At 59.8% G+C, this 226403-nt stretch carries 207 protein-coding genes, 3 tRNA genes, 1 other RNA gene, 6 pseudogenes and 1 riboswitch (2 of these 218 cut by a window edge); of the genes and pseudogenes, 112 read left to right on the top strand and 105 right to left on the bottom strand.

The genetic code is table 11. From position 1 onward, the window contains the following. The 4 genes from thiP to HUS57_RS11170 all read left to right on the top strand — a co-directional run. Window positions 1–1007: the 3' portion of a thiamine/thiamine pyrophosphate ABC transporter permease gene (thiP, locus tag HUS57_RS11185; protein WP_173933694.1), read on the top strand. Its footprint begins 637 nt before the window's first position; only the last 1007 of its 1644 coding nucleotides appear in the window; the start codon falls outside the window, past its left edge; the stop codon is at window positions 1005–1007. Continuing rightward, window positions 1004–1744: a thiamine ABC transporter ATP-binding protein gene (gene thiQ / locus HUS57_RS11180; RefSeq protein ID WP_173933692.1), complete on the top strand. Its 741-nt coding sequence runs from the start codon at window positions 1004–1006 to the stop codon at window positions 1742–1744. Before thiP ends, thiQ begins: the two co-directional genes overlap by 4 nt. Window positions 1745–1951: 207 nt before the next feature. Further along, a complete protein-coding gene (locus HUS57_RS11175; RefSeq protein WP_173933690.1) occupies window positions 1952–3439 on the top strand; it encodes a M48 family metalloprotease in 1488 nt (495 codons plus the stop codon). 98 nt (window positions 3440–3537) lie between these two features. Further along, window positions 3538–4486 (top strand): IS630 family transposase gene (locus HUS57_RS11170; protein WP_173931600.1). Its coding sequence is split into 2 segments (ribosomal slippage): window positions 3538–3873 and window positions 3875–4486, totalling 948 coding nucleotides; the frame shifts between segments, so codons are not numbered across the junction. A gap of 28 nt (window positions 4487–4514) precedes the next feature. Here the strand turns inward: HUS57_RS11170 and HUS57_RS11165 are convergent. Beyond that, entirely contained in the window at window positions 4515–5072 is a 558-nt protein-coding gene (locus HUS57_RS11165; protein ID WP_173933688.1) for an HNH endonuclease, read from the bottom strand. Between the two features lie 126 nt (window positions 5073–5198). Continuing rightward, window positions 5199–5864 carry a DNA-3-methyladenine glycosylase 2 family protein gene (locus HUS57_RS11160; protein WP_173933686.1) on the bottom strand — a complete coding sequence of 222 codons (666 nt, stop codon included), beginning with the start codon at window positions 5862–5864 and terminating at the stop codon, window positions 5199–5201. 233 nt (window positions 5865–6097) lie between these two features. Between HUS57_RS11160 and gluQRS the strand changes: the two genes are divergently transcribed. Continuing rightward, the gene (gene gluQRS, locus HUS57_RS11155) at window positions 6098–6982 is read left to right on the top strand and encodes a tRNA glutamyl-Q(34) synthetase GluQRS (protein WP_173933684.1); all 885 of its coding nucleotides are present in this window, start codon (window positions 6098–6100) and stop codon (window positions 6980–6982) included. 331 nt (window positions 6983–7313) lie between these two features. On the opposite strand, the gene HUS57_RS11150 is transcribed toward gluQRS, so the two are convergent. Then, window positions 7314–8168 carry a YihY/virulence factor BrkB family protein gene (locus HUS57_RS11150; RefSeq protein WP_173933795.1) on the bottom strand — a complete coding sequence of 285 codons (855 nt, stop codon included), beginning with the start codon at window positions 8166–8168 and terminating at the stop codon, window positions 7314–7316. A 271-nt stretch (window positions 8169–8439) separates the two neighbouring features. Here HUS57_RS11150 and HUS57_RS11145 point away from each other — a divergent pair, with 271 nt between their 5' ends. From HUS57_RS11145 to HUS57_RS11120, 6 genes are all read left to right on the top strand, one after another. Further along, complete coding sequence (locus HUS57_RS11145) at window positions 8440–8637, top strand: twin transmembrane helix small protein (RefSeq protein ID WP_173933682.1); 198 nt, start codon at window positions 8440–8442, stop codon at window positions 8635–8637. Between the two features lie 22 nt (window positions 8638–8659). Continuing rightward, on the top strand, window positions 8660–9241 hold the full coding sequence (locus tag HUS57_RS11140) for a cob(I)yrinic acid a,c-diamide adenosyltransferase (RefSeq protein ID WP_173933680.1): 582 nt from the start codon (window positions 8660–8662) through the stop codon (window positions 9239–9241). A gap of 27 nt (window positions 9242–9268) precedes the next feature. Continuing rightward, window positions 9269–9982, top strand: coding sequence for a rhomboid family intramembrane serine protease (locus tag HUS57_RS11135; protein ID WP_173933678.1), 714 nt, complete (start codon window positions 9269–9271; stop codon window positions 9980–9982). 195 nt (window positions 9983–10177) lie between these two features. Then, complete coding sequence (locus tag HUS57_RS11130; RefSeq protein WP_173933676.1) at window positions 10178–10927, top strand: electron transfer flavoprotein subunit beta/FixA family protein; 750 nt, start codon at window positions 10178–10180, stop codon at window positions 10925–10927. A gap of 26 nt (window positions 10928–10953) precedes the next feature. Next, a complete protein-coding gene (locus HUS57_RS11125) occupies window positions 10954–11883 on the top strand; it encodes an electron transfer flavoprotein subunit alpha/FixB family protein (protein WP_173933674.1) in 930 nt (309 codons plus the stop codon). A 119-nt stretch (window positions 11884–12002) separates the two neighbouring features. Next, a complete protein-coding gene (locus HUS57_RS11120; protein WP_173933672.1) occupies window positions 12003–12884 on the top strand; it encodes a 3-hydroxybutyryl-CoA dehydrogenase in 882 nt (293 codons plus the stop codon). A gap of 60 nt (window positions 12885–12944) precedes the next feature. On the opposite strand, the gene HUS57_RS11115 is transcribed toward HUS57_RS11120, so the two are convergent. From HUS57_RS11115 to HUS57_RS11105, 3 genes are all read right to left on the bottom strand, one after another. Next, window positions 12945–15233: an acyl-CoA dehydrogenase gene (locus HUS57_RS11115; RefSeq protein ID WP_173933670.1), complete on the bottom strand. Its 2289-nt coding sequence runs from the start codon at window positions 15231–15233 to the stop codon at window positions 12945–12947. An 83-nt stretch (window positions 15234–15316) separates the two neighbouring features. Next, a complete protein-coding gene (locus tag HUS57_RS11110; protein ID WP_173933668.1) occupies window positions 15317–15682 on the bottom strand; it encodes an MliC family protein in 366 nt (121 codons plus the stop codon). A gap of 86 nt (window positions 15683–15768) precedes the next feature. Next, window positions 15769–16437: a TlpA disulfide reductase family protein gene (locus HUS57_RS11105; protein ID WP_173933667.1), complete on the bottom strand. Its 669-nt coding sequence runs from the start codon at window positions 16435–16437 to the stop codon at window positions 15769–15771. A 32-nt stretch (window positions 16438–16469) separates the two neighbouring features. Here HUS57_RS11105 and argH point away from each other — a divergent pair, with 32 nt between their 5' ends. From argH to lysA, 3 genes are read left to right on the top strand one after another with little or no spacing between them, the layout of a single operon-like run. Beyond that, on the top strand, window positions 16470–17891 hold the full coding sequence (argH, locus tag HUS57_RS11100) for an argininosuccinate lyase (RefSeq protein WP_173933665.1): 1422 nt from the start codon (window positions 16470–16472) through the stop codon (window positions 17889–17891). A 29-nt stretch (window positions 17892–17920) separates the two neighbouring features. Beyond that, the gene (locus tag HUS57_RS11095) at window positions 17921–18124 is read left to right on the top strand and encodes a lipoprotein (protein ID WP_173933662.1); all 204 of its coding nucleotides are present in this window, start codon (window positions 17921–17923) and stop codon (window positions 18122–18124) included. Window positions 18125–18139: 15 nt separating this feature from the next. Next, window positions 18140–19402, top strand: coding sequence for a diaminopimelate decarboxylase (gene lysA / locus HUS57_RS11090; protein WP_173933660.1), 1263 nt, complete (start codon window positions 18140–18142; stop codon window positions 19400–19402). Between the two features lie 92 nt (window positions 19403–19494). Here lysA and mdoH read toward each other — a convergent pair. The 3 genes and pseudogenes from mdoH to HUS57_RS11075 form a co-directional block, all read right to left on the bottom strand. Then, a pseudogene (mdoH, locus tag HUS57_RS11085) lies at window positions 19495–21297 on the bottom strand (glucans biosynthesis glucosyltransferase MdoH); the annotation flags it as partial. A gap of 169 nt (window positions 21298–21466) precedes the next feature. Beyond that, a complete protein-coding gene (locus HUS57_RS11080) occupies window positions 21467–23002 on the bottom strand; it encodes a glucan biosynthesis protein (RefSeq protein WP_246727845.1) in 1536 nt (511 codons plus the stop codon). Window positions 23003–23274: 272 nt separating this feature from the next. After that, the gene (locus tag HUS57_RS11075) at window positions 23275–24156 is read right to left on the bottom strand and encodes a LysR family transcriptional regulator (protein WP_173933654.1); all 882 of its coding nucleotides are present in this window, start codon (window positions 24154–24156) and stop codon (window positions 23275–23277) included. A gap of 141 nt (window positions 24157–24297) precedes the next feature. Here HUS57_RS11075 and HUS57_RS11070 point away from each other — a divergent pair, with 141 nt between their 5' ends. Together HUS57_RS11070 and HUS57_RS11065 are read left to right on the top strand one after the other, a co-directional pair. Continuing rightward, a complete protein-coding gene (locus tag HUS57_RS11070) occupies window positions 24298–25794 on the top strand; it encodes a CoA-acylating methylmalonate-semialdehyde dehydrogenase (RefSeq protein ID WP_173933652.1) in 1497 nt (498 codons plus the stop codon). A gap of 220 nt (window positions 25795–26014) precedes the next feature. Next, window positions 26015–26332 carry a hypothetical protein gene (locus HUS57_RS11065; RefSeq protein ID WP_173933650.1) on the top strand — a complete coding sequence of 106 codons (318 nt, stop codon included), beginning with the start codon at window positions 26015–26017 and terminating at the stop codon, window positions 26330–26332. Window positions 26333–26369: 37 nt separating this feature from the next. On the opposite strand, the gene HUS57_RS11060 is transcribed toward HUS57_RS11065, so the two are convergent. Continuing rightward, window positions 26370–27005, bottom strand: coding sequence for a GntR family transcriptional regulator (locus tag HUS57_RS11060; RefSeq protein ID WP_173933648.1), 636 nt, complete (start codon window positions 27003–27005; stop codon window positions 26370–26372). A gap of 741 nt (window positions 27006–27746) precedes the next feature. Next, window positions 27747–27884 carry a hypothetical protein gene (locus tag HUS57_RS11055; RefSeq protein WP_173933646.1) on the bottom strand — a complete coding sequence of 46 codons (138 nt, stop codon included), beginning with the start codon at window positions 27882–27884 and terminating at the stop codon, window positions 27747–27749. Window positions 27885–28104: 220 nt separating this feature from the next. Between HUS57_RS11055 and HUS57_RS11050 the strand changes: the two genes are divergently transcribed. The 9 genes from HUS57_RS11050 to HUS57_RS11010 all read left to right on the top strand — a co-directional run bounded on the left by HUS57_RS11050 (window position 28105) and on the right by HUS57_RS11010 (window position 40046). Then, window positions 28105–29106, top strand: coding sequence for a 4-hydroxyproline epimerase (locus tag HUS57_RS11050; protein ID WP_173933644.1), 1002 nt, complete (start codon window positions 28105–28107; stop codon window positions 29104–29106). 273 nt (window positions 29107–29379) lie between these two features. Further along, window positions 29380–30309: a branched-chain amino acid ABC transporter permease LivH gene (locus tag HUS57_RS11045; RefSeq protein ID WP_173933642.1), complete on the top strand. Its 930-nt coding sequence runs from the start codon at window positions 29380–29382 to the stop codon at window positions 30307–30309. Further along, the gene (livM, locus tag HUS57_RS11040; protein ID WP_173933640.1) at window positions 30309–31769 is read left to right on the top strand and encodes a high-affinity branched-chain amino acid ABC transporter permease LivM; all 1461 of its coding nucleotides are present in this window, start codon (window positions 30309–30311) and stop codon (window positions 31767–31769) included. Before HUS57_RS11045 ends, livM begins: the two co-directional genes overlap by 1 nt. A gap of 38 nt (window positions 31770–31807) precedes the next feature. Further along, window positions 31808–32872, top strand: coding sequence for an ATP-binding cassette domain-containing protein (locus tag HUS57_RS11035; RefSeq protein ID WP_173933793.1), 1065 nt, complete (start codon window positions 31808–31810; stop codon window positions 32870–32872). Continuing rightward, a complete protein-coding gene (locus HUS57_RS11030; RefSeq protein ID WP_173933638.1) occupies window positions 32869–33600 on the top strand; it encodes an ABC transporter ATP-binding protein in 732 nt (243 codons plus the stop codon). The genes HUS57_RS11035 and HUS57_RS11030 overlap by 4 nt, the downstream gene beginning before the upstream one ends. Further along, a complete protein-coding gene (locus HUS57_RS11025) occupies window positions 33600–33968 on the top strand; it encodes a DUF6867 family protein (RefSeq protein ID WP_173933636.1) in 369 nt (122 codons plus the stop codon). The genes HUS57_RS11030 and HUS57_RS11025 overlap by 1 nt, the downstream gene beginning before the upstream one ends. Before the next feature lie 143 nt (window positions 33969–34111). Then, window positions 34112–35212: a branched-chain amino acid ABC transporter substrate-binding protein gene (locus HUS57_RS11020; RefSeq protein WP_173933634.1), complete on the top strand. Its 1101-nt coding sequence runs from the start codon at window positions 34112–34114 to the stop codon at window positions 35210–35212. Window positions 35213–35412: 200 nt separating this feature from the next. After that, window positions 35413–38877 carry a pyruvate carboxylase gene (gene pyc / locus HUS57_RS11015; protein ID WP_173933632.1) on the top strand — a complete coding sequence of 1155 codons (3465 nt, stop codon included), beginning with the start codon at window positions 35413–35415 and terminating at the stop codon, window positions 38875–38877. A gap of 2 nt (window positions 38878–38879) precedes the next feature. Then, window positions 38880–40046, top strand: coding sequence for an MFS transporter (locus HUS57_RS11010; RefSeq protein ID WP_173933791.1), 1167 nt, complete (start codon window positions 38880–38882; stop codon window positions 40044–40046). A 33-nt stretch (window positions 40047–40079) separates the two neighbouring features. Here HUS57_RS11010 and HUS57_RS11005 read toward each other — a convergent pair whose 3' ends face one another. The 3 genes from HUS57_RS11005 to HUS57_RS10995 form a co-directional block, all read right to left on the bottom strand. Next, window positions 40080–40238, bottom strand: coding sequence for a DUF3309 family protein (locus HUS57_RS11005; protein WP_173933789.1), 159 nt, complete (start codon window positions 40236–40238; stop codon window positions 40080–40082). 147 nt (window positions 40239–40385) lie between these two features. Continuing rightward, complete coding sequence (locus tag HUS57_RS11000) at window positions 40386–43544, bottom strand: efflux RND transporter permease subunit (protein ID WP_173933630.1); 3159 nt, start codon at window positions 43542–43544, stop codon at window positions 40386–40388. Window positions 43545–43548: 4 nt separating this feature from the next. Continuing rightward, window positions 43549–44697: an efflux RND transporter periplasmic adaptor subunit gene (locus HUS57_RS10995; protein ID WP_173933628.1), complete on the bottom strand. Its 1149-nt coding sequence runs from the start codon at window positions 44695–44697 to the stop codon at window positions 43549–43551. Window positions 44698–44941: 244 nt separating this feature from the next. On the opposite strand from HUS57_RS10995, the gene HUS57_RS10990 reads away from it, so the two are divergent. Then, window positions 44942–45610: a TetR/AcrR family transcriptional regulator gene (locus HUS57_RS10990; RefSeq protein ID WP_246727844.1), complete on the top strand. Its 669-nt coding sequence runs from the start codon at window positions 44942–44944 to the stop codon at window positions 45608–45610. 50 nt (window positions 45611–45660) lie between these two features. Here HUS57_RS10990 and HUS57_RS10985 read toward each other — a convergent pair whose 3' ends face one another. Next, window positions 45661–45972 (bottom strand): hypothetical protein, encoded by a 312-nt coding sequence (locus HUS57_RS10985; RefSeq protein ID WP_173933626.1) that lies wholly within the window; start codon window positions 45970–45972, stop codon window positions 45661–45663. A gap of 246 nt (window positions 45973–46218) precedes the next feature. Here HUS57_RS10985 and ispG point away from each other — a divergent pair, with 246 nt between their 5' ends. Continuing rightward, window positions 46219–47496, top strand: coding sequence for a flavodoxin-dependent (E)-4-hydroxy-3-methylbut-2-enyl-diphosphate synthase (gene ispG / locus HUS57_RS10980; protein ID WP_173933624.1), 1278 nt, complete (start codon window positions 46219–46221; stop codon window positions 47494–47496). A 184-nt stretch (window positions 47497–47680) separates the two neighbouring features. Here the strand turns inward: ispG and HUS57_RS10975 are convergent. From HUS57_RS10975 to HUS57_RS10960, 4 genes and pseudogenes are all read right to left on the bottom strand, one after another. Further along, a pseudogene (locus tag HUS57_RS10975) lies at window positions 47681–47882 on the bottom strand (IS630 family transposase); the annotation flags it as partial. 257 nt (window positions 47883–48139) lie between these two features. After that, window positions 48140–48322: a 50S ribosomal protein L32 gene (rpmF, locus tag HUS57_RS10970; RefSeq protein WP_173933622.1), complete on the bottom strand. Its 183-nt coding sequence runs from the start codon at window positions 48320–48322 to the stop codon at window positions 48140–48142. A 145-nt stretch (window positions 48323–48467) separates the two neighbouring features. Further along, a complete protein-coding gene (locus HUS57_RS10965) occupies window positions 48468–48875 on the bottom strand; it encodes a hypothetical protein (protein ID WP_173933620.1) in 408 nt (135 codons plus the stop codon). 32 nt (window positions 48876–48907) lie between these two features. Next, window positions 48908–49621 (bottom strand): transglycosylase domain-containing protein, encoded by a 714-nt coding sequence (locus HUS57_RS10960; protein ID WP_246727843.1) that lies wholly within the window; start codon window positions 49619–49621, stop codon window positions 48908–48910. Between the two features lie 142 nt (window positions 49622–49763). On the opposite strand from HUS57_RS10960, the gene HUS57_RS10955 reads away from it, so the two are divergent. Together HUS57_RS10955 and HUS57_RS10950 are read left to right on the top strand one after the other, a co-directional pair. Then, window positions 49764–50681 carry a polyprenyl synthetase family protein gene (locus HUS57_RS10955; RefSeq protein ID WP_173933616.1) on the top strand — a complete coding sequence of 306 codons (918 nt, stop codon included), beginning with the start codon at window positions 49764–49766 and terminating at the stop codon, window positions 50679–50681. A gap of 310 nt (window positions 50682–50991) precedes the next feature. Continuing rightward, a complete protein-coding gene (locus HUS57_RS10950) occupies window positions 50992–51162 on the top strand; it encodes a hypothetical protein (protein WP_173933614.1) in 171 nt (56 codons plus the stop codon). 80 nt (window positions 51163–51242) lie between these two features. Here the strand turns inward: HUS57_RS10950 and holA are convergent, their stop codons facing one another. The 4 genes from holA to HUS57_RS10930 form a co-directional block, all read right to left on the bottom strand. Then, on the bottom strand, window positions 51243–52280 hold the full coding sequence (gene holA / locus HUS57_RS10945; RefSeq protein WP_173933612.1) for a DNA polymerase III subunit delta: 1038 nt from the start codon (window positions 52278–52280) through the stop codon (window positions 51243–51245). Window positions 52281–52332: 52 nt separating this feature from the next. Next, on the bottom strand, window positions 52333–53304 hold the full coding sequence (gene nudC / locus HUS57_RS10940; RefSeq protein WP_173933610.1) for an NAD(+) diphosphatase: 972 nt from the start codon (window positions 53302–53304) through the stop codon (window positions 52333–52335). A gap of 312 nt (window positions 53305–53616) precedes the next feature. Next, window positions 53617–54549, bottom strand: a complete 933-nt coding sequence (rpoH, locus tag HUS57_RS10935; protein WP_173933608.1) for an RNA polymerase sigma factor RpoH — start codon at window positions 54547–54549, stop codon at window positions 53617–53619. A 167-nt stretch (window positions 54550–54716) separates the two neighbouring features. Continuing rightward, window positions 54717–55751 carry an RluA family pseudouridine synthase gene (locus HUS57_RS10930; protein WP_173933606.1) on the bottom strand — a complete coding sequence of 345 codons (1035 nt, stop codon included), beginning with the start codon at window positions 55749–55751 and terminating at the stop codon, window positions 54717–54719. 24 nt (window positions 55752–55775) lie between these two features. On the opposite strand from HUS57_RS10930, the gene HUS57_RS10925 reads away from it, so the two are divergent. Next, on the top strand, window positions 55776–56171 hold the full coding sequence (locus tag HUS57_RS10925) for a fimbrial protein (RefSeq protein ID WP_173933604.1): 396 nt from the start codon (window positions 55776–55778) through the stop codon (window positions 56169–56171). A gap of 495 nt (window positions 56172–56666) precedes the next feature. On the opposite strand, the gene HUS57_RS10920 is transcribed toward HUS57_RS10925, so the two are convergent. Further along, window positions 56667–56742: transfer RNA gene (locus HUS57_RS10920), tRNA-Glu, on the bottom strand. A 140-nt stretch (window positions 56743–56882) separates the two neighbouring features. Here HUS57_RS10920 and HUS57_RS10915 point away from each other — a divergent pair. Further along, complete coding sequence (locus HUS57_RS10915; RefSeq protein WP_173933602.1) at window positions 56883–58010, top strand: PAS domain-containing sensor histidine kinase; 1128 nt, start codon at window positions 56883–56885, stop codon at window positions 58008–58010. A gap of 12 nt (window positions 58011–58022) precedes the next feature. On the opposite strand, the gene HUS57_RS18160 is transcribed toward HUS57_RS10915, so the two are convergent. Both HUS57_RS18160 and HUS57_RS10905 read right to left on the bottom strand, forming a co-directional pair. Beyond that, window positions 58023–60914 (bottom strand): hypothetical protein, encoded by a 2892-nt coding sequence (locus HUS57_RS18160; RefSeq protein ID WP_173933600.1) that lies wholly within the window; start codon window positions 60912–60914, stop codon window positions 58023–58025. A 177-nt stretch (window positions 60915–61091) separates the two neighbouring features. Beyond that, the gene (locus HUS57_RS10905) at window positions 61092–62390 is read right to left on the bottom strand and encodes an adenylosuccinate synthase (protein ID WP_173933598.1); all 1299 of its coding nucleotides are present in this window, start codon (window positions 62388–62390) and stop codon (window positions 61092–61094) included. A 178-nt stretch (window positions 62391–62568) separates the two neighbouring features. On the opposite strand from HUS57_RS10905, the gene HUS57_RS10900 reads away from it, so the two are divergent. Continuing rightward, a complete protein-coding gene (locus HUS57_RS10900) occupies window positions 62569–63474 on the top strand; it encodes a DMT family transporter (RefSeq protein ID WP_173933596.1) in 906 nt (301 codons plus the stop codon). Window positions 63475–63578: 104 nt separating this feature from the next. On the opposite strand, the gene serA is transcribed toward HUS57_RS10900, so the two are convergent. Continuing rightward, the gene (gene serA / locus HUS57_RS10895; protein WP_173933595.1) at window positions 63579–65177 is read right to left on the bottom strand and encodes a phosphoglycerate dehydrogenase; all 1599 of its coding nucleotides are present in this window, start codon (window positions 65175–65177) and stop codon (window positions 63579–63581) included. Window positions 65178–65251: 74 nt separating this feature from the next. Further along, the gene (locus tag HUS57_RS10890) at window positions 65252–66424 is read right to left on the bottom strand and encodes a phosphoserine transaminase (RefSeq protein WP_173933593.1); all 1173 of its coding nucleotides are present in this window, start codon (window positions 66422–66424) and stop codon (window positions 65252–65254) included. A 232-nt stretch (window positions 66425–66656) separates the two neighbouring features. Here HUS57_RS10890 and HUS57_RS10885 point away from each other — a divergent pair, with 232 nt between their 5' ends. Beyond that, entirely contained in the window at window positions 66657–66905 is a 249-nt protein-coding gene (locus HUS57_RS10885; RefSeq protein WP_173933591.1) for a hypothetical protein, read from the top strand. An 87-nt stretch (window positions 66906–66992) separates the two neighbouring features. Here the strand turns inward: HUS57_RS10885 and HUS57_RS10880 are convergent, their stop codons facing one another. The 3 genes and pseudogenes from HUS57_RS10880 to HUS57_RS10870 all read right to left on the bottom strand — a co-directional run bounded on the left by HUS57_RS10880 (window position 66993) and on the right by HUS57_RS10870 (window position 71325). Next, a complete protein-coding gene (locus HUS57_RS10880; protein WP_173933589.1) occupies window positions 66993–67733 on the bottom strand; it encodes a Bax inhibitor-1/YccA family protein in 741 nt (246 codons plus the stop codon). Window positions 67734–67959: 226 nt separating this feature from the next. Next, window positions 67960–70549 (bottom strand): annotated as a pseudogene (locus tag HUS57_RS10875) (ABC transporter permease). A gap of 77 nt (window positions 70550–70626) precedes the next feature. Next, window positions 70627–71325 carry an ABC transporter ATP-binding protein gene (locus tag HUS57_RS10870; protein ID WP_173933587.1) on the bottom strand — a complete coding sequence of 233 codons (699 nt, stop codon included), beginning with the start codon at window positions 71323–71325 and terminating at the stop codon, window positions 70627–70629. A gap of 62 nt (window positions 71326–71387) precedes the next feature. Here HUS57_RS10870 and HUS57_RS10865 point away from each other — a divergent pair, with 62 nt between their 5' ends. Together HUS57_RS10865 and thpR are read left to right on the top strand one after the other, a co-directional pair. Further along, window positions 71388–72065 carry an arylesterase gene (locus HUS57_RS10865; RefSeq protein WP_173933585.1) on the top strand — a complete coding sequence of 226 codons (678 nt, stop codon included), beginning with the start codon at window positions 71388–71390 and terminating at the stop codon, window positions 72063–72065. 78 nt (window positions 72066–72143) lie between these two features. Continuing rightward, window positions 72144–72743: an RNA 2',3'-cyclic phosphodiesterase gene (thpR, locus tag HUS57_RS10860; protein WP_173933583.1), complete on the top strand. Its 600-nt coding sequence runs from the start codon at window positions 72144–72146 to the stop codon at window positions 72741–72743. Here thpR and HUS57_RS10855 read toward each other — a convergent pair. Then, window positions 72644–73165, bottom strand: a complete 522-nt coding sequence (locus HUS57_RS10855; protein WP_173933581.1) for a low molecular weight protein-tyrosine-phosphatase — start codon at window positions 73163–73165, stop codon at window positions 72644–72646. The two genes, thpR and HUS57_RS10855, sit on opposite strands and share 100 nt — an antisense overlap. 47 nt (window positions 73166–73212) lie before the next feature. Between HUS57_RS10855 and HUS57_RS10850 the strand changes: the two genes are divergently transcribed. From HUS57_RS10850 to HUS57_RS10835, 4 genes are all read left to right on the top strand, one after another. Next, window positions 73213–73518 (top strand): 4a-hydroxytetrahydrobiopterin dehydratase, encoded by a 306-nt coding sequence (locus HUS57_RS10850; RefSeq protein ID WP_173933579.1) that lies wholly within the window; start codon window positions 73213–73215, stop codon window positions 73516–73518. Between the two features lie 149 nt (window positions 73519–73667). Then, window positions 73668–74042 (top strand): YkvA family protein, encoded by a 375-nt coding sequence (locus HUS57_RS10845; RefSeq protein ID WP_173933577.1) that lies wholly within the window; start codon window positions 73668–73670, stop codon window positions 74040–74042. 246 nt (window positions 74043–74288) lie between these two features. Continuing rightward, the gene (locus tag HUS57_RS10840; protein ID WP_173933785.1) at window positions 74289–74789 is read left to right on the top strand and encodes an invasion associated locus B family protein; all 501 of its coding nucleotides are present in this window, start codon (window positions 74289–74291) and stop codon (window positions 74787–74789) included. A gap of 147 nt (window positions 74790–74936) precedes the next feature. Next, on the top strand, window positions 74937–76160 hold the full coding sequence (locus tag HUS57_RS10835; RefSeq protein ID WP_173933575.1) for an argininosuccinate synthase: 1224 nt from the start codon (window positions 74937–74939) through the stop codon (window positions 76158–76160). Window positions 76161–76351: 191 nt separating this feature from the next. Here HUS57_RS10835 and glmM read toward each other — a convergent pair whose 3' ends face one another. The 4 genes from glmM to ybgF all read right to left on the bottom strand — a co-directional run bounded on the left by glmM (window position 76352) and on the right by ybgF (window position 82442). Continuing rightward, window positions 76352–77704 carry a phosphoglucosamine mutase gene (gene glmM / locus HUS57_RS10830; protein ID WP_173933573.1) on the bottom strand — a complete coding sequence of 451 codons (1353 nt, stop codon included), beginning with the start codon at window positions 77702–77704 and terminating at the stop codon, window positions 76352–76354. Window positions 77705–78085: 381 nt separating this feature from the next. Then, on the bottom strand, window positions 78086–80023 hold the full coding sequence (gene ftsH, locus HUS57_RS10825; RefSeq protein WP_173933570.1) for an ATP-dependent zinc metalloprotease FtsH: 1938 nt from the start codon (window positions 80021–80023) through the stop codon (window positions 78086–78088). 110 nt (window positions 80024–80133) lie between these two features. Continuing rightward, window positions 80134–81477, bottom strand: a complete 1344-nt coding sequence (gene tilS / locus HUS57_RS10820; protein ID WP_246727842.1) for a tRNA lysidine(34) synthetase TilS — start codon at window positions 81475–81477, stop codon at window positions 80134–80136. Beyond that, window positions 81471–82442, bottom strand: coding sequence for a tol-pal system protein YbgF (ybgF, locus tag HUS57_RS10815; protein ID WP_173933568.1), 972 nt, complete (start codon window positions 82440–82442; stop codon window positions 81471–81473). The genes tilS and ybgF overlap by 7 nt, the downstream gene beginning before the upstream one ends. A gap of 219 nt (window positions 82443–82661) precedes the next feature. On the opposite strand from ybgF, the gene HUS57_RS10810 reads away from it, so the two are divergent. Further along, entirely contained in the window at window positions 82662–82925 is a 264-nt protein-coding gene (locus HUS57_RS10810) for a DUF2312 domain-containing protein (RefSeq protein WP_173933566.1), read from the top strand. A gap of 291 nt (window positions 82926–83216) precedes the next feature. Here HUS57_RS10810 and HUS57_RS10805 read toward each other — a convergent pair whose 3' ends face one another. From HUS57_RS10805 to HUS57_RS10790, 4 genes are all read right to left on the bottom strand, one after another. After that, window positions 83217–85421 carry an amylo-alpha-1,6-glucosidase gene (locus tag HUS57_RS10805; RefSeq protein WP_173933564.1) on the bottom strand — a complete coding sequence of 735 codons (2205 nt, stop codon included), beginning with the start codon at window positions 85419–85421 and terminating at the stop codon, window positions 83217–83219. Window positions 85422–85449: 28 nt separating this feature from the next. Further along, window positions 85450–86535: a glycosyltransferase family 4 protein gene (locus tag HUS57_RS10800; RefSeq protein ID WP_173933563.1), complete on the bottom strand. Its 1086-nt coding sequence runs from the start codon at window positions 86533–86535 to the stop codon at window positions 85450–85452. A 116-nt stretch (window positions 86536–86651) separates the two neighbouring features. Continuing rightward, the gene (locus HUS57_RS10795; protein WP_173933781.1) at window positions 86652–87326 is read right to left on the bottom strand and encodes a phosphoribosyltransferase; all 675 of its coding nucleotides are present in this window, start codon (window positions 87324–87326) and stop codon (window positions 86652–86654) included. Between the two features lie 136 nt (window positions 87327–87462). Continuing rightward, window positions 87463–87900 (bottom strand): DUF2267 domain-containing protein, encoded by a 438-nt coding sequence (locus HUS57_RS10790; RefSeq protein ID WP_173933561.1) that lies wholly within the window; start codon window positions 87898–87900, stop codon window positions 87463–87465. 186 nt (window positions 87901–88086) lie between these two features. On the opposite strand from HUS57_RS10790, the gene HUS57_RS10785 reads away from it, so the two are divergent. Further along, window positions 88087–88581, top strand: a complete 495-nt coding sequence (locus HUS57_RS10785; protein WP_173933559.1) for a ferritin-like domain-containing protein — start codon at window positions 88087–88089, stop codon at window positions 88579–88581. Between the two features lie 596 nt (window positions 88582–89177). Further along, window positions 89178–89702 (top strand): CAP domain-containing protein, encoded by a 525-nt coding sequence (locus tag HUS57_RS10780; protein ID WP_173933557.1) that lies wholly within the window; start codon window positions 89178–89180, stop codon window positions 89700–89702. 220 nt (window positions 89703–89922) lie between these two features. Here the strand turns inward: HUS57_RS10780 and HUS57_RS10775 are convergent, their stop codons facing one another. Further along, window positions 89923–91272 (bottom strand): NAD(P)/FAD-dependent oxidoreductase, encoded by a 1350-nt coding sequence (locus HUS57_RS10775; RefSeq protein ID WP_246727841.1) that lies wholly within the window; start codon window positions 91270–91272, stop codon window positions 89923–89925. Between the two features lie 121 nt (window positions 91273–91393). Between HUS57_RS10775 and HUS57_RS10770 the strand changes: the two genes are divergently transcribed. From HUS57_RS10770 to HUS57_RS10735, 8 genes are all read left to right on the top strand, one after another. After that, window positions 91394–91846, top strand: a complete 453-nt coding sequence (locus HUS57_RS10770) for a hypothetical protein (protein ID WP_173933553.1) — start codon at window positions 91394–91396, stop codon at window positions 91844–91846. 104 nt (window positions 91847–91950) lie between these two features. Further along, complete coding sequence (locus HUS57_RS10765) at window positions 91951–92454, top strand: hypothetical protein (protein WP_173933551.1); 504 nt, start codon at window positions 91951–91953, stop codon at window positions 92452–92454. 10 nt (window positions 92455–92464) lie between these two features. Next, window positions 92465–92905 carry a YetF domain-containing protein gene (locus HUS57_RS10760; RefSeq protein ID WP_173933549.1) on the top strand — a complete coding sequence of 147 codons (441 nt, stop codon included), beginning with the start codon at window positions 92465–92467 and terminating at the stop codon, window positions 92903–92905. Between the two features lie 97 nt (window positions 92906–93002). Beyond that, on the top strand, window positions 93003–93488 hold the full coding sequence (locus HUS57_RS10755; protein ID WP_173933548.1) for a hypothetical protein: 486 nt from the start codon (window positions 93003–93005) through the stop codon (window positions 93486–93488). A gap of 2 nt (window positions 93489–93490) precedes the next feature. Beyond that, window positions 93491–95008, top strand: a complete 1518-nt coding sequence (locus tag HUS57_RS10750) for an FAD-dependent oxidoreductase (RefSeq protein ID WP_173933546.1) — start codon at window positions 93491–93493, stop codon at window positions 95006–95008. Beyond that, complete coding sequence (locus HUS57_RS10745) at window positions 95005–96294, top strand: SDR family oxidoreductase (RefSeq protein ID WP_173933544.1); 1290 nt, start codon at window positions 95005–95007, stop codon at window positions 96292–96294. The genes HUS57_RS10750 and HUS57_RS10745 overlap by 4 nt, the downstream gene beginning before the upstream one ends. After that, window positions 96294–96767 carry a DUF2269 domain-containing protein gene (locus HUS57_RS10740; RefSeq protein ID WP_173933542.1) on the top strand — a complete coding sequence of 158 codons (474 nt, stop codon included), beginning with the start codon at window positions 96294–96296 and terminating at the stop codon, window positions 96765–96767. Before HUS57_RS10745 ends, HUS57_RS10740 begins: the two co-directional genes overlap by 1 nt. 108 nt (window positions 96768–96875) lie before the next feature. Next, on the top strand, window positions 96876–97031 hold the full coding sequence (locus HUS57_RS10735) for a peptide ABC transporter permease (protein ID WP_173933540.1): 156 nt from the start codon (window positions 96876–96878) through the stop codon (window positions 97029–97031). A 48-nt stretch (window positions 97032–97079) separates the two neighbouring features. On the opposite strand, the gene HUS57_RS10730 is transcribed toward HUS57_RS10735, so the two are convergent. Continuing rightward, on the bottom strand, window positions 97080–97964 hold the full coding sequence (locus tag HUS57_RS10730; protein WP_173933538.1) for a peptidylprolyl isomerase: 885 nt from the start codon (window positions 97962–97964) through the stop codon (window positions 97080–97082). Between the two features lie 297 nt (window positions 97965–98261). Between HUS57_RS10730 and secA the strand changes: the two genes are divergently transcribed. The 5 genes from secA (at window position 98262) to HUS57_RS10705 (ending at window position 104886) form a co-directional block, all read left to right on the top strand. Further along, complete coding sequence (secA, locus tag HUS57_RS10725; protein WP_173933536.1) at window positions 98262–100988, top strand: preprotein translocase subunit SecA; 2727 nt, start codon at window positions 98262–98264, stop codon at window positions 100986–100988. A 198-nt stretch (window positions 100989–101186) separates the two neighbouring features. Next, window positions 101187–102599 carry a lipopolysaccharide biosynthesis protein gene (locus HUS57_RS10720; protein ID WP_246727850.1) on the top strand — a complete coding sequence of 471 codons (1413 nt, stop codon included), beginning with the start codon at window positions 101187–101189 and terminating at the stop codon, window positions 102597–102599. Further along, on the top strand, window positions 102599–103909 hold the full coding sequence (locus tag HUS57_RS10715; RefSeq protein WP_173933778.1) for a GNAT family N-acetyltransferase: 1311 nt from the start codon (window positions 102599–102601) through the stop codon (window positions 103907–103909). Before HUS57_RS10720 ends, HUS57_RS10715 begins: the two co-directional genes overlap by 1 nt. 105 nt (window positions 103910–104014) lie before the next feature. Then, the gene (locus tag HUS57_RS10710) at window positions 104015–104221 is read left to right on the top strand and encodes a glycine zipper 2TM domain-containing protein (protein WP_173933531.1); all 207 of its coding nucleotides are present in this window, start codon (window positions 104015–104017) and stop codon (window positions 104219–104221) included. 146 nt (window positions 104222–104367) lie between these two features. Continuing rightward, a complete protein-coding gene (locus HUS57_RS10705) occupies window positions 104368–104886 on the top strand; it encodes a BA14K family protein (protein WP_173933529.1) in 519 nt (172 codons plus the stop codon). 114 nt (window positions 104887–105000) lie between these two features. Here HUS57_RS10705 and HUS57_RS10700 read toward each other — a convergent pair whose 3' ends face one another. Beyond that, window positions 105001–105639: an exopolysaccharide biosynthesis protein gene (locus tag HUS57_RS10700; RefSeq protein ID WP_246727840.1), complete on the bottom strand. Its 639-nt coding sequence runs from the start codon at window positions 105637–105639 to the stop codon at window positions 105001–105003. A gap of 533 nt (window positions 105640–106172) precedes the next feature. Here HUS57_RS10700 and HUS57_RS10695 point away from each other — a divergent pair. Continuing rightward, window positions 106173–107099 (top strand): YbhN family protein, encoded by a 927-nt coding sequence (locus tag HUS57_RS10695; RefSeq protein WP_173933526.1) that lies wholly within the window; start codon window positions 106173–106175, stop codon window positions 107097–107099. 226 nt (window positions 107100–107325) lie between these two features. On the opposite strand, the gene HUS57_RS10690 is transcribed toward HUS57_RS10695, so the two are convergent. After that, window positions 107326–107410, bottom strand: a tRNA-Leu gene (locus HUS57_RS10690). 133 nt (window positions 107411–107543) lie between these two features. Here HUS57_RS10690 and HUS57_RS10685 point away from each other — a divergent pair. Then, window positions 107544–108125 (top strand): YqaA family protein, encoded by a 582-nt coding sequence (locus tag HUS57_RS10685; RefSeq protein ID WP_173933524.1) that lies wholly within the window; start codon window positions 107544–107546, stop codon window positions 108123–108125. Between the two features lie 9 nt (window positions 108126–108134). Continuing rightward, window positions 108135–108644 carry a disulfide bond formation protein B gene (locus HUS57_RS10680; protein ID WP_173933522.1) on the top strand — a complete coding sequence of 170 codons (510 nt, stop codon included), beginning with the start codon at window positions 108135–108137 and terminating at the stop codon, window positions 108642–108644. Between the two features lie 39 nt (window positions 108645–108683). On the opposite strand, the gene HUS57_RS10675 is transcribed toward HUS57_RS10680, so the two are convergent. The 6 genes from HUS57_RS10675 to HUS57_RS10650 all read right to left on the bottom strand — a co-directional run bounded on the left by HUS57_RS10675 (window position 108684) and on the right by HUS57_RS10650 (window position 116729). Then, entirely contained in the window at window positions 108684–109541 is an 858-nt protein-coding gene (locus HUS57_RS10675) for an RNA polymerase factor sigma-32 (RefSeq protein WP_173933520.1), read from the bottom strand. 210 nt (window positions 109542–109751) lie between these two features. Continuing rightward, entirely contained in the window at window positions 109752–110324 is a 573-nt protein-coding gene (locus HUS57_RS10670) for a CarD family transcriptional regulator (RefSeq protein ID WP_173933518.1), read from the bottom strand. A gap of 311 nt (window positions 110325–110635) precedes the next feature. Beyond that, window positions 110636–110974, bottom strand: coding sequence for a ferredoxin FdxA (fdxA, locus tag HUS57_RS10665; protein ID WP_173933516.1), 339 nt, complete (start codon window positions 110972–110974; stop codon window positions 110636–110638). Between the two features lie 114 nt (window positions 110975–111088). Next, window positions 111089–111463: an RNA-binding S4 domain-containing protein gene (locus HUS57_RS10660; RefSeq protein ID WP_173933514.1), complete on the bottom strand. Its 375-nt coding sequence runs from the start codon at window positions 111461–111463 to the stop codon at window positions 111089–111091. Between the two features lie 16 nt (window positions 111464–111479). Continuing rightward, window positions 111480–114668, bottom strand: a complete 3189-nt coding sequence (locus HUS57_RS10655) for a helicase-related protein (RefSeq protein WP_173933512.1) — start codon at window positions 114666–114668, stop codon at window positions 111480–111482. Window positions 114669–115547: 879 nt separating this feature from the next. Then, entirely contained in the window at window positions 115548–116729 is a 1182-nt protein-coding gene (locus HUS57_RS10650; RefSeq protein WP_173933510.1) for an acetyl-CoA C-acetyltransferase, read from the bottom strand. Window positions 116730–117020: 291 nt separating this feature from the next. Here HUS57_RS10650 and phaR point away from each other — a divergent pair, with 291 nt between their 5' ends. Next, window positions 117021–117632, top strand: coding sequence for a polyhydroxyalkanoate synthesis repressor PhaR (phaR, locus tag HUS57_RS10645; protein ID WP_173933508.1), 612 nt, complete (start codon window positions 117021–117023; stop codon window positions 117630–117632). A gap of 81 nt (window positions 117633–117713) precedes the next feature. Here phaR and HUS57_RS10640 read toward each other — a convergent pair whose 3' ends face one another. After that, window positions 117714–118004, bottom strand: a complete 291-nt coding sequence (locus tag HUS57_RS10640) for a YggT family protein (RefSeq protein WP_173933507.1) — start codon at window positions 118002–118004, stop codon at window positions 117714–117716. Between the two features lie 200 nt (window positions 118005–118204). Here HUS57_RS10640 and HUS57_RS10635 point away from each other — a divergent pair. Beyond that, a tRNA-Ala gene (locus HUS57_RS10635) sits at window positions 118205–118280 on the top strand. 621 nt (window positions 118281–118901) lie between these two features. On the opposite strand, the gene HUS57_RS10625 is transcribed toward HUS57_RS10635, so the two are convergent. Beyond that, the gene (locus HUS57_RS10625) at window positions 118902–119180 is read right to left on the bottom strand and encodes a hypothetical protein (protein WP_173933503.1); all 279 of its coding nucleotides are present in this window, start codon (window positions 119178–119180) and stop codon (window positions 118902–118904) included. Between the two features lie 159 nt (window positions 119181–119339). Beyond that, the gene (locus HUS57_RS10620; RefSeq protein WP_173933501.1) at window positions 119340–119546 is read right to left on the bottom strand and encodes a hypothetical protein; all 207 of its coding nucleotides are present in this window, start codon (window positions 119544–119546) and stop codon (window positions 119340–119342) included. A gap of 906 nt (window positions 119547–120452) precedes the next feature. On the opposite strand from HUS57_RS10620, the gene HUS57_RS10615 reads away from it, so the two are divergent. The 8 genes from HUS57_RS10615 (at window position 120453) to HUS57_RS10580 (ending at window position 128348) form a co-directional block, all read left to right on the top strand. Beyond that, window positions 120453–121007: a L,D-transpeptidase gene (locus HUS57_RS10615; RefSeq protein ID WP_173933776.1), complete on the top strand. Its 555-nt coding sequence runs from the start codon at window positions 120453–120455 to the stop codon at window positions 121005–121007. A 131-nt stretch (window positions 121008–121138) separates the two neighbouring features. Next, complete coding sequence (locus HUS57_RS10610; RefSeq protein WP_173933499.1) at window positions 121139–122035, top strand: DUF72 domain-containing protein; 897 nt, start codon at window positions 121139–121141, stop codon at window positions 122033–122035. A gap of 230 nt (window positions 122036–122265) precedes the next feature. After that, the gene (locus tag HUS57_RS10605) at window positions 122266–123585 is read left to right on the top strand and encodes a hypothetical protein (RefSeq protein WP_348640570.1); all 1320 of its coding nucleotides are present in this window, start codon (window positions 122266–122268) and stop codon (window positions 123583–123585) included. Between the two features lie 104 nt (window positions 123586–123689). Beyond that, entirely contained in the window at window positions 123690–124994 is a 1305-nt protein-coding gene (locus HUS57_RS10600; RefSeq protein ID WP_173933497.1) for an ABC transporter substrate-binding protein, read from the top strand. Window positions 124995–125083: 89 nt separating this feature from the next. Continuing rightward, complete coding sequence (locus HUS57_RS10595; RefSeq protein WP_173933495.1) at window positions 125084–125965, top strand: branched-chain amino acid ABC transporter permease; 882 nt, start codon at window positions 125084–125086, stop codon at window positions 125963–125965. Beyond that, the gene (locus HUS57_RS10590) at window positions 125962–126921 is read left to right on the top strand and encodes a branched-chain amino acid ABC transporter permease (RefSeq protein WP_173933493.1); all 960 of its coding nucleotides are present in this window, start codon (window positions 125962–125964) and stop codon (window positions 126919–126921) included. Before HUS57_RS10595 ends, HUS57_RS10590 begins: the two co-directional genes overlap by 4 nt. Continuing rightward, complete coding sequence (locus HUS57_RS10585; RefSeq protein ID WP_173933772.1) at window positions 126918–127640, top strand: ABC transporter ATP-binding protein; 723 nt, start codon at window positions 126918–126920, stop codon at window positions 127638–127640. The genes HUS57_RS10590 and HUS57_RS10585 overlap by 4 nt, the downstream gene beginning before the upstream one ends. Then, window positions 127641–128348, top strand: a complete 708-nt coding sequence (locus HUS57_RS10580) for an ABC transporter ATP-binding protein (RefSeq protein WP_173933491.1) — start codon at window positions 127641–127643, stop codon at window positions 128346–128348. Between the two features lie 25 nt (window positions 128349–128373). On the opposite strand, the gene pncA is transcribed toward HUS57_RS10580, so the two are convergent. After that, the gene (pncA, locus tag HUS57_RS10575) at window positions 128374–128973 is read right to left on the bottom strand and encodes a bifunctional nicotinamidase/pyrazinamidase (protein ID WP_173933489.1); all 600 of its coding nucleotides are present in this window, start codon (window positions 128971–128973) and stop codon (window positions 128374–128376) included. Window positions 128974–129182: 209 nt separating this feature from the next. Between pncA and HUS57_RS10570 the strand changes: the two genes are divergently transcribed. Genes HUS57_RS10570 through HUS57_RS10550 form a run of 5 tightly spaced genes read left to right on the top strand, consistent with a single transcriptional unit; the run spans window position 129183 to window position 135682 of the window. Further along, window positions 129183–130040: a xanthine dehydrogenase family protein subunit M gene (locus tag HUS57_RS10570; RefSeq protein ID WP_173933487.1), complete on the top strand. Its 858-nt coding sequence runs from the start codon at window positions 129183–129185 to the stop codon at window positions 130038–130040. After that, window positions 130037–132775, top strand: coding sequence for a molybdopterin cofactor-binding domain-containing protein (locus tag HUS57_RS10565; RefSeq protein WP_173933485.1), 2739 nt, complete (start codon window positions 130037–130039; stop codon window positions 132773–132775). The genes HUS57_RS10570 and HUS57_RS10565 overlap by 4 nt, the downstream gene beginning before the upstream one ends. Then, a complete protein-coding gene (locus HUS57_RS10560; RefSeq protein WP_173933483.1) occupies window positions 132772–134292 on the top strand; it encodes a 6-hydroxynicotinate reductase in 1521 nt (506 codons plus the stop codon). The genes HUS57_RS10565 and HUS57_RS10560 overlap by 4 nt, the downstream gene beginning before the upstream one ends. Next, a complete protein-coding gene (locus HUS57_RS10555) occupies window positions 134289–135224 on the top strand; it encodes a UPF0280 family protein (RefSeq protein ID WP_173933481.1) in 936 nt (311 codons plus the stop codon). The genes HUS57_RS10560 and HUS57_RS10555 overlap by 4 nt, the downstream gene beginning before the upstream one ends. Next, window positions 135221–135682 carry a MarR family transcriptional regulator gene (locus HUS57_RS10550; RefSeq protein WP_173933479.1) on the top strand — a complete coding sequence of 154 codons (462 nt, stop codon included), beginning with the start codon at window positions 135221–135223 and terminating at the stop codon, window positions 135680–135682. Before HUS57_RS10555 ends, HUS57_RS10550 begins: the two co-directional genes overlap by 4 nt. A 17-nt stretch (window positions 135683–135699) precedes the next feature. On the opposite strand, the gene HUS57_RS10545 is transcribed toward HUS57_RS10550, so the two are convergent. Next, window positions 135700–136734 (bottom strand): aspartate-semialdehyde dehydrogenase, encoded by a 1035-nt coding sequence (locus HUS57_RS10545; protein WP_173933477.1) that lies wholly within the window; start codon window positions 136732–136734, stop codon window positions 135700–135702. 393 nt (window positions 136735–137127) lie between these two features. After that, window positions 137128–138600, bottom strand: coding sequence for a sodium:alanine symporter family protein (locus tag HUS57_RS10540; RefSeq protein ID WP_173933475.1), 1473 nt, complete (start codon window positions 138598–138600; stop codon window positions 137128–137130). Window positions 138601–139066: 466 nt separating this feature from the next. Between HUS57_RS10540 and HUS57_RS10535 the strand changes: the two genes are divergently transcribed. After that, window positions 139067–140620, top strand: coding sequence for a phospholipase D-like domain-containing protein (locus HUS57_RS10535; protein ID WP_173933473.1), 1554 nt, complete (start codon window positions 139067–139069; stop codon window positions 140618–140620). Here HUS57_RS10535 and HUS57_RS10530 read toward each other — a convergent pair. Beyond that, entirely contained in the window at window positions 140530–141504 is a 975-nt protein-coding gene (locus HUS57_RS10530; protein WP_246727837.1) for a lysylphosphatidylglycerol synthase domain-containing protein, read from the bottom strand. The genes HUS57_RS10535 and HUS57_RS10530 overlap by 91 nt on opposite strands. Before the next feature lie 74 nt (window positions 141505–141578). On the opposite strand from HUS57_RS10530, the gene HUS57_RS10525 reads away from it, so the two are divergent. Next, window positions 141579–142373 carry an endonuclease/exonuclease/phosphatase family protein gene (locus tag HUS57_RS10525; protein WP_246727836.1) on the top strand — a complete coding sequence of 265 codons (795 nt, stop codon included), beginning with the start codon at window positions 141579–141581 and terminating at the stop codon, window positions 142371–142373. 5 nt (window positions 142374–142378) lie between these two features. Here HUS57_RS10525 and HUS57_RS10520 read toward each other — a convergent pair whose 3' ends face one another. From HUS57_RS10520 to HUS57_RS10495, 6 genes are all read right to left on the bottom strand, one after another. Further along, window positions 142379–143149 (bottom strand): slipin family protein, encoded by a 771-nt coding sequence (locus tag HUS57_RS10520; RefSeq protein ID WP_173933467.1) that lies wholly within the window; start codon window positions 143147–143149, stop codon window positions 142379–142381. Then, window positions 143146–144507, bottom strand: coding sequence for a nodulation protein NfeD (locus HUS57_RS10515; protein ID WP_246727849.1), 1362 nt, complete (start codon window positions 144505–144507; stop codon window positions 143146–143148). Before HUS57_RS10515 ends, HUS57_RS10520 begins: the two co-directional genes overlap by 4 nt. A 186-nt stretch (window positions 144508–144693) precedes the next feature. Then, a complete protein-coding gene (locus HUS57_RS10510; RefSeq protein WP_173933463.1) occupies window positions 144694–145167 on the bottom strand; it encodes a MarR family transcriptional regulator in 474 nt (157 codons plus the stop codon). 237 nt (window positions 145168–145404) lie between these two features. Continuing rightward, window positions 145405–145605 carry a DUF2905 domain-containing protein gene (locus HUS57_RS10505; protein ID WP_173933461.1) on the bottom strand — a complete coding sequence of 67 codons (201 nt, stop codon included), beginning with the start codon at window positions 145603–145605 and terminating at the stop codon, window positions 145405–145407. A gap of 31 nt (window positions 145606–145636) precedes the next feature. After that, window positions 145637–146833 (bottom strand): zinc-dependent alcohol dehydrogenase, encoded by a 1197-nt coding sequence (locus HUS57_RS10500; protein ID WP_173933459.1) that lies wholly within the window; start codon window positions 146831–146833, stop codon window positions 145637–145639. Window positions 146834–146854: 21 nt separating this feature from the next. Further along, a complete protein-coding gene (locus HUS57_RS10495; RefSeq protein ID WP_173933457.1) occupies window positions 146855–147508 on the bottom strand; it encodes an SRPBCC family protein in 654 nt (217 codons plus the stop codon). Window positions 147509–147776: 268 nt separating this feature from the next. On the opposite strand from HUS57_RS10495, the gene HUS57_RS10490 reads away from it, so the two are divergent. Beyond that, a complete protein-coding gene (locus HUS57_RS10490) occupies window positions 147777–148466 on the top strand; it encodes a DUF1013 domain-containing protein (protein ID WP_173933455.1) in 690 nt (229 codons plus the stop codon). Window positions 148467–148589: 123 nt separating this feature from the next. Next, complete coding sequence (locus tag HUS57_RS10485) at window positions 148590–148922, top strand: SMR family transporter (RefSeq protein ID WP_173933453.1); 333 nt, start codon at window positions 148590–148592, stop codon at window positions 148920–148922. A 140-nt stretch (window positions 148923–149062) separates the two neighbouring features. Here HUS57_RS10485 and HUS57_RS10480 read toward each other — a convergent pair whose 3' ends face one another. Continuing rightward, on the bottom strand, window positions 149063–149428 hold the full coding sequence (locus tag HUS57_RS10480; RefSeq protein ID WP_246727835.1) for a thermonuclease family protein: 366 nt from the start codon (window positions 149426–149428) through the stop codon (window positions 149063–149065). A gap of 135 nt (window positions 149429–149563) precedes the next feature. Then, window positions 149564–151369 (bottom strand): ABC transporter transmembrane domain-containing protein, encoded by a 1806-nt coding sequence (locus tag HUS57_RS10475; protein ID WP_173933449.1) that lies wholly within the window; start codon window positions 151367–151369, stop codon window positions 149564–149566. A 183-nt stretch (window positions 151370–151552) separates the two neighbouring features. Between HUS57_RS10475 and rpmE the strand changes: the two genes are divergently transcribed. Beyond that, a complete protein-coding gene (gene rpmE, locus HUS57_RS10470) occupies window positions 151553–151774 on the top strand; it encodes a 50S ribosomal protein L31 (protein ID WP_173933447.1) in 222 nt (73 codons plus the stop codon). Here the strand turns inward: rpmE and HUS57_RS18155 are convergent. The 12 genes from HUS57_RS18155 to hemC form a co-directional block, all read right to left on the bottom strand. Further along, complete coding sequence (locus HUS57_RS18155) at window positions 151743–152087, bottom strand: Rdx family protein (RefSeq protein ID WP_348640569.1); 345 nt, start codon at window positions 152085–152087, stop codon at window positions 151743–151745. The genes rpmE and HUS57_RS18155 overlap by 32 nt on opposite strands. A gap of 78 nt (window positions 152088–152165) precedes the next feature. Continuing rightward, on the bottom strand, window positions 152166–152915 hold the full coding sequence (locus HUS57_RS10460; RefSeq protein ID WP_173933445.1) for a YebC/PmpR family DNA-binding transcriptional regulator: 750 nt from the start codon (window positions 152913–152915) through the stop codon (window positions 152166–152168). A 136-nt stretch (window positions 152916–153051) separates the two neighbouring features. Beyond that, window positions 153052–153843 carry a TerC family protein gene (locus HUS57_RS10455; RefSeq protein WP_173933443.1) on the bottom strand — a complete coding sequence of 264 codons (792 nt, stop codon included), beginning with the start codon at window positions 153841–153843 and terminating at the stop codon, window positions 153052–153054. A gap of 63 nt (window positions 153844–153906) precedes the next feature. After that, on the bottom strand, window positions 153907–154731 hold the full coding sequence (locus tag HUS57_RS10450; protein WP_173933441.1) for a TIGR00282 family metallophosphoesterase: 825 nt from the start codon (window positions 154729–154731) through the stop codon (window positions 153907–153909). 9 nt (window positions 154732–154740) lie between these two features. Then, window positions 154741–155325 carry a 5-formyltetrahydrofolate cyclo-ligase gene (locus HUS57_RS10445; protein WP_173933438.1) on the bottom strand — a complete coding sequence of 195 codons (585 nt, stop codon included), beginning with the start codon at window positions 155323–155325 and terminating at the stop codon, window positions 154741–154743. A gap of 94 nt (window positions 155326–155419) precedes the next feature. After that, a non-coding RNA gene (gene ssrS / locus HUS57_RS10440) (6S RNA) lies at window positions 155420–155576 on the bottom strand. A 77-nt stretch (window positions 155577–155653) separates the two neighbouring features. Continuing rightward, on the bottom strand, window positions 155654–156454 hold the full coding sequence (locus HUS57_RS10435) for a glutamine amidotransferase (protein WP_246727834.1): 801 nt from the start codon (window positions 156452–156454) through the stop codon (window positions 155654–155656). Then, the gene (locus HUS57_RS10430) at window positions 156451–156921 is read right to left on the bottom strand and encodes a TerB family tellurite resistance protein (protein ID WP_173933437.1); all 471 of its coding nucleotides are present in this window, start codon (window positions 156919–156921) and stop codon (window positions 156451–156453) included. The genes HUS57_RS10435 and HUS57_RS10430 overlap by 4 nt, the downstream gene beginning before the upstream one ends. 142 nt (window positions 156922–157063) lie before the next feature. Beyond that, window positions 157064–158749 (bottom strand): heme biosynthesis HemY N-terminal domain-containing protein, encoded by a 1686-nt coding sequence (locus HUS57_RS10425; RefSeq protein ID WP_173933435.1) that lies wholly within the window; start codon window positions 158747–158749, stop codon window positions 157064–157066. 10 nt (window positions 158750–158759) lie between these two features. Then, entirely contained in the window at window positions 158760–160220 is a 1461-nt protein-coding gene (locus tag HUS57_RS10420; RefSeq protein WP_173933433.1) for a hypothetical protein, read from the bottom strand. A 94-nt stretch (window positions 160221–160314) separates the two neighbouring features. Further along, the gene (locus tag HUS57_RS10415; RefSeq protein WP_173933430.1) at window positions 160315–161028 is read right to left on the bottom strand and encodes a uroporphyrinogen-III synthase; all 714 of its coding nucleotides are present in this window, start codon (window positions 161026–161028) and stop codon (window positions 160315–160317) included. A 1-nt stretch (window position 161029) separates the two neighbouring features. Beyond that, window positions 161030–161959 (bottom strand): hydroxymethylbilane synthase, encoded by a 930-nt coding sequence (hemC, locus tag HUS57_RS10410; protein ID WP_173933428.1) that lies wholly within the window; start codon window positions 161957–161959, stop codon window positions 161030–161032. Between the two features lie 77 nt (window positions 161960–162036). On the opposite strand from hemC, the gene tsaD reads away from it, so the two are divergent. The 7 genes from tsaD (at window position 162037) to HUS57_RS10375 (ending at window position 167707) form a co-directional block, all read left to right on the top strand. Further along, window positions 162037–163125, top strand: coding sequence for a tRNA (adenosine(37)-N6)-threonylcarbamoyltransferase complex transferase subunit TsaD (gene tsaD, locus HUS57_RS10405; RefSeq protein ID WP_173933426.1), 1089 nt, complete (start codon window positions 162037–162039; stop codon window positions 163123–163125). After that, entirely contained in the window at window positions 163122–164105 is a 984-nt protein-coding gene (locus tag HUS57_RS10400) for an NAD(P)H-dependent glycerol-3-phosphate dehydrogenase (protein ID WP_173933424.1), read from the top strand. Before tsaD ends, HUS57_RS10400 begins: the two co-directional genes overlap by 4 nt. Before the next feature lie 25 nt (window positions 164106–164130). Beyond that, window positions 164131–164427 (top strand): YciI-like protein, encoded by a 297-nt coding sequence (locus HUS57_RS10395; RefSeq protein ID WP_173933422.1) that lies wholly within the window; start codon window positions 164131–164133, stop codon window positions 164425–164427. After that, on the top strand, window positions 164427–164852 hold the full coding sequence (locus HUS57_RS10390) for an EVE domain-containing protein (protein WP_173933420.1): 426 nt from the start codon (window positions 164427–164429) through the stop codon (window positions 164850–164852). Before HUS57_RS10395 ends, HUS57_RS10390 begins: the two co-directional genes overlap by 1 nt. After that, window positions 164807–165508, top strand: coding sequence for a methyltransferase (locus tag HUS57_RS10385; RefSeq protein ID WP_173933418.1), 702 nt, complete (start codon window positions 164807–164809; stop codon window positions 165506–165508). The genes HUS57_RS10390 and HUS57_RS10385 overlap by 46 nt, the downstream gene beginning before the upstream one ends. Before the next feature lie 160 nt (window positions 165509–165668). After that, a complete protein-coding gene (locus HUS57_RS10380; protein ID WP_173933768.1) occupies window positions 165669–165947 on the top strand; it encodes a helix-turn-helix transcriptional regulator in 279 nt (92 codons plus the stop codon). Between the two features lie 56 nt (window positions 165948–166003). After that, a complete protein-coding gene (locus HUS57_RS10375) occupies window positions 166004–167707 on the top strand; it encodes a SulP family inorganic anion transporter (protein ID WP_173933416.1) in 1704 nt (567 codons plus the stop codon). Window positions 167708–167746: 39 nt separating this feature from the next. Here HUS57_RS10375 and HUS57_RS10370 read toward each other — a convergent pair whose 3' ends face one another. From HUS57_RS10370 to dapF, 4 genes are read right to left on the bottom strand one after another with little or no spacing between them, the layout of a single operon-like run. Next, complete coding sequence (locus tag HUS57_RS10370) at window positions 167747–168340, bottom strand: septation protein A (RefSeq protein WP_173933766.1); 594 nt, start codon at window positions 168338–168340, stop codon at window positions 167747–167749. A gap of 54 nt (window positions 168341–168394) precedes the next feature. After that, entirely contained in the window at window positions 168395–169840 is a 1446-nt protein-coding gene (ftsY, locus tag HUS57_RS10365; protein WP_173933414.1) for a signal recognition particle-docking protein FtsY, read from the bottom strand. A gap of 14 nt (window positions 169841–169854) precedes the next feature. After that, window positions 169855–171135, bottom strand: coding sequence for a tRNA (N(6)-L-threonylcarbamoyladenosine(37)-C(2))-methylthiotransferase MtaB (gene mtaB / locus HUS57_RS10360; RefSeq protein ID WP_173933412.1), 1281 nt, complete (start codon window positions 171133–171135; stop codon window positions 169855–169857). Then, window positions 171135–172016 (bottom strand): diaminopimelate epimerase, encoded by an 882-nt coding sequence (dapF, locus tag HUS57_RS10355; RefSeq protein WP_173933410.1) that lies wholly within the window; start codon window positions 172014–172016, stop codon window positions 171135–171137. The genes mtaB and dapF overlap by 1 nt, the downstream gene beginning before the upstream one ends. 395 nt (window positions 172017–172411) lie before the next feature. Between dapF and HUS57_RS10350 the strand changes: the two genes are divergently transcribed. The 9 genes and pseudogenes from HUS57_RS10350 (at window position 172412) to lpdA (ending at window position 184032) form a co-directional block, all read left to right on the top strand. Further along, a complete protein-coding gene (locus HUS57_RS10350; protein ID WP_173933408.1) occupies window positions 172412–172948 on the top strand; it encodes a protease inhibitor Inh/omp19 family protein in 537 nt (178 codons plus the stop codon). A gap of 66 nt (window positions 172949–173014) precedes the next feature. Beyond that, the gene (zapE, locus tag HUS57_RS10345) at window positions 173015–174190 is read left to right on the top strand and encodes a cell division protein ZapE (protein ID WP_173933406.1); all 1176 of its coding nucleotides are present in this window, start codon (window positions 173015–173017) and stop codon (window positions 174188–174190) included. A 255-nt stretch (window positions 174191–174445) separates the two neighbouring features. Beyond that, complete coding sequence (gene mdh, locus HUS57_RS10340) at window positions 174446–175411, top strand: malate dehydrogenase (protein ID WP_173933764.1); 966 nt, start codon at window positions 174446–174448, stop codon at window positions 175409–175411. A 13-nt stretch (window positions 175412–175424) separates the two neighbouring features. Next, window positions 175425–176615: an ADP-forming succinate--CoA ligase subunit beta gene (gene sucC / locus HUS57_RS10335; RefSeq protein WP_173933404.1), complete on the top strand. Its 1191-nt coding sequence runs from the start codon at window positions 175425–175427 to the stop codon at window positions 176613–176615. Between the two features lie 81 nt (window positions 176616–176696). Continuing rightward, window positions 176697–177608: a succinate--CoA ligase subunit alpha gene (sucD, locus tag HUS57_RS10330; protein WP_173933402.1), complete on the top strand. Its 912-nt coding sequence runs from the start codon at window positions 176697–176699 to the stop codon at window positions 177606–177608. Window positions 177609–177743: 135 nt separating this feature from the next. Then, window positions 177744–180731: a 2-oxoglutarate dehydrogenase E1 component gene (locus HUS57_RS10325; protein WP_173933762.1), complete on the top strand. Its 2988-nt coding sequence runs from the start codon at window positions 177744–177746 to the stop codon at window positions 180729–180731. Between the two features lie 29 nt (window positions 180732–180760). After that, window positions 180761–181492, top strand: a pseudogene (locus tag HUS57_RS10320) (biotin/lipoyl-containing protein); the annotation flags it as partial. A gap of 175 nt (window positions 181493–181667) precedes the next feature. Further along, window positions 181668–182576: pseudogene (gene odhB, locus HUS57_RS10315) on the top strand (2-oxoglutarate dehydrogenase complex dihydrolipoyllysine-residue succinyltransferase); the annotation flags it as partial. Between the two features lie 43 nt (window positions 182577–182619). Further along, a complete protein-coding gene (gene lpdA, locus HUS57_RS10310; protein WP_173933400.1) occupies window positions 182620–184032 on the top strand; it encodes a dihydrolipoyl dehydrogenase in 1413 nt (470 codons plus the stop codon). Window positions 184033–184322: 290 nt separating this feature from the next. Here the strand turns inward: lpdA and HUS57_RS10305 are convergent, their stop codons facing one another. The 4 genes and pseudogenes from HUS57_RS10305 to rplS all read right to left on the bottom strand — a co-directional run bounded on the left by HUS57_RS10305 (window position 184323) and on the right by rplS (window position 187779). After that, window positions 184323–184751, bottom strand: a complete 429-nt coding sequence (locus tag HUS57_RS10305; protein ID WP_173933313.1) for a hypothetical protein — start codon at window positions 184749–184751, stop codon at window positions 184323–184325. A 92-nt stretch (window positions 184752–184843) separates the two neighbouring features. Then, window positions 184844–185845, bottom strand: a complete 1002-nt coding sequence (locus tag HUS57_RS10300; protein ID WP_173933397.1) for a TraB/GumN family protein — start codon at window positions 185843–185845, stop codon at window positions 184844–184846. Window positions 185846–185896: 51 nt separating this feature from the next. Then, window positions 185897–186857: pseudogene (locus HUS57_RS18105) on the bottom strand (tyrosine recombinase XerC). Between the two features lie 394 nt (window positions 186858–187251). Then, window positions 187252–187779 carry a 50S ribosomal protein L19 gene (rplS, locus tag HUS57_RS10290; protein WP_246727832.1) on the bottom strand — a complete coding sequence of 176 codons (528 nt, stop codon included), beginning with the start codon at window positions 187777–187779 and terminating at the stop codon, window positions 187252–187254. A 92-nt stretch (window positions 187780–187871) separates the two neighbouring features. Between rplS and HUS57_RS10285 the strand changes: the two genes are divergently transcribed. Then, window positions 187872–188009, top strand: a complete 138-nt coding sequence (locus HUS57_RS10285; RefSeq protein WP_173933395.1) for a hypothetical protein — start codon at window positions 187872–187874, stop codon at window positions 188007–188009. A gap of 210 nt (window positions 188010–188219) precedes the next feature. Here the strand turns inward: HUS57_RS10285 and HUS57_RS10280 are convergent, their stop codons facing one another. Genes HUS57_RS10280 through HUS57_RS10260 form a run of 5 tightly spaced genes read right to left on the bottom strand, consistent with a single transcriptional unit; the run spans window position 188220 to window position 190525 of the window. Further along, window positions 188220–188564, bottom strand: coding sequence for a DUF4260 domain-containing protein (locus tag HUS57_RS10280; protein WP_173933759.1), 345 nt, complete (start codon window positions 188562–188564; stop codon window positions 188220–188222). 2 nt (window positions 188565–188566) lie between these two features. Continuing rightward, the gene (trmD, locus tag HUS57_RS10275) at window positions 188567–189271 is read right to left on the bottom strand and encodes a tRNA (guanosine(37)-N1)-methyltransferase TrmD (RefSeq protein ID WP_173933393.1); all 705 of its coding nucleotides are present in this window, start codon (window positions 189269–189271) and stop codon (window positions 188567–188569) included. Then, window positions 189268–189855, bottom strand: a complete 588-nt coding sequence (gene rimM, locus HUS57_RS10270; RefSeq protein ID WP_173933391.1) for a ribosome maturation factor RimM — start codon at window positions 189853–189855, stop codon at window positions 189268–189270. The genes trmD and rimM overlap by 4 nt, the downstream gene beginning before the upstream one ends. 26 nt (window positions 189856–189881) lie before the next feature. Beyond that, window positions 189882–190241: a cell division protein ZapA gene (locus HUS57_RS10265; RefSeq protein WP_173933389.1), complete on the bottom strand. Its 360-nt coding sequence runs from the start codon at window positions 190239–190241 to the stop codon at window positions 189882–189884. 11 nt (window positions 190242–190252) lie between these two features. Further along, entirely contained in the window at window positions 190253–190525 is a 273-nt protein-coding gene (locus tag HUS57_RS10260) for a DUF4164 domain-containing protein (protein WP_173933387.1), read from the bottom strand. 277 nt (window positions 190526–190802) lie between these two features. On the opposite strand from HUS57_RS10260, the gene tkt reads away from it, so the two are divergent. From tkt to HUS57_RS10240, 4 genes are all read left to right on the top strand, one after another. Continuing rightward, window positions 190803–192797, top strand: coding sequence for a transketolase (tkt, locus tag HUS57_RS10255; protein ID WP_173933385.1), 1995 nt, complete (start codon window positions 190803–190805; stop codon window positions 192795–192797). A 151-nt stretch (window positions 192798–192948) separates the two neighbouring features. After that, the gene (gene gap, locus HUS57_RS10250) at window positions 192949–193962 is read left to right on the top strand and encodes a type I glyceraldehyde-3-phosphate dehydrogenase (RefSeq protein WP_173933383.1); all 1014 of its coding nucleotides are present in this window, start codon (window positions 192949–192951) and stop codon (window positions 193960–193962) included. A 191-nt stretch (window positions 193963–194153) separates the two neighbouring features. Next, window positions 194154–195350, top strand: coding sequence for a phosphoglycerate kinase (locus HUS57_RS10245; protein WP_173933381.1), 1197 nt, complete (start codon window positions 194154–194156; stop codon window positions 195348–195350). A gap of 97 nt (window positions 195351–195447) precedes the next feature. Next, entirely contained in the window at window positions 195448–196473 is a 1026-nt protein-coding gene (locus HUS57_RS10240; RefSeq protein ID WP_173933379.1) for a class I fructose-bisphosphate aldolase, read from the top strand. A gap of 36 nt (window positions 196474–196509) precedes the next feature. Here HUS57_RS10240 and HUS57_RS10235 read toward each other — a convergent pair whose 3' ends face one another. Next, window positions 196510–196671 carry a hypothetical protein gene (locus HUS57_RS10235; RefSeq protein WP_173933377.1) on the bottom strand — a complete coding sequence of 54 codons (162 nt, stop codon included), beginning with the start codon at window positions 196669–196671 and terminating at the stop codon, window positions 196510–196512. A gap of 148 nt (window positions 196672–196819) precedes the next feature. Here HUS57_RS10235 and HUS57_RS10230 point away from each other — a divergent pair, with 148 nt between their 5' ends. Further along, complete coding sequence (locus HUS57_RS10230) at window positions 196820–197614, top strand: SDR family oxidoreductase (RefSeq protein WP_173933375.1); 795 nt, start codon at window positions 196820–196822, stop codon at window positions 197612–197614. Between the two features lie 421 nt (window positions 197615–198035). On the opposite strand, the gene HUS57_RS10225 is transcribed toward HUS57_RS10230, so the two are convergent. Then, a complete protein-coding gene (locus tag HUS57_RS10225) occupies window positions 198036–198401 on the bottom strand; it encodes a response regulator (RefSeq protein ID WP_173933373.1) in 366 nt (121 codons plus the stop codon). A gap of 42 nt (window positions 198402–198443) precedes the next feature. Further along, window positions 198444–198992: a hypoxanthine phosphoribosyltransferase gene (hpt, locus tag HUS57_RS10220; RefSeq protein WP_173933371.1), complete on the bottom strand. Its 549-nt coding sequence runs from the start codon at window positions 198990–198992 to the stop codon at window positions 198444–198446. A 391-nt stretch (window positions 198993–199383) separates the two neighbouring features. On the opposite strand from hpt, the gene ftsE reads away from it, so the two are divergent. The 4 genes from ftsE to HUS57_RS10200 all read left to right on the top strand — a co-directional run bounded on the left by ftsE (window position 199384) and on the right by HUS57_RS10200 (window position 202737). Then, the gene (gene ftsE, locus HUS57_RS10215) at window positions 199384–200043 is read left to right on the top strand and encodes a cell division ATP-binding protein FtsE (protein ID WP_173933757.1); all 660 of its coding nucleotides are present in this window, start codon (window positions 199384–199386) and stop codon (window positions 200041–200043) included. After that, window positions 200036–201034: an ABC transporter permease gene (locus HUS57_RS10210; RefSeq protein ID WP_173933369.1), complete on the top strand. Its 999-nt coding sequence runs from the start codon at window positions 200036–200038 to the stop codon at window positions 201032–201034. Before ftsE ends, HUS57_RS10210 begins: the two co-directional genes overlap by 8 nt. Window positions 201035–201133: 99 nt before the next feature. Further along, window positions 201134–201823: a YdcF family protein gene (locus HUS57_RS10205; RefSeq protein WP_173933367.1), complete on the top strand. Its 690-nt coding sequence runs from the start codon at window positions 201134–201136 to the stop codon at window positions 201821–201823. Between the two features lie 101 nt (window positions 201824–201924). After that, window positions 201925–202737 (top strand): 1-acyl-sn-glycerol-3-phosphate acyltransferase, encoded by an 813-nt coding sequence (locus HUS57_RS10200; protein ID WP_173933755.1) that lies wholly within the window; start codon window positions 201925–201927, stop codon window positions 202735–202737. A gap of 10 nt (window positions 202738–202747) precedes the next feature. Here the strand turns inward: HUS57_RS10200 and HUS57_RS10195 are convergent, their stop codons facing one another. Then, window positions 202748–203263, bottom strand: a complete 516-nt coding sequence (locus HUS57_RS10195) for a gamma-glutamylcyclotransferase (protein ID WP_173933365.1) — start codon at window positions 203261–203263, stop codon at window positions 202748–202750. Between the two features lie 62 nt (window positions 203264–203325). Between HUS57_RS10195 and HUS57_RS10190 the strand changes: the two genes are divergently transcribed. Next, window positions 203326–204297: a DUF2125 domain-containing protein gene (locus tag HUS57_RS10190; protein ID WP_173933363.1), complete on the top strand. Its 972-nt coding sequence runs from the start codon at window positions 203326–203328 to the stop codon at window positions 204295–204297. Window positions 204298–204349: 52 nt separating this feature from the next. Here HUS57_RS10190 and HUS57_RS10185 read toward each other — a convergent pair whose 3' ends face one another. Beyond that, window positions 204350–205294 (bottom strand): prephenate/arogenate dehydrogenase family protein, encoded by a 945-nt coding sequence (locus HUS57_RS10185; protein WP_173933361.1) that lies wholly within the window; start codon window positions 205292–205294, stop codon window positions 204350–204352. Further along, window positions 205294–206394, bottom strand: a complete 1101-nt coding sequence (gene hisC / locus HUS57_RS10180) for a histidinol-phosphate transaminase (RefSeq protein WP_173933359.1) — start codon at window positions 206392–206394, stop codon at window positions 205294–205296. The genes HUS57_RS10185 and hisC overlap by 1 nt, the downstream gene beginning before the upstream one ends. Before the next feature lie 79 nt (window positions 206395–206473). Further along, a riboswitch (SAM riboswitch) is annotated at window positions 206474–206551 on the top strand. 52 nt (window positions 206552–206603) lie between these two features. Between hisC and metA the strand changes: the two genes are divergently transcribed. After that, the gene (metA, locus tag HUS57_RS10175) at window positions 206604–207548 is read left to right on the top strand and encodes a homoserine O-succinyltransferase (protein WP_173933357.1); all 945 of its coding nucleotides are present in this window, start codon (window positions 206604–206606) and stop codon (window positions 207546–207548) included. A gap of 596 nt (window positions 207549–208144) precedes the next feature. Here the strand turns inward: metA and HUS57_RS10170 are convergent. The 5 genes from HUS57_RS10170 to HUS57_RS10150 form a co-directional block, all read right to left on the bottom strand. Further along, window positions 208145–208858: a DUF4167 domain-containing protein gene (locus tag HUS57_RS10170; RefSeq protein ID WP_173933355.1), complete on the bottom strand. Its 714-nt coding sequence runs from the start codon at window positions 208856–208858 to the stop codon at window positions 208145–208147. 312 nt (window positions 208859–209170) lie between these two features. Further along, window positions 209171–210061 (bottom strand): peptide chain release factor N(5)-glutamine methyltransferase, encoded by an 891-nt coding sequence (gene prmC, locus HUS57_RS10165; RefSeq protein WP_246727831.1) that lies wholly within the window; start codon window positions 210059–210061, stop codon window positions 209171–209173. After that, complete coding sequence (gene prfA / locus HUS57_RS10160) at window positions 210048–211127, bottom strand: peptide chain release factor 1 (RefSeq protein ID WP_173933353.1); 1080 nt, start codon at window positions 211125–211127, stop codon at window positions 210048–210050. Before prfA ends, prmC begins: the two co-directional genes overlap by 14 nt. 16 nt (window positions 211128–211143) lie before the next feature. Further along, window positions 211144–213414, bottom strand: a complete 2271-nt coding sequence (gene ptsP, locus HUS57_RS10155; protein ID WP_173933351.1) for a phosphoenolpyruvate--protein phosphotransferase — start codon at window positions 213412–213414, stop codon at window positions 211144–211146. 74 nt (window positions 213415–213488) lie between these two features. Next, entirely contained in the window at window positions 213489–214763 is a 1275-nt protein-coding gene (locus HUS57_RS10150) for an aspartate kinase (RefSeq protein WP_173933349.1), read from the bottom strand. 206 nt (window positions 214764–214969) lie between these two features. On the opposite strand from HUS57_RS10150, the gene ubiG reads away from it, so the two are divergent. Then, the gene (ubiG, locus tag HUS57_RS10145) at window positions 214970–215731 is read left to right on the top strand and encodes a bifunctional 2-polyprenyl-6-hydroxyphenol methylase/3-demethylubiquinol 3-O-methyltransferase UbiG (protein WP_173933347.1); all 762 of its coding nucleotides are present in this window, start codon (window positions 214970–214972) and stop codon (window positions 215729–215731) included. Window positions 215732–215763: 32 nt separating this feature from the next. On the opposite strand, the gene HUS57_RS10140 is transcribed toward ubiG, so the two are convergent. Together HUS57_RS10140 and rpmB are read right to left on the bottom strand one after the other, a co-directional pair. Continuing rightward, window positions 215764–216387: a VUT family protein gene (locus HUS57_RS10140; protein ID WP_173933345.1), complete on the bottom strand. Its 624-nt coding sequence runs from the start codon at window positions 216385–216387 to the stop codon at window positions 215764–215766. Window positions 216388–216442: 55 nt separating this feature from the next. Then, entirely contained in the window at window positions 216443–216739 is a 297-nt protein-coding gene (gene rpmB / locus HUS57_RS10135) for a 50S ribosomal protein L28 (RefSeq protein WP_173933343.1), read from the bottom strand. An 873-nt stretch (window positions 216740–217612) separates the two neighbouring features. On the opposite strand from rpmB, the gene HUS57_RS10130 reads away from it, so the two are divergent. Both HUS57_RS10130 and HUS57_RS10125 read left to right on the top strand, forming a co-directional pair. Next, window positions 217613–218407 (top strand): DUF3108 domain-containing protein, encoded by a 795-nt coding sequence (locus HUS57_RS10130; protein WP_173933340.1) that lies wholly within the window; start codon window positions 217613–217615, stop codon window positions 218405–218407. A gap of 21 nt (window positions 218408–218428) precedes the next feature. Further along, the gene (locus HUS57_RS10125; protein WP_173933338.1) at window positions 218429–219316 is read left to right on the top strand and encodes an EamA family transporter; all 888 of its coding nucleotides are present in this window, start codon (window positions 218429–218431) and stop codon (window positions 219314–219316) included. Here the strand turns inward: HUS57_RS10125 and gloB are convergent, their stop codons facing one another. Then, window positions 219317–220084 carry a hydroxyacylglutathione hydrolase gene (gloB, locus tag HUS57_RS10120; protein ID WP_173933336.1) on the bottom strand — a complete coding sequence of 256 codons (768 nt, stop codon included), beginning with the start codon at window positions 220082–220084 and terminating at the stop codon, window positions 219317–219319. A 100-nt stretch (window positions 220085–220184) separates the two neighbouring features. On the opposite strand from gloB, the gene HUS57_RS10115 reads away from it, so the two are divergent. The 3 genes from HUS57_RS10115 (at window position 220185) to HUS57_RS10105 (ending at window position 225466) form a co-directional block, all read left to right on the top strand. Then, complete coding sequence (locus HUS57_RS10115; protein ID WP_173933751.1) at window positions 220185–220991, top strand: methyltransferase domain-containing protein; 807 nt, start codon at window positions 220185–220187, stop codon at window positions 220989–220991. A gap of 171 nt (window positions 220992–221162) precedes the next feature. Continuing rightward, window positions 221163–223772, top strand: coding sequence for an ATP-dependent chaperone ClpB (gene clpB, locus HUS57_RS10110; RefSeq protein ID WP_173933333.1), 2610 nt, complete (start codon window positions 221163–221165; stop codon window positions 223770–223772). Between the two features lie 203 nt (window positions 223773–223975). Next, window positions 223976–225466, top strand: coding sequence for a L,D-transpeptidase (locus tag HUS57_RS10105; protein ID WP_173933331.1), 1491 nt, complete (start codon window positions 223976–223978; stop codon window positions 225464–225466). Between the two features lie 35 nt (window positions 225467–225501). On the opposite strand, the gene HUS57_RS10100 is transcribed toward HUS57_RS10105, so the two are convergent. Further along, window positions 225502–226403, bottom strand: the final stretch of a protein-coding gene (locus HUS57_RS10100) for a M23 family metallopeptidase (RefSeq protein WP_246727830.1). The gene runs 1048 nt beyond the window's last position; only the last 902 of its 1950 coding nucleotides appear in the window; the start codon falls outside the window, past its right edge; it ends in the stop codon at window positions 225502–225504.

The raw sequence follows: 226403 nt of genomic DNA, 5'->3' as shown, positions 1-226403 counted from the left end.
CGACGTCCTTTACCATTGTGCTCATCCTGGGCGGAGGCCCGCGCGCAACCACCCTCGAAGTGGCAATATATCAGGCCTTGCGCTTTGACTTCGATCCCGCGCGCGCCGTAACGTTGACACTGGTACAGGTCGCTCTCACTGCCACCATTGTCATCGTGCTTACACGGCTTGGGGCATCCATGACGGCCGACGCCAGCCTGCCGGTGGCGCCGCACAGACAACTGGTTCCGGGGCGAGGGGAGCGCGTGATCAACACGGCGATCATCATCGCCGCCCTTCTCTTCGTCGCCGGCCCCATGGCAGCCACCGTGATGGCGGGGCTCACGGCTGACCTGTCGAGGCTGGCAGGAGAGCGCACGGTGCGTGCAGCAACGTTCACCAGCCTTTATCTGGCGGCGCTGGCGGCCTTTCTCTGCATCGTGCTTTCCACTGCGCTCGTGATGGCGCGCAGGGCGCTGGAGCTTGCGAGGCGCGGAGGCAAGCCACGCATTCTGGAGCAACTCATGGATACCGGCGCTGCCTTGGTGCTGATTGTGCCGCCTGTCGTGATCGGCGCGGGCTGGTTCATTCTCCTGCGCCGTTTCGGAAATGTCTTCGCCCTCGCGCCCGTCATGGTGGTGACAGTGAACGCGGTGATGGCAATGCCCTTTGCCGTTCGGGCAATCCGGCCCGCCTATGATGCGGCCAGCGCCCGGCACGAAACGCTCTGCGTGTCCCTTGGCATTTCTGGCTGGAACCGGCTTCGCCTGGTCGACTGGCCGTCACTGAAGCGGCCCGCCGCAGTGGGCTTTGCCTTTGCAATGGCCTTGTCTCTGGGAGATCTTGGCGTAATAGCGCTATTCGGCAGTGATAGGGTGCAGACCTTGCCTTATCTGCTGCTGCAGCGCATGGGGAGCTACCGTACGGCCGATGCCGCCGGGCTGGCGCTGTTCCTGGGGCTTATTTGTCTCGGGCTGATGTTTTTGGTGGCTCGCCTTGGGCGGCAAGGGTCGGAGAGTGCACGATGACAGGCAGCCTTGGCGGGGCGGAACTGAGGCTCGAAAACGTCATCTTTTCATATCCCGGCGGAGCGCAAATGCGTTTCGACCTGTCCGTCGGCGCGTCAGAAATTGTTGCCCTCATGGGTCCTAGCGGGTCGGGCAAGTCCACGTTGCTTAATCTGGTGGCCGGTTTTGAGCAGCCTTCCCTGGGGCGCATCCTGATCGGCGGCAGGAATGTGACCATGGTGCTGCCGCACCGCCGCCCCGTTTCGATGATCTTCCAGGAAAACAACCTTTTCGCCCATCTGACGGTGGAGCAGAATGTCGGGCTTGGCCGCTCACCCTCCTTGAGGCTTTCCAGAGCCGACCGTGATGCCGTTCGGGAAGCGCTGTCCCGCACCGGGCTTTTGGACAAAGGCGAACGGCTGCCGCGCGCGCTCTCAGGCGGTGAACGTCAGCGGGTGGCGCTCGCTCGGGTGTTGGTTAGGCGGCAACCCATACTCCTTCTTGACGAACCGCTCGCCTCGCTCGGCCCTGCCCTGCGCGATGAAATGCTGGAACTTATAGCGCGCCTGCATGATGAGCAGCGCATGACGATCCTGATGGCTACTCACGACCCGAGCGATGCTGGCAGGATCTCCGGAAGGCTCGCCTTCATTGAAGACGGCACCATTGCTGTGGTCGGCTCTACAAAGGAGTTCCTTTCGGGGCATGGTCCCGCCGCATTCAAGCAATATCTCGGCGCGCGACAGGCTCTGCGCTAGCCGCTAGCACCCGTTCGGCCACGTTCCGCCACAATTGCCGGTATGATTCTGTATCTATTTTGCGGCACTTACCGTATTTGCAATCTTGCGGCGGAAGGTTGGGCGGGCACATTCTTGTCTTGTAACGCAGACTATGGCTAGGTCCGGCAGGAAGGAGTTTCCAGCCGCCTGCAAAGAAAGGTGTACTTCCTGCCTGGACACGAGCAAATGACTGAGTCCAAAACCTGCAAGGACAATGCCTTATCCTTCAAGGCCGTATTGCCTGGCCTGTTGTGCCTTGTCCTGGCTGGTTGCAACACGCTGGAAGTCAACGACACCGGCTTGAGGCCCTCGGCCAACCCTGTAATTGTGGACACGGTGATGCGCACTGATTCGATGGCGAATCTGGCGCGGCGCCAGCATCCGAAAATCTTGCAGACCTATGGGGGTGAGTACTCGGATCCTAAGGTCGAGCGTATGCTGGCGCGGATAGTGGGCAAGCTTTCGCAGGCGCCTGATACCCCTTCCCAGACCTATCGCATCACCATTCTGGACACGCCTGCAATCAACGCTTTCGCGCTGCCGGGAGGATATCTCTATATCACACGGGGTATTCTTGCTCTTGCCAATGATTCCGCCGAGATTGCAGCAGTTCTCGCGCACGAGATGGCACATGTGACGGCAAATCATGGGCTGGAGCGGCAAAAGCGCGAGGCAGAGGCGACGCTGGCGTCGCGTGTTGTTGACGAGGTGGTAAGCGGCGACAGCGCCGCGCGTGCTGCGGTTGTGCGCGGCAGGTTGCAGCTTGCGCAATTTTCCCGCAACCAGGAACTGGAAGCGGATGCGATCGGGATCCGCACCATCGGCAGCGTGGACTACGATCCGTACGCCGCATCGCGCTTCCTGCGATCGATGGATGCCTATCAAAGCTTTCACCGCGTCAGTGGCGACAGCGATCCTACGCTTGATTTTCTTGCAAGTCATCCGAATGCGCCGCGCCGCATAGAACTGGCCCAGCGCCACGCCCGCCAGTTCGGCCCTCCCGGGTTCGGCACGCGCGACCGTGATGTCTTCCTGGAAGGCGTAGACGGGCTGATCTATGGTGACAAGCCAAGCCAGGGCTATGTCCGTGGGCGCGATTTTCTGCACCCGACGTTGGGTATCGCCTTCACCGTTCCGCCAGAATTCGTCATCGACAACTCGGCTGGCGAGGTGGTGGCCGAGGGACCGGACCAGCTTGCCTTCCGCTTCGACGGCGCGACGGTCCCCCATTCGGTCCCGCTTACCACCTATCTACGCAGCGGTTGGATAGGCGGGATCGACAGCGGTTCGATTCGAGCAACCACCATCAACGGGCGTGATGCCGCTAAAGCGCGTGCCTATACTGAAGACTGGGAGTTCGATGTCACCGTGATCCGGGTTGCTGATCGGGTATACCGGCTGCTTACCGGCGCGCCCCGCGAGAGCACGCGTCTGGACGAGATTGCCCGCTCCATCTCGAACAGCTTCCGCGTGCTCGACCGCCAGGAGGCCGCTTCCCTGCGGCCGCTAAGAATCCGCGTGGTTACCGTGCGCCCGGGTGAGACAGTTGCAACCTTTGCAAACCAGATGATCGGCGTCGAGCGCAAGCTGGAGCTTTTCCGTCTCATCAATTCACTCGGACCCGGCTCCACGCTTTCCGCGGGCGATAAGGTCAAGATCATTACCGACAGGTAACAATCTAGAGCGGTTCATTCTTTGTCTGAATCGGTTGGGGTTCCCATCGGGTCCTTTTTGTGATTCAAGATGTTGGCTGGAGAGGAGGCCAGCATCTTATGACAGCACCTCTTTCCAATGATCTTCGCAAGCGCGTGATTGGAGCGATCGAGGCCGGGGAGAGTTGCCGGTCGACGGCCGCCCGGTTCGGTGTCTCGGTTTCTTCGGTGGTGAAGTGGCATCAACGTTATCGTGCGACGGGCTCGGTCGCGCCGGGCAAGATGGGCGGCCACCGAAAGCGGGTGCTCGAGCCGCACCGGGCGTTCATCGTCGAGCGCATCAATCAGGTGCCGCATTTGTCGCTGCACCGGCTCAAGGATGAACTGGCTGCGCGCGGGGTGAAGGTGTCGCACAATGCCGTGTGGCAGTTTCTGCAGCGCGAGGGGCTTCGGTTCAAAAAAAACACTGTTCGCCCTTGAGCAGGCGCGGGCCGACATAGCGCGCAGGCGTCAGCGCTGGCGTTCCTTTCAGGCGAGCCTTGACCCGCACCGGCTGGTTTTTATCGACGAAACCTGGATCAAGACCAACATGGCGCCCCTGCGCGGCTGGGGACCACGCGGCAAGCGCCTGCGCGGCTTTGCCCCGCACGGTCACTGGCGCACGCTGACCTTCGTGGGCGCGCTGCGCTGCGATGGGCTGACAGCACCTTGCGTCTTTGACGGACCAATCAACGGACAGTGCTTCCGGGCCTATGTTGAGCAGCAGCTCGTGCCGGTCCTCAAACCCGGCGACATCGTCGTTATGGACAATTTGGGTTCCCACAAGTCGGCCACCGTCCGAGCTTCAATCCGGGCGGCCGGCGCCAGGCTCTGGTTCCTGCCGCCCTATTCACCAGACCTCAACCCGATCGAACAGGCCTTTGCCAAGATCAAGCACTGGATGCGCCATGCCCAGAAACGAACCGTCGAGGACACATGGCGTCACATCGGGCACCTCGTCTCAACCATCGAACCCGGCGAATGCGCAAACTACCTCGCAAACGCCGGATACGCTTCCGTCAAAACATGAAAGACTCTAGGGCGTCGTGTAAGTGGGCTCAGGGCTCCAGTTCGACGTCCCAGTATAGAAAGTCCATCCAGCTTTCATGCAGATAATTGGGCGGGAAAAGCCGCCCATTGTTATGAAGGTCGTGCACGGTGGGGCGGTACGGCTTCTGCTGTGGCCACATCTTCGCCTGCGCGGGCATCAAACCGCCCTTTTTAAGATTGCAGGGCGAGCAGGCTGCTACGACGTTTTCCCATGATGTCACGCCACCATGCCGGCGCGGCACGACATGGTCGAAGGTCAATTCCTCCCTTGACCCGCAATATTGGCAATGAAAGCGGTCCCGCAGAAAGACGTTGAAACGGGTGAAGGCAGGATAGCGCGATGGTTTCACATAGGTCTTCAGACTGATGACGCTTGGCACCCGCATGGTGAAGGAGGGCGAGGAGACAGTCTCTTCATACTCGGCGACAATATTCACCCGTTCGAGAAACACGGCCTTTATGGCGTCCTGCCACGACCAAAGCGACAGGGGATAGTAACTGAGCGGCCTATAATCTGCATTCAGCACCAGAGCGGGCAGGCCGTCCGGTGAAACAGCGATCGTCACGTCTTTGAAGCTCCTAGTCGACAGATCGATCAGTGCGAATACTGTAAGCAGGTGACGACAAAAATGTGAAGCAGCTATCCTTTTTCTACAGCCAGAGCGTAAAAGAGCTCAGCGATACTGCAGGATTTATGCCGCAGGCGCTGCTTCTGCGCCCCTGATCTGTCGATAATACGCCCAGAATAGCCGCGCGGCAACGGAACGCCAGGGAGCCCATGATTCGGCCATGAGGGCCAAACTCTTCATCGCCGGACGCGATGGGAGTCCGAAAGCATGGGCCACCGCCGCCTGCAGTGCGACATCGCCCGCAGGAAAAATGTCGGCATGGCCAGCGGATACCAGAAGATAGACCTGAGCCGTCCAGGGACCGATACCGGGCAGGGCGGTCAGTGCGGCAAGCGCATCATCGGCCGGTTTCAGGGACAGTTCATCAAGGTCGAGCGTCCCGTCAGCAAGGACGGTGGCAAGCGATATAAGGGTGGTCCGTTTCGCGCGCGAAAGGCCGGCGCGTATCATAACCGCCTCGCCTCCTGATAAAAGTCCCTCCGGCGTCAGCGGATCGACGAGCTGGCTGAGCCGGCCAAAGATGGCAACCGCGCTGGCCCGCGAGATCTGCTGGGAGGCGATGATCGAGGCAAGACTGGCGAAGCCGGGCGCGTTGCGCCGTAACGGGATCGGTCCAGCAATGTCGCGTACGGGTCTTAGCCGCCCATCCAGTGCAAGGAGGGCTTCGAGCCCGCGCAATATATCCTCTGGCGTTTCGATCCGGTCGGGCGCTTTCCATTGGGGATCCATCGGGGAAACCTACACAGCATCCGGCGGGAAACCAAGAACCCTATTAAGAAGGCGTCTCTGATGATCCAGCTTTCAACGTCCCTTGTGCTTCCGAATGGAGCACGCCTCGTTGCAGGTACTGGACAAAAAAGCAGATTCCGGGTTTCAGTATATCCGATGCTCGAACAGCGAGACATGATCCCCATCGTACGCCGAATTGGTAGTGCACAGATGAGGGCAGCAAGCGGGTACGCATGACGGTACCTGTCCTGCGCTTCGCACCAAGCTCAAACGGTCCCCTTCATTTGGGGCACGCCTATTCGGCATTACTCAATTTCTCAATGGCCCAAGCCGAGGAAGGGCGTTTCCTGCTACGCATCGAGGACATCGATATTGCTCGCTGCTCTCGTTATTTGGAGGAGGGCATTTACCGCGACCTTTCCTGGCTTGGCATCGAGTGGGAAGAGCCGGTGCGCCGCCAGTCGGAACATTTCGATGACTATGCCGAGGCGCTCCAGAATCTGATCGATGCCGAGATCGTCTATCCCTCCTTCATGACCAGGGGCGAGGTGCGCGCGTATATTTCTGATTGCGAGGCCAAAGGGGTGCCATGGCCACGTGACCCCGAGGATGCGCCTCTGTTCCCGCCGGTGGACCGGCAGCGCTCAACGGCGGAGCGCCGTCGTCGGATGGCGGAGGGGGAGCCATTTGCCTGGCGCATCGACATGGCAGCCGCCTGCTCCCATGCCGGCCGAAATCTGGCATGGGAGGAAAGCGGGAGCGGTTCGAAGGGCGAGACCGGGCTCGTCATCGCGCAGCCGGAACTTTGGGGCGACGTGGTAATCGCGCGCAGGGATCTGCCCGCAAGCTACCATCTGGCCGTGGTGGTGGACGATGCGCTGCAAGGCATTACCCATGTGGTCCGCGGGCGCGACCTGTTCCAGGTCACCGCCGTTCATCGCCTGTTGCAGGAGCTTCTGGGGCTGCCGGTGCCGCGATACCACCACCACGCGCTCATCCTTGATGCGAGTGGACGGAAATTGTCGAAAAGTCAGGGCGACACGAGCATTGCCGCCTTGCGGGCGGCAGGGGCCGAGCCGCGCGACATAGCCCGGATGGTGGGGCTGGGAATCCCCTGAATAGAGAAAGGTGTTTACCTTCCTTCACTCACCAGACCATCCAATTAAGTGCTCTTTCAAAGGACAACCAGAGCAGGATGAAGCCGCCGGCAATTTCCACGAGAACGCCCTCGAGGCCGAAGCGCGCACCGTAAAGATTGCCCTCGTAGATGGCTGCTAACGGTTGCCTGCGTAGATGGAAGAACCCGCATGTTACGCCTGCGCCGTTTCTCGCCGGCCCAGAAACCAGATCCCTTGAGGATGGTGTTCAGCGCGAAGGAGAAGCGACCAGAAAACGACACGGATGGAAATTCGCTAGCAAAACAGCGTTTTGACTCCTGGCGAAGTGTGTTCAGGTGCGGATGCCGCGCCTGGCTTTACGGTAGCGCATGATCGCCGCATTGATTTCGCCGCCCAGGATGAAGATGGCAGAGATGATGTAGAGAAACATCACGGCGATCATGATCGAGGCGAGCCCCGCATAAGTGTTGGCATAGCTGCTGAAACGGGAAAGATAGGCGGCAAAGACGCTGGAACCTGCGAACCAGCCGAGCAAGGTGAAGACGATCCCCGGCAGAATGTCCCTCAATGTCCGGCGCCCCGCCGGCAGCCAAATGTGAACGACGACAAGCGAAAGCACCAGAACCACGAAAGCGATCACATATCGCCACAGATTGATGGTGCCCATATATGGTTCGAGCCAATCAAGGCGTGAAACTGCGATTCCAGCCACGACCGGGGCTATCACCAGAAGCAGGCTGATGGCCAGGAAGCCGAACGTCGCGATCAGCACGAAAGCCAGGCTCTGAAGCCGCAGGAAGACGAAAGGCCGGTTCTCCTCCACCCGATAGGCCCGGTTGAGCGATGCGCGCACCGCTTCAACTCCGTTCGAGGCGAAGAAGGCGGCAACCAATACCCCAAAGGTGAGAACTCCACCCCGCCTCACGCTCAGCACGTTCACCACTTCGGCGGCGATGGGCTCGGCAATCTCCTTGGGCCAGGTGTCGAAGACGATGTGGACAGCCGTATCGGCGAAGGCGTCGGCACCGAGAAAACTTGCCAGAGCCGTGGCGAAAATGAGGAAGGGGAAGAGCGCCATGATGGCGCTAACAGCCACATGGCTCGCCATGGCCCAGCCATCATCGGCATTGAAGTGGCCGAACGCATCCGCGGCGATCCGCCTCAGCACCACCCATTTTCGCACTATGGTTCCTTTCCGCTTTCTGGGTGCAGAGAATGTGAACCCCTTGCGCCTATAGGCAAGTCGCGGGGGAAGTCGTGGCGCTGAAACATTGATTTGCCGTTATATGCCGACTTTTTCTCCACCACGTCACTTCACCGTTTCGATCATCTGAGCTATCTGGCGGCTTGCCGGTGGGGGAGGGAATGCCTAGAACAGCGCTGCTAACAGGAACCTCCCCGGTCTGGCAGTAATTCGCCTTCCTTACACATCAAACCTTTCAGCGAAAGCAGAGCCCATGTCGACCGTCTTCAATCTTTTCGCAGTCGCTGTCATGGTCGCTGTGGTCTTCGTTCTCATACGGGGGCTTATCAACATGTTGCGCGGCGGCTCGGGCAATACCTCGAACAAGCTGATGCAAGCCCGAGTGGTCTTGCAATTCGTCGCGATCGTGCTGATCGTTCTGGCAATGTGGTATAGCCAGTCAGGCAATTGAAGACGCCGGGGAGGGTGCGCCGATGGTCAAGATCAACAAGATTTACACGCGGACCGGCGACGATGGCACGACGGGCCTTACGGGCGGCGAGCGTCGCAAGAAGAGCGATCTTCGCGTTGCCGCCTATGGCACCATAGACGAGGCGAGCGCGTGCATCGGGATGGCCCGCGTGCATACCGCAGAAGCGCATCCCGAAATCGACGCCATGCTTAAACGGATCCAGAACGATCTGTTCGATCTCGGCGCCGATCTTGCCACTCTGGAAGAAAGCAGGAAAGGCGGTGCGGGTGCCCTGCGGATCATAGCTTCGCAGGTGGAGCGGCTGGAAAAGGAAATCGACATGCTCAACGCCGACCTGGCGCCGCTCACCTCCTTTGTCTTGCCCGGAGGGTCTCCTGCCGCTGCCGCCCTTCACCTTGCCCGTACGGTGACGCGAAGGGCGGAGCGGCTGATCGTGGGACTCGCCAGCAGGCCGGAGGAAACCGTCGGCGCCGAGGTGGTTCGCTATGTCAACCGGCTTTCCGATTTTCTCTTCGTTGCAGCCAGAGTCCTTAATGACAATGGCGCTAGGGATGTGCTCTGGGTGCCGGGCCAATACCGCTGAAGGGCGGGCTTTGGCTGAGAAAATTCAGTGTTCATACCAATCCACGACGCCAACCACCTGCGCCATATCAGGCTGCAATATGTGACGCTCGCCATCATTGCCCTGAACATCGGTGTCTGGCTTACGACCTCGATGGGCGGAATGCAGTTCACGCAGCTTGCCGCGATAAGCCTGGGCTACATCCCCTCTGTGGCCAACGAGCTTGCCATGCTCCCGCCGGAGCTCGAACTGGTGCCATGGCCGCTGACCTACTTCACCTACGCCTTCATTCACGGCGACATTCTGCACCTGGGCGGCAACATGCTGTTTCTTTGGGTATTTGGCGATAATGTCGAGGACGCCGTCGGCCACTTCCGTTTTCTTGTTTTCTACCTTGCCTGCGCGGCGGCGGGAGCTGCCTTTCATGGTATTACACTGCCAGATTCGCAGTCGCCCCTTATCGGAGCTTCCGGCGCGGTCGCTGGTCTTATCAGCGCCTATCTAATCCTGCACCCCCGCGTAAAGCTTTGGGTTCTGGCCTTCGCCCGCATCCCGCTACGCATGCCAGCATATATTGCGCTGGCGCTGTGGATAAGCACACAATTCGTTATGTTCCTCGCCTTTCCTGAGGATCAGGTTTCATGGGCGGCCCATATCGGCGGCATCGTTGCGGGGGCGGTCCTTGTCGTGTTTCTGCGAAGGCCCGGCGTGCCGCTCTTCGACCGGAACCTCGTCACGCCAAAGGCAGCAAGACTAGACTAGGCCGCGACATAACGCCCTGCTGCGTAAATCGTACCATGTGTACTGATCGTATTGACGCGCGGGTCAAGCCTAACTACGGTCCCGCCGGCTCGCAGCGCGGGCGGGCTCGCTGTCTGATTTTCTGCCGCATGACGAGAATGGCAGCCGGCGCGATTGCCCGCTTATCCGGGGAGCGGAAGTGAAGGGGTGTTACGCATGAAGGTCATTGTACCTGTGAAGCGTGTGATCGACGCGAATGTCAAGCCGCGCGTAAAGGCGGATGGTTCTGGCGTCGAACTTGCAAATGTTAAGATGGCGATGAACCCGTTCGACGAAATTGCAGTCGAAGAGGCGATTCGCCTTAAGGAGGCCGGCAAAGTCGAGGAGATCGTGGTTGTGTCGATCGGCCCGGCACAAGCGCAGGAGACGCTGCGCACAGCCCTCGCCATGGGTGCTGACCGTGCTATCCTCGTCAAATCGGACGAGCCGGTAGAGCCGCTCGATGTCGCGAAGATCCTGAAGGGCGTGGCCGAGGAAGAAAAGCCCGGCCTCGTCATTCTCGGAAAGCAAGCTATTGACGACGACTCGAACCAGACAGGTCAGATGCTGGCCGCTCTTCTCGGCTGGGCGCAGGGCACCTTCGCCTCCGAGGTGGTGATCGGCGATGGAACTGTGTCGGTGACACGCGAAGTGGACGGCGGTCTGCAGGTGGTCGAACTGAAGCTGCCGGCCATCGTGACGACGGACTTGAGGCTTAACGAACCCCGCTATGCCTCGTTGCCCAACATCATGAAGGCCAAGAAGAAGCCGCTCGACGAGAAGACCTCTGCCGATTACGGCGTCGAGGTGAAGACACGGCTTAAGGTCCTGAAAACCGAGGAGCCCGCCGGCCGCAAGGCAGGCATCAAGGTCGGTTCCGTGGCCGAGCTCGTCGACAAGCTCAAGAACGAAGCTGGCGTACTTTAGGCCGCAGCAGGAAAGGACGGGAAGAGATGGCAATTCTCCTCATCGCCGAACACGATAACAACGCGCTCTCCGACCAGACGGCCAAGGCTCTTTCAGCGGCACAGAAGATCGGCTCCGACATCGATATTCTCGTTGCGGGTCAGGAAGCGAAAGCCGCGGCCGACGCGGCAGCCAGGCTGGCGGGCGTGCGCAAGGTGCTCCTCGCCGAGAGCCCGGCACTTGCCGAACGTCTTGCGGAACCTTTCGCCGCCACCATCATCGCGTTGGCGGACAGTTACGACACAATCGTCGCGCCTGCGACGACGACGGGCAAGAACGTGCTGCCTCGCGTCGCGGCTCTGCTTGACGTGATGCAGGTTTCCGACATCATCGAGGTGGTGAACGCAACGACCTTCAAACGGCCGATCTATGCCGGCAACGCGATCCAGACAGTGGAATCCACCGATCCGAAGCGTGTGATTACCGTGCGCACCGCCTCTTTTCAGGCTGCTGGCGAGGGCGGTTCCGCTTCCGTGGAAACGGTCGCGGCAGCGGCGGATCCGGGTCTTTCCACTTTTGTGGAGAACAGGATTGCCGCGAGCGATCGTCCGGAGCTCACCTCCGCGCGGATCATTATTTCCGGTGGCAGAGCGCTCGGTTCGGCAGAGAAGTTTCAGGAGGTACTCCTGCCGCTGGCGGACAAGCTGGGAGCGGCAGTAGGCGCCAGCCGCGCGGCAGTGGATGCCGGTTACGCGCCGAACGACTGGCAGGTAGGCCAGACGGGCAAGGTTGTGGCGCCTGATCTATACATCGCCGCCGGCATATCCGGCGCTATCCAGCATCTGGCCGGCATGAAGGATTCGAAGGTCATCGTTGCCATCAACAAGGACGAGGAGGCACCGATTTTCCAGGTTGCCGACTACGGTCTTGTAGCCGACCTCTTCACGGTGCTGCCTGAGCTAGAAAAGGCGCTTTGACAAACGTTTCAGCGCATGCACAATCTTGCAGGGCGGGGTAGACGGGACTATCCCGCCCCTTTATTTTGCGGCGCACCATAACAGAGGGCGGAGAGGTTCGGCTCCGCGACGGGACAGGCATGACGGGCAACATCAAGACAGTGGGTGTCATTGGCGCGGGCCAAATGGGCAGCGGTATTGCTCATGTCGCGGCGCTTGCCGGCTATCAGGTCAAACTTTATGACGTGTCCGGCGAGCGTATCGAGGCTGGCATCGCGACCATCAGCGGCAACATGGCGCGGCAGGTCTCTTCGGGCAAGCTCAACGAGAGCACGCGCCAGGAGAGCCTCGGGCGCATCTTGCCGGCCAGCAGCATGGAAGACCTGGCGGAAGTCGATCTCGTCATCGAGGCGGCGACCGAGGACGAGTCGGTAAAGCGCAAGATTTTTGCGCAGCTATGCCCCATTCTCAATCCTGAAGCGCTGGTCGCTACCAATACATCCTCGATCTCCATCACGAGGCTGGCCGCCCAGACCGACAGGCCGGAACGTTTCATCGGCATTCACTTCATGAATCCGGTTCCGGTCATGAAGCTCGTCGAACTGGTGCGCGGCATTGCCACGGAAGATTCGACCTTCGAGAGTGCACGCGCATTCGTTGAAAGCCTCGACAAGACGATCACCGTGGCCGAGGACTTTCCGGCCTTCATCGTCAACCGCATTCTTCTGCCGATGATCAACGAGGCAATTTACACCCTTTATGAAGGCGTTGGCTCTGTTGAGGCAATTGATACGGCAATGAAGCTCGGCGCCAACCATCCGATGGGGCCGCTACAGCTTGCCGACTTCATCGGCCTCGACACCTGCCTTTCGATCATGCAGGTCCTCTATGAGGGGCTTGCAGACTCGAAGTACCGGCCCTGTCCGCTGCTCGTGAAATATGTCGAGGCGGGGTGGCTGGGACGCAAGACGGGCCGTGGCTTCTACGATTATCGCGAGAATCCGCCAGTCCCGACGCGGTAGAGGGCGGCAGGGTGCCTGTCCGAGATCTAGGGCAGGGACCGTCGTTTCAAATTGGTACGGCTATTTCGCCGGCTGGGCTTGCCGCATTCCGCGGCTCCTGATGGGTGGCTCCTTGCGCCCATGCTGATCGGCAGTCGGTGAGAGTTCCTCCATGGGGAAGGCATCGACCGCAATCGCCGTTTCCACGGCTTCGGTCGCGCGCGTAAGAAGGTCATGCTCCTCCGTGGAGATGATTCCTTTCCGCGCCGCTTCTTCCAGGTAGCGGATGCGTGCCTCTCGCATCTTCTTCTCGGCGGGGGCAGCCTCGGTCACAAGCCGGAAAGCGGCTTCGAGATCCCGCACCGGATGCTCGTCATGGCCCTCGCCCAGATAGAGGCCAGGTGTCAGCCGGTCACGCTGGGCCGACGGTTTCATCAGGACTTCTGCAAGCGGGCTGATAAGCCGATCCGAAGGAGCGGGATCGGGCACACCGAACGGGAACGCCACGAGCCGCGCCAGCCACGCGGCCCAGCGCGCCGGCAGATTGTCAAACACGCCGCGGAAGGCCGTTGCCATCCGGCTCTCTCCCTGCTGCATGAGATAATCGACTATTGGCCGGTCCTCCGCCTGCCGTCCTTCGTCCTCGAAGCGCTTGAGCACGGCCCCAAGCAGGTAGAGCTCAGCCAGAATGTCGCCGAGGCGAGCAGAGATCATCTCCTTGCGCTTAAGCGATCCGCCGAGCGTCAAAAGCGCCAGGTCGGCGGTCATGGCAAAGGCAGCGGAGTGGCGGGAGAGCTTTCTCCAGTAGCGCGGCATTGCGGTACCGCGCGGCGATGGGCCTACAAGGCCGCCCGACCAGCCTCGCAAGAAAGTGCGGCAGGCGTTTTTCAGCGCATGGCCTATGTGTTTCCAGAACGTCTCGTCAAAAGCCGCAAGCCCGCGCTCCCTGTCTTCGTCGGCAAGGGCGAGCAATTCCTCCAGCATAAAAGGATGCGAGCGTATGGCGCCCTGCCCGAAAATCATCAGATTGCGGGTGAGGATATTCGCACCTTCCACCGTGATGCCAATGGGCACGGCGCGGTACCCCGCTGCCAGATAGTTGCGCGGCCCCTCGATGATGCCCTTGCCACCATGGATGTCCATTGCATGGTTCAGCGAGCGGCGCATGCGCTCCGTCGCGTGATACTTCATGATGGCACCAAGAACGGATGGGCGATGACCCTGATCGAGTGCGGCAAGCGTCAGCCGTCTTGCCGCGTCCACCAGATAGGCGTTGGCGGCTATCTCGGCCAGCGGCTCCTGAACGCCCTCAAATAACCCGATGGGAGCATTGAACTGCGTGCGTATCCGCGCATAGGCGCCGCTCACCCGCGCTGCCATCGCGGCCGAAGATGCCGATTGAGAGGGTAGGGAAATGCTGCGTCCGGCGGCCAGTGCGGTCATCAGCATCTTCCATCCCTGTCCGATCTGCGCCTCGCCGCCAATTATGTGATCAAGCGGCACGAAGACGTCCTTGCCGTAGAGCGGGCCATTCTGGAAGTAGGTAAAGAGCGGGATATGCCGCTCCCCAAGGCTGACGCCAGGGGTACTGGTCGGCAGCAGGGCCACGGTAATCCCAAGGTCGCTTCCGCGGCCAAGATGATTTTCCGGGTCCAGCATCTTGAATGCGAGCCCCATCACGGTGGCGACCGGCCCAAGCGTGATGTAGCGCTTGTGGAAGTTGAGCCTTATGCCGAGTGTTTTCTTTCCGTTCCAGGTTCCGTACTCCACAACGCCCGTGTCGGTCATCGCCGCCGCATCGGAGCCGGCATGGGGCGAGGTGAGGCCGAAGCAGGGGATGTCCCGGCCATCCGCCAGCCGGGGCAGCCAGTAGTCCCTCTGCTCGTCTGTGCCGAAATGCATGAGCAGTTCGCCAGGCCCCAGCGAATTTGGCACCATGATTGTCACCCCCGCCACCACGCTTGCGGATGAGACGGTGCGCACCACTTCCGAATGGGCGTAGTTGGAAAAGCCGAGACCGCCATATTTCTTCGGAATGATCATGCCGAAGAACCTTTCCTTCCGCATGAAATCCCACACGGATTTAGCCAGGTCCCGGTCGCGGAAATTGAGCGTCCAGTCATCCACCATAGCGCAGAGTTCGCGCACAGGGCCGCCCATGAACGCTTGTTCTTCCGGCGAAAGTCTTGCCGGTGGCAAGGAGAGAAGTTCGTTCCAGTCCGGATTGCCCGTAAACAGCGCGCCATCCCACCAGACCGTGCCTGCATCGATGGCCTCGCGCTCCGTTTCCGAAATGGGCGGCATGATGCCTGACGCCCACTTGAAGACCGGCGCGGTGACGTATTCGCGTCGAAAGGCGCGGAAATCCATGACTTTGGCTCCTCGGTTTCTACTATACCAGCAAAGTCACCGCCGGCGAGCCGGTTCCGCCCGCGTGCGAATGACCTTGCTGATCAGTTCTTCCGCCGGCACTCCATTATCGGAGCGGCATCCTCGCCATGGGTCACGTCATAAAGAAAGGCGTCCCCGCCTTTCGTCCACCATATGAAGCGGCCGCTTGCGTAGCGCGCGCCGGAGGCAGCGATCACGTTAGCGGCCACCATGGGTTCGTCTTCATAGACAAGGACGGCAAGAGAGACCGGCCCCGCATTGATATAGGCGACATCAAGCGGCTTGCCGCCGCAGTCATAACCGATGTGGATTTCCTCCACCTCGATGTCGCCCTCCTGCGGCCATTCGATGGTGATCTGCGCGTCAGCAGTAGCCATGAAGGCGCCGAGAGCGAAACCTGAAACCATGGAATGGGCAAACACGCGCATATTAAGTCTCCGAAGTGGGCCTCTCCCCTTCGTGAGAGTATAGCTGTAGCGCGCCAGGAGCCAATTGTCCGGAGCCGGCTGAAGCGTCAGCTCCCGTCAGGCAGGGAAGCCTGCACAAGATTTTGCGCATCCTCGCTCGACCACTCTGCCGGTCCGTTCATGTGTGCAAGGAGGCAGCCATCCTCGTCCAGAAGAAGGGTGACGGGCAACCCGAGCGCGAGCCCGCGCGTCTTCAGTTCGTTAAAGATGGCGGTTGAACTGTCGCGATAAAAGGCAAGGGACTGGACGCCGATCTCGTTGAGAAATGCTTTGGGCTTTTCATCGTCACCCCGGTCGATATTGATGGCGGCAACCTCAAAAAGGTCCGAGCCCAGCTCCTCCTGCAGGGTATCGAGCGCGGGCATTTCTTCGCGACAAGGCGCACACCATGTCGCCCAGAGGTTGACGAGCAGCGTCTTACCCCCAAGGTCTTCCAGGGTGAGGGAGGCGCCGTCAGGGCCGCTGAAGCCAAGATCAGACAGAAGGCGCGGAGGGTCGGCAGGCAGCATTGCCGCGACCTCTCCTTTGATAAAAGGCTCGATCGCGGCGACCTTTTCCGCCTTCGCAGTGCATGCTGCACTGTCGCCCGAATCCGCCAGGATGTTGCCATCTGGCCCGCCCATCACGTATAGGGCGATCACCCCGGCGATAATGCCTGCGACTGCGGAAAGCGCGACCAGACGAAACGCGGGAAAGCTACTCTTCACCTTCGGCATACTTCTTACCAATCCAGCGCCCGGATATCACGATGAGCCAAGAAAAAGCCAGCAACCGCATGTGGGGCGGACGTTTTGCCTCAGGTCCCGACGCCATCATGGAGGCGATCAACGCATCCATCGGCTTCGACAGGAAGCTTTACGCCCAGGACATCCGCGGCAGTCTTGCCCACGCGGCCATGTTGGCAAAAACTGGCATAATTTCGGCCGAGGACGAACAAAAGATTGCTGACGGACTGAACACGATCCTGTCAGAGATCGAAGCCGGAACCTTCGAGTTCTCCACCCGGCTTGAGGACATACACATGAACATCGAGGCGCGGCTCGCCGAGTTGATCGGGCCGGCCGCGGGCCGGCTGCACACCGCCCGCTCACGCAACGATCAGGTTGCGCTCGACTTCCGCCTGTGGGTCAAGGAGGAGCTTCAGCGGGTGGATGCCGCGCTTGGCCGTCTCATTAATGCGTTTCTCACCCGCGCTGAGGAACACGCGTCGTCCGTCATGCCCGGCTTCACCCATCTGCAAACTGCCCAGCCCGTCACATTCGGTCACCACCTGATGGCCTATGTGGAGATGTTTGGCAGGGATCGCACAAGGGTGCGCGCTGCCATCGAGAGGTTGGACGAATGCCCTTTGGGCGCAGCCGCGCTTGCTGGTACCGGCTTTCCGATCGACCGGCATATGACGGCCAAGACACTCGGCTTCCGTGAGCCGACGCGCAATTCCATCGATACTGTCTCCGACAGGGATTTTGCGCTCGAATTTCTTTCTGTCGCGGCGATCTGCGGCACGCATCTGTCGCGCCTGGCCGAAGAGATTGTCATCTGGTCCACGCCGCAATTCGGCTTCATTCGTCTGTCCGATGCGTTCTCAACAGGTTCCTCCATCATGCCCCAGAAAAAGAACCCGGATGCTGCGGAACTCATCCGCGCCAAGACGGGCCGGATCAATGGACATCTGATCGGCCTGCTTACCGTAATGAAGGGCTTGCCGCTCGCCTATTCCAAGGACATGCAGGAAGACAAGGAAGCGGTTTTCGATGTAGCCGAAACACTCGACCTGATGCTTGCTGCCATGACCGGCATGGTAGGCGACATGGAAGTGAACGCCGGTGCGATGAAGAAGGCGGCCGGCGTGGGCTTTTCCACCGCGACCGATCTTGCCGATTGGCTGGTGCGCGAGGCAGGCTTGCCGTTCCGTGAGGCGCATCACGTGACTGGCAAGGTGGTGGCTCTCGCCGAGGAGAGGCGCTGCGGGCTGGAGAAGCTGCCGCTGGAGGCATTGCAGGCCATTCACCCGGCCATTACCGATGAGGTCTATTCTGTCCTTTCCGTCGCGAACTCGGTCAGGAGCCGTGATTCTTACGGGGGAACCGCGCCTGCTCAGGTACGCCGGCAGATCCGCGCCTGGCGCAAGCGGCTGAAACGGGATGCAGCGGCTGGCAAAAACGTCTAGAACGCTGACGGAACTTTTCGAAGCGAGAGATGAACGTGCAAAAGACCGTGCCTCTTATTCTCCTTTGCCTTACCGTGGGGCTTGCCGCTTGCGGGCGCAAGGGACCGCTTGATACTCCCTATCAGGCAGCCGTAGAGGCGCGGGAAGAAGCGGAACGAAACGACGAGCCGCTGCCGCCCGAGCCGCAGCCTCCGGTGCGGGACAGGCCGTTCATCCTCGACCGGCTGATTTAGGAAAGCCTCTTAACCGTGAACCACTTTGAGTATCGTGACGGCATTCTGCATGCCGAGGACGTTCCGATCCCGCAGATCGCGGCCGTCGTTGGAACCCCGTTCTACTGCTATTCCACCACCACACTGACCAGGCACTACCATGTCTTCGCAGAGGCGTTCGAAGAGCTCGATGCCCTGGTCTGCTACGCGATGAAGGCAAACTCGAACCAGGCGGTTCTGAAGACGCTTGGCAATCTTGGCGCGGGTGCCGATGTTGTCTCCGAGGGAGAATTGCGCCGTGGCCTTGCTGCAGGCATACCGGCGGAGAAGATCCTCTTTTCCGGTGTGGGAAAAACGGCGCGGGAAATGGATTTCGCTCTTTCAGCCGGAATCCTGTGCTTCAACGTTGAATCCCTGCCGGAACTTGAACTCCTTTCGGCGCGCGCCCAGGCGACCGGCATAACTGCGCCGGTCTCTCTGCGCATCAACCCGGACGTCGATGCGCGAACGCACAAGAAGATCTCCACAGGCAAGGCCGAAAACAAGTTCGGCATTCCGTGGAAGGATGCGCGGATGGCTTATGCACGCGCGGCGTCGCTTCCCGGCCTCAAGGTTACCGGGATCGACATGCATATTGGTAGCCAGATCACGGAGCTTCAGCCTTTCGATCAGGCGTTCTCACTGCTTTCTGAATTGACAGACATCCTGCGCAAGGACGGGCACACGATCAGCCATGTCGATCTGGGAGGCGGTTTGGGAGTGCCTTATCGCGAGGACGAGGAGCCGCCGCTGCCGAAGGATTACGCTGCCATCGTGCGCCGGCATATTTCGCGGCTTGGCCTCAAGGTCATCTTTGAGCCCGGGCGGCTGATCGCCGCGAACGCGGGGATTCTGGTCTCGCAGGTCCTGTTCGTGAAAGAAGGCGAGGCAAAGAACTTTCTGATCGTCGATGCGGCGATGAACGACCTGATCCGGCCTACGCTCTACGATGCCTACCATGCAATCTGGGCGGTTCGCGAACCGCGCCCCGACGTCCCCCGGATGAAGGTGGACGTGGTCGGTCCAGTCTGCGAGACGGGAGACTTCCTGGCTCTGGATCGCAACTTGCCGCAAATGGCATCCGGCGACCTTATCGCGGTGGCAACAGCAGGAGCCTATGGCGCAGTGCAGGCGGGCACCTACAACTCGCGGCTGCTGGTGCCGGAAGTGCTGGTCAGGGATGATCGCTTCCATATAGTGCGTCCGCGTCCGACCTTTGAGGATCTGATCGGGCTCGATTCCATCCCAGACTGGCTCTGACAAGACAACGACTTAAAGCCAGTTCAGGTTTTCACTCCTGGAAATGTCTGGTGGTGTCTGCTCGGAAACAGGGCGGCAGGCCAGACGCATTTTCATCGCTTAGCCCTGATTTTCGAAGGCTCGCGAAGTTTCGGCACTTCGAGCACCGTGTGAACCGGTTGCATCTCGGCGCCAGAGCGCCAGCGAGTCAGGATGGCCTGCTGTGCCTGCATCACGGGCGTCGGCGTCAGTTCTTCCGGAGTCGCGAAAAGCTTGAGTTGCCCGAACTTGCTGCCCGTGAGCGACGAAGCACTGATGAGGAGGGGGGCAGCAATCTGCGGCCCTGCCACAAGCATGACCCAAAACAAATAATCGGGAGCGAAGCGGTAGGCCGCCCCTACGGTCACGAGGCCGACCACGACGATCCACCAGCTTGCCGCCCACGCTTCCGATAAGGTTACCCGCCCCGCCTCTCGATTTGCCGCCGGCCACCCCGCGTCTGCTCCCGTCATAACCTGGCACACTGCGCGGCTCTGGAAGAGCATCATGATAGGTGCAAGGATGCTGGTGCAGGCGATCTCTACGAACATGTCAAGCAGGCATCGTATCGTGCCGCCAAAGCGGCGGTTGCGTCCGCTCAAAGCTCCGTCGATTACGATGAGTATCTTTGGCCCGATCAACAGGCCGAAGACGCCTGTAAGCAGAGCCAGCGCATTAGCGTGCTCGACGCGGGGAAAGACGGGCAGGCCCGGAACCGGAAAATAGTCCGGATGCACCTTGATGGCCGGAGCGGCGATGCTGGCGACGAGAAACAATGCCCAAAGCGGTGCGGCGATATAGGCCATGATACCTTGTGCAAAGGTGAAGCGGCTCCAGAGCTTCAGGCCAGGTGCTGCTATGATGCGGCCGTGTTGCAGGTTACCCTGGCACCAGCGCCGGTCGCGTTTGGCGTAGTCGATGATATTGTCCGGTCCCTCCTCATAGGAGCCGCGCAGGTCCGGATCGATTCGCACCTTCCATCCGTTCCGGGCAAGAAGCGCTGCCTCGACAAAATCGTGGCTCAGGATATGGCCGCCGAACGGTGGCCTTCCCGGCAGTGTCGGCAGGCCGCAACTCTGGGCGAAGGCACGCGTGCGCGTGATGGCATTGTGGCCCCAGAAAGGCCCTTCGCGGCCCTGCAGCTCCGCTACGCCGCTTGCGTAGACGGGGGAATAGTAGGAGGCGGAGAATTGGATTGCGCGGCCGAAGAAGGAGCGGGCGCGTGTGACCTTGGGCAGGGTTTGCAATAACCCCAACTCCGGGTCTACCTCCATGCGGCGCACCATCTCGATCATGGTCGCACCTTCCATCAGGCTGTCGGCGTCAAGCATGATCAGATAGTCATAGAGCGCTCCCGACGTCCTGATGAAATCCGCGATGTTGCCGGCTTTTTTGCCGGGATTGGTGTTTCGCCGCCGATAGAAGAGGCGGCAGGTGTCACCGATCTCCTCCTTCAGCCGCCCCAGCCAGAACTCTTCGGCCACTGCGATGCGGCTGTCCGTTGTGTCGGAAAGGATCACAAAATCGAACTGCGTGCCCGCGCCTGCCCGGCTGAGGCTTTGCGCCATGGCCGCGACATGGGAGAAGGTCTTTGCCGGGTCCTCGTTATAGACGGGAACGAGCACGGCGGTGCGCGCCGTAGGAGGCTCCGGTGCCTCTTGCCATTCTATTTCTCTCCGCGAATTGAAAAGCCCGTTCAGCGCCAGCATCCCCCCCCAGGCGAGCCAGGCGACACTGATCGCTAGAAGCACCACGCGCGCCAAATCGAGCCATTGTAGCCCGTCGGACAGGAAATAGCCGAATGCCAGATAGCTGGCGATCCCTGCTGTAATAAGCGCAAGAAGAAGAGAAAATACGCGACGCAACGTCACCATGGAACTACTTTCACAGGAAGCTGCGCCTTATTATCGCGCAATGAGCCACTGTAGCAGCGGCCGGAATGCATTCCGCAGCAGGTGCTGACGCGTCAGAGCCTGTTCGGGCATGGCCATGGGAGCGCTGGGCAAGCTGCACTCCCGGAGAACGTCTTGCCTATGGAAGTCTTTGTCACGAACGTCCATCGGTCCTTCTCCATTGATAGGTCCAGGTTTCAGAAAGTCTCTGATCTTCAAAGGTGAGGTATCCGCTCAGCTCGATAGGTGCGTCGCCTTCCGGCACCAGGTCGATCACAACCCGCCACACTCCGTTCGCGTCGATGCGCGAGACCGCAGTGTGAGCGATTTCCCCCCGGCTTGCGGAGACGATCGCCCTGGGCTCGCCCGCCTCAGGTAAACGGGCGAGAATCTCGCCTCCGAAATCCACGACGAACTTTCTCAGATCGCCAGGATTCTCCACTCCGGATGTGCCGCCGACACCGGTACGAAGCGCCAGGACGCGGGCGAGCCTGTCGGACGGCTCCCCAATTGCACCCCAGGTCAATCTGTAGCGGTACTCAAGCTCCTGCCCCGCCTTTGCTTTACCCTCCGGTATCCAGAACGCTACAATGTTGTCGTTCACTTCCAGTTCCGTCGGGATCTCCACAAGATTGATTGCGCCCTTGCCCCAATCTCCCAGAGGCTCGACCAGGAGGGATGGCCGTCTCTCGTAACTTGCGCCCGCATCCTGATAGCGGTCGAAGTTCCGATCGCGCTGGAAAAGTCCGAAAGCTTTGGGACTCTCCTCGATGAAGAAGGAATTGGCCAACTCGCTTGGATTGTTGAGACTGCGCCAAAGCTCCTCGCCGTTCTGGCGAACCACCTTCAAACCATCGCTGTCATGAACCTTGCCGCGATAGTCGTCGAAGGCGCTGCGGTTGTTCTCCGCAAACAGGAACATGGAGGTCATCGGCGCGATGCCGAGGCGCTCGATGTCGTTGCGGAGGAAAAGCCGTGCGGTGACTTCCATCACCGTGTTCGCCCCTGGCGCGATCGTGAATGCGTAAGCACCGGTGACGCTGGCGCTGTCTAGCGAGGCATAAACCTTAATCTCCCTGTTCTCCCGGCTCGGGCGCTCGATCCAGAAGTCCGTGAAGCGAGGAAACTCTTCCCCGAGGGATGTGGCCGTGTTCACAGCGAGCCCGCGCGCCGAAAGGCCATAGACATTGCCGCGTCCGAGTGCGCGGAAATAGCTGGCGCCGAGGAACGCAATCAGTTCGTCCATCACGTCCGGGTTGTTCAGCGGATAGTGGAGGCGGAACCCGGCGACGCCCGGCAATTCCACGCCGGCGAATTTTTCAGCCTCCAGCGGCTTACGGTACTCGAACGAATTGCTGTCTATGAAAAGCGGTTCGGCATGGCCATCGTCGACGACAAACAAATGTACCGGCTGCTTGAAAAGCCAGCCGGGGTGGAACGCCTGGAGCTCGAAGGGAGCCTGGCCCCGCCATATCGCCTCCTCTGGCAGGAAGCGGATGGCTCGATGCTCGTCATAGGACAGACCGGCCACCTGTGGCGGCTGCTCTTCTTCGATAGGTTGATACGGCTTCTTTGCCCTTTCCCGCATTGCGGTGGTCAAGAGATCAAAGGAGAAGGGTTCACCCTTAGGGGAGTGACCCGACTCCGCGGTACCGGATTGCTGCTGGGCGAGGGCGAAGGGCGAGCTCATAATTGCGGAAGTCCCAATCAGCGCCTTACCCCCAGCAACAAGGAAAGAACGACGGTGCATAATATCCTGCTTAAACATCTACAACGCGAACGCGGGAAGCGCTGCGTATTGCCCTGAGGTGCGGGCAATCAATACACTGACTTGGAAAAGGTTGAGGCGGGATCCATAAAATTCGAAGACGGTGTGTCATAGAATATGATCGCCACAGAAAAGGGGCGCAATTTGCTGCAGAATAGAGGAGGAGGCACAGGTTGCGGCTTGCTGCCGCAAGGCTAGAGAAAGATCGATTTTTCTTTTTCTACAAGGTCTCCGATGAAGGCGGCGGCAGCCTGAATGCGCCGGGTGGGACGCATTGATTCGTGATAGACAAGCCAGTAGCTTCGCCGGATCGGCCTTGCAAAGGGCACAGGCAACAGATCGTCATAGCTGCGTGCGATGAAGGTATGCAGGATGCCTATGCCAGCCCCGGCGCGAACTGCTTCCACCTGTCCCATCGCCGCGGAAACCGAGAAGGCGGCACTCCAAGACTGCGACACTTCATCCGCGTAATCCAGGGAGGGGCTGATGACGAGGTCGGGAACATAACCGACGAGTCTATGGCGGCTCAGTCCCGCAGCGTCTTCTGGTAGACCGTGTACAGTCGCATAGGATTTGGACGCGTAAAGCTTAAGCGAGTAATCCACCAGCTTGGATGCGATCAGGCGACCCTCGGTCGGCCGATCCACCGTAATTGCGATATCCGCCTCCCGTCGCGAAAGCGAGAAGGAGCGGGGTACCGGCACGAGCTGCAGGGTTAGTTCCGGGTGAGCCATGGAAAGCCGCCACAGGCGGGGCGCGAGAAAGGCAACTCCGAACCCGTCCGGGGCGCTGATCCGCACAGTTCCGGCAACTTTCGTTGCCTCATCTGCAATCTCGGCCCGCGCCGAAATCATGTCGGCTTCCATCCGCTCGGCCACGACGAGAAGGCGTCCTCCGGCACGTGTCAGTTCGGTGCCGGTAGTAAGCCTACGGAAGAGCTTTGCCCCGATGGCCTGCTCCAGTGCGGCAATCCGCCTGGAGACCGTCGCATGGTTGAGATCGAGGCGGCGTGCCGCCCCCAGGATCTGCCCGGCCCGCGCTACTGCCAGAAACACACGTATGTCGTCCCAGTTCAAAACGCCTCCTCCATGTGCAAATTTCTAGTTCCATGATTAGGTGTTAATGAAATACTGCACAACGGCTTCGATTTTGTTCGCGTTGCAATCCCGCTCTTCCAGCGAGACAATCGGTCAGAGTTAGATTTGGGAGAGGCCTCCATGGAGGAAATCGGACATTTCATCGGCGGCAACCGGATCGCCGGCACCAGCGGGCGCAGCCAGGATGTGATGCAGCCAATGGATGGTTCCGTCCGCGCCAGGGTGGCGCTTGCGTCCCGCGCGGAGGTGCGGCAGGCGGTGGAGAATGCGCTGGCTGCACAGCCCGCCTGGGCTGCAACCAACCCGCAGCGGCGGGTGCGCGTGCTCATCAAGTTTCTGGAACTGGTGCATCGGGAATATGACGCGTTGGCTGAACTTCTGGCGCGCGAGCATGGCAAGACCATCCCCGATGCCAGGGGTGACATTCAGCGCGGTCTCGAGGTCGTGGAGGTGTGCATCGGCGCACCTCACATGATGAAAGGCGAGTTTACGGAAGGTGCCGGTCCCGGCATCGATGTCTATTCCATGCGCCAGCCGCTGGGAGTGGTGGCAGGCATCACCCCCTTCAATTTTCCAGCCATGATCCCGCTCTGGAAGATCGCGCCTGCGCTGGCCTGCGGCAACGCCTTCATTCTGAAGCCTTCCGAGCGCGATCCGAGCGTTCCCATGAGGCTGGCCGAGCTCTTCCTGGAGGCCGGGCTTCCGGCGGGCGTCCTGAACGTCGTGAACGGTGACAAGGAAGCCGTTGACGCCATTCTTGACGACCCTGACATCAAGGCCGTCGGCTTTGTTGGCTCCACCCCGATCGCGAAGTACATCTATAGCCGGGCCACTGCCTCGGGCAAGCGGGCGCAGTGTTTCGGCGGCGCCAAGAACCACCTGATCATCATGCCCGACGCCGATATGGATCAGACAGTGGATGCTCTGATCGGTGCCGGATACGGTTCGGCCGGCGAGCGCTGCATGGCCGTCTCGGTGGCAGTGCCGGTCGGCAAGGAAACGGGCGACCGTCTTGTGGAGCGGCTGCTACCACGCGTGGAAAGCCTGAAGGTGGGGCCTTCCACCGACGCGGGCGCAGACTTTGGCCCGCTCGTTACCAGGGAGGCGCTGGAGCGCGTCAAGAGCTATGTCGATCTCGGGGTCGAGGAAGGCGCGAAGCTTCTTGTAGATGGCCGGGACTTCAAGATGCAGGGATATGAGAACGGCTTCTACATGGGAGGCTGTCTCTTCGATGACGTGAAGCCGCATATGCGCATCTACAACGAGGAGATTTTCGGGCCGGTTCTATCCATCGTACGCGCCGACACCTATGAAGAGGCGCTGCGGCTGCCGAATGAGCATGAATATGGCAATGGTGTTGCTATCTTCACTCGCGACGGGGACGCTGCCCGTGATTTCGCAGCGCGGGTTAATGTCGGGATGGTCGGTGTGAACGTGCCTATTCCGGTGCCGATCGCCTATTACACTTTTGGCGGCTGGAAAGCTTCGGCATTCGGGGACCTGAACCAGCATGGGCACGATGCCTTCCGCTTCTATACGAAGACGAAGACCGTCACCTCGCGCTGGCCCTCCGGCATCAAGGATGGCGCGGAGTTCGTTATCCCCACCATGCGATAATTTAGGGTGCGGTCTGCCTTGAAGCCCTTCCCTCAACGGGGAGGGCTTCTTTGCGTTTGTGGGAACGTGACCTCCTTTCCCCTCCAGGTTTTTACGCCGCTGCCATGGAACAGCTTCTGCTCTCTGTCCGTTAAGGTTTTCGAAACAAGCGCAAGAAGCGCAGAAGAAAACGCGTCGCCGTGACGTGCGAAGACTACGAACGGCGGCAGGAGGTAGAGACATGATGAAGGCTATGCGCAATGGTCTTGGTCTGATGGCACTTGCCGCCGTCGCATTGTTCAACGGCACTGAACAGGCGACCACTCAGAGCGATGTTTGCGCCCCAAGGGATGATCTGGTTGCCCAATTGGGGTCCCAGTATAATGAGGACCAGAAGGCTGTCGGCCTGCTCGGAGAGCAGGCGGTAATGGAAGTTTTCGCTTCAGAGCAGGGGAGCTGGACAATACTCACCACTGACATTCATGGCACGAGTTGCATCGTTGCTGCGGGCGAAGGGTGGGATGACAATTTCGCTACGCTTGCGGGACAGGGCGTCTGACATCCGCCGCTTTGCTTGGCATTGTGTCTTTCCCAGTTCAGCGGACCGCCTCTGCAAACTTTCGCAGCAGCTGCATAAGAGCGTCCGCCTCCCGGGCTGCTTCTTCCTCATCGCGATTGAGAAAAGCCCGGATAAGTCGTACGTGCTGCTCGGCAACGCGGGGTAGCCCATTGGTTGACTGATAGCGGAACCAGAAGCGGCGGCTATGGGTCTGTAGTGGTGCGACCAGCCGGGCCGCGTAAGGATTTTCCGCTGCGGCCGCGAGCGCCTCGTCGAGCAGTTTATCGGCATCGAGGAAGGCGATGACGCTTCCGGAAAGCACGGCATCCTCCATCCAGAGCGCAGCATCCCGGAATTGGGAGAGGAGGTTTTCGGATGCGAAGCGAGCGGCAGACCGCGCCAGCACGATCTCAGCGCCATGCCGTGCTTCGATCACCTTCAGCCAGTCGGCCCTCTCCAGCGGCGCCACCGAAAGACCCGCTCGCGGGTGCACATGCAAAAATCCTTGCCAAGCAAGGCGTTGAATCGCCTCGCGAACCGGCGTCCGGCCCAGGCCGACGCACCTGATCAGCGCCCCCTCCGTCATCTGGCGTCCCGGAGCTAGCTCCAGCGTCACCACCAGTCTCTCCAGGATCTTGTAGGCCTTCCCAGCGTCGGATTCAGGTACCATCATTTGCAAACAATTATATGAAACTAAGTCTGATATTTTGCTGATATATCAATTCAATTGGTTATTAGCCACATCATTTTGGCTGCCTCATATGCCGCTAATATATTAGCATAAGGAGACGGCGAACCGTCGCTCGTTGCGCATCCGACCCTTATTTTGCTGTACCTTCGCCTGTGCGTTTGCACTTGCGCACCGCCGCGTCGGCACGTTGCGGTAGCTGGGGCAGTACGACTTAGCCGACGTAGATCGGCGGAAGTTGTGGCTGCCGCAAGCGCGCCTAACCCGGGGGCGAGCTTGGCCAACGAGGATAGCTGCACGGTCGCCTCATGTTGATGTTGGCTTCCTTTGGCGGAGGCAGCTTTACCCTTGCCGCAGTGGCGGCGCGCTCGTCCGAAGACCGGATTGACGGGCACTGGAGTCTGAACCTGGACCACATCCTGTTTGGTATGGGGTGATATCCGGCTGCCTTGAAGTACTTGTGCATTCGGCGGGAGTGAAGAGGTCGAGGATCGGGAAGACGTCGGCCGAGCCGATTGTCGTTTCCGGCCCTTGCGCATTGCAGCGCTTGAGCTTGGCAAAAGCGTTCTCGGTGGGATTGAAATCGGGGCCTTTAAGGCGGCAGGTAAGAAGGCGGGCGCCAGCCGTCTTGATCGCCTCCCGCATGCCTGCGGCTTTTTGGGCCGACAGGTTGTTCATCGCGACGCTGTCGCCGGGCGACAAGGTGGGAACCCGCACTTGCTCGGCTTAGGCCAGGAACAGTTGCCGAGGATTCGCGCCGCCATAGACAAAGCGCGCGGTCATGCCCGCAAGCCGCAGCGCAGGGTAAAGGTTCGTGGTCTTCCAGCGGCCGTGCGGTACGCCGGTCCGCGACGCAAACGTCATATCACAATCGCTTCATAAACGCGGAAATGCTCTAAATGAAAAATGCTCTTGCGCGTAAATTGGTCCAGCATGCAAACTAGTACGCGCATGCGAACGCTACCTGCTCGCTAACTGACCATTATACCGCCAGTTTAGCACGTGCGGTGGGAGAGAGCCGCCTCGCCGGCGGTTCGTTGCAGCCCGCACCGTTTCGAAGCGAGACGTCAAAGAGGTAATACCCATGGCGAGGCACACATTTTTCTGCATCGACGGTCACACCTGCGGGAATCCCGTGCGCCTCGTCGTTGGGGGCGGCCCGCAGCTTGAAGGCTCCACCATGCTGGAAAGGCTGAAGCATTTCGTCAGAGACTATGACTGGATCCGCACCGGCCTCATGTTTGAGCCTCGCGGCCACGATATGATGTCAGGCTCCATCCTCCACCCGCCGACCCGAAACGATTGCGATGTGGCAATTCTTTTCATCGAGACGTCGGGATGCCTGCCCATGTGCGGACACGGCACAATCGGCACCGTCACCTTTGCCCTCGAACAGGGGCTGGTGCGGCCCGCGAGGCAAGGTGTGCTCCGCCTTGATACGCCGGCAGGCCTCGTGACAGCCGAGTATCGCAAGGAAGGCCAGTATGTCGAGGAAGTGCGTATTACCAATGTGCCATCCTTCCTCCATTCGGAGGGCCTGGAGGTCACTTGCCCGGAACTGGGGTTGCTACGTGTGGACGTGGCCTATGGCGGCAATTTCTACGCAATTGTCGAGCCGCAGGAGAACTATCGTGACATGGCCGATCACACCGTTGCAGATCTTGTGCGCTGGAGCCCTGTGCTGCGCGAACGCCTGAATGCACGATATGAGTTCGTTCATCCCGAACAACCGAACATTCGAGGGCTCACCCATATTCTCTGGACTGGCGCGCCTGTGGCCTCTGAAGCGCATGCGCGCAACGCGGTATTTTATGGCGAAAAGGCTATTGACCGTTCTCCCTGCGGTACCGGCACATCAGCGCGCATGGCGCAACTGCACGCTAAGGGCAGGCTGAAGCCAGGTGAGGCGTTCGTACACGAGTCCGTCATTGGCTCGCTTTTCAACGGACGCGTGGAGCGTACGGCGGAAGTGGCCGGGCGGCCCGCCATCATACCTTCCATTAGCGGCTGGGCCAGGATGACCGGCCTGAACACGATCATCATGGATGATCGGGATCCGTTTGTGCATGGGTTTACGGTGCGCTGAGCAGCATGAGGGCAATCCTCAACACACGATCCTTCCTTATGCGTCGGATGCGTCACTTCATGTCAGGCACAAAAATTTTCTAAGTGCCGCGAAAAAATCTGGCGTTCGTGCAGAGGAAATTGCAGAGTGCCAGTCTGCTACCGCGTGGCTTCTGCCTGGCGGCAGGAAAACAAATAAGGTTGACGGAGAAGCGGCAAGTTCGCCTCCCGATCAGCCGGGGAACGAAATTAGCGGCGCGTCCAGAAAAGGACGGGCCGGGGAGTGTATCGGAATATGGAGTATTTTCTCCAGCAGCTTATCAATGGGCTGACGCTGGGGTCCATCTATGGGCTGATCGCTATCGGCTATACGATGGTCTACGGCATCATCGGCATGATCAATTTCGCCCATGGCGACATTTTCATGATCGGGGCCTTCATATCCCTTGCCGTGTTCCTGGTGCTGACAACGGTGCTCGGGTTCGCCTTTCTGCCGGTTGTGCTCCTGATCGTGGTCATCGTGGCAATGCTGTTCACCTCGGTCTGGGGTTGGACGGTGGAGCGTCTAGCTTACCGGCCCCTGCGCGGTTCGTTCCGGCTGGCGCCTCTCATCACCGCAATCGGCATGTCAATCGTTCTGCAGAACTTCGTGCAGATCACCCAGGGCGCACGTGTGAAGCCTTTGCCGCCGCAGATCCGGGGAGGCATCACCTTGCTGGAGGGGAACACAGACGCTGGCACCATCGTCGTACAGCTTTCCTACATGCAGATCATCATTGTGGTCACAACCGTCGTGCTGATGACGATCTTCACGCTGCTGATCACCCGGACGGCACTCGGGCGCGCCCAGCGCGCCTGCGAGCAGGACAGCAAAATGGCGGCGCTCCTGGGGGTGGATGTGGATCAGACGATCTCGCTCACCTTCATCCTGGGTGCCGCATTAGCGGCAGTGGCGGGCCTGATGTTCCTGCTGCTTTATGGAGTCATTGACTTCTATATCGGTTTTCTCGCGGGCATAAAGGCGTTCACCGCTGCGGTGCTTGGCGGCATTGGCTCGCTGCCCGGCGCCATGCTCGGCGGGCTGCTGATCGGCCTCATAGAGGTGTTCTGGTCGGCCTATTTTTCCATCGAATACAAGGATGTAGCCGCGTTCTCCATTCTCGCGATCGTACTCATCTTCCTACCGTCAGGACTTTTGGGCAGACCTGAAGTGGAGAAGGTCTGATGGCCAGTTCGCAGACAGTTATCCCTCCTTCCGCACAAAAGCCTGCCGACGCCCAGGTGGAAGCGCTGGGAAGGGACGCATCGAGCGCCAGGGTGCCTTCCGCAGAACGGGCTGAAAATGGCCTTGCGGCCTCTTTGCGCGACGCTGCCATAGCGGCTTTTCTGGCTGGTGTTCTTGGCTTCTTCTTCATCGGATTGCGTGCCGACATCGCTCCCGGCGGGCTCGACCTTCGCACTCGCTGGGGCGCATGGTTTACGGCCATGCTCGTCGTGTTCGCCGCCAGATTGGCGCTCAATCTCTTCGTGTTCAGGGCAGCCAGGCCCGTAACCCAGGTGCTGGGCGCGCGGCTTTCAGGAATTGCAGTGCCTGGCTTAGGCAAGTGGCTGGCCCGCGCGCTACTCCTGTTCGCGCTGGTGCTGCCGTTCTTCTTCACCACCTTCTTTCCTGGGCGGGACAGGCAGTTCATCGATCTGGCCATCCTGATCATGACGTACGTCATGCTCGGCTGGGGGCTGAATATCGTGGTCGGGCTGGCAGGTCTTCTGGATCTCGGATATGTGGCCTTCTATGCCGTTGGCGCTTATTCCTTCGCGCTGCTTGCTACCTATTTCGATTTCATCGGTTTCTGGATTGCACTTCCCTTGGCCGGTCTGCTAGCCGCCTTCTGGGGTCTCATTCTCGGTTTTCCCGTGCTGCGTCTGCGCGGAGATTATCTGGCTATCGTCACGCTTGCCTTCGGCGAGATCATCCGCATCATTCTGCTGAACTGGTATGAATTTACCGGTGGGCCAAACGGAATTTCCGGCGTTCCGCGCCCGACACTGTTCGGCATCGAGTTTACGCGCGGGGAAGGGGGCTTTGCGGATGTTTTCGGCCTCAGTTACAGTCCGGTTCACAGGATCATCTTCTTCTACTACATCATCCTGGCACTTGCTCTCGTTACCAATCTCGTGACGATCAGGCTGAGAAAGCTGCCCATTGGAAGGGCCTGGGAGGCGCTTCGCGAGGATGAGATTGCGTGCCGTTCGCTTGGCATCAACACCCGGAACACCAAGCTTACGGCCTTTGCCATTGGAGCCATGTTCGGCGGCTTTGCGGGCTCCTTCTTTGCCGCGCGTCAGGGCTTCATCTCGCCGGAAAGCTTCACCTTCATCGAATCGGCAATGATCCTCGCCATTGTTGTTCTGGGCGGACTTGGCTCGCAGATCGGCGTGGTCATCGCCTCCATCGTAATGATCGGGGGTATCGAGATGCTGCGCAATATCGGCTTCCTTACCCACATTTTCGGGCCGGGGTTCGATCCGGTGCAGTACAGGATGCTGATCTTCGGCTTGGCCATGGTGTTCATCATGGTGTGGAGGCCGCGGGGGCTGATCTCTACCCGCGAGCCCTCGGTCGCGCTGAAGGAAAAGAAGCGCATCGGCGCCGATATGGTGGCACAGGGTGAGGGGCACCGATGACCGCTGAACTGCAACAAGCAATTGATGGGGGCGTGGCGATGCATGCCACGGCGGGCGCAGTTGCTCCGAGATGGGAACAGGATCCCATTCTTTCCGTCGAGAACCTGATCATGCGCTTTGGCGGTCTTGTTGCCGTGAAGAGCCTTTCCTTTGATGTCGGGCGCGGCGACATCACCGCGCTGATCGGGCCGAATGGTGCCGGAAAGACCACCGTGTTCAACTGTCTCACGGGCTTTTACAAGCCAACCGAAGGGCGCATCATCATGCGCCACGGATCGGGACTACAGGGCGAGCTCGTGCAGCAGGTGACCGACAGCGGGAAGCGCTTCGGCACCGATGGCGAGAACAGCATCTTCCTGCTGGAGCGCATGGCCGATCAGGAAATCGCTCAGAAGGCGAAGGTCGCCCGCACCTTCCAGAACATCCGGCTCTTTGGCGGCATGACCGTATTGGAAAACCTGCTTGTGGCTCAGCACAACCCGCTGATGATCGCTTCTGGCTTCTCCCTTGCGGGCGTATTCGGGCTGCCGAGTTACCACCGGGCGGAGGAAGCGGCGATAGACAAGGCCGTCTACTGGCTTGAGCGGACCAACCTGATCGACCGCGCGGATGATCCGGCAGCCGATTTGCCCTATGGCGCACAAAGGCGGCTGGAGATTGCCCGTTCCATGTGCACCGACCCGCTGCTTCTGTGTCTGGACGAACCCGCCGCTGGCCTGAACCCCCGCGAATCCGCCGAGCTCAACGCTTTGCTGAAATTCATTCGCGACGAGCATGGCACTTCCGTGCTGCTCATAGAGCACGACATGGGCGTGGTCATGGAAATCTCCGACCACATCATCGTGCTCGATTACGGCTTGAAGATTTCGGACGGTGACTCGCAGAGCGTCAGGAGCGATCCGAAGGTGATTGCTGCCTATCTCGGGGTGGAAGAAGAGGAAGAGATTGACGTACCCGAAGTGCTGGAGGGTGTGCTCGAAAAGGTGGGAGAGATTGAGGCCAAGGAAGAGCGTGAGATGACCTCAGCGCCGGATCATCGGGGAACGCGGGAAAAATCCGCAAAAAGGAGCATCTCGCGCTCAGGCAAGGGAGGCAAAGCATGAGCGCTGGCGAGGCCCTGCTTTCCATCTCGGGCGTCGAAACCTATTACGGCAAGATAGTCGCGCTGCGGGGGGTCGATCTGGAAGTCCGCCGTGGCGAAATCGTTTCCATGATCGGCGCTAACGGCGCTGGCAAATCCACGCTGATGATGACCATCTGCGGCAATCCGCAGGCTCGCAGAGGGCAGATCATCTACGACGGAACCGACATCACCCTTATGCCCACCCATCATATCATGCGGCTTGGCATTGCCCAATCGCCGGAGGGCAGGCGGATTTTCCCGCGCATGACAGTGATGGAAAATCTGCAGATGGGAGCGGTGCAGGTCGATCCCGGCTATTTCGAGGACGATCTAAAACGCGTGTTTGATCTGTTTCCGCGCTTGAAGGAGCGGGTTGGACAACGCGGCGGTACGCTTTCGGGCGGTGAGCAGCAGATGCTCGCCATCGGCCGTGCCTTGATGAGCCGACCGAAGCTTCTTCTGCTCGATGAGCCGTCGCTGGGCCTTGCGCCACTGGTTGTGAAGCAGATCTTCGAGGCCATCCGCGAGCTGAACGAGAACGAGAAGTTGACGGTCTTTCTCGTCGAGCAGAACGCTTACCACGCGCTGAAGCTGGCCCATCGCGGCTATGTCATGGTCAACGGCAACATCACCATGACTGGCACGGGACGGGAGCTTTTGAGGCGGGAGGAAGTGCGGGCGGCGTATCTGGAAGGCGGAGGACACTGATGGAGAAGCAGAACGCGCTTTTGTGGGAAGTCTCGCTTTGGGAATTTCTGTTCGTCACTGTCATCCTGGCAGGCGGAGCGGCCTATCTTACGGGCCGGGCGATCGCGCGGGCATGGCAGCCAAAGCTGCAGCTTGCCTTCTATATTGTGCTTCTGGCGGCGGCGACGCGCTTCATCCATTTCGCCCTTTTCGGCGGCACTCTTCTTACGCTCCATTACTATGTGGTGGACCTCATCGTGCTGCTTGCTATCGCCTTTCTGGGCATGCGGATTACGCGGGCGGGACAGATGTCCACACAATACAGCTTCCGCTATGCACGAAAGGGTTTTCTGGGATGGAGGCTCAGGGGCGACGCGCTTCAAGAATAGCTGCGCAAAGTCTTTATCTTGCGTCGAGATTGAGCTTTAGTGCTGGTTAAGCGGGAAGGAAGAAGCCCGCAATGGCAAAACCGGAAAGCAGAACACCATTTCCGGAATGCAGAGGGAACTCTGGTGTTTATAGGGAGAAAGTCATGAAGAAGATTTTTCTGGCAGGGGCAGCCATGTCCCTTGTGATGACAGGCTCTGCCTGGGCGGAGATCATCATCGCGACCGTGGGGCCGATGACCGGTCAGTACGCCACCTTCGGCGAGCAAATGAAAGCCGGGGCCGAACAAGCCGTCGCCGACATCAACGCTGCAGGCGGCGTCAATGGAGAGATGCTGAGGCTCGAACTTGGCGATGATGCTTGCGACGCCCGCCAGGCTGTTGCCGTGGCGAACCAGCTTGCAGGCGAAGGGGTTGTGTTTGTTGCCGGCCATTTCTGCTCCGGCTCCTCTATTCCGGCTTCCGATGTCTATGCCGAGGAAGGGATTATCCAGATTTCGCCTGGCTCCACGAACCCCACCTTTACGGACGAACGCCCGGGCCCGGGAATATATCGTGTTTGCGGCCGTGACGATCAGCAGGGCGAGGTTGCGGGCAACTTCCTTATGGAACATTTCCCGGATGCAAAGGTGGCCTTCGTTCACGACAAATCAGCTTATGGCAAGGGCCTCGCCGATGAAACCATGAGGGTGTATGAAGCGGCTGGTGGCACACCCGCGCTCTACGAGGCTTATACGGCTGGTGAAAAAGACTATTCGGCCCTTGTTTCCAAGCTGAAGCAGGAGGGTATCGATGTCCTTTATGTCGGCGGCTACCACACCGAGGCAGGTCTGATCGCGCGCCAGCTGCGTGAACAGGGGATGGACACCCTGCTGGTCTCTGGCGATGCGCTTGTCACCGATGAGTACTGGGCCATCACGGGTGAGGCCGGAGAAGGCACGCTGATGACGTTCTCGCCGGACCCTCGCAAGAACGAGATCGCCAAGCCCGTCGTGGATGCGCTTCTTGCAGCCGGCAAGACGGCTGAGGGTTACGCTCTCTACACCTATGCCGCCATTCAGGCATGGGCGCAGGCAGTGGAGACTGCTGGCACTGCCGACTATGACGCGGTGGTGGAGGCGCTCGATGCCGGCACCTTCCAAACTGTGCTGGGGGAGCTCGAATTCAACGAACATGGCGACGTGACCCTGCCCGGCTATGTCTTCTATGAGTGGAAGGACGGCCAGTACGATTATCTTGAGCAATAAGGCTCAGGCTCTGTCCTTGACCAAGAAAAGCCCCGGCGCTTTACGTCGGGGCTTTTTCTTGCCTTGGACGCAGATTTTGGACCGCATGTTTTGGACGCTGGGACGCCCCGCTGGAACAATCTCAATACTGCCTTGTTGCACTGCAGCAATTGGCGCACTACAAAGCCGCGTTCACCGTAGTAAACAACCGGGGGCCCAAGGTGCCGATCAGGAAGCTTCTCGTCGCCAACCGATCTGAAATCGCGATCCGCGTCTTTCGTGCCGCCAATGAGCTGGGCATAAAGACAGTCGGCATATGGGCGGAGGAGGACAAATATTCCTTGCACCGCTTCAAGGCGGATGAGTCTTATCAGGTTGGCCGAGGTCCGCATCTGGAGCGCGATCTGGGGCCAATTGAAAGCTATTTGTCCATCGATGAGGTGATCCGCGTAGCTCGGCTTTCGGGCGCGGACGCCATACACCCGGGGTATGGGCTGCTTTCCGAGAGCCCGGAATTTGCTGAAGCCTGCGCTGAAAACGGCATTGTATTTATTGGCCCTTCTGGCGAAACCATGCGCCAGCTTGGCAACAAGGTGGCAGCGCGGAACCTTGCCGTTGAGGTCGGCGTGCCGGTGATACCTGCGACGGACCCGTTGCCGGACGAAATGGAAGCGGTGGCAGAGATGGCGGCGGAAGTGGGTTTCCCCGTCATGCTCAAGGCGTCCTGGGGCGGCGGCGGACGCGGCATGCGTGTCATCCGCTCCGAGGCCGATCTAAAGCGCGAAGTGCTGGAGGCAAAGCGTGAGGCCAAGGCTGCATTCGGCAAGGACGAGGTCTATCTGGAAAAGCTCATCGAGCGTGCCCGGCACGTCGAGGTCCAGGTGCTTGGTGACATGCACGGCAATGTCGTCCACCTATTCGAGCGCGACTGCTCGATCCAGCGACGCAACCAGAAGGTCGTGGAACGTGCGCCGGCGCCCTATCTTGATGACGCCCAGCGGGAAGAGCTTTGCGACTATGCGCTGAGAATCGCCAACGCCACGAATTACCTGGGTGCGGGTACGGTCGAGTTCCTGATGGATGTCGATACCGGCGCATTCTACTTCATCGAGGTGAATCCGCGCATTCAGGTAGAGCATACGGTCACCGAGGAGGTGACCGGCATTGACATCGTCAAGGCGCAGATCCGTCTTCTGGAAGGCAAGCGCATCGGCGATCCTGATTCAGGCGTGCCGCCGCAGGAAGAGATTCGCCTTCATGGTCACGCTCTTCAGTGCCGCATTACCACCGAGGACCCGGAGCAAAACTTCATTCCCGACTATGGCCGTATTACCGCTTATCGCGGCGCGACCGGCTTTGGTATCCGCCTGGATGGCGGCACAGCCTATTCCGGCGCGGTCATTACACGGTTCTACGACCCGTTGCTGGAAAAGGTGACGGCCTGGGCGCCAACTGCCGAGGAAGCTTGCCAGCGCATGGACCGCGCGTTGCGGGAGTTCCGTATCAGGGGCGTAGCGACCAACCTCACCTTTCTTGAGGCCATTATCAGCCATCCGAAGTTCCGCGAGGCTAACTACACGACGCGCTTCATCGATTCCACTCCAGAGCTGTTTGCCCAGGTGAAGCGGCAGGACCGCGCTACCAAGCTGCTAAACTATCTTGCCGACGTGACGGTGAACGGCCATCCGGAAACGCGCGACAGACCGCGCCCAAAACTGCACGCCGCCTCCCCTCGCGTTCCCTATATTGACGCTCCGGTTCAAGAGGGCACAAAGCAGCTTCTTGACCGGATGGGACCGGAGAAGTTTGCTGAGTGGATGCGGGCCGAGAGCCGGGTGCTGATCACCGACACGACCATGCGCGATGCGCACCAGTCGCTCCTGGCGACACGCATGCGCACGTTCGATATCGCTGGCATTGCCGGTGTCTACGCAAGGACGCTTCCCCAGCTCCTTTCGCTGGAATGCTGGGGAGGAGCCACATTCGACGTCGCCATGCGATTCCTGACGGAAGATCCGTGGGAAAGGTTATCGCGCATCCGCGAAGCAGCTCCAAACCTGCTCTTGCAGATGCTGCTGCGCGGGGCGAACGGCGTTGGCTACACCAATTATCCTGACAATGTGGTTCGTTATTTTGTGCAGCAGGCGGCCTCCGGGGGCATCGACCTGTTTCGGGTGTTCGATTGCCTCAATTGGGTAGAGAACATGCGGGTAGCGATGGATGCCGTGCGCGAGGAGGGCAAGCTGTGCGAAGCGGCCATCTGCTATACCGGCGATATCCTCGACCCCAACCGTGCGAAGTACGATCTCAAATATTACCTCGGCTTGGCAAAGGAGCTTGAGGCCGCGGGTGCGAATATCATAGCCGTGAAGGACATGGCCGGGCTGCTGAAGCCCGCCGCCGCGCGTGTGCTGTTCAAGGCGCTTCGCGAGGAGACGGACCTGCCCATTCATTTCCATACGCATGATACTTCGGGCATTTCGGCCGCGACCGTCCTTGCAGCGGTGGAAAGCGGTGTCGATGCGGTGGACGCAGCGATGGACGCGCTGTCGGGCAATACCTCGCAACCATGTCTCGGCTCGATCGTGGAAGCACTCAAGGGCGGTGAGCGTGACACGAGGCTCGACATGGAATGGGTGCGCCGCATCTCCTTCTACTGGGAGGGGGTTCGCAACCAGTATGCGGCTTTTGAAAGCGATCTCAAGGGACCGGCTTCGGAGGTCTATCTGCATGAAATGCCGGGCGGGCAATTCACCAATCTGAAGGAGCAAGCGCGAGCCCTGGGGCTGGAGACACGCTGGCATGAGGTCGCGCGGGCTTATCACGACGTGAACATGATGTTCGGCGACATCGTCAAGGTCACGCCTTCCTCCAAGGTCGTGGGCGACATGGCGTTGATGATGGTGAGCCAGGATCTGACCGTCGCCGATGTGGAGGATCCGGACAAGGACATAGCTTTTCCGGATTCCGTCGTTTCCATGCTCAAGGGTGACCTGGGGCAAGCTCCGGGCGGGTGGCCCAAGATTTTGCAGAAAAAGGCGCTGAAAGGCGAAAAGCCGATCACCGTGCGGCCCGGATCGTTGCTTGCGCCAGCTGACCTCGAAGCGGGCCGGAAGGAGCTTGAGGAAAAGCTCGGCCGCAACGTGAGCAATTTCGAGTTTGCCTCCTGGCTCATGTACCCGAAGGTCTTTCTCGACTTTGCCGCCGCTTCGGAGAATTATGGCCCCGTGAGCGTGCTGCCGACGCCGGTCTATTTCTACGGTCTTCGCCAGGAGGATGAAATCTTCGTCGAGATCGAACGCGGCAAGACGCTTGTCATTCGCTGCCTGGCCGTTGGCGAGGTGGACGAAAAGGGCATGGTCGATGTGTTCTTCGAGCTGAATGGACAGCCCCGCCGCGCCAGAGTGCCGGATCGGCTCCGCGGCGCAGGATCTGTCATCGTGCGGCAGAAGGCCGAAATTGGCAATGACGCGCAGGTTGGCGCGCCGATGCCCGGCGTTGTATCATCCGTGGCTGTTGCTCCCGGCCAAACCGTTAGGGTTGGCGATGTCCTGCTCTCCATCGAGGCGATGAAGATGGAGACAGCGCTCCATGCAGAGCGAGATGGAAAGGTGTCCGAGGTTCTCGTCAAGGCAGGCGACCAGATCGATGCGAAGGACCTGCTTCTGGTCCTGGAAGGCGAGTAGAACTGGCCTTGGCGGGTGCTGCTGAGACGCACGCCCGCTGGGCAATCGCAGTCTTTTTCTTTGTCAACGGCTTCACCGTAGGAAGCTGGGCGCCACAGATACCCCTGCTGGCAGAACGGTTCTCCCTTAGCGAGACCATGCTCGGCCTGCTCATCCTGCTGTTTGGCCTTGGGGCGGTTATGGCAATGCCGGTCTGTGGCTATCTGAGCGTCCGGCACGGTACGCGTGCCATATTGCGGATAACGGGCGTCCTTTGCAGTTTCGCACTGCTTGCCGTGACAGCAGCGCCGATCATGGCGCTGCTTCTGCTTGCCTTGTTCGCGTTTGGCGGCCTGGTCGGCGGAATGGATGTAGCGATGAACTCGAACGCGGTTGTCATCGAACGCCGTTTTGGCCGGGCACTTATGTCGTCCTCCCATGGCTTCTGGAGCCTAGGAGGGTTTGCCGGTGCCGGCCTTGGAGGCATCCTTGCGGAAAAGCTTGGGCATCTCGGCCATGCGGGCGTCGTAACGGTACTTTCCTTTTTTCTGGTGCTTGGCGCGATGCCAAAGCTCAAGGGTGAGGAAGTCCAGGCGCCGCTAGGAAGCAGGAAGCGCTTTGCAAGCTTCCCCCGCAGCTCCCGAGTCTACCTTATTGGCATCATCGCGCTTTTCTGCATGATTCCTGAGGGTGCGGTGCTCGACTGGGCGGCGCTCTATCTGCAACAGGAAATGGGAGCGGGCCTTTCCGTTGCCAGCCTGGCATTCACGGCATTTTGCGGCACTATGGCACTGATGCGCTTCCTGGGAGATGGCGTTCGCAATCGGTTGGGCGCGGTTACCACGATGCGAATTTCGAGCCTCATCGCGTTCATCGGCATGATCAGTGCCGGGGTTGCGCCTTCTCCGTTTGTCGCCACGCTCGCATTTGCATTTGCAGGGTTAGGAATTGCAAACATGGTGCCTATTGCCTTCTCGGCAGCGGGCAATCAGCCGGGTATTTCATCTGCTGTGGGAATGAGCGTTGCAACGACAATTGGTTATTTTGGTCTTCTTTTTGCTCCCTCACTGATAGGCTTTGTGGCGGAGCATACGGGTTTTGCACCGATCTTCATCGCCTTTGCCGCATTGTTCGGGATCGTGTTCTTGATGTCGAAACTTGTGCGGCCGGCCGATGGCGTAATGCATTGACCGACCGCTTCAGCGAGGCTGGTCAACAGCCGGTTAAATTCTGCCTGTCAGCACTAAAATGAGTATCACCACGAGGATGATGCCGACGATCCCGGAGGGGCCATATCCCCATTCGCGTGAATGAGGCCAGGAGGGAATGGCTCCGATAAGAAGCAGTATCAGGATAATGATTAGAATTGTGCCGAGTGACATCGCCTCGTCCTTGCCGATGTTAACGTAACCAGACGTCAACGCGCGCTCATACGGCAGGTTCCGGACGAGGGGGATTTTTCTTTAGCCGCCTTGTAAATTAAGCCGTCAATCTGCTTCGGCCTCATCTATGCTTGATTTATGCGCAGATCATTCAGCCGCTTTGGGCAATGGCTCCCGCCCACCATCCGGGTCCGTTTCTTCTCTGGTATCCCGCCGCACCCGGCGAAACATCCTGAACAGAAGTCCTTGACGCCTTTCTTCCGCCGCGCGCTTCTCACGGGTGAAAACCATTAGTGCTGAAGGCGTGACGATCAGGGTCAAGATCGTTGCGAAGGACAGACCGTAGACGATGGCACTCGAAAGTGAAATCCACCATTGGGTCGAAGGGGCATTGAAGGTTACCTCGCGATGAGTGATCTCCAGTCCCAGGCCGAAAGCGATGGGCAACACGCCGAGTACGGCTGAGAAGGCGGTAAGCAGGACGGGCCGTACGCGCTCGCGGCACGTCTGGATAATGGCGTCGTACTTGTTCATTCCGTCTTCGCGCAGCCGGTCATAGGTATCGATCAGCACGATGTTGTTGTTGACCACCACTCCTGCGAGCGCGATCACGCCTATTCCGGACATGACGATGCCGAAGGTCTGCCCGGTCAGCAGCAGTCCGAGAAATACGCCGATCGTCGACATCACGACGGTCATCAGCACCAGGAACACGCTGGTAAAACGGTTGAACTGGGCAAGCAGCACGATGAAAATGAGGAAGATCGCCGCACCGAACGCCTTGCTGAGAAAGTCGGCTGCCGCCTCGCTCTCCTCGCTGGAGCCGGCAAGCTTCCATCGGGTGGCCCCAAGATCCAACTCCGCCATCGCCGCTTTTACCTGGTCCTGCACCGCCGCTTCCTGAAATCCAGCGGCGATATTTGCAGTGACCGTGATCGTTCGCTGACCGTTGATGCGGTTCAGGATGCCCGAACTCCGCTCCGGCTCGCGTACCATGAAGTTGGAGATGGGAACTGGTCCCTGAGCCGTTTGCACGCGAAGCTGATCGAGCGTGGAAAGTGTGCGCCGGTCATTTGGCAAGCGTAAGCGGATATCCACCGCATCGTCCGTACCGGCCGGGCGGTATTCGGAGAGCTTCACGCCGGAGGTGACGAGCTGAACAACCGTTCCGACAGAAACCGGGCTGATGCCATACTGGGCCGCCTTGGAGCGGTCCACATTGACGGCCCAATCAACGCCAGGAGGCGGCAATCCATCCGAAATGTCGATAACCCCGTCAATCTTGCTGATTCGCTCGGCCACAATGCGAGCCTGGTCGGGAAGCGGCTCCGGATCAGCAGCGGAAAGTTGGAGTTGGATCGGTTGTCCGGTCGGCGGGCCAGCCTCCGGCACCCGAACCTCGATCTCGACACCCGCCATGCCGGCCATTTCAGCACGCAAGTCGTCCAGGATCTGGCTTGCAGGCTCACGCTCGCGCCAATCAACGAATTCATACTGGAGAACGCCGATGACATCCTCATCTATATCCTGGCCGCCGCCGCGCGTCTGTCCCACGCGAGTGTAGACAGACTTGACGCCAGGCCAGCCAATGAGCTTCTCCTCGGCGGGGCGCACCAGGCGATCCATCTCATCCAATGAAAGATTGCCGCGCGCATGCACATACATGAGCCCGTATTCGGGCTCGACACTGGGGAAGAACTCTACACCTTTGCCGAACTGCCCATAGGCGTACATTACGCCGACCAGAAGGCCGACCGCCAGGAGAAGCACCGTCTTGGGATAGGTCACCGCCTGCCTGACGAGCCGGATATACCACCCGTCGGGCTTCGGTTCCGGCTGCACATGCGTCTTGGCGAACATGGCGCCCAAGGTTGGCGCAAAGATGAGCGCATAAGCCATGGACGCAGCGAGCGTCACGATCAGCGTGATCGGCAGGTACTTCATGAATTCGCCGACGACATCCGGCCAGAAGAGCAGCGGCGAGAAGGCCGCGATGCGCGTCATCGTCGCGGCAATCACGGGCCCTGCCATCCGCTTCGCAGCCAGTTCGAATGCCTGCTCCCGCGGCATCCCCTCCGTCATGCGCCGTTCCGCGAACTCGGTGACGATGATGGCGTCATCCACCAGCATGCCGACCGCGAGTATGAGACTGAACAGAACGATCATGTTGACCGTGTAGCCGGCCAGCGAAAGGGCATAGATACCCATCAGGAAGGAGGCGGGAACGGCAAGCCCGATGAGCAGGGACGCACGCCCGGACAACGTATAGAGAATGACGATGAAGACGAGGATGACGGCGGTCAGGACGTGGTTCATCAATTCATCCAGCATGTCGCGGATGAACACCGACTTGTCCTGGCTGTAGCTCACAGTGATGCCGAAGGTATTATCGGCGTAGGCGTCAGCCAGTTCCTTGACCGCATCCACCGTTTCCACGAGGTTGGCACCCACCCGCTTCTTCACCTCGATGGCGATGGCACTCTGGCCGTCTAGTCGCGTGACCGTTTCGGCATCCTTGAAGCTGGAACGAATACTGGCAAGATCGCGCGCGCGGACCACCGCATCCTGCGTCGCCACAATGGGAAGATTGGCTATATCCTCGATATCCTCGATGAGGGACGGGACCTTGACGGCATAGCGGCCTTCGCTTCCTTCCAGCGCACCTGCAGCAACGAGGCTGTTAAAGGAATTGACGGAACTGGCTAGCTGGTCGAGCCGCAGCCCGTAAGAGGAAAGCTTCACCGGGTCTATGATGATCTCAACCTGCTCATCCCGCGCGCCCTGGAGCGCCCCCTCCAGCACGCCCGGAATTTCCTCGATCCTGTCGCGCAGGTCGCGCGCGGCCTTTGTCAGCACACGCTCCGGTACGTCTCCTGTGAGCGTGACGACGAGGACCGGGAATTCGGAGATATTGACCTCGTGCACCGCGGGCTCTTCGGCACCGGAGGGCAGCTCGCGCTCCGCGTCGGAAACTTTGGAGCGCACATCCTGCAACGCCTTCGAAAGGTCATGTCCGACCTGAAACTCCAGCAGCACATAACCGCCGCCCTCGAACGCTGAGGAGCGGATCTCCTTAACGCCCTCAATGGTCCTGAGTGCTGTTTCCATTGGCCGCAGGAGGAGCCGCTCCGCGTCCTCCGGCGAGATGCCTTGATGGGCAAGGCTCACATAAATGACGGGAAACTGTACGTCCGGCTCTGCTTCCTTCGGTATGGTGACATAGGCCAGCGCGCCTGCCACGACGAAGAACAGCAAAATGGATAGCGTTAGCCGCGCGTTGCGTATGGCAAGTCGGACAATATCCATAAGATCAGCGTCCTTGCTGGGATGCCCTGCCAATATCTCCGGCCAGAGCTTTGGATGCGCTTGCGTCAGCCTCTTCAGTGCTCACAAGCTCGCCGTCGGACACGAAATCCTGCCCTGCGACAATGATGCTGATCCCGGTTGGAATACCGGCGAGATAAAGCGCCTCGGGCGTATCGTCCACAATGTCGATGGGGTAGAAATGCACCCGTCCAGCCTTATCGACACCACGCACGCCAAGTTCGCCGTCATCGTTGAGGGTGACGACAGAGCGCGGCAGTGCAACCGTCTCCACAGTTTGCGTTATCACGCTGATCTCAGCAGTCATTCCGGCCGGAATATCCCCTTCAGGGTTGGGGATGTGCACGTCGACCCTGTAGGTGCGTGTTTCAGGCGATGCTGCACGGCTGATATGTCGGATTTTCCCGTCGAGCGTCTGACCGCTGATAAGATGCACCTTCGCCGTGTTCCCAACCTCGACTTCGGCAAGGTCACGCTCGCCGACATGCCCGGTGGCAATGATAGGGTCGAGTTTCAGGAGGGTCGCCAGTTCCGCGCCCTGCATGACGGCGCTGCCTTCCTCGACATGGATCTCGTCGATGATCCCGGGAAAGGGTGCGTGCATCAAGGTCCGGTCATAGTCCGCCTGGGCCTGTTCCAGCGCCGAGCGGGCGCTGGCGAGCGCGGCACGTGATGCATCGAGTTGAAGGCTGGCGATGTTGCCGCTGCTTGCCAGCCGTTCCGCGGCAGCCGCTTCGGCTTCACGCTGCGCGAGCGCTTGCCGCGCCGATTCCACCGCGGCCTCCTTACCTTCCGCTTCGAGGCGGACGATCAGATCGCCTTTCTCCACATAGTCGCCTTCGCTGACCGGTAACTCTTCAATAATACCGGCCGTGCGTGCCGCCAGTATCGTGCTCTTATCCGCCCGGGTCTGGCCGGAAATGCGAATGGTGCGCGCGTGTTCAAGGCGCGGGGGCACCACTACCTGAACGGTCTTCAAAGCCGCTGGGCGTTCGGGCGCCTCCGACGCCGCTTGAGCCGTCTCCAGATCCGGCTTGGCGCTGCCGACCGAGGAAAATTCGCCCGTGGCGATCCATGCGGCCGTAGCCGCCAGCACCACGACTGCCGCGATCTTGTGGAACTTCACTTTCGCCATTGTCGGTTATCCAAAAAAAGGGCGCAGCACAGCTTCACTTGAAAATATGGTGCTGACGGGAAAACAGTTCACCCGGTTTTTGCAGGCTAACCCAGCCGACTTGCCCGTACCGCACTACTGCAGCAAGAAAGTCACGCCGAATTTCACTCCTGGCTACGGTTTGTCGCTATTGGTTGAGGTCGTGCCCACCGCCAGGCATTTTGCTCGCCTCAAATGAGCCGCGTCAATTTATGCGGACGACATCTTGACAAAATATGTATTTTTGTCAAGATCGGAAATTGTGGCGGCCGAGAGCACATTGATCGGGAAAGACGAAGGGGCCGAAGACCCCCGGCGCGGAAGAATTCTGGAAGGCGCAAGGCAGGTATTCCTCGCCTATGGCTTTTCGCGGGCAACCATGGACGACATCGCCCGCGCCGCGAGGATTTCACGTCCGGCCCTCTACCTGTTTTTCCGGAACAAGGCGGACATCTTCCGCGCTGTCGGGCAGGATATGCTGGACCGTTCGCGAGCAAGCGCGTGTATCGCCTTGCGAAAGGAAGGCCCTTTTGGGGTGCGTCTTATGGACGCGCTCGATGTAGCGCTTTTCCAGCTTTTCCGCCTCGTGGAGGAGTCTCCTCATGGCCAGGAGATCATCGAAGTCGAGAATCGCATCGCTTCCGACATCATCGCCGATTGGCGGCAGTCGCTCATAGCTGCCTTTACGCGGATGATAGAGGAGGAGGCGCAGCGGCGCGAGAAGCCTCTCGACGGCAGTGGCCTCTCTGCCGATTCAATTGCGAGGATGCTGTTCGACATTCTGGAAGGACTGAAAGCGCGCGGCCTTTGCGGTACCCACGCAAAGGAACGTGCCGACCAATTCGTCAAGTTGGTTGAATTGGCGCTGTCAGGGAATAGCGGCAGTTCCAGGTAATGACCACCGATCACCATAGCCGAGTACCAAAATAGTCAGCATCGTTCCTATTACCGCCGGCGCAACAAAAGGCTCGCGGCCAGTCCGACAAGCACAACCGCTGCTGCCGCAACACCCGCTGTCGCAGCGGGATTTGCTTCTGCTGACTTTTGCAGCCGATGGGCGCTGCGCCGCAGATCCGGAAGCGCTTCGTAATAGTCTCGCAGAAGTTCACCGATTTCTTCGCCCATATGCCGGCTTCCGTGAAAGGCGCCTTTTCCGCGCCTCATCATTTGTTTCTTGAGTTGGGCGACCTCGTGGCTGAGGTTCGAAAGCTGTTCCCGCAGTTCATCCCCGATACCCTCATGACGCTTGTGATACATGGTCGCTCCTCAATCATCGGCCTTGATGTAGGTCTAACGGAACGTGCGGCGCGCGGTTCCACAGACACAAGCGAAGAACGGGTTAACAAGAAGGAGAGTTCCCGGCATAATATACTCAGCACTCCCGGCGGTCCCGCCGGACAGCAACGAAGGGGCCCGAGTGCGCGCAGCTCTCTAGGCATTGCATTGACATTTGCGCGCCTTTTCGCCACCTGAACTGGCAATTCGGCAGATTGGGAACCGGCTATGACCGCCGAGATTTCATCCGGCTATTTTTCATCTCCTTTTCCGCGGCGTCGGTCTGTCGCCGTTGATGTTGGCGGAGTCATTGTTGGTGGCTTGGCGCCGGTCGTCGTCCAGTCAATGACCAATACGGACACGGCCGATGTGGATGCCACCGTGGCGCAGGTTGCCGCCCTTCATCAGGCTGGCTCCGAAATCGTGCGTGTGACGGTGGATCGTGACGAGTCTGCCGCTGCCGTGCCGAGGATACGCGAGCGGCTGGAGCGGCTCGGCATCTACGTCCCACTTGTGGGAGACTTCCACTATATTGGCCACAAGCTTCTGGCCGATCACCCAGCCTGTGCAGAAGCGCTGGCAAAATACCGCATCAATCCGGGCAATGTCGGCTTCAGGGAGAAGAAAGACCGCCAGTTCGCTGCGATTATCGAGACGGCGATCCGGCACGACAAGCCTGTCAGGATCGGAGTGAACTGGGGCTCGCTCGATCAGGAGCTTCTTACCCGCTTGATGAACGAGAATCAGGATCGGGGGTTCCTGCTCACAGCCCAGGAGGTCACGCGTGAGGCAATCGTGCAGTCGGCCCTTCTCTCCGCAGAACTGGCAGAGGAGATCGGTCTGCCGCGCCATCACATTATCCTTTCAGCCAAGGTCAGCCAGGTACAGGACCTGATAGCGGTCTATACGGAGCTTGCCAGCCGCTCCGACCATGCTCTGCATCTGGGTCTTACCGAAGCGGGCATGGGTACGAAGGGCATAGTCGCATCTTCAGCTGCCATGGGTGTTCTTTTGCAGCAGGGTATCGGCGATACGATCCGCATTTCGCTAACCCCAGAGCCGGGAGGTGACCGCACGCGCGAGGTGCAGGTGGCACAGGAGCTTCTTCAAACCATGGGCTTTCGCCAGTTTGTGCCGGTGGTTGCGGCTTGTCCCGGTTGCGGCCGAACCACTTCCACCGTCTTTCAGGAGCTGGCGCAGAAGATTGAGAGCGATCTGCGCAGGAATATGCCCGTGTGGCGTGAAAAATATCCAGGCGTGGAGACGCTGAAGGTCGCCGTCATGGGGTGCATCGTCAATGGTCCCGGCGAATCGAAGCACGCGGATATCGGCATCTCGCTTCCGGGCACGGGAGAACTGCCGGCGGCTCCCGTCTTCGCTGACGGCAAAAAGGTTGCCACCTTGCGCGGAACACGAATCGCGGAGGAATTCGAAAGGATGGTGGCCGACTATATCGAGCGCCGCTTCGGACGCAGCGAAGCTTTCGACAAGGCTGCGGCGGAATAGCCCGTTGTTCATTTCAGCATTTCCATGAACCACGGAAATTTCTTGTTATGGAAATTCGCCTGGAGCACATCCTGCTTAATGTCGGGGCACATCCGGCTGTTTAAAGCAATGCGCGGATGCGGCGGAGCAAAGAGGTCGAGGATCGGACGATTGCGTCCCATAGGGCGATCGTCCTTTCGGCCTCTGCGCTACGGCTGATGCGCACCGACCACTCCGCCTTAAGGCGCTCCACCATCTCGTTCAACGTGATGTCCTTGCGCTCCGCGATCATCCCGACGATGAAGGCTTCATGCGCGTCGAGGAGGCGGCGCTGCGTCGGCCTTGCCGCCGCACTGTCTGCTCGCCGATCTTCGTCGTACAACCCGGCGGATCGCGCTCAACACGCCGTGCCGAACGCGCCGCCCCCTGTCACGCAGCTATGCCTTCCTCGCTGGATGACCGAAGATCTGCGCTCACTGCTCTTCCATCATCCACCTTCGCCAAAGTGGACCCCAATCACACGCGAACGCAAACGTCGCGTAACAATCGAGTCATAAACGCAGGAAGTGCTCTAGCTGCGCCGAAAGGGGCCGATCCTTGCGCTTGCAAACAGAAAAGACCGGCCAGAGGCCGGTCTTTTCACAGAGTTGCCTGAGATAGGGGATTATGCGCTCTTGGGCTCCAGCACCTGACGCCCGCGGTACATGCCTGTCTTCAGGTCAATGTGATGCGGCCGGCGCAGTTCACCCGAATTCTTATCTTCCACATAGGTGGGCTTCTTCAGCGCATCCGCTGCCCGGCGCATGCCGCGCTTGGATGGGGTGGTTTTCCTTTTCGGTACAGCCATTGTACTCTCCGGTAAATTCGAAGCCGCAGCAGCCCCTCCCGCCGGAAACCGCATCGGCCAAAACTCTTCTGTCGGCGCACGGCTATACACGGGAAGATGCGCCTTGGCCAGTGGCCTTGGGTGTTTTTCGTGTTCGGCGGCCTGTTCAATCACCATTCTCGGCATAGATGCCGTAGCGGTCGATAATGTCCGGCTGGATAAGCCTGGCATGCAGCATCAGCAGTATGATCTGCGCGTCGCGGCCGGCCCCCGCCTCAAGGGCCGCCTCCACCCGCTGGCATATGGTGGCAAGCCTTGCGGCGCCATTTTCCTTGCCGAAGACTTCCTCCCCCAAGGCACAGAAGGCCATGAGTTCAGCGACCGGCGGGTAGCGTTCAGGGGGCGGATCAGGTTCATCCGCATCCGCGATGAGGCTTGTTGCGGCAAGCTTCACCCCTTCGGGAACGAGAGCAGGGTGAAGCCCCGCCTGTCGCAGCCCCGCATCCAGCCGGCGCAGGTCCTCCGAACGTCCGAAAATGCCGAAAAAGCCGATGGAGGAGCCGCGTCTTACCATGCTGCAACCCTAAACCTGCCTCGGAGACATAGTTATTGCAGACACTGAATATAAGCGCCAGAGCGCCGCGCCCGGCCTTCAATCACAGAGGCCAGCCGGTTGAGCCCTTGAGAGGGCCTTGCCGGGTTCCGGGCATGCGGATTTGGTAGCGTTACGGCGAGTAACGCCGCCTGACGGGCAGAAAGGGACTTTGTCGGCTTTCCGAAGTAATGCTGGGAGGCCGCTTCAACACCGTAAATTCCCGGCCCCCATTCGGCGATGTTCAAATAGATCTCCATGATGCGCTGCTTCGGCACGATCGCGTCAAAATATACCGCAAGCGGCGCTTCCAGCGCCTTGCGAAGAAAGGAGCGGCCTGGCCAAAGGAACAGGTTCTTCACCGTCTGCATGGGAATGGTGGATGCGCCCCGAGGCTTGCCGCCGGAAAAAAAATCGTCCATGACCGCGCGCAGCTCGCCCAGATCAAGGCCATAATGGAAGCAGAACTGTCCGTCCTCCGACATCATGACCGAGTGCACAACCGCGGGTCCAATCTCCTCCAGTGGTGTCCACTGTCGTTCGTACCCGTTGAGCGTGACAAGATCGGCTAGCATGAGCGTGGACAGGGGGTGGACGAAGGGCAGCCGGTAAATCGGCGTCAATAGGAGCGGGATCACCGCGATCACAAGCAGTACCGCTAGAATCCTGCGTAACCAACGCCGGTGAGGCCGGCCTCGCGAAGCGCCCGCACGCCGTTTCTTCCTCAATGGCCCTCCGGCAGCTCCCACCCGCGGCGCCTGCAATTGTACTCTCCGTTTCCTTCGGCATAACGGTAGTGGAAGGCAGTGGCAACGCCAAAACCGCACGTCGCTCTTGACCCGGAGCGGGATTGCGGTCATCGCTCACGCCATGACCAATGGTAGTTCCCCGATCTTCGAAGACCTTCTTGCAGCCTGCGCACAATCTGTCGAGGAAGTGCTGCGGCACCTTCTCGACGACCGCCCCCGCGAAGGCGAGATTGTTCGTCCGCACCATCTCATGGCCTCCATGCGCCATGGAGTGCTCAACGGCGGCAAGAGGCTGCGCCCGTTCCTCCTCATGGAGAGCGCCGCGTTGTTCGATGCAGAGAGGAGCGCAACGCTCAGGGTGGCCGCTGCGCTCGAGTGCCTGCATTGCTACTCCCTCATCCATGACGACCTGCCGGCGATGGATGATGACGATTTGCGCCGCGGCCAGCCGACGGTGCACCGCGCCTTCGACGAAGCAACCGCGATCCTTGCCGGGGACAGCTTGCTGACATACGCCTTCGACATCATTGCCAGCGGGGAGACGGAACTGCCCGCTGAGCGCCGGCTTGAACTAGTCGGAATGTTGGCGCGGGCTGCCGGCGTCGGCGGAATGGCGGGCGGCCAGGCGCTTGATCTGGCCGCTAAGGACGCGCCGCCTACGGAAGAAGGCGTCGTGCAATTGCAGTCAATGAAGACGGGCGCGCTCGTCCGGTTCGCTTGTGAAGCAGGTGCCGTCATCGGCAATGCCGACCTTGCCGAGCGCGAGCGCCTAGCAGCCTTCGGATCGGCTATCGGGCTTGCATACCAACTTGCCGACGACCTTCTGGACGTTACGGCAAGCACCGAAACTATGGGGAAGGCGACCGGAAAGGATGCCGTAGCAGGCAAGGCAACGCTGGTCGGGTTTCACGGGGAGGAATGGGCGCGGCGGCAGCTTGCCGGACTTGTTGCACAGGCCGAGGAGCTGCTGGAGCCTTTCGGCGAGCGGGCCGCGATCCTGCGGCTGGCAGCGCGCTTTGTGGCCGAGCGGCAGCACTAAACGGGATGTCCTTTATCGGATACGGTTTGCGATTTTCCATCGCCGCAAATCAGATTCACCATGCTGGCTGAGGACCGGCATGGGTGACCAGTTGCTTCCAATGATCTTCGCGAACATGCAGCGGCGGTGAAGCAGGAAGGATGTCGCGGCACAAAGCGCCCGCTTCCATGTTGCGTCGGCACGGCGATCAAACGGGTGCAACGCTTTCGGCGGAACGATAGCGTTGCGCCTGCCACGATTGGCTATCGACCCGAAGAAGATCGCCTGCGTGCGCAGAGGCAATGGCTGCTGCGGCGCGGCAAGAGGATTCATGCACCTTGCGGGCCTGGTGGCTGAACTTGGCGAGCCGGGCGTGAAGGTCATTACCGCACCGTCTGGCCGTCCGCGAGGCTACCGGCCACATCATCGATGCTCAGCGGAGGCGCGCTTTAACTACTACGAGAATGCGGGCGATATGAGCACAAAATCATCCCGCTTTTAGAAAAGCTCACCGTCAAAACCCTGTTCTTCGCGCTCCGGACCGGAATACGGGCGCCCACTTTCCTGATTATTTTGGAGATCCTATCTTCCCGCGCGCGCGCCTTCGATGGCGAGCGCAAGCAGCGCTTGGCGGCTGATCGAGGCGGCGACGGACGGATACTGCCGCGATTTGAGGATGGCTCCCTGAAGGCGTTCAGCCGCAGAGCTCAGTTTGGCCTGATTCCAGCGCTCCACGGCCTGCTCTACGGACCGGCGGCGCGCGAAGAAGACCGGGGGCCGTGCACTTGCCACTGCTGCGGCAGGACTTTTTCCCTGGTCCTCGACCTGTGCGCGCAGCAATTGCAGCGCCTGGACATGACGCAGGGCTGCTGAAAGCATGAGAAAGGGCGGGCTACCACTGGCCAGATGGCGGGTAAAAAGGGCGTCGAACTCGGTGATTCGTCCGCACATGACCGCGTCCACCGCGTTGTCTGTATGGACAGCCGAAACATCTCCAATGAGGGCGCGGACATCGTCCGCCGTAACAGCGTTTGCACTCATGCAATAAAGGGCCAGCTTTTCCAGTTCGCCGCGCGTGGCCAGCCTGTCCCCGCCCAACTGCGATTTCAGAAGTTGCCGTGCCTCAAGTGATATCGAAAGGCCGGCCTTCGAAAGTACATCGTCGATGACAGCGTCGAGCCCGCGTGCGTCATCGCTGTAGCACGGCAGGGCCATGGCAAGGGCACTGCGCTCCACCGCAATGCGCAGGGCAGCATTCTTCTTCAAATCCCCAGCCTCGATAAGCACCATGCTGTCCGCTGGAGGGTCCGCCGCAAGGGTTGCCACATCTGCGGCAAGAGCGCTTTGGCTGGCAGCATTTCGCACCCAGACGAGCCGGCGGTCGGCAAACATAGGCACAGTACGTGCTTCATCCAGAAGGCGGCCGGACTGGTCTGCCTCGGCTGCATCGATCTTGACGACCGAAAAAGGATCGTCGAGGGGCAGCCCGGTTCTCTCGGCGAATTTTCGCGCCCGCTCGGAGACCAATCCCCGATCCGGACCGTAGATCAGAACGATCGCCACCGCCTTATCGGGGTGGGCAAGCCAGCCATCGACTTCGTGGGCTTTCTTCTGCGCCATGGCTCCGATTTAGGCGACCTGCCACGCAAAGGGAAGTGCGGGGGGCACTTGTTCAGCCTTTCGAGCCGCTCTGCCAATCGCCTGAACACCAGTCTGAAATGAGCCGGTGCGCGATGCTGCCGGGAGGCGGAACGGAATGGTCGTCTTCTTCGGACGCGGTGAGCATTTCGGCAACCTTGGAGCGGGAGAACCAGCGGCAGTCCTCCAGTTCTGCCTCGTCGCGCCGGATTTCGCCCATAGTTGCCTCCCCATAGCAGCCGATCATAAGCGTGTGGGGGAAGGGCCATGGCTGGCTCGCATGGTAGCGCACGCGGCGGATTGCGATGTTGGCCTCCTCCAGCGTTTCACGCCTTACGGCATCTTCAATCGTCTCGCCCGGTTCAATGAAGCCGGCGAGGCAGGAGAACATGCCCGGCCGGAAGTGGGGGCTGCGGCCGAGAAGGCAGCACTCGTTCCCCTCATCTACCGCCAGCATGATTACCACGGGGTCAGTGCGCGGGAAGAAATCCTTTCCACACGCCCTGCATGTGCGGCGATAGCCGCCCGACTTCAGCTCAGTAAAATTGCCGCACATGCCGCAATGGCGGGCCGTCGCATTCCATGCAACCAGACTCGCCGCCTGAGCGGCTTCGCCTTGCGCGTCTGGTGCAAGAAGGCACTGCTGGTAAAGAGACCGAAAATCGACAGCCTTGATATGTGCAGGCAGTTTCTCCGGTTCGTGGGGCACCGGCACCACGAGGCGGGGCTGCTCCAATTTGGTGAAGCCGAGCAGAATCGTTTCATTCAAGTCAGGGCATAGTCTTTCGATTTCCTGACGGTCAAAGTACGGATCGGGACCGCCTTGACCGAATTTGACAAGCAATCTGCCACCTGAGACGGCAAAAATTCGCGCCTGCCGGTGCCGGAGAGCCACTGCCACGCTATCCTCGGATCGATGCTCGGAACGCCTGTCCAGGGTGTTGCCGGTGAAAGCGGAAAGCCGGCTCGCCTCTCGGTCTAGTCCGCTGAACAGAGATGATGTCATTCCCGCCGCTCCTGCTGGCCATTTTATCACGTCTAAAGGGTTCAAGGCTGCACGTCGAGATCATTGCGTTGCGCACCTTTGCGGAGGTCGGAAATTACGCGCAATGGGCAGCGTTGCCGCAGAGTTCTCGCTTAGCCCGGCTCCTATGGTCGTGACCTTATGGTTCTCCATCGCCTGCTTCAGATATCAGACGCTAAACTGGAAGAGCATCTCCCAAAAGAAACGGCCTGCGCTTGAGGCGCAGGCCGTTGTCTGTTCCCATTCGACTGTTAGGGAATCTGGTTTGAAGGTGTTTCAGGCTGGTTCGGCCGCTTAGAAGGATGCGCCCTGTCCTGCGCCCTGTCCTGCGACCTGGGCCAGACGGGTGGCCTCGGCCTGACGCTTGGCGGAAGCCTGTACGGCCTCCTGTACCTTCTCGAAAGCACGTACTTCGATCTGGCGCACGCGCTCGCGGCTGATGTCAAACTCGCCGGACAGTTCTTCCAGCGTCAACGGCTCGTCTGAGAGACGGCGAGCTTCAAAAATGCGACGTTCGCGATCGTTAAGTACCTCCATCGCGTCATCAAGCATTCGCCGGCGCGTTTCCATCTCATCCTGCTCAATGAGAATATCCTCCTGGTTCTCGCTGTCATCCGCGAGCCAGTCGATCCACTCTCCGGATTCGCCTTCGGTCGCCCTAATTGGTGCATTGAGAGAGGCGTCGCCGGAAAGCCGGCGGTTCATGGAAACGACCTCTTCCTCGCTGACATTGAGCCGGTTTGCGATCTCGGCTACCTGCTCGGGATTAAGGTCACCATCATCCAGCGCCTGAATCTTGCTCTTCACCTTGCGCAGGTTGAAGAAGAGCCGCTTCTGGTTTGCCGTGGTGCCCATCTTCACCAGGCTCCACGAGCGCAGGATGTACTCTTGAATGGACGCCCTGATCCACCACATAGCATATGTGGCAAGGCGGAAGCCGCGCTCGGGTTCGAATTTCTTGACGGCTTGCATGAGGCCAACATTTCCCTCGGAGATGACTTCTCCGATGGGCAGGCCATAGCCGCGGTAGCCCATGGCAATCTTGGCCACGAGCCTCAGGTGGCTTGTTACCAGCTTGTGTGCAGCCCCAGTGTCGCCATGCTCGCGATAGCGTTTCGCAAGCATGTATTCCTCTTCCGGCTGAAGCATCGGAAACCGCCGGATTTCTTCCAGATATCGGGTGAGACCACCCTCCCCCGAAGCAATGCTTGGCAATGTTTGGGCCATTAGCACCCTCCTTATCGTTCTGAGCCCCCGTTTCAGGCGGGCAGGCGCGTGGCCGCTCAAACGCACCACGCCATATCCTATATATAGGATGAATGCGGAAAAATTAAAGCTTCCTCAGCCGGTCAACATTTCGTGACGGGCTTTCAGGAAGCATTAGACGAACTTTATCACAAACCAGCCAGGCAGGCCATGACTTCCTTCAAATCATCGGGAATGGGCGCTTCGAAGCGCATTGGTTCGCCGGTTTCAGGGTGGCGGAAGGCCAAAACGCGCGCGTGCAGCGCCTGCCGGGGAAGTGCCGCTACCTTCGCAGCCGCGTCTTCTGGCAGGCGCTGAGCCTTCGTTCGAAACGCGCGCCCATAGGCCGGGTCACCGATTACCGGATGACCGATGTGAGCCAAGTGCACTCGGACCTGGTGCGTCCGCCCGGTTTCCAACCAGCATTCCACCAAGGATGCGATCCCTCCGCCTTCCGAAGCTCCTTCGCCATAGCGCTCCAACACCTTGTAATGCGTCACCGCGTCACGGGAATCTGCGCGGTTTTCGGGGACTACCGCGCGCAAGGTCCTGTCTTGTAGCGCGCGTCCAAGCGGAGCATCGATCATTCCTGCCATGCGCTTCGGTACACCCCAGACCAGTGCGACATAAACCCGCTCCAGATCACCATTACGACCGTGACTGGCAAATTCCTCCGCCAGCGCCATATGAGCCTCGTCAGTCTTGGCCGCTACCATAACGCCGCTCGTGTCGCGGTCGAGCCGGTGCACTATGCCGCGCCTGTGCGCCCCTCCAATAGTCGAAAGCTTCTGCCCGCAATGATGGATTAGCGCGTTGACGAGGGTTCCCGTCCGGTTCCCTGGCGCGGGATGGACGACCAGCCCAGCGGGTTTGTTGATTACGATAACCGCATCGTCCTCATAGAGAATGTCGAGCGGAATGGCCTCGCCGACCGGCACCTGCACTTCCGGCTCCGGCACCGCCACCGCATAGCGCTCGCCGATGACAACCTTCCGCTTGGGCTCGGTAACCGTCTGAGTACCGAGCATGACAGCCCCCCCGCGGATCAACGCTTGCACCCTGTTGCGTGAGAGTTCTGGGCCGAGAGCTTCGGTCAGCCATTGGTCGAGGCGCTTGCCCGCCGCAGATTCATCGGCCTCGACCTCTTTCAAATGCCGGCCTTCTTCGCTATCAGGGTCGCTCACTCGCCTTCTCATGACTGGATCACCATGGCCGCGCCGAACGATCAGCCTGATTACGACGACGAACCGCCGCTCGATCCGGCTGCAGAGCGTGTGCGCCGCAGGTTAATGCGTTTCATGATCGTTAATCTCGGCATCCTGTTTGCTGCACTTATGGCTGTGGTGCTTGCGCTTGTCTATCGCTCAATCTCGCCGGAGGAGGCGACTCCTCCGGACATGGTGGGCCAGTTGGCCCCGTCTGCGGAAACGTTTTCCGAGACCATAGAGCTTCCGGCCGGTGCGCGCATCCTCTCGCATTCGGCCGTCGGGAACCGCCTGTCCCTGCATCTACGGCTTCAGGACGGCACCGAGGCGATCCATTTCTATGACATTAATGGCGCGCGCCCTCTCGGCAGCTTCAAGATCGTGCAAGGGCAGGACTGAACGAAGCCGTCGTCTGTTCATCCTGCCCCCCCGTTGTCGGAAGTTGCCGACAACGCTGAATTGCACGCTCCCTGGGAATGTCATCATAACGCCCTCTCCCAGGAACTCGCACAACAGTTTGCAGGAACCCGCGCAGAAGCCGCCAGCCGCATTCAGCTTTAAGGCCTGCTGCGCAAGCTACGCCCTCCTTCAAGAGCCTTTGAAGGGTGCCCGAGCTGGGCTGTCTCGTTCCATGATCGCGGCGTCCTCGTCACCCGCACGGGGACGCACCCTCATGATGAGGAGGATGATCAATGTCTTCACCCCGTTGGCCAATGACAGGCTCGGGAGCACCGAAGACGACGACAGCATTGCTCGTCAGCTGCACTATGACTTGTGTTAGATCGACCTGGGACGGGCGCCTTGCGGACCATCGACAACCGTCCGGCACGAGGTCGTCGCCCATGTCACAGGTCGTTCCCTTACCCAACGTCACCGGAATGGATGATGAAAATATGGTACTCCCAAGGGGACTCGAACCCCTGTTTCCGCCGTGAGAGGGCGGCGTCCTAGACCGCTAGACGATGGGAGCAACCTGAAGCCGCGATATAGTCATCATTTTCGCGGATTGCAACAGCCCTTAAGACCCAATGTTATCAAAGGTGTTGCCGTGAAGGCTGTTTTGTCCTTGAATGGAATTCCAGCCCGAGGTGGCACTTAAGGGAGTTTGGAATGCGCAGCGGCGGCGCATTTGCGTTCCTGGACGGCGGCGGAGCAATGGGCTCTGCCGTCCGAAAATTTGATTGGGCCTCCACATCGCTGGGGCCTATAGAGGAATGGAGTGCCGCCCTCAGGGTGGCGGTCTCCATGGTCCTGAACTCCAGCTTTCCCAAATGCATTTTTTGGGGGGCTGACTTCATCAACATATACAATGACGCATACAGACCAATCCTCGGAGACAAGCCCGAGCCACTAGGCCGGCCGTTCCGGGAGGTCTGGAGCGAGGCATGGGATACGCTCGGTCCGATTGCGCAGACTGCATTTGCCGGCGAAGCTACCTTTATCGAGGATTTTGCTGTCACGATTGAAAGGCGCGGCTACTCCGAGGAAGCGTTTTTCACCTTTTGCTACAGCCCGATCCGCGACGAAAGAGGTGAGATCGTGGGGATCATGGCCACTGTGGTTGAGACGACAGCCAAGGCTCGCGCGGAGCGGAAGCTCCAGCTCATCAACGCGGAACTGGCGCATCGCATGAAGAATCTTCTTACGATGGTCTCCGGCCTTGTAGGGCAAACGCTGGAGTTCGCACCCTCAAGCGGGGAGGCCAAGAGGACCGTGGCGCAGCGCCTCAGCGCGCTTGGTCGGGCGCATTCCATGCTGATGGAGGAAAGCCAGAACGGCGCCCTCATAGGATCGATCATCGAGGCTGCATTAGCCCCATTTAGACAGGGCAGGGGCCGTATTTCCTTAGAGGGCGCCCCGCTTGTTATCTCCGCAAGGCAAGCCCTTTCACTGGCGCTCGCCTTTCACGAACTCGCCACCAATTCCACCAAGTACGGAGCGCTGTCCTGTCCAACCGGACGGGTGACGATCTCCTGGAAGGTGGGGCTTCCAGGAACGGAGCAGGAGTTCAGTATCTCCTGGGCGGAAGCAGGAGGGCCGCTCGTGCAGGAGCCACAGCGCAAGGGATTTGGGTCCCGTCTCATCGAAGAGGTACTCGCCGCCGACTTCCGTGGAACTGTGCAATTGGTTTATCGGCCGGAAGGTGTCCGCTGCGATCTGATCACGACTATGAAGGAGCTGGATCCCGTCGAGGCGCAGTGGCTGAGCACCGCGTTACCCAGCTTACAAGGCAGGTAATGCGCCTGCGGCTCAGCCATCAGTTGGGGAGGTAGCCCGCTGCCAAGCCTCAAGCGCCTCTCGGAAGGCGCGGTCACCGGCTGTGCCCTTCTCCAGAGTCATGAGCGCGCGCCGCCCGCTGGCATAGATGATGGGAATGTCGATCCAGCTTTGCCGCCGCAGAAGCGTCGAGTTGGTTTCCAGGTCCGCCCGATTATCGCTGAGCGCAACGAGGAAGAAGCCGTCGGCAATCTTTGCGGGGAATCCGAGGAGGGGACTACCCGTATCCTCCTCGCTCTGCTTCATAGCCACGCGCAGCACACCATTGATGCTGCCGCCGGCAAACTGCTCCGGCGTGAGGAAGATTAGCTCGATGATGTGGCTCGCGGGCAGCGACTCGTCCGCATTGCGCCTTATGGTCATCTTGAGCTGAATACCTTTTTGCGGGATCGAAGCGTCGGCGCGGATCGCCGGTTCAGGCGGTAGATTGTTTCCAGGCGATTCTTGCACGATAGACCAGGCAACGGTGCCGCCGTCCGCAGAGGCATCGGCTATGCTCGTACGCTCTTCGTAGAAGATTGCTTTCTGGCCCGCCTGAACAGCAGGTGCGGTACTCTGGCCAGGATCGACTCCCTCAGCGAGGGTAGCCTCGGCTACGGACGTGCCCTCGCCGAGCATGCGGGCCTCATTTGCCGGCCCCTCATCAACTTCGGTGCCATCCGACAGAAGCCGTTGCGTGAATTTTCGGTTTGGTGCTGCGACCTCCGTTCCTGGTTCGCTTGCCTCTTGTGATGATACGGCAGCCAGTTGCGCCGATTCGGTCTTTTCCGGCTCGGCGTCGGTGACTTCCTCCCCGGAACCGCCCTTCGCAAGTACAAGCGCGTCGGGAAAATCGCCAAAGCCAGCTTTGCGCGCAATGTCATCCCGAAACATCCAGGCGCTCGCGCCCGCCGCCCCAACGAGCGCCAGAAAGAGAAGCAGCGCAACACTCCCCAAGCCTCTACGGGAAGTGGAGGAAGGACTGGCAGCTTCTGAGGCGACCGGCACCCTGGTAGTGGCCGCCAATCCTGCTTCCCGCTCAGCGTTGTCGAGGTGAAGCTCCGCTATGTCCTCGAGCGGAGTCCCTTCTTTGCCTTTAGCCGGCGGTTCCACCGGCGAGGAAAGATCTGTAGCCGCGTCCGACTCGCCTTTAGTACCGCTATCGGAATTTGAGATGAAGGGAGCAGCAAGAATTGCCGCTACCATGCGCGGATCGGGATCACGGTCGACTTTCCAGAGCAAGTCTGGCTGCTGGAGAGTCTTGGCCAGCCCGTTATCATCGTCCTGTGAAAGAGGCGGCGAGACTCGATGCGGGGAAAGAGTATTCTGCGTTCGCTCTTCGCCTGCTGCATCGACTTCCACTTCGGCAGACGGCGCTTCCCAGAGCCAAGCGTCATCCGCCGTTGGATCCTGTGCGTCGTCTTCGGCTGCGGGTTCTTTCCAGCCTTCCTCGCTCTCGCCTTGGATCGGGCCTTCGGGCCAGTGCTGTTCTGATGCAAGGTTCTGCTCTGCCTTTTCCGGCAGAACTGCCCGGCCTTCCCCGCTGACGCCAGCCGCAGTGGGCTCGTCTGCGGACCCGCTGCTCACGGGCTCTTTAGGTTCGGCTGCCGGCGTGCTCCAAGGCCAGGCGTCATCCGCCACCGGATCTTGCGCGTCGTCTTCGGCTGCGGGTTCTTTCCAGCTTTCCTCGTTCTCGCCTTGGATCGGGCCTTCGGGCCAGTGCTGCTCTGATGCAAGGTTCTGCTCTGCCGTTTCCGGCAGAACTGCCCGGCCTTCCCCGATGACATCAGCCGTGGCAGGCTCGTCCGCGGGCTCGCTGCTCACGGGCTCTTTAGGTTCGCCTGCCGGCGTGCTCCAAGACCAGGCGTCATCCGCCGTCGGATCTTGCGCGTCGTCTTCGGCTGCGGGTTCTTTCCAGCTTTCCTCGTTCTCGCCTTGGATCGGGCCTTCGGGCCAGTGCTGCTCTGATGCAAGGTTCTGCTCTGCCGTTTCCGGCAGAACTGCCCGGCCTTCCCCAATGACATCAGCCGTGGCAGGCTCGTCCGCGGGCTCGCTGCTCACGGGCTCTTTAGGTTCGCCTGCCGGCGTGCTCCAAGACCAGGCGTCATCCGCCGTCGGATCTTGCGCGTCGTCTTCGGCTGCGGGTTCTTTCCAGCTTTCCTCGCTCTCGCCTTGGTTCGGGCTTTCGGGCCAGTGCTGTTCTGATGCAAGGTTCTGCTCTGCCGTTTCCGGCAGAACTGCCTCCCACGAAGAGGCGCCGGCGGCCGCGGATTCTGGCGCTTCCGCGGCTTCGTCCGGCTCTTCCCCGCTTTGGTACTGGACTGGCGCGACGTATTGCTCTGGTTGCGCCTCCTGCTCCTCCTCGTCCGCCGGATCTGCCGGGCCTTCCTCGAGGTTGTCTTCGGCAGGGTGAGCTTCTGCCGGCGGGTGCGTCACAGGCTGGTCGTGGAACGGCGGAAGCTCGTCAGCAGGCTGGACCGGTACCTCCGGCCGCGGGGCTGGCGCGTCTGGTTCGGCAAGTGCCTCGTGCTCGGCTGCTGCTTCCGTGGCTGCTTCCGGCGCTTCATCTTCTTCCCTATTGGAGAAGTCCAGCGCGGCCATGGGACTGCCGCGAGTGGATGCATTGAGCTCAGCGAGGAGAATTTCCAGGTCGTCCGGCTCTTCGACGGGCGGAGGCGGCGCGAAGCTCGCTTCGACCTGGGCGATGGCATTCTCGAGAAGGGATTTCTGCCGCTCCGCCAACTCCGGTGATGGAGGCGGATTCATCGACGCGAGCTTGGTCTCGATTGTGGCCCGCGCCCTTTGGTAAAGCTTATCCCGATTTTCGGGAGAGTTTACCGCGAGCGCGTTAATGGCCTTTTCCAAGACCGCAACAAAATCCGCCATACCAAACTTTCCGTTCCTGCTTACCTTACCTGGGAGACCAAGATTCAGGATTACGTAAAATTGTGGTGATTCTACAACACAGCCCCGACGTTTGAAATCTCCTTCGAATGCAACATAGCGGCGCCACTGCCAAGAGATTGGCTAGGTGCTGCAGGAGCCAGCACCATGGCCAAGGCGTTAGTCTTGGAATGGGTCGGTTACAAGGATAGCGTCCTCCCGCTCGGGACTTGTTGACAGGATGGCAACGGGCGCTCCGATCAGTTCCTCGATGTGCCGGACATACTTCACCGCCTGGGCAGGAAGGTCATTCCAGGTGCGCGCGCCCTGCGTCGTCTCCTGCCACCCCTCAAGCGTTTCATAGACGGGCTCAAGGCGAGCCTGCGCTCCCTGACTTGCCGGCAGGTAGTCGATGATCTCGCCGTCGAGGCGGTAAGCGGTGCATACCTTGATCTCGTCCAGCCCATCGAGCACGTCCAGCTTGGTAAGTGCAATACCATTCATTCCGTTGGCCACTACCGCCTGCCGCACGAGCACCGCATCGAACCAGCCGCAGCGGCGCTTTCTCCCGGTAACGGTGCCGAATTCGTGGCCGCGCGTGCCTAGGAAGTTCCCGACCTCCCCGGTCTGTTCAGTTGGGAACGGGCCCTCTCCGACCCGCGTCGTATAGGCCTTCGTAATGCCAAGCACATATCCGACGGCTCCCGGGCCGAGCCCGGAACCAGTGGCTGCCTGCCCAGCGACAGTGTTAGAGGACGTGACGAAAGGATAGGTCCCGTGGTCGATGTCGAGCATTGTTCCTTGCGCTCCCTCGAAGAGGATGCGCTTTCCGGCGCGACGGGCCTCGTCCAGGATTTTCCAGACGCGATCCACATAGGGCAGGATCTTTTCGGCTACTGAGGAAAGCTCATTCATCACTGCTTCATGCGGCACCTCGGGATGCCCCAGGCCACGGCGCACCGCGTTGTGGTGGGTGAGCAAGCGTTCTACCTTCCCGGAGAGCGATTCCATATTGGCAAGGTCCATGGCGCGGATGGCACGGCGTCCCACCTTGTCCTCATAGGCAGGACCGATGCCGCGTCGCGTGGTGCCAATCTTGGTGCCGGAAGCGGAAGCTGCGTCTTCGCGGAAACCATCGAGCTCGCGGTGGAGCGACAGGATAAGAGCCGTGTTCTCGGCTATCTTCAGATTGTCTGGCGAAACGCTGACGCCTTGGCCAGCCAGTCGCTCGACCTCCGCGATGAACGCATGCGGGTCGAAGACGACACCATTGCCGATAACCGAAAGCTTTCCCGGGCGGACGACCCCGGAGGGCAGCAAGGACAGCTTGTAGCTGACCCCGTCAATTACGAGCGTATGGCCGGCATTGTGGCCACCTTGGAAGCGCACCACGACATCGGCGCGCTCCGATAGCCAGTCAACGATCTTACCCTTCCCTTCGTCGCCCCACTGGGAGCCAACGACCACTACATTCGTCATCGAACTTCCTTCCTGCCGCCGGTGACCGCCCGGCATCGAGAAACCACGGGCTCTATAGCGCTAGAGGGCGCGGGATGCGACCTTTCTTTGAAGGCCCCCATCCAAATACCGGAACCTCGATTTACCTCGGGCAAGCCAGCGGCTATGCCTCGCGTGGAACGATGATCAAGGGAATGCAATGCACTACCAGGCCTATGCCCTTCTTCTTGCTGCAACACTGTTATGGGGAGCCAATGCGGTAGCGGGAAAGCTGGCCGTCGGCCATATCTCCCCCTTTCTGCTCACCTCCTTGCGCTGGCTAGTCGCACTAACCATCATCGTGCCTTTGGGCTGGCCATGGCTACGTCGTGAATGGCACGCGATAAGAAGGGCTCTGCCAATCCTCATCCTTCTCGGAGCCACCGGTTTCACCCTCTTCAACGTCCTTCTTTATACCGCAGTCTATTACACCTCCGCCATCAACGTCTCCATCGAACAGGCAGCGATCCCGATGGTGATCATACTGTTCAACTTCATTCTGTTCGGCGTGCGGGCGAGTTGGCTGCAGATCCTCGGTTTCCTCCTCTCACTTTTAGGTATCGCATTGACAGCGACGCACGGGAACTTGGCGCGGATAGGGGAGCTCGATTTCAATTTCGGGGATCTGCTGATGTTGGTTGCCGTTCTTGTTTACGGTGTCTACACGCTCGCCTTGCGTTTCAAGCCGGAAATCAACTGGATGAGCATGATGACAATGCTTGCGGTTGTAGCGTTCCTGACCTCGGTTCCCTTCACCTTGTGGGAACACGCGGCCGGCGGGACCATCATGCCCGACATGCGCGGTTGGCTGCTTGTGTTCTTCAGCGCGTTTTTCCCGTCGCTGCTGGCGCAGACGCTCTTTATCCGCGGCAACGAGTTGATCGGGGCCAACCGTGCCGGGCTTTTCATCAATCTTGTTCCTGTGTTCGGCACGCTGCTTTCGATCGTTATTGTTGGCGAGAACTTCCACGTCTACCACGCCATAGCGATCGTCTTCGTCTTTTGCGGCATATGGCTGGCTGAATGGAGCGGACGGAAGCAAAAAGGCGCCGTCCTGGCCACTTGAGCGCACTGTCGCCGGATGGATGGCCATCTCTCCTGATCAAGGTGAGATGGCCTCCTTCCTTCAGCGCTGATCTTTCAGGATAATTCTAGCGGCATTTTTGCTGCTCACGCTCCTACGTCGAAATGGAGCGGCCTGGCGGAGAGGATGGAACCGGTCGTCAAAAGCTCATCGAGCACGTTCTTGGGGAAGGGCGCGTCAAGATAGAGCAGGGCTATGGCGTCGCCCCCCGGTCGGTTGCGCCCAAGCTGAAAATTCGCGATGTTGACCCCATGCTTGGCACAGACCGTGCCTAAAAGGCCGATGATGCCCGGCGTGTCGTAATTGGTCGTGTAGACCATGTGCTCGCCCACTTCAGCGTCAAGATTGATGCCCTTGATCTGGATGAAGCGCGGCTTGCCATCGGAAAAGACGGTTCCGGCAATCGTGCGCGTCTTGGCCGTCGTCTTCACCGTCAGCTTGATATAGCCGTCGAAGGCGCCCGATTTGTCGCGCTTCACCTCCGAGACGATGATGCCCCGCTCTTTGACCATGATGGGAGCCGAAACCATGTTGACGTCAGCTACCTGCGGGCGGATGAGCCCTGCCAGCGCGGCGCTGATTAGCGCGCGCGTGTTCATGCCTGCGGTGGAGCCGTCGAAAAGGATCTCCACCTCCTCTATGGCTTCATCGGTGACTTGGCCAACAAATGCCCCCAGTACCTCGGCCAGTTTGATGAAAGGCTTCAGCCGCGGCGCCTCCTCGGCAGAGATCGAAGGCATATTGATGGCGTTGGTGACTGCGCCCTTGATGAGGTAGTCCGACATCTGTTCCGCAATCTGTAACGCGACGTTTTCCTGAGCCTCGGTGGTGGACGCGCCCAGATGAGGTGTGCAAACCACATTGGGCAGGTTGAATAGTGGGTTCTCCGTGGCCGGCTCCTGCTCGAAGACGTCAATACCTGCGCCGGCAACCTTGCCGTTCTTCAGAGCCTCCACCAGATCGGTCTCGACGATGAGTCCGCCGCGCGCGCAGTTGATAATGCGCACGCCGTCCTTCATCTTGGCAATGCTTTCGGCATTGATGATGCCGCGCGTCCTGTCGGTCAGGGGCGTGTGGAGGGTGATGAAATCTGCGCGCGTGAAGAGATCGTCAAGCTCCACTTTCTCGACGCCCAGTTCTTCTGCCCTGTCTTCCGAAAGGAAGGGATCAAAGGCGATGACGTGCATCTTCAGGCCAATGGCTCGCATGGCGACGACCGAACCGATATTGCCGCAGCCGATGACACCCAGCGTCTTGCCAGTGATCTCGACGCCCATGAAGCGGTTCTTCTCCCATTTGCCGGCATGGGTGGAGGCATTGGCCTCCGGAATCTGCCGGGCCACGGCGAAAAGCATGGCGATCGCGTGCTCCGCCGTGGTGATGGAGTTGCCGAAAGGCGTGTTCATCACGATGATGCCGCGACGCGAGGCGGCGGGAATATCGACATTGTCGACGCCGATACCTGCCCGTCCGACTACCTTCAGATTGGTGGCGGCGCTGATCAGCTTCTCTGTCACCTTGGTAGCCGACCTGATGGCAAGACCATCGTACCGGTCGATGACGGAAAGCAGCTTCTCCTTATCCTTTCCGAGATCCGGCTCGTAATCCACTGCTATGCCGTGCTGGCGGAAGATATCGACGGCGGTGGGTGAAAGCTTGTCGGAAACAAGTACGCGAGGTGCCATTTAAGGGCTCCTTCCTTTATCATTCAAAAAAGTGGGGAATGGCAGCACCGTCTGGCACTGCGAAAGCATGGCGCTCAGGCACTCAGCAGCGTGGCCTTCTGCTCGTGGAAGGCCCAATCGAGCCAGGGCATGAGGGCTTCCAGGTCGGCAGTCTCCACCGTTGCGCCAGCCCAGATGCGCAGTCCCGGAGGAGCATCCCGGTAGTGGCCGATGTCGTAGGCGACGCCTTCTTTGTCGAGCCTGGAGACAATCCCCTTGGCAAAGGCTGCTTTGGCCTCATCATCGAGCCGCATGACGGCCTCGTCCACGATGGAAAGGCAAACCGAGGTATTGGAGCGTGTCGCAGGCTCCTCCGCCAGATGGGCGAGCCATCCGCTTTGCTCCACGAAGCGGTCGATGGCAGAGAAATTGGCATCAGCGCGGGCGATCAGGCCGTCCAGCCCGCCGACTGTTTTGGCCCACGAAAGGGCGTCAAGATAGTCCTCCACGCAGAGCATGGATGGCGTGTTGATGGTTTCGCCCCTGAAAATGCCCTCGATGAGCTTGCCGCCCTTCGTCATCCGGAAGATTTTGGGCAAGGGCCATGCTGGCGTGTAGCTTTCCAGCCGTTCCACAGCGCGCGGCGATAGGATTAGAACGCCATGCGCGGCCTCGCCTCCAAGCACTTTCTGCCAGGAGAAGGTGGTCACATCGAGCTTGGCGAAGTCGAGCCGCTGGGCAAATGCCGCCGATGTGGCGTCACAAATGGTGAGGCCTTTCCGGCCGGCTGGTATGAAATCGGCATTCGGCACACGCACGCCGGAGGTGGTGCCGTTCCAGGTGAATACCACGTCCCGGTCGAAATCGACCTGCGAAAGATCGGGCAGCTTGCCGTAATCGGCCTCGAAACGGCGCACATCTGCAAGTTTGAGCTGCTTGACGATATCGGTCACCCAGCCGGCGCCGAAAGACTCCCACGCAACAACGTCGACGCCGCGTGCGCCGAGCAGCGACCACAACGCCATCTCAACGGCGCCTGTGTCGGAAGCCGGGACGATGCCGATCCGGTAGTCGTCGGGGACCTGAAGGACCTCGCGGGTAAGTTCGATGGCAAGAGCAAGCTTTTCCTTGCCGATTTTCGCCCGGTGCGACCGGCCCAGGGCGGCGTCGTTCAGCGCTTCCGGCGTCCATCCGGGGCGTTTGGTGCAGGGTCCTGAAGAAAAATTGGGATTGGCCGGACGGATGTCCGGTTTGGCATTTATGCTCATAATGTTTCTATCCTTCCAGATAGCTCGCCCCTCGGTGGGGAGGGGTAGCCCACTGGCGGGATTATCGAACGACGGAGGAAAAGGCAAGTGCCTGTATGAGCAAACGGATGCAACTGCGGCGCATCTACAACGCACTCGGCTTACCGAAGCTTGCAGGTCATTGCGGCATTGCCGTTTCCTTCATGAAGCAGGTAAGCTGCCGCCGACGATTGTTCCCCAGGAAGGATGGGAAATGGAAGAAAATTACGATGCATTTGCAGTTGCCATCAGCACGATATTCGGCGCGGTCGTTATTGGCGGACTGATGGCCGCAGCGCTCGCGTTCGGCGAGCGTGATGCGTTTTTCTTCTCCCTTGGCGCAGCCACGGCGGCGTGGCTTTCCGGCTACGCAATTTTTTTCGATAAGCCGCGCACCTTCATGGCTCTGGTGGCTGTGGCCGTGTTGATGGCTGTCGGAGCCACCCTCATCCTGGCATTCTGAGCCGAATCAAAAAACTGATTTCATCAGAATGAAAAACAAAGGGCGGTCTAAGACCGCCCTTTGTTTTTTTCCGAATAGGTCCGGCAGTTATTCGCGATTGCCGAGGAACTGCAGCAGGAACATGAACAGGTTGATGAAGTCGAGATACAGCCTGAGCGCGCCCATAATGGCCTTTCGACCAGCCACAAGCTGGCTATCGCCCTCGTAATACATCTCCTTGATCTGCTGCGTATCGTAGGCGGTAAGGCCGGCGAAGACGAGCACTCCAATAACCGAGATGGCGAACTGCAGAGCGGTTGAACCCAGGAAGATGTTGACGATCGAAGCGATGATCAAGCCGACGAGTCCCATGAACAAGAAGGAGCCCATGCCGGAAAGATCACGCTGGGTCGTATAGCCCCAAAGCGACAGCGCGCCAAAAGAGGCGGCGGTGATGAAGAAGGTGCGGACGATGCTCTGGCCGGTGTAGATGAGAAAGATCGTTGACAGGGATAGCCCCATGAGCCCGGCATATATCCAGAAGGTGGTCTGGGCCGCCGATACGCTCAGGGTGTGTATCCGGAAGCTCATGAAGAACACCAGCGCCAACGGGGCAAGTATCACCACCCAGCGGAAGGCGCTTGCATAAATGAGCTGGCCGAAGGCCGTCAGTTGTCCATCGGCAACCGCGAAGTTGAATGCGCCCCATCCAACTAGGCCGGTGATGGCAAGGCCTAGAGCCATGAGGTTGTAAACTCGGATCATATAGGCGCGCAGGCCCTCGTCGATGGCCGCGTCCGCGCGAGCGCCAGTCGCCACGCGAGCCTGATAGTTGCGAAGGTCAGCCATAAATTTCCTCTTTTTCTCGCACTTTCCCGTCGGGTGTCGGCCCCTTTTCAGCAACCGCCCGCCGCTGGCGGGAATCCAGCGTGCGTGGATCAAATATGATGTCTGTTTGTCTCAAGGGCAAGTACGAATAGCGCGAAAAATGAAGCGCGAACCGTGGCAGATATGCGCAACCTCGTGATCATGCGCGGTAACGGCGGCTACGATCTGGGACGATGTTTTCGCTCCGCTATAGGTTGCGCAGGACGGGCGCTGCCTTGTGCCCCAGCACGCGCCAGGTGCCGATCAGCCCAAAGCCAACCGTGAGAAGAAGCGCGAGAACCACCGTTGAGAAGGCCACTTCCGGCAGGAAGGTCCATGGCATGTTCATGATCCGCGCCACAACATACCAGCCAGCCGCTGCGCCGGCCGCAAGGGCGAAGACCGCGGTTGCAAGGCCGATCAAGAGATATTCGAAGACAAATGCACGAACCAGCATGCGCCGGGTTGCCCCGAGTGTTTTCAGGACAACGGCATCGTGAATGCGCGCACGGTTCCCTGCGGCAAGGGCGCCAGACAGCACCAGAACGGAAGCTATCAGCGCAATGGCTGCCGCCGCACGTATCGCAATGGCAAGTTGCGCAACAAGCTCGTTCACTATCTCAAGAGCATCCTTTACCCCAACCGTGGTCACGGTGGGAAAGGCGCGCGTTACCGCGTTCAGAATGCGCGATTCATCGGCAGGCGTGGCGTCTTTGTCGGTAAACGTCGCCAGCCAGGCATGGGGTGCGCCGGCGAAGCTATTCGGCGAGAAAACCATGACGAAGTTCATGGCGAGCGTTTCCCACTCCACCTGCCGCAGGCTTGCAATCCGCGCCGTTAGGGAGCGTCCGAGCACGTTAACTGTGATGGTGTCGCCGAGAGTGAGGCCGAGTTCATGCGCTTCCTGCGCGGTAAAGGAGACGAGCGGGTCACCCTTATACCCTTCCGGCCACCACTCGCCTTCAGTCAGAGAAGCGTTTTCCGGCCGCGTGTCGGAATAGGTGATGCCGCGATCCCCGCGCAGCACCCAAGCGCCCTCTGGCGGTACCTCGATCTCGCGCACATCGACACCGTTCAGATGGGTGATCCGGCCGCGCAGCATGGGCACGCGCTGCAGTTCGCCTCCGGCGGTCTCCGCCTCAATTAGGCTTACGAAGTCTTCCACTTCATGCGCCTGAATATCGAGGAAGAAGAAGTTCGGTGCCACCTCCGGCAGGTTGCCCGATATCTGATGGCGCAAGTTCCCGTCAATAAGCGCCAGCGTCGCAAGCAGGGTAAGGCCAAGGCCAAGTGAGAGTACCACAGAGGGGGTTAGCGCTCCCGGGCGGTGGATGTTCCCGATAGCAAGTCGAAGCGCTGTGGAGCGCACGCGCGGAGCCCGCCGCGCGATGGCCTGCACCGCACGGCCCACACCGCGGAGCCCGCCGCGCGATGGCCTGCACCGCACGGCCCACACCGCGAAGCACCAGAAACGCGGCCACGGCGGCAGCAACGAAGGTTGCGGCGATACGCCGGTCCTCGGCATGGATAACTGCAAGCAGGACCAGGAGTGCCACAATGATCGCCGCTGCGGCGAGATAGACGGGCTGGGGCCAGCCCTTGCCGTCAATGCCCATCTCGCGGAACAGGGATGTGGCGGGAACGTCGCGTGCCCGGCCGAGTGGTAGGATGGCAAAGGCGAGGGTGGTCAGAATGCCAAAGAGCGCCGCTAGTCCGAGCGCCGAAGGATAGATGCCGGTCTGACTCGGCACAGGCAGTATAGAAGAAAGTACGGCGCTGGCGCCAAAGGGCATGAGCGCGCCCAGAACCAGCCCCCCGGCAATTCCCATAAAGGCAATGAGCAGGATCTGGATGAGATAGATGGAGACAACGAAGCGGCCGGACGCCCCGAGACTTTTGAAGGTGGCGATCACGTAACGCTTGCTGTCGACATAGGCGCGCACCGCATTGGCAACGCCAACGCCTCCCACCACAAGGGCCGTCAGTCCCACAAGCGTGAGGAACTGCGAAAAGCGCTCAATGCTGGAGGAAAGCGCCGGGGCCGCGTTGAGTCGAGTGCGGATGCTCCAGCCTGCCTCTGGGAAGCGCTCGCCGGCTTCTTCGCGCAGCGCTTGCAGTTCATCGTCATTCGTTCCTTCCCAAAGGCGGAGCTTGTAGACGTGCTCGACCATGCTGCCTGGCTGCACGAGCCCGGCCGCCTCGAGAGCTTCGAGCGAGATCATCATGCGGGGAGCAAATCCGAAGCTCTCCGAAACCATGTCGGGCTCGGTTACTAGTTCGGCGCGAAGCTCGAATGGTTGCGTGCCGAGCATGACCCGGTCGCCCAGAGCAATATCCAGCCTGTCGAACAGCAGTGGCGGCGCGACCATGCCATAGGCACCGTCGCGCAAGCCGAACAGATCGTCATGCGAAAGTTCTGGTTCCGTCACCAATGTGCCGTAGAGCGGGTATTCGTCGTCTACCGCCTTGAGTTCCACCAACGCCTGATCGGAGCCATCCGGCAGGCGAGCCATGGAGCGCATATTAGCGCTAAGTGCGAGCGTCCCAAGATTTTCCAGCCATGCAAACTCGGCCTCGCTAGCACGGCGCTGGTCGATCTCAAAGCGGATATCCGCCCCAAGCAGCTCCTGGCCCTGTGCTGCCACGGCGCCATTGATGGCGCGGGCAACGGAGTTCACCCCGGCGATCGCAGCTACACCAAGGGCGATGCAAGCCAGAAACACGAAAAAGCCGGAGAGGCCGCCGCGCATCTCGCGTAACGCGAAGCGCATGGCTAGGGCAAGATCTGCCCCATTCATACCGGCACCTGCTCCGGCCCGGGAAACGGCCCGCGTCTTTTCGCCGATGGCTGTTGCATTGCTGCGGAACATGGACCTCATCCCGCCTCTGCGTGTGCGGGCACCGCCTCCTCGATGCGGCCGGAGCGCATGGAGACCTGCCGGTCGCAGCGGGCAGCAAGCGCGGAGTCGTGCGTTACAAGAACAAGGGTCGTGCCGCGCGCGTGCGCGGTGGAAAAGAGAAGGTCCGCGATCTGCCGCCCGGTTGCCTGGTCGAGATTTCCAGTTGGCTCGTCGGCAATCATGATAGCCGGAGCAGGGGCAAGGGCCCTGGCAATGGCGACCCGCTGCTGCTCGCCTCCTGAAAGTTCACCCGGATAGTGGCTGAGCCTGTCTTTCAGCCCAACAGCCATCAACTCCTGCTTGGCTACGGAAAAAGGGTCCTCGTGCCCGGCAAGTTCCAGCGGAACCGCCACGTTCTCCAGCGCCGTCATATTGGGGATAAGATGGAAGGACTGGAAAACAATGCCGATCGTGCGGCCGCGAAAGGCTGCCACAACATCTTCGGAGAGCCGGTCGATCCGTTGTCCAGCAATGCTTACTGCGCCGCTGTCCACTCTTTCCAGCCCCGCAATAACCATAAGAAGCGTCGATTTGCCGGAACCAGATGGGCCGATGATTGCCGTGGATTGGCCATGTTCCACTCGCAAGCTCACCCCCTTCAGCACGTGGACGGAGGAAGCGCCCTGACCGAGACGCAAGGAAACATCCTTCAGGTCAATGACAGGTTCAGTCACGGTCGAAGCTTCCTATATATGAAGATACCAAGGCGGGTCGGGGCAGATATGGGTTGAGTTTCATGGCATTCAAATCTTTCCACAAGCTTTCCGGTTTTCTTTTGCCGCTCACAAAAATGTCAATGCCGGTTGCAGTGGCGCTTTTGCTGCTCTCTGCCGCGCCCGGGTCTGCCGAGCCACTTCGTATTGTTGGTTTCGGCAACAGCCTCATGGCGGGCTACCAGCTGGCGCCGGGAGAGGGCTTCACGGAAAGGCTGGAGCAGGCGCTGCGAGACCGCGGCTATAACGTGTCGGTGGCTAATGCCGGCGTCTCCGGCGACACCACCAGCGGCGGCTTAGCGCGGCTCGACTGGTCTGTGCCTGATGACACGGATCTCGTGATTCTGGAACTCGGTGGAAACGACATGTTGCGCGGCCTTCCTCCGCAAACCGTGGAAAAGAACCTGGAGGAGATGATCCAGCGACTTAAGGAACGGGACGTTCAAATCTTGCTCATTGGCATGTACGCCGCTCCAAATCTCGGCACTGACTATCAGGAGGCTTTTAACGCGATCTATCCGCGATTGGCTCAGAAGCACGATCTTCCTCTGGTCCCATTCTTCCTGGATGGTGTGGTGGAGGATGCATCCATGCAGCTTGAGGACAGGATTCACCCCAATGCGAAGGGCGTGGAGAAGATGGTCGAAAACGTGCTGCCCGCCCTTGAGCCCCTTGTCGCGGGGGAGAAGCCGAACATGTGAAGGGAGGAGGCGAGAAACTGCTTGCTCCACCAATCAACGGATGATTCGCTGGTACCATTGCGAATCGAGGAGGTTGCCATGCCGCGACTATTTATCGCCCTCGAAATCCCGCGCGATGCGGCCCTCTCGCTCTCGCTCCTGCGTGGCGGCTTGCCTGGGGCCCGCTGGGTCGATGTGGAGAATTATCATCTCACACTGCGCTTTATCGGTGATGTCGAAGGCCATGTGGCCGACGAGATCGCTCACGCGCTCGACCGGGTGCAGCGGCCGGCCTTCTCGCTCACCCTGTCAGGTGTCGGCGCTTTCGGACAGAAGAAGCCCCATTCCATATGGGCTGGCGCGGCCCCCTCGCCGGATCTTCAGGCCCTGCAGGGCGAAATCGAGCGCATATGCCAGCGCATAGGGCTTCCTGCGGACCCGCGCAAGTTCACCCCTCACGTAACTCTTGCGCGGTTGAAGAATGTCAGCCCGCGAGACGTGGCGGCATATCTTTCGGCACGGGGCAATTTTTCGGCCGCGCCCTTCACCGTCAGCAGATTCGTCCTGATGTCCTCGCGCGACTCAGTCGGCGGCGGGCCCTATGTTGTGGAGGAAGCCTGGCCCCTGGAACGGGCGGAGCCCGCGCGCACCGCGAGCTTCTCGGCCATCGCCTCGCTGCCCTCGCGGATCCTGCCATAGACAGCAATGAAATCTTCCTCGCTGCCATAATAGGGATCGGCTATTTCTTCTGCCGAAGCCAGCGCGTATTCGAGAAAGAGGTGGATGCGGTCACGGGAATTTCGCGGCGCAAGCTGGCGCAGCCTGGTGACGTTCGTCCTGTCCATCCCGAAGATGAGATCAAAGCGGAGGAAATCTTCCACTGTAATCCGTCGCGCCCGCTGCCCGGAAATATCGATGCCGTTCCGGCGCGCTACCGCGACTGATCGGGCATCCGGAGGATCGCCGACGTGCCAGTCTCCAAGGGCGGCTGATTCGATCCTGAAGGCGTGGCTCAATCCGCGTTCGGCAATCACTGCCCGGAAGATGCCTTCGGCAAGCGGCGACCGGCAGATATTGCCAAGACAGACAAAGAGAATGGCGGTTTGGGACTGTACGGTCATGGCGTCAGCGCTATCCTTCATGTTCTCGAATAACATGGAGTCGGCTTATGGCAAGGCAAAGGCTGGATAGGATAGAGACGGAGAAGGCTCTCGAAGAGCTTGAAGGATGGACACTGGCGCCCGGCGGCACCGCCATCCGGCGCCGGTTCGAATTTGCTGGTTTTAACGAGGCGTTTGGCTTCATGACGCGCACTGCACTTGCCGCGGAAAAGATCGGTCACCATCCTGATTGGTCGAACATTTACAAGACCGTTGATGTGACTCTTACGACGCACGATGCAGGCGGGCTGACGGAACTCGATTTCAAGCTGGCCCGGAAGATGAACGCGTTCGCGGCGCAGACGCCAGGCTGAGGCCACCTGAGCTTTGATTCCGTTTTGCCTTATTCAGATCGCACAACAATTGGTTCTACCTTTATACCGAGCTTTGATAGGAAAGGATCGGCATCATATTGCACCGTGGCTCATTCCTTCCCACATCATTCGCCATGGAGCAGATCGTTATGGATGATGTAAAGATCGGCGAGATACTGGCGCCCGCAGGGCCGGATGAGGAAAGCCGACGCGAAGAAAGTGTTCGTCGCCGGTTCTGGCGCACGGCCAGAAAAGCTGTCCGGCAGGTGCCGTTCATGGAGGAATTGGTGGCGGCGTATTTTTGCGCGCTCGACCGTAATACACCGGCGCGCGTGCGCGGCATCCTCCTTGCGGCGCTCTTCTATTTCGTGATGCCGTTCGACACTATCCCCGACTTTCTGGCCGTATTGGGCTTCACCGATGATGTGGCCGTTCTGGCTGCGGCCATCGGCGCGGTGCGCAGCCACATAACGCCCGCGCACCGTTTGGCCGCAAGGCGCGCGCTGGAGGATGACACCAGATAGGGGCTGAAGGCGTGCCTCCGGGTCAAATTCTTGCCTTCTTCATTCGATTCAACTGTCACTGCGGGGTTATTTGCTGTCCGTTGTGGGTTCCGTTAGCCTTTTGGCACGATGTGGCTGGCGGTGCGGCCGGGTGTTTTTTCGGGCGGCGTCCATTCTTTGGTAACCCAAATTAAATAAAAATGAAGCAATTAGAGCTCGCTTCTAAGAGCTTCAGGGTACATGGCAGACAAAGACACGGTCAGGACAATGCGTCGTTTTCTCTTATCGCTTTCGCTGCTTGTGGCGATCTCCGCCGCCGGACCGGCTTTTGCTCAGGCAACCGCGGTCGGGCAGCACCGTGATTGGGGCACCTATAGCTATCAGTCCGGCAACGGTAAGGTTTGCTATGTGATGAGCGTGCCGAAGCAAAAGATGCCATCCAGTCTCGATCATGGCGACATCTTCTTCTTTGTCAGCCAGAAGCCGGGGCAGAATGTGGCTTACGAACCGCAGTTCATCGCGGCCTACAATTTTCAGGAAGGCTCGAAGGTGACTGTGACCGTGGGCGGCAGGTCGTTCAGCATGTTTACTCAAGGCAAGTCGGCCTGGATGGAGAATGCCGCCGAGGAGCCGCAGCTCATCGCGGCCATGCGCGCAGGCTCTGATATGAAGGTCGCCGCCAAGTCCGGGCGGGGTAATGACACCAACTATACCTTCTCTCTTTTGGGCCTCACTGCCGCGCTGAATTCGATACAGAACTGCCAGTAGGCGGCAAAGCACTGTTCGATTGGTGCTGCGAAAGGCGGCGTATACCGAGCCGCCTTGTCCGGGCGGCATTTCCTGATATTAGTTCCGCACGGTCGACACCGGGTGCGCGTGGAACCAGCGCTGCAGCAAAAATCGTTGGATGAGACAATGGCGATACACAAAGACGTTAGGAAGGTCGTCCTGGCCTATTCGGGCGGGCTCGACACTTCCATCATTCTCAAATGGCTGCAGACGGAGCTGGGCGCGGAGGTCGTTACTTTCACCGCTGATCTCGGTCAGGGCGACGAACTGGAGCCAGCGCGCAAGAAAGCCGAGATGCTCGGCATCCGTGAAATTTACATCGAGGACCTGCGCGAGGAATTCGTACGCGACTTCGTCTTCCCGATGTTCCGCGCCAACGCGCTCTATGAAGGCCTTTATCTGCTCGGAACCTCGATCGCCCGCCCGCTGATCGCCAAGCGGTTGGTGGAGATCGCCGCCGAAACGGGTGCCGATGCCATCGCCCATGGTGCCACAGGCAAGGGCAACGATCAGGTCCGATTTGAGCTGGCGGCTTATGCGCTGAATCCTGACATTAAGGTAATTGCCCCCTGGCGCGATTGGGAGTTCAAGTCGCGGACTGACCTTCTGAATTTTGCGCAGGAACATCAGATCCCTGTGCCGAAGGACAAGCAGGGCGAGGCCCCCTTTTCGGTAGATGCCAACCTTCTGCATTCGTCCTCGGAAGGGAAGGTGCTGGAAGACCCCTGGGTTGAGCCGCCCGAGTATGTGCATCAGCGCACCGTGTCGCCTCTCGACGCTCCGGATCAGCCGACTGAAATCATCATTGGTTTTCAGAAGGGCGATGCCGTCTCGGTGAACGGCACCAAGATGTCGCCCGCGACCCTGCTGGCGGCACTCAACGAACTTGGCCGCGACAACGGTATAGGGCGCATTGATCTAGTTGAGAACCGCTTCGTCGGGATGAAGTCGCGCGGCGTATACGAGACGCCGGGTGGCACGATCCTTCTGGCTGCGCATCGTGCGATTGAATCGATCACCCTCGACCGTGGCGCGGCGCATTTGAAGGACGAGTTGATGCCGCGCTATGCCGAATTGATCTATAATGGCTTCTGGTTCTCGCCTGAACGCGAGATGCTGCAGGCGGCGATCGACAAGAGCCAGGAGGATGTGGAAGGCGAGGTCCGTCTGAAGCTCTACAAGGGCAACGTGATCGTCACCGGACGACGCTCGGACAAATCGCTTTACTCAGACACGCTCGTCACCTTCGAGGACGATCAGGGTGCCTATGACCAGAAGGACGCCGCAGGTTTCATCCGCCTTAACGCGCTGCGGCTGAGGACATTGGCTGCTCGGCAGCGCCGGAAGTAAGGGGGCTTCGGAGGGCAAAACTCCGCAAAAGCTCGCTTGGTAGCAGCGTTGTGCGTCGCAATTGGAAGCTGGCCTGACCCTTGGCCCGCACTCTTCTTTGAACGAAACAGGTCCATTCCCGGATACACATTCGGCCGGTTTGCGAAGCGGGCGCTATTGCGCCCCCGCCGCCGCAGGGCCGGCCATTGGCGTCAGGCGGCGTCCCGTACCCCCGAAATGGCGCCGATAATTTCGTCGACCACCTTCCGCACAAGCTCCGGATTGTCTCCTTCCGCCATAACGCGGATGAGTGGCTCCGTACCCGAAGGGCGAATGACCAGTCTTCCATGATCGCCCAGCTTGATATGGGCGTCTGCGATGGCTGCCTTGACCGCATCCCTTTCAAGCGGGGCATTTCCGGTTATCCTGACATTTTTCAAGACCTGCGGAACGGGTTCGAACATCCGACACACCTCGCTTGCCGGCTTGTTCTGCCGCTTGATGCAAGCGAGCACCTGGAGCGCCGTGACAAGACCGTCACCCGAGGTAGAGAAATCCGACAGGATGACATGGCCGGACTGCTCGCCGCCGACATTGAGACCATGCAAACGCATGTGTTCCACTACATAGCGGTCACCCACCCGGGTACGGTGGAGCTCCAGGTTCCGGTCGCGCAGGAAGCGCTCCAGCCCGAGGTTCGACATGACGGTAGCGGCCACGCCATTGCCTGTGAGGCGGTCGTTGTCATGCCAGAAGCTCGCGATCAGCGCCATGATCTGGTCGCCATCGATGATGTTGCCGTTCTCATCGACCATAACAACCCGATCTGCATCACCGTCGAGGGCAATGCCGATATCGGCGCGTACTTCATGCACCTTCTTGACCAGACCTGCCGGATGAGTGGAACCGCATTCCTGATTAATGTTGAAGCCGCTCGGCTCCACATTTATGGATATGACTTCCGCCCCCAGTTCCCACAAAGCGGCGGGAGCCACCTTGTAAGCGGCACCATTTGCGCAGTCGATCACGATACGCAGGCCCGAGAGCGACATGTCCCGCGGCAGGGTACGCTTGGCAAATTCCACATACCGGTCGTGCACGCCATCGATGCGCTTGGCGCGGCCGAGCATGCTGGAATCAGCCAGGGCCAGTTCGACATCCCTGTCAAGCTTGGCCTCGATCTGCTTCTCAAGTTCGTCGGACAGCTTGTATCCGTCCGGACCGAACAGCTTGATGCCGTTGTCCTCGAACGGATTGTGCGAGGCAGAGATCATGACGCCGATATCCGCCCTTAGCGAGCGCACCAGCATGGCAACCGCTGGTGTGGGTATGGGACCAAGAAGGAATACATCCATTCCTGCCGCACAGAAGCCGGCCACCATCGCGTTTTCCAGCATATAACCGGACAGGCGCGTGTCCTTTCCGAGCACTACGCGGTGGCGATGATTACCGTTCTGGAAGGTGAGCCCCACGGCCATGCCTACCCGCATGGCCACTTCTGCTGTCATCGGAAAGGAATTGGCACGGCCCCGAATCCCGTCGGTCCCGAAATATTGGTTCGACATGGCTCTTCTTTGTGTTGACTTGGTCTTCTGCAAAGAGATTTTGTGCAAAGAACTGCCCCTTATCCTGCCACAAACTAGCGTAACCCGCATCACTATTTGTGCGACGGATGCTAAACGCCGTATCTATAAAGGCGATTGTTAATTGCGGTTAAAACAGGTGAGGCGCCGCTGCTGATTATCTCTTTGGAAGGAAAAGACGACAGATTCAAGGCAAATTGTTGCCGATGAGACAAGAACAAGGATCGACAGTCACCCCATTGTGCCCCCCTCGACAATGCGGAAAGTGAAAAGCTCTTCCGCAAACCTCGCATCGCCCTCAAAATAAAGCCGGTTACCCGCGTCAGGCGGCAACCGGCTCTAATAATTCTTCTTGGTTTCGTCCTATCCCTGTGGTTGTGGCTCCATGCCGGCATCGGGCTCTCCACCCTTCCTGCCTTCCTTGCGCGCGCCGCCTGCCCTTGGAACGGCGGAGCCGCGCGAAGGAGGCGTATCATCGCCCAGGTCTCGGGAAGGCTTCTCGCCGCGGATGATCGCCTTGATCTCGTCGCCCGACAGCGTCTCGTATTCGAGCAGGCCCTCCGCAACCGCTATCCAGTCATCCCTCTTGGTCGTCAGGATTTCCCGCGCCGTGTCATAGGCTTCGTCAATCAGGCGCCGCACCTCGTCGTCGATCTTCTGTTGTGTCTCTTCCGACATGTTCTGCTGTCGTGTGACAGAATGGCCCAGGAAGACCTCTTCCTGGTTTTCACCATAAGCAACCTGACCAAGCTTGTCAGAGAAGCCCCACTGGGTGACCATCGCGCGGGCGAGCTTTGTTGCCTGTTCGATATCGGAGGCTGCGCCTGACGTGATGTTCTCTTTGCCGAATTTGAGCTCTTCTGCCACGCGCCCGCCCATGGTGATGGCAAGTCGCGAGATCATCCATTTATAGCTCATGGAATAGCGGTCACCCTCGGGCAGTTGCATGACCATGCCAAGCGCCCGTCCGCGCGGGATAATGGTAGCCTTATGCACCGGGTCTGCCACAGGCACGTTGAGCGCCACGACTGCATGACCTGCCTCGTGATAGGCCGTCAGCTCTTTTTCCTCCTGGGTCATGGCGTGCGAGCGCCGCTCGGCGCCCATCATCACCTTGTCCTTGGCGTCCTCGAACTCCTGCATGGTAACAAGGCGCTTGTTACGCCGCGCCGCCATGAGCGCTGCCTCGTTGACAAGATTGGCGAGGTCTGCCCCCGAGAACCCCGGTGTTCCCCGTGCGATGATCTTGAGGTCAACATTGGGAGCCAGGGGCACATTGCGCACGTGCACCCTGAGGATCTTTTCGCGTCCGGCGACATCGGGATTTGGAACGACCACCTGACGGTCGAAGCGACCCGGGCGCAGAAGCGCCGGGTCAAGCACGTCCGGTCGGTTGGTGGCGGCAATAAGGATGATTCCTTCATTGGCCTCGAACCCGTCCATTTCGACCAGAAGCTGGTTCAGCGTCTGCTCACGCTCGTCATTGCCGCCGCCAAGCCCGGCGCCGCGATGCCGGCCTACAGCATCGATCTCATCGATGAAGATGATACAAGGCGCGTTCTTCTTGGCTTGTTCGAACATGTCGCGAACGCGGGAGGCGCCGACACCCACAAACATTTCAACAAAGTCGGAACCGGAAATGGTGAAGAAGGGAACGTTTGCCTCACCGGCGACCGAACGCGCCAGCAGCGTCTTGCCCGTTCCCGGGGGCCCAACAAGGAGCACGCCCCGCGGGATTTTCCCTCCGAGCCGCTGGAATTTCTGCGGATCGCGCAAAAACTCGACAATCTCCTCCAGATCCTGCTTGGCTTCGTCCACGCCTGCGACGTCCTGGAATGTGACGCGGCCATGCGCCTCGGTCAGCAATTTGGCTTTGGACTTGCCGAAACCCATTGCGCGGCCGGATCCGGATTGCATCTGCCGCATGAAGAATATCCACACGGCAAGGATCAGGATCATGGGCAGCCAGCCGAGGAGGATGCCGAATATGGAACTGGAGCCATCCGTCTCCGGCCGGGCGTTGATGGTCACATTGCGTTGTTCAAGCCGCTCGACAAGATTCGGATCGCCAGGGGAATAGGTCTGGAACGGTGTCCTGTTATCGACATAGGTGCCGGTGATGCGGTTGCCCGTAATAGTGACGCTTTCCACCCGCCCGTCAGCAAGTTCGCTCAGGAACTGTGAGTAGGCGATGTCGCGCGTTGCGCCATGCTGCTGTGGTGCCTGGAACAGGTTGAAAAGCGCGATGAGCAGAACGGCGATGACCGCCCAGAGCGCAAAGTTTCGGTAATTTGGATTCATGTAACGTCCGTAAATGCGCCGACGCCGGCATCGTACATAGCATTGATTGTTCCTAACATAGGGAGCAACCCAAGCCTTGCCAAGCACGCTTCCGGCGCTGTTTCATAAGTTTATCCAATGCGGTCATTGTGGTCTCTCCAAGGCAGCTGTGGCAAGGGCGACGTTCCCAAAAGCGTCATGGCCGCCCGCGCTGGAGCAAGATCGAACGAGGGAAGCAAACGCGACCATGGCGCAGCAACTGGCCGACTTGCAATGCCGCTTATAAGGCCGGGAGGGCCAAGGCAGTTTTCACCCTGCCAAAGAGTTGGCTCGGCAAAAAGAGCGGCGCGAACAACACCGGCTGGCGCATCCTTCTCCACCATGACTTCACTGCTCACCGTCGAGGCGCCGAAAGGCGCGATCCGACCCTCTAGCCTCCCTTTGGTGAAGATACGGTAGCGCCCGTCCCACAGCATGCTTGGCGCGAGCTCGATGGAGGGCAGGCCGCGATGCTCGCGATAAAGGTACAGATTCCCATTTTTGCACGTAGCAACGGCACGGGAGAGAGATGTACGGAAGTACCCGGCTCCTGCGCAAGCCAAGAGTTCGGCGGTGCGTTTTTCGTCGGGCAGATGGGAAGTGCCGCCTGCAACGGCAAGCAGAATGCGAAGAGCATAGGCGGAGAACCCGTCAGTTCCGAGCCTGGAAAGCGTAATGCGGATGAGGCCGGGTGCAGGCTTCACCGCGGCTGACTCGATCCGTTCGGCTGCGCGACACCCCGCCTCCACCCGCGCCTGAGCGGCTTCACGCCCCTTAACTAGCAGCTCCTGTATCGTTTTTTCGTCCAACCCTTGTCGCAGGCGAGCGCGCTCAAACCGGCGGTCACGGTTGGTAGGATCCTCGATCCATTCGATGCCGCGCTCCTTCAGGAACGTGCGAAGTGCCTCACGCCTTACCCCCAGTAAAGGCCGTGCGAACCAGACATCCTGGCCGCCAGGTTCCAGCAGGCTCGCCGGGGCGATGCCCGCCGTGCCGCGCCCTTTACCGCGTGTAAGCCGCATGGCGACGGTTTCCGCCTGGTCGTCTGCCGTATGAGCGGTGAGCACGAGGCTCGCACCTGCCTCCCGCGCGGCACGGGCCAGAAGGTCGAAACGGGCCTCGCGCCCCGCGGCAGAGATGCCGCTGGTTGGCTTCCGTCCTTCCCAGCGCATGGTCCGATGATGAATGCCGTGATTGTCTGCAAGCCGCGCCACCATGCGCGCCTCCTCGGCCGATTGCGCACGCAGCCCATGGTCCACTGTCACTGCAAGCAGCGTCGGTGCACGAGGCAGCCTACGAAAATAATCGTGGAGAAGAAAAAGGAGGGCAAGTGAGTCGCCACCGCCAGAGACTGCCGCCACAACCGTGCCGTGCTCGGCGAAGCTGAAGGCAGAGAAGAGGGCGTCAGGTTTGGGTAAGGTATCTTTACTCAGCAACCGGCCAATGCCTGTTCCTGTTTGACGCGATTCTGCAGCACAGAACTGGTGTTCGGATAGCGGTGGCCGATTTCCTTATAGGTTGCGCAGGCTACGTCCCGCTGATTCATTGCTGCCAGCGAAACGCCCAGCTTCAGGAGCATGTCGGGTGCCTTCTGCGCGTCGGGATAGCTGCGATTGGCCTGCAGGAAAACTTCTGCTGCTTCCCGGTAGCGCTCCTGGCCGAGCAAGGCTTCCCCTAGCCAGAAATTTGCATCGGCAACATTTTCAGCTTCGGGAAACTGCTCCAGATACTGACGAAAACCCGATTCGGCCATCCGGTAATCGCCGGAAAGGATGAATTCGTAGGAGTTGCGGTAAATCTCCTGGGGGTTGTCGGAAGGGGGCAGGGCCGCTACCGTCGAGTTGTCGCTCCCCGGAACTGCTCCTTGCTGAAGAAGATCGATTGGCTGTCCCGTGCCGGTCGTGACCACATTGCCCTGCTCATCGAAAGTGATGGTGCCAAGAGTACGGGGCGGCTCACCGCGCTGTGCCGTTTCAACTCCAGGCAGGGCCGCACCTGCCTGGGCATCCTGTGCGCTTGCAATCGTGCTCTGCCCGCTGCCAGCAGGCGGCACCTGATTTTCGGAGCGCTGTTCTGATGCACCATTCCCACGGCTGGTGTTTCCTTCCAACTCCTGGAAGCGAAATTCCGTATCCTCCTGCATCCGTCGGATCTGGTCCTGCATCTGCAGGATCTGGAAGTTAAGCTCTTCCATCAGTCCGTTGAGCCTGCGTACCTCCTCCTCCAGGCCAGCAATACGGGGATCAGCCATCTGCGCGAGAACAAGTGGCTGCTGGCCGGCAGGGTAATGTCGCGCGGCATCTTGCGATGCCACGCGGGGTGCGGCCGTACTTGCGCCGGCCGACATCAGAAGGGCCAGAGCCAAAACGGCAAGGTCACGCATTTGAAAACTGGACCGCATTCGCATACTCGCTATCGACAAGAAACGCTTGGGCGCGGATCGGGCACCGCCCGCCGCTTTCTTATCAGGTAGCGAGACTTCGGCCAAATTTTGATTGCACGGGAGCCGCTCTTTTCCGATGAGCGGGTGAATGCCTTGACCTACCGTATCAGCTAAGGCATCGAACCCAGCTCTTCCGCCCGCAGAGTCGCGGGCATTTCCCTTCATCCGGAGAAAATCATGGCCGAGGACATCACCAACGAGACCGCGCAAACCGTTGCAGCAGGGCAGCTCCGTGCCTTCATCGAGCGTATCGAGCGTCTGGAAGAAGAGAAGCAGACGATCGCCGAAGACATCAAGGAAGTCTACGCGGAGATGAAGGGAGTCGGCTTCGATACGAAGGCGGTGCGCACTATCGTTCGGCTGAGAAAGAAGGACCAAGCGGAGCGGCAGGAGGAAGAGGCAATGATCGAGCTCTACAAGCAGGCTCTCGGAATGGTATAATGGAAGCCAAAAAAAAAGCACCCGCCGGGGGAGGAGGACCGGCGGGTGCCTTTAGGATCGGCCAGCACTCGGGAGGAGGTGAGGCTGGCCGCATCTCGCCGGGGAAATGGGAGGAGGGGGACCCCGTCGAGAACTTGGCGTGTACATAGGGGACCAGGCCGGCGGTTTAAAGGCAAACTTCTCCTGAAAGGCGCGCAATTCTGTCGCACTGTGGAAAATCTCCACATCACAAACCCGAAAAGCGGCAATGAGCGCCCAGTCGCCATGCCAGCCGCGGATTTTCACGCATTCTTAATGGGTCATGGTGACGCGGATGTTCCCGACCCGCTGAAGAACCTGGACCACAACCTCCGTGTCTATGCGGCGCAGGAGCACGTCCACCTTGCCCTGCGGCAGGGTGATGTTCCGCAACATCACCTCGTCAAGGAATTCAGGCAGCATCGGTTGGTGGAATAACAGAGCTCCCTCGGTGCAATCGAAAGTCATGCCGAGACATGATTGGAGAAGCGAGAGTGGCGCCACCGCCGCCCACGCCTGGGGCGAGCACGCGACGGGGTAGAAGGTGGGGCCGCGGCTGCGCTGGCGTGGGAAACCGCAAAAGAGCTCTGGCAGCCTGCGCAGGTCAATATAGGTGGAGGACATGGCGACTCCCTCGAACACCCGGGCGGCCTCACCGCGAAAGCCATAGCGAGCAAACCCGGCGGCGATCAGCGCGTTGTCGTGCGGCCAAACGGAACCATTATGGTAGCTCATGGGATTGTAGCGCTTTTCCGTGGTTGCGACGGTGCGGATGCCCCAGCCCGAAAAGGAGTTGCTGTTCATGAGCGTGGCGACGACGGAAGGGGCGCGCTCGGGAAAGGCGATGCCGGTGAACAGGGTATGGCCCGCGTTCGACGCGCGAACACGGCATGGCTTCTTTTCACCATCGAGAGCCAGAACATATGTGCCGAGTTCTTTGTCAAAGAACGTGCTGTCGAAGTTTTCGCGCAGTTCTTCGGCCGCCATTTCGAGCACCAAGAAGCGCTCCCGCATTTCCATGACGCTCGCCATGAACGCGGCCGCCTTCAGCGCGCCGTAGACATAGGCCTGGACCTCGCACAAGGCAATCGGCCCGATGGCAAGCCTGCCATCGGCATGGAAGATGGCATCGTAGCTGTCCTTCCAGCCCTGATTGGCAAGCCCGACCATCGTGCGCCGGCCGTATTCCACGAAACCGTCACCGTCACGGTCGCCATGTTCTGAGATCCAGGAAAGGGCAGCCTCGATATTCGGCCAAAGCCCTTTGATCGTTTCCAGATCTCCAGTGCGTTCCAGGTAAGCCCCTGCCAGCATGACGAACAGCGGCGTGGAGTCGACACTGCCATAGTAGCGGCGGAATGGTACTTCGCCGAGCTCGGCCATTTCGCCATAACGAAGCTCGTGCAGGATCTTGCCTGGTTCGGCGTCCGCCACGGGGTCTTCTTCTTTGGCCTGATTGGCTGCCAGATGTTTGAGAACGCCGCATGCGATAGCCGGGTCTAGCCACAGCGTCTGCATCGCTGTGATAAGAGCGTCACGGCCGAATGCGGTACTGAACCAGGGTATCCCGGCATACGGAAAGGGGCCCTCCTGCGTCCTGGTGACAAGCATGTAGAGATCGGCCACCGAACGGCGGACAATTTCATTGAACACGTCGTTCGATGTCGTCACCGAGGCAGCCCCGCCGGAAAGGCTGCGCATTGCGCGGCGGGCTTCCGCCAAGCTCGAAAAGAATTGGCGATGAGGTTCAAACTCGGGCGCATCCCCGCTGCAGGTCACGTCGATGAAGATCTGGCATGATTGGCCCGGCTTGACGTCCACTTTCCAGGTGGCGTGGGAGCCGTCGAGCTTGACAGGCGCCGGGTCGAAGCGGAGCACCGTCCGCCGCACGACATCATCAAGGCCCGTATAGGATAGTGTGACGCGGTTCCCCTCTACCTTTGGCACATGCATGGTCCCGCGTCTGGGGCGACGCGCGCCACGCACCTCGAAAAGATCGGCAAAATCGGCGGCGAAAGCAAGCTCGATGGTGACTCTCCGGGAAACCTCGTCAAAATTCCGCAACGAGATGCGTTCAAAGCAGGTGGCATCCCACAAGAATCGTGTACGGCGGATGTGGATCAGGTCGTGCTGAAGTACGAGCTGGCCGTTCTCATAAAGGTTTGGATTGGCAAGATCGAACACGAGCAGCGCGTTGTCGTCTCGGAGCATGGAGCTGAGAAGCAACGGCCGCTCTCCGCAGATCGTCATGTAGAAATGTGAAAGATGGCGCATATCGCGATGGTAGAGGCCCTCGGAACTTCCAGGGCCTGAAAGCGCATCTCCATTGTGGTCGAACATGGAGAATGTGTCGCCATATTTCTGCGTGCGAGGCCGCCGCTCCTGAAGGGGAGCCGTGGCCGCGATGAAGAATTGCGGCGTCCGGGCGGTGCCAAACTCTGCCGGTTGCGGCTCAAGGAGGTTCGTACCTTCGGTCATCGTGCGTTCCTCCTGCGATAGCGGCGCGTCACCCGATAATGGTCGCCCTTGTAGCCTCGACCGGGAACGGCACGGTGGGCAAGCGGTGATGCAGCAGGCGCTCGTAGACGGCAACATAATCTGTCGCCATGCGGTCGACCGTAAAGCGCTCCTCGAAGCGGCGGCGTACACCGGCCCGACTCATCTCGCAGGCCCTTGGCACGAACTCAACAGCCTCCTCAACTGAGTCAACAATGAACCCAGAAACACCGTGATCCACCACCTCGGGAACCGAGCCGTGGCGGAAGGCGATCACTGGCGTGCCGCAGGACATTGCCTCAATCATCACGAGGCCGAACGGTTCAGGCCAGTCAATGGGGAAGAGAAGGGCGCAGGCGTTGCCCAGGAACTCGGCCTTCGTGCGATCGTTCACCTCGCCTACATACTCGAAATTCGGATTTCGAGCGATCATTGGAGCGATAACATTGTCCCAGTAAGCCTTTTCCGCACGGTCAACCTTCGCCGCTATCTTAAGCGGCATATTAAGTCGCGAAGCGATCTCTATCGCACGGTCTGGCCTTTTCTCCGGCGAGATTCTGCCCAAGAATGCAAGATAGCCTTCCGTCGGTGAAGGGCTGAACGGGAGGGCGTCGAGTGGGAGGCCGTGATGGATGGTGGTCACCCAGTTAGCCATCGGCAGCGGCCGCCGCTGGTCGTTCGAAATGGGAACAACGGGAATCTCGCGGAACGCCTGGTAAAAAGGGACAAGGTCCGGCAGATCGAGCCTTCCGTGCAAGGTTGTCACCGTGCGGTGTGCGAAGGGGCGGATCAGAGGGAAATGCAACAGATCGATGTGAAAATGCAGAATGTCGAACTCGTCGGCTCTGCGGCGCACCTCTTCAAGAAGGATGAGATAGTACGGGAGCGGATCGCGAATGTCGGGATCGAGGCGAAGAGCGCCTTTGCTGCAGGGAACCAACTCGGCAGCAGTAACCGAGTCTCCGGATGCAAAAAGGGTCACGTCATGCCCCTGGCGCACAAGTTCTTCCGTCAGGTAGGAGACGATCCGCTCAGTCCCGCCGTAAAGCTGGGGGGGGACACTTTCGGCCAAGGGAGCAATCTGAGCGATCTTCATCGGCAATACCTCTCATAGTATGAGGAAGCATCGCGGCGCAAAAGCGGGGGAAGTTCTGCTGCCATTTGAACGGGCGGGATTTCAAGTCTGAGAAGCATATGCTTTTCTCCGGGCGGTCAGTTTGCAGCGGCTTGCCATCGCAGCGCCGCATCCAGGCAAGCAACAACATCCGCATCGCTCGTTTGTTCGAAATTTTCGTAGTGGAGCCCTACCGCCCGGAAATTGGATGGATTGCTAAGACAGATCACCTCGTCCGCTTCCTCGCGCAGAGCTTCGATGGCTTCGCGCGGCGCGACGGGAACGGCAAGCACGATGCGGGAGGGGCCTGAGCGTCTTATCCCCTTCAGTGCAGCCCGTACGGTGCTGCCCGTCGCTATGCCATCATCGATGACGATGACGACGCGGCCAGAAAGGGGGATGGGCTTGCGGTCTGAAAGGTATTTCTGCCGAAGCTGTTTGATCCGGGCAAGCTGCCTCCGCATCTCCGCATCCACATATTCCTGCGAGGGATTGACGAGGGAAATCGCCTCCTCGTTTAGGACGAGTTGTGGCTCTGCACCATTAACCACAGCGCCGATGCCGTATTCGGCATGGCCGGGCGCGCCAAGCTTGCGCACCAGGAGAAGTTCAAGAGGAGCTTTCAGGGCCTTTGCCGCCTCAAGGCCTACAGGGACGCCGCCGCGCGGAAGTGCGAGCACGACCGGCCGCGCGTCCTTCAGATGAGATAGCTGGACCGCCAGACGCTGTCCCGCGTCCTGGCGGTCCCTGAACACGCTCTGCTTACCGCACATCCTGTCATCCCGCGCGTTTCGCCGGGATGCCGTGGTCCATCGGATGAAGGCGCCGGCATCCAGGCAGCCGATGGAAACGATCGGGATCGATCCGCATCTTCCTGACATTGTTCCTCAAACGCTCGTGCATTATCGGTCAGACGCCAACACTCTCCGGCCAAAGGGCCTGGACTTCCTTTGGAAGCGCATCGCGCACCTTGGCTGACTGGCCCAGATCCACATGATGCGCGATAACCTTGAATACCGATCGTGTGGCTTCTTTCGGATCAACGGGCCGGATGTTGGCAAGTCCTTCCTTCACCCGCTCCAGGAAAGCATCGAGCGTGCGCGTGATGTCCGGCTGCCGCGAAGGCTTGTACTGGTCGTAGTAGAGGCCGCGAACGAGAAGCGGCAGCTCTGCTCCGAGATGGGCCGCAAGGTCGGCCGGCAGACGGTCCCGCAGTGCCTTCAGCACAGCGCCGAGAATATGCCAGGCAACCTGACGGTTGTTACCATGGTCCTTCATGATCTCATTCAGCCAAATATTCGTGGTTTGAATGGTCTTGTCCAAGACTTCGAGCCCGGTCCCACTCATCTTGAATCCTCGCGCAGCAACGAAAGCGGTCGTAGCGCCTGTCTCGCCGTTCCAACCTTCTGATCTGCCGAAAGGTTCGCCCATGGGAGATAAAAATTAACGTTAGATCACCTGCCGCTGCGCCATGGAACACAACGCTGCGAGGAAGGTTCGTAAGCCTGCCAGAAACGGAAACGGAGAAGCACAATGGCCAGCCAGAGCCGCACCCTTGAGAATCTCATGCTGGACACCTTGAAGGACATCTATAGCGCTGAAAAACAGGTTTTGCGTGTCTTGCCGAAGATGGGAAAAGCCGCTCGCTCCGAAGAGTTGAAGAAGGCGTTGGAAAATCATCGCAAAGAAACGGAGAAGCAGATCGAGCGGCTGGAGAAAGTCTTCGAAACGCTTGACAAAACACCCCGTGGCAAGACGTGCGAGGCCATGCAGGGCCTGGTCGCCGAAGGGGAAGAAATCATGGAGGAGTTCTCGGACTCCGATGCCCTCGATGCCGGCCTTGTCTCTGCGAACCAGTCGATCGAGCACTATGAGATCGCCCGCTACGGCACATTGCGGACATGGGCTCGTCAGCTTGGCATGGATGAGGCGGTAAAGCTCTTCGAGGAGAACCTGGAAGAGGAAAAGAAAGCTGACGCGCTGCTCACCAAGCTGGCTGAACAGGAGGCTAACCAGAAGGCGGCGTAAGCCTTAAGCGTTGTTACCACAACCGGTCCACGGAAGCGGTTCCGTGGATCCTCTCATGACAGCACGTATCCGACATTTGCGGAACGTAATGGGTTCGGCCAGCGGATAGTACTTATTCCGGCGCATTCTGCTGAGTGTTCGAGGGGGTACGTTCTTGATGTTGCGACGGAAGCGAGATCTGGCGCGCCCGCCTGCCTGCCGGAAGCGGCGCGAGGCTTTTCATTTATATGGATTCGGATGCTCGCCAGTATCTCATCGTTGTGACTGGCAGCCACCATTCCACTGGAATCAGGCGGGGTAAATTCTATGATCACCGATGCCCTGCCTCTATAAGCACCGGAAAGAATGTGGATGAACGGCAGGAGACAGTACTGCCACAAAACATACAAGAATTCCCCCCAGGATGGATCCTGACTTGGCCGGAGACAATGCTTGCGAAGTCGCCCTCGGCAGGCGTCGCCCTACAGGACGCAGAGCGAGGTGGACTCGGTGGCCCTTCCGACGAAGGGGACAGACCAGCCGAGCAACGTTGAGAAGCCGGAGCGGGGCTGACTTGATTGCGCTTTCATGCGCAAAATGGGGGTTGGGACTTGGTATTGAACATTGTTGGTTCGTTAAAAGCGGTCGCTGGCCTTCTGGCAATAGCACTCATTGTGGCCGGCTGTGCATCGCAGCCCTTGAGCAATAATGACCTGGACAGGATTGCCGATCTCGGAGCACTGCGCCAGGAAGCGCTGACACTCGTCAACCAGACCCGAAGGAGAGAGGGTGTGCCGCAACTGCGGCGGTCAGCACAGCTTGATGCCGCCGCGCAGGCACATGCGGAGGATATGGCCAGGCGAGGCTTCTATGCCCACGTCTCTCCGGAACGGGGCGACGTCGGCTCCCGCTACCGCGCGAGCGGCGGCGGCGATTGGCGCATCATCGCCGAAAACATCAATCAATGCGTGAATTGCCGCGCTTCGGTGGAACAGATGCGCACCTTCCATCAGCGCTGGCTGGCAAGCCGTGGCCACCGCCGCAATATCGTCGATCCGCGTCTTGAAGCTTTCGGGTTCGGCGTCGCCTCGGCAGGCGGTCGGGTATACGCAGTGCAGACCTTCGTGACCGAGCGGCCTTAGCTCCTAGACCGTTTCGGTATCTTAGGATCGACAGGCGATCTCCACTGAAAGGGCGTCTGGCCGCCCTTGCACGGTTATCCTCCTGCCTCTTTCCTAGTCTGCTGTGGGCGGAGACATTTCGTTCCGGATAAACACCGCTGCGAACCGATCTACGCAGCTCTGGCCACTACCGGCGCATGGGTGGTTATCCTTGCCGCGCCGGATGCACACGCCTGCCTATTCATTCCTCCACCTTGGACGCTGGCTGGCCCGCCGCCGGCGTTCTGGCCTGGCGGATATCAAACGTGTCGTCATACATCACACGGGCGCCGCGCTCGAAGGTGATGTAGCGCCAGAACCATTGCAGCGAGACGAGCATCCGGTTCTGGAAGCCAACCAACAGGTAGACATGAATGATCGCCCAGGCTGCCCAGGCTAGCCAGCCTTTTAGCTTGAAACGGCCCCGCTCGAAAACTGCCGCGTGGCGGCCAACAATGGCCGTATTGCCACGGCTCCTATATTCAAACGGGGGGAGAGCCGTGCCCTCTTTCATATGACGGACAAGCGCGCGTCCAAGGTGACGACCCTGTTGCTTCGCTACCTGTGCAAGCCCCGGCAGCGGTTGTCCATCCTTGCCGGTGAACAAGGCTGCATCGCCCAGCACAAAGACATTCGTAGAACCCTTCGGGCGCATTGTCTCGTCCACCAGCACCCTGCCTGCTTTATCCAGCGGTGCACCCAGCTTAGAGCCCAGTGGCGACGCTGCTACCCCCGCCGCCCAGAGTACAAGGCCGACGGGCATGATGCTGCCGCCAAAGCTAATTGTGCCTTCGCCGATATCTTCTACGGGTTTGCTGGTCGAGATTTCCACGCCGAGCTTCTCAAGCCGTCGGTGAGCATAATCCGATATTTCCTCCGAAAAGCCGGAGAGGATTCGCGGACCCGCTTCGATCAACACGATCCGGGCAGCTTCCGGCCTTGCGCTTCGAAAGTCGCGTGCGAGCGTATACCGGCTGAGTTCGGCAAGCGAGCCTGCAAGTTCCACTCCCGTCGGGCCGCCGCCGACAATGACAATGGTCATGAGCCGTGACTGTTCTGCGGGGTCGATTGTTCGCTCCGCTCGCTCGAAGGCGAGCAACGCGCGGGCTCGGATGAAGCGTGCGTCGGTGAGCGATTTGAGGCCGGGGGCCCTTTCACTCCATTCGGAATGGCCGAAATAGCTGTGAGAGGCACCCGGTGCAAGGACCAGATAGTCATAGCCGAAGGATGAGCCATCCGCGAGGGTGATGGTCTGGTTGTCAGTGTCGGTCTCGGTCACTTCGCCCAGAAGCACCTGGACGCTGTCATAGCGGCGCAGGATCTTGCGGATCGGCTCGGCAATATCCGTCGCCGAAAGCGCAGCGGTAGCTACCTGATAGAGAAGCGGTTGGAAGAGATGATGGTTCTGCCGGTCGATCAGCACCACCGGCAGCCCCGCGCGACCCAACTCCCGAGCCACTTCCAGCCCTGCAAAGCCTGCGCCCACGACGACGACGCGTGAGACGCGGGAGGCAATCGGCGGTGCTGTGCGCACTCCGTCCTTGGGGCTCACGCGAAAAGCTCCAGCGCTGTCATGATCGACTCCGATATTGAGGCATGTCTCTGGCAATGGAAATGGAACCGCAGCCTTGGCCGAGGGTTCCAATATCTCTTCCTCGATGCGGAGCGCGCATATGAGCATTGCACGACATGCCCTAATTAGCGGAGCGCTGGCAGGGGCTGCTTCTCTCGCAGCGGTGATGATCGCTGCCCGCTGCGAGGGCAGAAGCGCGCTTCAACCTCTCAATGCGACAAGCCATTGGTTGCATGGCGACAAGGCGGGCAGCGTCCGGCGTGCAGACATAAGCCATACCGGCGTGGGACTTCTCACCCATGCTGCTTCCGCCATGTTCTGGGCTGTGCCTTTCGCTGTGTGGCAAGCCGGGAGGAAGCGCACTTTTCTGGAAGTTGTAGGCGATGCTGCTCTGGTGTCAGGGGTCGCGGCGCTCGTCGACTATGGCATGATCCATCGCCGGCTGACGCCGGGGTGGGAACTGGCAGTCTCGAAGCAAGCCGTAGCTTCGGCTTTCATAGCGATGGCAGCGGGGCTTGCCGCGGGCTCGCTTCTCAATCAGCGAAAAACCTAGCCGGTTGCCGGAGAAGCATCGTGAACCGATTGCACACTCGGCCCTGTGGAACCAATTTGCCAAAGCCGTGTTGATGTTGCTCTTTACAGGGCAGCAATGGCGAAATGGAACTTCACGAGCCTCCGCTCCGCAAGGACGGTCTTCAGCTCCAGGAGCATAGGTCTTTCCAGAACGTATTCTGGACGGTGGAGCGCATCGCGTGGATCACCTTTGCCCTTATGCTGGTACTGGCCATATTGGGCCTGACCGGCTCCGGCGGCTACTTTGCTAAGGCCAACGCCACTTTGCCAGCGGGATCCGCTGAGTATCCGCGGGTTTCCCGATGGGAAACCTCGGACGAATTCCGCGTCATGTTTGAGGCAGGCGGCGAGACCCGTCGCCTGACAATAGGGAACCCGTTCTTCAAATACTTTCAGATCGAAGGCGTTCAGCCGCAACCCGAGCGCTCCCGATCCGTCCAGCACGGAGTGATGATGGAGTTTGCAGCCGATGAGGGCGCACCAGTCGATGTAACCTTTTATGTCCGCTCCCTGCGTCCGGGTATTGCAAACTACAGGGTTGGACTGGACGGGGCCGACACGTTGCTTCGAACCGTGATCCTTCCATAGGAGAGCAAGAATGGATTCCGTCGTCCGCGGTATTGTCGTCTATTTCTTCCTGCTGATCGTGGTGCGGCTTTCAGGGCGACGAACGCTGTCGCAGATAACCCCGTTCGATTTCGTGCTTCTTCTCATCGTGGCGGAGACCACGCAGCAGGCTTTGCTGGGTGACGACTTCTCACTGGTCAATGCCTTTGTCCTGATCCTTACGCTGTTTGTCACCGACATCGCGCTTTCCTTTGCGAAGCAATGGTGGCCGCGTGCAGAAGTCATGCTCGATGGAGCAGCAACCGTGCTCATCAGCCGCGGCAAGCCCGACAAGGAAGCGTTGCGGCGCGCGCGGGTGGATATTGCCGACATTCTGGAGGCGGCGCGGACCCAACACGGGCTGGAACGGCTCGAACAGATCAAGTTTGCCGTGCTCGAGGTTGGAGGCAATGTGAGCATCATTCCCCGCTGAGAGTTGCCGCCAAAAGCGGCACCAACCTGTTTTTCATGCGGGAACATTCGCTTTGCTCTTCCTGTTTTGACGCACCACCGGCGGCAAGGAGAAGGATTTGGGAAGAGTCATATTCGGCGCGCTTGCAGGAATATCAGCAACCACGGCGATGACAGTGGCGATGCGGCATCTCCGGCCGTTGCTCTCTCATGACCCTTATCCCCTGCCGCCTCGCGAAATCTTTGATCGGGTAAGCCCGAATGGAACGGGAGGGCTTGCCCCGCTTGGAACGGTGATCTCTCACTTCGCCTTCGGTTCCCTGGCTGGCGCCATCTACGGGATGATCCCGCGGCGACAGAGACCCGGTGGCGTCCCTTTCAGTCTCATGGTGTGGGCCGCCAGCTATCTCGGCTGGATACCGGCCTTCGGCATTCTGAAATCCGCAGTGCGGCATCCGATAGAGCGTAACCTTCTCATGCTGGCCGCGCATGCGGTCTGGGGCGTCACGCTTGCTGCAAGCTTACGGGAACTGGAGGCAGCAACAGCCGATATCTTCGCCGGCGGGCCGAAACGGGATGCTCCTGCCAACATCAAACGAGGATGATCATGAAAAACGGTATTCCCTTCTGGTTTGATGGCGTAGAGGCGCCGGCCTATCCGCCGCTCGATGAGGATCTCGACGTTGATGTGGCGATTGTTGGCGGTGGTCAGGTGGGACTCCATTGTGCTTACAAGCTCAAGGATTCAGGGCTGCGGGTCGTGGTGTTGGAGGCACGAAGGATCGGGCGCCAGGCGACCGGGCGTTCAACCGCCAAGGTCACCGTCCAGCACGGCCGAAGATATTCAACGCTGATTAGCAAATATGGTGAAGGTGACGCCCGCATCTATGCCGAGGCGAACAAGGAAGCGATGGAGGAGATTGCCCGTTTGGCAGCCGCTATGGAGGAGCAGGCTGGGCTGGATGTCCGTGCGGCTTTTATTTATGCCGCAGACGAAAACCAAGCCCGTATGCTGGAAGAGGAGGCACAGGCCGCCCGCTCGCTTGGCCTGCCTGCGCGAATGGTCTTCGATGCCGGTCTTCCCTTTGCCACCACAGCGCTCCTCGAATTTTCCGGGCAGTATCAGTTCGACCCCTACCGCTATCTTGTCGGGCTCGCTCCTCTCATCAATGCTCCCATTTATGAGCAAAGCAGGGTTACAGAAATCGAGGGTGAATCTCCAAGGCGCCTCAAGGTCAATGGCCATACGGTTGCAGCCAATCACGTGATCGTTGCGACTCAGATGCCAATCGTCAATGAAGGCAGGTATTTCGCCAAGGCGTTCCCCTTTGCGCACCCGGTCGTCGCGGCGCCGCTCCCGGCGGACAAGCCGCTTGAAGGCATGTTCATCAATGCGGGCAGCCCGAGCCATTCACTGCGCACCGCCGAAAGGGACGGGCAAACCTATCTCATCGCTGCCGGGGGGGAATACAAGCAGGGCGAGGAGGAGGACCAGCAACGGATGATGGACGACCTCCGCACCTTCCTTGAGAAGGAATTTGGAATCCGCACCCTTTCCCACGCTTGGACGAATGAGGATTTCAGGCCCATGGATGGCGTTGCCTTCGTGGGGCCGGCAAGTAGCGACGGCACTCTCCAGGTGGCAACCGGCTTCGATGCCTGGGGCATCACTCAAGGGGTGGTGGCAGCCGACATTCTGGCTGGGCACGTCATTGGGCGGAGCCATCCGGCATCCCGTCTTTTCGACGCAGCTCGCATGAGACCGGTCAAGAGCGCTAGGGAGTTCACCAAGGGAAACATAGAGGCAGCGACGCATCTTGTTCGCGACAAGATGCTGAAGCGGATGGCCGTGCCGCTGGACGACATCGCACCGGGCAGCGCAGGTATCGTCGACCACAATGGGGAGCAGCTTGCCGTCATTCGGCACATGGATGGCTCGCTGACGGCATTTACCGCAAGTTGTACCCATATGGGCTGTATTATCGGCTGGAATCCCATCGACCGCACCTGGGACTGCCCCTGCCACGGCTCGCGCTTCGATGAACATGGCGATGTGATCGCAGGTCCCGCTGTTTCACCGCTGAAATTCCGCTTGCTGGAAGGCATCGAAGACGAGGGCGCATGAGGATTCTCGTCACCGGGGCGAACGGCCTGATCGGCTCCGCTGTTTGCGCCAGGCTGAGGCAGGAAGGGCACGAAATCGTTGCTGCAGTGAGACCCGGAAGCAGGCCAGTGCCCCAGGCTGCTGCGGCGGTCATCGAAATCGATCTCGCGCAGGCCGTGGATCACAAGGCATGGTTGCCGTGCCTTGCTAGCGTCGCCGCTGTGGTCAACTGCGTCGGTGCATTGCAGGATGGAGCACAAGAGAGCGTTGCCGAAGCCCACGTCGCCGCGGCGGCAACCCTTTTTCGCGCATGTGAGCAGGCGGGCGTCCGCCGCGTGATCCACTTCTCGGCCATCGGCGTGGACAGGGAGCAGCCTTCGGCATTCTCCGCCACAAAGTTGGAAGGCGATCGCTTCCTGATGGAGCGCGATCTTGAATGGATCATCCTGCGCCCTTCGGTAGTTCTGGGTCGCGCTGTGTTCGGAGCCAGCGCGCTTTTTCGCGGTCTTGCAGCCCTACCCATCCTTCCCGAGATGAAGAATACGGGAGCGTTGCAGGTCGTGCAGCTTGACGATGTGGTGACCACCGTCGCCTTCTTCGTCCATCCCGACGCCCCTTCGCGGCTTGCACTGGAGCTTGCCGGCCCTGAACAACTGTCCATGAGCGATGTCGTTGCCCATTACCGCAACTGGTTTGGGTGGAGATCTGCTCGCCGAGTCATAATACCTGATTTCCTGTCTGGCCTGCTTTACCGCGCGGGAGATGCCGCGGGATGGCTGGGATGGCGCGCGCCGGTTCGCAGCACCGCCCGCAGGGAGATGGTACGCGGTGCGGTTGGCGATCCAACCCCGTGGATCACCGCGACCAAAATCGAACCGCTGCCGCTTGGGGAGGCGCTCGCGCGCCAACCGGTTAGCGTCCAGGAACGCTGGTTTGCCAAGCTCTACTTCCTGAAGCCGTTGATCTTCCTCGTGCTGCCGTTTTTCTGGATCGCCACAGGCGTCATCTCGGTGACCATAGGCTTTGACGATGGTTTGGAGCTCATGCGGCGCGCGGGGGTAGATGCTCTCGCTGCACCCGGTGTCGTGGCCGGAGCTATTGCCGACATGATTGTGGGAGCGGCCATTGCCTATCGTCCGCTGGCCCGCTTGGGGCTCTTCGGTGCTATTGCACTCTGCCTGTTCTACACCGTGGCAGGAACCATTCTCCTGCCGGAATTGTGGAACGAACCGCTGGGGCCGCTGATGAAGATCTTGCCCATCTTCGTTCTCCATCTCGTTGCCTTGGCCATTCTGAAAGAGCGCTGATGGTCTATTTCTTCCTCAAATTCGTGCATGTTATCGGGGCCGCGGTGCTTCTGGGGACGGGCGCCGGCATTGCCTTCTTCATGCTTCTTGCGCACCTGACAGGTAATGCGGGGACTGTTGCAGCTGTGGCTCGTATTGTAGTCATAGCCGATTTCCTGTTTACGGCGACTGCTGTCGTGGTGCAGCCGGTGACAGGGCTCCTCCTTGTCTGGCACCTGGGCTATTCACTCTGGGAGCACTGGATCGTGCTGTCCATTATTCTTTACATCGTCACCGGCGCATTCTGGCTGCCTGTCGTGTGGATGCAGATGGAAATGCGGCGGCTTGCCGCGTCGGCGCATGAGCAGGGAATGGCTTTGCCGCCCCGCTATAACAATCTTTTCCGCCTCTGGTTTGCTTTCGGCTTCCCGGCTTTTGCGTCTGTCCTTGCCATCTTCTGGCTCATGATCACGCGCCCCCTTGAAATCTGGTAGGATTATCCGCGCCCCAATTCGGTGGTTGCGCTGGAACGCACCTGAATCCGGGTGAATAGAAAGACGCGTCGGAACATTCTTCGCGGGGGTCAGTTTTCCCTCGGAATCATGGCTGATAAACCCAAACCGCTCGACATCCCCAGCAAGGAAGCCAGCCAAGGCTTCATCGTGCTACGTACGCCGCTCCGCCGCGCCATCTTTATCGGCGGCCTTGCCGGAATAGTCGTACTCGCAATCGCGCTGATGCTGGGTTCACCAGGATAACAGCATCAGGAAGCGTAGCCGCTGCGTTAAAGGCGCGCGCCTCTATTGTTACTGCTCTTCTTCTCCGCCGTCCGCCCCGAGCTGTTGACGAAGCATGCTATCGACAGCGTTTTTCAGCTCGGCATCGGGAATGTCGATCTGCGCCTCGTTTCTGAACGCAGCCAAGGCCTCGATGTAGTTTTCCCGGATGATGATCGAGCGAACCTGGTTCTCTACCTGATCGAATGACGGTGGCTGCTGCCTGCGTTTGTCCTCGACCTTGATGACATGCCAGCCGAATTGGGTCTGCACCGGCTCCGTGGAATGCGTGCCAGGCTCCATGGCGAACGCGGCTTCCGAAAACTCCGGTACCATGCGCTCTGCCGTAAAATAGCCCAGATCGCCGCCGTTAGCGGCGGCGCCGTCCTTAGAGGACTCCTGCGCCAGTTCGGCAAAATCTGCCCCTTCATCGAGCTGAGCGATTATGTCTTTTGCCTCTTCTTCGGTTTCGACCAGGATATGACGGGCGTGCACTTCCTCCGGCAATGCGAGATCCGCCACCTCCGCGTCGTAGCGGGCGCGCACGTCTTCATCGGTAATGTTTCCGACCACATTCTGATCGATATAAGCGCTGTGCAAGGCTCGCTCGCGCAGGAACTCCATGCGATCCAGGAAATCCTGGCTCTGGTCGATCTGCTGCTTCTCCGCCTCGGCCGCGAAAAGGCGGACGTCGATGATAGCGGAGAGAGCGGCCGCGCGCTTCTGCTCAGCGGGAAGCTGGCCGAATTGCGGGTCAAGCTCGCTTTCAGCAAGTGCCAGATCGGCTTCGGTGATGGGCTGACCATTGAGCGTCGCCACCACCGCGTCCTCCTGCGCGAATGCGTGGATGCCGCTGATGGACATGAGAGAGGCGGCACACGCAGAAACGAGGAGGCGGCGGACAGAATGATGCATAACGTTGTTCTCCTGGGATTCTCCAGTTGTCGGGACGCCCTAGGTGGGGCAAATGGGGACTTTAGCCACTTGAAACACGCCCATGTGGCCGTTTTTGAAGCCCAAAGCCTTCTCCCCACGACGTTGACATCGCAAGTTGCCCCTCTTATCTCTCCTTCCACCCAGCGTCCAGAAGCATTTCAGGGCGTATCTTCATCCGCCTGCCTGCCTGCAGCAAGGTGGCGGAATTAGCCAGCATCGGCGCCGGCATGAAAGCCAGCTCGGGGTTGGTACATCGCGATTTGAAAGGACCAGGGCATGATCAGTCTCGGCGGTCTCGCCCGCAAGATTTTTGGCTCCCCCAGCGACAGGCGCGTGAAGCGCTATCAGCCGCGCGTCGAGGCCATTGGCGCGCTGGAGAAGGAGCTGGCTGCCCTCTCTGACGAGCAATTGCGTGGCAAGACTGAAGAATTTCGCGAGCAGCTTGCGAAGGGAGCAACCCTTGATGACTTGCTCGTTCCCGCTTTCGCTGTGGTGCGTGAGGCTTCCCGCCGCGCCCTCGGACTGCGCCCGTTCGATGTGCAGTTGATCGGTGGCATGGTGCTGCATGAAAGCGGCATCGCCGAGATGAAAACCGGTGAAGGAAAGACGTTGGTAGCGACGCTTCCCGTCTATCTCAACGCACTGGCTGGCAAGGGCGTCCATGTGGTCACGGTGAACGACTACCTCGCCCGCCGTGACGCCGAGTGGATGGGCAGGCTGTACGGCTTTCTGGGGCTGACAACGGGCATCATCGTTCACGGTCTTTCCGACGAGGAGCGCCGGAATGCATATGCCTGCGATGTCACCTATGCCACGAACAACGAGTTGGGCTTTGACTATCTGCGCGACAACATGAAGTACGAGCGCGCGCAGATGGTGCAGCGCGGCCATAATTTCGCGATTGTAGACGAGGTGGACTCGATCCTCATCGATGAGGCGCGCACACCGCTTATCATCTCCGGGCCGCTGGAGGACCGCTCCGAACTCTATAATGCAGTTGATTCCTTTATCCCCAGCCTGGAGCCGGTCGACTACGAGGTCGACGAGAAGCAACGTACGGCGACCTTCACGGAAGAAGGCACCGAAAAGATGGAGACGATGCTGCGCGATGCGGGTCTCTTCAAGGGAGCTTCGCTCTACGACGTTGAGAACGTGGCCATCGTTCATCACCTCAACAATGCGCTCAAGGCACACAAGCTGTTCCAGCGCGACCGCGACTATATCGTCCGTGGCGGCGAAGTCGTCATCATCGACGAATTCACCGGCCGCATGATGCCGGGCCGACGTTATTCCGATGGATTGCACCAGGCGCTGGAAGCGAAGGAGCACGTCAAGATCCAGCCAGAAAACCAGACGCTAGCCTCCATTACCTTCCAGAACTATTTCCGCATGTACGACAAGCTCGCGGGTATGACGGGAACGGCGGCGACCGAGGCTGAGGAGTTCGGCAATATTTACGGCCTCGAAGTGGTGGAGATTCCGACCAACGTGCCGGTCCAGCGTGTCGACGAAGACGACGAGGTTTACCGGACTGTTGAGGAGAAGTACCGGGCCATCGTGCGCGACATCAAGGAAGCTCGCAAGAAGCGGCAGCCCATTCTTGTCGGTACGACCTCTATCGAGAAGTCCGAACTTCTTGCCGACAGGCTGCGCAAGGATGGAATCAAGGATTTCGAGGTCCTGAATGCACGTCACCACGAGCGCGAGGCTTTCATTGTAGCTCAGGCGGGCAAGCCCGGTGCTATCACTATCGCTACCAACATGGCCGGCCGGGGCACCGACATCCAGCTTGGCGGCAACCCCGAAATGCGCATCCAGCATGAACTTGGTGACATGCCCGAAGGACCGGAACGCGACGCTCGGGAAAAACAGATCCGCGAGGAAGTGCAGAAGCTGAAGGACGAGGCAATTGCCGCCGGCGGACTATACGTGCTCGCGACCGAGCGGCACGAAAGCCGGCGCATCGATAATCAGCTTCGTGGCCGTTCGGGCCGTCAGGGCGATCCGGGCCGCTCCAAGTTCTTCCTGTCGCTCCAGGACGACCTGATGCGCATCTTTGGCTCCGACCGCATGGACGGAATGCTTCAGAAGCTGGGGCTGAAGGAGGATGAAGCCATCGTTCATCCTTGGATTAACAAGGCTCTTGAGAAGGCACAGAAGAAGGTTGAGGCGCGCAACTTCGACATCCGCAAGAACCTTCTGAAATATGACGACGTGATGAATGACCAGCGCAAGGTGGTCTTCGAGCAGCGCCTTGAGCTCATGGATGGCGAGAGCTTGACAGAAACCGTGGCCGAGATGCGCCACGACGTCATCGACGATCTGGTTGCGCAACACATTCCCGAGAAGGCCTATGCGGAGCAATGGGATGCCAAGGGACTGAAAGAGGCTGTGCTTACGAACCTCAATCTGGACCTGCCGGTGGATGAGTGGGTGCAGGAGGAAGGGATTGCCGAGGACGACATCCGCGCTCGAATAACCGAAGCGGCAGACAAGGCTGCTGCCGAGCGCGCGGAGCGCTTCGGGCCGGATATCATGGCCTATGTCGAAAAGTCGATTCTGCTCCAGACGCTCGATCATCTTTGGCGCGAGCACCTGGTCAATCTCGATCACCTGCGCTCCGTCATTGGCTTCCGCGGCTACGCCCAGCGTGACCCGCTCAACGAATACAAATCGGAAGCTTTCGAGCTCTTCCAGGGCATGCTCGGTAGCCTCCGGCAGGAAGTAACGAAGAATCTTATGCGCGTGGAGCTCGTGCGCGAGGCTGCGGACGCGCCGCCGCCGAGCGCGCCTCCCATGCAGCCGCATCATGTGGACAGCACAACGGGCGAGGATCAGTTCGCTTCTGAAGGCGATACGATGACGCTGCTGCGGCCTGCCACCCGTCCTGCCGAGCAACGTGACCCTGATGATCCGGCCACCTGGGGAAAGGTGGGCCGCAACGAGGCCTGCCCCTGCGGCTCGGGCAAGAAATACAAGCACTGCCACGGGGCGTTTGTATAAGCCCCACATTGCGGTGGTCTGCGCGCAGCTTTGAAGGGTTGCAATGCTGCTCTGCAAGTCTTCGCGGGCAGACACGGCTTGCGTCTTGTTTATGCGCGCTCGCCAAAGCTTCCCAGCCATTCTGACAATCGCAACGGCCTTTAAAGACTTTCTGTCTAGAAGGCGGGGGTATTGTTGAAGGCGAGGGGTATGTTACGCGTGCGCTTTTCAGCGGCAGCGGTGGTCGAGCGACTTCTGCCACATTGGCTGGCGGAGCGGGCGGCGCCATTCGCTGCTCGGCTGGATGTGCTGATGCGGACTGCCGATGCGAGTGGGGAGGCCGGGCGCATTTCGCTCATCGCATTCGGATTGCGCATCGCCAACGCCTTGATAGCCTTCTTAAGCCAGGTGCTGCTCGCCCGTTATATGGGCGGCTTCGAGTACGGCATCTTCGTCCTCGTCTGGGTGACGGTGATCCTCCTTGGCAACATCTCGTGCGTGGGACTTCACACCTCCATCATCCGTTTCATACCAGAGTACCGCGCCAAGCAACGCTTCGAGGAGTTACGCGGCATACTCTTCGCCAGCCGTCTCTTCGTGCTTCTCTCTTCCACTGCGGTAGCGGCAATAGGCATCCTTGGCATCTGGCTGTTTGAGCCCTTGATCAAAAGCTATTATGTGTTGCCCTTCTACCTGGGTCTTTTCTGCCTGCCCATGATAGCGCTCGGCGACCAGCTTCAGGGCATTGCAAGGGCCAATGCCTGGGCATGGTGGGCGCTGACGCCGACTTATCTCGTGCGTCCCCTCCTGATCCTGCTCTTTGTATGGATCTTGCACCTGACGGGCCATAACCCGGACGCCAAGAGCGCGGTGATCGCCGCGATCCTTGCCACATATCTGACCAGTCTGGCGCAACTTGCCGGCGTAGCACCGCAAGCGGACCGGAATATGCCAGCAGCCCGCCGGCGGTATCTTTGGCGCGATTGGATGGCGGTCTCGCTGCCGATTTTCCTGGTAGAAAGCTTTTTCTTTCTTCTTACGAATGCGGATGTGCTGATGGTGGGTTGGATGATGCAGCCCACGGACGTAGCAGTCTATTACGCTACGGTGAAGACGCTGGCGCTCGTCCATTTTGTCTACTTCGCTGTGAAGGCGGGCGTGGCGCAGCGATATGCCGCCTATGTCCATAGCAGCGAGCGGTCGGCTCTTGAGCGCTTTGCCCGGGAAACAGTCTCATGGACCTTCTGGCCCTCGCTCGCTATGGGTCTTGTCGTGCTGGTGCTTGGCAAGCCGATTCTCATGCTGTTCGGCCCAGGCTTCTCCGAAGGCTATCCCCTTTTATTCCTGCTGGTGGCGGCCGTGATCGGCCGGGCGGCTGTGGGCCCTGCCGAAAGCCTTCTAACCATGAGCGGCCATGAGAACGCCTGTGCTGCCGTCTATGCCATTACACTCGGTATTAACATTGGTTTCAACTTCCTGCTGATTCCCGTGCTCGGCCTGTGGGGTGCAGCTTTGGCGACTTCCATTGCCATGGCGTTCGAGTCGACGGCGCTTTTCCTCACCGTCTGGCGCAAGCTCGGTATCGCGATGGTCGTCTTTCTGCCCGTACCATCTGGAAAGGAGGCTTTATGATGGCTGCCAACCCGTTGCTTGAGGAGATGAGCGGCACAGCATCTGGCGCGATGGTGAAGGGCCTGATGGACCTTCCGGAAGAAGCAGAAATTGCGGATCTGGAGCTTTACGCCGCAAACCGGCCTGCGCGTTGGCTTGCGGTCTACGCTGCTTCGGCCGGTTTCGATCTTGTTGATGAACTTGACTATCTGACCGCGCGCGCCATTGAGCCTAACGTTTTCTTCAATCCACGCTTCCTCGCTCCAGCCATGCCGCGGCTGGAGGATCGTGATGTGCGGCTTGCAGTCATCCGCGACGGTAATGAAGAAAGGAGCCGGTTGCGTCTCCTGGTGCCGTTCTCCGTCGAAAAACCGCAGATCCCGCTCGGCGCCACAATCATGCGTGGGTGGGCGCATCATTTCGGCCCGCTTGGCACGCCGCTGGTGGACGGCGATGATCCAGTGGGCGTATTGGAAGACTTCTTCGGGATGTTGGCACGCCCGCATCTGAAGCTGCCGCAAGTTTTCGTGTTTCCGGAGGTTCGGCTTGAAGGCCCTTTTGCAGCCGCTTTAAGTGCAGTCGCAGAGTCACGCGGTCTGCCTCTTATCGTGGCGGGAAAGACTGAGCGTCCCTTCCTTGAAAGCGATCTTGACGGCGAAACTTATCTGAGAAGAAGCCTGCGCGCGCACCATTATCGTGAGTTCAGGCGGCTAAAGCGTCGTCTTTCCGAACTGGGGTCGCTGGGCCATTATATGGCGCGGCAGCCGGACGAGATCCGTCAGGGCATCGAGACGTTCCTTTCGCTGGAGGCTGCGGGTTGGAAAGGCAGGGAACGCACGGCAATGGTCATCGACCGCTACCGAGCCGCCTTCGCAAGAGAAGCGGTGCACAGGCTTGCAGAGCGTGATCTGTGCCGTATCCATACCCTGACTCTCGACGGGAAGCCGATAGCCTGCCTTGTCGTATTCGTGGAAGCGGGCATGGCTTACACCTGGAAGACGGCTTATGACGAGAATTACGCAGCCTATTCCCCCGGCACGCTCCTCATGATCGAGGTGACGACGAGCCATCTGGAGGACCCGAACATCACCGCCACCGATTCCTGCGCAGCGCCCGATCATCCTGTAATGAGCCGGTTATGGACGGAAAGGCTGCCCATAGGCACTTTCGTGATAGGGCTGACGCCCGGCACGCACAGGCTTGCAAATCAGGCAGCAGGGCAAATTCATTTCCATCGCGAGGCGCGCAATGCATTGCGCACAATGCGTAACCGTCTGCGCGGCCTGGTGAGGTCGGGAAAGCAGCCCTCGCTGTGGAGAAGAAATTCTTAATCATATTCGGAAATTCCTAGCAATCTTGGCTCCTGCCACACCAGAGCCGCCAAATTCTCGTCGCTGCCTTTGTGCTGGGCAATCAACCAAAGGAGATATCAGGCAATGAAGCGAGTTGTACCCGTTATGTTTCTTGGTTGCGCGCTGATGCTGTCAACGGGGTGCACCACCACGGAGAAGACCATCGCCGGTGCGACAGTTGGCGGCGTTAGCGGCGCCGTCGTCGGAAATGCCGTAGCAGGTAGCGGTGGCGCTCTCATTGGCGGCATTGGAGGAGCCGTCGCTGGCGGTGTCATCGGGCGGCAGCTCTAGCGAGCTGGCAAGAAATTCCGGCAACAGTGGTTGGCGGGGACGGCGCAGCTCCACCGGCCGAAGGCTGAGGTTCATACGTAACACAGGCGGAACATTGCCCTTTACCAAAGGTTCTTCGGTAGAAAACAACCTCTTGGAGACCAGCAATGAGGCATAAGTCAACTACATCCTTGTGCGTTGCACTGGCCCTTGCACTCGGTGTCGGTTCTGCGATGCCGGCTATGGCAGGTCCGCTGGTGGTGCCGAGTGCACCGGCCGAGGCGCCGAGGATCGCGTCCGACATAATACCGGTGCAGTCCCGGCGGTTTGAAGACCGCAACTGGGACAGGCGCGACCGTTTCGTTAGGCGGGATCGCGACCGTGACCGGCGTGACCGTTTCGAACGACGCGGCAATATCGTCTATTGGCGGGGTCACCGTGGCTACCGCCACCGGCGCCCTGGCTATCGCTACTATGACGGGTGGTGGTTCCCACCTGCTGCGTTTGCGCTTGGCGCTATCATTGGCGGAGCCTTGAACCAACAAGTGCCTGTTGCACCGCCGGGGACGCTAAGCAACGCCCATATCCGCTGGTGCTACGACCGTTATCGTTCTTATCGGGCGTCGGATAATACGTTCCAGCCCTATAACGGTCCGCGCAGGCCATGCGTTTCCCCCTATAGCTGATATGCAGCCGAAGTGACGGCCCGCCCGAAGGATGCGGGCCGTTGTCTTCCATTGCGAACTCCGAAAAGCATTTTGGACACACTCGGCGGTTCATGGGATCACGTAACTGTGAGACTACATGAACACGTTGTTGATGAGGAAGATTGCTGCCTTGAGGAAGGCAAAGAGCACTCCGCCAACAACCGTTATCGAGATCAGAAATGCAATCAGGCCGGCGATAATCCAGATGCCGTCACGCTCCAAGATAGCAAAGCTAAAGAGGCAGATGGCGAAGGCAGGGAGCATATTCCCTAGGGGAATGGGCAGCGCAAGAATGATCGCCAGGATCAGGCAGATCGCTCCTATCACATACTCGGCCGGCGGAGTAACGAGGATCGTAAGGCGGGGCTTCAGCAGCCTTTCTGCCTTGGATAACCAGGGTCCCGCACGTTGGAGCATCGTCACGAACTCCGCTCTCATCATTGACCGGCCGGCAATGACCCGTGGAAGCCAGGGTTTGCGGCCAAGCATTAACTGGGCGGCAAGGATGATCAGCGGCACCCCGAGAATGCCGGACGCTCCGGGCGGCATAGGCAGCACATTGGGAAGGGCAAAGAGGAGCATAAGCGGACCGAAGGCCCTGTCCCCCATCGCAGACAGCAAATCGCCGACGGAAATGCGCTCCCGGCTCGTATCCTCTGCAAGGGAGTAAAGGATTTCAGAGATCTTGCGTCTGCGCTGGCGTTCAGGCTCCGCACGGACGGGGTTGCTCAATGGTTCTTCGTCAGGCATTCGTACACTTGAGGATTGGGTGCAAAACAGGCTGGTTGCCGCTAGTTAGCAGCTCTTTGTGACCGCAGATTGTTATGGTTGCACAGCCATAGGTGCTGCCGCAAGTTCTGTTAGGGGGCATAGCATTCGCATCGAGCCCTGGAACCTGCCGCAGATGCTGGGTATCAGCGTATTGCCAGAATGGGAGGATGGATTGAAACCGGCATGAAAAGTGTCACAAAATTCTGGAGCCAATCCGTTTTCAGTACTGTCCCGGTGGGTGTTGCAGCGGTACTATCCTCGCAGGACCAACGGCGTGAGCATTGATGAATTGCGACTCTACGGCACGTTCATTTTCCGACTATGTTGCGCATGTGGTCATGGAGCGGTCGTGCAAGGGTGATTTTTCGCCTTGCCGATGCTCTTCCTTAGTGATTGGTAACAAGCCTGCAACTTTCTCGCAGGGGCAGACGCGAGCCTGAGCAACGCTGCTGTGCGTGCTTGCAGGCAAATAGGCCGTGCAAACGGATGTTGGTATGAAGAAGCTTATATGGCCTTCCATTAGCCTCGTGGCCGTCCTCTTTTCGGCCTGGCTTCTCTATGGCGAATTGCGGACAATGTCGCTGGAGAGCCTCTGGGAGAGCCTGCAAGCGATCTCGCTTCGTGATTGGGTTCTGGCCGTGGGCGCAACCCTTCTTGCCTATGCGGCCCTTGCTGGATACGACCATATCGCATTGTTGCATCTCCAGCGGAAGGTAAACTGGCGTTTCGTGGCGTTGTGCTCCTTCACCACCTATGCCTTGTCCCACAATATTGGTGCCTCCGTTCTTTCCGGATCTGCGGTGCGCTACCGTGCTTATAGTTCACAGGGTCTGTCCGGTGGCGAAGTTGGCTTGCTGGTTGCTTTCTGCTCTTTCACCTTCGGGTTGGGCGTTGCACTGTTAACGGGCATTGTGCTGGTGATCGAACCAGAGCTTGGCGAACGCTTCGGAGACCTTCTGCCCGTGGAAGCATCCACCTTTGCCGGCGTGCTGCTGCTGGTCCTGATCGCGCTTTATCTGTTCGGAAGCATCCTGCGCCTGCCACAGGTGCGCATCTGGCGGCTCCGCCTGGAATATCCGCGGCCTGCGATTGTGCTGCGCCAGCTCATTATCGGCCCCATGGAACTCCTAGCCGCCACGGCAATCATCTATTTCGTCCTGCCGGAGGCCGGTAATCCCGGCTTCATCGTCGTTCTTGGCATTTTCCTCATTTCTTTCTCCGCCGCTCTCTTGTCGCATGCCCCGGGGGGGATCGGCGTTCTCGAACTGGTGTTCATCGTTGGCCTGCCTGAGATGGCGCCAGAAGATGTTTTGGCCGCGCTGCTTGTTTTTCGCCTCCTATACCTGATCATTCCTCTGGCAGCGGCACTGCCAGTCGTGCTCGGCTTCGAACATTCGCAACTGGCGCATTCGAAAAGATAGGCTCCAAGAGCGTGGATCAACGTGCCAGAGGGCCGCTGCGTTTGTTGTGTAGATGCTTGCTCGATGTGCGAAGAACAAAGGATTGCTGGTTGAAGGACGACCTATCCTGAACCAGTGCTGCGGTTGATCTGGGGGCAGAATTGAACAGCCGCGCGGGCTTCGGCGCCGGTGCTCGCTAGAGGAGCGGACTTCAACTCCAGAACGTCGGTAGCTCCAGGCATTTAAATGGTGCCCCTGGCCGGACTCGAACCAGCACTCCTTGCGGAAACCGATTTTGAGTCGGTCGCGTCTACCAATTCCGCCACAGGGGCGCGCGGCCGCTTCCGGCCCGCAGGCGCGGAATATACGGGGAAGCGTGCCCACGTCAACCGCTTGCATTGAAGAACCACCATTGCGCGCGGCAGCGGCGGCGGCTAGATAAGGCGCTTACAACAAGGGTTGGCGATGCTCCGCAGGCTATACGATTCCACCATGGCTCTTGCCTCCACACGGCACGCGGAGAAGGGCCTCGCTGGCGTGTCCTTCGTTGAGAGTTCCTTTTTTCCCATTCCGCCGGACGTCCTTCTCATACCTATGGTGCTGGCTGAGAGGGCAAAGTGGTTCCGCTATGCCTTCGTATGTACGATGGCCTCGGTTGCAGGTGCTCTGCTGGGCTATTTCATCGGCGCCTTCCTCTACGAGACTGTGGGCGTGGCTATCCTTCGCCTTTACGGCAAGGAGGAAGCATTCCGGGAGGTGGCGGAGTGGTACAATCGTTGGGGCGCCTGGGGCGTCTTCTTTGGGGCCGTAACACCATTCCCCTACAAGGTGCTTACCATCTTCTCAGGGGCCACGGGGCTTAACCTTGCGGTTTTCATTTCTGTTTCCATCGTGGGAAGGGGGATGCGCTTTTTTCTGGTGGCCTGGCTGCTCCACCGGTTTGGCGCGCCAATGCGCGTCTTCATCGAGAAGAATCTCGGCATCCTCGTCACGCTTTTCATGGTTTTGCTAGTAGGAGGCTTCGCCGCCATCCGCTTCGTATTCTGAGATGCATAGATGACGTTGCTCGCATCCACCGGCAGGCTGCAGACATTGAGCGCTTCCTTCCTGGCGCTTGGTATGGCAGCGACGGTCGGAACCGCCCTCGCTTTCGAGCATATTGGGGGATATATTCCTTGCAAGCTGTGTCTGGAGCAGCGCATTCCCTATTATATCGGTGCGCCCTTGATGCTAGTGGCACTGGCTTCGGCGCGCCTGCGCGGGCCCGCATTATTCACCCGTGGCCTGCTCTTGGCAGGCGCGCTTTTGATGCTGTGGAGCGCGGGCCTCGGCGCCTACCATGCCGGTGTGGAGTGGAAGTGGTGGGAAGGCCCGGCAGACTGCGGAGCGGTAGCCGCCAATATCAGCACGAGCGCAGAGAACCTCCTGGAGCAACTCAATGCCTTCGTGCCCCCGGCCTGCGACGAAGCGGCAGGACGCTTCCTCGGGCTCTCCTTTGCGGGATGGAACGTGATAGCGAGCTCTATTCTTGCCGTGATTGCCGTGCGCGGCGCGTTCGGACGCTGACTACGCCGTACCAATCTCCCGTGAATTCGCAGCAAGGTGTCAAGCCGCAACTTCCGGATGGCGTTTAATCAGTGCCATACGCAGCTTCTCCAGCGCCCTGGACTCGATCTGGCGCACCCGCTCCTTGGAGATACCGAGCGTGGCTCCGAGGGATTCGAGGGTGGCGCCCTCCTCGGAAAGCCGCCTTTCTCGCACGATGGTGAGTTCACGGCCGTTGAGAGTGCCAAGCGCTTGTCGCAGCCACTGCGCGCGACGCTCGCCGTCGATGCTCTCCCGGGCTACCTCGTCTGGTTGAGGTGCGTTACAGACAAGAAACTCGATGCGCTCCGTCGTCGGGTCGTTGTCGTTCTTAAGCGGTGCGTTGAGCGAGGTGTCGGAATTGGCAAGCCTCGCATCCATCATCGCTACATCGGCTTCGGAAACCCGTAGAGCCTGCGCCACCTCCTGATAGATCTCCTTGCTGGGAGTCACCGGCTCGCCCGGCTTTTGCAGCTTGTTGCGCAAGCGCCGCAGATTGAAAAAGAGCGCCTTCTGCGCAGAGCTCGTTCCGCCCCGCACGATCGACCAATTACGCAGAATATAATCCTGCATGGAAGCTCGGATCCACCAGGTCGCATAGGTCGAAAAACGAACATCACGCGCCGGATCAAAACGCGCCGCCGCTTCTAGCAGGCCGACATGCCCCTCCTGGATGAGGTCACTCATCGACAGGCCGAAGTTGCGGAACTTGGCGGCCATCGCGATGACGAGTCGCATATGTGCCATGATCATCCGGTGAAGGGCTTCCTGGTCCTGATGGTCTTTCCATCGGACCGCAAGAGCATGCTCTTCCTCCCGTGTCAGATAGGGAGCCTTCATTGCGGCCTTGATAAGCTTCCGCCTGGCATCTTCCTGCATTTCGGGCAGCTCCGCTTTGCATCCCGGCCCGGCGGAAGACGTGGCCGGTAGCCGCCACGCCAGCACTCGTAGCCGGCATCGCTCACGTTAACCTGTGGGAAACCGAAAGGTTCCACCTGATCAGGCAGCTATTAGAGCATCCCGAAAACGAGAAAACCCCGCCTTGTGAACAAGGCGGGGTTGAAGAAATAGGTTATATGGAAGAACTGCTTACGCTGCTTCTTCCTTCTCCGTCTCTTCATTATCAGCCTTCGCGCCGCGGCGCGGGCCCTTATTGAGATTCGCCTCGATGAGGCGTACCGCTTCCGTCTCCGACATGCGGTTGACGGCAGCAATCTCACGCGCCATCCGGTCGAGCGCCGCTTCGTAGAGCTGCCGCTCGGAATAGGACTGTTCTGGCTGATTGTCAGCGCGATAGAGGTCGCGCACAACTTCGGAAATGGAGATCAGGTCTCCGGAATTGATCTTGGCGTCATACTCCTGCGCTCGGCGCGACCACATGGTGCGCTTGACGCGCGCGCGACCCTGCACCACCTTGAGGGCGCGGTCGACATAGTCCGTTTCCGAGAGCTTGCGCATGCCGATGGAGGTGGCCTTTGCGACGGGGACTTTTAGCCGCATCTTGTCCTTCTGGAAGTCTATAACAAAGAGTTCCAGCTTGTGCCCTGCGACTTCCTGCTCTTCGATGGTAACGATCTGTCCCACGCCGTGCGCGGGGTAGACAATGTACTCACCCGTCTTGAAACCCTGCCTTTGTGCCGTCTTTTTTTGCTGGGTTGCCATACGCCTTCAACTCCTGTTCCTGATGGGCGGATACATCGTCCGCGCGCAGATACCGGCTCATGATGAAGCACCACCACGCAGGTCCGGAAAATAAGCCCTAGCCAGCATATGTGGCTTAGTCCAAGTGCGCCTTGGTCCGGAAAAAAAGCCTGCCGAGGTGGATTATTTCGCCATCAAAGATATTTTCACCGGGGTGCTGTATATAGGTAACACAAAAAGTCGAAAGATTCAACAATTTGGCGCTTACGCGCGGCAGCAATGCTGCGCTGCGTCACTACGACGCGGCAGCAGGTTTCGTCCGGTAGCGACTCTCAGTCGCCTTCTCCAGGTTCCGGCGAGAAGAATTTCTCGAATTTCTCCGGAACGCCATCATAATCCTTAGCGTCCGCCGGAGGTTCCTTCTTTGCCGTGATATTTGGCCACTTCTCTGCATATTCTGCGTTGATCTGGAGCCAGTGGTCAAGGCCTGGCTCGGTGTCAGGCTTTATAGCTTCGGCCGGGCATTCCGGCTCGCACACACCGCAATCGATACATTCGTCGGGGTGGATAACGAGCATGTTCTCGCCTTCATAGAAGCAGTCCACCGGGCAGACCTCGATGCAATCCATGTATTTGCACCGAATGCAGTTGTCAGTCACGACATAGGTCATTGCAGGCTCCCGGACTGTATCTTCCGGCGGTGAGGTAGACCCTTTACCGCGCTATGACAAGGTCCGCCATTCCGCTGCAAGAGGTCGCGGGAGAACAACGTTCCATGAGCGCAGTCAGGTTCCTCCCTGCAAGTCATCCAGTGCACGCCTTTCCTTCTTCGTCGGGCGGCCAGAGCCCGGCTCACGCTGAAGAGGCGGGCGAACCTTCGGAGCTACAGGTGCGGGCGTCAGATCTTCATAGAGAAGCCGTGCCTCCTGCGCTGGACCTCGCCTGACGCCTGGACCGAGTATGCGATAGACCAGGATGCGCCGGTCGAGCGTAATGGTCAGAACATCGCCCGGGCGAACAATATGGGACGCCTGGTCAATCTTGGTACGATTGACGCGGATCCGGCCGGCCTGGGCGAGCTTTGCCGCGAGCGAACGCGATTTGACCACTCGTGCGAAGAACAGCCATTTGTCGATGCGTTGCCGTCCGTCATCCGACAAGAAAAAGCCCTGCTCCTTACTTTCGTAATTGATCCCTGAGTGCCGCCAGCGCTGCGAAGGGGGAATCCGGGTCCACCTTCACCCGCCGGTCATCGCGTCTGGGCTGCTTGCCCTGCTGAACGTTGCGTCCATCTCTGACATGGGTCGCGCCCTTGCGGCTCGCAGCAGCCCGTTGTTCGCGAGGCTTTCCCTTGGGCCTGCCGCTCTTCGCCTTATCGGCATCGCGCGGAGGGCGGCGCCGTTCAAAGCGGGCCGGCCGCCACAGAAACACGGTTTTCGAAGGCTCTGCTACAACGGTTGCTTCGCCATCCTGTGCGTCGGGCGCTGCTTGGTCTTCCCCCGGGGACGCTGCCTGCCTGTCCTGCAAGACAGCAGCGGCTGCAACACCTCCATTTGCTGGTTGCGCTGGTTGACTCTGCTGTCCAGGCTCGCAAGTTCCCGCTTGCGTCGTTTCGGCAGACGGCGCGGTAGCCCCATCGCTCACTTCTTGCGCGGGGTTAGATATTTGCGCGCCGGCAGCTGCCTCTGCGGTTGGTACTTCCGCGAATGATTGTGAAGTTGCTGGCTGATCCGTTTTGGCTTCTACGGAGGATTCCTTATTCCGGCCGCCTGTTCCAGCTTCACCTGAAATGGCATCGGTGCTGGCAGGATCTGTCGCAGGCTGCGTCCCGTTCTTCGCCTCGGACGCCGCTGCATCTTGCTCGGCAATGCGATCCAGTCTTTCAATATGCGCGGCCACTTCATCGGCGGGCTTGGCATCGGCGCGATAGCCAAGCCCTTTAAGGATCGCCTCCATGTCTTCCGCCGTGGCGCCGAGAATGGACATCATGGCGGGTGTCACGATGAAGGTTGCGCCGTCGAAGGCACCGTCGGGCCGCTTGCCCGATCCCGGCTTCCAACCCAAGGCAGGGCGGATAATATCTGCCAGGCGTTCCAATATATCCACCCGGACGGCGCGGCGGCCCAGATTGCGGAAACCAGCCAGCCGGTAGAAGGCGCGCTCGAAAGTGGGATCGGTGACAATGGAGGTGCGCCCGGAAGCAAGCGCAGCCACGATATCACCATAGCCAGGCTTGTCCTTGGCGTCATTTTTTAGCGCCCATAACAGGGTGGCAATTCCCGCCGGTGCAGGTTTTATCAAGGCCGGAACGAAGATGTGGTAGGCGCCAAAGCGCACACCCAGCCTACGCAGGGCGGCACGGGCTTCCTGATCAAGTGCGCGAACCTCTTCGGCAACTTCGCGGCGATTCAGAAGTCCGAAATTTTCCGCAAGCTGGAAGGCAAGGCCACGGGCTATTCCCGATAGTGTTTCAGCCTGCCGCAGGTCTAGCAACGGCTTGAGCAGGCTTTCAATCTGGAAGTTGACGAACCGCTCCGCACGTGCAGCCACCTTGTCGCGCGCAGGCCCGGTAAGCTGCTCGTCTGCAAGAAGCACAAGTCTTGGCTTGAGGACATCGTCTCCTGCCGTGAGCGTGGCTACAGGCGCCCCTATCCAGCGCAGGATTCCGTCGGAACCTAACGCGAAATCACCATTGGGCGCGGCAGCGAAGCGCTCGGCGCGCAATTCGAACTCAGCGGCCAGCGCTTTCTGGGCTGCCGCCTTGACCGCACGGGCATCTTCTCCCTCCGCCGTTCTGTCGGCGGTGAAACGGAATCCCTGCATCTCGCCCACATGGTGGCCCTCCACCAGGACCTCTCCCACGGGGCTGATTTCTGCTTCCGGCATCGTATTCTCTCTCAGGCGCTTCATCAGCACCGACGTCCTGCGATCAACAAAGCGTTTCGTCAATCTCTCATGCAGAGCATCGGACAGTTGGTCCTCTATTTCGCGCGTTTTTTCCTGCCAGTGTGTCGGATCGGACAGCCATCCCGGCCGGTGCGACACGAAAGTCCAGGTGCGGATCTGCGCGATGCGCGCCGACAAAGTATCGATCTCACCCTCGGTCGATGAGGCGCGCTGCACCTGCGCGGCCATATAATCCTCATCCACATGACCAAGGCGGACCAGATCTGTGAACACGGCTCCGACGATATCGGCATGCTGGGCCGGCGCGATCTTCCGGTAATCTGGAAGCGCGCACGCATCCCACAAGAGGGCCACCCTCTTATGGCCGCTGGCCAGGTTCCGCATATGCTCGTCCTGCGACAGGTGCTCCAGCACGCGGACATCCGCTGCTGGCAAGGCTCGTGTCAGACCCTCAAAGCTTGGCGTTCTCTCCAGCGAAGCCCGCAGCGCATCGATGCTGCTGAAGTCCATGTCGGCGGAGCGCCATTGCAGCATCTTCACCGGCTCGAACTGGTGGGTTTCGATCCTTTCGACAAGCGCGTCAGGGAATGGGTCCACCCGGCCGGTGACACCGAAAGTGCCGTCACGCACGTGGCGGCCCGCACGACCCGCAATCTGGCCGAGCTCCGCAGCGGAAAGCTCGCGATACTGAAAGCCATCGAATTTGCGGTTCTGGGCGAAGGCCACATGATCGACGTCGAGATTGAGCCCCATGCCGATCGCGTCCGTCGCTACTAGATAATCGACATCGCCTGACTGGTAGAGTGCAACCTGCGCGTTGCGCGTGCGCGGGGAGAGTGCTCCCAGCACGATGGCTGCTCCACCGCGCTGGCGCCGGATCAACTCGCCGATAGCGTAAACCTCGTCGGCGGAAAAAGCGACAACAGCGGAGCGGCGCGGGAGGCGGGTGATCTTCTTTGAGCCGGCATAGGTAAGGACCGACATGCGGGGGCGAGTGATGATGGATATGCCCTTGAGCAGCTTTTCCAGGATGCCGCGCATGGTGGCCGCCCCAAGAAGCAACGTCTCCTGCCGTCCGCGCAGATGAAGGATGCGGTCAGTGAAAATGTGTCCGCGTTCCAGGTCGGCTGCTAGCTGCACCTCGTCTATGGCAACGAAGGCGGCGTCCGTTTCGCGGGGCATGGCTTCGACGGTACAGACCGAAAAGCGCGCGCCTGGCGGCACGATCTTCTCCTCGCCGGTGATCAGCGCCACATTGCCCTCGCCGACGCGCGAAGCAACCCGGCCATAGACCTCGCGGGCAAGCAGCCGCAGGGGCAGACCTATCATGCCTGACTCATGCGCTACCATCCGCTCGATGGCCAGATGCGTTTTTCCGGTATTGGTCGGTCCGAGAACCGCAGTCACCCCGCGCCCATCCAGAGTGGCGGGCGTGCTCTTCTCAAGCTGAAGGTTCATTCACAGCATCTCACATGCCTGCTTTCGGCAGCGCCGATCCTTCGCCGCCGTTCGCAGAGATATAGGAAAGGGAGGGCGAAGGCGAAAGGCAAAACGCAATTGGGCAGCCCGGCGGAACGAGTCTGGAACGAATCAGAGACGAATCACTGACTCGACATGATTCACTTTTTGTTCGGTACAAGATGTAGTTCGAGAACATGGTTATGGAGGCATATGCTGAATCGGCGTTCTGGTGAAGAGTTATGCGGCTGCCTTCGATGTTATTATAAGCTTTGTGCTTGGGAACAAAGCGCGAAATAGCCCCGGATTTTTCAGCGTTATTAAGTTACTAAAGCGAATTGGCAACTGCCCCGCTTTAAACTGTTCTCCGTGTAGAGTTTTAAGCGAGAAAAAATGATATGGCTGAAGCGTCGCGGGGTGATGTTTGAATGATGTTTCCCGCTGCTTCCTTCCACAGGAAGTCGACAGTTTTTCCACAGCTTGTCCACCATTCCTTCGCTCGGCAAGTCGGGGGCTGCGTTTCGTGCGCCGCAGATATGCAGCTGATTGCTGGACGACTGCGCTGATTTTGTCAGGAAGGTGCGTTTCCGATACAGCATGGAAGATCACGAATACCAATGACATGCCGGTTTGTGGGCCGGCAGGTCCAAGTGGGCTGCTTCACCTGATGGCGGTTGCGCAGACAATTCTGCTGGTGCATCCCGCCTCAGGTCGAAGTATGCCGCTTACAATGGCCGCTGTGTTCGATCGTGCGGCAAGATTGAGTGGTGCCGAAATTGCGACGGCGTGCACTCCTGCGTTATTCTTGTGGAAAGAGATGGGCGAACCCGAGGGGAGAGCCTCGGGTTCAACATCCCTTCGTCCCTAAGCTCGTTTCCATCATCTCTCGATGCACATGGCAACGCCCATGCCGCCACCGATGCAGAGCGTAGCAAGCCCTTTTTTCGCGTCGCGGCGGTTCATCTCGTAAAGGAGCGTTGTGAGCACGCGTGCACCGGACGCGCCGATTGGGTGGCCAATGGCAATGGCGCCACCATTGACGTTCACGATGTCGGGATTCCAGCCCAAATCCTTGTTCACGGCGCAGGCTTGCGCGGCAAATGCTTCATTGGCTTCCACAAGGTCCAGATCTTCTATGCGCCAGCCGGCCTTTTCCAGCGCGCGGCGCGAGGCCGGGATCGGCCCTGTACCCATTACCGCAGGATCAACTCCGGCTGTCGCCCAGGAGACGATGCGGGCTAGCGGGGCAATGTCGCGCCGCTCGGCTTCTTCTTCGCGCATCAGTACGAGGGCGGCTGCCCCGTCATTGATGCCCGAGGCATTGCCCGCAGTCACCGTGCCTTCCTTCTCGAAGGCGGGCCGCAGCTTCTGAATGGCATCCAACGTGGCGCCGTGACGGATATATTCATCGTCTTCGACAATGGTGTCGCCCTTGCGGGTCTTCACCGTCACGGGAATTATCTCGTCCTTGAAACGCCCGGCCTTCTGCGCTGCCTCCGCCTTGTTCTGCGAGGCGAGCGCAAATGCGTCCTGCTCCTCGCGCGTGATCTGGAAGGCGCGCGCCACGTTCTCGGCGGTAATCCCCATATGATAGCCTTGGAAAGCATCCCAAAGTCCATCGCGCAGCATCGTGTCGACCATGGCAAGTTCGCCCATTTTCACGCCGCTGCGCAGATAGGCGCTATGGGGGGCAAGTGTCATGGATTCCTGCCCGCCAGCCACGACGATATCGGCATCCCCGCAGGCGATCTGCTGCATGCCGATAGCAACCGTTCTGAGGCCGGAACCGCACAGTTGATTGAGCACCCAGGCCGTGGTCTCCTGCGGCAACCCGGCTGCCATCGCTGCTTGTCGCGCAGGGTTTTGACCCTGGCCTGCCGTCAGCACCTGACCCAGAATAACCTCGTTCACTTCCTGCGCATCGACGCCTGAGCGTTCAAGAGCCGCCCGTATCGCTACCGCGCCCAGCTCATGCGCCGGAAGCTGAGCAAAAGAGCCATTGAAAGCGCCGACCGGCGTGCGGGCGGCACCCGCTATGACTATGGCATTTGATGAGGACATTCCACACTCCGTCAGTTGCAGACCGGCATCTCCTGCGGCCTTGCCGCTCTTTTCCGGGCCTGAGAATTTTACGCTGCACCGCAGCATACCGTACCGGGAGGATTGTCATGCTGCAATCCGTTCGGCCAGAAAAAGTAGGCAGGCGTGGCCTTTCTTCCGCGCGATGCGGCAGCGCAGCGAAACCACTTCCATTTGCGTTGCATTTTCGCCTATCCTGCTTGAAAGCGGGCGGCGCCAACCACCGGTGCGTAATGGCCCATCCTGCAACTTGTCGCGTAGGGGAGCTCCGTGATGCCTGCGAAGGCCGACCCGGTTGTCATCAAGAAATACGCCAACCGCAGACTCTACAACACCGGAACCAGCACCTATGTGACGCTGGACGACTTGGCTAAAATGGTAAGGCGTAACGAGGATTTCCTCGTGCAGGACGCCAAGACAGGGCAGGATATAACCCATTCCGTCCTCACCCAGATCATCTTTGAGCTGGAAAATGACAAAAGCAGGCAGAACATGTTACCCATCTCCTTCCTGCGCCAGCTCATATCGTTTTATGGCGATCAGATGCAGATGGTCCTGCCTGCCTTTCTAGAGCAGTCCATGCGCACTTTCGCCCGTGAGCAAGAGCGAATGCGCGAGCAGATGTCGGAAGCATTCGGGAAGACGCCCGTTGATCTCATGCAGATGGACGCGCCGATGAGGATGCTCGAGGAGCAAACGCGACGCAACATCGAGATGTTCCAGAATGCGATGAAAATGTTCACGCCCGCTTCGCGCCCGGCACAGAACGGCGAGCACAAGGAGCCGCCGCGCGAGGCAGGTGAGGCGAGCAGCGATGATATCCGTGAGCTGCGCGAGCAGCTTGCTGCCATGCAACGGAAGATCGACGCGCTATCGAAAGACTGACGCCACGGTCCGTTGCACGAGCGTCAGCACGAGGCTTTGCCATAGCATCCCCTTGGATAACGGGGCAGGCACGCTCGCACATTACATAAAGACGGGGGCGATCGTCGTCCAGAGAAGCTGACGCAGAAAGAAGATGATCAGCAGCAGGATAATGGGCGAGATGTCTATGCCGCCCATGTCTGGCAGGAAGCTGCGGATCGGCCGCAACGCTGGTTCCGTGACGCGGAATAGGAAGTCGCCGATCATGCCCACGAACTGGTTGCGGGGATTGACGACGTTGAAGGCATAAAGCCACGAGAAGATGGCAGCCGCTATGATGAACCACCAGTATATATTCAGCGCCAGATCGATGGTGCGGAAAAGCGCTAGCATGCCGGTCTCCCAAAGTTTTGCGACATGTAGCCACTGGCGGGCGCGGCGGCAAGCCCTGCGCGGGGGCGTCCACCGGTGGCGGGCTCTCCCCTTGAAGCAGCGTTCGGAACGCCGGATCGGTTCAAGAGGCATGCTTGCCCAACAGCACGCTTGACAGGGCCGGCAGGCAAGACCTAAATGCGCGCCATTCTGGCGATTACGGGGCTGTAGCTCAGTTGGGAGAGCGCATCGTTCGCAATGATGAGGTCAGGGGTTCGATTCCCCTCAGCTCCACCAAGTATATATTCACTATAAAAATCAATAAGTTAGTGTCAGTTCTGACCTTCTGCCCCGCGTTCTGACCCCTTCAAAGTTTCTATGTTTCGCCTGTCGCTAGTGCGAGTTTTCCAGCTCCTGCACTTTTAGAAGCCATGTCTCACCCCAGGGTCTCTTATCGAAACGCCTCTCGACATCATCTTTTCGGCTGCTGCAAACAAATTGGAGGCGCAAACGTTAAGATGCTCTGGCTCCTACTCTCCCGTTAGCGGATCCGGTCCATACCGATTTACCCCGGAGGTGCCGGGAATGGCGCATAGCACAATCAGGAACGCGAGCGAAGCAGCCCCTCCGAATTGTTCATCAGCAACACCGACCGGGATCCACAGTAGCGCTAGCCAACCACTGAGGTTCATGTCTCTAAGACGCTGAGCAGATAGCGTATAGGCGCATATGAGGTAGGGGATGAAAAAGAGTAGAAAAATCGTGGTACCGGTCTGCTGCGACGGAGCAAAGAACCACAACGCGGCCGAAAGCGCGAGCATTACTCCTGACAAAAGCAGTGACGCTAAAATGAAGCTCTTACGGTTCCTCCTCGTAGAGAGAGAAAACCAACTCTCTGTCGCGGCAACACCCACTCTTTTACCGACGATCAAATACCGCGCTCGCAGATGCAAGTGCGAGAGCTACGGGAACATACCAGAAAAATAGCACAAGAGCTTGCCACAATCCCCAATCCCACGCGTTCACAGCGCCATATACTCCGAGCAGCGACCCTAAGAGAGGGACATAAGTCACGAACAGCGCAATGAAGAAGCTAAAGAAGCTCGCGATGTTCAATCCGTATGCCACGCCGTCCATAATGGCGAATAGCTGGACCAGTCCCACGACGATATAGGCGATGATAAGAAAAACTTGCATCTGCAATGACCCCCCCCACGACCAAGCTCTCTTAGTCTTAGCAAGAACTGGAATCACTGCAACTGATCCATTTGGGAAAGAATGGGGGCAATTTGCCCTCTCTAGGTTGCCCTGAGCGCCTTAGAACGGTATCTCGGGATCGTCTTCATCGTCACATTCTTACGCATCGACAATCTCCATTTCCAGCCATTCATTGAAGTCCTCGGGCGGATAAAGGTAGTCTATGGCGGCACGTAGCCGACGCCCAAAAGCCGCATCAAGAGCCTCAGCAAATAGCTGCTCATCAGCGAAAGCCACATGTCCGGCAGCCTTCCTCATCTTCACCGCGAGAGCATCAATCTTCTCGCGTCGTTCATCGATCGGCAATCCTCATCACCGGTATCTTCCTTTCGATCCTGAAACCAAAACCCCGTTGGTTCCCTTCCGGCCACTTTTATCTTCCGCCACCGTGCCCGCATCGTTGTCACGGTTCGCTCGGCTATGCCCGAGGCCCCCCGCAATCTCGGCTTTCGTGAATGAGCATTGGGCTCACGGACAAGCCGCCAAGCAACATCCGTCCTCTCGCTCTGTGACAGCGGCAACGCATCCTTGGTATTGGCGGCAGCAGCAATCAGCAGGGCGTCCTTACGGGAACACTCAACGATCCTTGCGGGTATCTTTCCCCGCCATCCGGTGGACGCATAAGCCGCAAGCCTGTGCTTGCCGTCGAGAAGTACCAGAACGCTCGGCCCTTCTGCCTTCCACAAGACCACACGGGTTAGATGTCCTCCTCGCCGCAGTGCTCCCATGAGCGTCTTGACGTGTGTCGCATTAAGCCGCCTCTGCGGGTCCTAAAATCAGGATCAACGACAATCTGGTCACGAGCAACCTTCCGGTTCTCCCAAAGTGGCCCCTCCGATTGGACCTCGTCCATCAAAGCGAAGCCTCTGCAAAACGGCTTTCCCGCCAGTATTGGTTGAACCACTGCTGGTGGCATAACCGTCGGCGGCAATTGAACCTCTCCTTATAGAAAGAGGAGAGATTGTGCGCCCTTTCTGCAACATTAGCCAATTATCTCCCGATCACCTTTTCCTGCATCGTCGGAGCCATTCTCTGGTCATTTTTTTGGATCGACAGGTTCACACACACCAAGTTGGTCCAGGAGAACCCGCGTTGCTTCAGTTGTCCCGTCGTGCATTTTTGCTTTCAGCCGCCGCTTTCGCAAGCGGGTGCAGCTTCCGTGGAACCCCGGAACTGGTGCCGCAGAAACCTGCGATTCCGGAGCATTTCCTGATGATGTACGCCCCGATCCACGACGAGCCCTTTCCGATAAAGGCGGCGGATCTCTCGCAGGTGGAGCCGCAATACTGGCGGCAGGAAGTGTCTTATGCAACGCACGAGCCGCCGGGAACGGTCATTATCGATACTGCCGCACGCTTTCTCTACCTCGTTCAGGAGAACGGTCGCGCGTTGCGCTACGGTATTGGCGTCGGGAAGGCAGGACTGGAGTTTGAGGGGGCGGCGGTTGTGCAATACAAGCGCGAATGGCCCCGCTGGACGCCAACGGCAAGCATGATCGCTCGCGAACCTGAGCGCTACGCACATCTTGCGGGGGGCATGGAGCCCGGAATCACGAATCCGCTGGGACCACGGGCACTTTATCTTTTCAGGAATGGCGTCGACACGCTCTACCGTATCCATGGGACGACAGAGGATTGGTCAATCGGCCGGGCAATTTCCAGTGGCTGCATCCGCCTGCTGAACCAGGACATCATCGATCTTTACCGGCGCGTTCCTCCGGGCACACGCGTGGTTGTCCTGCAAGGCAATCACGCGGTAGCGGTCTGACCTTTCTAGGTGGAGTGCCATCGAATTCAGGACCTTCCTTCCACGCCTCGCTCGCGATGCCTAACTCTTCGGAACGAAATTGCGGCGCGCCCCGTTCCGGCAGGCGACCGGCGTAATGATGGCGACGCGTTATGGGCAAGCAAGGGACGATCCGCATCGGCATCTCCGGCTGGACCTACAAGCCGTGGCGGGGCGTCTTTTATCCGAAGGGCCTGCCACACAGTAAGGAGCTTGCCCATGCGGCGCAGCGTTTCCCTTCGATCGAGATCAACGGCACTTTTTACGGGATGCAACGGCCGGAAAGCTTTGCGCGCTGGCGGGAGGAGACGCCGGACGATTTCGTCTTCGCCGTGAAGGGCTCGCGCTACATCACCCATATGAAACGGCTGAAGGATGTAGAAGCTCCGCTTGCCAATTTCATGGCATCCGGTGTGCTTCTGCTGGGGAAGAAGCTGGGGCCAATTCTCTGGCAGTTTCCGCCCCGCATGAAGTTCGATCCGGACCGTTTTGCCGCTTTTCTCGAACTATTGCCGCGTGACATGGACGAAGCGGCCAGGCTGGCCCGCCGGCATGACGGACGGATGAAAGGCCGGGCTTTCGTCGATGCCCGCGGCAAGCAGCCATTGCACCACGCCATTGAAATTCGGCATGCAAGCTTCTGTACGGAGGAATTCATTGCGCTTCTGCGAAGATATGGCGATGCATTGGTTGTGGCGGATGCACCGGAATGGCCGCTGCTGATGGATGTCACCGCCGACTTCGTCTATTGCCGGTTGCATGGCTCGGAGCAGCTTTATGCGAGCGGCTATGACGATGAAGCTCTTGGGCGCTGGGCGGCGCGCATATGTGCCTGGGCGCAGGGCCGTGAGCCGGAGGACGCAAGCCGCGTGCTTGGTCCTGTGAAACCACGTGCGTCGGGGCGCGACGTCTATGTCTATTTCGACAATGATGCGAAAGTGCGAGCACCATTTGACGCTGCTTCGCTGATTTCCCGGCTGACCGCGATGGGGGCAGCGAAGGCGGCATGATCTTGCCAGCCGAAGATGACCGCGGGAGCAAAAACTACTCCGGGCATTCCGGATAAGAGAGCCGATTCCCCTCTAGCCCGGCACATCTCCTTTTCACGACGGCGTTTCTCGGTCACATTGTGCCCATGAGGGCGCTTACATTTTACCGATTCTTGCTGTTGCTTTACTGTGTGGGCCTTTCGGTCTCGTTGTGCGGGCCCGCGTTCGCGCATGCCTCCGATAGGGGGCATGTGCTTCTTTTGCCGACACAATATTATGTGCTTGGAGGGGCGCTCGCTGTCGCTGTGAGTTTTTTGGCACTCGCCTTCCTGCCAGCAAGACCACTTCTGCGGCTTGCCGCCTGGCGCGTGACGTTCCTGCGTATCCCCTTTGACGGTCGCACAGGAATAAGCTTTGCGTCGTTTCTTTTCCTCTCTGCCTTGGTTTATGCCGGCCTGTGGGGCAGCCGCGACCCACTGGCAAACCCGCTGCCACTGGTCGTCTGGACGCTGTTCTGGGTGGGGCTGACGCTTGCTCACGGGCTCTTTGGCAATCTTTGGGGGTGGGTCAACCCATGGTACGGCTTGTGGCGGCTGCTGGTGCGGCTCGGGCTTCCCGAAAAGGGTTCATTCCGGCTGCCCGCCCGGCTGGCCTATCGACCCGCCGTCTTGATGCTCTTCGCTTTCGCCTGGTTTGAACTGGTCTACATCGCTCCGGATGATCCGGCGCGACTTGCGATAGCCGTCTTCATCTATTGGTTCTTCACCTTTGCAGGTATCTGCCTCTTCGGCTTCGAAGTGTGGACCGCGCGCATGGAGTTCCTCTCCGTTTTCTTCCGGCTGCTGTCGCGGCTTTCGATCTTCGAGGCCAAGAGGGAATGCCACGGGTTCCGGCTCTTCCTCTGTGTTCCCGGCGGAAAGCTAACGAGTATCGAGCCTTTGCCGCCCAGCGGTGTCGCCTTTCTCCTGCTTGCGCTGAGTTCCGTATCCTTCGACGGATTCATGCGCACCTTCCTCTGGCTTGGCACTATTGGCATCAATCCGCTGGAGTTTCCGGGCCGCTCCGCGGTGGTGGCGCAAAACACCTTCGGACTTCTCGCCATGTTTCTCGCCCTTGGGACACTTTTCGCATTGGCTACCTGGGCGGGTGAGCGGCTTGCAGGTGGGCGCGGCTGGTTGCGGGCGTCAGGCCTTCTCGTCTGGTCCATCGTTCCAATCGCACTCGCCTATCACTTCTCCCATTACCTCACAGCGCTGCTCGTTGACGGGCAGTACGCGCTTGCCTCCTTCTCCGACCCGTTTTTCAAAGGGTGGGACCTTTTTGGCACCGCAATACCTCATGTGCAGGCGGGTATTGTGCTTGGCGCCGATTCTGCCTGGGTAATCTGGAACGCGCAGGCGCTTGCCATCATCGCCGGCCATGTGCTGGCGGTCATCCTTGCACATGGCATCGCTTCGCGCCTTTATGGTTCCGGTCGGCGCGCCAACTTGAGTCAGCTCCCCATGACAGTTCTCATGATCGGCTATACGATATTCGGGCTTTGGCTCCTGTCGACGCCTACAGCCGGATAGATAGTTGAAATTGTTGCAACTGCGCGGGTTTGGTGGTTTTCTTCTTGCGGCGGCATGTGCCTTAAGATGAGCTGCCGCTCAGCGGCAGCCGAGAGGGGACACTCATGAGCAAGAATCGCAAACCAAACATCATAACGTCAAATGGCTTGACCCGCAGAGCGACGCTCAAGGGCATGGCGGCGTCCGCAGGACTTATGGCTGCGCCTGGCTTTGTGCGGTACGCACAGGCGCAGACCTCCGAGCCGATCAGGATTGGCTTCCAGTGCCACCGCACAGGGATTGGCGCTGCCTATGGCCGCTGGTACGAACGTGTGACCAATGTCGCGGCCCGCGTTATCAATGAGGCAGGCGGCATCAACGGCCGGTCTTTGGAAATCATCATCGAGGATGACGGTACCGACGCCGCACGCGGTTCCGAGGTGTTGGAGAAATTCGCGAACCAGCACAAGGTGGATCTCGTCTACGGCACGCTGTTCTCGCATGTTGTCGTCGGCTCTGCGCCGATGGCAGGCGAGTTGAAGATCCCCTACTACGTGGTGAGCGAGGGCTACCACGTCGCTTCCGGCCAGATGAACCGCTATTGTGTGCAGCCGGGCATCACCGATGTGAAGGCGCAGGTGCGTTCGATGGCGCCCTGGATCGCCGAAAATCTCGGCAAGCGTGTGACGCTGATCTATCCGGATTATGCGTTCGGCCATGACCACCGGGACTTCTTCGGGCCGGCTATCGAGGCTCAGGGCGGAGAGGTCATTGCTCAGGTACCCATCCCCCCCACCGAGACTTCCTTCACCCGCTATTTCCCGCAAATCCCCAGCGATACCGACGTGATCTACCACGTCATGGTGGGTCCGGCGGTGCTGACCTTCGTGAAGGAAATGGGTGAGTTTTTCGGCACCGGCGGTCCGCAGCTCTTCGGTTTCATCGATTCGCTGGAAGCTGTCGATCTGAACAGCCCCGGCTTGGAGTTCCTTGAAGGCAGCCATTTCTGGGAAGGGATGGCACGCTATGTCCAGCCTGAGATGCCGGACTACGAAATTGCCTATCGCGAGGCCGTCGGCTTGGACGAGAGCGGTGCCAGTGTGAATGACCCGAAGGACGTTTCCACCGCCGCGCACATGTTCGGTTGCTGGGAGACGCTTTATGTCATCAAGCGCTCCATGGAAGCCTGCGGTTATAGAGGTCCACAGGATCGCACCAGCCTGATAGAGGCAACCGAGGCAATGACGGAGATGGACGCTGGCCCCGAGCATCCACAGGGACGGAAGGTCTTCAACGGCAAGATTCATCAGGTTTTCGGCGAGCAGTCCATCAGCCAGGTGAGAGATGGAAAACTTGAGGTGGTACACCGCACCTCCATCGAGGACGGGCTCTACGAGCCGGAAGCCGACTACACCACGATGTCGTTCTGATCGTAACAGTCTCTTCGGCTCACCAACCTTCTCCTAATTCCGGGAGAAGGTTGAATCTCGTCCGCCCGCAGCCCTTCAGAGCAAATTCTATGGCGTTCGGTCCCTATTTCCTGCTCGCGACCCTTGAAGGACTTGTGACGGCAGCGGTGCTGGCGCTGACGGCACTAGGGCTTTCGCTTGTCTTCGGCGTCATGCGTGTGGTGAATGTTGCGCATGGCGAATTCTACATGCTTGGCGCGGTGCTTGCCTGGTGGCTGGCAAGCCTCGTTTCCGGCCACCCTGCAATTGGATTCCTGCTTGCGTTGATCGTCAGCCCGCTGCTGGTGGCGGCGGTTGCCTTTCTTGCCGAGCGTCTCGTGCTCAGCAGGCTGAAATACGAACCCGAAGCCACCATCGTGGCCACTATCGGGCTGCTCTACATCATCCAGCAACTGGCCCTTACCTTCTACGGCCCGGAGGCGCGGCCGGTACGAGCGCCTTTCGACATGCGCATCGCGCTGCCGTGGTTCGGATATTCGGCTTACAAGCTCTCCGTCATTGGCATGGCCGTTCTCCTGATGCTTGCGACATGGATCCTTTTGACGCGCACAAAGATCGGGCTGCTCATGCGGGCCACCCAGTCCGACCGCGAGACGGCCCTGGCCTTCGGCATTCCCGTAGGCCGCGTCTATGCAGGCGTTTTCGCACTGGGCGCAGGCCTGGCTGCCGTGGCGGCTGTGCTGATCGTTCCAACCCAGCAGGCGCATTATCTGATGGGCCTCGATCCGCTGCTGCTGTCCTTCATCGTCGTCATCATTGGCGGGTTGGGCTCGTTGCGCGGCACTTTAGTGGCTGCCTTGCTGATCGGCCTTTCGGACGGCATCATCTCGATGTTCTTCTCGCCCACCCTTGCAAAGATGCTTGCGACCCTCCTCGTTGCGCTCGTCCTTGTGTTCCGTCCGCAAGGCCTTTTCGGGACGGCGATGCGATGACACGTGCGGGTGCGAGGAACCTCCTGTTGCACGGGGCCGTGCTGGTCCTCCTTTTTGCCCTGAATTTCGTTCTGCCCGAATATCACCGCGGCATCCTTTCACGCGTCATGGTTCTGGCTGTCTTCGCCATGGGCTACAATCTTGCCTTCGGCTATACGGGCCTGCTCAGCCTCGGCCACGCGATGTTCTTCGCCGCCGGGCTCTATGGGGCGGGGCTTACGATCTACCACCTGGGCTGGAGCGTCTGGCCGGCATTTGGCGCGGGACTTCTGGCGGGAGGTGTCGTCGCTGCGGCGATCGGGTTTCTGGCACTGAGGACCACAGGCGTGGCCTTCATGATTGTCACGCTGATGTTTGCCCAGGTATTTTATCTCGGGACGCTTTACTTCACGACCTACACGCGTGGGGAGGAGGGACTCATTCTCCCGCAGGCAAGCCGAAAGCTGGAGCTGCCCGGCGCGGAGCTGATCCTGACCGATCCTGCCGTGCGCTACATGACGGCGCTTACCTTGTTCGCGGCGGTACTGGTCGGCATCTTCCTGCTTGTCCGCTCTTCCTTCGGGCGGGCGCTTGTAGCCATCCGGGAGAACGAGGAACGGATGCGCATGCTGGGCTATGACGTGTTCGCCAACAAGCTTCTGGCGATGATCGTGTCGGGCGTAATCTGCGCGGCTGCGGGAGCGGCCTATGCGGTGCTTTTCGGCTATGTCGGCTCCGGCTTCGCCGCAATCCAATATTCCATACTGCCGCTGCTGTGGGTGCTGCTTGGAGGGGCGGCGACGACGCTCGGCCCGCTGATTGGCACACTCTTCATGTTCTACGTGATCGACATCGCTTCCGGCCTTACGCGCGCCCACCTGCTGGTGGTAGGAATCGCCCTCATCCTGGTGGTTCTCTACTTCCCGAAAGGAATTGCCGGCACTATCCGGGAGAGGTGGCTTAGATGGCTGCAATGATGCCGCTGCTTTCCACGAAGGGCCTGAGTTGCGCCTTTGGCGGTCTCAGGGCCGTCGACGGGGTGGACTTTGCGCTTCCTTGCGGAGAGATCCGGGCGATCATCGGCCCGAACGGCGCCGGCAAGACCACCTTCGTAAATCTCGTTTGCGGACGAATCCCGGCATCATCGGGTAAGGTCTTCTTCGAAGGGCGGGACATCTCACGCCTGCCGGCGCATCAGCGCGTGCGTGCGGGCATTGCATATACCTTTCAGATTACCAGCATTTTTCCCGGCCTCACTGTCCTTGACAATGTGGCGCCGGCCGCGCAGCGCCCTTCTGCACGGCAGGTAGCGGCGTCCGGAAGCTCTCGCGAACGGGCGCTTCATGCTCTTGAAGAAGTAGGGCTTGGGCAGTACGCGCATCAGCAAGCTGGCCATCTTTCCTATGGACACCAGCGGCTTCTGGAGGTGGCGATGGGTCTGGCGCTCCGGCCGCGCCTCCTCATTCTCGATGAGCCGACGCAGGGTCTTTCCGATGGAGAGATCGAGAATTTTATAGCGCTCGTGCGTGAAATCGGACGGAAGGCCACGGTACTGCTCATCGAGCATAATATGGATGTGGTGATGGCGCTTTCCGACCGCATCACGGTCATGGAGCGTGGCCGCGTGCTCGCCGAGGGAAACCCCGAGGAGATCCGCGCTGATCAGGCCGTTCAGCGGGCCTATCTGGGGGCGTAGATGGAAGCCGCATTGACACTCGACAGCATTGACTGCTCCTATGGCGAAGTGCAGGTGCTGCATGGTCTGTCGCTGGAACTGCGGCGCGGCGAGGTGCACTGCCTGCTTGGCCGCAACGGGGCGGGAAAGACGACGGCGTTAAAGGCGATCATGGGGCTGGTGCCGGTTCGGGCCGGCAGGATCATGAAGAGGGAACTCCGAATATCCCGGCTTGAGGCATACGAGGTGCCAAAGACGGGAATCGGCTACGTGCCCCAGGGCCGGCGCCTCTTCACCGATCTGACGGTGGCTGAAAATCTAGAAATCGGCCTGATGACGAGAGGGAAGGGGCGCGATACCCTGGAAAGGGTGCTCGGTCTTTTCCCGGTGCTGCGCGAGAGGCTCAGGCAGCGTTCAGGCACGCTTTCAGGCGGTGAGCAGCAGATGCTTGCCATGGCCCGGGCACTCTGCCTGGAGCCGGACGTCCTTCTTCTCGACGAGCCGACGGAAGGACTGATGCCTTCCATGATCGCGCGCATTCGGGAAGTGGTGGCCGCTTTGCGGGAACGCGGGGTCTCGACCCTGCTAGTGGAGCAGCGGGTGGAGGCGGTCCTGCCCGTGGCGGACCGCGTGTCCTTCATTGAGAATGGCCGGAACCGTCAAACCGTAGAGGTCGAACATCTGCGTTCGGACCCCCAGATGGTGCACCGCTATGTGGGGGTCGGATAGGATTCCCTACGAAGGCTCCCTGTGATTACACGAGCTCCACTCCGGCCGCCCGCATCTTTTCCGTCATCGCCGCTACCGAGCCGGAGATGTCGATGCCGCGGCTCGCTTCGAGTATTACCGTCGCATCGAACCCCTGACGTCTCGCATCCAGCGCGGAATAAGCGACGCAGAAATCCGTGGCGAGGCCAGCCAGCGTCACCTTCTCGACGCCCCTTTCGCGCAGATACCCGGATAACCCCGTTGGTGTTGAGTGATCGTTCTCGAAAAACGCCGAGTAGCTGTCAATCGTCTTTCTGAAACCCTTCCGCAACACCAGTTCCGCCTTGGTCCATTCCAATCCCGCGTGAAATTCGGCACCGGGTGTTCCTTGCACGCAATGGTCCGGCCAAAGCGTCTGTTCCCCATAGGGCATGGTGACGGTCTCGAAAGCCGCCTTCCCGGGGTGAGAGGAGGCAAAGCTGGAGTGACCGGCGGGGTGCCAGTCCTGCGTAAGGATGACGTGGTCGAAGCGCCTTATCAGTTCGTTGATCAGTGGCACCACCTCGTCGCCTCGATCCACAGCCAACGCTCCGCCAGGACAGAAATCGTTCTGGATATCGATGACGATGAGCGCTTCCTTTGCCATCCTTCTCTCCATTTCCGGGCGCACCGAAAGATACGCTAATTTCATGGCTTGCAGCATCGGCGATGCTGTTGTGCCCCGACCTTCGCGCGAATGGTTTCCTTTGACAAGCGCGATGGCGCGTATATCATTTGCACACCAATGAATTATCCGGCCGCCACCAAAAGCAAGAACGAGCCGGGACCGAGGGGGATCGAGAGCGAGGAAACGGCATGGCTTTGCGCTACGCCAAACCCGCCGGGCTGGAGGAAGCGTTGCGGCTCCTAAAGGAGGACCGCTGGAAAATTCTTGCTGGCGGGACGGACTTCTATCCGTCTCTTGGAGACTGGCCCCTGCGCGAAAATGTGCTCGATATAAACGGCCTTGCGGAATTGCGCGGGATTGCCGAGACGCAAACACATCTGGTTATCGGTGCGCGCACGACATGGACGGATGTCATTTATCATCCGCTCCCCGCCGCATTTGACGGGCTGAAGCTTGCCGCCCGCGAGGTGGGCTCTATCCAAATCCAGAACCGCGGTACGGTGGCGGGTAATCTTGGCAACGCCTCTCCGGCAGCCGACGGAGTTCCGCCGCTGCTCACCCTCGATGCGCAGATCGAGCTACGAATGCTGGGAAATATGCGCCGCCTCCCGGTCTCCTCCTTCCTTCTTGGCAACCGTGAGACGGCGTTGGCGCCTGGCGAGATGATCACCGGCATCCGCATTCCCAAAGCCGCTGTCCAAGGGGGCTCAGGCTTCGTCAAGCTCGGCGCGCGGCGCTATCTCGTTATCTCCATCGCCATGGCGGCCGCACGCGTGGTGCTTGCGCATGGCAAGATTGAGGATGTGGCACTTTCCGTAGGAGCTTGCTCGGCGGTGGCCCAGCGCTTGCGGCAGCTCGAAGAGGGCCTTCGCGGAATGGAAGCTGACAGGGCAGCATCCATCATCTCCGACTACGACTTTCCCGAGCTTGCACCCATCGACGATGTGCGAGGCACCGCCGGCTATCGTCGGAGTGCGGCGCGCGAGATCGTCATCCGCGCTTTTCTGCAAGCCCTGGAGAGGGAGAGGGGAGGCCTCGCCGCATGAACCATTTCCATCCGCTCTCCTTTGAGATCAATGGCCGTCCCGTCACCATTGATGCGCCGCCGGTCGAGCGACTTTCCACGCTCCTGCGCGACCGCCTGGGGCTCACCGGCACAAAAGTGGGCTGTGACGCAGGCGATTGCGGCGCATGTTCGGTGATCATAGACGGGGAGGTGGTTTGCGCCTGCCTCGTGCCGGCAGCCAGTGTGCAAGGTGCGCGGGTGCAAACGGTCGAGGGACTTGCGAATGGTACTCTTTCTGCGCTTCAGCGATCATTCTTGCGTCATGGGGCTGCGCAGTGCGGAATTTGTACGCCAGGCCTTCTTATGACAGCGACCACGCTTCTGGATCGGAATCGGTCGCCGAGCGAAGCGGATGTCCAGGATGCGCTGGGCGGCGTTCTCTGCCGTTGTACGGGTTACCGGAAGATCGTGCGCGCGGTGATGGACGCTTTTGCGGAAGGACAGGAAGAGGAGGAAATCGCGCCCGGCCGTGCTGTCGGCGCTTCTCCCATCCGGCTTGACGGCGAGCGCAAAGTATCGGGGGCTGAGGTGTTCGGCGCCGACGAGCGGCCGGCGGATGCGCTTTCGGTGCTGGTGGTGCGTTCGCCCTACTGGCACGCCACCTTCGAGATAGGAGACACCGATGAGTTCCTGCGGGCGCATCCAGGTATCATCGCGATCTTTACCGCCAAGGACATTCCCGGCCGCAACCGCTTCGGTGTCATCGCACCCTTTGCCGACCAGCCTGCTCTGGCCGAGAACCGGGCGCGCTTCCGGGGGGAGGCGGTGGCGCTGATCGCCGGCGAGCGCCAGGCGATGATGCAGGTGGATCCCGCCGACTTCCCGATCACTTGGCGCGAACTGCCTCATGCATTGGGGATAGATGAGGCCAGAGCGTCCGCCCCGCTGCATGAGGACCGGCCCGGAAACCTTCTGACCCAAGGGTTCGTCGCCAGTGGCAAACCTGATGCTGCGCTCGCTGCCGCTCACGCAACCGTCAGCGGCGAAGTGGAAACCTCCTTCGTCGAACACGCCTATATTGAGCCGGAGGCAGGCTATGCCTTCATGGAAGGCGATACGCTCGTAATCAAGGCTTGCACTCAAGCACCCTATATGGACCGCGACGATACCGCCGCTGTGCTTGGCCTTCCGCCGGAGAAGGTGCGCGTCGTGGCGCTCGCAACGGGCGGCGGCTTCGGCTCTAAACTCGACGTTTCCTTGCAGCCGCTGGTAGGGCTGGTGGCGTTGAAGACCGGCAGACCCGCGGCCATCGTCTATTCACGCGCCGAATCCATGCGCTCCACCACCAAACGGCATCCTGCCCGCATGAAGGCCACAATCGGAGCGGACCGGAATGGTCGCATCACGGGGATGATTTTTGAAGGCGATTTCAATACCGGCGCCTATGCAAGCTGGGGGCCGACCGTGGCAAATCGTGTGCCGGTGCACGCTTCAGGCCCTTACGTGACGCCAAACTACCGGGCGACCGCCCGGGCGATACACACGAATGGGCCGATTGCCGGTGCGTTCCGTGGCTTCGGCGTGCCGCAGGCAACGATCATGCAGGAAACGCTCTATGACCGCCTGGCGGACAAGCTTAGCATCGACCGGCTGGAGTTCCGGATAAGGAATGCACTTGCGGATGGGGACAGGACGACCTGCGGCCAGCTTCTTTCAGGTGGCGTCGGTATTCGCCAGTGTCTCAAATCTCTGAGGCCCCGCTGGCATAAGGCCTTGGCGGCGGCGGTCGAATTTAACGCGCAGGCGCAGAAGCTTCGTTGGGGCGTGGGGGTGGCTTCCTGCTGGTATGGCTGCGGCAATACTTCCCTCCCGAATCCGTCCACCATGAAGCTTGGTATCACGCGGGACGCGCGGGTGGTGCTGCACCAAGGGGCGGTCGACATCGGGCAGGGTGCGAATACGGTGATTACGCAGATCGCTGCCGATGCGCTCGGTTTGCCTCTCTCCGCCTTCACGCTGCTTAGCCCGGACACGTCGATAACTCCCGACGCCGGCAAAACGTCCGCTTCGCGTCAGACCTATGTTTCGGGCAAGGCGGCGGCCCTTGCAGCAAGCCAACTGCGCGAGAAGATCTTGCGTCACGCCAATGTCTCCGACGCAGCGCAGCTTGCACTCGACGAGGAGTGTCTTGTGGTCAGCGAAGGTGGGGTGCGCCGTGCGATCATGCTTTCCCAGCTGCCTTCGGAGGAGGACGGCTATGTCTTTGCTGCTGAGGCCAGTTACGACCCGCCGACCAGCCCTCTGGACGAAAACGGACAGGGCGTTCCCTACGCTGTCTACGGATACGGCGCACAGCTTGTGGAACTGGAGGTGGACGTTACGCTTGGCACCGTAAGGTTGATCAGGATCACCGCCGCACATGACGTCGGCCGCGCGATCAACCCTCTGCTTGCCGAGGGGCAGATCGAAGGGGGTATCGCACAGGGCATCGGGCTTGCGCTGATGGAGGAATATGTGCCAGGGCGCACGGAGAATCTGCACGACTATCTTATCCCGACCATTGGCGACGTTCCGGAGATCGAGACCATCCTCGTGGAGGTGCCGGACCCGGAAGGGCCATTCGGGGCCAAGGGGCTGGGAGAGCATGTGCTGATCCCCACAGCGCCAGCAATTCTCAACGCGATCCGGCATGCCACCGGTGCTGAAATCCGAAGGGTTCCGGCAACGCCCGCGCGCGTGCTGGAGGCAATCCACGCGGCAGGGAGGCGGCAATGAATGAACTTGCCGAGCGGTTTGAGTCTGGGCAGCCGACGCCGCAGAAGGGCGAAAAGCTGCGTTGCGATGCCTGCCCCGTCATGTGCTACATCGCTGAGGGCCGCACGGGGGCCTGCGACCGCTACGGCAATTTTGGCGGCAGGATCGTCCGCTGCGATCCCGTAACCATTCTGGAACACAGGGCAGAAGAAGGCGGAACGATAGTCCCCTTCGATGCAGGGGAGCAGTGGGACGGATCGCTCGTAAACAAAAGCCGGCCCTTCGTGAGTGGCATTGGCGCGGGCACCACCTACCCTGACTACAAGCCTGCGCCCTTCATCGTGAGCCAGGAGGTGGAAGGGGTGGACCTTGTCACCGTCGTGACGGAAGGCATCTTTTCCTATTGCGGTGTGAAGGTGAAGATCGATACGGATCGGCACCTTGGCCCAGAAACCGCGCCAGTGCGCGCAGAGGGCGAGCCGGTCGGCCATGTGACCACGGCTGAGTACGGATCGCAGATGCTTTCGCTGGGCGGCGTCCGGCATCTGACGGGCGGCTCCAAAGCGGAAGGCCGCATCACGTGCCGCACCTTGATGGACCTTTGCAACAGCAAACCGGTTGAGCTTGCCATCGACGGCGGTGCCACGGTTGTTGTCCAGGCGGGGGTCCCTCCGGTGATCGACGGAAAGCGCGAGGAGCGGATGCGCGTGGGCTGCGGTTCGGCGACCATCGGCATGTTCGCCACGCAGTGGCGCGGCCTGGTGGACGAGGTCGTGGTGGTGGACGACCATATTACCGGTGTCGTTTCAGAGCATCAGGCCGGCAAGGTGATTGGCTGGAGCGAGACAGGTATCAAGATTCTGGGCCACCGCTCGACGCCTGGGCGCTATTTCAAGGTTTCCGAGCCGGGCCTTGGCTGGGGCGGGACCACGATCTCCGACCCTCTGGAAATCCTTGGGCCGTTCAATCCCAAGAAGGGGGCGCGGCCGGGATTGTCGCTCCTTATGGTCTCTACGACGGGCGAGCAATTTGGCTATTACGAGCTGGATGAGGAATTGCGGCCAGTCGAAAAGCCGTTTCCGGAGCGACTCAGGAAATCGGTAAGGCTGATCGAGGAGAATTGCGAGCCGGCTCGCTGCTCCGTTCTCTTCATGGCCGGTGCAGGCGGCTCCCTTCGCGCAGGAGTGACAGAGAATCCGGTAAACCTGACGCGCTCGGTGCAGGGATTGCAAACCTACGTCACCTGCGGAGGCGCGCCTGTTTATGTGTGGCCGGGCGGAGGCATAACATTGATGGTAGACGTCTCGCGCATGCCTGATAATTCTTTCGGCTATGTACCAACTCCCGCTCTGGTGGCGCCTATCGAGTTTACCATGCGCCGCGACGATTATATCCGCATGGGTGGGCATGCCTCTCAGATCCGCACCCTTCAGGATCTGCTCGAACATGGTGGCGAATATTTCAACGAACGCGAGCAGCGGGATGCGCCGGCGAGAAATCCCTGGCCGCTACAGTGGTTTGACAGGCCACGGCGATGAGCGGCGCAACGGCAGTCTGGCTCCCCGAAGGGCGCCGGCTGCACATGAATCACGGTCCCATCGATCTTGTTCTTGAGGCTTTCGGCCCGCCGGAAGAGCGGCTTGAAGCCTATGCCCAGGCAGAAATGCGTTTTCGCAACCTCCTTCAGGAGCTAGTCAGCGAGCTTCCGCTGCTGCGGCAGGCGGTGGGCGAAAGGCCGCGCAAGCTGCGCTTTTCAGCAGCGCGGCGCATGGAGATTGCGGCTGCAAGGCACTTTCCAATCTTTGTCACGCCGATGGCCGCTGTGGCGGGGGCTGTCGCGGACGAGGTGCTTGCTGCCATGTGCGCGGGGCGCAAGCTTGATCGTGCCTATGTGAATGACGGCGGAGACATCGCTTTTTTCCTCGCACCTGGGGAAAGCATGAAGGCCGCAATCGCGGGAACCGGCCACGGCTTTGCTGACCGAATCACGATTAACGCGGCAGATCCCGTGCGTGGAATAGCCACCAGCGGCTGGCGCGGGCGCAGCCACTCATTGGGTATCGCAGATGCCGTCACCGTTCTTGCGCAGGATGGAGCAGCGGCCGATGTGGCCGCCACCCTGATCGCCAATGCTGTCGACCTGCCGGCGCACCCGGCCATCAAACGTGTGCCGGCCAGCCAGATCGACCCTGAAAGCGACCTGGGTGACCGCCTCGTAACGCAGGATGTCGGCCGGCTCACAGCGGAAGAGGTAGCGGCCGCGCTGGAGCGGGGAGTAGCGGTCGCTCACGACATGGCACGGCGGCAATTGATCCACTCCGCTGCATTGTTCCTTCAGGCAGAAAGCCGCGTGTGTGGTGCGCTTGCGATCGGCGAAGGCGGTTTGTACAAGGGCCCCGAGGTAAGGGAAGACCTCGTGGGTTACTCGTCGCAGGGACAAGTCATGAAAGATGAGGACATCCTGCCATGAGCATGCCCGGCAAGCTGACCGTGGTCGAAGGGGCGCGGACATCCGCCGAATACCTGTTGAATTCGCAGGTAGGCTTCATCCTGCGCAAAGCCAACCAGCGGCATTTGGCGATATTTGCAGCGCATATCGATGGCTTGACGCCCCCGCAATTCGCTGCGCTTGCCAAGCTTTACGAGGTGGGAAGCACCTCGCAGAACCAGCTTGGGCAGCTTGTGGCGATGGACGCGGCGACCATCAAGGGCGTCATAGGAAGGCTGAAGGAGCGCAAGCTCGTTTCGCTCACTCCGCACCCGCAGGACAGGCGGCGGCTCCTTGTCGAACTCACCACTTCAGGGCGTGAGACGGTCGAGAAAATCCTGCCGCTCGCCCAGCGGGTAACGGAGCAGACGCTAGCGCCTCTTACCCCTCGCGAGGCTGAAACCTTCCTCCGCCTGCTGTCCAGGCTGGCGGAGGGGTAAGGCGCTGCTGCGATTCGTCAGGCAGCCTGCTTCTTCGGCTGGATCAGGCCGCGGGCGATCAGCAGTTCGGCGATTTGCACCGTGTTAAGGGCCGCGCCCTTACGAAGGTTGTCGGCGACCACCCACATGGCAAGACCGTTCTCCACCGTCGGGTCCTCGCGGATGCGGCTGATATAGGTGGCGTCTTCGCCTGCGCTCTCATAAGGGGTGACATAGCCGCCATCCTCGCGCTTATCGACAACGAGGCAGCCGGGCGCTTCGCGCAGGATCTCGCGGGCCTCATCGGCGGTAATCGGCTTCTCGAATTCGATGTGCACCGCTTCGGAATGGCCGATGAAGACCGGCACGCGCACAGCCGTGGCCGTCAGCTTGATCTTGGGATCGAGCATCTTCTTGGTCTCCGCCACCATCTTCCATTCTTCCTTGGTGGATCCGTCGTCCAGGAAGACGTCGATATGGGGGATGACGTTGAAGGCGATGCGCTTTGTAAACTTCTGCGTCGTGATCGGATCGGCAACGAAGACGGCCCGTGTCTGTTCGAACAGCTCGTCCATGCCCTCTTTGCCCGCACCGGAGACCGACTGGTAGGTGGCAACGACCACGCGCTTGATGGTGGCTGCGTCATGAAGCGGCTTCAGCGCGACGACCAGCTGCGCGGTCGAGCAGTTCGGGTTGGCGATGATGTTCTTCTTGCGAAATTCTTCAATCGCGTCGGGGTTAACCTCCGGTACGATCAGCGGCACATCCTGATCGTAGCGCCAAGCCGAGGAATTATCGATGACGACACAGCCCTGCCGGCCGATGCGTGGCGAATATTCCTTGGAAATGGAGCCGCCCGTCGACATGAGGCAGAGGTCGGTATCGGAGAAATCGTAGTTCTCCAGCGCCTTCACCTTAAGCGTCTTGTCCCCGTAGGAAACCTCCGTCCCCACCGAGCGGCGCGAAGCGAGCGGCACCACCTCGTCGGCGGGAAAGCCGCGTTCCTCAAGGATGTTCAGCATCTCCCTGCCGACATTTCCTGTAGCGCCTGCGATTGCAATCTTGAAACCCATGGAAAGCTCCTGTCCTCTCCGCCTGGCTTTGGATTCGAGCCCGCCGACCTTACGGGCTTTCACCTCCCCGGCCTGTCTCGGGGAGAGAGCGAGCGGGCCAAGGAAGATCAGACCGTTTTGCCGGTCGTTTTGGCCGTCGTTTTGTCGATGCAGGAGACCGCGCCGCCGTTGCCGGCAGCGTCGCAAAGGCTGTCAATGTCAGGCACGGTATGGCCTGTGCGCATGACCAGATCGTCTCCGTTTCAGGCGATGCTTTTACGCTGATTGAGGATGGAGTCAATCGCCAGCGTGTAGTGGGGGGCGGAGAAGCGTGCGAAGAGCGGCGGAACAACACAAAAGGATTTATTCGTTCCGCCGCAATTCAGACGGTGTTCTTGCAGCGAGTCAGAAGTTTCAGTGCAAGGTGCTTGCCAAGCTGCCCGCAGCGCGTTCGTCGAGTTCCTGACGCTCCTTCAGGAAGCTCTGCGACCAGATATCACGATCGATCTTGCCTTCGAGCTCGGGATAGGCAGCCGGATCGAAGGCTGGAATCTGCCCGCTTCTCTTCTGCGCGAAATAATCCTTGGTGAGTTTCACCACTGTTCCGGAAAGGAGGATAATGGCGACGAGATTGATGATCGCCATGAACGCCATCGAAATGTCGGCCGCTTCAAAAACGGTGCTCACATTCGCATAAGCTCCCCAGACGACCATGGCCGTTGCCAGCACCCTGAGCGCCAGGATGGGCATGCCGGTGCTCGCCCCGAGAAAGGACAGCCCGCTCTCGGCATAAGCATAATTGCCAATGATGGAAGTGAACGCGAAGAAGAAGACGGCCAAAGCAATGAAATATGTGCCTGTTGCCCCGATATGGGCTGACATCGCGTTCTGAGTAAGCTGAGTTCCCGTCACTCCGGATCCCGGCTCAAGCGTGCCGGATAGTAGGATCATTACTGCAGTCGCGGTACAGATAACAATGGTATCGATGAAAACGCCGAGCGCCTGGACGAACCCTTGCGACGAAGGATGGCTCGTTGTGGCGACCGCGGCAATGTTCGGAGCAGATCCCATGCCCGCTTCATTGGAAAAGAGGCCGCGTTTGACACCATTCAGCATCGCAGCGGCGATACCGCCGGTGACGCCGCCTGCGGCTTGGTCCAAGCCAAAGGCGCTCGACAGGATTTGGCCAAGGATTGCCGGTACCTGGCCGATATTGACGATCAGCACATAAACCGCCAGAAGCAGATATCCAATGGCCATGAAAGGGACAACGATCTCTGCCACACGCGCGATCTGCCGTATCCCCCCGAAAATGATCATGGCGGAGAGGATCGCCAGCACGACGCCGACCAGGATTTTCGAAGCGCCGAAGGCGCCTTCCATGGCATCGGCAATGGAATTGGCTTGCACCGCATTAAAGACGAGGCCGAAGGAAAGAGCGAGGCAGATGGAAAACGCGCAGCCTGCCCGGCGCGCGTTCAGGCCCCGTGCAATATAGAAGGCAGGTCCGCCTCTATACTGATCCTCTTCATTGCGCACCTTGTAAAGCTGGGCGAGGGAGCTCTCGGCGTAAGCCGTAGCCATCCCCAACAGCGCGACCACCCACATCCAGAAGATCGCACCTGCGCCGCCGAGATAAAGCGCTACTGCCACGCCGGCGAGATTGCCCGTTCCTACGCGCGAGGCAAGGCTGACCATCAATGCCTGGAAGGGTGAGATGCCCGACTGGTCCTCTCGCGTCCCGCGCATGCTCCGTAGCATCTCGCCAAAATGGAGAAACTGGAAGAAGCCAAGCCTGACGGTAAAGTAGAGACCGATGGCCAGGAGGCCGTATACAAGCAAATAATTCCAAAGGATGGTATTCAAAGAATCTATAATAACTATCATGCAAAAAACTCCGGGCCGCCCGAACGGCCAAATGAAATCCTCCCGCGTCCGGGTAACCTCCCAGTGCGGCACCCCGGTGAAGCGTGCAAAACGCAGCCCTGGCCGGGGCAATGGGGAGATTAGCGGAGACATTTCTTTATGGAAAGCGGTCAGGTGCAGAAGAGTGTTTGGGGGCCTCAGGCTCGCCATTGGTTCTGCTGGCCGTAATCATTCTGCCGGCCATGGCGAATCAACGCTGGTGAATAAGAGTGTGGCTCTTGCATTCCTCGTCGCTGCGGCGCTGATTATCGCTTTCGTCGCTTCTATCTGCGACAGGAGGAGGAAGCGGAGAGGCTTCCACCGCATGCCACGGCGTAATCAGGCGGTAGCGGCACCAAGCTCGCTCTCGGCGCAGTGAGAACCTAAACGGCTTTCCGTGCGTTAGAGCTTCGCAGCGACAAGGTCGCGTTTTTCCAGGCGGAAAGCGATGAGCGAAGCACAAGTACATGGATTGTCCGGACCGGAGGTTGAGCGGGTGCTTGTTCCGGGGCGTAACTGCTGCGCTATTGCCCAAGCGCACAACGCGGCTCTCCTGGTGGATGGAGCGGACTACTTCGCGGCGCTTGAGAAAGCACTGCGTGGAGCGCGGCGGACAGTTTTTGTGGTTGCGTGGGACTTCGATTCCCGCGTTCAACTGCGTCCCCAGGACGGGAAGGAGACACCGGCTCTTGGCGCATTCCTGCGTAACCTTGTCGAAGAGCGGCCGGAGCTTGAGATTAGGATACTGGTATGGAGCTTTGCTGCGGTGCACGCTCCCGGTGCGGCATTGCCTTTGCTCATAGGAGAAGAGTGGCAGATGCATCCGCGCATCCGCCTTTGCCTCGACACGCACCACCCGATCCACGCCGCACATCATCAAAAGATCGTCACCATCGACGATTCGATTGCTTTTGTGGGTGGAATGGATCTTACCGTCGGCCGTTGGGATACGCCGGAGCACAAGGCGGACCAGCCTCTGCGCTCGGCGTCCGATGGCGCCCCGTATCCGCCCATGCATGATCTTCAGATGGCTGTGGACGGTCCAGCCGCGCGCGTCATTGCACGTGTTGCGCGTGAGCGTTGGCGCGACGCCACGGGGGAAGACGTTCCATTGGGTGCTTCCTCCAGACGATGGCCGGCGGGCCTCACCGCACATTTCAAAGAAGTTCCCGTGGGCATTGCCCGCACGGCCCCGCGCCTGAATGGCTCGATGGTTGTCGAGGAGATTGCTGCCCTCACCGACGACATGCTTAGATCGGCAAAGGACACCGTCTATATCGAGGCGCAGTATTTTGCCGCCAGGCGCCTGAGGCCGATCCTGCGCGAACTATTATCCAAGCCCGATGGACCGGAAATCGTGGTGATCGGACCGCTTAATGCCAATGGCGTGATTGAGCGCTTCATTATGGGTGCCAACAGGGACCGCCTGTTCCGCAGCCTCAAAGATGCCGATCGGTACGGCAGGCTCCGCCTGTACTATCCGGTGGTGCCCGGCAGCGGAGGTAGCGATTGCCCCGTGATGGTGCATGCGAAGCTAATGATCGTCGACGACCGCATCCTTCGCGTCGGTTCTGCCAACCTCAATAACCGCTCGGTAGGGCTCGATACGGAATGCGATCTGGTGATCGAGGCTGAAGAGCCGGGGATGCGGGAAACCATCAAGTCCCTGCGGGACAAGCTTCTGGCTGAGCATCTTGGCATTGATCCGGCACTCGTTCGAGCTGCAATCAAGAGAGAAGGATCGCTCATCAGGGCTCTTGAGCGGCTGAACCGGAAGGAGGGACGCTGCTTGCGCCCAAAAGCGGTCGGAAGAGGATCGGTCCGCTCGTTCCCCGGTACGCGCTTCATGGACCCGGAGCGCCCGTTCCGGTTGGTGGAGTGGGCGCGCTGGCGGTGGCGGATGGTGGCTGGCTATGAAGCCGCGTCCCCTGAGTCCCGTGACAGCAGCATCTCCGAAGCTCCGAGCAAAATACTGCCGATCAGAAGCGGAAACAGGAAGTAGACGAAGCGAAAAACGAGCACTGCGCCGATCAGCGATGCTTCAGGTAAAAGGAAGAGGACAACGCTTTCAATCACACCAAGTCCACCGGGCGCGTGTGTTATAAGCGTGGCAACATTGGCGCTGACATATACCGTAGCTACTTCCAGAAACGGCACGTCTGCGAGCGCCGATATCGCCTGATCGAGAGCTGCTGCAACAAAGGTGAAGTTGAGCGTGCCGACTACCACCTGCGCCAGAGCAAGGGGCAGAGACGGCATCGCCAGTCGCTGTCCGCCAAAATGCAGCGCCCGGCCGCCCCACATAGCGGCAAGCAGCAAGTAGACCGCCGGACCAAACAGGCATGCTAGCCCGACCAGCCTGACCGTGTTCTTTGACAGGCCGACGACCTCCAACGCTGTATCTGGGCTGGCAAGGAGGCCGATTCCGCCGAGAAATGACAGGCCGAGGCCTACCGTTATTCCGCAGAAGAAGATGACCTTGGCAACCTCGCCTGGGCCTAGTCCCCAGCGCGAATAAAAGCGGTATCGTATAGTGCCGCTGCTGAGCGCGGCAAAGCCGATGTTATGTCCAAGCGAAAGGCTTGTGAAGGAGGCAAGCGCCGCCCGTCGATAGGCTAGGGGATGCCCCGCGTAGATCAGCCCGAGCCAATCAAAGCCGGTGAGGCAGAGATAGCTGGCTGCGCTGAATCCCATGGCAAGCAGCAGCCGGTAGAAGGGCACCGCCGTGACCGCCTCTACCACTTCATTCCACGCATATTGGGAAAGGGTGCGGTAGAGTAGGAATGCGGCAAGAGCAATTGCGGCAACTCCTATCACGATCCGCAGACTGTTCCGGAAGGACCGGCGTGTAAATAGGAGCGGCCTGACACTATCTTTTAGGGACAAGAACGCGTTCTCCGCCTCAATGTGGATGACAACGCACGAACTGAACTTCTGATCCGCCGGAAGAAATTCTGAAAATGAACTACGAGTACAAGGTCTCTGCGTTAAGCAACATGCATGATTCCGAAAGGGAAATAGCCTCAGAAGTGCGCTCAACCGCTGAAGGGACTCGTACCCTGCGGGTAATGACATGGAATATCCATAGCGCAGTGGGCTATGACGGAAAGCGCGATCTGGCGCGTATCGTTGACATAGCCCGCCGCGAGGAGCCTGACATACTTGCATTGCAGGAGGTTGGCTCACGCAAGCACGTTCCAGATGCGAGCGGCGATTTCGCCTTTCTACGCCAAATGCTCGGAAACCATCTTGCTGAAAGCCGGCTGGTCACTGCGCCGGATGGCCATTACGGGCACGCGATCATCAGCCGCTGGCCACTTTCCGATATACGCCTGCACGATATCTCCTACCGCAGACGAGAGCCCCGAGCGGCTATCGAGGCGGTTGCTCATACGCCTTTTGGACCGCTTCACGTCGTCGCTGCGCATCTCGGATTGAAGCTGGGGGAGCGGCGTCATCAGGCGAAGCTGCTGGCCGATGTTGCGCGTTCAGCATCTTATCCTTCGGTTCTGCTTGGCGATTTCAATGACTGGTTATGGGGCGGCGAGGTTCAGAAGACCCTGAATAACGTCTTCCCAGGTCGTAGCCATTTGCGCACTTTCCCGGCTTTTCGCCCTCTTCTCAAGCTAGACCGGATCTATAGCCAGCCTGCGGACATGCTTGTCAGGAGTTGGACAAATCCTTCTGCACGCAAAGCTTCTGACCATCTGCCGGTGATTGCCGAACTGAAGATGCCCTTTTGTGAGAGGGAGTAAAGCTCTCAACCTTTCTCCCTCGTCATGCCCGGCACCAAGCTGGCAAGTTCCATAGGGAAGGGGAAGATGATGGTGGAGTTCTGCTCCGACGCCACGACACTGAGCGTGCCGAGATAGCGAAGCTGCATGGCTTCGGGCCGCTGGCCGAGGATCTCGGCTGCCTCCAGCAACTTCTGCGCAGCCTGCTGCTCGCCCTCCGCATTGATGATCTTGGCGCGCCTTTCCCGCTCGGCCTCCGCCTGCCGCGCGATCGCGCGGACCATGGACTCATCAATATCGACATGTTTGATCTCGACATTCCCTACCTTGATGCCCCAGGCATCGGTTTGAAAATCGAGGATCTCCTGGATGTCAGCATTGAGCTTGTCGCGTTCGGCCAGCATCTCGTCCAGATCGTGCTTGCCGAGTACGGAGCGCAGCGTGGTTTGTGCAAGCTGGCTCGTCGCCATCATGAAATTCTCTACCTGGATCGTCGCTTTTTCTGGATCGACAACCCGGAAATAGATCACCGCATTGACACGCACGGAGACATTGTCACGCGAGATCACATCCTGGCTTGGCACGTCAAGAACCAGCGTGCGCAGATCGACGCGAACCATCTGCTGCACGATGGGAACGAGCAGGATGAGGCCCGGCCCCTTGACGCCGGTGAAGCGGCCGAGGGTGAAGACCACGCCGCGTTCGTATTCCCTTAGGACTTTGATCGCCAGAGCGACGATGAGGAGGACAAGGATGACGAGTACGGCATAGAAGGTGAAGCCGCCGAGGGGATTCATGGCGTTGTTCCTCTGGTGGTGACGTTATCTCCGTTTTCCGCAGTGACCTCTAAAATGAGGCCATCCCGGCGGATGACCCGTACCGGGTCGCCGGGCGCAAGGGGGCGGGAAGAGACAGCCCGCCAACGCTCGCCCTGGACCAGTACATAGCCCTGCCTGTCGCTCCAATCGTCTACCGAGCCTGCGGCTCCAATCAGCATCTGGTCGCCCGTGACCACTCTTGTTCGCCGCGAAGTCCAGGCCAACCGGACAATCAAAACGGTAAGCACGAAGCTTAGTAGTCCGACCGCCGCGACCACTTGCCAGGAGAGCTGCAGGCCGGGAATCTCCGTATCGAAGAGAATCGTTGCTCCCAGGATCAGCCCCAGTGTCCCGACTGTGCCGAGAATGCCGAAGGAGGGAGCGAAGGCTTCGGCAACGATGAGCCCCAGGCCGAGGAGCATCAAGGCGCCCCCGGCATAGGTGACCGGCAGGATGGCCAGGGCATAAAGGCCCGTTAGCAGGCACAGCGCCCCGATCGTTCCTGGCACGAGAGCGCCGGGATTGAGAAACTCAAAGAGCAGGCCGTAAATGCCCACCATCATCAGAATGAGTGCAACATTCGGATCGGTGATGACCGACAGAAACCGGGTCCGCCAGTCGGGCTCCATCTCCTGCAAGGGCAATCCTGCTGTCTGCAACCTCACGGTCTGACCGCCCGCCTGAACCTCGCGCCCGTCGGCTTGCGAGAGGAGTTCGTCGTAGTTGGTGGCAAGGAAATCCACGACACCTTCCCGCAGGGCTGCTGTGGAAGAGAGGCTCGCGGCCTGCCGCACGGCCTGCTCCGCCCAGTCGGCGTTGCGGTTCCGCAGCTCTGCCAGCCCCCTGATATAAGCGACCGCATCGTTGATCGCTTTTGCCTCCGCCGCGTTATGGGGAGTGCGGCGCTCGCCGTCGCTCTCCCTGGCTTCCTTGTCCCCTGGGGCAGGTTCCTCATCGTCTGCGCTGAAGGGCAGGCCCCCGCCGCCGATTGCGATGGGCGTTGCCGCTCCGAGATTGGTGCCCGGCGCCATGGCAGCAACGTGGCTTGCATACATGATGTAGGTACCCGCGCTTGCCGCTCGTGCACCGGAAGGTGCTACATAGCTAGCCACCGGCACGGGGGAGGCAAGAATGGCGCTGATGATTTCACGCATGGAGCTGTCCAATCCGCCGGGTGTGTCCATGCTCAGGATGATGAGCGGCACGCCGACCTGTGCGGCATGGGAAAGGCCGCGTTTTACATAGTCGGCAGTAGCAGGGCTCACGGCGCCTTCGAGCCGTAGCACAATCACGCGCTCCTGCTGTTGTCCGGAAAGCGGCAGGGTCAGTGCAAACAGACCGGCAACAAATATGGCCAGCCATCCGCACCGGCGGGCATGCCTTGGCGCAGCAGCAGGGTGCTGCACGCTCTGCAAGCGAAACTCCATGCACACCCGATATAGGCCACAATTCGCCGGCGAAAAGTCAGAAGCAGCTTGCTCTACCGCTGAGGCCGCAGAAGCCGGCTTAACGTGCCTAGCTGATCAGGCCGCGAGCCTGCGAAGCAGAGGCAGCAGCAACTCGCGGCCTTCCTGTCCCAGCTTTTGCGTCAGGCGCTGTTCATGCTCGGCCTGTAATTGCCGCGCCGCGTTCAGGACCTCGCGACCTTCCTCAGTCAGGTGCAGCGCGTAGGATCGCCGATCCTCCTTCGACGGATGCCGCTCGACAAGACCGCGCGTCTCCAGATGGTCGATGATCGTGACGAAGTTGGTGCGCTGGATACCCAACGCCGCGCTCACTTCCGACTGATTGAGACCAGGATTCTCCCCGATGACGACGAGCACCGCGAAGTAGGTAGGACGCAAATTAAGGGGCTGCAAAGTGCGGACGAGGTCGTCTGTGACCATATGTTGCGCTCGACGCAGTGCAAAACAGACCGATGCGGGGAGGGGACCCAGATTGACGCCGGCTGACGTCTCTCTCGCCGCATCTTGCTGGTCATGATGCTGAAAAGCCACCAAACACCTCCAATATGAATCATAAAAAAATGGTCTGAGAACGGAGCAATAATACCGCGCTCACGCCGGACCAAACTGGCCGGCGCGGCGCGAACATATTGAGTCTTGCCGGTCTGCCGCAAGAGCTGCGCGCGACTTTCGTGAAAAAGCACTACTTATGGTTTCGCCTTGGATGGCGAAAAGCATGAAAATTGCGGGAATTTCCGGGCAGTTTGAGAACTGGATACGAGACCGCGCTCAGCGGCTGAGCAGCCAGAAGATGAGGCTTAGCACAGCACTGACGATCAGCGAGGTGGTGATGGGGATATAAACGCGGAAGTTCTCGCCCCCTATGGTGAGGTCGCCCGGTAGACGGCCAAGGCCAATCTTTTGCAGGAAGGGCCAGAAGAGTCCCACGGCAACGAGGATGATTCCAAAAACGATGAGTATTCTGCTCATGCTGCTCGCCGATGAAGACGGGAAGCCCTGATTACAGGCCGTTACTCCTCGTCATGCCTGGCTTCAATACAACTTTGGTCGTCTCGTTCTGTTCGAAAGCGAACTTGCGATAGCCCTCCGGACCCTCTTCCAGTGGAAGGCGATGGCTGATGAGGAACGTCGTGTCAATCCTGCCCTCGCGGATCATGTCGAGGAGTCGGGGTATGTATTTCTGCACGTGAGTCTGGCCGGTTCGTATTGTCAGCCCCTTCTGCATGAAGGCGCCGACGGGAAACTTGTCGACAAAGCCGCCATAAGCGCCCGGAACCGAAACGCGCCCGCCCTTGCGGACGGCGTAGAGCGCCTGGCGCAGAGCGTGGGCGCGGTCGCTTTGCAACATGAGCGTCTGCTTGGCGTAGTCGTATATGTTGTCCGGGGCGAAACCATGGCTTTCCATGCCTACCGCGTCGATTGCCGCATCAGGACCGATGCCTCCGGTCATCTCCATCAATGCTTCATAGACATCCGTATTCTTGTAGTTCACGATTCTCGCGCCGAGTCCGCGGGCGAGTTCCAGCCTGTTCGGATAATGATCTATGGCGATCACCTGTGCAGCGCCCATGAGAAGCGCGCTTTGGATCGCGAACAAGCCGACTGGGCCGCAGCCCCAGACTGCAACCGTATCGCCTTCCTCGATCTCGCAATTTTCTGCTGCCATCCAGCCCGTTGGCAGGATATCGGAAAGGAAAAGCGCTTCCTCATCCTCCAAATCCTCGGGAACGACGACCGGGCCGACGTCGGAATAAGGTACGCGCACATACTCTGCCTGCCCGCCGGCATATCCTCCCGTCAAATGCGAATAGCCGAAGAAGCCAGAAATGTGATGCCCGTAAGCCGCATGGGAGATGTCGGCCTTGTCGGCAGGGTTGGAGTTGTCGCAGGCCGAATATTGCTGCTTCTCGCAGAAGAAGCAGGAGCCGCAGGCGATCACGAAAGGCACCACGACCCGTTGCCCTTTCCTGAGCTTCTTGTTGCCTGTCCCTACCTCGACCACCTCGCCCATGAACTCATGGCCGAGGATGTCCCCTGTCCGCATGCCGGGAATGACTCCGTCATAAAGATGCAGATCGGAGCCGCAGATCGCGGTCGAAGAGATCTCGATGATCGCATCGCGCGGATTGACAATCTCCGGATCAGGCACGGTGTCGACCCGAACGTCTTTCTTGCCATGCCAGGTGATGGCTCGCATATCGTTTTCCCGTTTTCAGCCCTAGCGGGCGTTGGGACCTGCTGCAGAGGCGATCTCGCCTGTTTCGACAAGCTGCTTGAAACGGCGCAACTCACGACGGATCTGCGTACCTGGTTCGCGCTGGAAGAGCTTCGCTGCCATACGGCCGACACTTCCGCCCGGCGGCTCATAGGTGATAAGCGCATCCACGAGCGTACCGCGCCCGCCTGGCGCATCTCGGAAGGAGACGCGCCCGCTATGGCGTACATCCGCATTCTCGTCTGTCTCCCAGGCGATCACCTCACCTGGACGGTCTTCGGTGATACGCGTCTCGAACTCGACGCTGGTACCTGCGGGGCCCTCAACAACCCATCGTGAGCGCGTTTGGTCGAGCGTGGTGATAGAACGCACATTCTCCATGAAGTTCGGAAAAATAGAGAAGTCGCGCCAATGAGCGTAGACCTGGTCGCGTGGGCGGTTGACAGTGATGGTGCGGCCGACGATAGCCCGCTGCCGGCGACGGCCGTGGCCACCGCGGTCGCGCCATGCCTTTGGCAGCGCATCGTCAGGGTGCATCAGGTGACCGTTGCGCATGAGGCTGCGTGCTGCCATCAGGACAGCAAACCCGGCTGCTGCGCCGATCATGGCCGCTGCAATGGCCTTCCCGTTGCTGTTATTGCGATGTCGGCGGTACATGGAATGCTCCCTCTTTATTCCCCGCCGAACCCTCCATCATGAAGGATTGTTCCAGCCCGGAAAGGAGCCTGCTCACGATTGTCGAGCGCGTTTTCGGACGGGTTCAGAAGCCGGTGCTACAAGGTTGCACCTCACGCGGTGGCGTAATTCACAGCACAGTTGTCTTGCCTCACCCATGGAATGCAACTATATAACCAGCATTCCCAAACATCGGTGGTTTGACCACCGCCCGCGACGGGGACGCGGGCGAAGACAGGATATTTTTGCGATGGCCAACAAGCTTCTCATGCCGAAGGCAACCGCCGTCTGGCTGGTGGACAATACAGCGCTGTCCTTCGATCAGATCGCTGAGTTCTGCAAGCTCCACCCGCTGGAGGTAAGAGCCATTGCCGATGGCGATTCGGCGCAGGGCATCAAGGGCATGGACCCGGTGATGACCGGCCAGCTCACCCGGGACGAGATTGCCCGGGGCGAGGCCAATCCCGATTATCGGCTGAAACTGTCCGAGCCCAAGGTGCGCGTGCCCGAGGCAAAGCGCAAGGGACCACGCTATACGCCGCTTTCAAAGCGGCAGGATCGGCCCAACGCAATTCTCTGGCTCCTTCGCAACCATCCCGAGTTGAAGGATGCGCAGATTTCCCGGCTGGTAGGCACGACCAAGTCCACCATCGAACAGATCCGCAACCGTACTCACTGGAACTCGGCCAATCTTGTGCCGATGGACCCGGTGACGCTTGGCCTCTGCTCCCAGATTGATCTGGATCTTGAAGTATCCCGCGCGGCCCGCCATGCACCGCCGCCTCCGCCGGTAGGCGATACGCTGTTGCCGGCATCCGAGACGGAGAAGCTTCCGGTCGAGGAGGCCGTACAGGAGGAGCCGGAAGAGAAGGAACTCGACGCCGACGCGGTCTTCGCCAAGCTGTCCTCGCTCAGGTCTAAGGACAACGGCGAGGAATAAGGGGACGTTCATGCTTGCATGCTGCACAAGGCGCTGGTTTTCTTGTGCAGTCACGAAAATTTTGCACGAAGAACCCACCGTATTTATGATCACTAATCGCCTCCAGCTGCGGGGGTTTTTCTTATGCCTGCTTATGCCATCCTTGCTCTCGCAATTATTTTCGAGGTCGTTGGCACGACTGCAATGAAAGCCTCTGCGGGCTTTACCAGGCTCGGTCCTTCGGCCGTGGTCATTCTTTCCTATGCGTTGGCGTTTTTCCTGCTGTCACAAGTTCTAGACCGGATACCGGTGGGAGTTGCTTACGCAATCTGGGCAGGGGGAGGAATTATACTGATCGCCGTTGCGGCCTGGTTCGTCTACGGCCAGCGTCCGGATGTTGCCGGCTTCATCGGAATGGGGCTCATCGTAGCGGGGGTTCTGGTTCTCCACCTCCTGTCCAAGACCAGCGTTCACTGACGCAGTTCCAGAACTGTGGATCGCGTTTTCCGACCATAATTGGCGACGAAACGAAGTCAGATCATTTCACGTTTCCGACATTCTGAGATGATCTTGGTGCTCCAGCTGAATGCACCGCAAACGGTGGCTGCAGCACAGTGTCAGCCGCAGAAGCTTATCCGGCGTCCGCCTGAATAGGGACGAGCCAATGCCCGCTCCAGCAAATGGTCGGCAACGGCGTCGTCCTCTGCGGTTACTACATCCGCAAGCACGCGGCCGAAATACTTGTCGCCGCTGACATTGTAGATCCTGACCGTCGCTCCCCCGATCATCTGTTCCAGCTCTGCCCGGGCCTTCGCGCCCGCTGCCTTTTCCCTCGCGCAGCGGCTGCGCAGTTCCGGAGCATCCACGCCCCGGATGCGCACGCTCACAGTGATCGTCTGCCCGGGCCAAACCCGTGCCTCTGCAACAAAAGTGTCGCCGTCGATGACGCGAAGCACCTGCGCCTCAACGGGACCGGGCAGCATTTCCTTCCCGCAAGCTGGCGACGCTATCGCGAGGATTCCAGAACAGGCGGCACAAAGCACATTGAATCGGGAGCGAAGCAGCATGCTAGGACAATATTCCTAAATACGCTTTCAAGCAAGCTGGAACTACGCCGGCTATTCTGCCGCGCCCCGGAATGCCTCGGGATCATTGTCGAACTGGAGGCTTGCAAGCCGCGCATAGATGCCGCCCCGTGCCACGAGCTCGGTGTGATTTCCCTCCTCCACGATCCTGCCTTCGTCCATGACCAGGATACGGTCTGCCTTGAGGATGGTGGCAAGCCGGTGTGCGACGACGATGGTCGAGCGTCCGGCCATAAGCCTTTCAAGGGCGGTTTGCACAAACGTCTCGCTTTCGGCATCAAGCGAGGATGTGGCTTCGTCGAGAAGCAGGATCGGTGCATCGCGAAGGATGGCGCGGGCGATCGCAATGCGCTGGCGCTGACCACCGGAAAGTGTCACCCCGCGCTCGCCCACCTGGGTGTCATAGCCTTGGCCGAGAGCCATGATGAAGTCATGGGCAAGTGCCGCTTTGGCCGCAGCCTCGATCTCTTCGCGCGTGGCGCCGGGGCGGCCAAAGGCGATATTTTCGAAGATGGTCGTTGCGAAGACCGTCACATCCTGCGGCACAATTGCGATCCGTTCTCGCACGGCTTTAGGATCGGCCTGGCGAAGATCGATGCCGTCGATGAGTATGGAGCCTTCATCAGTGTCGTAATAGCGCAAGATGAGCGAAAAAATCGTGCTCTTGCCTGCTCCCGATGGACCGACGATGGCGACGGTTTCGCCCGCTGCGACGTGGAAGGAAAGGCCGCGGAGGGCAGTTTGCTGCGGACGGGACGGATATGCAAAGTGAACGTTGCGGAATTCGACATTGCCTTGCGGCGGTGAGGGAAGGGCGATCGGATGAGACGAGGTTGTAATGGCGGGTTCTTCAGCCAGAAGCTCGCTCATCCGTTCGGCGGCACCGGCCGCCTGCGAGAGTTCGCCCCAGACTTCCGAAAGCGCGCCGATGGCGCCGGCGGCAAGTACCGCATAAAGCAGGAACTGACCCAGCGTGCCCACTGTCATCGCGCCGGTCAGCACGTCGCGGGAGCCTACCCAAAGCATGACCACCATCGAGGCGAAGGTGGTGAAGATCGCCACAAAGGTCAGGACGGCACGCGCGGCGATAGAGGCTTTGGCTGCCACGAATGCCGCATCGACTGCTGCTGCAAAGCGGCTTATCACGGTTTTCTCATAGGTGAATGCTTGCAGCACCCGCACGGCACTGATCTGTTCTCCGGCGAAGGCCGTAGCCTGGGCGAGCTCATCCTGCGCAAGGCGCGCACGCCGCCGCACCGACCGGCCAAATGCCATGAGTGGCAGGACAATGACTGGAATGGCAACAAGCACCAGCAACGAAAGACGTTGGCTGGTCACGACCATCATCACGACAGCGCCCGCTCCCATGATGATGTTGCGAAGAGCAACGGAGGCAGTGGCTCCAATGGCAGACTTTATCTGGGTCGCATCCGCAGCGAGGCGCGAGACGATCTCGCCTGATTGTGCCTGGTCAAAAAACGCGGGCGAAAGCCGCATCACGTGCGAAAAGACGTCCCGCCGCAAATCCGCAACCACACGTTCGCTCAGGGTGACGACGAAGTAGTAGCGAAGAGCGGATGCAAGCGCCAGAATTGCAGCCACGATGAGAAGCATCGCGAAGTAGTTGGCGATGAATGCGCCGTCCGCCCCGGAAAAACCGTGGTCGATCATCCGCCGTACGGCAAGAGGCAGAGCCAGCGCCGCTAGCGCGGCGATGAGCAGGAAGAGCACGGTCCCCGCCGTCAGGCCGCGATAGCGAATGATATAGGGCAGAAGCTGCCGCAAGGGGTCCAGCGAGCGGTGCGAACCGGCCTCCGGTGCGGCTTTTCCTTCCGCCATGGCGTTTCCTTCCAGCATGTCCCGAAGATTCATTCCCCGGCCTTGTCTCGGCCGGGTGGCTGAGGTATAGGCACGCAAACCTTTCCGAAGCCGTATCCTTCCTTGGCAGTGGCTTCAAGTTTTTGATGCAAGGGCGAGATGCCGCAGCGTAGGCCGCTGCGCAACTACAGATAGAGAAAACACATGAAAGCCGATATCCATCCCGACTACCACATGATCAAGGTCGTCATGACGGACGGCACGGAGTACTTGACGCGCTCCACCTGGGGCAAGGAAGGGGACACGCTGCAGCTCGACATTGACCCGACCACGCATCCGGCCTGGACAGGCGGCCAGCAGACCTTGGTTGATCGTGGCGGCCGTGTCTCCAAATTCAAGAAGCGCTACGAAGGCCTGGGAATCTGAAGCCCGGAGGAAGTGCAAAGGCCTGCCACTTCGGCGGGCTTTTTGCCTCCTGTTCCCTGCAACTGGCTGGAAGGGGCTTTCCCAAAGAGCCTGCCTTATGGTTCCCTTCCCTGATGTCGCAGATCGCGCTCGGGGGCGATCCTGTCCTGTCACGCAATTGCCGCTTGAGCTCGAAAGCATCCGGAAGCCCGCTGTCGCTTGCGGTCCGGATCAGCTCTTCGGCGCAAAATGTCTGGACGATTCCGCCGGAGCCTGGCCGCAGGTTTACTTCGGCCAGTTCCGTTCCATAGGTGGACAGCAGCTCCTGCGCCATCCAGCCTGCCCGCAGGAGCCATTTGCATTGAGCGCAACAAAATGATTGTCGCCCGGCAGGCTGTGGCCATTGCAGATTTCAGGCCGCGCTGAGCTTGGCCATTGTCTCGTCGTCCACTTCGAAGTTGGCGTAGACGTTCTGCACGTCGTCGTCGTCTTCGAGAACGGCGATCAGCTTCAGCACCGATTGCGCGCGCTCCTCGTCCACCGGGGTACCGTTTTGCGGGCGCCATACGGCCTTAACCTGCTCGGCCTCTCCAAGGGCGCTCTCCAGCGCTGTCGTCACTTCGCCAATATCCTCGAAGGCGCAGGTGATGACATGGCCGTTCTCGTCGGATTGGACGTCCTCTGCGCCCGCCTCGATGGCCGCCTCCATCACCTTTTCGGCATCTCCGGCGCTGGCGGGATAGAGGATCTCACCAACCCGGTCGAACATGAAGGAGACGGAGCCCGTCTCGCCCAGCGACCCGCCGGCCTTCGTAAAGGCGGCGCGAACGTTCGAGGCGGTGCGGTTGCGGTTGTCGGTCAACGCCTCGACGATCACCGCCACGCCGCCAGGACCATAGCCCTCGTAGCGCACTTCCTCGAAGTTTTCCGCCTCCGACCCAGACGCCTTCTTAATGGCGCGCTCGATATTTTCCTTGGGCATGGACTGGGCTCTGGCGTTTTGCACGGCGAGGCGAAGCCGCGGATTCATCGCCGGATCGGGCAGGCCGGATTTGGCCGCTACCGTGATCTCACGGGCAAGCTTGGAAAAGATCTTTGACCGCGCCGCGTCCTGACGGCCCTTGCGGTGCATGATGTTTTTGAACTGGGAATGACCGGCCATGGGGCTCCTTGTCGGACTTCTTCCTGAAATGTCTTGGATTGCCGGCTTTATAGTGAAAATGGGCCGCAAGGTCCAGAAGATGCGAGAGGACAGATCGTGCAGGCGGTCTCGCATCGTGTTTCCAGGCGGGCGTGGCTCACACTGCCACGTCATCCTTCGGAGGGCTCGGCTCCTCCAGGATCGACTGTTCTCGCAATTTTTTGCGGCGTGCCATGATGTTGAGGCCCTCAACCATGGCTGAGAAACCCATGGCGGTATAAACATAACCTTTCGGAACATGGAAGCCGAAGCCGTCGGCGATGAGTGTCATTCCAATCATGAGCAGGAAGCCCAACGCCAGCATGACCACCGTGGGATTAGCCGCAATGAAGCGCGAAAGCGGCTCGGCGGCAATCAGCATCACCATTACCGCCGAGATGACGGCGATGAACATGATGGGAAGATGGTCCGTCATGCCTACGGCCGTAATGATGGAGTCGACGGAAAAGACCAGGTCAAGCAGCAGGATCTGAACGATCGCACCGCCCACGCTAAGCGTGACCGGGGCTCGCACCAGGTCCTCCTTGGAATCATGCGGGTCGACTGAATGATGTATTTCCCGCGTCGCCTTCCAGACGAGAAACAGACCGCCGGCTATCAGGATAATGTCGCGCCATGAGAAGCCATGATCGAAGAGGGTGAAGATCGGCGTGGTAAGCTGAACGATGAAGGAGATAGTGCCAAGCAGTGCAAGGCGCAGGACGAGCGCTCCACTGATGCCCAGCCTGCGGGCAAACTTCTGGTTTTCCTTGGGCAGCTTGTTGGTAAGAATAGAAATGAAAATAAGATTATCGATACCGAGCACGATTTCGAGAACGACAAGGGTGACCAGCGCCACCCACGCGGTCGGGTCATTGATGAAATAAAACTGTGAAAGCAGCCATTCCATGTGGCAGGTCCTCCGGCGGGCTTTGGCGGGATTGCGCAGAGGTAGGTGCGCTATAGCTGAGCGTCAACGCCAGAATGCTGGGACGGTTTCCTCAAGCCTCGGTCCAAGGCGCAGCGGAGCAACCCTTTCCGCAAGCCCGGTACGGTCGGAAATTTCCAGACCCAGACCGCAAATGGTAGCGGGCCCCGAAGCCGCCTCGAAGCGTCCTTTGGGTACCTTGGTGGTGAAGCGGTTGAGTGGTTCCTCCTTGTCGAAGCCGAGGGAGGAGTCAAAATCGCCGCACATGCCTACATCAGTAATATAGGCGGTGCCGCCGGAAAGAATCTGGTGGTCAGCCGTCGGTATGTGGGTGTGCGTGCCGATGACAGCGCTGACCCGCCCATCGACAAAATGGCCGAAACAGACCTTTTCCGATGTTGCCTCAGCATGAAAATCGATGATCGCAGCGTCGGCCTGTTCGCCGAGCGGGCAGGCAGCCAGTTCCTCCTCCGCCGCCCGGAAGGGATCGTCCAGATCCGGCTGCATGAAGACCCGGCCCATAATGTTGGCGACCAGCACACGCGCGCCGTTCCTGGCAGTATAGAGACCGGAGCCACGGCCAGGCGTGCCTTTGGGGAAATTGGCCGGCCGCAGAAAGCGTTCTTCGCGCGGAGCAAAGCTTAACGCTTCGCGCTGGTCCCATACATGGTTGCCCGTGGTGACCACGTCGGCGCCCGCTTTCAGAGTGTTCTGGAAGATTTCTTCGGTGATGCCGAAACCGCCGGCGGCGTTCTCGCCATTGACGATCACAAAATCGATCTTGAAATCGGAGATGAGTCCCGGAAGCCTCTCCCAGACAGCCGTTCGGCCGGTGCGCCCGACCATATCGCCAAGAAAAACAATACGCATTGCCTGCTCTTAACCGGCAGATGCGAATCGGCGCAAGCCACTTTCGGTCAGGATCTCCGGAATGACCACATCATGAGGTTCGTCAGGTACCCGTTCCACCTCCTGGCAATCGAAAGCGATGCCAACGAGGCGGTGGGCGTGGCCGTTGGCCTTTAGATGCGCTATGGCCCGGTCGTAATAGCCTGCCCCGTAGCCGATGCGGTGTCCACGTTGGTCGAAGGCAACGAGCGGCACGAGCATGAGATAAGGCTCGACAACCGCTGCCGCCTCATCAGGACCCATCGTGCCGAATCCCTGGTCAACGAGCGGCGCACCGGGGAGGAACTCACGAAAAAGAATGGTGGTCTTGTCGAGGATCGCCGGCAGGCTAAGGCGGGCTCCGCGTTCCTGCAGCGCAGCCATAAGTGGGCGCACATCCACTTCGGAGCGCATGGGCCAGAAACCGGAGACAATGGCGCCCGGCGAGGGCGCCAGCTCATCCGCCCAGCGTGCGAGATGGAAGGATACTTTGCTCCGCCAGGAAGGGTCTAGGCTGTCGCGCCTGGCCAGCGTCTCCCGCCGCAGGGTCTTTTTCATCTCGCGCTCGTCCGTCATTGCCCTTCCTCCCATTGATTGCAGAGCCGGAATACGATGGGAGCAAGTATGGCTGAGCGCATGGCAAAGTGAAGGAGAGAAGAGAAAACAGAAAAGACGATCCACGGCAACCGATGGAATGTTCGATCCCGGGAACCTACAATGTAGGTGGGCGCCGTATGACCAAGCCCACGAGCGAGGCCAGGGACAGCTCCCTCAAGGATCGATAAGGCCCCGGGGAAAAGAATTCCTGTCGCGAGGCGCAGACCGTCTTTGTTAATATAGGTCCTGGCCGTATCCCGCGCCAGAGGTTTGGAGCACTCCAGAGCGGTTCTTATGCTTCTTTTGTTTAGGCAATTCCGCGCCGACCCACCTTAGCATGGCCGATTGGCTTCTGCGCTTCGGCCTCAGCCCCGGCAGAAGGCGCTGCCTCAGGCTCAGCGCCAAAAATGATGCCGAGAAACTCCACGAGCCACTGCTTCAGATGCCTGTCCCAGATGAGGCGTCCGCCAAGGTGATCGCGCCCAGGCTGTGCTCCAGGCAGCACGAAACGATGCGCGCCGTGTACCACCCATCTATGCATCATCGCCCGAGTCAGTTCCGCGTGGAACTGGATGCCCCAGGCATTTTCACCGTAGCGGAAAGCCTGGTTGGGGTAATGCTCCCCCGTGGCAAGCAAAGTGGCGCCGGAGGGCAAGGAAAAGCCCTCACGATGGAACTGATAGACCATTTCGGGCCAGTGCATGAGCCGGCGTCCCTCCTCGCTAGCCCGGAGAGGGTACCATCCGATCTCCACCAGCCCGTCGTCATGACTCTTTACCTGCCCACCAAGATGTTTGACGAGCATTTGTGCACCAAGGCAGATACCCAGAAATGGCTTGTTCTCCTTAAGAGGTACAGCCAGCCATTCGATTTCCCTGCGCACGAACTCGTCGCGGTCATTGGCGCTCATCGGACCACCGAAAATCACCGCGCCATGGTGTTCATCAAGCGTTTCCGGCAAAGGATCTCCTAGCGGCGGCCTGCGTATGTCGAGAACGAAGCCCGACCTCTCCAGAACCTGGCCGACGCGACCGGGGCTTGAGAGTTCCTGATGCAGGACAACCAGGATTTTCCTGCCAGCCCCCCCGTTGATCACCGTGATTGTCAACTCCCTCTTCGTTCTTCTTCCTGCCGTATCTTCTGGCGCAGTGTGACACGCGTGCGGCTATCGACGCCAATCAGTTCTGCCACGCGCCACACCAGATTATCTTCAAGCTCGTGCATTTCGCCATCGGCAAAGACAACTTCCCACATTAGCCGGATGAACTCCGCGCGTGCATCCTCATCAAGGTGACGTTTCAGCACGCTGGTGAACACATAAAGGTCGACAGCCTCGGCTTCCGCCTTCTCACCTGCTTGCATCAGCACCTTGAGCTCGGCTCCGCTGACATTATAGGCACGCGACAAGGCTTCTTTGAGTCTTGCACGCTCGTCTTTGCTGCGGATGCCGTCGGCGCTCATGATATGGGTGAGCAATGCCGCCGCCGCAACCCGCGGATCGTCCTCGACCGGCCGCCGCGATCTGTCCTCGCCCCCGGGCAAGTCCTTCAGGAATCTGAAAATACGTTCGAACATGGACGCCCTTTTTGAATCAACAGGGGCAATGGTGAAGAGCCTGTTGGAGCCACACAAGTGCTTTTGGGCAACAGAGCGCGACTGAAAATGATGTGGGACGGACAACGGTTCCACGTGACGCGAAACGTTGTCCGGCTCCGGGTCAGAACAGGCGGAAGGGCCGCCGCGGTTGCTGTTCCACGTCCGCTGGATCGACACCTGGATCGTCGGGTATCGGGGGTTTCATCTCTTCCTGAACCGGAGTGGTTTTGGAATCGGCTTCCTGGACCTGATCGGAGCCGGCCGTTTCTGGCTCTCCTTCGTCTTTGGCCGGCGCAGGTTCCGGGACGGGGGCATTTGACCGTGCTGTCCCTGTGGCCGCTGCTTTTTCGGCCGCGCCGTTATTGGTCTCCGCTACATTCTCAGCCAAGGCAGACGGGACCGGTTCGGCTTCAAGGCTCAGCACGTGCGGGCGAGCTTCCTCTTCAATAACCTCGACCCTGTCAGCTTCGAGCGCCGGCAGTGTCCGCAAGGCCTCATCGCCTTCGATTACCTGTCCAGGGCGCTCCATGGGTGCCCGCCACTCGAAGGCGTCGAGTTGTCCCGTGACCGGGGATATGGGCGCCCATCGCTCGGCAACCGTGCCATCTGCCACCCATGCCGGATCGCGCGGCGCTCGCAGCGCCTTTGAGAGCCAATGGCGCACCCGGCCCTGATCGCCGGTTTCCGTCTCTTCGATATCTGCAAGAAGGAGGAACGCGCCTTCGCGCGGGGCAATGCGAACGGCCGCTTCAGCAGCCGCACGCGCTTCCTGGTATTCACCCGCATCGAAAGCGGCGCGCGCAACCGCGAGTTCCGATTCTACATGATTGACTTTCAGCCTGCGAAGCCTCTTGGCGCGCTCAAGCCTGTCATGCGTGGAGTCACCAGGACGCGCATGGACATAAACATCGGCAACTTCGGGATGGGGCTCTTTCTTCCAGATGGCCTCCAGCACCTTCGTTGCCCGGCGCAGATCGTTCTGTTTGAGGAGGGCCCGCGCGGTTGTGACCGCTGCCGGCACGAAGTCCGGCTGTAGCCGATTGGCTTCTACTGCGGCGGTGCGAGCGGCTGCCGGATCGGAGTCAAGCTGCTCCATCGCTTGTGCCGTAAGCAGGACTGCTCGCTTTCTGGCAAAGCCATGACGCTGTTCCTTGGCCGCAGGCTTTTGCCGGTCGAGCAATGCCAGCGCCCCCGGCCAGTCGTGTTGTTCCGCCAACGTTTCAAGCGTCGCTTCAACCGCCCAATCAAGTTGTGGTGCCACTCTTACCGCCTCAGCAGCATAGTGCCGAGCCGCCTCACGCTCACCCAGGCGCTCCGCTTCCAGATAAAGTCCGCGCAGGCCCAACAGGCGCGTCTCTGGATCGGCGGCCATGGCGTTGAATTTCTCCCGCGCAGCTTCATGGTCGCCCTTCAACAGTGCCGCCTGGGCATCGAGCAGATGGAGCAACGGTTCGCGATCCGATGCGATGAGTTTCTTCGCCTGCTTGCCCATGCGACTTGCAAGGCCGCCATCGCCTGCTCCAGCCGCAATAAGCCCTGTGGAAAGCGCCTGATATCCGCGATCACGCCGCCGGACGCGGAAGTAGCGCGCCACGGCATAGGGGCTGCGCCAGATCCCGCGGATAAGCCACCACAGGATTATGACTGCGGCGGCTGCTGCTACGAGGACGATTGCCGCAACCATAAGCGTCGTTTCGTACTCGTAACCGGCAAATCTTATCACTAGGTCGCCGGGTCGATCTGCCAGCCAGGCAAAGCCAGCACCGAGAAGAAGGACGACCAGCAGGAAGAATAGAATGCGAATCATCAGCGCGTCCTCAAGCCGGGTTGAGTGCGCGTGAGAGCGCCTCTTCCAGCACCTTGTCGGCTGCCTGCCGTGCACGCAGCTTCTCGGCAAAATCGCCTGCCACTTCCTTTGCTTCAGGCGGCAGCGCGTCATATTCGGACAGCGCCCTAGCATAGTCGCCTCGCTCGACCGCAGCCTCCATGCGTGCGGCGACCGCCTCGGGCGCATCACCTTCCACCTCGCCCACGGGCCGTACCGTCACCGCGGAACGGGCGCTCGCCACCAGCCGCTCGACGAGGCCCGCATCGGACGGAACCTGCGTGTTTGCGGCAGCGATGCGCGCGGCGACGTCGGACACTTCAGCGGAAAGCTCGGCTTGGGTGGGAATGCCGGTCTCCGCATATGGACGAAGCGGCTCAATAGCTGCCTTGTCCGGGGTCAGAGCCGTATAGGTTTCCAGTTCCCCGGAAAAGGGCGCCCCCCGTTCTACGGCGGTCTTCAGGGCGGAAGCAGCGACGATGAGCGCCAGGCGGGGCCCTTCGTCCTGACGTTCCATCTCCTCGTCAAGCTGTGCAACCCGCTCGTCAAGCTGTGTCACCCGCTCGGCGAACTCGTCCAGGCGGCTTGCATCGCTTTCCATCGATTGTTGTACCGCCCTCGCCATTTGGCTCACCTCTTCGACGGTACCAGCCAGCTCGTTGAGACTTGATTCCAGGCCGGCTAGACGCTCTCCGAAATCGCCGCTTTCGGCCGCCTGGGCCATTTCAACAAGCGATGAGAGGCGGCTTTCGGTCTCCGAAATCCGCTCTGCCAGGGAGTCCACTTCGGCGCTTACTTCGCCCGGCGTGGCCGAGCGCATGGCGGTGACCATATCGCGCAATTCGCCGATCTCTTGTCGGGGCTCAGCTAGCGCCTGCTCCAGTTCCTCCGCCGAGAGTCCCTGCGGTTCCACCTGCCGCAATTGTGCGACTTCACCCCGCAACGCTGCCAGATCCTGCTGAAGCTCCAGCAATGCGGGGTCCTCACCGGTCTCGCCTGCCAGGGGCAGAATTCCGTACCACTGCAAGGCTCCCGCCGTCGCCAAGGCAAGAGCGGCACCGGTAACGCCGCCCAGAAGGGCAAGGCCCAATCCGCCGCGGGAAGCCTTTCGGGCAGGGGGCACTCCGCTGGACGTTTCGCCCGTCCTATGGTCAAGCTCTTCACCGTGGCTTGTCTGCGCCATGAAGACGTCGTCACCAGCAGCTTCCCCAGCCCCGGTCGGCGATTGATCTTGCGTCTCGACCGATGCTGAATCGCTTTCGGAAGAGGATGGTTCCTCCGGCTGCGGTCCGTTCTCCACCGTAGCGGCCTCGTTCTCAACGCCCTTATCTGCCCCTTCGGAGGCTAGCTCGCCTTTATGCGCGTCCTGGGTGGAAGGCTCGACCGATTCGGCTTCCAGGTCGATCGTTACCGGCTCCCGTTTCTTTTTGGAGTGGCGCGTGCTCTTGGCCATCAGCAGCTCCGCTTGGCAATTTCTGTCCGCGCCGTGTGCGGCGCAGCAACTCTCCTAGCACAGCCATCGTGCCCGAAAATAGATAACCGTCCGTTCAACAGGCTAGCAGTGAAAGGATGCCCTCCTCGGTTGGTTCCGCTGCAACCCGGGTCCGCGCTCGTACGGTGGGTGGCAGCAGATCTGCAACCCTTCGGGAAATGACCACATATTCTGCTTCGCCGAGCAGAGGCGCGGCCCAAGGCATTTCCGCCAGTTCAGCAAAGATTTCAGCCGCATAGCCTGAATAGAGCAGCACCACATCGATGGGCAACGCCTGCAGTGCCGCGGTGAATTCGCGTTCTGTCGGCGGCGTCGGGAGGGTGTCGTAGGTTTCTAACAGATATGGGTTGAGACCTGCCTGTGACAGACGCTTCTCAAGAACGCCCCGCCGGACGCAACCACAGAGGACAAGAATATCCGCACCCGGCGCGGCTGCTTCAATAATCCTTTTTGCCAGCCCCTCCGCGTCGCCAGCACCTTCATCGACAGGCGGCAAGCCAAGCAGCCGGGCGGCATTGCCGGTCGCCTTGCCGACAGCAAAGACGGGCACATGCTTGATGCTTTGGGCGAGGTAAGGCGGAAAATGGCTGGCCGCGTTCGGACTGGTGATGGCAACAGCGGAAAACTTCTGCGGATCGGGCAGATCTTTCGGGGTGAGGGGAACGATCCTTGTCAGAGGCAAAACGACCGCTTCCAGACCCATGGAAGAAAGCTTGGCCGCCGTACGGCGGCCAGCGGCCTCGGGCCGGGTTACGAGGATGCGGCGCATCTCAGCTCCAGCTTTCGAAGAACCGGCTTCCGGCCCTCTCACGTATGCGGGTGCCCGCTTGCGTGCCTATCTCGCATGCCTCGATCAGGCTGCCCTCGCCCGTTATCTCATGCACCTCCTTGCCGTCGGGTGTCAGAATCATGCCGGAAAAGTGGATGCGATCGCCGTCCACTTGTGCATAACCGGCCATGGGCGTTCGGCAGGAACCATCGAGAGCGGCGAGAAAAGCGCGCTCGCATGCCAGCGCGACCCCGGTTTCAGCGTGATGGATCGCTTGCACCAGTTCCCAGATACGCTTGTCATTCACCCGCGTTTCGATGCAGATCGCCCCTTGCCCAAGAGCTGGAGGAAAATCCGAGATGTCCAGAACTTCCGTCCCGACATGCTCCAGCTTCAGTCGCTTAAGGCCCGCAAGGGCAAGCATGGTGCCATCTACGACATTCTCTTCAAGCTTGCGCAGCCGGGTCTGCACATTGCCACGGAAAACACTAACTTTCAGGTCTGGTCTTATCCGCAAAGCCAGCGCCTGGCGGCGCAAGGACGACGTTCCTAGGCGCGCTTCCTGGGGAAGGTCCGTAAGCCCGCCTCCTGTCCTGCCGATGAAGACGTCGTTCACATCCTCACGCTCCAGAAAGGCTGAAAGCTCCAGCCCCTCGGGAAGTACGGTCGGCATATCCTTGGAGGAATGTACGGCAAGATCGATGCGGCCATCAATGAGCGCCTCCTCGATCTCCTTCGTGAAAAGGCCCTTGCCGCCGGCCTGTGCCAAGGCACGGTCCTGAATGCGGTCACCAGTGGTGCTGATGACGACAATCTCAAATGCCTCTTCCGGCAGGTCGTGCGCCGCCATCAAACGCGCGCGCGTTTCAGCTGCCTGCGCCAAAGCAAGTGCGCTACCGCGCGTTCCGATTCTCACCACATCAGTTTGCATGCTGTCATGTCCGTGCTAACCGGCATACCTAACTACCTGGGACGAAACCTCTCGGCAACAATGGAAGGCCGGACCGAATGACGCGTGTGCTGGGCATCGAGACGAGTTGCGACGAAACGGCCGCAGCCATTGTCGGCCGCGATGCCGACGGCGCACCAAAGATTCTTTCCAATGTCATCCTGAGCCAGATCAAGGAGCATGCGGCCTTTGGCGGCGTTGTGCCGGAAATCGCCGCGCGCGCCCATGTGGAGGCGCTGGACGGCGTTATCGAGGCGGCCCTCGATGAGGCGGGCCTTGCGCTCGGCGATGTAGACGGGATTGCCGCGACCGCGGGGCCGGGCCTCATAGGCGGGCTGATCGTAGGGCTTACTACCGGCAAGGCGCTAGCGGCTGCGTGTGGCAAGCCATTTCTGCCCGTCAACCATCTGGAGGGGCACGCGCTTACCGCGCGCCTTACCGACAGGCTGAATTTTCCCTATCTCCTGCTTCTTGTCTCCGGAGGGCATACGCAGATCGTGCATGTCGCCGGCATCGGCCGTTACGAACGTTGGGCGACGACCATCGACGACGCGCTCGGGGAAGCTTTCGACAAGACGGCAAAGCTGCTTAGCCTGCCCTATCCGGGAGGCCCGAGCGTTGAAAAGGCAGCTAGAAAGGGCGATCCTACCCGCTTCGCCTTTCCCCGCCCACTCAAGGGCGAGAAACGTCCGGATTTCTCCTTCTCAGGACTTAAGACCGCGGTGCGGCGGTTGGCGAGCGAACTGGCGCCGCTGTCGAACACCGATATCGCGGACATCTGCGCCTCCTTCCAGATGGCAGTAGCGGAAACGCTCTCGGACCGCGTGGCGCGGAGCTTTTCGCGGTTTCGCGCGGATTATCCTGAGCTAGTAGACCCTGCGCTTGTCGTCGCGGGCGGGGTGGCAGCCAATGCAACGGTCCGCCGGACCTTGGAAGAACTTTGCCGGCGTGAAGGCTTCCGGCTTGTCGCACCGCCGCCCGAACTTTGCGGCGACAATGCCGCGATGATCGCCTGGGCGGCCCTAGAGCGGCTGGAAAGGGACATGGTGCCATCGGATGGTCTTGCTTTTGCTCCCCGTCCACGGTGGCCGCTCGATGAACAAAGCGCGCCTGTCATCGGCGCTGGCAAACGTGGAGCCAAGGCATGAGCTGGTCGATCGCGGTTCTGGGAGCCGGAGCCTGGGGCACCGCGCTCGCGCTGACCATGGCGCGTGCCGGCCACAAGGTTGTGCTGTGGACCCGAGACGCGGCATTGGCGCATGAGATCACTCACGCGCATGTAAACAGCCGCTATCTACCGGCTGTGTCTCTTGAGCCACGCCTAGCTGCGCTCGACGACATGGACGCTGCTTTGGCCGGGGCGGATTGTGTGCTTGCCGTGGTTCCGGCACAAGCCATGAGGGGTGTTCTATCTGCCGCCCGGCCCGTGCTCGCGCCAAATGTGCCTGTGGTGCTATGCGCAAAAGGCATTGAGCGGGAAACGGGGCAGCGCATGTCCGAAGTCGCCCGCCAGGTTCTGCCCGAAAATCCCCTTGCAACCCTCTCTGGTCCGAGCTTTGCTGCGGATGTGGCGCGCGGTCTTCCCACTGCGGTTACCGTCGCCGCGAGCGAGGCGACGTTTGCTGCAAGTCTTGCCGAGAAGCTTTCCGCACCCAACCTGCGCTGCTATTCAAGCGACGACCTGGCGGGCGTGGAGATGGGCGGCGCGCTCAAGAATGTGCTGGCCATCGCTGCGGGCGCGACAAGCGGAGCAGGGCTCGGTGCCAGCGCAGTCGCGGCCATAACGACGCGCGGCTTCGTTGAGTTGAGACGAGTTGGGAAAGCCTTCGGAGCACAATCGGAGACGCTGATGGGCCTTTCCGGTCTGGGCGATCTCATCCTTACCTGCAGTTCGGCGCAATCGAGGAATTTCGCCTATGGCATGGCGCTAGGGCGAGGCGAAAGTGTTGAAGGGCTGCCGCTCGCCGAAGGCGTCTTCACGGCAGGCATCGCAGCGCGGATTGCCGGCGAAAGAGGGCTCGATGCACCGATCATCGAAGCGGTGACCGGAATACTTGAAGGCCGCCTCACGGTTGAGGCGACCATGCATGCTTTCCTCGCCAGACCGCTGAAGAGCGAGACCGGCTGAAATTTAGAACCAGGAAGGGGGTACCATGATCTTTGTCATCACTTGCCGCGACAAGCCCGGCCATCTGCAAGTCCGCATGGACACGCGGCCCGAGCATCTTGCGCACCTCGAAAAGCTCGATGCCGAAGGGAAACTCGTATTCGCCGGCCCATTCCTCGATGATGAGGGAAAACCTTGTGGTAGCATGGTGGCTGTGCGGGCGGCAGCGAAAGCGGATGCCGAGGCAATGGCAAATGCCGATCCCTACGCGTTGGCAGGGCTTTTTGAATCCATCAAGGTCCGCCCGTGGAACTGGGTGTTTAATAGACCGGAGAGCGAGTGATGGCCTATTGGCTGTTCAAGTCCGAGCCTGAAACCTGGTCGTGGGAAATGCAGAAGCAGCAGGGCTCGAAAGGCGCGGAATGGGACGGCGTGCGCAACTACCAGGCGCGCAACAATATGCGCGCGATGAAGCTGGGCGACCTGGGCTTCTTCTATCACTCGGTGAAGGAAAAAAGCATCGTCGGCATTGTCGAGGTCTGCGCTGAGGCCCATCCCGACTCGACGACCGATGACCCGCGCTGGGAGTGTGTCGACGTCCGCGCAGTGCAGGATATGCCCAAGCCGGTCACGTTGGAGGAGATCAAGGCGACCCCGAAGCTCAAGGATATGGTTCTAGTCAACAATTCTCGTCTTTCCGTGCAGCCCGTAAGCGAGGCGGAATGGAAGGAAATCTGCCGCATGGGCGGCCTCGACAAGGCACCGTGACGCACAAACTGGATGTTGCCGAAGGCCGTGCCTTCATACTGGCGAACACGACGCTTGCTGCCCCGCCGCACGTGCCGGAGATCATGCTGCATCTTGCGGATGAGGCACACGGACTCTGGCAGAAAACGGAGGAAGAGCTCGATGAAATAGGCCTGCCGCCGCCCTTCTGGGCTTTCGCCTGGGCGGGCGGGCAGGGCCTCGCCCGCTATATTCTCGACCATCCTGAGACGGTAGCGGGCAAGCGTGTGCTCGACTTCGCCGCCGGGTCCGGGCTTGGAGCGGTGGCGGCCTGCATTGCTGGCGCTAGACTGGTCAGAGCAGCGGATACCGATCCATTCTCTGCGGTCGCCTGCCAGTTGAACATGGTGGCGAACGATGTGGCCTTTGAAATTGTTGCTGATGATCTGGTAGGTGCGCAGCAATCCTGCGATGTCTTGCTGGCGGGCGATGTCTTTTATGACCGGGCGTTCGCGGCGCGTCTGGAAGAATGGTTTGCCGCCCTTGCCCAGGCAGGCACCGACGTTCTGGTTGGCGATCCGGGCCGCGCTTACCTTCCCAAGGAACGGCTGTTGCCGCTTGCTACCTATTGCGTGCCGGTGACGCGTGTTCTGGAGGATGCCGAGGTGAAGCGGACGACGGTCTGGCGTTTCGGTTGATGCTCATCTGAAGCAAGCTGAGCAGGACCCTTAAAAACCGATCACCGCAGATGATGGCCTGTTTGCAAGTGCGCCTTAATGCGCCTTTGAAACGTTAATCTTGATTTTTCAAGCATCATAGATTATGTTTTACACATCATTAACGGACGATCTATTCTTCATGATCACCGCCGCGCAAATGCGCGCCGCGCGCGCACTTCTGGGCATTGACCAGAAGCGCCTTGCTGAGCTTTCAGGTGTTTCGCTTCCTACCATCCAAAGAATGGAGGCGAGCGAGGGTGCCGTCGTGCGTGGTGTGGTAGACACGCTGAACAAGGTGATCGAGGCTCTGGACGCGGCCGGCATCGAACTGATTGGCGAAAATGCTCCGAGCGCTGGCCGGGGTCGCGGTGTCCGCTTCAAGGATGTGGTGGTCAGGGACGAGCCGGCAGAAAACTGATGCAACGGCGATCGCCAGGCTAAAATGCCGTTGCCGATTGACGAGAAGGCACGGTAATGCTCGCCCAAACGCGTGAGCCCACATCTCTTGAACTGTTTACACCGAAGCTCGTAACGGTCCTTCGTGAAGGCTATGACCTGCGCGCGCTCAAGGCAGATGCGATTGCAGGGCTTACGGTGGCTATCATCGCCCTGCCTTTGTCGATGGCAATTGCCATTGCTTCCGGAGTTGGCCCCGAAAGGGGGCTTTATACTGCCATCATCGGAGGCTTTCTCGTTTCTGCGCTGGGTGGGAGCCGCTATCAGATCGGCGGCCCGGCGGGTGCCTTCATCGTGCTGGTGCTGACCACGGTCCAGCTGCATGGTGTGGACGGTCTCATCCTCGCCACCTTCCTTTCGGGCCTCATCATGCTTGCCGTTGGTGTGCTTCGGCTCGGGACATTCATCAAATATGTCCCTTATCCGGTGACGGTGGGCTTCACTGCGGGCATCGCGGTCATCATACTCGCCAGTCAGCTCAAGGATTTTTTCGGGCTTACATTGGAGGGCGAGGAACCTGGCCCGATCATACCGAAGCTGCAAGCATTGGGCGCGGCCCTTCCGACCATCAACGGTGCTGCCGTCGTGCTGGCTGTAGCATCGGTGGCGGTCATCCTTCTTCTTCGTCGCTACAGGCCCCAATGGCCGGGCTTCCTGATCGCCGTCGCGCTTGCCACGGTTGCTGCATGGATATTTTCCTTGCCGGTGGAGACAATTGGCACACGCTTTGGCGGAATTCCGCAGACATTGCCGTTTCCCACCCTTCCTGATCTTTCATGGGAGAAAATAACCGCCGTGCTGCCGGCAGCCCTCTCCTTTGCGATGCTCGGCGGAATAGAGAGCCTGCTTTCGGCAGTGGTAGCCGACTCCATGACCGGCCGTCGCCATCGCTCCAATTGCGAGCTAGTCGCCCAAGGCGTGGCTAATATGGGGGCGGCCCTTTTCGGCGGCTTTTGCGTCACTGGAACCATCGCGCGGACGGCAGCCAATGTGAGGGCGGGCGCGCACGGTCCTGTTTCGGGAATGTTGCACGCGCTCTTCCTGCTGGCGTTCATGCTGGTTGCTGCGCCGCTTGCCAGCTTCATTCCACTTTCCGCCCTTGCCGCAATTCTAGTGGTGGTCGCCTGGAATATGGCCGAGAAGCACCAGTTTGCTGCTCTTCTTCGCTCCACACGGGGCGACGCAGTCGTGCTTATGGTGACGTTTCTTCTCGTCGTCTTCCGTGATCTGACAGAAGGCATTCTCGTCGGCTTCGGTATCGGCGCCTTGCTTTTCCTTCACCGCATGTCAAATGCCGTTGCCGTGGACCGGCCGCATGGGATCATTCAGCCGGATCGTGCTGACAACGGAGAGACGCCTTACGCTCCGGGCGTTGCGACGGATGATGATGTGGTTGTCTACCGCATCTCGGGTGCCTTTTTCTTCGGTGCAGCCGCTAGCGTAGGCGCCGCTTTGGACCGAGTGGGCGGGCAACCTAAAGCCTATGTCCTCGACATTTCAGATGTTACCGTGCTCGACTCGACCGCCGCTGCCACGATCGATGGTTTTGTCCGCAAGGTCGGCCGGAATGGCGCGGTCGTTTATCTGGTCGGTGCAAGCCGATCCATGCGTCAGATGCTGCTCAAGCTCGGACTGCGAGCACCGACGGTTCGTTACTACCACAACCTTGACAACGCCATTGCGGCGGCACGGGGGCGCACCGTAAGGGTCCGGGAACGATAAGCAGGGATCAGATAGATAGTGGCAGTAGACGTGCTGCTGCTATTGCCCTTTCTCCTCCAGCGAATGCCGCATGATGAGCGGCATCTGGCTCATGGTGAAGAGAATGGTGATGGGCATGATTCCCCACACCTTGAAGGCTACCCAGAAATCGGTGGAGAAGGAACGCCAGACCACCTCGTTAATGGCGGCCAGCACGAGAAAGAATACGCCCCAGCGCAAGGTGAGCTTTCGCCATCCTTCGGCATCCAGCTTGAAGGCGGAATCGAAGACATAGCCCAGTAGCGACTGGCCGAAGCCGAGGCCGACCAGAAGGATCGTTCCAAAGAGCGTGTTGACGATGGTAGGTTTCATCTTAATGAACGTATCGTTCTGAAGAAACAGCGTCAGAGCGCCGAAAACAAAGACCACGATACCGGAAACCAGCGGCATTACGGGCAGGCTGCGCACGAGCATCCATGAGACGGCAAGGGAAACTGCTGTCGCCACCATGAATAGACCCGTGGCGATGAAGATCGGCTCGCCCATGGTGGATAGTGCGGGAAATCGGTCCGCAAGCTGATCTCCGCGCGCATTGGCGAAGAAGAAGATCATGAGGGGCCCGAGTTCCAGCGCAAGCTTGAGCAGCGGGTTCATTTCTTTGCGCTTGGGAGCGGACGGTTCGCGCTCAAGGATCCTGTTATCAGCCACTCATTGAACTCCTGCGATCGCCTTGGCGAAATCGCCTGCGGAAAAGGGTTCCAGGTCGTCAACACCTTCGCCGACGCCGATGAAATAGACAGGCAGCTTGTGCTTGGCGGCGATTGCCACAAGGATGCCGCCGCGCGCCGTGCCGTCAAGCTTGGTCATGACCAGGCCCGAGACGCCCGCAACATTGCGGAAGATCTCGACCTGATTAAGGGCATTCTGCCCGGTGGTCGCGTCCAGCGTCTGAAGAACTGTGTGGGGAGCCTGCGGATCATGTTTTTGCAGTACCCGCACAATCTTCTCCAATTCCGCCATTAGCTCGGTCCTGTTCTGGAGCCTGCCGGCCGTGTCAATGATAAGCACATCGCTGCCGGCAGCCTTCGCCTTTTCGAACGCGTCATAGGCAAGTCCCGCCGCATCGGCGCCAAGTCGGGAAGCGACAACCGCCGAGCCCGTCCGCTCTCCCCAGATCTTAAGTTGCTCAATGGCAGCCGCACGGAAAGTATCACCCGCCGCCAGCATGACGGAAAGGCCCCCTTGTCTGAGCTTTGCTGCCAGCTTGCCAATTGTCGTGGTCTTGCCGGTACCATTGACCCCGACCACGAGAATGACATGCGGCTTTACCGAAAGGTCGAGCTCCAGCGGCTGTGCCACTGGCGCAAGTACCTTCTCGATCTCTTCGGCCATCACAGCCTGCACCTCGGCACCAGAGATGTCCTTGCCATAACGGCCGGTGGAGAGGGCGTCCGTGATGCTCATAGCGGTCTCAAGTCCAAGGTCGGCTCGCAGCAGAACGTCCTCCAGATCCTGCAGCGTATCTTCGTCAAGCTTGCGCTTGAGGAAAATGCTTGCAATGTTTTCGCGCAGATCGCGGGAGGACCGCGAAAGACCCTCACGCAGGCGCTGGAACCATGGCTTGGGTGGTTCTTCGGCGTCTAGGGTCGAGGACGAGGCTTCCTTTTCCTGCTCGACAGCCGCTGCCGCTTCCTCCTCGTCTGTTCCTTCCATCGTCGAAGGCTCTGCGGAAGGTGTCAGATCGGCAGGCAGCGGTGTCGAACCTTTCCCCTCGTCCTCGTGCTGCGCGTCAATCCGATCCTCCGATAGGGACAGGGAGGGTGGGTCCTGCGCTTCATCGGCGTCAGGGGCTTGTGAAACGTCCGCCTCCGGTTTGACGCCTTGCGGTATTTCGGGTGGGAACGCCTCTGCTGGAGCGTCAAGGCTCTCCGGGTGCTCCACCAGCGCCTGAGTTTCAGGCTGCTGTTCCTCCGGTTTGGGAGATGGGGAAAGAGCCGCCGGATCCTCCGTCAACGGTGCCGGCGATAATGGTTCGTGCACTTTCTGCGGGGCAGCCACATCCACCAATTCGGACTGGGCAGCACTTTCCTCCGGCTGCTTCTCCACCTCCTTCTTGCCGAAAGAGAAAACCTTCTTGATAAAACCCAACGCCATCCGCTGTCAGTACCTCATGCAGCCTGTTGCAGCATCGTCGCAGACAGTCGCTCGCCATCATGGCCGGTGACAAGCACGTCGACGATCTCGCCTGGCTTTCCGCCCTGGATTGCGGTCAGCGTGAAATCTTCCGTGCGGCCAAGGCCATCGCGCTCGATGAGAATGCGCTGCGTCGTGCCCTGGAGCCGGTTTAAATGCGCCCGATACGCTCCGTCGCCGATTGCGCGCAAACGCGCTGCGCGCTCCTTCACGATCTCGCGCGGGACCTGCGGCATGCGCGCGGCAGGCGTGCCATCGCGTGGAGAGAAGGGGAAAACGTGAAGATGGGTGAGCCCGCATTCCTCAACAATCGCGAGCGAGTTAGCAAACATCTCCTCGGATTCAGTCGGAAATCCTGCGATGATGTCGGCACCGAACACGATATCAGGCCTCAGCCGGCGGACTTCTTCGCAGAATCGAATGGTGTCAGTCCTCAGATGCCGGCGCTTCATGCGCTTCAATATCATGTCATCGCCCGATTGGAGCGAAAGATGAAGATGCGGCATCAGCCTGGATTCCTCTGCGAGCGCCGCTAAGAGGACTGGATCCGCCTCTATGGAATCGATGGAAGAAAGCCTGAGGCGCATCAGGTCCGGAACCTGGCGCAGGATCGTGCGCACGAGCTTGCCGAGGCGTGGGCTGCCCGGCAGGTCCGTGCCGAAGCTCGTCAAGTCAACGCCCGTCAGCACCACTTCTGCATAGCCGTTGTCCACCAGGCGGCGCACCTGATCCACCACCGCGCCCATGGGCACCGACCGCGAATTGCCGCGTCCATAAGGAATGATGCAAAAGGTGCAGCGGTGGTCGCAGCCGTTCTGTACCTGCACGAACGCGCGTGCGCGTCCTTCGATGGCGTCGACCATATGGGAGGCGGTCTCGCGTACCTCCATGATATCGTTGACGCGGACCTTCTCGAAATTGTTGACTCCAAAATCGGGAAGGGCGCGATAGCTATGGGCCTTCAGCTTTTCGTCATTGCCGAGGACGAGATCCACCTCTTCCATCCCGCCGAAGGTGCCGGGCTCGGTTTGTGCAGCGCAGCCGGTGACTATAATGCGTGCCCGTGGGTTCTCGCGCCGGGCCTTGCGGATCGCCTGACGCGCCTGCCGCACGGCTTCCGCCGTCACCGCGCATGTGTTGATGACTACCGCGCCATCTTGCAACGCACCAAGGCCTGCCGCTTCGGCCTCGCGCCGGATCACCTCAGACTCATAGGTGTTGAGGCGGCAGCCAAATGTTATGACGTCGACTGCCATCAGGCGGCACCTTCGCTCTCGCGCTCCCAGGCTCCGGTCTCCGGATCCAGGCGGCCCGAAAACTCCCACTCCGCAGGTCCCGTCATAATGACGTGATCATCCTCGCGCCAGAATATCTCAAGCGCGCCGCCGGGTAAGGTGACTGCGACCTTGCGTCCCGTGCGCCCGGTCCGCGCCGCCGATACCGCCGCAGCGCACGCCGCTGAACCGCAGGCAAGCGTCAGCCCTGCTCCGCGCTCCCAGGTCCGGATGGTCAACGCCTCGCTGGAATCAACGTAAGCAATGGTAATATTGGCGCGCTCTGGGAAGATCGGATGGTTCTCCAGCAGTGGCCCGAACCGTTCCAGCGCGTAATGTGAAGGGTCCTCTTCAACCCAGAAGATCGCATGCGGATTTCCCATGGAAACGACAGAAGGCGAGTGCAGTACGGGTGCATCGACTGGCCCGACCTGCAACTCTATCCTGCTTGTATCGAAAAACTCTTCCGCAAGGGGGATATCCTTCCAACCGAAGCGGGGTTTGCCCATATCGACTGATATCAGGCCGTTCTCATGCTTTTCAGCGGTCAAGACGCCCGCAATTGTCTCGAATGTGAAGGTGCGCTTGCCTGTCCCGGTGGCAAGCGCCAGCACGACGCATCTCATCCCGTTGCCGCAAGCTTGCGCCTGAGTGCCGTCGGCATTGATGATCTCGACATAGTTCTCGATGCCTGGCAGGCGCGTGTCATGGATAGCCATAATCTGGTCGAAACGGGTGGCCGGGTCGTCTGAGAGACGACGCGCTGCTGCGGGGCTGATGTGAGCCGCGCACCCCCGCATATCGGCAACGATAATTGAATTGCCGAGCCCGTTCATCTTCGCAAAGTTCGCTTGTATTGCCATAAGGCTCCGATCCATCCGGCTATGCCGCCTATATGGCGGAAGCCGAGCGAAATTACCAGTCGGCGTCCCTCGCGGCGCCGCGAGTGCGATGAGCGAGAAGGATGTCGCAGCGGGCTCATGGCAACGAGTGAGGTTATTGTAGCTCGACAGGCTTGCAGTAACCGCAACGGCGGAAAATCCGGATCTTATTCGAGCTTGGAAAGCCTCGTTCATCGAGCGGTTGTTGCAGAGGCTTTGCCGCCTCTTCTTTGGGATAGGACCACTTTTCCGCCGCCATTGCCATATTTCCTGAAACCGGTTCTTAACCATGCTTATGTGTGATAGCGTTGAAAACAATCGCATTTGTGCGCGGCGACCGCAGAGGCAGCCGGGCGGGACGGCTAACGGAGAGAGGAATGCCACAGGATAGAACCGGAGCTTTCGCCATTGCACTTGTTGCCCTTGTTTTGGCGGGATGCCAGACTGAGCGCTTCGGCTCTCCCTATGCGAGCCGCCCTGCGCCTTTGGCAGCCGCGCCCTCCGGTTCCGTGACAGTGGGCCAACTTCCGCCCCCGAGCCAGCCCACGGGGATCACCGAATTTCCTGCGGCTCCCGGAGCGGAGGCCGGTGGGCAGATGGCAGCCATCGATCCGGCCACTCAGGCCGGGGCGGGCCCGGTCAGCAAGAACAGTTTGCTCGGTTCCTGGAACGTGTCTACTGCCGGAGCGTCCTGTCAGATGTTCCTTACCCTCACCAAATACGGTAATTCGTCGCGCGGAGGAACCCGGGGCTGCGGCAATGAACTTGCCAACATGCGTGCCTGGGATGTCTCGGGCAATCAGGTGGTCATCTATAATGAAAATGGCGATACGATCGCACAGCTTTATCCAAGTGGACAAGAAAGGCTGGACGGCCGAACGACGAATGGATCTCCTGTTTCCATTTCACGCTGACGCTCAAGGGCGAAGACAACTTCGCTTCTCAATCATCCGCCACCTCAACTTTTCCGCGGTAGTCAAATGTCCCTGAGCGGAAGCCTGGTGACGCATCCTTCCGTTGTGAGCCATTATGCGCATCTGGTGGAGACGGGAGCGTTCAGCCGCGACCTGGAGCAGGAAAAGGTGGCGGCAGCACTCGATGGGCTGATCGAAGCTATCAGCGCGCATCGTCTTGCCCGCAAGTCGAGCGCTCTCGGGTGGTTGTTCGCAAAAAACAAGAGGAGCAGGGAGGCCGTAAAGGGTCTCTACATCTATGGAGGCGTAGGACGCGGCAAGACAGCCCTTATGGATATTTTCTTCAAGCTGCTCCCAGTACGTGGCAAGAGGCGAACCCATTTCAACGACTTCATGGCGGATGTGCACGACCGGATCGCGCAGCACCGCGAGGCGCTCAAGAACGGCAAAACGCGGGAAACGGACCCGATTCCGCCAGTCGCTGCAGCCATTTCCCGCGAAGCCTGGGTCCTGTGCTTCGATGAGTTTTCCGTCACCGACATCGCCGATGCTATGATCCTTTCGCGCCTTTTTTCCGCGCTTTTCAAGGAGGGTGTGGTGCTGGTCGCCACCTCGAACGTTGCCCCGGAGGACCTTTATCGAGACGGTCTGAACCGCGGCCTCTTCGAGCCCTTTATCGGAGTTCTGAAACGCTCTACCCAGGTGATGCATCTGGATGCCCCAACCGACTATCGACTGGAAAAGCTGAGGCGGCTGCCGGTCTACATGACCCCGCTCAATGCAGAAACAAAGCGTGGCATGGACGAGGCATGGGAAATGATCACAGCTGGCCAGCCCAGCCGGGAAGAACGCCTTACCGTGAAGGGTCGACAGGTGGTGGTGCCTCGCGCCGCTGGACGAGCCGGTCGCTTTGCCTTTGAAGAATTGTGCGGCAGGCCGCTCGGCGCTCGCGACTATATCGTTATCGCGCAACGCTTCGATACCGTCTTCATTGACGGTGTTCCTGTCATGGATCGGCCTCGCCGCAACGAGGCAAAGCGATTTATTCTTCTCATCGACACACTTTATGATAGCCGCACGCGTGTCTTTATTTCTGCCGAGGCGAAGCCCGATGGGCTATATGTAGCCGCGTCTGGGACGGAAGCTTTCGAGTTCGAGCGCACGGCTTCCCGCCTCATGGAGATGCAGAGCGCGGATTGGGCTCAGCCGCGGCAGAAACCGGACGCCATCGCCGCGGAATAGGATGGGTCTGCTCCTCGTTAGGCAGCCGCTTTGCAGCCCTCAGACACGCGTCGGACGGGTCCCATGGCGGTCGCGGCAGCAGGTTTTTGACCTTTACGTAAGCGCCGATACTTCTAACCGTTTGAAATAACGAGGTCAAAAAGAATCGGTTGAACTTTTGCTCCGGGTCTGCTTATCCGAGGAATATCGTCGGCTGGCTTCGGCATGCCGTTTCGCCCATTTGCAGCACTGATGTCGGAAGGGGGACTTCACCATATGGCTCGCGACAAGATCGCACTCATAGGCTCTGGCATGATCGGCGGCACGCTCGCCCATCTGGCGGGCCTGAAGGAACTTGGGGATGTTGTTCTGTTTGACATTGCCGAGGGTATTCCGCAGGGCAAGGGACTGGACATCGCACAATCTTCTCCGGTGGACGGGTTTGACGCCAAGTTCCTTGGTGCCAGCGACTATGCCGCGATTGAAGGAGCGGACGTTTGCATCGTCACAGCTGGCGTGCCGCGCAAGCCGGGTATGAGCCGTGACGACCTTCTGGAAATCAATCTCAAGGTAATGGAACAGGTGGGCGCGGGCATCAAAAAATATGCGCCCAAGTCGTTTGTTATCTGCATTACCAATCCTCTGGATGCAATGGTTTGGGCGTTGCAGAAGTTCTCTGGCCTGCCGAAGACCCATGTCGTTGGCATGGCTGGTGTTCTGGATTCCGCCCGTTTCCGCTATTTCCTTTCCGAAGAATTCAATGTGTCTGTCGAGGATGTGACTGCTTTCGTCCTTGGTGGACATGGCGATACCATGGTGCCACTCACCCGCTACTCCACCGTTGCCGGTATCCCCATACCCGATCTCGTCAAGATGGGTTGGACCTCCAAGGAGAAGATCGATCAGATCGTCCAGCGCACCCGCGATGGCGGCGCCGAGATTGTGGGCCTGCTGAAGTCAGGCTCGGCCTACTATGCTCCCGCCTCTTCCGCCATCGCCATGGCCGAAAGCTATCTGAAGGACAAGAAGCGGGTCCTTCCCTGCGCTGCCCATCTTTCAGGACAATATGGCGTCAAGAACCTTTATGTGGGCGTACCGGTGGTGATCGGTGCCGGCGGGGTCGAACGAGTCATCGAAATTGACCTGAACCGGTCCGAACAAAAAATGTTCGACAAATCGGTGGCCTCAGTGGAGGGCCTGTGCAAGGCCTGCGCCGAGATAGCCCCGAGCCTCAAGAAGTAGGAGCCTTTTCCGCATGAACATTCATGAATACCAGGCCAAACAGCTCCTGAAAGACTACGGTGCGCCCGTAGCCGAGGGCGTTGTCATCTTCTCGGCCGATGAGGCGGAGGCTGCTGCTCGCAAGCTGCCTGGACCGCTTTTCGTCGTGAAAAGCCAGATCCATGCCGGGGGGCGCGGCAAGGGCAGGTTCCAGGAGCTGGGGCCTGACGCCAAGGGCGGTGTGCGGCTCGCCAAGAGCGCCGAGGAAGTCGTCGCGCATGCAAGGGAGATGCTGGGCAACACGCTGGTCACCAATCAGACCGGTCCGGAAGGCAAGCAAGTGAACCGCCTCTACATTGAGGATGGTGCCGACATTGCCCGTGAGCTTTATCTTTCCATCCTGGTCGACCGCGCCGTTGGCCGGCCGGCCTTCGTGGTCTCCACCGAGGGTGGCATGGATATCGAGGCGGTAGCCGAGGAGACACCGGAGAAGATCCTCACCCTTCCCATCGATCCTGAAAAGGGCGTCACTGCTGACGACCTGAAGCAACTCAACGGGGCGCTCAAGCTCGAAGGAGAGGCGGCAGCAGACGGAGAAAAGCTATTCCCCATCCTTTACAAGGCCTTTACCGAAAAGGACATGAGCCTTCTGGAGATCAATCCGCTCATCGTGATGGAGAACGGCCGCCTGCGCGTGCTTGACGCAAAGGTCTCATTCGACAGCAATGCTCTTTTCCGTCACGACGACATTCTCGCCCTGCGCGACACCTCCGAGGAGGACGAGAAGGAGATCGAAGCATCCAAATATGACCTCGCCTATGTGGCGCTCGATGGCAATATCGGCTGCATGGTGAACGGCGCCGGCCTTGCCATGGCGACCATGGATATCATCAAGCTATATGGTGCCGAGCCCGCTAACTTCCTCGATGTCGGCGGCGGAGCCAGCAAGGAAAAGGTGACGGCCGCTTTCAAGATCATCACGGCTGACCCGAATGTGAAGGGTATTCTGGTCAACATCTTCGGCGGCATCATGCGTTGTGACATCATCGCGGAAGGTGTGATTGCAGCGGTAAGAGAAGTGGGGCTGGAAGTGCCGCTGGTTGTGCGGCTGGAAGGCACCAATGTCGATCTCGGCAAGAAGATCATTGCCGAAAGCGGCCTCAATGTCATTCCGGCCGACGATCTCGACGATGCGGCCAAGAAGATCGTTGCGGCGGTGCAATAGGATCATGTTCTTTGGCCTGCATTGTCATTGCAGCGCCAGACGGAGCGATCCCGACCGACCCGAAGCGGCGTAGGAGAAAGAATGTCCATTCTCGTCGACAGAAACACGAAGGTTCTTGTCCAGGGCCTCACCGGCAAGACCGGTACTTTCCACACCGAGCAGGCGCTTGCCTATTACGGCACCAAGATGGTGGGCGGCATACACCCCAAGAAGGGGGGTGAGACGTGGCGCAGCAACCTCGATTCAGATTCAATGGAGCTGCCGATCTTTGCTTCGGTTGCCGAAGGCAAAGAGATGACCGGGGCAAATGCCTCCGTGATTTATGTGCCTCCTGCAGGCGCGGCCGCAGCCATCATTGAGGCGATCGAGGCGGAGATTCCGCTGATCGTCTGCATCACAGAAGGCATTCCGGTGATGGACATGGTCCATGTGAAGGCCAAGCTCGACAAGTCGAAGTCTCGTCTTATCGGCCCGAATTGCCCCGGTGTCCTGACGCCGGAAGAATGCAAGATCGGCATTATGCCGGGCAACATCTTCAAGAAGGGATCTGTGGGAGTTGTTTCCCGCTCCGGCACACTTACCTATGAAGCAGTGTTCCAGACGACGAATGAAGGACTGGGGCAGTCTACTGCGGTGGGAATCGGCGGCGATCCCGTGAAGGGAACTGAATTCATTGACATCCTCGAAATGTTCCTTGCCGATGACAAGACAGAATCGATTGTCATGATTGGCGAGATCGGCGGCTCCGCCGAGGAGGAAGCTGCACAGTTCATCATGGATGAGGCAAAGCGCGGCCGCAAAAAGCCCATGGCCGGGTTCATTGCCGGTCGCACTGCGCCCAAGGGCCGCACGATGGGGCACGCTGGCGCCGTCATCTCCGGCGGCAAGGGTGGCGCCGAGGACAAGATCGAGGCGATGGAGCGGGCTGGTATCAAGGTCTCGCCCTCTCCGGCCCGTCTGGGCAAGACGCTGGTCGAGGCCATCAAGGGGTAGCAAATTGTACACCTTCTATAGTGAATGGTTCCTGGCAATGAATGGGACGACGTAAGTGACCGGCATTTTTGACTGACACTTACCATTCACGATTCACCCCGAAACGGAGACCGGCTGAAAAGCCGGTTAAGGATGATGGCGCGGCGAGATCAGGCCAACGAAGAATTCTCCATCACGTCTTTCCTCTATGGCGGTAACGCTGCCTATATTGAGGACCTTTATGCCGACTATGAAAGCGATCCGAGTTCGGTAAGCGAGGATTGGCGCACATTCTTCGCCAGTCTGAAGGACAACGCCGCCGATGTGAAGAAGAACGCCCGTGGCGCTTCGTGGCAGAAGGAAAATTGGCCCATCTCGCCCTCTTGCGAGCTTGTCTCGGCGTTCGACGGCGACTGGAGAGCGGCTGAAGTCCATTTCGGGAATAAGGTCAGGTCCAGGGCGGCAGAGGGCGGCGTTGCCGTCAGCGCGGCGGAGCTTCACCGCGCCACGCGCGATTCGGTGCGCGCGATCATGATGATCCGCGCTTACCGTATGCGCGGGCATCTTCATGCCAATCTTGACCCTCTTGGGCTTGCGAAGCCGCAAGAAGACTATAACGAGCTTTCGCCGGAAGCGTATGGCTTCACGGAAGCCGACTATGATCGGCCAATCTTCATCGACAATGTGCTGGGACTGGAAACCGCCACCATCCGTGAGATGCTGGCGATCCTTCGCCGTACTTATTGCTCTACGCTCGGCGTGGAGTTCATGCACATCTCGAACCCGGAAGAGAAAGCCTGGATTCAGGAGCGGATTGAAGGACCTGACAAGGGTGTCGCTTTCACCCCCAACGGCAAGAAGGCTATCCTGCAAAAGCTTGTAGAAGCGGAGGGCTTTGAGCAGTTTCTCGACGTCAAGTACAAGGGTACGAAGCGCTTTGGCCTTGATGGCGGGGAGTCTCTCATCCCGGCGCTTGAGCAGATCATCAAGCGGGGAGGGCAGCTGGGACTGAAGGAGATCGTCCTGGGCATGGCCCATCGCGGCCGCCTCAACGTACTTAGCCAAGTCATGGGCAAGCCGCACCGCGCTATTTTCCACGAGTTTAAGGGCGGCTCCTTCGCGCCCGACGATGTGGAGGGTTCGGGAGACGTCAAATATCATCTTGGGGCCTCCTCCGACCGCGAGTTCGACGGCAACAGCGTGCACCTCTCCCTGACGGCAAACCCGTCTCATCTGGAGATCGTCAATCCTGTTGTCATGGGCAAGGCCCGCGCCAAGCAGGACCAGATTTACGGCCGGAAGCGCGAGGAGATCGTGCCGCTTGAGGAACGGGCCAAGGTGATGCCCTTGCTTATCCACGGCGACGCTGCGTTCGCCGGGCAGGGCGTCGTTGCCGAGTCGCTGGGGCTTTCCGGTCTGCGGGGTCATCGCGTGGGCGGCACCGTCCACTTCATCATCAATAACCAGATCGGCTTTACGACCAATCCACGCTTTTCCCGTTCCTCACCCTATCCTTCCGACGTGGCAAAGATGATTGAGGCGCCGATCTTCCACGTGAATGGCGACGATCCGGAAGCGGTAGTCTATGCCGCCAAGGTGGCGACCGAGTTCAGGATGCAGTTCCACAAGCCGGTCGTCATCGACATGTTCTGCTATCGGCGGTTCGGCCATAACGAGGGTGACGAGCCGGCGTTCACCCAGCCGATCATGTACAACAAGATCCGCTCGCATCCGACGAGTGTCCAGATCTATTCGAAGAAGCTCATTGATGAAGGTCTGGTCACTCAGGGGGAGATCGATGAGATGCGTGCCGAATGGCGCGCGCGCCTTGAGGATGAGTTCGAGGCCGGCCACTCCTACAAGCCGAACAAGGCGGACTGGTTGGATGGCGCCTGGACGGGCCTGAGGAAGGCTGACAATGAGGACGAGCAGCGCCGCGGCAAGACCGCCGTTCCGGTAAAGACGTTGAAGGAGATCGGCAAGAAGCTCACGGAGGTGCCAGAGGGTTTCGAGGTCCACCGCACGATTCGCCGGTTCCTCGACAACCGCCGCAAGATGATCGAAACGGGCGATGGCATCGACTGGGCGACGGCAGAAGCTCTGGCTTTCGGTTCCATCTTGCTCGAAGGCAGCCCCGTTCGGCTTTCCGGCCAGGACTCTGAGCGCGGCACCTTCTCGCAGCGTCATTCGGTGCTCTACGACCAGCGCGACGAGAGCCGCTATATCCCGCTCAATAATCTGGGGCCGCAGCAGTCCTTCTACGAGGTCATCAACTCGATGCTCTCTGAGGAGGCCGTGCTTGGCTTTGAATATGGCTACTCGCTTGCCGAGCCGCGGGCGCTGACCCTTTGGGAGGCGCAGTTCGGCGATTTTGCTAATGGCGCGCAGGTCGTGTTCGACCAGTTCATCTCCTCCGGAGAGCGCAAGTGGCTGCGCATGTCGGGTCTCGTCTGCCTGTTGCCTCACGGATATGAAGGGCAGGGGCCGGAACATTCCTCCGCAAGGCTCGAGCGCTTCCTGCAGCTTTGCGCCGAGGACAACATGCAGGTTGCAAACTGTACTACGCCCGCCAATTACTTCCACATCCTGCGCCGGCAGCTAAAGCGCGACTTCCGCAAGCCGCTCATCCTGATGACGCCCAAATCTCTCCTCCGCCACAGGCGGGCGGTGTCGACGCTGGCCGAAATGTCAGGTGAAAGCTCCTTCCACCGCCTGCTGTGGGACGATGCGGAGTATCTGAAGGGCCAGCAGATCAAGCTCGTCAAGGATTCGAAGATCCGCCGTGTCATCATGTGCTCTGGAAAGGTCTATTATGATCTTTACGAGGAGCGCGAAAAGCGCGGCATCGACGACATCTATCTGCTGCGCATCGAGCAGCTTTACCCCTTCCCAGCCAAGGCGCTAATCACCGAGCTTTCGCGTTTCCGCAACGCCGAGATGGTCTGGTGTCAGGAGGAGCCCAAGAACATGGGAGCCTGGTCCTTTATCGACCCGTATCTGGAATGGGTGCTGCAGCACATTGACGCCAAGCATCAGCGCGTGCGCTATACCGGGCGTCCGGCGGCAGCCTCGCCGGCAACGGGCCTGATGTCAAAGCACCTGGAACAGCTCGATGCCTTCCTTGAAGACGCACTGGGCGGCTAGTCAACGATCGAACACACGGAACAAGACCAATGGCTACCGAAATCCGCGTTCCCACCTTGGGCGAATCCATTACGGAGGCCACTATCGGCCGCTGGTACAAGAAGGTGGGCGACACGATTGCCGCCGACGAGCCGATTGTCGAGCTTGAAACAGACAAGGTGACCGTTGAGGTTCCCGCGCCTGCCTCAGGAACGCTTTCCGAGATTACCGCGAAGGAAGGAGAGACGGTCGAAGTCGGCGCGCTGCTTGGCGCGATCGGGGAGAGCGGTGCTCAGGCGGAAAAGCCGGCAGAACAGCCGAAGGCCGCGTCTGCCGGTGTTGGGCAGGGCAGGCTGGTGGATGTTATCGTGCCCTCCGCAGGCGAGTCGGTCACCGAGGCTCAGGTCGGTGAAATCTATAAGAAGCTTGGCGATGCCGTGAAGGCCGACGAGCCTATCCTGGAACTGGAAACGGACAAGGCGGCCCAGGAAGTTCCATCCCCTGTCTCCGGCGTCATCCGTGAGCTTCTCGTCGAAAGCGGCGACGAGGTGAAGGTCGGCGCGCTGCTGGCCCGGATCGAGGAAGGCGCGGCAGGCGGTGAAACGGCCAAGTCCGACGCCGTTGCGCAGGCAGTGCAGGGTGCCGGTGCCTCTACAACTCGCGAAGCGGAGCGGAAGACGGCAGAAATCAGCGGCGAGCCGGAAATTCAGGAGCGCGACCGTCCGCCTGCACCATCTGCCGCCAAACTGATGCAGGAGCAGGGAATAAAGCCTTCCGAGGTCTCCGGCTCGGGCAAGGACGGACAGATCCTCAAGGGCGACGTGCTGGACGCCATCGGGCGGCGCGAACGCGGTGCGCCGAGCGAGCCCGCCGAGATGCCGAAGGTGGCCCGNCGGTGCCTCTACAACTCGCGAAGCGGAGCGGAAGACGGCAGAAATCAGCGGCGAGCCGGAAATTCAGGAGCGCGACCGTCCGCCTGCACCATCTGCCGCCAAACTGATGCAGGAGCAGGGAATAAAGCCTTCCGAGGTCTCCGGCTCGGGCAAGGACGGACAGATCCTCAAGGGCGACGTGCTGGACGCCATCGGGCGGCGCGAACGCGGTGCGCCGAGCGAGCCCGCCGAGATGCCGAAGGTGGCCCGCCCGCCGGTTCCGGCCGAGGACGGGATTCGTGAGGAGCGGGTGAAGATGACGCGTCTGCGCCAGACGATCGCCCGCCGCCTCAAGGATGCGCAGAACGCGGCGGCCATGCTTACCACCTTCAACGAGGTGGACATGACAGCGGTGATGGATCTTCGCAAGAAATACAAGGATCTCTTTGAGAAGAAGCACGGTGTGAAGCTTGGCTTCATGGGCTTCTTCACCAAGGCGGTCTGCCACGCGCTGAAGGAGATTCCGGCGGTCAATGCGGAGATCGACGGTACGGATATCATCTACAAGAATTACTGCCATATCGGTGTGGCGGTAGGCACGGATCGCGGCCTTGTTGTTCCTGTCGTGCGCGATGCGGACCGGATGAGCATTGCCGAGATTGAAAGAGAGATCGGGCGGCTGGGTGCTGCTGCCCGCGATGGCAAGCTCTCCATGGCCGATATGCAGGGCGGCACCTTCACCATCTCTAATGGCGGTGTCTATGGCTCGCTGATGTCGACGCCGATCCTCAATGCGCCGCAATCCGGCATACTGGGCATGCACAAGATACAGGAACGCCCGATGGTGCTGGGAGGCCAGATCGTTATCCGCCCGATGATGTACCTGGCGCTTTCCTACGACCACCGCATCGTTGACGGCAAGGAGGCCGTAACCTTCCTCGTCCGCGTCAAGGAAGTGCTGGAGGATCCCGAGCGTCTGGTGCTGGACCTGTAATCACTCGCCCCACCGCTGAACAAAGGATGAAGTGAGGGAACCTATGTCCGACGCCTATGATCTTGTCGTGATCGGGACCGGCCCGGGTGGCTATGTCTGCGCCATCAAGGCTTCGCAACTCGGCCTGAAGACGGCCGTGGTGGAAAAGCTGCCGAACCATGGCGGCACCTGCGTGAATGTCGGCTGCATTCCCTCCAAGGCGCTTCTGCATGCCACCGAGATGTTTGCGGAAGCGGGCAGTTCCTTCGCCGATCTCGGCATCGAGGTCGGCACGCCGAAGGTCGATCTAAAGAAGATGCTGGCCCACAAGACCAAGACAGTCGAGCAGAACGTCAAGGGTCTGGATTTCTTGTTCAAGAAGAACAAGATCGATGTCTTCCGCGGTATAGGCAGGCTGGCCGGGGCAGGCAAGGTGATCGTGACCGCCGACGACGGAAAGGAACAGACCGTCGCAGCAAAGAATGTCGTTATTGCCACGGGCTCGGATATTGCGGGCATTCCGGGCGTCGAGGTCGCCTTTGACGAGAAGGTGATCGTTTCCTCCACCGGCGCTCTGGATTTGGAAAAGGTGCCGGAGCGTCTTGTCGTGGTGGGCGGCGGTGTGATCGGGCTGGAGCTCGGTTCGGTATGGTCGCGGCTCGGCGCCAAGGTTACCGTGGTCGAGTATCTGGATTCGATCCTGGGCGGGATGGACGGCGAAATTTCCAAGCAGTTCCAGCGCCTGCTCGCGAGGCAAGGCTTCGAGTTCAAGCTTGGCGCCCGGGTCACCAATGTCGCGAAAACGAAGAAGGGAGCTGCTGTCACCTTCGAGCCGGCCAAGGGTGGCGACGCGGAGACGATTGAGGCTGACGTGGTCCTGGTTGCTACGGGCAGGAAGCCCTACACCGAGGGCCTCGGCCTTGAGGAAGCCGGCGTGGAGCTTGATGATCGCGGCCGCATAAAAACGGACGGGCATCTGCGCACCAATGTGGAGGGTGTCTACGCCATCGGCGATGTCATCGCCGGACCCATGCTTGCACATAAGGCCGAGGATGAGGGCGTGGCCGTGGCCGAGATCATCGCCGGACAGGCCGGACATGTGAACTATGACGTTATTCCCTCCGTCGTCTATACCAGCCCGGAAGTGGCTTCCGTCGGAAAGACGGAGGAAGAACTGAAGAAAGCCGGCGTCGAGTACAGGGTCGGCAAGTTTCCCTTCAGCGCCAATGGGCGCGCCCGCTCGATGTTGCAGACGGACGGCCTTGTAAAGATATTGGCCGACAAGACGACCGATCGCGTCCTTGGCGTGCATATCCACGGCTTCGGTGCCGGTGAGATGATCCATGAGGCAGCAGTGCTTATGGAGTTCGGAGGGTCCGCAGAGGATCTTGCCCGCACTTGCCACGCTCATCCGACAATGTCGGAAGCGGTGAAAGAGGCCGCGCTCGCAGCTTTCTTCAAGCCAATTCACTCGTAGATAGGCAAACCATCCCCAGCCTTGGCGGGGATGGTTTGCAGTCAGATCATTCAGCATCGCATGCGACGCTAAATGACTTAAGCCTGGAGCCTTTTGGGAAGGCGCCCCAGATCAAGGCCGACGACACGCGGCGGTCCGCCGTTCCCATGCTGGCCACCGCACAGCCAGCATCTCAACTACAAAGCACGATAAACCGGAATTCCCTGCAATTCAGATCCAATCTGACTCGCTCTAGTGCAATTCCGACCGGAACCGGGTGTCCTTCCTGGATTTGCTCTAGAGCGTTACCGTCACGGTGTAGCTGCGGGAGCTTCCGTTCCAGCATCAGGTGCGCTTTCGCCTGCAGGCGCACTGTCCGTCGTGCCACCGCCGGCAGGCGCCGTACCAGCCGCACCACCATCTGCCGGCGCTGAATCGGCAGGCGCATCCGTGCCGCCTGGCGCAGGTACAATCGTCGTGTCATCACCTTCCGGCACCACCAGCGTATCCCCACCCTCAGGTGCCATCGCCGTCTCGTCAGCGCCGAAGAAGCCGCCAAACACCAGGAACAATATGACCAGCACCGCTGCCGCCAAGGCCACCACGACGGCCATATTTGTGCCGCCGGAGCGGACCACGGTCTGGTTTGCCGAAGGCGGGACGCTCGCGGGATCCGCCGGATTATCACCCGGCGCGCGCGCGCTTCGCGGCGTGCCGGGATTGCGATCATAGTCTGCCATCGAAAATTCTCCTTATTTCATCGAGTACTTAACTCGTGAAGGATTGGAGAGTTCCGTCAGCCCGGTCGCGGCTCAGTTCACCGCTGGCGTTGCTAGTCAATCCGTTCAACGCTGTAGCCGGCTTCGCGAAGAAGCTCGATCAAACCCTGCTCGCCAGGCAGATGCATGGTGCCGATTGCAAGGAAAGCTCCTCCTTCTTCCAGAAGAGGCTGCGCTCGCTCTGCCATCACACGGTTTCGGGAATTGATCACCGCTTCCTCGAAGGCGACGTAGGACTGGGCAGCCTCCTCGCCATGGTCGAGCAATCCCATCGTTGCGGGCATGAATAGACCGGTCTCACCTGCAAGGTAGATGGCGGTTAGCGTTTCCACCATGTCATCCACGCGGCTTCCAAGGCGCAGAGAAGCTACGAGACCCTGAACATGAAGCTTCATTGGAAGCGAGGAAAGGGCGGTAAGCTGCTCGGCGAAGCTTTCCAGGCCCTCAAGATGCTTTCCGCTGGCCTGCGCGTCCTGGGCAAGCTTCACGTCGAGTACAACGCTCCCTTTGTTCTGCCGGCTGATCTCGCACTGTGACAGGGAAAGCAGCGACATCAATATCCAGGGCTTCATCCTTGCCGCGCTCCCCAGCGACATGCCCCGCTCTGCCAGCGCCGCGGCGAGCAGTTCTTGCTCATCCGGTGCCAGGTGGTCCGTAATATCTTCCTCGGCGGGGAACATCGTAAGATCCGGGTTCTCCGCTATGGAGGCCATTATCCGCTTGCGATCGAGCACATCTGTTGTCTCGATCACCACCACGCGCGCCTCCTTGAAGGCTTCACGCGCGGAGGTCGGTATGTCCAACACACGCGTGTCAGAAAGGTGCATGGTGCCGAAAAGAAATGAAGTTGGGGCCGATCCCTTTGTAATGCGCCATAGAAGCCCTTTCCCGTTCGGGATGCCAGCGGCTTCCTGTCTGAGCTGGCGCACTAAATGGGGCCTTTCCGCCTCCGCTTCTGCCAAAAGATTGGTTGCCTCGCAGTTCTTCTCCTGCGCCCGGGCAGGCAGATGCAGGAGGCTCGACGCGGCAAGAAATGCAGCAAGAAACCCTGTCAAGCATCTTAGGGATAAGGTCCGTAGCATTCGCTCTTCGCTGGCTTGTTCTTTTCAGGCGCGCGGATGCGCCTTCTCATATATTTCCATAAGGCGCGTCGTGTCGACGGCTGTATAAATCTGTGTGGTGGAAAGGCTCGCATGGCCCAGAAGTTCCTGTATGACGCGCAAATCTCCTCCGCGGTTTAGCAGGTGTGTGGCGAAAGAGTGCCGCAGCGCATGGGGTGTAGCCGTCTCCGGCAGGTTGAGCGCGGAGCGCATCTTCTTCATCTCGCGCTGGATGATCGCCGGTTGGAGCGCACCGCCGCGTACGCCGCGAAAGAGCGGCTTTTCTCTACTCAGATCGTAAGGGCAGAGCCGTCGGTACTCCGCCACGGCCTGCGCGACGACAGGAAGCACAGGCACCACGCGCGTCTTTCCCCCCTTGCCGGTAATGCGAAGCGTTCCACCTGCAAGGTTGGAAAGTTCTGCGCCGGTAAGCCCGAGCGCCTCACCGATGCGAAGGCCGGAGCCATAAAGCAGCGCCAGGACAGCTGCGTTTCGGGCAGCCACCCATGGTTCTTCGGCGAGTTGCTGCTGGTTTGATGCCACGCGCCGGGCGTCCGCGGCTGTGAGCGGCTTCGGCAGCCGTGAGCGGCTTCGGCAGCCCCTTGGGCGCACGGGGTGCGCGCAGCGCCGCTGCCCCTGCCGCATTGATGAGCCCCCGTCTTTCAAGATGCCGCAGGAATGAGCGTATGCCCGCTAAACTCCGGCCCAATGTGCGCGCGCCAACTCCTTCTGAACGGCGAAATGCGAGAAAAGCGCGCAAGTCTGCTGGTCTCAGCTCTGCAATGTCGGAAATGCCCGGCGCTCCGCCGCAATGGCCAGTAAGAAACTTGAGGAACTGCCGCGTGTCGCGCTCATAGGCTTCCAGTGTCAGGCGAGCAAGGCGCCGCTCCAAGCTAAGCGATGCAAGCCACTGGGCGCGTGCGCGCTGCAGGTCTGGTTTTGCGGAAACAAGAAATTCTTCGGTCATCAGGAGGCCCGCCGTCGCCACCACTCTGGGCTGCCTAAGTTAGCATCCGGTGAAGAACCGAGGGGCTACAGGCTGCGAGCTATGCGTTGCCGTGGCAGCGCCGCCGAAGGCACGCGCCATTCCGGCATCTTCCATCAGCGCTACGATCTAGTCACGGGTGAACCTGAAGGGCGGTTCGAACCCCTTCGCGCATCAGATAGCCCGACGCCGCCCCTTCATCGATCGGCACCGCTTTGGATGGGCAGGACGGCAATATCCGCGGTAGATGGTGCGCTCTGAAAGTTCGAGCCGGTCCGGGAGGGCTTGCGCGCTGACGAGCCTGCCGCCGCACCGCTGGCGGCCAGATATGAAGGGCGCCCTTGCGGCGCCCTTTCGGTAATCCCAGACAGAACAGCTATTCGCTCTTGGCCTCCGCCACCGCAGGAGCCTCCTGGCTTGCCGCGGCTTCTTCGGCAGCCTTCTCGGCGGCAAGGGCTTCTGCCGCAGCCACCTTCTCTGCCTCGACGCGCGCACGTTCGTCGGCCACCGCCTGGCGCTCCGCATCGTTCAGCTTGCGGGCGCGGGCGCCGGTATTCTCGCTGATGCGGGCGGACTTGCCGCGCCGGTCGCGCAGGTAATAGAGCTTGGCGCGGCGCACCTTGCCACGGCGCACCACCTCGACACCCTCTACGAGTGGCGAATAGACCGGGAAAACGCGCTCCACTCCCTCGCCATAGGAAATCTTGCGAACCGTGAAATTCTCGTTGATGCCGGCGCCGGATCGCGCAATGCAAACGCCTTCGTAGACCTGCACGCGTGTGCGGCTGCCTTCGGTAACGCGCACAAGGACCCGTACAGTATCGCCTGGCGAGAATTCGGGAAGGGTGCGCTTGGCCTCGATCTTGGCGGCCTGCTCGGCCTCGAGCTGACGGATAAGGTCCATCGTACGTTCCTCTTGTTCTTCTCGAACCGTCAGAGCGCTCATCCCGCCGGCAGTTTACACCGCCTGGAGGATGCGTCCCCTAGGAGAGCCGCATGAGCGAATTCACGTTCTTTAGCTGGTTTCAGCCATGGACCTTCCATGGCAGCTACGGGCTGGCGACATACACGACTTCGCAACGGGAATCAACCGTAGGCGCCGTCACTATCAGCCAGCGCTTGTGTGAATTCTAAGTCAGAGCTGTCGGAGGGGACCGGCTGCGAATGTATCCGTCCAATTTCTTGATGATGCATTTGGCCCGATCGATCTACAACTCCTCGACCAGCAGGTACCATGCCGGGCGAAGGTTGAAATACAGGACCCCAGGATAGCGGTACCATCGTTCACAAAGCTGTCGAAAAACGCGAAGGTGTCTATGACGCTCGGCGGGCAATACTCCTCCTTCAGCCGCCTATGGAGCCGAGATGCGTATGCCGAAATCCCCTCTCGTGCTTCAGGCCGTAACCAAGCATGCGATCGGCTGCTATGTGGGCGCCCATTATGATGGCAATCTGCATGGCGAGAGGTGAATTTGCTACCAGTCCCGCAAGAAAGACAAGAACAGGGGCGATCCAGCTATGTAGCGCGTTATAGCACCATGCACCCAGGCGCGGACCGCGAAGATAGCCGAGCATGGAAAGATCGGGAGCAAGGATCAGCAGAAGAAAGATCCACCAACTGGCCCCGCTAAGCTGATAGAGGGTAAGCATCACCAAGAGCAGGGCGGCGTTTTCGATCCGCAGCAGCATCTTCACTTCTTTTCCCCCGCTTCAAAAGCTTCCCACAGGTCCGGGCGCCTTTCACGCGTCAGCCTTTCGGCTTGCTCCCGGCGCCACTCGGCAATTTTGCGGTGATCGCCGGATAGTAGCACCTGGGGAATTTCGCGGCCCTCGAAAACCTGCGGACGCGTGTAATGCGGATGCTCCAGAAGCCCGTCCTCAAAACTTTCCTCAATGCCCGAAGATTCGTTTCCCATCACGCCGGGAAGAAGCCGCACCACCGCGTCGAGAAGCACGAGCGCGGCAGGTTCGCCACCGGAAAGGATGTAGTCACCCACCGATATTTCCTCCAGCGACCTTCCTTCGATTACGCGTTGATCGACGCCTTCGAACCGGCCACACAGAATAATGACGCCGGGACCTGCAGCAAGTTTGCGCACCCGTGCCTGCGTAAGCGGCCTGCCGCGCGGGCTCATGAAAATTCTGGGCCGCTGATCGCCCTCCTGCGCCGCGTGGTCGATGGCGCGCGCCAGCACATCTGGTCGCATCACCATGCCGGCCCCGCCCCCAGCGGGCGTGTCATCCACGCTGCGGTGCTTGTCGGTCGCGAAATCGCGGATCTGGACGGCTTCCAGCGACCAAGCACCTTCCGCCAGCGCGCGGCCCGCAAGCGAAATACCGAGCTGCCCGGGAAACATTTCCGGGTAGAGCGTGAGCACGGTGGCTTGGAAGGTCATCGCTTGCGCTTTTTCATCGTGGCTTCTGCCTCGGCTGGCGGAGCTTCCTCCGCCCCCGCAAGGCCGGCAGCGGTTCTATCAATGAGGATTCTTTTTTGCGCAAGGTCGATTCGCGGAACTGCGTCCTGCGTGAAGGGTATCATCACGGTCGCGCCGCTTCCCGGCCTTATCTCCAGGATGTCTCCGGCACCGAAATTGTGGACAGAGACGATGCTCCCTACCTCCTCGCCCTCTTGGTCAACGACGGCGAGACCGACGAGATCGGCGTAATAATATTCCTCTTCCTCCAGATCCTCCGGCAAGACCGAACGATCGACAAAAAGCGCCTCACCCCTAAGGTTTTCTGCCTTGTTCCGATCGTCAATGCCGGCGAAGCTGACGATGGCAACACCCTTTGCAGCCCGGATGGCGGCCACGGTAAGCGACCGGCCATCAGCCGTGTGCAGGGGCCCATAGGCGCCGAGGGCCATCGGGTCATCGGTGAAGCATTTCACACGTAACTCGCCGCGCGTCCCATGCGCGGCGCCGATAACGCCAAGTCTGACCGGCCTTTCCAGATGCGCCGGGGCGTTACGCCTCGTCATGATTATCTACTCGCTTGCACGCTGGATCAGGAACTGGCGAGCTTGGCCGAAACGGCCTCGATGCGTAAGGCAAGCTGCCCCAGCGCCCCGGTCAGCGTTGCATCGTTCTTGTCTGCCCTTGCAAGAGCCTCATCGCGCGTTTTGCGAAGGGTGGCAATCTCAGCTTCCAGACCCTGAACCCGTTTCTGCAGTTCCGACAGTTCATCGAGAACCATGATGCCGGCCATGACGGTGATTCGCTGGTCTCCGATCTCACCGAACGCTTCCTTAAGATGACCGACATAGCGGTCGAAGCGGTGAGCCAGATCCATCAGATGTTCTTCCTGCCCCTCGTCGCAGGCCATACGATAGGCTTTCCCGTCGATTGAGACCGTTATCTGCGCCATGCTTACATCCACTACCGGTCGAGGACGGCGCGGATCGTTTCCATCGCCGTCACCAATCTCCGTGAGACTTCGCGGTTCACCTCGGCAAGCCGTTCGGCGCGTGCTTCCGCCTTGTCAACTTCCTGGGCGAGACGGGCACGGTCCGCGCCCATACGCTGCACCTCAGCCTCGGCCTCGGCAAACTCACGGCGACGCTCCAGGTGGGCTTCCGCAGAGGCTTCAAGGCCTTCGATAGCCCGGCCGAGGCGAGCGAGGACTTCCCTAAGTGTGGTCTCACCGCTCATTGCAACCCATAGCAACCCGCCTGCGAATTGCCCGTAATCAGAAGATTTTATCAGAGAAAGATTACGCGCCGGGTGAAGGCTGCGTCAACATCGGACCGGGCAATCCCCCGAATTGGTGCGCAAATCGACATCTTTTGCGGCGAACCGCCGCTGCAGGAGAGCGAACCTTCCCCTTCCTTTACCGTTTATTGACTCGGACGGCGCACCTGATATGTGTCGCCTGCTCTTACCGGGTGCGAGCTGCCAGGCACCTGCAAAGGCTGATCAGCGAGCAGACATGACTTCACGTGAAAAACATAACCGGATGGCCAATGCGATCCGTTTCCTTTCCATGGACGCCGTCGAAAAGGCGAGGTCAGGACATCCCGGCCTGCCAATGGGCGCAGCCGACATTGCAACAGTGCTGTTCACGCGTTTCCTAACGCATGATCCCCAGAACCCGCACTGGCCCGACCGGGACCGCTTTGTGCTGTCGGCCGGCCACGGCTCGATGCTGCTCTACTCCTTGCTCTATCTGCTGGGATACGAGGACATCACCATTGAGGAAATCAAGAATTTCCGCCAGCTCGGCTCACGTACCGCAGGTCACCCTGAGTACGGCTATGCCGCAGGCATCGAGACGACAACGGGCCCGCTGGGCCAGGGGTTTGCCAATGCGGTGGGCATGGCGCTTGCCGAGCGCATGCTCAATGCCCGCTTCGGCGACGATCTCGTGAACCATTATACCTATGCGCTGGTGGGTGACGGTTGCCTGATGGAAGGCATCAGCCAAGAGGCGCTCACGCTTGCCGGACACCTGAAGCTCAACAAGCTGATCGTCCTGTTCGATGACAACCAGATCTCCATCGACGGGCCTGTCTCCCTTGCCGATTCCACCGACCAGTGCGCGCGCTTCGCCGCTTCCGGCTGGAACACGCTGCGGGCCGACGGGCACGACCCGGAGGCTATTGCCTCGGCCATTGAAGCGGCGCGCCAGTCGGAGCGGCCGACGCTGATCGCATTCCGCACGACCATTGGACGGGGTGCTCCCACATTGGCCGGCACTAACAAGGTTCACGGGTCGCCGTTGGGGGGGGATGAGATCGCCAAGACGCGCGAAGCGCTCCGTTGGGACGCGCCGCCCTTCTCCATCCCGTCCGACATTCTCGACGACTGGCGGCTTGCCGGGCTGCGCTCGGCGAAGGAGCGCGTAGCCTGGGATCAACGGCTGGCCGCCACGGATGCAGAGACGCGCGCCGAGTTCGAGCGCCGCATTCGCGGTGACCTGCCGGAAACTCTGCCGGAAGTCATCATCGACTACAAGCGGAGGCTAGCCAAGGAGAAACCCGCCGTTGCGACGCGCAACGCATCAGAAATGGCGCTCGAAGTCATCAATGATTGCGTGACGGAAACGATCGGCGGTTCAGCAGACCTGACCGGCTCCAACAACACCAAGACCAGCCAGACTGCCTCCGTCACGCAGACGGATTTTTCCGGGCGCTATATCCATTACGGCATCCGCGAGCACGCCATGGCGGCAGCGATGAATGGCATTGCGCTGCATGGCGGATTCATCCCCTATGGGGGCACCTTCCTCACCTTCTCCGATTATGCGCGGCCGGCCATGCGGCTCGCCTCGCTTATGGGCATCCGATCCATCTTCGTGATGACCCATGATTCCATCGGGCTTGGCGAGGACGGCCCCACACACCAGCCCGTGGAACATCTGGCGGCGCTGCGTGCAATCCCGAATCATCTCGTACTGCGCCCAGCCGATGCGGTCGAGACGGCGGAATGCTGGCAGATCGCGCTGGAGTCCAGAAAGAGCCCTTCCACACTGGCCTTGACGCGCCAGAAGTTACAGCCCGTGCGCCAGGAATTCGACGAGGAGAATTTGTGCGCGCGCGGTGCCTATGAACTTCTGCCGGCAAGCGACGAGGCGAAAGTGACAATTTTCGCCAGTGGGTCGGAAGTCGAAATAGCTGTGGAAGCGCGCCAGCTCCTTGAGGATCTCGGACACGCCACACGTGTCGTCTCGGTGCCCTGTTTCGAACTTTTCGAGCAGCAAGAGAAGGACTATCAGAAAGGGGTCATAGGCTCTGCGCCGGTCCGTATCGCCATCGAGGCCGGAGTGCGTCAGGGTTGGGACCGCTTCATCGGCGTGGACGGAATCTTCATTGGCATGACAGGCTTTGGAGCGAGCGCGCCAGCGCCAGAACTCTATCGCCACTTTGGCATTACAGCGGAAGCGGCAGTGAAGGCCGCAGAGGCACGCTTGAATGCTGCACGCTAGCGTTGTGTGGGCAAGCGGCAGCGCTTGTCCAACCGCGCGACGCGGCGAATATGAATATTCTTTTGGAGGCGCAAGCTATTCGTGCTGCCTCCTTTGGAACGGTAATCATCCCCTGCCGCCTTGCGCGGCATCAGCTTGCCGGAGGTAGCGTATGACCATCAAAGTAGCCATTAACGGATTTGGGCGCATAGGGCGCAACATCGTCCGCGCCATCTATGAATCCGGCCGCAGGGACATTGACATCGTCGCTGTCAACGACTTGGGCCCGGTCGAATCCAATGCGCATCTGCTGCGTTACGACAGCGTGCATGGTAGGTTCCCCGCTGAGGTGAAGGTAGAAGGCGACTCGATCCGCATCGGCGAGAAGTCCTTCAAGGTGCTGATGGAGCGCGACCCATCCAAGCTTCCGTGGAAGGATCTTGGCGTCGACATCGTGATGGAATGCACCGGCATCTTCACCTCCAAGGAGAAGGCGTCCGCCCATCTGGAGGCAGGAGCCAAGCGCGTGCTTGTTTCCGCCCCTTCGGAAGGCGCGGACCTGACCGTGGTCTACGGGGTGAACCATGAGAAGATCAGCCGGGATCATGTCGTCATCTCGAATGCCTCCTGCACCACCAACTGCCTCGCTCCGGTAGCGAAGGTCCTGCACGATGCCTTTGGCATCGAGAAGGGCTTCATGACAACGGTACATGCCTACACGGGTGACCAGCCGACGCTCGACACCATGCACAAGGACCTTTACCGCTCCCGCGCAGCAGGGGTATCCATGATCCCCACCTCAACAGGCGCCGCCCGTGCCGTTGGCCTCGTGCTACCGGAACTCCAGGGTAAGCTGGACGGCGTATCGATCCGCGTACCGGTACCCAATGTGTCGGTCATCGACTTCAAGTTCGTGGCAAAGCGCCCGGTCACGGTCGAGGAAGTTAATCAGGCCCTTGTAAGCGCTGCCACCGAGGGGCCGCTCAAGGGCATTCTTTCCTATACTGACGAGCCGCTAGTGTCGATTGATCTGTCACACGATCCGGCCTCGTCGACCTTTGCCTTGCCGCAGACCAAGGTGATCGACGGCGATCTGGTAAGGGTCATGTCTTGGTATGACAACGAATGGGGCTTCTCGAACCGCATGGCCGATGTGGCTGCCGTGGTTGGCAAGACGATCGGCTGAGCCGCAAGAAGACTTCCTAATCGATGCGCCCGGCTCCGGCCGGGCGTTTTGTTCTTGTATTACGCTGTGGTGACACTCTCCCGCACCGAACCCCTTCAGGAGACTTCGCGACGCCCGCAAAGAGCCGGGGGCGGCCTTGTCTCCTTTATGCTTGGCTGTATCTTCCCCCCAACACTAACCAGGAGCGACCGATGGCCGATTTCAGGACTCTTGACGATCTTGAGGATATCACGGGCAAGCGCGTGCTCGTCCGCGTTGATCTTAACGTGCCCGTTCAGGATGGCGAGGTGACAGATACGACGCGCATTGAGCGTGTGGCTCCTACCATGAAGGAGCTTACCGACCGCGGGGCGAAAGCGATCCTTCTAGCGCATTTCGGCAGGCCGAAGGGCACGCGCGATCCGAAAGCATCACTAAAGCCAATTGCTCCTGCGGTGGAGAGGATTGTCAGACGCCCAGTCAGTTTTGCGGCTGACTGCATCGGGCAGGAAGCCAAGGACGCTGTGGCGCAGATGGGTAATGGGGCGATCCTGCTGCTTGAAAACACCCGCTTTCATCCGGGTGAGGAAAGGAACGATCGGGAATTTGCCCGTGCTCTCGCCGAAAATGGCGACATCTACGTCAACGACGCGTTCTCCGCCGCCCATCGCGCGCATGCCTCGACCGAGGGGCTCGCCCATCTGCTTCCTGCCTATGCCGGTCGTGTTATGCAGGCTGAACTGGAGGCACTCGAAAAGGGGCTCGGCAGTCCGCAGCGCCCCGTGATTGCCATTGTCGGTGGTGCAAAGGTGTCCACCAAGATCGACCTGCTCTTGAACCTCGTCAAGAAAGTGGACGCGCTCGTGATCGGCGGTGGCATGGCCAATACCTTCCTGGCGGCGCGCGGCACCGATGTCGGGAAATCGCTTTGCGAGCACGACCTTGGCGAGACCGCCAAGCAGATTATGATGGAGGCTGCAGGTACTGGGTGCGCCATCATCTTGCCGGAGGACGCCGTTGTTGCACGCAAGTTCGAGGCGGGGGCGGAGAGCGAAACGGTACAAATCGATGCTGTGCCTGCCGATTCGATGATCCTCGATGTCGGCCCCAGGACATCTGAAAAGGTGCAGGAGTGGCTCGACAGGGCAAAAACGCTCGTGTGGAACGGCCCGCTGGGTGCCTTTGAAATCGAGCCTTTCGATACGGCCACCCTTACGGCAGCGCGCCATGCTGCCACACGCACTCGCGAAGGCGCACTGGTCTCTGTTGCCGGTGGAGGCGACACGGTGGCGGCACTCAACAAGGCGGGCGTGACGGACGATTTTACCTACGTTTCGACCGCGGGCGGCGCCTTCCTGGAGTGGATGGAAGGCAAGACCCTCCCCGGGGTGGCGGCCCTTTCCAAATAGTTCCCTAGTTTCAATCGATTAGGAGCTATGGACGACATTCCGTTTTGAGGCTTCATCTGATAACGACGTTTTTGGTACACGACAGGAGGCATAACAAATGAGCGAACGGCTGGAGGACATCGCTGCCCGTATGGTGGCCGATGGCAAAGGCATTCTGGCGGCCGACGAAAGCAGCGGCACGATCAAGAAACGCTTCGACACGATCAATGTGGAGTCGAGCGAGGGCAACCGCCGGGACTATCGCGAGATGCTTTTTTCCGCGGAGGAAGCAATGCGGAACTACATCTCGGGCGTCATCCTTTTCGATGAGACCCTCCGCCAGAAGGCAAAAGACGGCACGCCGCTCGTAGAAATCATCGCGCGCTCGGGAGCCGTTCCCGGCATCAAGGTGGATGCGGGCGCCAAGCCGCTGGCAGGCTTTCCCGGCGAAACGATCACGGAAGGGCTCGACGGGCTGCGTGAGCGCCTTGCCGAATATCATTCGCTTGGTGCGCGCTTTGCCAAGTGGCGCGGCGTGATCTCCATTTCCGACAATCTCCCGAGTTCGACGGCAGTTAAGCAGAACGCACAAGCGCTCGCGCGCTACGCCGCCCTCTGCCAGGAAGCCAATATCGTGCCGATCGTCGAGCCTGAAGTGCTGATGGACGGTCAGCCCGGCGACCATTCCATCGACCGCTGTTATGAGGTCACGGAATGGGTGCTGAAGACTGTCTTTGCCGAGCTCTACGATGCCCGCGTTATGCTTGAAGGTATGGTGCTGAAGCCAAACATGGTGATCGACGGGAAAAATGCGCGCAAGGCTTCCCGCGAAGAAGTGGCGGAGAAGACCGTGCGCTGCCTGAAGGCGACGGTGCCCGCTGCGGTCCCAGGGATCGCCTTCCTCTCCGGAGGCCAGTCCGATGAGGAAGCGACTGCGCACCTTTCCATCATGAACGCTTCCCATGACGTTCCGTGGAAGCTTACTTTCTCTTACGGACGCGCCTTACAGGCCGCCGCGCTGAAGGCATGGAGCGGCCGCAGCGAGAATGTCGCCGCCGCTCAGCGCGCCTTTGCCCACCGCGCAAAAATGAACGGCCTGGCCGCCAGCGGAAACTGGAAGCAAGAACTCGAAGCTGCTGCATAATGCAGGAAAAGCCCTCCCCGCCCGGGGAGGGCTTTTTTAGTTGCCGTGGCTGAGAACCGCGGTAAGGGCAATCGCCAGCAGGGCGACTACAGCCAGCTTCCAGAAGTCTCTTCGCTCTCTCAGGCCCGGCAGGCCGAGGGGCCGAATGATGTGCAGGACCATCATGGCCACGATCAGGAGCGACAGGATTTTGGTCATTTGATCATGCGGAGAGCCGGAGGGCGGTTGACGTAACTGCCGCTTTGACTGCATTTTCGGCGGGATGTCAAAGACTGCAGGTGCAACAGGCGAACAACACCTCAGGGAGCTTGGCAGCTTGTGCGCGCCGTCGCGTTGGGGTGAGACAATGGCACTCAATGGAAAAACGGCAATAGTCACGGGAGCGGCAGGAGGTATTGGCTATGCCATAGCGGAGCGCTTCCTGCGGGAAGGAATGCGCGTCGTCATCGCCGATATCGATGCGCAGAAGGGTGAGCGTGCAGTCAAGGACCTCGAAAAGCTCGGGCAGGTATTGTTCGTCAAGGCGGATGTGGGAAAAAGCCTGGACGTGCATAATCTCATGGCGTCGGCTATTGACGCATTCGGCGATATCGACGTCCTTGTGAACAATGCCGGCATCGTCCACGCGGCGGATTTTCTTGACCTCAAGGAAGAGGACTTCGACCGGGTTCTTCAGGTGAATCTGAAAGGCGCCTTTCTTGTCGGCCAAGCGGTAGCTCGTTTCCTGGTTGAGAAAGTGCAAAAAGGCGGGCCTGCCGGAGCGATCATCAACATGTCCTCCGTCAATGCAGTGTTCGCCATCGCCAACCAGGTTCCCTATTCCGTCTCCAAGGGCGGGGTGAACCAGCTCACCAAGGTCATGGCTCTTTCGCTCGCTCCCTACGGCATCCGTGTCAATGCCATCGGCCCGGGATCGATCATGACGGACATGCTGGCCAGCGTGAACGCCGACCCTGAGGCGCGCAACCGCATCCTTTCCCGCACACCAATGGGGCGGATCGGTGAGCCCCGGGAGATTGCCTCCATCGCAGCCTTCCTGGCTTCTGACGACGCCAGCTATCTCACCGGGCAGACCATCTATGCTGATGGCGGGCGCCTGCCGCTCAACTACACGGTCGAGCTCAAGGCGGACGAAGATTAGCCACGTCCTTCAGGAGCGCGAGGCTCTCTGCCTGCACGATCTTGTGCTGAACGGTACATTTCGCGACTTCTGCTTGCGCACGGCGATAACGGTCCGCTGCAAGAGGAATGACGCCCTTCCTCATGGCGAGGTTGGATCGTTGAGTCCAGAGCCGCTTGAAGGGACGAATTCAGCCTGGCCGCCTCGATTTTCCCGTAGTGCGGTATGAACTTAGGGCAACCTTCGCTTTGATCCGCTGCCTGCGCGGGGCACAGCCGCGCCGCGCTGCATGTTGGTCCTGGTCCCGTCCAGATTCTTGGGCCATCGCTCCCGCTGGCGGGCGATATCGGGGCAATCCCGTAGCTCGTCGCGATCAGCGTCCTTTTTATGCGTCAGACGTCGGTGTGGACGAATTTCCACACTCGAATTTTCCTGAACTGTGCTAGGCGGCCAGGGCTCTATGTACACGTTCGCGGATTTCAGCAAGCGTGAAGGGCTTGTTGATTACACCCTTGACGGTGCCGTCCAGTTCCGCTGCGCGTTCGCGCTGATCAGCAAAGCCGGTCATGAGGAGAAGGCGCAGGCCCGGAAAGCTGGCGGCGGCTGCGCGCGCCATCTCGATGCCGTCCATGGCTGGCATGCGTATGTCGGACAGCACGAGATCGAAGGCCCCGTCCGCCTCCTGAATTTTCTTCAGCCCGTCCAGCCCGTCTTCGGCGGTTTCCACCTCATGCCCCGCCGCAGCAAGGGCGCGGGCAGTGAACGTTCGGACAGAAAAATCGTCTTCAACGATAAGCACTTTGGTCATGGCACAATTGTCGCGCGCAAATCTTACGGTTCGCTGAACACGTCACTCTTCGGCGTCATCCCGGATCACACCCACGAACGGTAGTTCCCGGAAGGCGTGAGCGACATCCATCCCATAACCGACGACAAAATAGTCCGGGCATTCGAAACCGACGAAATCGGCTTCCAGCTCTGCCTGCCGACGCGAGCGCTTGTCGAGGAGGACGGCTGTCGAGACTGACCGCGCACCACGCGAAAGCAGCAGGTCGCGGGTAAATTTCAACGTCTTGCCCGATTCCAGTATGTCGTCGATCAGAAGGACATCGCGGCCCTTCACGTCGCTTTCAATGTCGCGCAGTACGCGGATTTCGCCGCTGGTCGTGCCTCCGCCATAGCTTGAGATCATGATGAACTCGACTTCCGGAGAGATGCCCGCATCATGCATTGCGCGGATAAGGTCAGCCGCGAAGATGAACGAGCCCTTGAGGACGGAAACCACAAGAAGATCGTTATAGTCGCGCCCTGCGACATCCTTCGCCAGTTCAAGGTTACGGCGGGCTATGGCCGATGAGGAGTAAAGAACCTCAATTATCTTGCCGCGTACGACAGGCATCCGTCCTTACTCCCACAAACGTTTCCGGGAACCGATCTCACACCACCTTTAATAGAGACAGCTCAGCGGCTGTAGAAGTGCAACACGCTTTCCTCCGCAATCTGCCCGCGCCTTGTCCCCAGAAAATAGGGCGCAAGCCAGACCGCGCCATTTCCGGATGTTGGCGGGGATTTACGGAGCGATGATCGCGCTCGATCTCTACCGTCTTTTGTCGCAAGCGCCGGATCATCCTTCCGCTCTTCCTCAATAAGGGATATGAATGAACGATGCTTCGCACCCGGTGCTTCCCACCACCTATCTTCACGATGCGTTAACCATAAATTATGAATGGTGGGATACCGCCCCTTTCCCGCCGGCGGTCCCCGTTCCTCGTCAATGCAGGTCTGTCCACGTGATCCGCTTCGAGAATGTAGGTCTTAGATATGGTATGGGTCCGGAGGTCCTTCGCGATGTCTCCTTTCACCTGCCTGACAAGTCTTTTCAGTTCTTGAGTGGGCCATCGGGAACTGGCAAGACGACCCTGCTCCGGCTTCTTTTCATGTCGTTGCGGCCGACGCGAGGCCTTATCACTATCTTCGGCAAGGATCGCTCGCGGATCACGCGCGAGGAACTGCCGCATCTTCGCCGCCGCATCGGCGTGGTCTTCCAGGATTTCCGCCTGCTTGATCATCTGACTACCTATGAAAATGTGGCTTTGCCTCTACGCGTGCGCGGAAAGGAAGAATCAAGCTACCGCGCTGACGTGGTGGAACTTCTGCGATGGGTTGGCCTGGGCGACCGCATGCATGTGCTGCCACCGGTCCTGTCGGGTGGAGAAAAGCAACGTGCCGCGATCGCACGCGCGCTTGTCGAGCAGCCACGCATCCTGCTGGCGGACGAGCCTACCGGCAATGTGGACCCGCAACTTGCGCGGCGGCTCCTGCACCTCATGATTGAACTTAACCGTATGGGAACCGCCGTGCTAATCGCGACGCACGACATCGGCCTCATGGACCAGGTGGATGCGCGCCGCATGGTTCTTTCCGGCGGAAGGCTCGAAATCTATGACTAGGGCGTCCAGCGGAGCCGGGGCGATCGCCAGGAGTCTCGCACAGCGCGTCAGCACTGCAATCGGCGCCAGATGGAAACGCTCGCTTCTGCGCCATGGACAGACAGCAATCGTGCCAAGGGAGAATGTGGCGGGGCGGGCAATGGTGCTTGTCATTGCCATCATGACCTTTCTGTCCTGCCTCACACTCGGTGCAGTGACGTTGGTACGTGATACCGCTTCCACCTGGCAGACGCAGATTGCTCGCGAGGCGACCATTCAGATCAAGCCGGCGGAGGGCCTGGATATGGGGGGAGCTCTGGCTACCGCCAGGCGAATTGCCGCCAGCTATCACGGCGTGCGCGATGCTTCGATCGTGAGCGACACGGCAACCGCTCGTCTTCTTGAGCCGTGGCTCGGGCCCGGGCTGGATATCAACGAACTGCCGGTGCCGCGCCTCATCATCGTCACCATTGATCCGGCAGACAAACCCGATTTTGCCGCCATGCGCGCAGAACTCCGGCAAGCAGTTCCGAATGCGATCCTCGACGACCATCGCACATGGGTAGACAGGCTGGTTGCCATGTCCCGCACCACAGTCACGATCGGCATGGGAGTCTTGGCTCTGATGCTTTCAGCTACGGCGCTCACCGTCATCTTTGCCACGCGAGGCGCGATGGCGGGTAACGGACATGTCATAGAAGTTCTTCATTTCGTGGGTGCGGAAGCGATCTTCATTGCCCGTCAATTCCGCAGGCATTTCCTTCTGGCTGGCGCACGCGGCGCGGTGGCGGGAGGGCTGGTCGCCGTCATTGTTTTCGTGATCGTGTCATGGTGGTCCTCACGCAACATCGCCACACCGGAGGGCGACCAGGCTGCCGCCCTTTTTGGCACGTTCTCCATCGGCCTCTCAGGCTATCTGGGCGTGGCCTTGATCGTGCTGCTCATCGCCGTCTTAACCGCCGCCACCTCCCACGTCACCGTAATGGCCTATCTTAGGCGGATCGAGCCATGAAAGGGCCGATCACGGGCTGAAGCCAGCCGTAATTTTTTTTTAAGCCGTTCTCCCCAGCGGGGACTGGCATTTACTGTATTTTGAGGTTAGCGATATAGAATGAGTGAACTTGCGGCCTTACACGCGGGGGCTGGCTACAAGCGCCGACGATTCGGGCGCATTGCGTTCCGCGCGGTAGCCGCTGTTTTCCTTTTTAGTATCGGTGCTTTCCTGGCCGGATTTGCTGTTTTCGCTGACCATGTCGCGCATCTTGAACCGCCCAGAGAACTCCAATCCGCGGACGGGATCGTCGTACTGACTGGAGGTCAGTCACGCATTGATGCCGGACTAGGACTTCTGAAGGCGGGGAAGGGTCGGCGGCTTCTTATCAGCGGCGTCAACCCCATCGCGCGCGCGGACGATCTACGGATGGCAACCGGCAGTGACACGGACCTCTTCAGATGTTGCGTCGATATCGACCGTGCCGCGCTCAATACCATCGGCAATGCCGAGGAGAGTGCGAAGTGGGCAAGCGCCAACACTTATGGCAGCATCATTATAGTCACCAACAATTACCATATACCCCGCAGCCTCTTGGAGATGCGCCGCATATTGCCGGGCGCGGACCTGCATCCTTACCCTGTCGTTAACACACCACTGACGGTCGGCGCTTGGCTGACCAATCCCGATGCACTGCGGGTGCTGATGACCGAATATGCGAAGTATCTGGCATCCCTTGCCCGTGGTCTCCTGCTGTTTTCCGGCACCGAGCACGTTCAGGAGTTCAGTGCAGCGGCTGCAACAAGGTAGCTGCTATGCACGCGGTACAGTTCTTCGCACTTTGCCTGTAAGCCCAATTGGGCTAGTCACGGCATCGGGGCGTGAAGTTGCGCCTCGATCCGGGACTTTCAATGCTCATCCTCCGCTCGCTGGCTTTCAACGTTTCTTTCTATCTCAACCTGATCGTCCAGATGATTTTCTGGACACCTGTTTACTTCCTGCTGCCGCGCAAGAAGGCCTGGTTCGTACCGAAGGTCTGGGCTGCTTCATCGCTCTGGCTGCACAAGGTTCTGGCAGGTACACGAGTGGAGATTTCCGGGCTGGAGAACCTTCCTGAAGGGCCGTGCATCATTGCGCCCAAGCACCAATCCTTCTGGGACACGATCGCCTTCCTGCCGTGGATCCCCGATCCTGTCTATATCCTCAAGCGGGAACTGGTATGGATACCGTTCTTTGGTTGGTATGTCGCCAAGATGCGAATGATCCCGATCGACCGTGGAAGCCGAGCAAGAGCGTTGAAAAAGGCCGTCGCGGCGGCCAAGGAGCGCATGAAAGAGGATCGCCAACTCATCATCTACCCGGAAGGCACGCGCCGGCCTCCCGGCGCGGAGCCCCTCTACAAGTACGGCATAGTCGAGCTTTATGCCGAACTGGGCGTGCCGGTTGTGCCGGTTGCCCATGTCGCGGGCCTTTACTGGCCCCGCCGCAAGTTTCTGCGCCATCCCGGGACCATTCACGCCCGCTTCCTGCCGCCGATCGAACCTGGGCTCCCACGCGAGGAATTTCGGGATCGTCTTATCAGTGAAACCGAGGCTGCATGCGACGCCTTGCTGATCGAGGCAGCAACCGGGCCCAATCCACCACCGCTGCCTGAAACGGCATGCCGCCGGTTGGCTGAACTGGGGATCGAAATCGGCACGCCGGCAAGGGCCGCAGTTCTCTGAACCTCACTGATCATGCGATCAGCTCTGCAACCTCTTCCAGCCAGGGATCCCGGATCCCCAGTGCCCTCAGATGCTGGACAGTGTTGATGACATATTCTTCATTGGGCCCGGACCGCCCGGTGGCTCCAGAAACCCTCTGAGCGGCGGACGCGGCGTCCAGCTTGCCCGCATATTGGAAGTGCGTTCGGTCGACGACATAGGCCAGCGCTTCCACGACCGGTCCACCCTCAAGGCGGACGGGAAGGCGTCGCTCCAGATACACATTTGTCACCAATTCGCGCTCGCGCAGATAGGCGAGCACTTCGGCGGAAAGCGCGCCAGGCACAGAGAAGGCTAGACCGAGGCATGATCCGCCCCGATCAAGACCAAGGACGAGGCCCGGCCGTTGCGGGGTGCCGCGGTGAATGTGGGATTTGACACAAAGCGCACGGCGATAGCCGTAAAGTCTTGCTTTTCTCGTCTCCACATGGGCAAAACCGGGGCGCCACATGAGCGATCCGTAGCCAAATACCCAAAAATTGTCCATTTAACCTGAACTCTACGAAGCCATGAATGGCAGGAGCTGATTCGGGTAGCGGGAGAGGTGGGATGGCGTCAAGAACACAGACGGGCTCACGGTTTTCCCGTCGCATTTTATGGCTGGCGGCGGCAATTATCGTCGCTGTTCTGGCCTATACCGGCCTTTGGCACTATGCGGCCAATATGCTGGAGCGCCGCGCCGCGCTGTCAGTGGCGGCAATCAATGGCGACGGTGTGCGCGCGCATTGCGAAGAGCCGGAGGCAAGAGGCTTCCCCTTCCGAATTGGCATATTCTGCCGCAGCGTGTTCTATGAAAATGTGAGAAGCGGGATTTCCTTCAGGGCTGGCACCTTGCGCTCCGCGGCCAATGTCTACCGGCCACGTCGCGTCCTGGGCGAGCTGGATGGTCCGGCCACCATCCAGCTTCCTTTTGTCCTGCCGCTAACTGTATCCTGGGACAGCCTGAGGGGCAGCACCAGGCTTGCCTCGCGGCTTCCCGAAAGTATTGCGCTTGAAGGGCGCAACGTGGAGCTTGCTCCGCTAGAGGGTGGCTCGTTGATTGCGGTCCTTGCTTCCGCGATGCTCCATTCGCGCCAGAAGGAGAACGATCTGGAGACGGCCTTCAGTTTTCAGGGGCTGATGCTGAGTGAAGGGGTTATCCCCGATGTTCCACCGCTGGAGGGCAGGGTGCTTGCTGTCGTGAATGGTGGGATCAGCCTGTTTCGGGGCGAATCGCTGGACGTTAAAGGCCATTCCGCACTGGTGAAGGAAATGGTCGTTGGCCTTGTGGGCGAAGATGCGGCTCTTGCTCTTTCCGGTCCTATCTCGATCAGCTTTGATGGTCTTATAGATGCTGACCTGACCATCCGGATGCAGGACGCCGGAAAGCTGGCCGTTATTCTTGCAAAGCTCTTTCCAAGCGTGGGCAGCGAAGTTGCGAAGATGGCGACCGCATTCGACGATGTACCGATCCAGCTAAAAATTGTGCGCGGGCGGGTATTTGCTGGGTTCATGCCCCTCGGGCGCATTCCCCCGATCTAAAGACCAAGCGCGTGCTGATCCGGCTCATCCAATATGCCGGGGAAGGCGCGTTTTATTCTACGTCTGATTTTTGCGGATGCAGCGCCGCGTGGCGCCCGAAATTGGGCGCATCCACTTCCTGCCCCGCTTCGATGATGGAGCGGCGGATCGCGCGGGTGCGGGTGAAAAGGTCGAAAAGCTTCTCCCCGTCACCCCACCGGATAGCCCGCTGAAGCGCAGAGAGATCCTCCGAGAACCGCGCCAGCATCTCCAGAATTGCGTCGCGGTTGTGCAGGCAAACGTCGCGCCACATGGTCGGATCGGAAGCCGCAAGCCGCGTGAAATCGCGGAAACCGGAAGCTGAATACTTGATCACTTCCGATTTGGTTACGGTCTCCAGGTCATCGGCGGTGCCCACGATATTGTAGGCGATGAGGTGCGGCAGGTGTGAGACGATGGCTAACACCATGTCGTGGTGCTCCGCGCCCATGGTATCAACTTTGGAGCCGCACCTTTCCCAGAATTGCGTCAGATTCTGCAGTGCCTTCTCGTCTGTTGCAGGCAGGGGCGTGAGGATGCACCAGCGCCCGTCAAAGAGGTCGGCAAAGCCGGCATCCGGCCCGGAATGCTCCGTGCCCGCGATCGGGTGGCCGGGGATGAAGTGCACCGATTCCGGCAGAACCGGCGCCATCTGGCGGATGACCGAGGCTTTCGTGGAGCCGACATCGGTAACGATTGCGCCCGGTTTGAGAACGTCCGAAATCGCTTCTGCGACTTGGCCGGACGCGCCCACAGGCACCGATACGATCACCAGATCCGCATCGGCGACGGCGTCGCCTGCTCTTGCGTGATACTCGTCCCCAAGTCGAAGCTCACGAGCGCGTGCGAGTGTTTCGGGCCGCCTTGTGGAAATCGCTATGGACTGTGCCAGATCCTCGCGGCGGATGACGCGCGCCAGCGAGGAGCCGATGAGACCGATACCGATCAATGCGATCTTTTCAAACTTGGGCACAGGCATCAGCCTTTCAGGAACTCGGTAATGGCCGCAACCACGCCGCGGTTTGCTTCTTCCGCTCCCACCGACATGCGCAATGCGTCTGGGAAGCCATAAGCATCTACCCGCCGCAAGATATAGCCGCGCGCAGTCAGATAGGTGTCAGCTTCGGCGGCCGACTTGCCGCTGTCATGCGGGAAATGGATCAGGACAAAATTGCCGACGCTCGGAGTTACCCTCAGACCGAGTTCGGTCAATTCCCTCGTCAGCCAGTCGCACCAGGTTCTGTTATGGGCGATTGCATTTTCCAGATGCACCTTGTCGCGAACAGCCGCCGCTCCCGCTTCGATGGCAAGCGCGTTGACGTTGAACGGTCCGCGCACCCGGTTCACGGCGTTGATCACATGGGCAGGCGCATACATCCAGCCGATACGAAGGCCCGCCAGCCCGTAAATTTTCGAGAAGGTCCGCGTCATGACGACGTTTTCCGAGGAGGATACGAGTTCAATTCCCGCCTCGTAGTCGTTGCGCCGGACGTACTCGGCATAGGCTGCGTCCAGCACCAGAAGCACATGCTGAGGCACGCTCGCCCTCAGGCGACGCACCTCGTCCACCGGCAGGTAGGTGCCGGTAGGATTGTTGGGATTGGCAAGGAAGATCACCCTTGTGCGCTCCGTCACGCAGGCGAGAATGGCGTCCACGTCGGCCCGCTCATCCTTCTCTTTTGCCACGACAGGCGTTGCGCCCGCTGCCAGGATCTGGATGCGGTAGACCAGGAAACCGTGCTCGGTATAGATGCCTTCATCGCCGGGCTTCAGATAGGTATGGGCAAGCAGGCCAAGCAATTCGTCCGATCCGTTGGAGCACAGGATGTTTGCCGGGTTGAGCCCGTGCACTTCGGCAATCGCCTCGCGCAGCTTGGTCGCAGCGCCATCGGGATAAATCTCCAGATGGCGGCTTGCCGCTTCGATTGCCTGAACAGCCGCCGGGGAGGGGCCGAGAGGCGTCTCATTGGAGGATAGCTTCCAAACCTTGGCTGCGCCTGCTGCGGTCTCGCGGCCGGGCACATAGGCAGCTATATCCATGATGCCAGGCTTGGGCTGCGGGCGGTCGGGCATTGTCATCAGAACAGTTCCAGTGATCGAAGCGGCCTGCTTTAGCTCATCAGGTCCATTGACGCAAAGGGTAGCCGGTCCTAAATAACTTGCAGTTCGTGGTGATTTGGCCGGTCGGCTTGCAGCCACGTAAAACAAGTTGCTAAAAGGCCGAGCGATGCAAATCTGCTGAGACCGGCCGCGATTTCGCCGCCGGTCTTTTGTTTTGGAGCCGCAGAATGCCCATCAAGATTCCCGACCAGCTCCCCGCTCGCGACGTGCTTGTACGCGAGGGCATCTCAGTGATGGACGAGGGAACGGCGCTGCGCCAGGACATTCGGCCGTTGCAGATCGGGCTCCTCAACCTCATGCCGAACAAGATTCGCACCGAGACCCAGTTTGCCCGGCTGATCGGCGCGACGCCACTGCAGGTGGAACTGACACTAATCCGCATCGGCAATCACAGGGCCAAGAACACGCCGGAAGACCATCTCATTTCCTTCTACCAGACATGGGAGGAGGTGGCGGACCGCAAGTTCGACGGCTTCATCGTTACTGGCGCCCCGGTGGAGTTGCTGCCCTTCGAGGAGGTGACTTACTGGGATGAGCTGTCCCGTATTTTCGAATGGACGAAATCCAATGTTCATTCGTCCTTCTTCATTTGCTGGGGTGCTATGGCCGCTGCCTGGCATTTCCACCGAATTCCGAAACACACGCTTCAAAAGAAGGCGTTCGGCGTGTTCCGGCATCGTAACAATGCGCCGGCTTCTCCCTATCTGGCTGGCTTCTCGGATGACTTTGCCATTCCCGTCTCACGTTGGACGGAAGTGCGCCGTGCTGACATCCCTGCCGGTTCGGGGCTTGAAGTGCTGATGGAGTCGGATGTCACGGGGCCGTGTCTGCTTACCGAGACGACGGGTAACCGCCTCTACATGTTCAACCACATTGAATATGATTCCACCTCGCTGAAGGAGGAGTATGAGCGCGATGTGGCCGCTGGCGTGTCCATCGGTGTGCCACACGGGTATTTTCCTGACGATGATCCGACGAGCCCGCCGCTTAACCGCTGGCGTTCGCACGCTCATCTGCTCTTTGGCAACTGGATCAATCAGGTCTATCAGACCACACCCTACGATCTGGAACAGATCGGCGCGCTGGCACAAGTAGTTCGCGGCGACGGTTAGTACTAAAGGATCCTGGTCAACGCGGAGAGGGAGGCGATCTTGCGGCCGTGCCTGATGAGAGCGTTCGCGGGAACGATGGTGGCGGTGATCGCTACCTTGACAGGCTTACCGGGAGAGCTTCGTATTTGGCCCTGAGCGCCCGGTTGACCCGGGTGGCAACGGCAGCGTGAAGGGCACAACGCCGCCGCAACCTTGGGCATGCTTGTGTGAAAGCTTCTTTGGCCGATGACCTCTCGTTAGGCCAGGCGAAGCGCTTCACCCGTTTGATAGCCGCGCTGACGCTATATCGAAGCGGGCTGCTGGTGCCGCGACATCCTTCCTGCTTCACCGCCGCCACATGTTCGCGAAGATCACGGGAAAGCGGCATGGTCATCCATGCCGGCCCAAAGCCAGCATGGTGACTAACTCACCGCAAAGGGAGAACCCAAGGCGTTTCAGCCCCTCTTCATCCCGCCTAGCAGGCGGCACCAGGAGAAATACGATCTCCTCGGCGATGGGGTGTTGCTTGAGAACGCCTGACGCCTGGATCGCGCCCACTACAATGCAAGGTGGGCAATGTCCTGTTGTATACTGGTGCGCGGCCCGGCTCTGAAGCTTCAGCCTTGAGCGGCTGCTTCCTCCGATGCTTGGGAGGTATCGCCTGTTTCTGCCGTTGCAGCCGCTTCATCCGTCTTGCGCGTGCGCGTGCGCCGCGTCGTGCGCTTGGGTTTCGGTGCGGCTTCGGCTTCCTCTGCTGCTTTCGCGGCTTCGGGCACTTCTTCGTTCTTGGTGTCGGCCTTTTCGCTCTTGGTGTCGGCCTTGCCGTTGGCGGCCTTCTGGCCATTGGCCTTAGTGCGAGTTGATCTGCTCGCCTGCCGCTCGTTGGCTACAGGCTGTTCCTTAAGCGCCACCTCGGCAGGAGTCCCCTCGATCACCGGCTGGGGGCCCATTCCGTCCTCGACCGGCTTTGAAGGCGCGGGGCTGGCAGCGGCCGGAGCCTCATCATCCTCGCGTTCGTCCGTATCACTATCGAAATCTTCGCCCCGAGTATCCCGCATTTGCTGCTGGGGTTGCATCTGCGCCATGGCTGCAGCGATGATGCGGTTAAAATGCTCGGCATGCTGCAGATAATTTTCCGCCATAACGCGGTCACCGGCGCTCTGGGCGTCTCGTGCAAGTGCTGCATATTTGTCGGCTATCTGCTGAGCCGTGCCTCGGATCTTCACGTCCGGACCATTGCTTTCATAGCTGCGGGTAAGGGGATTGGGACCCTTGCGGTTATTGTTGCCGCCGCGCCCGCGCATGCGCCTGTTTTGCTGTTGTGGCCTCATTCCATTCTCTTCACTTGAGACGACTCTTGTATTTTCAATTTCGCGTATTGATTGGCGGAGAAAACGGGCGTCGAGCCGTCCCTCACATTTCCCCTTGGCGGTGTGCCGCGTCCTTACGAATGGCCGCGAATGCCATGCCCGATCCGCTTCATGTCAAATTTACCCGATGATCCCCGCACGAAAGATATGCGTTTTAAACGCCAGGAAGCAGTCTGTCCGCGGAAACCGAATCGAAACTGGCGCTGCCTGCTTCGCCTCATCGGTAGCCGGAACCTAGCGGCATTCCTGCTATTTGCCAAGTCTTTTTTCCCACTAAATCCATCCTGAAGCAGCAGGAGCAAAGAGCATTGCTCTGTCACGACCGCCGAGATCTCGCCTTGCGCTTAACAGTGTATAACCTTCTGCGGCGAAGATCTGTGCAACCGCCTCTTTCTGGTCATAGCCTGTTTCAAGAGCGATCAGACCGACCTCGGACAAATGCTTGTGCGCGCCGGATGCGATTTCACGATAAGGCAGCAGCCCATCGGAGCCGCCATCGAGTGCAATTTCTGGATCATGCTGGCGCACTTCTCGCGGCAGCGTCTCCATATCAGCCGCCGATATATAGGGCGGGTTGGAGATGATTATATCGTAACGGCCGTCTACACTTTCCAGCCAGTTCGAAAGAAGCGTGGTGAACCGCGCTCCCAGGCCGTGGATATCGGAATTCCGCCGCGCCGTTGCAAGGGCCTCACGCGAAATATCCGTGCCTACGGCAATGGAACGCTCGACGACACTCAAAAGAGCCAGCGCAATGGCGCCCGTCCCGGTGCCAAGATCGAGGATTCGGCATCCGCCTTTCTGTTCCGCTATCCGCTGCACCACGGGTAACGCGAGCTCAACAAGCGTTTCGGTATCGGGGCGCGGCTCCAGAGTTTCGGGCGACATGAGAAGCTTCAGCCCGTAGAACTCCCGGTAACCAAGACTCCGGTAGATTGGCATGCCTTCCCGCCGCTGCTCAATAGCCGAAAGAACGGCATCGACTGCGCTCGTTTCAACCGGACTTGCCGGCCGTGTAATCGAATCGATCCTCTTTGTGCCGGTAAAATGTTCGACGAGGACTCGCGCTTCCAATGCCGGATCGTCGACTTTGGCTTCGCTTAGCCTTCGACGGGCTTCGTCAAGCAAGGTCCCCAGAGTGAAGGAAATCTTAGTCTTCGGCACTTTCCGCAGCCAGAAGTTTCGACTGATGGTCTGCGATGAGCGCGTCGATTACCTCGTCGAGTTCGCCTTCCATCACCCGGTCGAGCTTGTATAGCGTAAGGTTGATGCGGTGATCGGTAATACGTCCCTGGGGAAAATTGTAGGTCCGGATGCGTTCGGAGCGATCGCCAGTGCCCACTTGCAGGCGCCTGGTCTCGGAGCGTTCTTCCGCTGCTTTCGTCCGCTCGGCATCGAACAGCCGGGCCCGCAAAATCTGCATTGCCCGGGCACGGTTCTGGTGCTGCGACTTCTCCGATTGCACAACCACGATACCTGTGGGTATGTGCGTGACACGGACGGCCGAATCGGTGGTGTTGACGTGCTGTCCGCCGGCGCCTGAGGCACGCATGGTGTCGATGCGGATGTCCTCTGGCTTGATCTCGATGTCCACCTCTTCGGCTTCCGGCAGAACGGCCACGGTGGCCGCGGATGTATGGATGCGGCCCTGGGCCTCGGTTGCTGGCACGCGCTGCACCCGATGAACGCCGGATTCGAACTTGAGCCGCGAAAACACTCCTCGCCCGGAGATGGTGGCAATAATTTCCTTATAGCCGCCAGCTTCCCCCTCGCTGGCAGATACCACTTCCACCCTCCAGCCCTGTTCACCCGCATATCGCTCATACATGCGGAACAGGTCTCCTGCAAAAAGGGCAGCCTCGTCACCGCCCGTGCCTGCCCGGATCTCCAAGATCGCGTTCTTTTCGTCTGCCTCGTCCTTGGGCAGCAGCATGATCTGTAGTTCGTCCCGCAGCTTTTGGATACGTTCCTTGACCTCTTCGAAGTCGGCCTCGGCGAGTTCGCGCATCTCGCGCTCTGTTTCCTTATCGGAAATTATCGCCTCCAGGTCGGAAAGCTCCGCTTCCGCCTTCTTGAGCGCGCGGATATGGTCGGCAATCTCCTTCAACTCGGCATATTCCGATGCAAGCTTGACATAAGCCTCTGGCGCAGGCCCAGCCGCCATCTGCGTTTCGATCAGTTCAAAACGCTTCAAAACCTGATCCATGCGTTCGCGCGGCAACTCGGTCATCGAAAAAGATCTTGTCTTAAAGAGGAATGTCGTGGCTAGAGGCAAACTGCATCAGTTCAGCGCGGATATCGGTTACGGGGCTGTGATTGGCAAGAGCCTTTTCCATCAGGTCTGTAAGTTCGCCGAGTGGAAGTTCGCGCACCATTGCCTTCACAGGGCCTATTGAAGCCGCCGCCATGGAGATGGAGCGGAAGCCTATTGCCAGGAGCGCCATGGCCGAGATCGGGCGCCCCGCGAGTTCACCGCATAGTGTGACAGGCGTGTGTGCAGCCTGACCCGCTTCGGCGATCTGGCGAAGGAGTCGTAAGAATGGAGCGCCGATCGGGTCGAAGCGGTCGGCAATCAGCGTGTTACCCCTATCGGTGGCGGTCACGAACTGAAACAGGTCGTTCGATCCGACGGAGACGAAATCCACCGCCTGCATCAGCTCCTCAAGCTGCCAAAGCAGCGCCGGCACCTCGATCATCGCGCCGAGCTTCAGGCTTGTCGGCAGTAGATAGGCGAATTTAGACAGATGCCGGACTTCACGGCTGATAATCTCGCGCGCTTTGCGGATTTCATCCACCTCGGTGACCATGGGCAGCATAAGCTTCAGCTCGCGCCCTCCGGCTGCCTTGAGCAGCGCCCTGATCTGGGTGCGCAAAAGACCTGGCCGATCAAGTGTCAGTCTGATCGCCCGCCATCCAAGGGCAGGGTTTTCCTCGTGCTGGACGCTCTTGAAATAGGGCAGCACCTTGTCGCCCCCGATATCGATCGTGCGGAACGTCACTGGCTTGTCCCCAGCAGCGTCGAGCACCTCACGATAAAACCGCTCCTGCGCCTCCACCTTCGGGAAGGTAGAGGCTATCATGAACTGGAGTTCCGTGCGGAACAGCCCGATTCCGGCAGCGCCCGATTGGGCAAGCTGCGGCAGGTCTACCGCCAGCCCCGCATTCATGAGAAGCTCGATGGAAACCCCGTCCTTGGTCCGCGAAGGCGAATTGCGCAATTCTCGGTAAAGCTTCTGGCGGCGGGCGCGGAAACGCACTTTCTCCGCATAAACCGCCTCGATATCGGCCTGCGGCCGCAGATGCACCTGCCCGTCATCGCCATCTACAATTATCGCGTCGCCATTCTCGGACATTGCGACGGCGCCCTTCACCTGGCCTACGGTCGGAACGCCGATAGCGCGAGCGACGATAACGATATGGCTGGTTGCCGCTCCTTCTTCCAGCACCAGGCCTCGCAGACGCTCGCGCGGGTAATCGAGCAGTTCGGCCGCGCCCATGGAGCGGGCAACGAGAATGGCATCCTTCGGAACGATTTCCGCCAGCGCCTCCGGGTCAAGGCCCATAAGCTGGCGCAGGAGCCGGTTGGCAAGATCATCGAAGTCGCTCATGCGCTCGCGCAGATAGGGGTCGGTCATGTGCAGCATGCGAGCGCGCATATCGCTCTGCACCTTTTCAACGGCTGCCTCCGCGGTCAGCCCGTTCCGCACGGCTTCTTCCAACCGCCGCACCCAGCCATGATCGTTGGCGAACATGCGATAGGCTTCGAGCACCGCCCGATGCTCGCCTTCAAAGGCGACATCCCCCCGCGATAGCATGTCGTCGATGGACAGGCGCAACGAGGAGAGGGCCTGCTCAAGCCGCTCCAGTTCCTGCTCACTGTCTTCGTTGAAGAGGTTGGTCACCACCACCCGCGGCTCGTGCAGAACCACGTGGCCAAGCCCGATGCCCTCATTGAAGACGTGGCCCCTCAGGTGCACCGAGCGTCTAAGGTCGAGCTCGATTCCGGGCCGGGTAAGCCGCGCAAGGTCGCCTGTGGCGATCAGTTCGGCCATTACCATGGCAACCGTTTCGAGAGCCTCCACCTCATCCTCGCGGTAATGGCGCATGGTGCGGTTCTGCACCACGAGGACGCCAAGCGTCCGCCCGGCCCGCAGAACAGGCACGCCAAGGAAGGAGTGGTAAATTTCTTCTCCCGTCTCGGGCAGATAGGCAAAAGCCGGATGCTTCTGCGCGTCACTCAGGTTGAGGGGCCTTGCGCTGGCCGCAATGGTTCCGACTAGGCCTTGGCCAAGCCGTAACTGCGCAAGATGGACAGCCTTGGGGTTAAGGCCTTCGGTTGCGTACAGCTCCAGCACCGAGTCTGCGCGCAGGATGTAGAGCGAGCAGACTTCTGCCACCATGTTCTGGGCGATCTCGCGTACGATTCTGTCGAGCCGACGCTGCGGCTCGGCAGGCTCCGCCATGATCTCGCGGAGGCGCTTTAGCAGTACGCGCGGCCCTGCGGTGGTTTCTCGCATGCGGCTCCAAGTGACTGGCCGGTGGCCCTCAGGTGGGCGCGGCGGGTTGCTTCAAGACAAACTGCCCTGATGCATTATTGTTTATCGAGCCCGTAGACGGAATGCAAAGTTCTTACGGCCAGTTCCGCATAGGGCCCATCAATCAATATAGAAATTTTTATCTCGGAAGTCGTGATTGCGCGGATATTGATGCCTTTCTCCGCCAGGGCCTTGAAAGCCGTGGCGGCAACGCCTGCATGGCTGCGCATCCCGATGCCGATTACCGAGACCTTCACCAGCCCGGCCTCGGACTGAAGCGCATCGAATCCGACACTGTCGCGCGCTTTTTCAAGGATCTTGACGGCCTTCTCCACATCGCCTGTAGGCACCGTGAAGGTAATATCCGTCTTCGACCCATCTTCGGAGATGTTTTGGACGATCATGTCCACATTGATGTTGGCTTCGGCGAGGGGCCCGAAGATGGCGGCCGAGACACCGGGCCGGTCCGACACCCGGCGCAGCGAGATCTGAGCCTCATCCTTGGCATAGGCGATGCCGGTGACGACTTGCTGTTCCACGATTTCTTCCTCATCGCATATGAGCGTGCCGGGAGGAGCTCCAAAATCCCCCATGCCCGGCGCATCGGGATCCTCAAACGACGATCTTACGAAAGTCCTGACCTTGTGCACCATGGCAAGCTCAACTGAGCGGACCTGCAGGACCTTCGCACCGAGCGACGCCATTTCGAGCATTTCCTCGAAAGAAATTTTGGCAAGCCGCCGCGCCGCAGGCACGATCCGGGGATCGGTCGTGTAGACGCCGTCCACATCTGTATAGATGTCGCAGCGGTCGGCCCTGAGTGCCGCGGCCAGCGCAACTGCGCTCGTATCGGAACCTCCGCGCCCAAGTGTGGCAATACGGTTGTCGGGCGCCAAACCCTGAAAGCCGGTCACGACAGCCACCTGGCCCATCTTCATGCGGCGGACTATCTCTTCTCCGTCTATTTCACGGATGCGGGCGGCGCCATGCGCGTTGTCCGTACGTATGGGAATTTGCCAGCCCTGCCAGGAGCGGGCATCGACACCGATGGATTGAAGCGCGATTGCAAGCAGGCCGCTCGTTACCTGTTCGCCCGAGGCGATGATTGCATCGTATTCACGGGCGTCATAGACGAGGGAGGAGGCACCCGTCGCCTTCGGCATGCCCTGCGCCCAGGATACCAGTTCGTTCGTCTTGCCGGCCATGGCAGAGACGACAACCGCAACTTGATGTCCCGCATCCACCTCGCGTTTAACGTGACGTGCCACATTGTGAATGCGGTCAAGATCGGCGACGGAAGATCCGCCGAATTTCATCACGAGGCGCGCCATAGTTCGGGATGTGCCTTCTTATTGTTGGATCAGCGGAAGACCCGCCATTGTGAATTCTTTGCCTTACGAAAGACGGGCCTTCCCTTATCCAAAGCGGGCAGATTCCGCAAGCAACGCATGCATATCACCAACTGTGAACGCCAGCAGGGTTGACATTGGCGGTTTCTCGCACGACTTCATTGCGTCGCGACAGGAGAAATGCATCTATGTCCGAAGCCCGACGAACATCCATCGACGCTGGTGAGATTGAGCGATTTTCCGCGCTTGCCGCGGAGTGGTGGAATCCGAATGGAAAATTCCGGCCGCTGCACAAGTTCAATCCGGTGCGGCTGGCCTATATCCGCGATCATGTTGCAGCCCGTTTTGGGCGCGATCCTCGAGCTGCGAAGCCCTTCGAGGGGCTGCGTTTTCTCGACATTGGCTGTGGGGGCGGCCTGTTGTGCGAGCCGATGGCCAGGCTTGGCGCGGAGGTTGTCGGCGCCGATGCTTCGGAAACGAATATCGAGGTGGCTCGGCTCCACGCGGCTGAAAGTGGAGTGAAGGTCGATTATCGTGCCGAGACAGCAGAGGCGCTTGCAGAGCAAGGTGAAAAGTTCGACGTTATCCTCAATATGGAGGTCGTCGAGCATGTGGCTGACATAGACTACTTCATTGCCAAATGTGCTGAGATGCTGACGCCCGGCGGCATCATGTTCGTCGCCACCATCAACAGGACATTGAAGGCGCTGGGGCTTGCCATCATCGGCGCGGAATATGTGCTGCGCTGGCTGCCGCGGGGCACACATCAATACGGCAAGCTGGTGCGGCCGGAGGAACTGGATCGTGCCCTTTCCGCCGCCGGCCTTGTGACGAAGGACCGCACGGGCGTCGTCTACAATCCGCTGACCGACCGTTGGAATCGCTCGCGTGACATGGACGTCAATTACATGGTTATGGCGGAGAAGCCCGCGCTGGGCGATCTGAACTGAAAAGAAGGGTCAGCGGTGTCCGGCGCCTTTTCTTATGCGGCTTCGACAGGCCGCAGAAAGGATAGAAGTGCGCCGTACGGCGCCAGCATTGCTAGGCTGATCAGCAGCTTCACGCCGAAATCGCCCAACGCCAGCGATACCCAAAGCGGTACATTCATCCCGAAGCCAAGAAGCGGAACCGCCAGGCCGAGCGAGGTGTCGGGCTGACCGAAGCCGGTATCGAGGAAGGCAAATGCCGCTGCAAACGCCAGCGAGAAAAATATTACCGTGTCGAGTACTGAGCCGGCGAGCGACGAGATCAGTGGGGCGCGCCACCAGGCGCTGTTCCGCAGCCGGTTGAATATCGCGACATCGAGAAGCTGGGCTGAAAGGAACGCTGTTCCTGAAGCGAGCGCAATCCGCGGGCCGGCCAACCAGACCGACAGTACAACCGCCAGCGCAAATCCGACCATCACCACCCGGCGCGCCGCCGCAGGGCCGAAACGACGATTGGTCAGGTCATTGACGAGAAAGGCAACCGGATAGGTGAAGGCGCCCCAGGTGAGAATCTCGCCAAGGCCGAAATGCTGGAACGGAAACTGAACCAGAAAATTGGACGCAACCACTATGGCCGCCATGGCGGCCATGAAGGGCAAGACATTGCCTGCGCGAAGCATTTTTTTATCCTGGGTTATGGAACCAGTGGGCGGCAAGGCCGCCCCAAAGGTATGATTAGGCTTCCGCCTGTTCGCCGAGCTTCTTGGCAATCTGCTTCTTCAAGAGGCGAGCGCGCTGCGAAAGCTCGTTTGACTTGGCCTTCATGAGGAAGGCGTCGAGCCCTCCCCGGTGCTCAACCGAGCGAAGGGCGCTGGCTGAAATGCGCAGGCGAAACCTTTGCCCAAGCACATCGGACATTAGCGTGACATCGCAAAGGTTGGGCAGGAAGCGGCGGCGAGTCTTGTTGTTGGCGTGGCTCACATGGTTGCCGCTCATCACGGCCTTGCCAGTCAGTTCGCAAGCGCGGGACATCTTTTTTCTACCTTATCTTTCGGGCCGAACTCCATTGTCGCACCAGTTGGCGACGCGCGGACATACTTGCGGCCTCGTGGAAATCGAGGCTTGCCATAGAGATTTTTCCGCATCCGGTCAAGTTGTTGTCCGGGTTCAGGACATATGAGACCGTGTTGGCTTCACTGGTTCGGAGCTTATCGAGGTACTTGACGGGGATGAGTCGTGCAAGGGCGCCATAGGGGCGGGTGGTGGTTGCTGAAGCTGTCGTGGATAGGTTGCCGCCTTCGCAACGCTCCAGCGCGCGGCCGGGCCGTAGTGGTGACGTACTTGATAGCTTGTCAGGCGCTCCACATCGGAAACGCAGCCGCCCGGCCCCCTCGACGAAATCGGCGGCCGGCGGCGGATGCAGAGCTGGCGGGGCCGGCACGAGCGCGGTTTGGGCGCTTTTCGCAGCGATAAGGTCTGGCGCAGCTAGCGCCCGCGGCATGCGCAACCCGGTCTGCCATCAGCCGTGGCCGTTCGCATGGCGTCAGCGCCGCATCAAGGCTCCACGCCAAGCTGCTTTGCAGGAGAGCTTTCGCCGCCCGACGTGACGCCGCCGCTTCTGATAACGTGGTCTGGCCGGCAGAATACGTGACATAAGGTTGTCCTTCCTGTCTCCAGCTTTAACAATCCGAGCTTCGGAGAGCCTTTCCTTCGTTCAACCGTCTCACAACGGTATGAACCTGATTGGTTGTGCCTGCAAAACTGCGCTTCCTTACATCCGCCTCATTTTACCGTCTTTGCCTGAATGGAAGGGATGCAAGCGGCCCGTGCCGCATGAATTGGAGGCCGGTAGTGCGCATCCTATGGCGCTGGCCCGAAAACCGGAATGCGCATCCGGAAAGAACGATGCAAAGTAACCTTTATACGCCCTTGCGAACGCGCGGAGCGGCATTGCGTGGCGCGCTGGCGGTCGTCCTGCTCGCGGCCGCAGTCTCTCCGCTCTCCGCAGCGACACAATCCTACCAGACCCGTTACGACATCTCTCTTTACGGGCTACCCGTTGGCCGGGCGATTTTTGAAAGCCGGTTCGAGGGCCAGGGTTTTGCAGTGTCGGGCCGCTTTTCCAGCGCCGGCATCGCCCGCATCTTTGACCGTACCGATGGAACCGTGACCGTTATGGGCCGATTCGGTCGTGGCGCAAGCCGACCGGAGCGTTACACGCTTGACTATCGCAGCGGGCGGAAGAAGCAGATGACCGAGATACGCTTTGCCCGCGACAGGGTGGCGGAGACGGTAAACCGGCCCGAACTCAAAAAACGCGGGTCGGATTGGGTTCCACTTGGACAGCGCCATCTTTCCGGTGTCGTTGACCCGCTTTCGGCCCTGATGCTGCCTGCCTCCGATCCGGAAAGGGTCTGCAACCGGACCGTCAGGGTCTACGATGGCGAGACCCGCGCGGACATCGTGCTACAGCCAGCAGCAGGCAGTGAAAGCTTCGCCGGCGCCACCATTACTTGCCGTGCTCGTTTCGTACCGGTCGCCGGCTACCGCAAGAACCACTCCACTATAAGATTCCTGCGCGACCGCGGCGATATCCGCATTGGCTTCCAACCCGTGGCCGGCGGCGGTATCTACTCCCCCGTCGAGGCTACCATTGCCACCAAGGTCGGAACGGTGCACATCAAGGCACGATCCATGTAGTCGGGGTAGGGGAGGATGAAATTGGCGCGGGCCACCTTGATCGGTTTTTCGGCCGTCGTGATGTGGGCGTTACTTGCGCTGTTCACAGCCGCCTCCGGCATGGTTCCTCCCTTCCAGCTTTCTGCAATGACCTTTGCGGTTGGAACCGTCGTAGGGATCTTCGCACAGCTCAAAGTACCTGCCCTGCGCGCACGCTTTCCGGTGCCGCTGCCGGTCTGGCTCGTTGGCATTGGCGGGCTCTTCGGCTATCACTTTCTCTACTTCACGGCACTTCGCAATGCGCCTGCGGTGGAGGCAAGCCTGATTGCCTATCTCTGGCCACTCCTGATTGTTCTGGGTTCTGCATTGATGCCGGGCGAACGGATAGGATGGCATCATGTTGCCGGCGCCGTTCTGGGGCTGGCCGGCACTTTCCTCATCCTCACGAAGGGGCAAGGCTTCACCTTTGAAAAACAATACGGGCTCGGCTACGCCGCGGCCGCCACCTGTGCGCTATGCTGGTCCGGCTACTCGCTCCTGTCGCGCCGCTTCATGGATGTGCCGACAGGAATGGTCACGTGGTTCTGTGCTGCCACTTCCATTTTATCGGCCCTGTGTCATCTGCTGCTGGAAGAAACGGTGTGGCCATCCGGTCTGGGGGAGTGGCTGGCAGTGGCGGGGCTTGGCCTGCTTCCTGTCGGGGCGGCCTTCTATGTCTGGGACTATGGGGTAAAGCGTGGGAACATTCAGGTGCTTGGGGCTTCCAGTTATGCCGCACCTTTATTGTCCACTCTGATTCTGATCGCCGCCGGCGCGGCGGAGCCGACGGCAATTATCCTGATCGCGTGTCTTCTCATCACCGGCGGTGCCGTTCTTGCAGCCACAGGCATGCTCGGGCGGCGCGCAGCTCCGGCTGGCGATACTGCCTGATCAGAATGTGTCCTTGCGTTTGCGGATCTCGGCGAAGACCTCCACATCGGGGGCATTTTCCATGCCGAGATTACGGCGGATGTCCGGATCGTGCCAGCGCAGGAAGGGGTTTGTTGCAAGCTCTTCGGCAAGCGTGGTTGGAAGTGTGGGCTTGCCTTCGCTCCGCAATGCCTCGATTTTCCTAGCTCTCTCCCTCAATGCGGCGTTCTCCGGGTCGACGGAGAGCGCGAATTGGGCGTTTGATTCGGTATATTCGTGGCCACAATAGATGGTGGTCTCTGGTGGAAGCGCTGCGATTTTCTTCAGCGATTCCAACATGGCGGCCGGCTCGCATTCTAGAAGCCTGCCGCATCCGAGCGCGAAGAGCGTGTCGGCAGTAAACGCAATGCCCGCCTTGGCAAAATGGTATGAGATGTGGCCTGCCGTGTGGCCCGGCGTCTCGATGACCAGTGCATCTTGCCCGCCGACAGTAACCGTATCGCCTTCCTTCAGTTGCCAGTCGATGCCGGGAATCTTGTCCGCTTCCTTTGCTGGCCCATAGATCGTCAGTCCGAAGCGTTCCTTCAGCGCCAGGTTGGCTTCCACATGGTCCACATGGTGATGCGTGATCAAAAGCAGTGAAGGCGTCCAGCCCGTTCGCTCTATTGCCTCCAGAATGGTGTGCTCTTCCGGCGCATCGATCAGCGCCGTTGCGCCTGTCTCCCTATCCCGTGCTAGAATGCCGAAATTGTCGCTGCGGCACATGAACTGTTCAATTTCAAGCGTCATGGGAACCTCCATTGTGGCAGAACGATAGGGCGGACGAGTGGTTTTGTCACCCGCCAAGGGCGACTTGCGGGAGACACGATCGGCGCTTACCGTTCGTCATATGAATTCCGATATCGTCGATCTCAAGACTTTCTACGCGACATTGCTCGGCAGGCTTGCGGAGCGTTCGATCGCCATGGCTCTATCCTCCATCTGGAACAAGCTGCCGGAAGAGCGCCTTATGGGGCTCGGCTATGCCTTGCCCTGGCTGGACCGTTTCGGGCCGGACGCCGAGCGGGCATTCGCCATGATGCCAGCACGCCAGGGAGCCGTGTGCTGGCCCTCGGGGCGGCCTTCTTCTACAGTGCTCGTCTTTGAGGAAGAATTGCCCTTGCCCGATGCCGCGCTGGACCGGATTCTGCTCGTGCATGCGCTGGAGCATGCGGAAAATCCGGAGCAGATGCTTCTGGAGCTCTGGAGGGTGCTGGCGCCGGGCGGCCGCCTTGTCATCGTCGTTCCCAACCGGCGCGGCTTGTGGGCTCGTTTCGAGCACACCCCATTCGGCACGGGCAGGCCCTATTCACGTGCCCAGCTTGTCGATCTGTTACGGGAGGCGAATTTCACGCCGGGGGCATGGGCCGATTCGCTGCACTTCCCGCCTGCGAGGCGCCGCTGGGTCATGCGGTTGCACAAGGTGTTGGAGCGGGCAGGGCGGCGCTTCTGGCCGCTCTTTGCAGGCGTACTCGTAGTGGAGGCGGAAAAACGGCTGCACCAGGGCATCCCGGCTATGGCGCGCCGCTTCCGGCGAGTCCTTGTGCCAGCGTTGGCGCCGCAAGGTGCGGCTGGAGTGACACCCCGCGCCGCAGCCAGCCGGAGGGCTTCCGACGCTACCGGGGAAACTCGCCGATTCCTGTCTTATGGCGGGTGAAAATAGCCTTTTCCTTTTTCGTGCGTGCATCTTTTTTTCTTCCGCTTTGACCTTGCTGGTTTGCCAAACTGCTCCCATATCTGTGTCATCGGTACCTGCCGTCTTGGGGGTCCGTCACATTAGCCTGCCCGATGCCGCAAAGCGGGTCGGCAGGGAGATGGAGACACGGTAATGAACATTGAGAAATATTCCGAGCGGGTGCGCGGCTTCATCCAGTCCGCCCAGACGCTTGCTCTTTCCAGAAATCACCAGCAGTTCACGCCGGAGCACATTTTGAAGGTGCTCGTGGATGATGATGAAGGACTGGCCGCCTCGCTCATCGAGCGTGCGGGTGGCCGACCGAATGATGTAAAGCTGGGGGTCGAGGCTATCTTGCAGGCGCTGCCCAGGGTGGAGGGTGGAAGCGGACAGCTTTACATGGCTCAGCCGCTCGCCAAGGTTTTTGCTACTGCGGAGGAAATCGCAAGGAAGGCCGGGGACAGCTACGTAACGGTCGAGAGGCTGTTGACCGCGCTTGTTGTAGAAAAATCTGCCAAGACTTCCGAAATCCTGACAAAGGCGGGTGTGACCGCCACAGCGCTAAATCAGGTAATTAACGAGCTTCGAAAGGGGCGCACCGCAGATTCTGCCACCGCCGAGCAGAGCTATGACGCCCTTAAGAAATATGCGCGCGATCTTACCGCCGACGCGCGTGCGGGGAAACTCGATCCGGTAATCGGCCGTGACGACGAGATTCGCCGCACGATCCAGGTCCTCTCCCGCCGCACCAAGAACAATCCCGTGCTGATCGGCGAGCCTGGTGTCGGCAAGACGGCGATCGCCGAAGGTCTGGCGCTGCGGATCGTCAATGGCGACGTTCCCGAATCGCTCAAGGACAAAGAGCTCATGGCGCTCGATATGGGCGCGCTGATTGCTGGCGCGAAATATCGCGGCGAGTTTGAGGAGCGCCTTAAAGCGGTGCTTTCCGAGATTCAGGCAGCCGCCGGCGGCGTTATCCTCTTCATTGATGAGATGCACACGCTGGTAGGCGCAGGAAGGGCAGAAGGGGCAATGGACGCCTCCAACCTCCTCAAGCCTGCCCTTGCGCGTGGCGAGCTCCACTGCGTTGGCGCCACGACGCTGGACGAATACCGTAAGCATGTGGAGAAGGATGCGGCGCTCGCCCGCCGTTTCCAGCCCGTTTATGTGAATGAACCGACCGTAGAGGATACGATTTCGATCCTGCGCGGGCTCAAGGAAAAGTATGAGCAGCATCATAAGGTGCGCGTCTCCGACTCGGCATTGGTGGCGGCGGCGAACTTGTCGAACCGCTACATCACCGATCGCTTTCTGCCAGATAAGGCCATTGACCTTGTCGACGAAGCGGCTTCTCGTCTGAGGATGCAGGTCGACTCCAAGCCGGAGGAACTCGATGAGGTCGACCGCCGCATCATGCAGCTCAAGATCGAGCGCGAAGCGCTGCGTGTAGAAACGGACGAAGCCTCCAAGGACCGGCTGGAAAAGCTGGAGAAGGAGCTTGCCGATCTTGAAGAGGAGTCTGCCCGACTAACCAGCGCCTGGAAGGCGGAGAAGGACAAGCTCGGCCTTGCTGCGGATCTCAAGCGTCAGCTTGAGGAGGCACGTAATGAGCTTGCCATCGCCCAACGTAAAGGCGAGTTCCAGCGCGCTGGCGAACTGGCTTATGGCGTTATCCCGGAGCTGGAGAAGAAGCTGGCCGAGGCGGAAGCTACCACCGATGGCGGCAGCATGGTCGAGGAGACCGTGACGCCGGATCATGTGGCCCACATCGTCTCCCGCTGGACGGGCATCCCGGTGGACAAGATGCTCGAAGGCGAACGCGAGAAACTGCTGCGCATGGAAGACGAGCTCGCCAAGCGCGTTGTCGGCCAGGGCGAGGCGGTACAGGCCGTCTCGAAGGCGGTGCGCCGCGCACGCGCCGGGCTTCAGGACCCCAACCGGCCCATCGGCTCCTTCATGTTCCTTGGTCCCACCGGCGTGGGCAAGACGGAGCTGACCAAGGCGCTAGCGGCCTTCCTGTTCGATGACGAGCACGCGATGGTGCGCATAGACATGTCCGAGTTCATGGAAAAGCACTCCGTTGCACGGCTTATAGGAGCGCCGCCTGGCTATGTGGGTTATGAGGAAGGCGGCGTGCTCACGGAGGCGGTTCGCCGCAGGCCTTATCAGGTGATCCTGTTCGATGAGATCGAAAAGGCACATACGGACGTGTTCAACGTGCTGCTTCAGGTGCTCGACGACGGCAGGCTCACTGACGGTCAGGGCCGCACGGTGGACTTCCGCAACACGCTCATCATCATGACCTCGAATCTGGGTGCCGAGTACCTTGTCAATCTCGCCGATGGCGAGGAGGTGGAGAAGGTACGCGGAGAGGTGATGGCCGTGGTGCAGGCATCTTTCCGTCCGGAGTTCCTGAACCGCGTGGACGAGATCATTCTGTTCCAGCGCCTGCGCCGGCAGGATATGGGCGAAATCGTTCATATCCAGCTCAAGCGCCTTGAGCAGCTGCTGGAGGATCGCAAGATTGTCCTCGATCTCGACGAGGAGGCAATCAACTGGCTGGCCGAGAAGGGTTACGATCCTGCCTATGGCGCTCGGCCCCTGAAGCGCGTCATGCAGAAGGAGTTGCAGGACCCGCTGGCAGAGAAGATCCTGATGGGTGAGATCTTTGACAACTCTACGGTAAAGGTGACCGCAGGGTCCGACCGGCTGATCTTCCGCCCGCGTAGAAATGACGAGGCTGCGGTGGAAGAAGCCGCCTGATCGATGGAAGCGGAAGGTGGAGCTTGCGTTTCAGGATCGCGACAGAACTGCGCTCCTCCTTTCTCCTTTCAGCTCTTTCCGTGGCCGGAGGCGTGTCCTCCGGCCATTTTCATGCCAGGTTCATGTATTAGCGGCCATGTTCAAATAGCGCGCAGGCGCGGATCGCCTGGCGCAGCCGTTTCTTGTTCGCGGGGAGCCCAGTTTTGAAAAGACATCCGCTGGTATTTCTGTCCGGACTTCTTTTAGCACCGCAGGCGTTTGCAGCGGCGGTGGGGAATGTGGATGAACCGGCGGGCGGCCAGCCAGCCGGGCCAGTTGCCGGGCAGGTGCACCTTGCACAGACCTATGACTTCGACGTCTATATCGATCAATATGGCCGGGAGATCATCGTTGATCCCCGCACCGGCCGGGTAGTCGAAATACGTGCCCCGGCACTGCAGCCGCCGCCACCACCTCCGGTCCCTGAAATTGAATGGCGGAGCCGCGCTCGCTCCTACGATTTTACCGACCCGCGGGACCTGGAGAGGTTTCATCGCGACCGTGAAGCCGCCATTAGAGGCGGACGGGGCGGCGGTAGCGAGCGTTTCGTTGGACCAAGGGACCGTTACGATGCTCCGCTCGATCCTTATGAGGAATATGACGAATATGATTATGACGGGCTTGCGCGGGAGCAGCCTGATTATGGCGGGTTCTCCGACGATTATGGCGTAAGCCGGGCACCGCTTCCCCCTCCATCCGAACACGATAGTTTTGCGTCCGTGCCTCCCGGAGAGGAAGGGATAAGGGAGCCGCGGGAAATGGAGCCGCTAACGCCTCGCAATGACGGCATATCGGTGCCCAGTGCAAGGGGCGCCAGCGAAGACGTTGCCGCTTTCCAGGTCTTGCTCGACCGGGTGGGCGCCTCGCCGGGCGTGATCGACGGACGGATCGGCGACAATGTGAACAAGGCAATTGATGCTTATCGCGAGATCGCCGGCCAACGGCTTCGGACCTATGACAAGGCGTGGATAGAGGCGGAGTTGGAGAGGACGGGCGGCCCTGCCTTCAAGGAGTATACGATTACGCCGGAAGATGTTGCCGGACCTTACGTCGCGTCGGTGCCGGAGGACTATGGGGAAAAGGCCAAGCTGGAGCGGCTGAGCTTTACGCGTGTAAGCGAGATGCTGGCCGAGCGCTTCCATATGGACGAGAAGTATCTTTTGGATCTCAACCGCGGCCTGAATTTCAACCGGCCCGGTACGATCATCCGGGTCGCCAATCCGGGCAAGCCGGACGAAACGCCGGTCGCTCGTATTGTCGCTGACAAGAGCCGCAAACAGGTTCGTGCCTATGATGAAGGGGGGCGGCTGCTCGCGGCCTACCCCGCAACGATCGGCTCTGTGAATACGCCTTCCCCGTCAGGTACTCATGAGGTGACACGCGTCGCCTTCAATCCGAACTATACCTATGATCCGAACAAGAACTTCAAGCAGGGCGATAATGATCGGGTTCTGACGATTCCCCCGGGTCCCAACGGGCCTGTCGGCAGCGTGTGGATTGCTCTTTCCAAGCCGACCTATGGAATTCATGGAACGCCGGAGCCTTCCCAGATCGGAAAGACTTACTCGAACGGTTGTGTGCGGCTGACTAACTGGGATGCCGAGGAGCTTGCAAAACGGGTCAAGCCAAGCGTAACGGTGGAGTTCGTGGAGTAACCGCTCCGGCTCTACCGTTCTTTCTAGCCTTCAGCTTACCGCGTCACACGGGCAACGGAAACCGGGTTGGTGAAGGAGTCCTTAAGGAGGTCGTCAATCCGCTCCTTTTCGCGCAGGAAAGCTTCAAGGACCTCGTCCTTCAGTTCCCGGCTGTTGGGAAGCCGTACGCGCATCGGGTCGACCTTTCGCCCGTTTACGATCAGCTCGTAATGCAGATGATTGCCGGTGGATTGTCCGGTTGAACCCACATAGCCGATGACCTGACCCTGGCGAATATTTGCGCCTGGCACGACGCCTTTGGCGATGCCGCTCTGGTGATTATAGGAGGTGCGGTACCCATTCGCGTGGCGAATGATCGTCTGGCGCCCGTAGCCGGCCGCCCAACCGGCACTTTCCACTACGCCGTCACCCGAGGCAATGATTGGCGTGCCGCGCGGCGCAGCCCAGTCGACACCGGTATGCATGCGGGAATAGCCAAGTATCGGGTGGCGGCGCATGCCGAAACCGGAGGTAAAGCGCCCGTTCGGGACGGGATTGCGCAACAGGAAGGGCCGCGCGCTGCGCCCTTCCGAATCGAAATAGTCAATGGTGTCGTCCGGAAGCCCGAATCGGTAGTAGGTGCGCTTCTCGCCGCCGAAGCTTGCTGACACATACAGGATCTCGGAGGACTCCGAGGCGCTGCCGTCTTCATTGGGCTGCGAGAAGAAGACCTCGAGCTGATCGGTCGGCGAGACCCGGGACTGGTAATCCACATCGGCAGCCAGCAGGCGGATGAGCTGCTGTGTCATCGACCGCGTAAGGCCATAGGAATAAGCCGCATTATAGATGCCGTCATAGGTGCGGGGCAAATCGGCGCGCGCCGTCTGCCGTACCGGCTCATCCTCGAACATGGCGAGAAGCTCGGGACCGATTTCCGCCGCCTGGGCGCGCACGTAGC

Origin of the sequence: Chelativorans sp. Marseille-P2723, assembly GCF_902809845.1 — a bacterium.
GTDB lineage: Bacteria > Pseudomonadota > Alphaproteobacteria > Rhizobiales > Rhizobiaceae > Chelativorans.
Note: the sequence above shows the minus strand (reverse complement) of the source record. Positions and strands in the feature narration are given on the sequence as shown.

Excerpts from the sequence above, each read along its gene's own strand:
- thiQ (WP_173933692.1), top strand. The coding sequence starts at position 1,004 with ATGACAGGCAGCCTTGGCGGGGCGGAACTGAGGCTCGAAAACGTCATC.
- HUS57_RS11175 (WP_173933690.1), top strand. The coding sequence starts at position 1,952 with ATGACTGAGTCCAAAACCTGCAAGGACAATGCCTTATCCTTCAAGGCC.
- HUS57_RS11160 (WP_173933686.1), bottom strand. The coding sequence starts at position 5,864 with ATGGATCCCCAATGGAAAGCGCCCGACCGGATCGAAACGCCAGAGGAT.
- gluQRS (WP_173933684.1), top strand. The coding sequence starts at position 6,098 with ATGACGGTACCTGTCCTGCGCTTCGCACCAAGCTCAAACGGTCCCCTT.
- HUS57_RS11145 (WP_173933682.1), top strand. The coding sequence starts at position 8,440 with ATGTCGACCGTCTTCAATCTTTTCGCAGTCGCTGTCATGGTCGCTGTG.
- HUS57_RS11140 (WP_173933680.1), top strand. The coding sequence starts at position 8,660 with ATGGTCAAGATCAACAAGATTTACACGCGGACCGGCGACGATGGCACG.
- HUS57_RS11130 (WP_173933676.1), top strand. The coding sequence starts at position 10,178 with ATGAAGGTCATTGTACCTGTGAAGCGTGTGATCGACGCGAATGTCAAG.
- HUS57_RS11125 (WP_173933674.1), top strand. The coding sequence starts at position 10,954 with ATGGCAATTCTCCTCATCGCCGAACACGATAACAACGCGCTCTCCGAC.
- HUS57_RS11120 (WP_173933672.1), top strand. The coding sequence starts at position 12,003 with ATGACGGGCAACATCAAGACAGTGGGTGTCATTGGCGCGGGCCAAATG.
- HUS57_RS11115 (WP_173933670.1), bottom strand. The coding sequence starts at position 15,233 with ATGGATTTCCGCGCCTTTCGACGCGAATACGTCACCGCGCCGGTCTTC.
- HUS57_RS11110 (WP_173933668.1), bottom strand. The coding sequence starts at position 15,682 with ATGCGCGTGTTTGCCCATTCCATGGTTTCAGGTTTCGCTCTCGGCGCC.
- HUS57_RS11105 (WP_173933667.1), bottom strand. The coding sequence starts at position 16,437 with ATGCCGAAGGTGAAGAGTAGCTTTCCCGCGTTTCGTCTGGTCGCGCTT.
- argH (WP_173933665.1), top strand. The coding sequence starts at position 16,470 with ATGAGCCAAGAAAAAGCCAGCAACCGCATGTGGGGCGGACGTTTTGCC.
- HUS57_RS11095 (WP_173933662.1), top strand. The coding sequence starts at position 17,921 with ATGAACGTGCAAAAGACCGTGCCTCTTATTCTCCTTTGCCTTACCGTG.
- HUS57_RS11080 (WP_246727845.1), bottom strand. The coding sequence starts at position 23,002 with ATGAGCTCGCCCTTCGCCCTCGCCCAGCAGCAATCCGGTACCGCGGAG.
- HUS57_RS11070 (WP_173933652.1), top strand. The coding sequence starts at position 24,298 with ATGGAGGAAATCGGACATTTCATCGGCGGCAACCGGATCGCCGGCACC.
- HUS57_RS11065 (WP_173933650.1), top strand. The coding sequence starts at position 26,015 with ATGATGAAGGCTATGCGCAATGGTCTTGGTCTGATGGCACTTGCCGCC.
- HUS57_RS11060 (WP_173933648.1), bottom strand. The coding sequence starts at position 27,005 with ATGATGGTACCTGAATCCGACGCTGGGAAGGCCTACAAGATCCTGGAG.
- HUS57_RS11055 (WP_173933646.1), bottom strand. The coding sequence starts at position 27,884 with ATGACGTTTGCGTCGCGGACCGGCGTACCGCACGGCCGCTGGAAGACC.
- HUS57_RS11050 (WP_173933644.1), top strand. The coding sequence starts at position 28,105 with ATGGCGAGGCACACATTTTTCTGCATCGACGGTCACACCTGCGGGAAT.
- HUS57_RS11045 (WP_173933642.1), top strand. The coding sequence starts at position 29,380 with ATGGAGTATTTTCTCCAGCAGCTTATCAATGGGCTGACGCTGGGGTCC.
- livM (WP_173933640.1), top strand. The coding sequence starts at position 30,309 with ATGGCCAGTTCGCAGACAGTTATCCCTCCTTCCGCACAAAAGCCTGCC.
- HUS57_RS11035 (WP_173933793.1), top strand. The coding sequence starts at position 31,808 with ATGCATGCCACGGCGGGCGCAGTTGCTCCGAGATGGGAACAGGATCCC.
- HUS57_RS11030 (WP_173933638.1), top strand. The coding sequence starts at position 32,869 with ATGAGCGCTGGCGAGGCCCTGCTTTCCATCTCGGGCGTCGAAACCTAT.
- HUS57_RS11025 (WP_173933636.1), top strand. The coding sequence starts at position 33,600 with ATGGAGAAGCAGAACGCGCTTTTGTGGGAAGTCTCGCTTTGGGAATTT.
- HUS57_RS11020 (WP_173933634.1), top strand. The coding sequence starts at position 34,112 with ATGAAGAAGATTTTTCTGGCAGGGGCAGCCATGTCCCTTGTGATGACA.
- HUS57_RS11005 (WP_173933789.1), bottom strand. The coding sequence starts at position 40,238 with ATGTCACTCGGCACAATTCTAATCATTATCCTGATACTGCTTCTTATC.
- HUS57_RS11000 (WP_173933630.1), bottom strand. The coding sequence starts at position 43,544 with ATGGATATTGTCCGACTTGCCATACGCAACGCGCGGCTAACGCTATCC.
- HUS57_RS10995 (WP_173933628.1), bottom strand. The coding sequence starts at position 44,697 with ATGGCGAAAGTGAAGTTCCACAAGATCGCGGCAGTCGTGGTGCTGGCG.
- HUS57_RS10985 (WP_173933626.1), bottom strand. The coding sequence starts at position 45,972 with ATGTATCACAAGCGTCATGAGGGTATCGGGGATGAACTGCGGGAACAG.
- ispG (WP_173933624.1), top strand. The coding sequence starts at position 46,219 with ATGACCGCCGAGATTTCATCCGGCTATTTTTCATCTCCTTTTCCGCGG.
- rpmF (WP_173933622.1), bottom strand. The coding sequence starts at position 48,322 with ATGGCTGTACCGAAAAGGAAAACCACCCCATCCAAGCGCGGCATGCGC.
- HUS57_RS10965 (WP_173933620.1), bottom strand. The coding sequence starts at position 48,875 with ATGGTAAGACGCGGCTCCTCCATCGGCTTTTTCGGCATTTTCGGACGT.
- HUS57_RS10955 (WP_173933616.1), top strand. The coding sequence starts at position 49,764 with ATGACCAATGGTAGTTCCCCGATCTTCGAAGACCTTCTTGCAGCCTGC.
- HUS57_RS10950 (WP_173933614.1), top strand. The coding sequence starts at position 50,992 with ATGCACCTTGCGGGCCTGGTGGCTGAACTTGGCGAGCCGGGCGTGAAG.
- holA (WP_173933612.1), bottom strand. The coding sequence starts at position 52,280 with ATGGCGCAGAAGAAAGCCCACGAAGTCGATGGCTGGCTTGCCCACCCC.
- nudC (WP_173933610.1), bottom strand. The coding sequence starts at position 53,304 with ATGACATCATCTCTGTTCAGCGGACTAGACCGAGAGGCGAGCCGGCTT.
- rpoH (WP_173933608.1), bottom strand. The coding sequence starts at position 54,549 with ATGGCCCAAACATTGCCAAGCATTGCTTCGGGGGAGGGTGGTCTCACC.
- HUS57_RS10925 (WP_173933604.1), top strand. The coding sequence starts at position 55,776 with ATGGCCGCGCCGAACGATCAGCCTGATTACGACGACGAACCGCCGCTC.
- HUS57_RS10915 (WP_173933602.1), top strand. The coding sequence starts at position 56,883 with ATGCGCAGCGGCGGCGCATTTGCGTTCCTGGACGGCGGCGGAGCAATG.
- HUS57_RS18160 (WP_173933600.1), bottom strand. The coding sequence starts at position 60,914 with ATGGCGGATTTTGTTGCGGTCTTGGAAAAGGCCATTAACGCGCTCGCG.
- HUS57_RS10905 (WP_173933598.1), bottom strand. The coding sequence starts at position 62,390 with ATGACGAATGTAGTGGTCGTTGGCTCCCAGTGGGGCGACGAAGGGAAG.
- HUS57_RS10900 (WP_173933596.1), top strand. The coding sequence starts at position 62,569 with ATGCACTACCAGGCCTATGCCCTTCTTCTTGCTGCAACACTGTTATGG.
- serA (WP_173933595.1), bottom strand. The coding sequence starts at position 65,177 with ATGGCACCTCGCGTACTTGTTTCCGACAAGCTTTCACCCACCGCCGTC.
- HUS57_RS10890 (WP_173933593.1), bottom strand. The coding sequence starts at position 66,424 with ATGAGCATAAATGCCAAACCGGACATCCGTCCGGCCAATCCCAATTTT.
- HUS57_RS10885 (WP_173933591.1), top strand. The coding sequence starts at position 66,657 with ATGGAAGAAAATTACGATGCATTTGCAGTTGCCATCAGCACGATATTC.
- HUS57_RS10880 (WP_173933589.1), bottom strand. The coding sequence starts at position 67,733 with ATGGCTGACCTTCGCAACTATCAGGCTCGCGTGGCGACTGGCGCTCGC.
- HUS57_RS10865 (WP_173933585.1), top strand. The coding sequence starts at position 71,388 with ATGGCATTCAAATCTTTCCACAAGCTTTCCGGTTTTCTTTTGCCGCTC.
- thpR (WP_173933583.1), top strand. The coding sequence starts at position 72,144 with ATGCCGCGACTATTTATCGCCCTCGAAATCCCGCGCGATGCGGCCCTC.
- HUS57_RS10855 (WP_173933581.1), bottom strand. The coding sequence starts at position 73,165 with ATGACCGTACAGTCCCAAACCGCCATTCTCTTTGTCTGTCTTGGCAAT.
- HUS57_RS10850 (WP_173933579.1), top strand. The coding sequence starts at position 73,213 with ATGGCAAGGCAAAGGCTGGATAGGATAGAGACGGAGAAGGCTCTCGAA.
- HUS57_RS10845 (WP_173933577.1), top strand. The coding sequence starts at position 73,668 with ATGGATGATGTAAAGATCGGCGAGATACTGGCGCCCGCAGGGCCGGAT.
- HUS57_RS10840 (WP_173933785.1), top strand. The coding sequence starts at position 74,289 with ATGCGTCGTTTTCTCTTATCGCTTTCGCTGCTTGTGGCGATCTCCGCC.
- HUS57_RS10835 (WP_173933575.1), top strand. The coding sequence starts at position 74,937 with ATGGCGATACACAAAGACGTTAGGAAGGTCGTCCTGGCCTATTCGGGC.
- glmM (WP_173933573.1), bottom strand. The coding sequence starts at position 77,704 with ATGTCGAACCAATATTTCGGGACCGACGGGATTCGGGGCCGTGCCAAT.
- ftsH (WP_173933570.1), bottom strand. The coding sequence starts at position 80,023 with ATGAATCCAAATTACCGAAACTTTGCGCTCTGGGCGGTCATCGCCGTT.
- ybgF (WP_173933568.1), bottom strand. The coding sequence starts at position 82,442 with ATGCGGTCCAGTTTTCAAATGCGTGACCTTGCCGTTTTGGCTCTGGCC.
- HUS57_RS10810 (WP_173933566.1), top strand. The coding sequence starts at position 82,662 with ATGGCCGAGGACATCACCAACGAGACCGCGCAAACCGTTGCAGCAGGG.
- HUS57_RS10805 (WP_173933564.1), bottom strand. The coding sequence starts at position 85,421 with ATGACCGAAGGTACGAACCTCCTTGAGCCGCAACCGGCAGAGTTTGGC.
- HUS57_RS10800 (WP_173933563.1), bottom strand. The coding sequence starts at position 86,535 with ATGAAGATCGCTCAGATTGCTCCCTTGGCCGAAAGTGTCCCCCCCCAG.
- HUS57_RS10795 (WP_173933781.1), bottom strand. The coding sequence starts at position 87,326 with ATGTGCGGTAAGCAGAGCGTGTTCAGGGACCGCCAGGACGCGGGACAG.
- HUS57_RS10790 (WP_173933561.1), bottom strand. The coding sequence starts at position 87,900 with ATGAGTGGGACCGGGCTCGAAGTCTTGGACAAGACCATTCAAACCACG.
- HUS57_RS10785 (WP_173933559.1), top strand. The coding sequence starts at position 88,087 with ATGGCCAGCCAGAGCCGCACCCTTGAGAATCTCATGCTGGACACCTTG.
- HUS57_RS10770 (WP_173933553.1), top strand. The coding sequence starts at position 91,394 with ATGAGCATTGCACGACATGCCCTAATTAGCGGAGCGCTGGCAGGGGCT.
- HUS57_RS10765 (WP_173933551.1), top strand. The coding sequence starts at position 91,951 with ATGGAACTTCACGAGCCTCCGCTCCGCAAGGACGGTCTTCAGCTCCAG.
- HUS57_RS10760 (WP_173933549.1), top strand. The coding sequence starts at position 92,465 with ATGGATTCCGTCGTCCGCGGTATTGTCGTCTATTTCTTCCTGCTGATC.
- HUS57_RS10750 (WP_173933546.1), top strand. The coding sequence starts at position 93,491 with ATGAAAAACGGTATTCCCTTCTGGTTTGATGGCGTAGAGGCGCCGGCC.
- HUS57_RS10745 (WP_173933544.1), top strand. The coding sequence starts at position 95,005 with ATGAGGATTCTCGTCACCGGGGCGAACGGCCTGATCGGCTCCGCTGTT.
- HUS57_RS10740 (WP_173933542.1), top strand. The coding sequence starts at position 96,294 with ATGGTCTATTTCTTCCTCAAATTCGTGCATGTTATCGGGGCCGCGGTG.
- HUS57_RS10735 (WP_173933540.1), top strand. The coding sequence starts at position 96,876 with ATGGCTGATAAACCCAAACCGCTCGACATCCCCAGCAAGGAAGCCAGC.
- HUS57_RS10730 (WP_173933538.1), bottom strand. The coding sequence starts at position 97,964 with ATGCATCATTCTGTCCGCCGCCTCCTCGTTTCTGCGTGTGCCGCCTCT.
- secA (WP_173933536.1), top strand. The coding sequence starts at position 98,262 with ATGATCAGTCTCGGCGGTCTCGCCCGCAAGATTTTTGGCTCCCCCAGC.
- HUS57_RS10715 (WP_173933778.1), top strand. The coding sequence starts at position 102,599 with ATGGCTGCCAACCCGTTGCTTGAGGAGATGAGCGGCACAGCATCTGGC.
- HUS57_RS10710 (WP_173933531.1), top strand. The coding sequence starts at position 104,015 with ATGAAGCGAGTTGTACCCGTTATGTTTCTTGGTTGCGCGCTGATGCTG.
- HUS57_RS10705 (WP_173933529.1), top strand. The coding sequence starts at position 104,368 with ATGAGGCATAAGTCAACTACATCCTTGTGCGTTGCACTGGCCCTTGCA.
- HUS57_RS10695 (WP_173933526.1), top strand. The coding sequence starts at position 106,173 with ATGAAGAAGCTTATATGGCCTTCCATTAGCCTCGTGGCCGTCCTCTTT.
- HUS57_RS10685 (WP_173933524.1), top strand. The coding sequence starts at position 107,544 with ATGCTCCGCAGGCTATACGATTCCACCATGGCTCTTGCCTCCACACGG.
- HUS57_RS10680 (WP_173933522.1), top strand. The coding sequence starts at position 108,135 with ATGACGTTGCTCGCATCCACCGGCAGGCTGCAGACATTGAGCGCTTCC.
- HUS57_RS10675 (WP_173933520.1), bottom strand. The coding sequence starts at position 109,541 with ATGCAGGAAGATGCCAGGCGGAAGCTTATCAAGGCCGCAATGAAGGCT.
- HUS57_RS10670 (WP_173933518.1), bottom strand. The coding sequence starts at position 110,324 with ATGGCAACCCAGCAAAAAAAGACGGCACAAAGGCAGGGTTTCAAGACG.
- fdxA (WP_173933516.1), bottom strand. The coding sequence starts at position 110,974 with ATGACCTATGTCGTGACTGACAACTGCATTCGGTGCAAATACATGGAT.
- HUS57_RS10655 (WP_173933512.1), bottom strand. The coding sequence starts at position 114,668 with ATGAACCTTCAGCTTGAGAAGAGCACGCCCGCCACTCTGGATGGGCGC.
- HUS57_RS10650 (WP_173933510.1), bottom strand. The coding sequence starts at position 116,729 with ATGTCCTCATCAAATGCCATAGTCATAGCGGGTGCCGCCCGCACGCCG.
- phaR (WP_173933508.1), top strand. The coding sequence starts at position 117,021 with ATGCCTGCGAAGGCCGACCCGGTTGTCATCAAGAAATACGCCAACCGC.
- HUS57_RS10640 (WP_173933507.1), bottom strand. The coding sequence starts at position 118,004 with ATGCTAGCGCTTTTCCGCACCATCGATCTGGCGCTGAATATATACTGG.
- HUS57_RS10625 (WP_173933503.1), bottom strand. The coding sequence starts at position 119,180 with ATGCAAGTTTTTCTTATCATCGCCTATATCGTCGTGGGACTGGTCCAG.
- HUS57_RS10615 (WP_173933776.1), top strand. The coding sequence starts at position 120,453 with ATGATGTACGCCCCGATCCACGACGAGCCCTTTCCGATAAAGGCGGCG.
- HUS57_RS10610 (WP_173933499.1), top strand. The coding sequence starts at position 121,139 with ATGGGCAAGCAAGGGACGATCCGCATCGGCATCTCCGGCTGGACCTAC.
- HUS57_RS10600 (WP_173933497.1), top strand. The coding sequence starts at position 123,690 with ATGAGCAAGAATCGCAAACCAAACATCATAACGTCAAATGGCTTGACC.
- HUS57_RS10595 (WP_173933495.1), top strand. The coding sequence starts at position 125,084 with ATGGCGTTCGGTCCCTATTTCCTGCTCGCGACCCTTGAAGGACTTGTG.
- HUS57_RS10590 (WP_173933493.1), top strand. The coding sequence starts at position 125,962 with ATGACACGTGCGGGTGCGAGGAACCTCCTGTTGCACGGGGCCGTGCTG.
- HUS57_RS10585 (WP_173933772.1), top strand. The coding sequence starts at position 126,918 with ATGATGCCGCTGCTTTCCACGAAGGGCCTGAGTTGCGCCTTTGGCGGT.
- HUS57_RS10580 (WP_173933491.1), top strand. The coding sequence starts at position 127,641 with ATGGAAGCCGCATTGACACTCGACAGCATTGACTGCTCCTATGGCGAA.
- pncA (WP_173933489.1), bottom strand. The coding sequence starts at position 128,973 with ATGGCAAAGGAAGCGCTCATCGTCATCGATATCCAGAACGATTTCTGT.
- HUS57_RS10570 (WP_173933487.1), top strand. The coding sequence starts at position 129,183 with ATGGCTTTGCGCTACGCCAAACCCGCCGGGCTGGAGGAAGCGTTGCGG.
- HUS57_RS10565 (WP_173933485.1), top strand. The coding sequence starts at position 130,037 with ATGAACCATTTCCATCCGCTCTCCTTTGAGATCAATGGCCGTCCCGTC.
- HUS57_RS10560 (WP_173933483.1), top strand. The coding sequence starts at position 132,772 with ATGAATGAACTTGCCGAGCGGTTTGAGTCTGGGCAGCCGACGCCGCAG.
- HUS57_RS10555 (WP_173933481.1), top strand. The coding sequence starts at position 134,289 with ATGAGCGGCGCAACGGCAGTCTGGCTCCCCGAAGGGCGCCGGCTGCAC.
- HUS57_RS10550 (WP_173933479.1), top strand. The coding sequence starts at position 135,221 with ATGAGCATGCCCGGCAAGCTGACCGTGGTCGAAGGGGCGCGGACATCC.
- HUS57_RS10545 (WP_173933477.1), bottom strand. The coding sequence starts at position 136,734 with ATGGGTTTCAAGATTGCAATCGCAGGCGCTACAGGAAATGTCGGCAGG.
- HUS57_RS10540 (WP_173933475.1), bottom strand. The coding sequence starts at position 138,600 with ATGATAGTTATTATAGATTCTTTGAATACCATCCTTTGGAATTATTTG.
- HUS57_RS10535 (WP_173933473.1), top strand. The coding sequence starts at position 139,067 with ATGAGCGAAGCACAAGTACATGGATTGTCCGGACCGGAGGTTGAGCGG.
- HUS57_RS10525 (WP_246727836.1), top strand. The coding sequence starts at position 141,579 with ATGAACTACGAGTACAAGGTCTCTGCGTTAAGCAACATGCATGATTCC.
- HUS57_RS10520 (WP_173933467.1), bottom strand. The coding sequence starts at position 143,149 with ATGAATCCCCTCGGCGGCTTCACCTTCTATGCCGTACTCGTCATCCTT.
- HUS57_RS10505 (WP_173933461.1), bottom strand. The coding sequence starts at position 145,605 with ATGAGCAGAATACTCATCGTTTTTGGAATCATCCTCGTTGCCGTGGGA.
- HUS57_RS10500 (WP_173933459.1), bottom strand. The coding sequence starts at position 146,833 with ATGCGAGCCATCACCTGGCATGGCAAGAAAGACGTTCGGGTCGACACC.
- HUS57_RS10495 (WP_173933457.1), bottom strand. The coding sequence starts at position 147,508 with ATGTACCGCCGACATCGCAATAACAGCAACGGGAAGGCCATTGCAGCG.
- HUS57_RS10490 (WP_173933455.1), top strand. The coding sequence starts at position 147,777 with ATGGCCAACAAGCTTCTCATGCCGAAGGCAACCGCCGTCTGGCTGGTG.
- HUS57_RS10485 (WP_173933453.1), top strand. The coding sequence starts at position 148,590 with ATGCCTGCTTATGCCATCCTTGCTCTCGCAATTATTTTCGAGGTCGTT.
- HUS57_RS10480 (WP_246727835.1), bottom strand. The coding sequence starts at position 149,428 with ATGCTGCCCGGTCCCGTTGAGGCGCAGGTGCTTCGCGTCATCGACGGC.
- HUS57_RS10475 (WP_173933449.1), bottom strand. The coding sequence starts at position 151,369 with ATGGCGGAAGGAAAAGCCGCACCGGAGGCCGGTTCGCACCGCTCGCTG.
- rpmE (WP_173933447.1), top strand. The coding sequence starts at position 151,553 with ATGAAAGCCGATATCCATCCCGACTACCACATGATCAAGGTCGTCATG.
- HUS57_RS18155 (WP_348640569.1), bottom strand. The coding sequence starts at position 152,087 with ATGGCGCAGGAGCTGCTGTCCACCTATGGAACGGAACTGGCCGAAGTA.
- HUS57_RS10460 (WP_173933445.1), bottom strand. The coding sequence starts at position 152,915 with ATGGCCGGTCATTCCCAGTTCAAAAACATCATGCACCGCAAGGGCCGT.
- HUS57_RS10455 (WP_173933443.1), bottom strand. The coding sequence starts at position 153,843 with ATGGAATGGCTGCTTTCACAGTTTTATTTCATCAATGACCCGACCGCG.
- HUS57_RS10450 (WP_173933441.1), bottom strand. The coding sequence starts at position 154,731 with ATGCGTATTGTTTTTCTTGGCGATATGGTCGGGCGCACCGGCCGAACG.
- HUS57_RS10445 (WP_173933438.1), bottom strand. The coding sequence starts at position 155,325 with ATGACGGACGAGCGCGAGATGAAAAAGACCCTGCGGCGGGAGACGCTG.
- HUS57_RS10430 (WP_173933437.1), bottom strand. The coding sequence starts at position 156,921 with ATGTTCGAACGTATTTTCAGATTCCTGAAGGACTTGCCCGGGGGCGAG.
- HUS57_RS10425 (WP_173933435.1), bottom strand. The coding sequence starts at position 158,749 with ATGATTCGCATTCTATTCTTCCTGCTGGTCGTCCTTCTTCTCGGTGCT.
- HUS57_RS10420 (WP_173933433.1), bottom strand. The coding sequence starts at position 160,220 with ATGGCCAAGAGCACGCGCCACTCCAAAAAGAAACGGGAGCCGGTAACG.
- HUS57_RS10415 (WP_173933430.1), bottom strand. The coding sequence starts at position 161,028 with ATGCGCCGCATCCTCGTAACCCGGCCCGAGGCCGCTGGCCGCCGTACG.
- hemC (WP_173933428.1), bottom strand. The coding sequence starts at position 161,959 with ATGCAAACTGATGTGGTGAGAATCGGAACGCGCGGTAGCGCACTTGCT.
- tsaD (WP_173933426.1), top strand. The coding sequence starts at position 162,037 with ATGACGCGTGTGCTGGGCATCGAGACGAGTTGCGACGAAACGGCCGCA.
- HUS57_RS10400 (WP_173933424.1), top strand. The coding sequence starts at position 163,122 with ATGAGCTGGTCGATCGCGGTTCTGGGAGCCGGAGCCTGGGGCACCGCG.
- HUS57_RS10395 (WP_173933422.1), top strand. The coding sequence starts at position 164,131 with ATGATCTTTGTCATCACTTGCCGCGACAAGCCCGGCCATCTGCAAGTC.
- HUS57_RS10390 (WP_173933420.1), top strand. The coding sequence starts at position 164,427 with ATGGCCTATTGGCTGTTCAAGTCCGAGCCTGAAACCTGGTCGTGGGAA.
- HUS57_RS10385 (WP_173933418.1), top strand. The coding sequence starts at position 164,807 with ATGGAAGGAAATCTGCCGCATGGGCGGCCTCGACAAGGCACCGTGACG.
- HUS57_RS10380 (WP_173933768.1), top strand. The coding sequence starts at position 165,669 with ATGATCACCGCCGCGCAAATGCGCGCCGCGCGCGCACTTCTGGGCATT.
- HUS57_RS10375 (WP_173933416.1), top strand. The coding sequence starts at position 166,004 with ATGCTCGCCCAAACGCGTGAGCCCACATCTCTTGAACTGTTTACACCG.
- HUS57_RS10370 (WP_173933766.1), bottom strand. The coding sequence starts at position 168,340 with ATGAACCCGCTGCTCAAGCTTGCGCTGGAACTCGGGCCCCTCATGATC.
- ftsY (WP_173933414.1), bottom strand. The coding sequence starts at position 169,840 with ATGGCGTTGGGTTTTATCAAGAAGGTTTTCTCTTTCGGCAAGAAGGAG.
- mtaB (WP_173933412.1), bottom strand. The coding sequence starts at position 171,135 with ATGGCAGTCGACGTCATAACATTTGGCTGCCGCCTCAACACCTATGAG.
- dapF (WP_173933410.1), bottom strand. The coding sequence starts at position 172,016 with ATGGCAATACAAGCGAACTTTGCGAAGATGAACGGGCTCGGCAATTCA.
- HUS57_RS10350 (WP_173933408.1), top strand. The coding sequence starts at position 172,412 with ATGCCACAGGATAGAACCGGAGCTTTCGCCATTGCACTTGTTGCCCTT.
- zapE (WP_173933406.1), top strand. The coding sequence starts at position 173,015 with ATGTCCCTGAGCGGAAGCCTGGTGACGCATCCTTCCGTTGTGAGCCAT.
- mdh (WP_173933764.1), top strand. The coding sequence starts at position 174,446 with ATGGCTCGCGACAAGATCGCACTCATAGGCTCTGGCATGATCGGCGGC.
- sucC (WP_173933404.1), top strand. The coding sequence starts at position 175,425 with ATGAACATTCATGAATACCAGGCCAAACAGCTCCTGAAAGACTACGGT.
- sucD (WP_173933402.1), top strand. The coding sequence starts at position 176,697 with ATGTCCATTCTCGTCGACAGAAACACGAAGGTTCTTGTCCAGGGCCTC.
- HUS57_RS10325 (WP_173933762.1), top strand. The coding sequence starts at position 177,744 with ATGGCGCGGCGAGATCAGGCCAACGAAGAATTCTCCATCACGTCTTTC.
- lpdA (WP_173933400.1), top strand. The coding sequence starts at position 182,620 with ATGTCCGACGCCTATGATCTTGTCGTGATCGGGACCGGCCCGGGTGGC.
- HUS57_RS10305 (WP_173933313.1), bottom strand. The coding sequence starts at position 184,751 with ATGGCAGACTATGATCGCAATCCCGGCACGCCGCGAAGCGCGCGCGCG.
- rplS (WP_246727832.1), bottom strand. The coding sequence starts at position 187,779 with ATGGACCTTATCCGTCAGCTCGAGGCCGAGCAGGCCGCCAAGATCGAG.
- HUS57_RS10285 (WP_173933395.1), top strand. The coding sequence starts at position 187,872 with ATGAGCGAATTCACGTTCTTTAGCTGGTTTCAGCCATGGACCTTCCAT.
- HUS57_RS10280 (WP_173933759.1), bottom strand. The coding sequence starts at position 188,564 with ATGCTGCTGCGGATCGAAAACGCCGCCCTGCTCTTGGTGATGCTTACC.
- trmD (WP_173933393.1), bottom strand. The coding sequence starts at position 189,271 with ATGACCTTCCAAGCCACCGTGCTCACGCTCTACCCGGAAATGTTTCCC.
- rimM (WP_173933391.1), bottom strand. The coding sequence starts at position 189,855 with ATGACGAGGCGTAACGCCCCGGCGCATCTGGAAAGGCCGGTCAGACTT.
- HUS57_RS10265 (WP_173933389.1), bottom strand. The coding sequence starts at position 190,241 with ATGGCGCAGATAACGGTCTCAATCGACGGGAAAGCCTATCGTATGGCC.
- HUS57_RS10260 (WP_173933387.1), bottom strand. The coding sequence starts at position 190,525 with ATGAGCGGTGAGACCACACTTAGGGAAGTCCTCGCTCGCCTCGGCCGG.
- tkt (WP_173933385.1), top strand. The coding sequence starts at position 190,803 with ATGACTTCACGTGAAAAACATAACCGGATGGCCAATGCGATCCGTTTC.
- gap (WP_173933383.1), top strand. The coding sequence starts at position 192,949 with ATGACCATCAAAGTAGCCATTAACGGATTTGGGCGCATAGGGCGCAAC.
- HUS57_RS10245 (WP_173933381.1), top strand. The coding sequence starts at position 194,154 with ATGGCCGATTTCAGGACTCTTGACGATCTTGAGGATATCACGGGCAAG.
- HUS57_RS10240 (WP_173933379.1), top strand. The coding sequence starts at position 195,448 with ATGAGCGAACGGCTGGAGGACATCGCTGCCCGTATGGTGGCCGATGGC.
- HUS57_RS10235 (WP_173933377.1), bottom strand. The coding sequence starts at position 196,671 with ATGACCAAAATCCTGTCGCTCCTGATCGTGGCCATGATGGTCCTGCAC.
- HUS57_RS10230 (WP_173933375.1), top strand. The coding sequence starts at position 196,820 with ATGGCACTCAATGGAAAAACGGCAATAGTCACGGGAGCGGCAGGAGGT.
- HUS57_RS10225 (WP_173933373.1), bottom strand. The coding sequence starts at position 198,401 with ATGACCAAAGTGCTTATCGTTGAAGACGATTTTTCTGTCCGAACGTTC.
- hpt (WP_173933371.1), bottom strand. The coding sequence starts at position 198,992 with ATGCCTGTCGTACGCGGCAAGATAATTGAGGTTCTTTACTCCTCATCG.
- HUS57_RS10210 (WP_173933369.1), top strand. The coding sequence starts at position 200,036 with ATGACTAGGGCGTCCAGCGGAGCCGGGGCGATCGCCAGGAGTCTCGCA.
- HUS57_RS10205 (WP_173933367.1), top strand. The coding sequence starts at position 201,134 with ATGAGTGAACTTGCGGCCTTACACGCGGGGGCTGGCTACAAGCGCCGA.
- HUS57_RS10200 (WP_173933755.1), top strand. The coding sequence starts at position 201,925 with ATGCTCATCCTCCGCTCGCTGGCTTTCAACGTTTCTTTCTATCTCAAC.
- HUS57_RS10195 (WP_173933365.1), bottom strand. The coding sequence starts at position 203,263 with ATGGACAATTTTTGGGTATTTGGCTACGGATCGCTCATGTGGCGCCCC.
- HUS57_RS10190 (WP_173933363.1), top strand. The coding sequence starts at position 203,326 with ATGGCGTCAAGAACACAGACGGGCTCACGGTTTTCCCGTCGCATTTTA.
- HUS57_RS10185 (WP_173933361.1), bottom strand. The coding sequence starts at position 205,294 with ATGCCTGTGCCCAAGTTTGAAAAGATCGCATTGATCGGTATCGGTCTC.
- hisC (WP_173933359.1), bottom strand. The coding sequence starts at position 206,394 with ATGACAATGCCCGACCGCCCGCAGCCCAAGCCTGGCATCATGGATATA.
- metA (WP_173933357.1), top strand. The coding sequence starts at position 206,604 with ATGCCCATCAAGATTCCCGACCAGCTCCCCGCTCGCGACGTGCTTGTA.
- HUS57_RS10170 (WP_173933355.1), bottom strand. The coding sequence starts at position 208,858 with ATGAGGCCACAACAGCAAAACAGGCGCATGCGCGGGCGCGGCGGCAAC.
- prfA (WP_173933353.1), bottom strand. The coding sequence starts at position 211,127 with ATGACCGAGTTGCCGCGCGAACGCATGGATCAGGTTTTGAAGCGTTTT.
- ptsP (WP_173933351.1), bottom strand. The coding sequence starts at position 213,414 with ATGCGAGAAACCACCGCAGGGCCGCGCGTACTGCTAAAGCGCCTCCGC.
- HUS57_RS10150 (WP_173933349.1), bottom strand. The coding sequence starts at position 214,763 with ATGGCGCGCCTCGTGATGAAATTCGGCGGATCTTCCGTCGCCGATCTT.
- ubiG (WP_173933347.1), top strand. The coding sequence starts at position 214,970 with ATGTCCGAAGCCCGACGAACATCCATCGACGCTGGTGAGATTGAGCGA.
- HUS57_RS10140 (WP_173933345.1), bottom strand. The coding sequence starts at position 216,387 with ATGCTTCGCGCAGGCAATGTCTTGCCCTTCATGGCCGCCATGGCGGCC.
- rpmB (WP_173933343.1), bottom strand. The coding sequence starts at position 216,739 with ATGTCCCGCGCTTGCGAACTGACTGGCAAGGCCGTGATGAGCGGCAAC.
- HUS57_RS10130 (WP_173933340.1), top strand. The coding sequence starts at position 217,613 with ATGCAAAGTAACCTTTATACGCCCTTGCGAACGCGCGGAGCGGCATTG.
- gloB (WP_173933336.1), bottom strand. The coding sequence starts at position 220,084 with ATGACGCTTGAAATTGAACAGTTCATGTGCCGCAGCGACAATTTCGGC.
- HUS57_RS10115 (WP_173933751.1), top strand. The coding sequence starts at position 220,185 with ATGAATTCCGATATCGTCGATCTCAAGACTTTCTACGCGACATTGCTC.
- clpB (WP_173933333.1), top strand. The coding sequence starts at position 221,163 with ATGAACATTGAGAAATATTCCGAGCGGGTGCGCGGCTTCATCCAGTCC.